Annotated in this window: 202 protein-coding genes and 4 pseudogenes; 109 read left to right on the top strand and 97 right to left on the bottom strand. The window is 60.5% G+C overall.

Annotated features, from left to right (window positions below; genetic code table 11):
- Positions 1–334 precede the first annotated feature (334 nt).
- On the top strand, positions 335–1,993 hold the full coding sequence (locus KKQ10_RS01320; RefSeq protein ID WP_215499842.1) for a nitrite/sulfite reductase: 1,659 nt from the start codon (positions 335–337) through the stop codon (positions 1,991–1,993).
- Positions 1,977–2,471, top strand: coding sequence for a DUF934 domain-containing protein (locus KKQ10_RS01315; protein WP_047598609.1), 495 nt, complete (start codon positions 1,977–1,979; stop codon positions 2,469–2,471). Before KKQ10_RS01320 ends, KKQ10_RS01315 begins: the two co-directional genes overlap by 17 nt.
- Positions 2,472–2,554: 83 nt before the next feature.
- Here KKQ10_RS01315 and KKQ10_RS01310 read toward each other — a convergent pair whose 3' ends face one another.
- Positions 2,555–7,315, bottom strand: a complete 4,761-nt coding sequence (locus KKQ10_RS01310) for an NEL-type E3 ubiquitin ligase domain-containing protein (RefSeq protein ID WP_252191434.1) — start codon at positions 7,313–7,315, stop codon at positions 2,555–2,557.
- Positions 7,316–7,564: 249 nt separating this feature from the next.
- Complete coding sequence (sohB, locus tag KKQ10_RS01305; RefSeq protein ID WP_215499838.1) at positions 7,565–8,596, bottom strand: protease SohB; 1,032 nt, start codon at positions 8,594–8,596, stop codon at positions 7,565–7,567.
- A 204-nt stretch (positions 8,597–8,800) separates the two neighbouring features.
- Here sohB and KKQ10_RS01300 point away from each other — a divergent pair, with 204 nt between their 5' ends.
- Both KKQ10_RS01300 and KKQ10_RS01295 read left to right on the top strand, forming a co-directional pair.
- Positions 8,801–9,511, top strand: a complete 711-nt coding sequence (locus KKQ10_RS01300; RefSeq protein ID WP_215499836.1) for a histidine phosphatase family protein — start codon at positions 8,801–8,803, stop codon at positions 9,509–9,511.
- Positions 9,512–9,576: 65 nt separating this feature from the next.
- Positions 9,577–9,894: an SCP2 sterol-binding domain-containing protein gene (locus tag KKQ10_RS01295; protein ID WP_127647735.1), complete on the top strand. Its 318-nt coding sequence runs from the start codon at positions 9,577–9,579 to the stop codon at positions 9,892–9,894.
- Between the two features lie 234 nt (positions 9,895–10,128).
- Here the strand turns inward: KKQ10_RS01295 and KKQ10_RS01290 are convergent.
- A pseudogene (locus KKQ10_RS01290) lies at positions 10,129–10,308 on the bottom strand (microcin ABC transporter ATP-binding protein); the annotation flags it as partial.
- Positions 10,309–10,503: 195 nt separating this feature from the next.
- On the opposite strand from KKQ10_RS01290, the gene KKQ10_RS01285 reads away from it, so the two are divergent.
- The 4 genes from KKQ10_RS01285 (at position 10,504) to KKQ10_RS01270 (ending at position 16,650) form a co-directional block, all read left to right on the top strand.
- Complete coding sequence (locus KKQ10_RS01285; protein ID WP_215499834.1) at positions 10,504–12,222, top strand: hydrogenase maturation protein; 1,719 nt, start codon at positions 10,504–10,506, stop codon at positions 12,220–12,222.
- A 1,239-nt stretch (positions 12,223–13,461) separates the two neighbouring features.
- Positions 13,462–14,325 (top strand): LysR family transcriptional regulator, encoded by an 864-nt coding sequence (locus tag KKQ10_RS01280; protein WP_045122483.1) that lies wholly within the window; start codon positions 13,462–13,464, stop codon positions 14,323–14,325.
- A 112-nt stretch (positions 14,326–14,437) separates the two neighbouring features.
- Positions 14,438–15,583: a sterol desaturase/SRPBCC family protein gene (locus tag KKQ10_RS01275; protein WP_127652678.1), complete on the top strand. Its 1,146-nt coding sequence runs from the start codon at positions 14,438–14,440 to the stop codon at positions 15,581–15,583.
- Positions 15,580–16,650: an SMP-30/gluconolactonase/LRE family protein gene (locus KKQ10_RS01270; RefSeq protein ID WP_127652679.1), complete on the top strand. Its 1,071-nt coding sequence runs from the start codon at positions 15,580–15,582 to the stop codon at positions 16,648–16,650. The genes KKQ10_RS01275 and KKQ10_RS01270 overlap by 4 nt, the downstream gene beginning before the upstream one ends.
- A gap of 147 nt (positions 16,651–16,797) precedes the next feature.
- Here KKQ10_RS01270 and KKQ10_RS01265 read toward each other — a convergent pair whose 3' ends face one another.
- Positions 16,798–16,962: a hypothetical protein gene (locus KKQ10_RS01265; RefSeq protein ID WP_164747930.1), complete on the bottom strand. Its 165-nt coding sequence runs from the start codon at positions 16,960–16,962 to the stop codon at positions 16,798–16,800.
- Between the two features lie 109 nt (positions 16,963–17,071).
- A complete protein-coding gene (locus tag KKQ10_RS01260) occupies positions 17,072–17,314 on the bottom strand; it encodes a DUF465 domain-containing protein (protein WP_127652680.1) in 243 nt (80 codons plus the stop codon).
- Positions 17,315–17,518: 204 nt separating this feature from the next.
- Here KKQ10_RS01260 and KKQ10_RS01255 point away from each other — a divergent pair, with 204 nt between their 5' ends.
- The gene (locus KKQ10_RS01255; RefSeq protein ID WP_215499832.1) at positions 17,519–18,040 is read left to right on the top strand and encodes a DUF4142 domain-containing protein; all 522 of its coding nucleotides are present in this window, start codon (positions 17,519–17,521) and stop codon (positions 18,038–18,040) included.
- Between the two features lie 56 nt (positions 18,041–18,096).
- On the opposite strand, the gene KKQ10_RS01250 is transcribed toward KKQ10_RS01255, so the two are convergent.
- The 11 genes from KKQ10_RS01250 to lexA form a co-directional block, all read right to left on the bottom strand.
- Positions 18,097–18,384: a hypothetical protein gene (locus tag KKQ10_RS01250; RefSeq protein WP_274658965.1), complete on the bottom strand. Its 288-nt coding sequence runs from the start codon at positions 18,382–18,384 to the stop codon at positions 18,097–18,099.
- A gap of 737 nt (positions 18,385–19,121) precedes the next feature.
- Positions 19,122–21,755 carry an excinuclease ABC subunit UvrA gene (locus KKQ10_RS01245; protein WP_215499830.1) on the bottom strand — a complete coding sequence of 878 codons (2,634 nt, stop codon included), beginning with the start codon at positions 21,753–21,755 and terminating at the stop codon, positions 19,122–19,124.
- A 194-nt stretch (positions 21,756–21,949) separates the two neighbouring features.
- Positions 21,950–24,061: a hybrid sensor histidine kinase/response regulator gene (locus KKQ10_RS01240; RefSeq protein WP_215499829.1), complete on the bottom strand. Its 2,112-nt coding sequence runs from the start codon at positions 24,059–24,061 to the stop codon at positions 21,950–21,952.
- 133 nt (positions 24,062–24,194) lie between these two features.
- Positions 24,195–24,884, bottom strand: coding sequence for a GntR family transcriptional regulator (locus tag KKQ10_RS01235; RefSeq protein ID WP_127652486.1), 690 nt, complete (start codon positions 24,882–24,884; stop codon positions 24,195–24,197).
- 315 nt (positions 24,885–25,199) lie between these two features.
- Entirely contained in the window at positions 25,200–25,859 is a 660-nt protein-coding gene (locus KKQ10_RS01230; protein WP_215499827.1) for a DUF799 domain-containing protein, read from the bottom strand.
- Positions 25,856–26,224 carry a DUF4810 domain-containing protein gene (locus KKQ10_RS01225; protein WP_127652488.1) on the bottom strand — a complete coding sequence of 123 codons (369 nt, stop codon included), beginning with the start codon at positions 26,222–26,224 and terminating at the stop codon, positions 25,856–25,858. Before KKQ10_RS01225 ends, KKQ10_RS01230 begins: the two co-directional genes overlap by 4 nt.
- A gap of 29 nt (positions 26,225–26,253) precedes the next feature.
- Entirely contained in the window at positions 26,254–26,940 is a 687-nt protein-coding gene (locus KKQ10_RS01220; RefSeq protein ID WP_162276313.1) for a CsgG/HfaB family protein, read from the bottom strand.
- A gap of 244 nt (positions 26,941–27,184) precedes the next feature.
- Positions 27,185–30,283 (bottom strand): error-prone DNA polymerase, encoded by a 3,099-nt coding sequence (locus tag KKQ10_RS01215; RefSeq protein WP_215499825.1) that lies wholly within the window; start codon positions 30,281–30,283, stop codon positions 27,185–27,187.
- Positions 30,259–31,674 carry a Y-family DNA polymerase gene (locus tag KKQ10_RS01210; protein ID WP_127652490.1) on the bottom strand — a complete coding sequence of 472 codons (1,416 nt, stop codon included), beginning with the start codon at positions 31,672–31,674 and terminating at the stop codon, positions 30,259–30,261. Before KKQ10_RS01210 ends, KKQ10_RS01215 begins: the two co-directional genes overlap by 25 nt.
- Positions 31,675–31,681: 7 nt before the next feature.
- Positions 31,682–32,299 carry a translesion DNA synthesis-associated protein ImuA gene (gene imuA / locus KKQ10_RS01205; RefSeq protein WP_215499823.1) on the bottom strand — a complete coding sequence of 206 codons (618 nt, stop codon included), beginning with the start codon at positions 32,297–32,299 and terminating at the stop codon, positions 31,682–31,684.
- On the bottom strand, positions 32,299–32,916 hold the full coding sequence (gene lexA / locus KKQ10_RS01200; protein ID WP_215499821.1) for a transcriptional repressor LexA: 618 nt from the start codon (positions 32,914–32,916) through the stop codon (positions 32,299–32,301). Before lexA ends, imuA begins: the two co-directional genes overlap by 1 nt.
- A 185-nt stretch (positions 32,917–33,101) precedes the next feature.
- Between lexA and KKQ10_RS01195 the strand changes: the two genes are divergently transcribed.
- Positions 33,102–34,760: a phosphoethanolamine transferase gene (locus KKQ10_RS01195; protein ID WP_215499819.1), complete on the top strand. Its 1,659-nt coding sequence runs from the start codon at positions 33,102–33,104 to the stop codon at positions 34,758–34,760.
- A gap of 124 nt (positions 34,761–34,884) precedes the next feature.
- On the opposite strand, the gene KKQ10_RS01190 is transcribed toward KKQ10_RS01195, so the two are convergent.
- The 3 genes from KKQ10_RS01190 to KKQ10_RS01180 form a co-directional block, all read right to left on the bottom strand.
- A complete protein-coding gene (locus tag KKQ10_RS01190; RefSeq protein WP_215499817.1) occupies positions 34,885–35,853 on the bottom strand; it encodes a Gfo/Idh/MocA family protein in 969 nt (322 codons plus the stop codon).
- Between the two features lie 29 nt (positions 35,854–35,882).
- Positions 35,883–36,770: a Dyp-type peroxidase gene (locus KKQ10_RS01185; protein WP_215499815.1), complete on the bottom strand. Its 888-nt coding sequence runs from the start codon at positions 36,768–36,770 to the stop codon at positions 35,883–35,885.
- Positions 36,771–36,912: 142 nt separating this feature from the next.
- Positions 36,913–37,953 carry an AraC family transcriptional regulator gene (locus KKQ10_RS01180; RefSeq protein WP_215499813.1) on the bottom strand — a complete coding sequence of 347 codons (1,041 nt, stop codon included), beginning with the start codon at positions 37,951–37,953 and terminating at the stop codon, positions 36,913–36,915.
- A 256-nt stretch (positions 37,954–38,209) separates the two neighbouring features.
- Here KKQ10_RS01180 and KKQ10_RS01175 point away from each other — a divergent pair, with 256 nt between their 5' ends.
- The 3 genes from KKQ10_RS01175 (at position 38,210) to KKQ10_RS01165 (ending at position 39,835) form a co-directional block, all read left to right on the top strand.
- Positions 38,210–39,112 carry a SphA family protein gene (locus KKQ10_RS01175; RefSeq protein WP_414892321.1) on the top strand — a complete coding sequence of 301 codons (903 nt, stop codon included), beginning with the start codon at positions 38,210–38,212 and terminating at the stop codon, positions 39,110–39,112.
- A 272-nt stretch (positions 39,113–39,384) separates the two neighbouring features.
- Positions 39,385–39,576 carry a type II toxin-antitoxin system RelB family antitoxin gene (gene relB, locus KKQ10_RS01170; protein ID WP_127652498.1) on the top strand — a complete coding sequence of 64 codons (192 nt, stop codon included), beginning with the start codon at positions 39,385–39,387 and terminating at the stop codon, positions 39,574–39,576.
- A complete protein-coding gene (locus KKQ10_RS01165; RefSeq protein ID WP_127652499.1) occupies positions 39,566–39,835 on the top strand; it encodes a type II toxin-antitoxin system RelE/ParE family toxin in 270 nt (89 codons plus the stop codon). Before relB ends, KKQ10_RS01165 begins: the two co-directional genes overlap by 11 nt.
- 67 nt (positions 39,836–39,902) lie before the next feature.
- Here KKQ10_RS01165 and KKQ10_RS01160 read toward each other — a convergent pair whose 3' ends face one another.
- From KKQ10_RS01160 to gspG, 9 genes are all read right to left on the bottom strand, one after another.
- A complete protein-coding gene (locus KKQ10_RS01160) occupies positions 39,903–52,337 on the bottom strand; it encodes a filamentous hemagglutinin family protein (RefSeq protein ID WP_215499811.1) in 12,435 nt (4,144 codons plus the stop codon).
- Positions 52,338–52,553: 216 nt separating this feature from the next.
- Positions 52,554–53,663, bottom strand: a complete 1,110-nt coding sequence (locus KKQ10_RS01155) for a substrate-binding domain-containing protein (protein WP_215499809.1) — start codon at positions 53,661–53,663, stop codon at positions 52,554–52,556.
- A gap of 488 nt (positions 53,664–54,151) precedes the next feature.
- Entirely contained in the window at positions 54,152–55,363 is a 1,212-nt protein-coding gene (gene gspF, locus KKQ10_RS01150) for a type II secretion system inner membrane protein GspF (protein ID WP_127652502.1), read from the bottom strand.
- A complete protein-coding gene (gene gspE / locus KKQ10_RS01145; RefSeq protein WP_215499807.1) occupies positions 55,363–56,769 on the bottom strand; it encodes a type II secretion system ATPase GspE in 1,407 nt (468 codons plus the stop codon). The genes gspF and gspE overlap by 1 nt, the downstream gene beginning before the upstream one ends.
- Positions 56,770–56,917: 148 nt before the next feature.
- Positions 56,918–59,299 (bottom strand): type II secretion system secretin GspD, encoded by a 2,382-nt coding sequence (gene gspD / locus KKQ10_RS01140; RefSeq protein ID WP_215499805.1) that lies wholly within the window; start codon positions 59,297–59,299, stop codon positions 56,918–56,920.
- Positions 59,296–59,844, bottom strand: coding sequence for a type II secretion system protein GspM (gene gspM / locus KKQ10_RS01135; protein ID WP_215499803.1), 549 nt, complete (start codon positions 59,842–59,844; stop codon positions 59,296–59,298). Before gspM ends, gspD begins: the two co-directional genes overlap by 4 nt.
- Positions 59,837–61,015: a type II secretion system protein GspL gene (gene gspL / locus KKQ10_RS01130; protein ID WP_215499802.1), complete on the bottom strand. Its 1,179-nt coding sequence runs from the start codon at positions 61,013–61,015 to the stop codon at positions 59,837–59,839. The genes gspM and gspL overlap by 8 nt, the downstream gene beginning before the upstream one ends.
- Positions 61,012–61,965 (bottom strand): type II secretion system minor pseudopilin GspK, encoded by a 954-nt coding sequence (gene gspK, locus KKQ10_RS01125; protein WP_127652231.1) that lies wholly within the window; start codon positions 61,963–61,965, stop codon positions 61,012–61,014. Before gspK ends, gspL begins: the two co-directional genes overlap by 4 nt.
- Positions 61,966–61,973: 8 nt before the next feature.
- On the bottom strand, positions 61,974–62,432 hold the full coding sequence (gene gspG, locus KKQ10_RS01120; protein WP_127652232.1) for a type II secretion system major pseudopilin GspG: 459 nt from the start codon (positions 62,430–62,432) through the stop codon (positions 61,974–61,976).
- Between the two features lie 148 nt (positions 62,433–62,580).
- Here gspG and gspI point away from each other — a divergent pair, with 148 nt between their 5' ends.
- Complete coding sequence (gene gspI, locus KKQ10_RS01115) at positions 62,581–62,955, top strand: type II secretion system minor pseudopilin GspI (protein WP_215499799.1); 375 nt, start codon at positions 62,581–62,583, stop codon at positions 62,953–62,955.
- A 187-nt stretch (positions 62,956–63,142) separates the two neighbouring features.
- Here gspI and KKQ10_RS01110 read toward each other — a convergent pair.
- The 3 genes and pseudogenes from KKQ10_RS01110 to KKQ10_RS01100 form a co-directional block, all read right to left on the bottom strand.
- Positions 63,143–63,328, bottom strand: a pseudogene (locus tag KKQ10_RS01110) (DUF6124 family protein); the annotation flags it as partial.
- Positions 63,329–63,574: 246 nt separating this feature from the next.
- Positions 63,575–64,663 (bottom strand): hypothetical protein, encoded by a 1,089-nt coding sequence (locus KKQ10_RS01105; protein WP_215499797.1) that lies wholly within the window; start codon positions 64,661–64,663, stop codon positions 63,575–63,577.
- A gap of 427 nt (positions 64,664–65,090) precedes the next feature.
- A complete protein-coding gene (locus KKQ10_RS01100; protein ID WP_215499795.1) occupies positions 65,091–66,002 on the bottom strand; it encodes a DUF2971 domain-containing protein in 912 nt (303 codons plus the stop codon).
- A 506-nt stretch (positions 66,003–66,508) separates the two neighbouring features.
- On the opposite strand from KKQ10_RS01100, the gene KKQ10_RS01095 reads away from it, so the two are divergent.
- Together KKQ10_RS01095 and KKQ10_RS01090 are read left to right on the top strand one after the other, a co-directional pair.
- Positions 66,509–66,787, top strand: a complete 279-nt coding sequence (locus KKQ10_RS01095; RefSeq protein ID WP_215499793.1) for a hypothetical protein — start codon at positions 66,509–66,511, stop codon at positions 66,785–66,787.
- Positions 66,788–66,829: 42 nt separating this feature from the next.
- Positions 66,830–67,219 (top strand): hypothetical protein, encoded by a 390-nt coding sequence (locus KKQ10_RS01090; protein ID WP_215499791.1) that lies wholly within the window; start codon positions 66,830–66,832, stop codon positions 67,217–67,219.
- Positions 67,220–67,392: 173 nt separating this feature from the next.
- Here the strand turns inward: KKQ10_RS01090 and KKQ10_RS01085 are convergent, their stop codons facing one another.
- A complete protein-coding gene (locus KKQ10_RS01085; protein ID WP_127652238.1) occupies positions 67,393–67,752 on the bottom strand; it encodes a DUF6124 family protein in 360 nt (119 codons plus the stop codon).
- A gap of 654 nt (positions 67,753–68,406) precedes the next feature.
- Between KKQ10_RS01085 and KKQ10_RS01080 the strand changes: the two genes are divergently transcribed.
- Entirely contained in the window at positions 68,407–70,137 is a 1,731-nt protein-coding gene (locus KKQ10_RS01080) for a DUF6119 family protein (RefSeq protein ID WP_215499789.1), read from the top strand.
- A 52-nt stretch (positions 70,138–70,189) separates the two neighbouring features.
- Positions 70,190–71,311, top strand: a complete 1,122-nt coding sequence (locus KKQ10_RS01075; protein WP_215499787.1) for a hypothetical protein — start codon at positions 70,190–70,192, stop codon at positions 71,309–71,311.
- 210 nt (positions 71,312–71,521) lie between these two features.
- Here the strand turns inward: KKQ10_RS01075 and KKQ10_RS01070 are convergent, their stop codons facing one another.
- Positions 71,522–71,953 carry a type II secretion system protein N gene (locus KKQ10_RS01070; RefSeq protein ID WP_215499785.1) on the bottom strand — a complete coding sequence of 144 codons (432 nt, stop codon included), beginning with the start codon at positions 71,951–71,953 and terminating at the stop codon, positions 71,522–71,524.
- A 133-nt stretch (positions 71,954–72,086) separates the two neighbouring features.
- Here KKQ10_RS01070 and gspH point away from each other — a divergent pair, with 133 nt between their 5' ends.
- The gene (gene gspH / locus KKQ10_RS01065) at positions 72,087–72,539 is read left to right on the top strand and encodes a type II secretion system minor pseudopilin GspH (protein WP_215499783.1); all 453 of its coding nucleotides are present in this window, start codon (positions 72,087–72,089) and stop codon (positions 72,537–72,539) included.
- Complete coding sequence (locus tag KKQ10_RS01060) at positions 72,536–73,144, top strand: type II secretion system protein GspJ (protein WP_215499781.1); 609 nt, start codon at positions 72,536–72,538, stop codon at positions 73,142–73,144. The genes gspH and KKQ10_RS01060 overlap by 4 nt, the downstream gene beginning before the upstream one ends.
- Positions 73,145–73,360: 216 nt before the next feature.
- Here KKQ10_RS01060 and KKQ10_RS01055 read toward each other — a convergent pair whose 3' ends face one another.
- From KKQ10_RS01055 to KKQ10_RS01045, 3 genes are read right to left on the bottom strand one after another with little or no spacing between them, the layout of a single operon-like run.
- A complete protein-coding gene (locus tag KKQ10_RS01055) occupies positions 73,361–74,299 on the bottom strand; it encodes a FecR family protein (protein WP_215499779.1) in 939 nt (312 codons plus the stop codon).
- Positions 74,300–74,343: 44 nt separating this feature from the next.
- The gene (locus KKQ10_RS01050) at positions 74,344–74,895 is read right to left on the bottom strand and encodes an RNA polymerase sigma factor (protein WP_215499777.1); all 552 of its coding nucleotides are present in this window, start codon (positions 74,893–74,895) and stop codon (positions 74,344–74,346) included.
- Entirely contained in the window at positions 74,892–75,569 is a 678-nt protein-coding gene (locus tag KKQ10_RS01045) for a secretin and TonB N-terminal domain-containing protein (RefSeq protein WP_215500371.1), read from the bottom strand. Before KKQ10_RS01045 ends, KKQ10_RS01050 begins: the two co-directional genes overlap by 4 nt.
- 207 nt (positions 75,570–75,776) lie before the next feature.
- On the opposite strand from KKQ10_RS01045, the gene KKQ10_RS01040 reads away from it, so the two are divergent.
- Positions 75,777–76,091, top strand: coding sequence for a hypothetical protein (locus KKQ10_RS01040; RefSeq protein ID WP_215499775.1), 315 nt, complete (start codon positions 75,777–75,779; stop codon positions 76,089–76,091).
- 168 nt (positions 76,092–76,259) lie between these two features.
- On the opposite strand, the gene KKQ10_RS01035 is transcribed toward KKQ10_RS01040, so the two are convergent.
- Entirely contained in the window at positions 76,260–76,700 is a 441-nt protein-coding gene (locus KKQ10_RS01035; RefSeq protein WP_215499773.1) for a carboxymuconolactone decarboxylase family protein, read from the bottom strand.
- 315 nt (positions 76,701–77,015) lie between these two features.
- On the opposite strand from KKQ10_RS01035, the gene pdxR reads away from it, so the two are divergent.
- From pdxR to KKQ10_RS01020, 3 genes are all read left to right on the top strand, one after another.
- The gene (pdxR, locus tag KKQ10_RS01030; protein WP_215499771.1) at positions 77,016–78,449 is read left to right on the top strand and encodes a MocR-like pyridoxine biosynthesis transcription factor PdxR; all 1,434 of its coding nucleotides are present in this window, start codon (positions 77,016–77,018) and stop codon (positions 78,447–78,449) included.
- 123 nt (positions 78,450–78,572) lie between these two features.
- Positions 78,573–78,866, top strand: coding sequence for a putative quinol monooxygenase (locus tag KKQ10_RS01025; protein WP_127652248.1), 294 nt, complete (start codon positions 78,573–78,575; stop codon positions 78,864–78,866).
- A gap of 197 nt (positions 78,867–79,063) precedes the next feature.
- Positions 79,064–79,465 (top strand): cupin domain-containing protein, encoded by a 402-nt coding sequence (locus KKQ10_RS01020; protein WP_215499769.1) that lies wholly within the window; start codon positions 79,064–79,066, stop codon positions 79,463–79,465.
- Positions 79,466–79,682: 217 nt separating this feature from the next.
- Here KKQ10_RS01020 and KKQ10_RS01015 read toward each other — a convergent pair whose 3' ends face one another.
- The gene (locus KKQ10_RS01015; protein ID WP_215499768.1) at positions 79,683–84,578 is read right to left on the bottom strand and encodes an NAD-glutamate dehydrogenase; all 4,896 of its coding nucleotides are present in this window, start codon (positions 84,576–84,578) and stop codon (positions 79,683–79,685) included.
- Positions 84,579–85,083: 505 nt separating this feature from the next.
- Between KKQ10_RS01015 and KKQ10_RS01010 the strand changes: the two genes are divergently transcribed.
- The 7 genes from KKQ10_RS01010 (at position 85,084) to KKQ10_RS00980 (ending at position 92,548) form a co-directional block, all read left to right on the top strand.
- Positions 85,084–85,437 (top strand): hypothetical protein, encoded by a 354-nt coding sequence (locus tag KKQ10_RS01010; protein WP_215499766.1) that lies wholly within the window; start codon positions 85,084–85,086, stop codon positions 85,435–85,437.
- 268 nt (positions 85,438–85,705) lie between these two features.
- Entirely contained in the window at positions 85,706–86,665 is a 960-nt protein-coding gene (locus tag KKQ10_RS01005; protein WP_003218556.1) for an AAA family ATPase, read from the top strand.
- 5 nt (positions 86,666–86,670) lie between these two features.
- Positions 86,671–87,615: a DUF58 domain-containing protein gene (locus KKQ10_RS01000; RefSeq protein WP_215499764.1), complete on the top strand. Its 945-nt coding sequence runs from the start codon at positions 86,671–86,673 to the stop codon at positions 87,613–87,615.
- Complete coding sequence (locus tag KKQ10_RS00995) at positions 87,612–88,109, top strand: DUF4381 domain-containing protein (protein WP_127652252.1); 498 nt, start codon at positions 87,612–87,614, stop codon at positions 88,107–88,109. Before KKQ10_RS01000 ends, KKQ10_RS00995 begins: the two co-directional genes overlap by 4 nt.
- Positions 88,102–89,181 carry a vWA domain-containing protein gene (locus KKQ10_RS00990; protein WP_127652253.1) on the top strand — a complete coding sequence of 360 codons (1,080 nt, stop codon included), beginning with the start codon at positions 88,102–88,104 and terminating at the stop codon, positions 89,179–89,181. Before KKQ10_RS00995 ends, KKQ10_RS00990 begins: the two co-directional genes overlap by 8 nt.
- A complete protein-coding gene (locus tag KKQ10_RS00985; RefSeq protein ID WP_215499763.1) occupies positions 89,178–90,914 on the top strand; it encodes a tetratricopeptide repeat protein in 1,737 nt (578 codons plus the stop codon). The genes KKQ10_RS00990 and KKQ10_RS00985 overlap by 4 nt, the downstream gene beginning before the upstream one ends.
- Positions 90,911–92,548, top strand: coding sequence for a BatD family protein (locus tag KKQ10_RS00980; RefSeq protein ID WP_215499761.1), 1,638 nt, complete (start codon positions 90,911–90,913; stop codon positions 92,546–92,548). The genes KKQ10_RS00985 and KKQ10_RS00980 overlap by 4 nt, the downstream gene beginning before the upstream one ends.
- Positions 92,549–92,645: 97 nt before the next feature.
- On the opposite strand, the gene KKQ10_RS00975 is transcribed toward KKQ10_RS00980, so the two are convergent.
- Together KKQ10_RS00975 and KKQ10_RS00970 are read right to left on the bottom strand one after the other, a co-directional pair.
- A complete protein-coding gene (locus tag KKQ10_RS00975; protein WP_215499759.1) occupies positions 92,646–96,290 on the bottom strand; it encodes an RCC1 domain-containing protein in 3,645 nt (1,214 codons plus the stop codon).
- Complete coding sequence (locus KKQ10_RS00970) at positions 96,253–96,498, bottom strand: hypothetical protein (RefSeq protein ID WP_215499757.1); 246 nt, start codon at positions 96,496–96,498, stop codon at positions 96,253–96,255. Before KKQ10_RS00970 ends, KKQ10_RS00975 begins: the two co-directional genes overlap by 38 nt.
- Before the next feature lie 28 nt (positions 96,499–96,526).
- On the opposite strand from KKQ10_RS00970, the gene KKQ10_RS00965 reads away from it, so the two are divergent.
- Genes KKQ10_RS00965 through KKQ10_RS00955 form a run of 3 tightly spaced genes read left to right on the top strand, consistent with a single transcriptional unit; the run spans position 96,527 to position 102,002 of the window.
- The gene (locus KKQ10_RS00965; protein ID WP_127652256.1) at positions 96,527–97,771 is read left to right on the top strand and encodes an exonuclease SbcCD subunit D C-terminal domain-containing protein; all 1,245 of its coding nucleotides are present in this window, start codon (positions 96,527–96,529) and stop codon (positions 97,769–97,771) included.
- A complete protein-coding gene (locus KKQ10_RS00960) occupies positions 97,768–101,409 on the top strand; it encodes an AAA family ATPase (RefSeq protein ID WP_215499755.1) in 3,642 nt (1,213 codons plus the stop codon). Before KKQ10_RS00965 ends, KKQ10_RS00960 begins: the two co-directional genes overlap by 4 nt.
- Positions 101,406–102,002, top strand: a complete 597-nt coding sequence (locus KKQ10_RS00955) for a glutathione S-transferase (protein ID WP_215499753.1) — start codon at positions 101,406–101,408, stop codon at positions 102,000–102,002. Before KKQ10_RS00960 ends, KKQ10_RS00955 begins: the two co-directional genes overlap by 4 nt.
- 173 nt (positions 102,003–102,175) lie before the next feature.
- Here the strand turns inward: KKQ10_RS00955 and KKQ10_RS00950 are convergent, their stop codons facing one another.
- From KKQ10_RS00950 to KKQ10_RS00915, 8 genes are all read right to left on the bottom strand, one after another.
- Complete coding sequence (locus KKQ10_RS00950; RefSeq protein ID WP_215499751.1) at positions 102,176–102,433, bottom strand: hypothetical protein; 258 nt, start codon at positions 102,431–102,433, stop codon at positions 102,176–102,178.
- Positions 102,430–102,642, bottom strand: a complete 213-nt coding sequence (locus KKQ10_RS00945; protein WP_215499750.1) for a hypothetical protein — start codon at positions 102,640–102,642, stop codon at positions 102,430–102,432. Before KKQ10_RS00945 ends, KKQ10_RS00950 begins: the two co-directional genes overlap by 4 nt.
- A gap of 272 nt (positions 102,643–102,914) precedes the next feature.
- A complete protein-coding gene (locus KKQ10_RS00940) occupies positions 102,915–103,094 on the bottom strand; it encodes a hypothetical protein (protein ID WP_115989595.1) in 180 nt (59 codons plus the stop codon).
- Between the two features lie 156 nt (positions 103,095–103,250).
- Complete coding sequence (locus KKQ10_RS00935) at positions 103,251–104,426, bottom strand: lactonase family protein (RefSeq protein WP_215499748.1); 1,176 nt, start codon at positions 104,424–104,426, stop codon at positions 103,251–103,253.
- A complete protein-coding gene (locus KKQ10_RS00930) occupies positions 104,413–104,724 on the bottom strand; it encodes a DUF5629 family protein (protein WP_127652271.1) in 312 nt (103 codons plus the stop codon). Before KKQ10_RS00930 ends, KKQ10_RS00935 begins: the two co-directional genes overlap by 14 nt.
- A gap of 155 nt (positions 104,725–104,879) precedes the next feature.
- Positions 104,880–106,460, bottom strand: a complete 1,581-nt coding sequence (locus tag KKQ10_RS00925) for an aldehyde dehydrogenase (NADP(+)) (RefSeq protein ID WP_215499746.1) — start codon at positions 106,458–106,460, stop codon at positions 104,880–104,882.
- A 9-nt stretch (positions 106,461–106,469) separates the two neighbouring features.
- Positions 106,470–107,462, bottom strand: coding sequence for an AraD1 family protein (araD1, locus tag KKQ10_RS00920; RefSeq protein ID WP_127652274.1), 993 nt, complete (start codon positions 107,460–107,462; stop codon positions 106,470–106,472).
- A gap of 150 nt (positions 107,463–107,612) precedes the next feature.
- Positions 107,613–108,935 carry an MFS transporter gene (locus KKQ10_RS00915; RefSeq protein WP_215499744.1) on the bottom strand — a complete coding sequence of 441 codons (1,323 nt, stop codon included), beginning with the start codon at positions 108,933–108,935 and terminating at the stop codon, positions 107,613–107,615.
- Between the two features lie 193 nt (positions 108,936–109,128).
- Here KKQ10_RS00915 and KKQ10_RS00910 point away from each other — a divergent pair, with 193 nt between their 5' ends.
- Both KKQ10_RS00910 and KKQ10_RS00905 read left to right on the top strand, forming a co-directional pair.
- Positions 109,129–110,865 carry an IlvD/Edd family dehydratase gene (locus tag KKQ10_RS00910; protein ID WP_127652276.1) on the top strand — a complete coding sequence of 579 codons (1,737 nt, stop codon included), beginning with the start codon at positions 109,129–109,131 and terminating at the stop codon, positions 110,863–110,865.
- A 211-nt stretch (positions 110,866–111,076) separates the two neighbouring features.
- Complete coding sequence (locus tag KKQ10_RS00905; RefSeq protein ID WP_215499742.1) at positions 111,077–111,796, top strand: FadR/GntR family transcriptional regulator; 720 nt, start codon at positions 111,077–111,079, stop codon at positions 111,794–111,796.
- A gap of 174 nt (positions 111,797–111,970) precedes the next feature.
- Here the strand turns inward: KKQ10_RS00905 and KKQ10_RS00900 are convergent, their stop codons facing one another.
- Entirely contained in the window at positions 111,971–114,355 is a 2,385-nt protein-coding gene (locus tag KKQ10_RS00900; RefSeq protein ID WP_127652278.1) for an efflux RND transporter permease subunit, read from the bottom strand.
- On the bottom strand, positions 114,352–115,395 hold the full coding sequence (locus KKQ10_RS00895) for a WD40/YVTN/BNR-like repeat-containing protein (protein ID WP_215499740.1): 1,044 nt from the start codon (positions 115,393–115,395) through the stop codon (positions 114,352–114,354). The genes KKQ10_RS00900 and KKQ10_RS00895 overlap by 4 nt, the downstream gene beginning before the upstream one ends.
- Before the next feature lie 462 nt (positions 115,396–115,857).
- On the opposite strand from KKQ10_RS00895, the gene KKQ10_RS00890 reads away from it, so the two are divergent.
- The 7 genes from KKQ10_RS00890 (at position 115,858) to KKQ10_RS00860 (ending at position 121,185) form a co-directional block, all read left to right on the top strand.
- Positions 115,858–116,448 carry an amino acid synthesis family protein gene (locus KKQ10_RS00890; protein ID WP_007968626.1) on the top strand — a complete coding sequence of 197 codons (591 nt, stop codon included), beginning with the start codon at positions 115,858–115,860 and terminating at the stop codon, positions 116,446–116,448.
- Positions 116,449–116,479: 31 nt separating this feature from the next.
- Positions 116,480–117,313 (top strand): alpha/beta fold hydrolase, encoded by an 834-nt coding sequence (locus tag KKQ10_RS00885; protein WP_127652280.1) that lies wholly within the window; start codon positions 116,480–116,482, stop codon positions 117,311–117,313.
- Positions 117,310–118,791, top strand: coding sequence for an aldehyde dehydrogenase (locus KKQ10_RS00880; protein WP_215499738.1), 1,482 nt, complete (start codon positions 117,310–117,312; stop codon positions 118,789–118,791). Before KKQ10_RS00885 ends, KKQ10_RS00880 begins: the two co-directional genes overlap by 4 nt.
- 12 nt (positions 118,792–118,803) lie before the next feature.
- Complete coding sequence (locus tag KKQ10_RS00875) at positions 118,804–119,289, top strand: flavin reductase family protein (RefSeq protein WP_127652282.1); 486 nt, start codon at positions 118,804–118,806, stop codon at positions 119,287–119,289.
- 131 nt (positions 119,290–119,420) lie between these two features.
- Entirely contained in the window at positions 119,421–119,825 is a 405-nt protein-coding gene (locus KKQ10_RS00870) for a carboxymuconolactone decarboxylase family protein (protein ID WP_016984498.1), read from the top strand.
- Positions 119,826–119,867: 42 nt separating this feature from the next.
- Complete coding sequence (locus KKQ10_RS00865; protein WP_127652283.1) at positions 119,868–120,620, top strand: GntR family transcriptional regulator; 753 nt, start codon at positions 119,868–119,870, stop codon at positions 120,618–120,620.
- A 1-nt stretch (position 120,621) separates the two neighbouring features.
- Complete coding sequence (locus KKQ10_RS00860) at positions 120,622–121,185, top strand: NUDIX hydrolase (RefSeq protein ID WP_127652284.1); 564 nt, start codon at positions 120,622–120,624, stop codon at positions 121,183–121,185.
- Between the two features lie 118 nt (positions 121,186–121,303).
- Here the strand turns inward: KKQ10_RS00860 and KKQ10_RS00855 are convergent, their stop codons facing one another.
- Positions 121,304–121,600 (bottom strand): DUF1330 domain-containing protein, encoded by a 297-nt coding sequence (locus KKQ10_RS00855; RefSeq protein WP_215499736.1) that lies wholly within the window; start codon positions 121,598–121,600, stop codon positions 121,304–121,306.
- A gap of 69 nt (positions 121,601–121,669) precedes the next feature.
- On the opposite strand from KKQ10_RS00855, the gene ribBA reads away from it, so the two are divergent.
- The 5 genes from ribBA (at position 121,670) to KKQ10_RS00830 (ending at position 127,054) form a co-directional block, all read left to right on the top strand.
- Positions 121,670–122,779, top strand: coding sequence for a bifunctional 3,4-dihydroxy-2-butanone-4-phosphate synthase/GTP cyclohydrolase II (gene ribBA, locus KKQ10_RS00850; RefSeq protein ID WP_215499735.1), 1,110 nt, complete (start codon positions 121,670–121,672; stop codon positions 122,777–122,779).
- Between the two features lie 320 nt (positions 122,780–123,099).
- Positions 123,100–124,125 (top strand): ABC transporter substrate-binding protein, encoded by a 1,026-nt coding sequence (locus tag KKQ10_RS00845; protein WP_127652449.1) that lies wholly within the window; start codon positions 123,100–123,102, stop codon positions 124,123–124,125.
- Positions 124,122–125,066: an ABC transporter permease gene (locus KKQ10_RS00840; protein ID WP_215500370.1), complete on the top strand. Its 945-nt coding sequence runs from the start codon at positions 124,122–124,124 to the stop codon at positions 125,064–125,066. The genes KKQ10_RS00845 and KKQ10_RS00840 overlap by 4 nt, the downstream gene beginning before the upstream one ends.
- Positions 125,067–125,072: 6 nt before the next feature.
- Positions 125,073–125,882, top strand: coding sequence for an ABC transporter permease (locus tag KKQ10_RS00835; protein WP_025111627.1), 810 nt, complete (start codon positions 125,073–125,075; stop codon positions 125,880–125,882).
- 17 nt (positions 125,883–125,899) lie between these two features.
- Complete coding sequence (locus KKQ10_RS00830; RefSeq protein WP_215499733.1) at positions 125,900–127,054, top strand: ABC transporter ATP-binding protein; 1,155 nt, start codon at positions 125,900–125,902, stop codon at positions 127,052–127,054.
- A gap of 170 nt (positions 127,055–127,224) precedes the next feature.
- Here KKQ10_RS00830 and map read toward each other — a convergent pair whose 3' ends face one another.
- Positions 127,225–128,016 carry a type I methionyl aminopeptidase gene (gene map / locus KKQ10_RS00825; protein ID WP_215499731.1) on the bottom strand — a complete coding sequence of 264 codons (792 nt, stop codon included), beginning with the start codon at positions 128,014–128,016 and terminating at the stop codon, positions 127,225–127,227.
- On the bottom strand, positions 128,013–128,240 hold the full coding sequence (locus KKQ10_RS00820) for a ParD-like family protein (protein ID WP_003225727.1): 228 nt from the start codon (positions 128,238–128,240) through the stop codon (positions 128,013–128,015). Before KKQ10_RS00820 ends, map begins: the two co-directional genes overlap by 4 nt.
- 424 nt (positions 128,241–128,664) lie before the next feature.
- On the opposite strand from KKQ10_RS00820, the gene KKQ10_RS00815 reads away from it, so the two are divergent.
- Positions 128,665–129,600, top strand: a complete 936-nt coding sequence (locus tag KKQ10_RS00815) for a Ppx/GppA family phosphatase (RefSeq protein ID WP_127652454.1) — start codon at positions 128,665–128,667, stop codon at positions 129,598–129,600.
- Between the two features lie 118 nt (positions 129,601–129,718).
- Here the strand turns inward: KKQ10_RS00815 and metE are convergent, their stop codons facing one another.
- Positions 129,719–132,007, bottom strand: coding sequence for a 5-methyltetrahydropteroyltriglutamate--homocysteine S-methyltransferase (gene metE, locus KKQ10_RS00810; RefSeq protein WP_215499729.1), 2,289 nt, complete (start codon positions 132,005–132,007; stop codon positions 129,719–129,721).
- Between the two features lie 387 nt (positions 132,008–132,394).
- Here metE and KKQ10_RS00805 point away from each other — a divergent pair, with 387 nt between their 5' ends.
- From KKQ10_RS00805 to yecR, 4 genes are all read left to right on the top strand, one after another.
- Positions 132,395–133,771 (top strand): pyridoxal-phosphate dependent enzyme, encoded by a 1,377-nt coding sequence (locus tag KKQ10_RS00805; protein ID WP_127652455.1) that lies wholly within the window; start codon positions 132,395–132,397, stop codon positions 133,769–133,771.
- Positions 133,768–134,940, top strand: coding sequence for a cystathionine gamma-synthase (locus tag KKQ10_RS00800; protein ID WP_215499727.1), 1,173 nt, complete (start codon positions 133,768–133,770; stop codon positions 134,938–134,940). Before KKQ10_RS00805 ends, KKQ10_RS00800 begins: the two co-directional genes overlap by 4 nt.
- 506 nt (positions 134,941–135,446) lie before the next feature.
- Positions 135,447–135,761: a hypothetical protein gene (locus tag KKQ10_RS00795; protein ID WP_215499726.1), complete on the top strand. Its 315-nt coding sequence runs from the start codon at positions 135,447–135,449 to the stop codon at positions 135,759–135,761.
- Positions 135,762–135,794: 33 nt separating this feature from the next.
- Complete coding sequence (gene yecR, locus KKQ10_RS00790; protein ID WP_127652458.1) at positions 135,795–136,103, top strand: YecR family lipoprotein; 309 nt, start codon at positions 135,795–135,797, stop codon at positions 136,101–136,103.
- Position 136,104: 1 nt separating this feature from the next.
- On the opposite strand, the gene KKQ10_RS00785 is transcribed toward yecR, so the two are convergent.
- Positions 136,105–137,730 carry an ATP-binding response regulator gene (locus KKQ10_RS00785; protein WP_215499724.1) on the bottom strand — a complete coding sequence of 542 codons (1,626 nt, stop codon included), beginning with the start codon at positions 137,728–137,730 and terminating at the stop codon, positions 136,105–136,107.
- Between the two features lie 114 nt (positions 137,731–137,844).
- On the opposite strand from KKQ10_RS00785, the gene KKQ10_RS00780 reads away from it, so the two are divergent.
- The 3 genes from KKQ10_RS00780 to KKQ10_RS00770 all read left to right on the top strand — a co-directional run bounded on the left by KKQ10_RS00780 (position 137,845) and on the right by KKQ10_RS00770 (position 141,071).
- Complete coding sequence (locus KKQ10_RS00780) at positions 137,845–138,450, top strand: LuxR C-terminal-related transcriptional regulator (protein ID WP_127652460.1); 606 nt, start codon at positions 137,845–137,847, stop codon at positions 138,448–138,450.
- 76 nt (positions 138,451–138,526) lie between these two features.
- Positions 138,527–140,770 carry a hypothetical protein gene (locus KKQ10_RS00775; protein ID WP_215499722.1) on the top strand — a complete coding sequence of 748 codons (2,244 nt, stop codon included), beginning with the start codon at positions 138,527–138,529 and terminating at the stop codon, positions 140,768–140,770.
- 106 nt (positions 140,771–140,876) lie between these two features.
- The gene (locus KKQ10_RS00770) at positions 140,877–141,071 is read left to right on the top strand and encodes a PLDc N-terminal domain-containing protein (protein WP_127652462.1); all 195 of its coding nucleotides are present in this window, start codon (positions 140,877–140,879) and stop codon (positions 141,069–141,071) included.
- 22 nt (positions 141,072–141,093) lie between these two features.
- Here KKQ10_RS00770 and KKQ10_RS00765 read toward each other — a convergent pair whose 3' ends face one another.
- Positions 141,094–142,092, bottom strand: a complete 999-nt coding sequence (locus KKQ10_RS00765) for a bile acid:sodium symporter family protein (RefSeq protein WP_215499720.1) — start codon at positions 142,090–142,092, stop codon at positions 141,094–141,096.
- 85 nt (positions 142,093–142,177) lie between these two features.
- On the opposite strand from KKQ10_RS00765, the gene KKQ10_RS00760 reads away from it, so the two are divergent.
- Both KKQ10_RS00760 and KKQ10_RS00755 read left to right on the top strand, forming a co-directional pair.
- A complete protein-coding gene (locus KKQ10_RS00760; protein ID WP_215499718.1) occupies positions 142,178–142,966 on the top strand; it encodes an AraC family transcriptional regulator in 789 nt (262 codons plus the stop codon).
- 139 nt (positions 142,967–143,105) lie between these two features.
- Positions 143,106–144,818 carry an amidase gene (locus KKQ10_RS00755; protein WP_215500369.1) on the top strand — a complete coding sequence of 571 codons (1,713 nt, stop codon included), beginning with the start codon at positions 143,106–143,108 and terminating at the stop codon, positions 144,816–144,818.
- Positions 144,819–145,010: 192 nt separating this feature from the next.
- Here KKQ10_RS00755 and KKQ10_RS00750 read toward each other — a convergent pair whose 3' ends face one another.
- Entirely contained in the window at positions 145,011–145,832 is an 822-nt protein-coding gene (locus KKQ10_RS00750; RefSeq protein ID WP_215499716.1) for a hypothetical protein, read from the bottom strand.
- 233 nt (positions 145,833–146,065) lie between these two features.
- On the opposite strand from KKQ10_RS00750, the gene KKQ10_RS00745 reads away from it, so the two are divergent.
- A complete protein-coding gene (locus tag KKQ10_RS00745) occupies positions 146,066–147,031 on the top strand; it encodes a TerC family protein (protein WP_215499714.1) in 966 nt (321 codons plus the stop codon).
- A 93-nt stretch (positions 147,032–147,124) separates the two neighbouring features.
- Here KKQ10_RS00745 and KKQ10_RS00740 read toward each other — a convergent pair whose 3' ends face one another.
- Entirely contained in the window at positions 147,125–148,225 is a 1,101-nt protein-coding gene (locus KKQ10_RS00740; protein WP_215499712.1) for a polyamine ABC transporter substrate-binding protein, read from the bottom strand.
- Positions 148,226–148,574: 349 nt separating this feature from the next.
- Complete coding sequence (locus KKQ10_RS00735) at positions 148,575–149,981, bottom strand: purine-cytosine permease family protein (protein ID WP_215499710.1); 1,407 nt, start codon at positions 149,979–149,981, stop codon at positions 148,575–148,577.
- Between the two features lie 324 nt (positions 149,982–150,305).
- On the opposite strand from KKQ10_RS00735, the gene KKQ10_RS00730 reads away from it, so the two are divergent.
- Both KKQ10_RS00730 and KKQ10_RS00725 read left to right on the top strand, forming a co-directional pair.
- The gene (locus KKQ10_RS00730) at positions 150,306–150,791 is read left to right on the top strand and encodes a flavin reductase family protein (RefSeq protein WP_095120372.1); all 486 of its coding nucleotides are present in this window, start codon (positions 150,306–150,308) and stop codon (positions 150,789–150,791) included.
- A 139-nt stretch (positions 150,792–150,930) separates the two neighbouring features.
- The gene (locus KKQ10_RS00725; RefSeq protein ID WP_215499708.1) at positions 150,931–151,974 is read left to right on the top strand and encodes an LLM class flavin-dependent oxidoreductase; all 1,044 of its coding nucleotides are present in this window, start codon (positions 150,931–150,933) and stop codon (positions 151,972–151,974) included.
- 137 nt (positions 151,975–152,111) lie between these two features.
- Here the strand turns inward: KKQ10_RS00725 and KKQ10_RS00720 are convergent, their stop codons facing one another.
- The 4 genes from KKQ10_RS00720 to KKQ10_RS00705 form a co-directional block, all read right to left on the bottom strand.
- The gene (locus tag KKQ10_RS00720; protein ID WP_215499706.1) at positions 152,112–152,666 is read right to left on the bottom strand and encodes a hypothetical protein; all 555 of its coding nucleotides are present in this window, start codon (positions 152,664–152,666) and stop codon (positions 152,112–152,114) included.
- 24 nt (positions 152,667–152,690) lie between these two features.
- Entirely contained in the window at positions 152,691–153,101 is a 411-nt protein-coding gene (locus KKQ10_RS00715; RefSeq protein ID WP_127652471.1) for a hypothetical protein, read from the bottom strand.
- A 47-nt stretch (positions 153,102–153,148) separates the two neighbouring features.
- Complete coding sequence (locus tag KKQ10_RS00710) at positions 153,149–153,697, bottom strand: hypothetical protein (RefSeq protein ID WP_127652472.1); 549 nt, start codon at positions 153,695–153,697, stop codon at positions 153,149–153,151.
- Positions 153,698–153,803: 106 nt separating this feature from the next.
- Positions 153,804–154,253, bottom strand: a complete 450-nt coding sequence (locus tag KKQ10_RS00705; RefSeq protein ID WP_215499704.1) for a winged helix-turn-helix transcriptional regulator — start codon at positions 154,251–154,253, stop codon at positions 153,804–153,806.
- A gap of 172 nt (positions 154,254–154,425) precedes the next feature.
- Here KKQ10_RS00705 and KKQ10_RS00700 point away from each other — a divergent pair, with 172 nt between their 5' ends.
- Positions 154,426–155,244, top strand: coding sequence for an alpha/beta fold hydrolase (locus KKQ10_RS00700; protein WP_127652474.1), 819 nt, complete (start codon positions 154,426–154,428; stop codon positions 155,242–155,244).
- Between the two features lie 45 nt (positions 155,245–155,289).
- Here KKQ10_RS00700 and KKQ10_RS00695 read toward each other — a convergent pair whose 3' ends face one another.
- The 4 genes and pseudogenes from KKQ10_RS00695 to KKQ10_RS00680 form a co-directional block, all read right to left on the bottom strand.
- On the bottom strand, positions 155,290–156,003 hold the full coding sequence (locus tag KKQ10_RS00695; protein ID WP_215499702.1) for a DUF72 domain-containing protein: 714 nt from the start codon (positions 156,001–156,003) through the stop codon (positions 155,290–155,292).
- Positions 156,003–156,158: pseudogene (locus KKQ10_RS00690) on the bottom strand (DNA methylase); the annotation flags it as partial. The gene KKQ10_RS00695 and the pseudogene KKQ10_RS00690, both read right to left, overlap by 1 nt.
- Before the next feature lie 217 nt (positions 156,159–156,375).
- A pseudogene (locus KKQ10_RS00685) lies at positions 156,376–156,612 on the bottom strand (thiamine pyrophosphate-binding protein); the annotation flags it as partial.
- Between the two features lie 127 nt (positions 156,613–156,739).
- A complete protein-coding gene (locus KKQ10_RS00680; protein WP_215499700.1) occupies positions 156,740–157,015 on the bottom strand; it encodes a DUF2798 domain-containing protein in 276 nt (91 codons plus the stop codon).
- Positions 157,016–157,141: 126 nt separating this feature from the next.
- On the opposite strand from KKQ10_RS00680, the gene KKQ10_RS00675 reads away from it, so the two are divergent.
- From KKQ10_RS00675 to yghU, 3 genes are all read left to right on the top strand, one after another.
- A complete protein-coding gene (locus tag KKQ10_RS00675) occupies positions 157,142–158,113 on the top strand; it encodes a LysR family transcriptional regulator (RefSeq protein ID WP_215499698.1) in 972 nt (323 codons plus the stop codon).
- Positions 158,110–158,544: a hypothetical protein gene (locus KKQ10_RS00670; protein ID WP_215499696.1), complete on the top strand. Its 435-nt coding sequence runs from the start codon at positions 158,110–158,112 to the stop codon at positions 158,542–158,544. Before KKQ10_RS00675 ends, KKQ10_RS00670 begins: the two co-directional genes overlap by 4 nt.
- A 127-nt stretch (positions 158,545–158,671) precedes the next feature.
- Positions 158,672–159,511: a glutathione-dependent disulfide-bond oxidoreductase gene (gene yghU / locus KKQ10_RS00665; RefSeq protein ID WP_215499693.1), complete on the top strand. Its 840-nt coding sequence runs from the start codon at positions 158,672–158,674 to the stop codon at positions 159,509–159,511.
- 9 nt (positions 159,512–159,520) lie between these two features.
- On the opposite strand, the gene KKQ10_RS00660 is transcribed toward yghU, so the two are convergent.
- Together KKQ10_RS00660 and KKQ10_RS00655 are read right to left on the bottom strand one after the other, a co-directional pair.
- The gene (locus tag KKQ10_RS00660; RefSeq protein WP_127652480.1) at positions 159,521–160,162 is read right to left on the bottom strand and encodes a LysE family translocator; all 642 of its coding nucleotides are present in this window, start codon (positions 160,160–160,162) and stop codon (positions 159,521–159,523) included.
- Positions 160,163–160,262: 100 nt separating this feature from the next.
- Positions 160,263–160,802 carry a dihydrofolate reductase family protein gene (locus tag KKQ10_RS00655; RefSeq protein WP_215499691.1) on the bottom strand — a complete coding sequence of 180 codons (540 nt, stop codon included), beginning with the start codon at positions 160,800–160,802 and terminating at the stop codon, positions 160,263–160,265.
- Between the two features lie 145 nt (positions 160,803–160,947).
- Between KKQ10_RS00655 and KKQ10_RS00650 the strand changes: the two genes are divergently transcribed.
- The 3 genes from KKQ10_RS00650 (at position 160,948) to KKQ10_RS00640 (ending at position 162,455) form a co-directional block, all read left to right on the top strand.
- Positions 160,948–161,103 carry a hypothetical protein gene (locus KKQ10_RS00650; protein WP_215500394.1) on the top strand — a complete coding sequence of 52 codons (156 nt, stop codon included), beginning with the start codon at positions 160,948–160,950 and terminating at the stop codon, positions 161,101–161,103.
- A 69-nt stretch (positions 161,104–161,172) separates the two neighbouring features.
- Complete coding sequence (locus tag KKQ10_RS00645; RefSeq protein ID WP_215499689.1) at positions 161,173–162,036, top strand: AraC family transcriptional regulator; 864 nt, start codon at positions 161,173–161,175, stop codon at positions 162,034–162,036.
- A 32-nt stretch (positions 162,037–162,068) separates the two neighbouring features.
- Complete coding sequence (locus KKQ10_RS00640) at positions 162,069–162,455, top strand: cupin domain-containing protein (RefSeq protein WP_215499687.1); 387 nt, start codon at positions 162,069–162,071, stop codon at positions 162,453–162,455.
- Positions 162,456–162,609: 154 nt separating this feature from the next.
- Here the strand turns inward: KKQ10_RS00640 and KKQ10_RS00635 are convergent, their stop codons facing one another.
- The gene (locus tag KKQ10_RS00635; protein WP_127651395.1) at positions 162,610–163,011 is read right to left on the bottom strand and encodes a winged helix-turn-helix transcriptional regulator; all 402 of its coding nucleotides are present in this window, start codon (positions 163,009–163,011) and stop codon (positions 162,610–162,612) included.
- Positions 163,012–163,106: 95 nt separating this feature from the next.
- Here KKQ10_RS00635 and KKQ10_RS00630 point away from each other — a divergent pair, with 95 nt between their 5' ends.
- The 3 genes from KKQ10_RS00630 to KKQ10_RS00620 all read left to right on the top strand — a co-directional run bounded on the left by KKQ10_RS00630 (position 163,107) and on the right by KKQ10_RS00620 (position 165,529).
- Positions 163,107–163,514, top strand: a complete 408-nt coding sequence (locus KKQ10_RS00630) for a DoxX family protein (protein WP_127651396.1) — start codon at positions 163,107–163,109, stop codon at positions 163,512–163,514.
- 11 nt (positions 163,515–163,525) lie between these two features.
- Positions 163,526–164,269, top strand: coding sequence for an SDR family NAD(P)-dependent oxidoreductase (locus tag KKQ10_RS00625; protein WP_215499685.1), 744 nt, complete (start codon positions 163,526–163,528; stop codon positions 164,267–164,269).
- Positions 164,270–164,407: 138 nt separating this feature from the next.
- Positions 164,408–165,529 carry an SMP-30/gluconolactonase/LRE family protein gene (locus tag KKQ10_RS00620; protein ID WP_215499683.1) on the top strand — a complete coding sequence of 374 codons (1,122 nt, stop codon included), beginning with the start codon at positions 164,408–164,410 and terminating at the stop codon, positions 165,527–165,529.
- 134 nt (positions 165,530–165,663) lie between these two features.
- Here KKQ10_RS00620 and KKQ10_RS00615 read toward each other — a convergent pair whose 3' ends face one another.
- Together KKQ10_RS00615 and KKQ10_RS00610 are read right to left on the bottom strand one after the other, a co-directional pair.
- Complete coding sequence (locus KKQ10_RS00615) at positions 165,664–166,563, bottom strand: DMT family transporter (protein ID WP_215500368.1); 900 nt, start codon at positions 166,561–166,563, stop codon at positions 165,664–165,666.
- 99 nt (positions 166,564–166,662) lie between these two features.
- Entirely contained in the window at positions 166,663–167,730 is a 1,068-nt protein-coding gene (locus tag KKQ10_RS00610) for an SDR family oxidoreductase (RefSeq protein WP_215499681.1), read from the bottom strand.
- A gap of 74 nt (positions 167,731–167,804) precedes the next feature.
- Here KKQ10_RS00610 and KKQ10_RS00605 point away from each other — a divergent pair, with 74 nt between their 5' ends.
- The gene (locus tag KKQ10_RS00605; RefSeq protein ID WP_127651400.1) at positions 167,805–168,194 is read left to right on the top strand and encodes a MerR family transcriptional regulator; all 390 of its coding nucleotides are present in this window, start codon (positions 167,805–167,807) and stop codon (positions 168,192–168,194) included.
- A 218-nt stretch (positions 168,195–168,412) separates the two neighbouring features.
- Here KKQ10_RS00605 and KKQ10_RS00600 read toward each other — a convergent pair whose 3' ends face one another.
- Entirely contained in the window at positions 168,413–169,060 is a 648-nt protein-coding gene (locus tag KKQ10_RS00600) for a glutathione S-transferase family protein (protein WP_252191431.1), read from the bottom strand.
- Positions 169,061–169,173: 113 nt separating this feature from the next.
- On the opposite strand from KKQ10_RS00600, the gene KKQ10_RS00595 reads away from it, so the two are divergent.
- Entirely contained in the window at positions 169,174–169,740 is a 567-nt protein-coding gene (locus KKQ10_RS00595) for a TetR/AcrR family transcriptional regulator (protein WP_127651402.1), read from the top strand.
- 262 nt (positions 169,741–170,002) lie between these two features.
- On the opposite strand, the gene KKQ10_RS00590 is transcribed toward KKQ10_RS00595, so the two are convergent.
- Entirely contained in the window at positions 170,003–170,458 is a 456-nt protein-coding gene (locus tag KKQ10_RS00590) for a VOC family protein (protein WP_215499679.1), read from the bottom strand.
- A gap of 156 nt (positions 170,459–170,614) precedes the next feature.
- On the opposite strand from KKQ10_RS00590, the gene KKQ10_RS00585 reads away from it, so the two are divergent.
- Positions 170,615–171,097 carry a GNAT family N-acetyltransferase gene (locus tag KKQ10_RS00585; RefSeq protein WP_215499677.1) on the top strand — a complete coding sequence of 161 codons (483 nt, stop codon included), beginning with the start codon at positions 170,615–170,617 and terminating at the stop codon, positions 171,095–171,097.
- Positions 171,098–171,124: 27 nt separating this feature from the next.
- Here KKQ10_RS00585 and KKQ10_RS00580 read toward each other — a convergent pair whose 3' ends face one another.
- A complete protein-coding gene (locus tag KKQ10_RS00580) occupies positions 171,125–171,781 on the bottom strand; it encodes an O-methyltransferase (protein WP_215499675.1) in 657 nt (218 codons plus the stop codon).
- A gap of 112 nt (positions 171,782–171,893) precedes the next feature.
- On the opposite strand from KKQ10_RS00580, the gene KKQ10_RS00575 reads away from it, so the two are divergent.
- Positions 171,894–172,532, top strand: coding sequence for a TetR/AcrR family transcriptional regulator (locus KKQ10_RS00575; RefSeq protein WP_215499673.1), 639 nt, complete (start codon positions 171,894–171,896; stop codon positions 172,530–172,532).
- Here KKQ10_RS00575 and KKQ10_RS00570 read toward each other — a convergent pair.
- Positions 172,517–173,470 carry a bifunctional helix-turn-helix transcriptional regulator/GNAT family N-acetyltransferase gene (locus KKQ10_RS00570; RefSeq protein WP_215499671.1) on the bottom strand — a complete coding sequence of 318 codons (954 nt, stop codon included), beginning with the start codon at positions 173,468–173,470 and terminating at the stop codon, positions 172,517–172,519. The two genes, KKQ10_RS00575 and KKQ10_RS00570, sit on opposite strands and share 16 nt — an antisense overlap.
- A gap of 162 nt (positions 173,471–173,632) precedes the next feature.
- Between KKQ10_RS00570 and KKQ10_RS00565 the strand changes: the two genes are divergently transcribed.
- On the top strand, positions 173,633–174,631 hold the full coding sequence (locus tag KKQ10_RS00565) for a zinc-dependent alcohol dehydrogenase family protein (RefSeq protein WP_215499669.1): 999 nt from the start codon (positions 173,633–173,635) through the stop codon (positions 174,629–174,631).
- Between the two features lie 113 nt (positions 174,632–174,744).
- Here the strand turns inward: KKQ10_RS00565 and KKQ10_RS00560 are convergent, their stop codons facing one another.
- Together KKQ10_RS00560 and KKQ10_RS00555 are read right to left on the bottom strand one after the other, a co-directional pair.
- Entirely contained in the window at positions 174,745–175,086 is a 342-nt protein-coding gene (locus tag KKQ10_RS00560; RefSeq protein ID WP_215499667.1) for a hypothetical protein, read from the bottom strand.
- 86 nt (positions 175,087–175,172) lie between these two features.
- Complete coding sequence (locus KKQ10_RS00555; RefSeq protein ID WP_127651410.1) at positions 175,173–175,817, bottom strand: ATPase; 645 nt, start codon at positions 175,815–175,817, stop codon at positions 175,173–175,175.
- A gap of 170 nt (positions 175,818–175,987) precedes the next feature.
- Here KKQ10_RS00555 and KKQ10_RS00550 point away from each other — a divergent pair, with 170 nt between their 5' ends.
- The 6 genes from KKQ10_RS00550 to KKQ10_RS00525 all read left to right on the top strand — a co-directional run bounded on the left by KKQ10_RS00550 (position 175,988) and on the right by KKQ10_RS00525 (position 182,269).
- A complete protein-coding gene (locus KKQ10_RS00550; protein WP_215499666.1) occupies positions 175,988–176,236 on the top strand; it encodes a hypothetical protein in 249 nt (82 codons plus the stop codon).
- Positions 176,237–176,322: 86 nt separating this feature from the next.
- Positions 176,323–176,817, top strand: coding sequence for a PaaI family thioesterase (locus KKQ10_RS00545; RefSeq protein ID WP_215499664.1), 495 nt, complete (start codon positions 176,323–176,325; stop codon positions 176,815–176,817).
- Between the two features lie 220 nt (positions 176,818–177,037).
- Entirely contained in the window at positions 177,038–177,901 is an 864-nt protein-coding gene (locus KKQ10_RS00540; protein WP_252191460.1) for an AraC family transcriptional regulator, read from the top strand.
- Between the two features lie 87 nt (positions 177,902–177,988).
- Positions 177,989–179,533, top strand: a complete 1,545-nt coding sequence (locus tag KKQ10_RS00535; protein WP_215499660.1) for a methyltransferase regulatory domain-containing protein — start codon at positions 177,989–177,991, stop codon at positions 179,531–179,533.
- A 225-nt stretch (positions 179,534–179,758) separates the two neighbouring features.
- Entirely contained in the window at positions 179,759–181,888 is a 2,130-nt protein-coding gene (locus KKQ10_RS00530; protein WP_215499658.1) for a TonB-dependent receptor family protein, read from the top strand.
- 63 nt (positions 181,889–181,951) lie between these two features.
- Positions 181,952–182,269: a DUF6966 domain-containing protein gene (locus KKQ10_RS00525; RefSeq protein ID WP_215499655.1), complete on the top strand. Its 318-nt coding sequence runs from the start codon at positions 181,952–181,954 to the stop codon at positions 182,267–182,269.
- Positions 182,270–182,285: 16 nt separating this feature from the next.
- On the opposite strand, the gene KKQ10_RS00520 is transcribed toward KKQ10_RS00525, so the two are convergent.
- Positions 182,286–182,582 (bottom strand): DUF7660 family protein, encoded by a 297-nt coding sequence (locus KKQ10_RS00520; protein WP_215499653.1) that lies wholly within the window; start codon positions 182,580–182,582, stop codon positions 182,286–182,288.
- Between the two features lie 73 nt (positions 182,583–182,655).
- Entirely contained in the window at positions 182,656–183,024 is a 369-nt protein-coding gene (locus KKQ10_RS00515; protein ID WP_215499651.1) for a lysozyme inhibitor LprI family protein, read from the bottom strand.
- Between the two features lie 41 nt (positions 183,025–183,065).
- Between KKQ10_RS00515 and KKQ10_RS00510 the strand changes: the two genes are divergently transcribed.
- The 5 genes from KKQ10_RS00510 (at position 183,066) to KKQ10_RS00490 (ending at position 186,993) form a co-directional block, all read left to right on the top strand.
- On the top strand, positions 183,066–183,296 hold the full coding sequence (locus tag KKQ10_RS00510; RefSeq protein WP_127651420.1) for a hypothetical protein: 231 nt from the start codon (positions 183,066–183,068) through the stop codon (positions 183,294–183,296).
- Between the two features lie 670 nt (positions 183,297–183,966).
- Positions 183,967–184,152: a DUF1843 domain-containing protein gene (locus KKQ10_RS00505; protein ID WP_215499649.1), complete on the top strand. Its 186-nt coding sequence runs from the start codon at positions 183,967–183,969 to the stop codon at positions 184,150–184,152.
- A gap of 34 nt (positions 184,153–184,186) precedes the next feature.
- Positions 184,187–184,807 (top strand): DUF1842 domain-containing protein, encoded by a 621-nt coding sequence (locus KKQ10_RS00500; RefSeq protein WP_215499647.1) that lies wholly within the window; start codon positions 184,187–184,189, stop codon positions 184,805–184,807.
- Positions 184,808–184,849: 42 nt separating this feature from the next.
- A complete protein-coding gene (locus tag KKQ10_RS00495) occupies positions 184,850–185,428 on the top strand; it encodes a DUF1842 domain-containing protein (protein ID WP_127651423.1) in 579 nt (192 codons plus the stop codon).
- A gap of 101 nt (positions 185,429–185,529) precedes the next feature.
- The gene (locus tag KKQ10_RS00490) at positions 185,530–186,993 is read left to right on the top strand and encodes a GDL motif peptide-associated radical SAM/SPASM maturase (protein ID WP_215499645.1); all 1,464 of its coding nucleotides are present in this window, start codon (positions 185,530–185,532) and stop codon (positions 186,991–186,993) included.
- A gap of 89 nt (positions 186,994–187,082) precedes the next feature.
- Here KKQ10_RS00490 and KKQ10_RS00485 read toward each other — a convergent pair whose 3' ends face one another.
- A complete protein-coding gene (locus KKQ10_RS00485) occupies positions 187,083–193,031 on the bottom strand; it encodes a peroxidase family protein (protein ID WP_215499643.1) in 5,949 nt (1,982 codons plus the stop codon).
- 73 nt (positions 193,032–193,104) lie between these two features.
- On the opposite strand from KKQ10_RS00485, the gene KKQ10_RS00480 reads away from it, so the two are divergent.
- Positions 193,105–194,583, top strand: a complete 1,479-nt coding sequence (locus tag KKQ10_RS00480) for a sensor histidine kinase (protein ID WP_127651426.1) — start codon at positions 193,105–193,107, stop codon at positions 194,581–194,583.
- Here the strand turns inward: KKQ10_RS00480 and KKQ10_RS00475 are convergent, their stop codons facing one another.
- The gene (locus tag KKQ10_RS00475; RefSeq protein WP_127651427.1) at positions 194,584–195,282 is read right to left on the bottom strand and encodes a response regulator; all 699 of its coding nucleotides are present in this window, start codon (positions 195,280–195,282) and stop codon (positions 194,584–194,586) included.
- A gap of 315 nt (positions 195,283–195,597) precedes the next feature.
- Here KKQ10_RS00475 and KKQ10_RS00470 point away from each other — a divergent pair, with 315 nt between their 5' ends.
- From KKQ10_RS00470 to argE, 7 genes are all read left to right on the top strand, one after another.
- On the top strand, positions 195,598–197,334 hold the full coding sequence (locus KKQ10_RS00470; protein WP_215499642.1) for a type I secretion system permease/ATPase: 1,737 nt from the start codon (positions 195,598–195,600) through the stop codon (positions 197,332–197,334).
- Positions 197,335–198,681 carry an HlyD family type I secretion periplasmic adaptor subunit gene (locus tag KKQ10_RS00465; RefSeq protein ID WP_215499639.1) on the top strand — a complete coding sequence of 449 codons (1,347 nt, stop codon included), beginning with the start codon at positions 197,335–197,337 and terminating at the stop codon, positions 198,679–198,681.
- Between the two features lies 1 nt (position 198,682).
- Entirely contained in the window at positions 198,683–200,017 is a 1,335-nt protein-coding gene (locus tag KKQ10_RS00460) for a TolC family outer membrane protein (RefSeq protein WP_353844733.1), read from the top strand.
- Positions 200,018–200,203: 186 nt separating this feature from the next.
- Positions 200,204–201,523 (top strand): flavin-containing monooxygenase, encoded by a 1,320-nt coding sequence (locus KKQ10_RS00455; protein WP_215499637.1) that lies wholly within the window; start codon positions 200,204–200,206, stop codon positions 201,521–201,523.
- A gap of 57 nt (positions 201,524–201,580) precedes the next feature.
- Positions 201,581–201,997 carry a RidA family protein gene (locus KKQ10_RS00450; protein ID WP_003225869.1) on the top strand — a complete coding sequence of 139 codons (417 nt, stop codon included), beginning with the start codon at positions 201,581–201,583 and terminating at the stop codon, positions 201,995–201,997.
- Between the two features lie 119 nt (positions 201,998–202,116).
- A complete protein-coding gene (locus tag KKQ10_RS00445) occupies positions 202,117–202,794 on the top strand; it encodes a DUF1028 domain-containing protein (RefSeq protein ID WP_127651431.1) in 678 nt (225 codons plus the stop codon).
- Complete coding sequence (gene argE, locus KKQ10_RS00440; protein WP_215499635.1) at positions 202,791–203,942, top strand: acetylornithine deacetylase; 1,152 nt, start codon at positions 202,791–202,793, stop codon at positions 203,940–203,942. Before KKQ10_RS00445 ends, argE begins: the two co-directional genes overlap by 4 nt.
- 21 nt (positions 203,943–203,963) lie before the next feature.
- On the opposite strand, the gene KKQ10_RS00435 is transcribed toward argE, so the two are convergent.
- The gene (locus tag KKQ10_RS00435; RefSeq protein WP_215499633.1) at positions 203,964–204,875 is read right to left on the bottom strand and encodes a LysR family transcriptional regulator; all 912 of its coding nucleotides are present in this window, start codon (positions 204,873–204,875) and stop codon (positions 203,964–203,966) included.
- Between the two features lie 361 nt (positions 204,876–205,236).
- On the opposite strand from KKQ10_RS00435, the gene KKQ10_RS00430 reads away from it, so the two are divergent.
- Positions 205,237–206,652 carry a purine-cytosine permease family protein gene (locus KKQ10_RS00430; RefSeq protein ID WP_127651434.1) on the top strand — a complete coding sequence of 472 codons (1,416 nt, stop codon included), beginning with the start codon at positions 205,237–205,239 and terminating at the stop codon, positions 206,650–206,652.
- 54 nt (positions 206,653–206,706) lie between these two features.
- Here KKQ10_RS00430 and ptrR read toward each other — a convergent pair whose 3' ends face one another.
- Entirely contained in the window at positions 206,707–207,585 is an 879-nt protein-coding gene (ptrR, locus tag KKQ10_RS00425; protein ID WP_215500366.1) for a putrescine utilization regulator PtrR, read from the bottom strand.
- A 103-nt stretch (positions 207,586–207,688) separates the two neighbouring features.
- Between ptrR and KKQ10_RS00420 the strand changes: the two genes are divergently transcribed.
- Positions 207,689–209,080 (top strand): aldehyde dehydrogenase family protein, encoded by a 1,392-nt coding sequence (locus KKQ10_RS00420; protein ID WP_215499631.1) that lies wholly within the window; start codon positions 207,689–207,691, stop codon positions 209,078–209,080.
- 118 nt (positions 209,081–209,198) lie between these two features.
- Here the strand turns inward: KKQ10_RS00420 and KKQ10_RS00415 are convergent, their stop codons facing one another.
- Positions 209,199–210,734: an MFS transporter gene (locus KKQ10_RS00415; protein ID WP_215499629.1), complete on the bottom strand. Its 1,536-nt coding sequence runs from the start codon at positions 210,732–210,734 to the stop codon at positions 209,199–209,201.
- A 104-nt stretch (positions 210,735–210,838) separates the two neighbouring features.
- On the opposite strand from KKQ10_RS00415, the gene KKQ10_RS00410 reads away from it, so the two are divergent.
- Complete coding sequence (locus tag KKQ10_RS00410) at positions 210,839–211,735, top strand: LysR family transcriptional regulator (RefSeq protein WP_215499627.1); 897 nt, start codon at positions 210,839–210,841, stop codon at positions 211,733–211,735.
- 3 nt (positions 211,736–211,738) lie between these two features.
- On the opposite strand, the gene KKQ10_RS00405 is transcribed toward KKQ10_RS00410, so the two are convergent.
- On the bottom strand, positions 211,739–212,908 hold the full coding sequence (locus KKQ10_RS00405; RefSeq protein WP_215499625.1) for an acetyltransferase domain-containing protein: 1,170 nt from the start codon (positions 212,906–212,908) through the stop codon (positions 211,739–211,741).
- Between the two features lie 213 nt (positions 212,909–213,121).
- On the opposite strand from KKQ10_RS00405, the gene KKQ10_RS00400 reads away from it, so the two are divergent.
- Positions 213,122–213,718 carry a paraquat-inducible protein A gene (locus KKQ10_RS00400; RefSeq protein WP_127651440.1) on the top strand — a complete coding sequence of 199 codons (597 nt, stop codon included), beginning with the start codon at positions 213,122–213,124 and terminating at the stop codon, positions 213,716–213,718.
- Positions 213,715–214,404, top strand: a complete 690-nt coding sequence (locus tag KKQ10_RS00395; RefSeq protein ID WP_127651441.1) for a paraquat-inducible protein A — start codon at positions 213,715–213,717, stop codon at positions 214,402–214,404. The genes KKQ10_RS00400 and KKQ10_RS00395 overlap by 4 nt, the downstream gene beginning before the upstream one ends.
- Here KKQ10_RS00395 and ydiJ read toward each other — a convergent pair.
- On the bottom strand, positions 214,337–217,363 hold the full coding sequence (gene ydiJ, locus KKQ10_RS00390) for a D-2-hydroxyglutarate dehydrogenase YdiJ (protein WP_215499623.1): 3,027 nt from the start codon (positions 217,361–217,363) through the stop codon (positions 214,337–214,339). The two genes, KKQ10_RS00395 and ydiJ, sit on opposite strands and share 68 nt — an antisense overlap.
- Positions 217,364–217,522: 159 nt before the next feature.
- Here ydiJ and KKQ10_RS00385 point away from each other — a divergent pair, with 159 nt between their 5' ends.
- Entirely contained in the window at positions 217,523–218,407 is an 885-nt protein-coding gene (locus KKQ10_RS00385; protein WP_127651443.1) for a LysR substrate-binding domain-containing protein, read from the top strand.
- A 191-nt stretch (positions 218,408–218,598) separates the two neighbouring features.
- Here KKQ10_RS00385 and KKQ10_RS00380 read toward each other — a convergent pair whose 3' ends face one another.
- Positions 218,599–219,156, bottom strand: a complete 558-nt coding sequence (locus KKQ10_RS00380; RefSeq protein ID WP_252191458.1) for a DUF6338 family protein — start codon at positions 219,154–219,156, stop codon at positions 218,599–218,601.
- Between the two features lie 75 nt (positions 219,157–219,231).
- On the bottom strand, positions 219,232–219,567 hold the full coding sequence (locus KKQ10_RS00375) for a hypothetical protein (protein WP_127651444.1): 336 nt from the start codon (positions 219,565–219,567) through the stop codon (positions 219,232–219,234).
- A gap of 185 nt (positions 219,568–219,752) precedes the next feature.
- On the opposite strand from KKQ10_RS00375, the gene KKQ10_RS00370 reads away from it, so the two are divergent.
- On the top strand, positions 219,753–219,992 hold the full coding sequence (locus KKQ10_RS00370; protein ID WP_027612987.1) for a hypothetical protein: 240 nt from the start codon (positions 219,753–219,755) through the stop codon (positions 219,990–219,992).
- Positions 219,993–220,052: 60 nt separating this feature from the next.
- Here KKQ10_RS00370 and KKQ10_RS00365 read toward each other — a convergent pair whose 3' ends face one another.
- Entirely contained in the window at positions 220,053–220,250 is a 198-nt protein-coding gene (locus KKQ10_RS00365) for a DUF2188 domain-containing protein (RefSeq protein ID WP_215499621.1), read from the bottom strand.
- A gap of 222 nt (positions 220,251–220,472) precedes the next feature.
- Between KKQ10_RS00365 and KKQ10_RS00360 the strand changes: the two genes are divergently transcribed.
- Entirely contained in the window at positions 220,473–220,835 is a 363-nt protein-coding gene (locus KKQ10_RS00360; RefSeq protein ID WP_215499619.1) for an NUDIX hydrolase, read from the top strand.
- A gap of 4 nt (positions 220,836–220,839) precedes the next feature.
- Here the strand turns inward: KKQ10_RS00360 and KKQ10_RS00355 are convergent, their stop codons facing one another.
- The 3 genes from KKQ10_RS00355 to KKQ10_RS00345 form a co-directional block, all read right to left on the bottom strand.
- Complete coding sequence (locus tag KKQ10_RS00355; RefSeq protein ID WP_127651447.1) at positions 220,840–221,082, bottom strand: DUF1652 domain-containing protein; 243 nt, start codon at positions 221,080–221,082, stop codon at positions 220,840–220,842.
- Positions 221,083–221,190: 108 nt separating this feature from the next.
- Positions 221,191–222,090 carry a polysaccharide deacetylase family protein gene (locus tag KKQ10_RS00350; protein ID WP_215499617.1) on the bottom strand — a complete coding sequence of 300 codons (900 nt, stop codon included), beginning with the start codon at positions 222,088–222,090 and terminating at the stop codon, positions 221,191–221,193.
- Positions 222,091–222,222: 132 nt separating this feature from the next.
- Positions 222,223–223,170, bottom strand: coding sequence for an ABC transporter substrate-binding protein (locus KKQ10_RS00345; protein WP_215499615.1), 948 nt, complete (start codon positions 223,168–223,170; stop codon positions 222,223–222,225).
- 292 nt (positions 223,171–223,462) lie between these two features.
- Between KKQ10_RS00345 and KKQ10_RS00340 the strand changes: the two genes are divergently transcribed.
- From KKQ10_RS00340 to KKQ10_RS00325, 4 genes are all read left to right on the top strand, one after another.
- Entirely contained in the window at positions 223,463–224,449 is a 987-nt protein-coding gene (locus KKQ10_RS00340; RefSeq protein ID WP_215499613.1) for an aliphatic sulfonate ABC transporter substrate-binding protein, read from the top strand.
- 60 nt (positions 224,450–224,509) lie between these two features.
- Entirely contained in the window at positions 224,510–225,352 is an 843-nt protein-coding gene (locus KKQ10_RS00335) for an ABC transporter permease (protein WP_215499611.1), read from the top strand.
- A 48-nt stretch (positions 225,353–225,400) separates the two neighbouring features.
- Positions 225,401–226,081 (top strand): SOS response-associated peptidase family protein, encoded by a 681-nt coding sequence (locus KKQ10_RS00330; protein WP_215499609.1) that lies wholly within the window; start codon positions 225,401–225,403, stop codon positions 226,079–226,081.
- A gap of 320 nt (positions 226,082–226,401) precedes the next feature.
- Complete coding sequence (locus KKQ10_RS00325) at positions 226,402–226,674, top strand: hypothetical protein (RefSeq protein WP_215499607.1); 273 nt, start codon at positions 226,402–226,404, stop codon at positions 226,672–226,674.
- 48 nt (positions 226,675–226,722) lie between these two features.
- On the opposite strand, the gene KKQ10_RS00320 is transcribed toward KKQ10_RS00325, so the two are convergent.
- The 3 genes from KKQ10_RS00320 to KKQ10_RS00310 all read right to left on the bottom strand — a co-directional run bounded on the left by KKQ10_RS00320 (position 226,723) and on the right by KKQ10_RS00310 (position 227,948).
- Positions 226,723–226,872 (bottom strand): hypothetical protein, encoded by a 150-nt coding sequence (locus tag KKQ10_RS00320; RefSeq protein WP_164747892.1) that lies wholly within the window; start codon positions 226,870–226,872, stop codon positions 226,723–226,725.
- A gap of 66 nt (positions 226,873–226,938) precedes the next feature.
- Positions 226,939–227,250: an AzlD domain-containing protein gene (locus tag KKQ10_RS00315; protein ID WP_177327350.1), complete on the bottom strand. Its 312-nt coding sequence runs from the start codon at positions 227,248–227,250 to the stop codon at positions 226,939–226,941.
- Entirely contained in the window at positions 227,250–227,948 is a 699-nt protein-coding gene (locus tag KKQ10_RS00310) for an AzlC family ABC transporter permease (protein WP_215499605.1), read from the bottom strand. Before KKQ10_RS00310 ends, KKQ10_RS00315 begins: the two co-directional genes overlap by 1 nt.
- A gap of 152 nt (positions 227,949–228,100) precedes the next feature.
- Here KKQ10_RS00310 and KKQ10_RS00305 point away from each other — a divergent pair, with 152 nt between their 5' ends.
- The gene (locus KKQ10_RS00305; RefSeq protein ID WP_215499603.1) at positions 228,101–228,487 is read left to right on the top strand and encodes a DUF2784 domain-containing protein; all 387 of its coding nucleotides are present in this window, start codon (positions 228,101–228,103) and stop codon (positions 228,485–228,487) included.
- Here KKQ10_RS00305 and KKQ10_RS00300 read toward each other — a convergent pair.
- A complete protein-coding gene (locus KKQ10_RS00300; protein ID WP_215499601.1) occupies positions 228,484–229,011 on the bottom strand; it encodes a DUF3087 domain-containing protein in 528 nt (175 codons plus the stop codon). The two genes, KKQ10_RS00305 and KKQ10_RS00300, sit on opposite strands and share 4 nt — an antisense overlap.
- Positions 229,012–229,234: 223 nt before the next feature.
- Here KKQ10_RS00300 and ppnN point away from each other — a divergent pair, with 223 nt between their 5' ends.
- On the top strand, positions 229,235–230,608 hold the full coding sequence (ppnN, locus tag KKQ10_RS00295) for a nucleotide 5'-monophosphate nucleosidase PpnN (protein WP_127651458.1): 1,374 nt from the start codon (positions 229,235–229,237) through the stop codon (positions 230,606–230,608).
- The last annotated feature ends 78 nt before the right edge of the window (positions 230,609–230,686 follow it).

Below are 230,686 nucleotides of genomic sequence, written 5' to 3'. Positions count from 1 at the left end.
ACACTGCTATCGCTTTTTCTTGCCTTGGTCGGGTTGCTCATTGCATCGCCTCTTGTCGGTTTTATCGGTGATTGCAGAAAGACTCGATCACAGTTAAGACGATGATTGTCCCCGCGACAAATGTGGGTTAACCAACAACTATTCTCGTTAGGCGATTTGGTTCTTTACATATACTCAAACATCACTTTTGCGCATAACTGCAAACGGGTATATTGCCCCGGCTCCGTTAGGGAGCGCGCGGCCGTGCGCGCGTAATTGCAGAGGCACCATCGGACTCCAGCAAGCGAAAACGCAGCGTTTTCCGAGTAGCCCAAAGCCTGAGAACAGGACTTATATGTACGTATACGACGAGTACGATCAGCGGATCATCGAGGACCGCGTCAAGCAGTTCCGTGATCAGACCCGACGCTATCTGGCAGGTGAGCTGAGCGAAGAAGAATTCCGCCCCCTGCGCCTGCAAAATGGCCTGTACATCCAGCGTTTCGCGCCGATGTTGCGCGTGGCGGTGCCTTACGGCCAACTGACTTCCCGTCAGGTGCGCATGATGGCCAAGATTGCCCGTGACTACGACAAGGGCTACGCCCACATCAGTACCCGGCAGAACGTGCAGTTCAACTGGCCGGCGGTGGAAGACATCCCGGACATCCTCGCGGAACTGGCCACCGTGCAAATGCACGCGATCCAGACCAGCGGCAACTGCCTGCGCAACGTCACCACCGACCAGTTCGCCGGTGTCGCGGCCGACGAGTTGATCGACCCGCGTCCATGGTGCGAAATCGTCCGTCAGTGGACCACCTTCCACCCGGAATTCGCCTACCTGCCGCGCAAATTCAAGATCGCCGTCAACGGTTCGACCGCTGACCGGGCAGCCATTGAAGTCCACGATATCGGCCTGGAGCCGGTGCACAACGAAGCCGGCGAACTGGGTTTCCGCGTGTTGGTCGGCGGTGGCCTGGGCCGTACCCCGGTGGTCGGTGCGTTCATCAACGAGTTCCTGCCGTGGCAGGACCTGCTGAGCTACCTCGACGCCATCCTGCGGGTCTACAACCGCTATGGCCGTCGCGACAACAAATACAAGGCGCGGATCAAGATCCTCGTCAAGGCACTGACGCCGGAAGTCTTTGCGCAGAAAGTCGATGCGGAAATGGAACACCTGCGCGGGGGCCAGACCACCCTGACCGAAGCCGAACTGCATCGCGTTGCCAAGCACTTCGTCGACCCGGACTACAAGGCGCTGGATAACCAGACTGCCGCGTTGGCCGCACTCGATAAAGAACATCCGGGTTTCGCCCGCTGGCGCAGCCGCAACACCCTGGCGCACAAGAAACCGGGGTATGTGGCCGTGACCCTGTCGCTGAAGCCGACCGGCGTTGCCCCGGGCGACATCACCGACAAGCAGCTCGACGCCGTCGCCGACCTGGCCGAGCGCTACAGCTTCGGTCAACTGCGCACCTCCCACGAGCAGAACATCATTCTCGCCGACGTCGAGCAGAGCCAGTTGTTCACCCTGTGGGGCGAGTTGCGCGAAGGCGGTTTCGCCACGCCGAACATCGGCCTGCTGACCGACATCATCTGCTGCCCGGGCGGTGACTTCTGCTCGCTGGCCAACGCCAAATCGATCCCGATCGCCGAATCGATCCAGCGCCGTTTCGACGACCTGGATTACCTGTTCGACATCGGTGAACTGGACCTGAACATCTCCGGTTGCATGAACGCCTGTGGTCACCACCACGTCGGCCACATCGGCATCCTCGGGGTGGACAAGAAAGGTGAAGAGTTCTACCAGGTGTCCCTCGGCGGCAGCGCCAGCCGTGACGCCAGCCTGGGCAAGATCCTCGGCCCGTCCTTCGCCCAGGACGACATGCCGGACGTGATCTCGAAGCTGATCGACGTGTACGTTGAACAACGTACCGAAGACGAGCGCTTCATCGACACCTACCAGCGTATTGGCATCGACCTCTTCAAGGAACGCGTCTATGCAGCGAATCATTAAGAACAACGAGGTTGTCGACGAAACCTGGCACCTGCTGCCCAAGGACGCGACCCTCGACGGTATTTCCAACTGTGACGACCTGATCGTGCCGCTGGCCCTGTGGCGTGATCATGCTCACGCCCTGAAAGCCCGCGACGGCGGTCTGGGTGTGTGGCTGGACGCCGATGAAGAAGCCGAGGAAATCGGTGACGACGTCGCTCAGTTCCAGGTGATTGCCCTGAACTTCCCGGCGTTCACCGATGGCCGCAATTACTCCAACGCACGCCTGCTGCGTGATCGTTACGGTTTCAAAGGCGAACTGCGGGCAATTGGTGATGTGCTGCGTGACCAGTTGTTCTACATGCGCCGTTGCGGTTTCGATGCGTTCGCCTTGCGCGCCGACAAAGACCCGTACGACGCACTGGAAAGCCTGAAGGACTTCTCGGTCACCTATCAGGCCGCCACCGACGAACCGCTGCCGCTGTTCCGTCGCCGCTGATCGAAAAACGCCTTGAGCCTGCAATCGGGCTCAAGGCGTTGTTCATTCCTGGCTGCCGCTTAACGCCAGCGCCTCTTTGACCTTCAAGCCTTCTCAGCCACTGGCGTCGTCGACACCTGCGGATCGACATGGCGTGCCAACGCCTGACCTGTCAGTTCGCCGATCAATTCCCGTCGCTGGTTATTGAAGTTGTCGAGGATGGCATTCATTTGCGCCGAGGCCGCCTCCCGCGTCAGTTCGATCTGCCCTTCCAGTCGAGCCATCGCCTGCGCCGTCTGTTCGCTCACGACCGAAAACCGCTCACCGTGGGCCGACTCCAGATATTCGATCCAGAACGCCTGAGCCATGCTCCAGTCATGCAAGGCGCCGCTGCTTTGGGTCTTGACCACTTGTTGCCAGGCCTGATCCAGTGCGGTCTTTGACACCTCGACACTCAACGGGTTGGTCAGCGTCCGGGGTTGCGCCGGCAGGCTCAGGCGTTGCGCCAGACCCACCCGGTAGGCCAGACTGATTTCCAGCGCCTGATCGTAGTCCATGGGCGCGGTATGAAAACGCGCGCTGATGTCCGCCAGGGCCAGGCTTTCCACTTCGTGCAAACGGAACAAGCCCTTGAGCAGACTCACCAGTTGCTCTTCCAGCGCCTGCCCACCTGCGGTGGCCGCCTCCCTCGCCCGGGCACACAAGACCAGTACCTCCATTTCACTGAACAATGCGCTGTACCCGTCGACACTGACCCTGGCGCTGCGCGCAACACTGAACAATGAACGACGCAGACGCTCATTGCCGGCAGCCGCGTCCACAACATCCCAGACACGCTGACGCAAGTGCGGATAAACGCGAGTGAAGTCTGCGGTGTGCACCAGTTGCGACAGCACATGGAAAAAATCAGCGGAACTGGGCGACGCTCGCAATGCGTCCCATACCTCGCGCCGGGACGACGCCACACTGGCGCTTTCATCAGCCAGCCACTGCACACTTTGATTTTCCTGGGCCACAGCCTCCACTGAAGATTTCCGCGCCGCCATTGCCGTCACGCCGAAACGGGCACCGAGGGTTTGTTGATACGTCGCAATCTTCTTCAGCGTCTCGGGGGACAACGGATTGCCGTGCAACCGAATCATCTGGTGCGCGCGGGCCGTGTCGAACGCCTGCGCCGGAAGGGTTTCTATCCGGTTGTCGCGCAGATCCAGCATCTGCAATCGGCGCAGCCCGGAAAGGTACTGTGGCCAGTGTGCAATTCTGCTGCCGCGCACGGTCAACTGTTCGAGATGCGCTAGCTCACCGAGATCGGGAACCTGCGCCAGGTTCGGGTTGAAATCGAGATGCAGCACGCGCAGGTCTTTCATTCGCCCCAATTGGGCAAGTGACGCCTCGGAGGACAGTAGACGGTTGCTGCTCAGGTCCAGATGCGTCAGCCAGCGTATCCGCTCCAGAGACTCCGGCAGTTGGCTGAGCTGATTGTCACTCAGCGACAGGCTGCGCAGCTGGCTGAAGTTACGCAGAAACGCGCTCAGCCCGGCATGCGGCATGACCCCCTCCATGATCACTCGCCCGACATGGCTGAAATCGGCGACGATCAGCGGCAGTTCCCCCAACGGCTCGGGTGCGAATCGCAATGTGCCGTATAACCCTCTGTCTGAAGCAACGTTCCCCGGCTCCTTGCGCCAGCTGCGAATGATCGCCTGCATGGCGCGCAGCTTGCTGGCCCGTGGTGTCGACTGCCGCGTGCCATCAGCCGTCAGGTGCCAGGTCTGACGGCTGACCCAGCGGCTCAAGGTCTCTCTGAGACCGAAAAATTCCAGCCGCAGCACTTCGAGCTTCATCAGCACCTCGACCTCGTCCGTGCCCAGGGCATCCAGCGCGCGCTGAATCTGCGCCGGGGTGTGCATGGGATAAAGTTCCTGAGCCCGCCGCACCATGACATTGCTGACCTCGCCAGAGACCGTACCGGACACGACAACAGGACGCTCGGCCAGCCCCATCGGTGACAGTTCCCCCAGACGCGCGCCCATGGTCGGCGCGAAGATCGCCCGCCGCTCCAGCGCCAGTTGCGTAATCTTCTCCTGCAGGGTGGCGGCACCGTTTTCCGCTTGTACGCCCAACGCCGTCTTGCATTGCGTCGAGAGCCCTTCCCAAAGGGCCTGGAAATAATGTTCGCGGGTGCGTTGGGGGAAGGTGACGAGCGCTGCGTCGGTTCCCTGAATCACGTCAATTCGATCCGCGAACAGGCTGACCACCGTCCGTTCGCTCGCTTTCGCCGATCCAATCGCGGCCGCCGAACCATGGATATCGGTCCATTCCAGTATTTGCACGAACGCAGAGCCCGGCCAGCCCGGGAGGTGTTCGAGTGCATCGAGCACCAGCCGATTGGTGTACTGCCCTCCCGTCCCGTCGAGATACAGACCTTCGTAAGCGCGACACACACGGATCATCTTCTGATAACGCCGGGCTTCCTCCGCCAGCCGCAAAGGCACGCGTTTCGCATCCAGCTCGCGCCATTCGCCACTGAAGGCGTTGTTCACCAGTTCCTCGGCCACACTGGCGGGCAAATCGGTAAAGTTTTCCATCAATACCGAGACCCGTGGATGGCTTGGCACTTCGCTACGCTGGTAGACCCGTCGAAACAGCCCGGGGCGTGCTGTTTCAGCCTGTTCGGCAACGATCCGCGTCAGTTCCCGTGCTTGCACTATCGCGTCCGTGGAAGCCGTACCGAGCAGGTCTTCTCGCTGATGGCGCTCAAGCCCCGACAGCAGCGAGCTGTGCAACTGACCTTTGTGCAGCGCGTTCTCAGTCAGCCGGATCACGCTCCTGGCTGTTTCCGGGCCATAACGGCTGACCTGTCGATCCAGCGCATTGACGACACTGATCGCGCTGTCAGACGGCCATTTCGCCGCAGCGACAAGCAAATGCAATTGCAGATCCGGGTCGGCCAGTGCCGCAGAAGTCGGGGCTTGCAACTGTCCGATAAATTCCCTGACCGCGGCGTCTGCCATGAAACGTCGTGTGGTATCGACCAACAATGCCGGGGTCTGCACCTGATCGATATGCACCTGACGCAACACGCTGTCTTCAAGCCCACTGACCGCCAGTATGCGCGTCGCCGTAGCGTCCGGAATCGCTTCGCTGGCGTAGCCGAAGCGCCGGAACAAGGTCAGCCGCCCCCACGCCTGCACCCGTTCCGAGTCATAACGCCAGGCGCCGCAACCATTGGTTTCGAGCAACGGTCGATAGCCTTCTGCCGCCTCCTTCGGTGGCAACACTTCCCACAGTTCGGTCTCAGGTTTCTGACGCACCGCGTACTGATCGGCATCGAGGTTGACGTAAGCCTGCCCTTCGAGCCAACGCAATCCGCGCTCGTCGACGGGCAACCCTTTCGGTAACCGACGACGCTGGTGATAGGCCTTCAAATCGGGCTTCCACAGACGCAGGCGCGCGCCACCCGGATTGACCGCGATCAAACGCTCGACGAATGCCGACGACCTGACGGTTTTATAGGTTGCCCCGACGGCTTTCGCACCGGCTGCGAAAGCGGCCATCAGAATGATGTTTTCGATGACATCGAACAGGTGATCCGTGGCCTGCTCCTGCTCGCCACGGGTCCAGCTTGCGATGCCTTCGTACACATGCGACAGGAGCTGTATAGCCCCCACTGTCAACAGCACTTCACCCACCCCAGGCAGAAACGACGCCGCGACCAACAGCAGATCGATGCCGATTTCCTTGTAGGTTTCCAGGCGCGCGAGGCGTGTTTTCTCGTCTTCATCGTCTGTGGGAACCACAAGAAGCCGGGCATTTGCCAGGGTCTGCGCAACCCGCTGACGGTGGATCAGAGCAAAGGGGTCCCCCTCGACATCGACGCCAGTCAACGTCACGTAGATGGCGGTACTGGGCAGTGGTGAACTGCCACTTGGGTAAAAGCGAATGTTCAGTTCCTGTTGAAAGACCGCCCGATCGCTCATCTTCAGGAATTCCATGAAAAACGCCTTGAATGCCGGATTCTTCAGGCGCTTGCTCAACTCGACTTCGAAGTCGGTGAACGAGGCGTATTCTTTCAGCGGGTGCAGCGGATCACCCGGCAGGTAAACGACGCAGCGATAATCATCGTCGGTGTGCTCACTGACAGGCCCGATGAACAATGGGCCATGCAGGGTCATATCGAACATTTCCAGACTCTGATACCCCAGGGTGTTTTTCCCCAGTTTGATCGAGCTGTCGCCGTCCTTCACGGACTTCAACATTTGGTGAACCGGCGCGCTGATATGCTTTTTCATCAGCGCAATATGCCGATCCACATCAAAACAACTTCGCACATGGGCAACGCATTTGTTACGCACGTTGCTCGATTCGGCCTTGGGTTCAAATACCGACTGGAGATGAGCCTGATATTGTTTGCCCAGATCCAGTGTCCGGCACAACTGCGCAAATTCATGGGGTTGTATTGGCAACACCGATGCAGTACCACCGGTTAGTTTCTCCGGGATATATATCAGTGAAGTATCGCTGTAGTTATCCGCCTCGGTTTCGCTGGATTCGAAGTTCTCGCACGCGGCGGCCAGCAGGTCCCGATTGATCGGTAGAACCAGTTTTCTGCGCAACCCCAACAGGCTCGATGTCGAACGCACGTGCTGAAACACCACGCCGGTCACGTCCAGCGGACTGGACAGCTTGTCGGACATGGCCTTGGCCAGCAAGGGCGCGCAGAACTGCTCCGGCGACTGCAGTTTTTTCAGGAGCACGCCCGCCGTACTGCGCGTGCGATGACTGGTAATGAGGCTGTTGTAGAGTTCACGGCGCAACGCTTCCGAGGCGGCCAGCAGCCAGGGAGGTGCATTCTTTTTGATCAAATCAAAAAAGATGCCTTTTTGTTCAGAGGTTGGAACGGCTATCGTTTTTGCGTCAGGCAAAGAAGACATGATTATCTCGATTACTGAAAGGAACGTTCAGCTTAACGAGCATCTTCTTTTATAAAAGCGCGAATAACAGATCAAAACTTCGGTAACACAATCAACATTTCAAACTTAAAAAGTACATATATACCACCCCAAAAAAAAGACCCTTCATTGCAGAACAATGAAGGGCCTTTTTTAAGTCGTTTACCAGAAACGTTGCTGGGTCAAGCGACTCCACCAGTTCAACAACACGCGATCCACCGAGCCGCTGGCGGCCATGCCGATGCGTTCCTGCAGGCTTTTGCGTTCGGCGTAATGCAGGTGGTAGACCTCGGCTTTCTTCGCCCGGTCGGCCAGGTATTCGTCGCTGGTCTTGAGTTCGTCGACCAGTTGTTTGTCCAGCGCCGCAACGCCGAGCCAGACTTCACCGGTGGCCACTTCATCGATGGCCAGTTGTGGGCGATAGCGGGAAACGAAGTTCTTGAACAACTGATGGGTGATGTCCAGGTCTTCCTGGAACTTCTCCCGGCCCTTCTCGGTGTTTTCGCCAAACACGGTCAGGGTACGCTTGTACTCACCGGCGGTCAGTACTTCGAAATCGATGTCGTGCTTCTTCAGCAGACGGTTGACGTTGGGCAGCTGTGCGACCACACCGATCGAACCGAGAATCGCGAACGGTGCGCTGATGATCTTCTCGCCGATGCACGCCATCATGTAGCCGCCGCTGGCCGCGACCTTGTCGATGCATACGGTCAACGGCACGCCAGCCTCGCGGACACGCGCCAGTTGCGACGACGCCAGACCGTAGCTGTGTACCATGCCGCCGCCGCTTTCCAGGCGCAGCACCACTTCATCCTTTGGCGTGGCGAGGGTCAGCAGTGCAGTGATTTCGTGGCGCAGGCTCTCGGTGGCCGAGGCCTTGATGTCACCGTCGAAATCCAGCACGAACACCCGGGATTTGGTCTCGGGTTTGTTCTTCTGCTTCTTCTCGGTTTTTTCCGATTTGGCCTGCCCCTTGCGCAGTGCCTTGAGCTGATCCTTGTCGAGCAGCGTCTGCTCCAGGCGTTCACGCAAGCCTTTATAGAAATCATTGAGCTTGCTGACCTGCAACTGTCCCGACGACTTGCGTCGGCCCTTGCTGCGCAATGCCGCAAAACTGGCCAGCACCACCAGAATGGCGACCACCAGGGTTACAGTCTTGGCCAGGAAACTGGCGTATTCGGTGAAAAACTCCACAGAGACTCCTTAAAACAATGCACGGATGCAAAACACGCGCGGGATGGTTCCAGCATACCCATGCGCCGCCTCGTCGGCCAGCCGTGAAACCTCTGGCAACAGGCCTGTAACAAGCATTTCAAACAAGCGTATGTTTTTTCATTGACAGCACTCCGTCATCCTCATAACCTCGCCAAACCTTCAACGTACCGGGATGACGCGGACGTGGGCAGCATCTATCTGATTCGACATGGCCAGGCCTCCTTTGGTGCAGACGACTATGACGTCCTGTCGCCGATCGGTGTGCGTCAGGCAGAAATCCTCGGCCAGCACCTCGCCGAACTGGGGATCCGTTTCGATCGCTGCCTCTGCGGCGACCTGCGCCGTCAGCAGCACACGGCCACCAGTGCGCTGGAGCAATTCACCGCCAAAGGTCTGCCGGTACCGGCTCTGGAAACCGACGCCGCGTTCAACGAATTCGATGCCGACGCGGTCATCCGCGCCCTGATCCCCGCCATGCTCACGGACGAACCGGAAGCCATCGACATCCTGCGCAACGCGGCGCAGAACCGCGCCGAGTTCCAGCGCATTTTCGCTCTGGTCATCGAGCGCTGGCTGGCTGGCACCTACGACACTCCGGGGCTGGAAAGCTGGCTGGGTTTCGTCGAGCGGGTTCAGGGCGGGCTGCACCGCCTCCTCGAACAGGCCGACGGCAACCAGAAAATCGCCGTGTTCACCTCCGGCGGCACTATCACCGCCCTGCTCCATCTGATTACCCAAATGCCTGCCAGGCAGGCGTTCGAACTGAATTGGCAAATCGTCAACACCTCGCTCAACCAGCTGAAGTTCCGCGGTCGCGAGGTGGCTTTGGCTTCCTTCAACAGTCATGCACATCTGCAACTGCTGAAGGCTCCGGAACTCATCACTTTCCGCTGAGTCCCGGATTACTGTGACCCTTGCTGTAACCACCCAGCTCCTATTACCCAAGAAAGGATCGAACCATGACCTCCGTAGCTGATGCCGTAAAAGCGATGCAAGCCAAGTTCAACCCAGCCGCCGCTGCCGGTCTGGATCTGGTCTTCGGTTTCAACATCACCGACGAAGACAAGCACTACGCGCTGATCGTCAAGGATGGCACTTGCAACATCCAGGAAGGCGAAAACCCGGATGCCAACTGCACACTGATCATGGACAGCGAAACCCTGAAAGGTATCGTCAGCGGTGAAACCGACGGCATGCAGGCGTTCATGGGCGGCAAGCTGCGCGTTGAAGGCGACATGATGCTGTCGATGAAACTGTCCGAGCTGTTCCCGTCGTAAGACGTCGTCCGGTTTGAAGAAAATCCCGCCCTGGTGGCGGGATTTTTGCGTTCAGGCATCAAGGAATTCGCTGACGCCCTGATTGCTTTCGCGAGCAAGCTCGCTCCCACCCTGGATCCGGCGGCAACCCGGAAATCCCGACACAACCCAATCCCCCTGTGGGAGCGAGCTTGCTCGCGAAGGCGTCAGCTCTGGCAATATCATTGTTGCCTGACACGCCACTGGTGAAGGTCATCAACCGGCGAATGACGCGGCCAGCAACTCTTGCCTATAAGGGTGTTGCGCAGCGCTGAACAGCTCGCGGGTCTCACCCCGCGCCACCACCCCGCCCTCCTTCATCACAATCAGGTCATGGGCCAGCGCCCGCACCACCGCCAGGTCGTGACTGATAAACAAGTAAGTCAGGCCGTGCCTACATTTGAAGCAATAAAAAATCAGGATAAGCAAACTATTGAGAATAAGGCGTTCCGTCGCCGCAGAAATATTGACTGACACAACGTTGACCCCGGTCAGTGGCCAGCCCTGAAGCACTCACTAATCTGCCCGCTCCATCGAACGCCAAGGACGGTTCACCGGGAGCCTGCGGCTGACTTTTCAGGGAAGAAAACCATGCGATCACTCAAGATTATTCTGCTGTCCTCGGCCTTCAACGGCCTGACCCAACGTGCCTGGCTGGAACTACGCCAGGCCGGGCACTCACCCAGCGTCGTGGTGTTCACCGACGAAGCCTCGGTGTGCGAACAAATCGAACACAGCGGCGCCGATCTGGTGATCTGCCCGTTCCTCAAGGACCGCGTCCCCCACGCACTGTGGAGCAATGCCCGGCGTCCGGTGGTGATCATTCACCCAGGCATCGTCGGCGACCGTGGCGCGAGTGCGCTGGACTGGGCGATCACCAACGAACTGACGAGTTGGGGGGTGACCGCCCTGCAAGCGGTAGAAGAAATGGACGCCGGCCCGGTCTGGGCCACCTGCGAATTCAACCTGCCACCGGGCTTGCGCAAATCCGAGCTGTACAACGGCCGGGTCAGCGATGCAGCGATTCGCTGCATTCGCGAAGTGGTCGAGAAATTCATGGAAGGCTTTGTTCCCGTCGCACTGGATTACACCGACCGCAAAGTCCGTGGCCGCCTGCAACCGAACATGAAACAGGCCGACCGCACCTTCAGCTGGCACGACTGCTCGCGCTTTATCAAACGCTGCATCGACGCCGCCGACGGCCAGCCCGGGGTATTGGCGAGTCTGGCCGGCGGGCAGTATTACGTGTACGACGCCCACCCCGATCAGCGCACCGGCATTCCCGGCAAGATCCTCGCGGTGCATGACGATGCGGTGCTGGTCGCCACCGGCGATCACAGCTTGTGGATCGGTTCGCTGCGGCGCAAACCGCAACCCGGCGAAGAAACCTTCAAACGACCGGCGCGGCATGTGCTGGCCGGGCAATTGGCCGGCGTGCCGACCCTCGACTGGTCGATCGCCAGCGAGCCGTTCAACGACGAGGCGTATCAGCCGATCCGCTATCGCGAATCCGGGTATGTCGGTGAACTGACGTTCGAGTTCTACAACGGCGCGATGAGCACCGAACAGTGCCAGCGCTTGGTCGAAGCGCTGCGCTGGGCCAAGTCCCGTGACACCCGCGTGCTGTTGATCAAGGGGGGACGCGGCAGCTTTTCCAACGGTGTGCACCTGAACGTGATTCAGGCCGCACAGGACCCGGGTGCCGAGGCCTGGGCGAACATTCAGGCGATCGACGATGTCTGCGCCGAGCTGCTCAGTGCGCGACAACTGGTGGTCAGCGGCGTGACCGGCAATGCCGGGGCCGGCGGCGTGATGCTGGCGCTGGCCGCCGACATTGTGTTTGCCCGGGCCGATATTGTGCTCAATCCGCATTACAAGAGCATGGGCCTGTATGGCTCCGAATACTGGACCTACAGCCTGCCCCGTGCGGTCGGCCCGGCGATGGCCGAGCAACTGACTCAGGCCTGTCTGCCGGTCAGCGCCACACAGGCGCTGCAACTGGGCATGGTCCAGGAAATCGGCCCGCGCTGCCCGGACGAGTTCTCGCTGTGGCTGCTGCAACGGGCCAACGCGGCACTGACCGATCCGACCTATGTCGCCGTGCGGGAACGCAAGTTACGGGTTGATCAGGTGCTGATTCAGCAATGCCGGGACAGCGAACTGCAGGAAATGCAGGAAGACATGCTCTACAACCGCAACCAGTTCTCCGAGAAGTGCAGTCACTTCGTCTACAAGCGCAAAGCCTGCGGCACGCCGGCGCGGCTGGTGGCGGACTGGGCGCGGGTGCGCAAGGTTGAGTTGGCGGGCTGATGCTGGGGTGACCGGGCGGGCCTCTTCGCGAGCAGGCTCACTCCTACAGGGATTTGCGTCGTTCGCAAAATCCATGTCCACCGCCAAACCCTGTGGGAGCCGGGCTTGCCCGCGAAGGCGGTGTGTCAGTCACCAATGGTTTGACAGACAGACCGCCATCGCGAGCAGGCTCACTCCTACAGGGATTTGTGTTGCTCGCAAAATCCATGTCCACCGCCAAACCCTGTGGGAGCCGGGCTTGCCCGCGAAAGCGGTGTGTCAGGCAACAATGGTTTGACAGGCAGACTGCCATCGCGAGCAGGCTCACTCCTACAGGGATTTGTGTTGTTCGCAAAATCCATGTCCACCACCAAGCACTGTGGGCCGGGCTTGCCCGCGAAAGCGGTGTGTCAGGCAACAATGGTTTGACAGACAGACTGCCATCGCGAGCAGGCTCACTCCTACAGGGATTTGTGTTGTTCGCAAAATCCATGTCCACCGCCAAACACTGTGGGAGCCGGGCTTGCCCGCGAAAGCGGTGTGTCAGGCAACAATGGTTTGACAGGCAGACTGCCATCGCGAGCAGGCTCGCTCCTACAGGGATTTGCGTCGTTCGCAAAATCCATGTCCACCGCCAAACCCTGTGGGAGCCGGGCTTGCCCGCGAAGGCGGTGTGTCAGGCAACAATGGTTTGACAGGCAGACTGCCATCGCGAGCAGGCTCGCTCCTACAGGGATTTGCGTCGTTCGCAAAATCCATGTCCACCGCCAAACCCTGTGAGAGCCGGGCTTGCCCGCGAAGGTGGTGTGTCAGCCAACAATGGTTTGACAGACACACCGCCATCGCGAGCAGGCTCGCTCCTACGGGGATTTACGTCGTTCGCAAAATCCATGTCCACCGCCAAACCCTGTGGGAGCCGGGCTTGCCCGCGAAAGCGGTGTGTCAGGCAACAATGGTTTGACAGACAGACTGCCATCGCGAGCAGGCTCACTCCTACAGGGATTTGCGTCGCTCGCAAAATCCATGTCCACCGCCAAACACTGTGGGAGCCGGGCTTGCCCGCGAAAGCGGTGTGTCAGGCAACAATGGTTTGACAGGCAGACTGCCATCGCGAGCAGGCTCACTCCTACAAGGATTTGCGTCGTTCGCAAAACCCATGTCCACCGCAGAACCCTGTAGGAGTGAGCCTGCTCGCGATGAACGATGACGCGGTGTCGAGCCGGCACTTACAATGTCAGCCCCTCAGACACCGACCCGCCCATGGACATCGACCTCGCCCGTACTTTTCTGGAAATCGTCCGCCACGGTAGCCTGGCTGCGGCGGCGCAGAAGCTGTTCGTCACGCAAACGGCGATCACCGCCCGGGTGCAGAAACTCGAAAGTCAGCTGGGCAGTACGCTGTTCGTGCGCAACCGCGCCGGGGCAAAGTTGACGGCCAATGGCGAAGCTTTCGTGGTCTACGCCAATCAACTGGTGCAGACCTGGGAAGCGGCGCGGCGAGACCTGCCGCTGCTGGACGGTTATCACAACGTGCTGCACATCGGCGGTGAAGTCAGCCTGTGTAACCCGTTGATGCTCAGTTGGGCGGCTGAACTGCGCGAAAAAATCCCCGGACATGCCCTGCGCATGGAGATCCGCGACGGCGAAAACCTGCTGCGCCAGCTCGAACTCGGCGTACTCGATGCCGCGCTGGTCTATCAGCCGGAATACTGGCCCGGCCTGCAAGTCGAGCAGGTGCTGGAAGAAAAACTGATTCTGGTGCGCGCCCCGAACCGCCCCGATCCCTATGTCTACATCGACTGGGGTCCGGACTTCCGGCGGCAGCACGACGCCGCCCTGCCGGACAAAGCCAAGGCCGCGCTGAGCTTCAACCTCGGCCCGTTGGCCCTGCAATACATCCTCGAGCACGGCGGCAGCGGTTACTTCCGCACGCGCGTGGTGCGCAGCTATCTGGAAACCGGCGCGCTCGAAGCGGTGACCAAGGCCCCGGAGTTCGGCTACCCGACCTATCTGGTGTACGCCCGCGAACGTGACTCGGCCACGCTGCAGCAGGCCTTCGATCTGCTGCGGCAGGTGATCGCGACCGATGACGACTGGTCGCAACGCTGGAACCCGTTGAGCTGAATCGGCCGCTTTACACCGGAGCATGGCGCAAGTGACCTCAAGCGGCGGCCTGCACAAACGGCCGGATCGGCTAATCTGCCGGGTATAACAACAATACCCACAGGTGAACGCAGTGAGGCAGACCACCGAGGCATTTCGCAGCCGCTACCGTGCGGCCATCCATCCGCTATACAACCCGTGGCTGCACGGAACGTTCGTGCTGCTGTTCGGCGTGCTGGCGATCGGCGCGTTCTGGAGCCGCGTGCAGCAGGTGCAGGCGCTGGAATGGCTGACCGTGCCATTGACCCTGCTGTTCTTCAATTTCGGCGTGTACATGGTCCATCGCCATCTCGGCCACCACAAAAAGACCTTCGCCAAACTGTTCTATGCGCGGCATGCCGGTGACCACCACAGCTTTTTCACCCCCGGCCACATGACCTATGACGGCGCCCGCGACTGGCGGGTGATCCTGTTTCCGGCCTGGCTGGTCGTCGTGCATACGCTGCTGATCACGCTGCCGCTGTGGTGGCTGCTTGCGCAGGTCAACGCCAACGTTGCCGGCCTGTTCGGCGGCTGCATGGTCCTGGGTTATCTGACCTACGAGGTGTTTCACGCCTGTGAGCATCTGCCGCCGAACAATCCGCTGACCCGCCTGCCGTGGATCCACCAGATGCGCCATCTGCACGAACTGCATCACCGCCGCGAGCGCATGCAGGAGCGCAATTTCAATATCGTTTTTCCGCTGATGGACTACCTGTTCGGCACCCTGTACTGGGAGCCGCAACCCACCCCGTTGCGTTATTCGAGAGCGCCCATGACCCGCATGCAGCACCAGATCGACATCGCCGGCGAACCGATCGCCGTGCTTCGCTACGCCGCCAGCGTCAGCCACTGGCCCGAATGGCACCCGTCGTCACTGAAGATCGACGGCCCGCAAGGCCCGCTGCATGCCGGCGCGCGCTTCGAAGAAGACATTCATGCCGGCGGGCGCGCCGGTCACTTGAGCTGGGAAGTCACCGAGTATCTGCCCGGTCGGCGCTGGTGCGCACGAGCGCAGGGCGATAATGGTTTGTCGTTGCTGCTGACCTACGAATGCACAGCCGAGTCCGACGGCACGCGATTTGTGCGCACGCTGGATTATCGGTTCGACGGATTGGGCATGCGTGTTGCCAATCTGTTGCTGTTGAAGCGGCGCATCGAGCGTGAGTCCGCCACGTCGATGCAGGCCCTGCGCGACATGACGCTCAAACACCTGGCGCTGACGGGGCATCACTCATGAAGCGACTGCTGTTGCTGCTGGTCATCCTCATCATCGCGTTTCTGCTGCTGATGCCGACCAAGGTGCAACCGGTGGCCTGGAAGCCGCCACCGGCACCGTCGTTGAGCGAAGGGCTGTACGCCGAAAACCAGCGGCTAAAGGCTGTCGAACAGGTCGGTCCGGGCGACATCGATGGCCCGGAAGCACTGCTGCTGGAAGGCGACTTCCTGATCACCGGCCTGCATGACGGCCGGCTGATCCGCACCAGCCTCGACGGCAAGACGCGCAAAGTTCTGAGCGACACTGGCGGCCGCCCTCTCGGTCTGGCGCGGCATCCCAACGGTTTGCTGGTGATCGCCGACGGGGTCAAGGGCTTGCTGTCACTCGACGCCCAAGGGCGACTGACCGCCCTGACCACGGAAGCCAACGGTGTGCCGTTCGGCTTCACCGACGATGTGGCCATCGACAAGCCCGGGCATTATGCCTATTTCAGCGATGCCAGCAGCCGCTGGGGCTACGGCCATGACGGTGAGGCGATCATCGAGCACGGTGGCGACGGGCGTTTGCTGCGCTACGACTTTCAGACCGGCAAGACCAGCGTGCTGCTGGACAAGCTGCAGTTCGCCAACGGCGTGACCCTCGGCCCGGATGACGCCTATGTGCTGGTCAATGAAACCGGCGCCTATCGCATCAGTCGCTACTGGCTGAGCGGCCCCAAGGCAGGAACCCACGACCTGTTCATCGACAACCTGCCGGGCCTGCCAGACAACCTCGCGTTCAATGGCAGCAACCGCTTCTGGGTCGCGCTCTACGCGCCACGCAACGCCTTGCTCGATGGCACCGCCGGGCATCCGTTGCTGCGCAAGATGATCGTGCGGGCACTGACCGTGCTGCCCAAACCGGTGGAGAAACGCGGGTTTGTGCTGGGGCTGGATCTGGAGGGCAAGGTGATCGCCAATCTGCAGGATGCCAGCAGCGGCAATTACTCGCCGATCACCACGGCGCGCGAGTATGGGGACTGGTTGTATCTGGGTTCGTTGAAGGCTTCGCACATGGCGCGGTTGCCGTTGGCAGATGCGTTGAAGTGATGCCTGGCAAATGTGGGAGCTTGCTCGCGAACGCGGTGTGTCAGGCGATGACGATATCGACTGTGCTGGCCTCATCGCGAGCAAGCTCACTCCTACGGAGGATTGCATTTCAACTGTGGGAGCGAGCCTGCTCGCGAAAGCGATCTGTCAGTTTCCGGACCTGTCGAACTTGTCGGGATCTTCGTCTTCGGGAAGATCCTCGTCCGGTTCTTCAGGCCGCGTCGTGGTGTGGGCCGGGCTGTTGGGCTCCGGATGCGTTGGAACCGGGTCGAATGCGCCCTGCTCTTCACTGGGGAATCTGGGTTTGTTCATAAGGCACCTCGTAAAGAGTCGCTGAATGAAGACTCTGAACATTCGAGGTGCCGGTGGTGGCTGTCGTTCCAATCAATCCGCAACCGTGGGTCGGCGGATCACCCGGCTATCAGGACGGAGCCTGCAAATGGCTGACAATTTCGTCCTTGACCTTCAGACGCTTCTCTTTGAGTTTTTTGAGTGCGTCGTCGCTGGGGGCGTCCGAGGTGGCCGTTTCGGCCTTGACCACCTCAGCGTCAGCCTGGGAATACTTGTTGATCAGTGAATCCAGTCGTGGATCCTGGGTGCGTTTTTGCTGGATCTCTTCCTTCGTGCAGCTCAAGTCCTGAAACAGGTCATGGGGAACCGGCATGGAACACCTCCGTCAGTTGATCGGCAGCCGACGCGACCGATTGCGTCAGCGAGTATCAGAATGGCCTTGGTTAGGCCGTTCTGTCGACCACCTGTCAGACCAGCGGTGGCCGTTCGTCGCCCTGTCGTAAACGCGATCAAACCTTTACCCGCGTCGCTCCCTCCATTGAATAACGTCAACAAAAACCTGAGTGGAGAAACACCAATGGACGGATTCAACCTGCGTCATCTCGTATTGGCTGTCGCTTTGAGCAGTGGTATGGGCAGTGCCTTCGCCGCCACCTCGAACAGTTTTGTCGACAACGCCGCTGCCGGTGGCATCTCGGAGATCGAGACCAGCCGCCTCGCCCTGGAAAAAAGCCAGTCGGCCGACATCAAGGCGTTCGCCAACATGATGATCACCGACCATGGCAAGGCCAACGACGAACTGGCCAGCATTGCCAAGGCCAATGACATCGAGGTTCCGGACACCACCACCTTGGTCAAGCAGGCCAAGGAAAAGATTCTCGACATGCGCGATGAGTCCTTCGACGCGGCCTACGCCAACAACCAGGTCAAGGCCCACGAAGAAACCATCGAACTGTTCAAGAAAGAAGCCAACACCGTGACCGACGACAAGACCAAGGGCGCTACCGAGCTGAAAGCCTTCGCGCAGAAAATGCTGCCGGCGCTGGAAAAACACCTGACAGCCGCCAAAGAGCTGCAGGCCAAGCATCCAGGCAAGTAACGGCGCACCAAAAAGGCCGCATTCATTGAATGCGGCCTTATCGTTTCTGCCGTGGACTAGCCCCCGTCCGTGTCAATATCGGCGTCCGTCTCCTCACCCGGCTTTGCACGATCAGGCTGCGGTTTGAAGCCCGGGCTGAAGTCATTGTCGTTGTCGGTATGCTTGTTCTTCTGATCCACCGCCGGATCGGCACTTTGTGCCTGATCGCCATCGGTCTGTTGCTGCTTCGTTTGGTCGTTCATAACCACCTCGTTTTTCACTACCGGCGCGACTGAAACCGGCCGGCCTTGAAGATTCGAAGCCTGGGTAGCGCCAACGTTCAAAACATCGCTGGTTTCGAACACGCGACAGTTTTCAGAAGATGAGTCGACTCCAGACCCTGTAGGAGTGAGCCTGCTCGCGATGGCGTCAGGTCAGCCAACTCCTGCTTCGCTGATACTCCGCTATCGCGAGCAGGCTCACTCCTACAGAGGATTGCGGTGTACTCATCTTCTGAATACACCCATAAACATGTAGGAGTGAGCCTGCTCGCGATGGCGTCAGGTCAGCCAACGCCTGCTTTGCTGATACTCCGCTATCGCGAGCAGGCTCACTCCTACAGAGGATTGTGGTGTACTCATCTTCTGAATACAGCCATAAACGTGTAGGAGTGAGCCTGCTCGCGATGGCGTCAGGTCAGCCAACTCCTGCTTTGCTGATACTCCGCTATCGCGAGCAGGCTCACTCCTACAGGGGATTACGGTGTACCCATCTTCTGAATACACCCATAAACGTGTAGGAGTGAGCCTGCTCGCGATGGCGTCAGGTCAGCCAACGCCTGCTTTGCTGATACTCCGCTATCGCGAGCAGGCTCACGCCTACAGAGGATTGCGGTGTACTCATCTTCCGAATACAGCCATAAACGTGTAGGAGTGAGCCTGCTCGCGATGGCGTCAGGTCAGCCAACTCGTGCTTTGCTGATACTCCGCTATCGCGAGCAGGCTCACGCCTACAGAGGATTACGGTGTACTCATCTTCTGAATACGCCCATAAACGTGTAGGAGTGAGCCTGCTCGCGAAAGGGCCGTTCGGGACACCGCAGTTATCGGCTCAAGGCCCGGGCCAGAAACGGCGCCGTGCGGCTCTTCTTGCTCGCGGCGACTTTCTGCGGTGTGCCGGCGGCGACAATTTTGCCGCCCTGATCCCCGGCCCCCGGGCCGATGTCGATCACCCAGTCACTCTGCGCCACCACGCGCATTTCATGCTCGACGACGATCACCGTGTGCCCCGCCGTGACCAGGTTGTCCAGTTGCTCCAGCAGCCGGTCGACATCCCGCGGGTGCAACCCGGTGGTCGGTTCATCCAGCACGTACAACGTCGCGCCGCGCTGATTGCGTTGCAGCTCGGTGGCCAGTTTGATGCGCTGCGCCTCGCCACCGGACAGCTCGGTGGCCGGTTGCCCGAGCCGCAGATAGCCGAGGCCGATGTCACGCAGCACTTGCAGTGAGCGGTGAATCCCCGGCTGTTCGGCGAACACCTCAACCGCCTCGTCCACTGTCAGTTGCAACACCTGCGCGATGCTCAAGCCTTGCCACTGAATCGCCAACGTCTGCGGGTTGTACCGCGCGCCATGGCAGGTCGGGCACGGCGCGTACACACTGGGCATGAACAGCAATTCAACGCTGACAAAGCCCTCGCCCTCGCAGGTCGGGCAGCGGCCCTTGGCGACGTTGAAGGAGAACTGCCCGGCGTCGTACCCCGCCGCCCGCGCTTCGGCGGTGGCAGCGAACAGTTTGCGCACGTTGTCGAACAGCCCGGTGTAGGTCGCCAGGTTCGAACGCGGCGTACGGCCAATCGGTTTCTGATCCACCTGCACCAGCCGCTTGATCGACTCCAGCCCCGCCGTCACCTGGCCACTGCTGGCCTGCGGTGCGTCGTCTTCGAGGCTGAGCTCTTCAGGCTCCTGCTCAACCGCTGGCCGCCCCAACTGCGCGCCCACCAGTTCCAGCAGCGCCTGACTGACCAGACTCGACTTGCCGGAGCCGGAAACCCCAGTCACCGAGGTGAAACAGCCCAAGGGAAATTCGGCGCTGAGGTTGTTCAGGTTATTGCGGCTGATGCCATCGAGTTGCAGCCAGCCGCGCGGCTGGCGTGCGGTGCGCGAGGTGCCTCGGGCTTCGGTAAACAGGTAGGCCCGGGTCTGCGATTCGTCGATCTCGGCCAGCCCTGCCGGCGGACCGCTGTACAGCACCCGGCCACCCTTCTCGCCCGCCGCCGGGCCGACATCGATCAGCCAGTCGGCGCGGCGCATGGTTTCCAGATCATGCTCGACCACAAACAGCGTGTTGCCGTCGGCCTTCAGCCGCTGCAAGGCCTCGAACAGCGCCTCGCCATCAGCCGGATGCAGCCCGGCGGACGGTTCGTCGAGCACGTAAATCACGCCGAACAGCTGCGAACCCAATTGCGTTGCCAGACGCAAACGTTGCAGCTCGCCGGACGACAGCGTCGGCGTGCTGCGCTCCAGCGCCAGATAACCCAGGCCCAGCTCAGTCAGGGTGCTGACTCGCTCCAGCAGATCCTCGGCAATGCGCTGCGCCGCCAGACGCTTCTCCAGCGACAGGTTCGGCGTATGGCGTACATCCGGCGCGCTGACATGACCGCTGGCACCGTGGGCGACGCGTTGCTGGCGAGCCTCACGGGTTTGCGCGTGACTCAGGGTTTCGCCGGTTTCTTCGGCGTGTTCCAGATACGTTGCCGCTGCCACGGGTTTCAATACTTCGGCTACGTGCAGCAACGGCATCTGCGACAGCTCACCGATGTCGTAACCGGCGAACGTCACCGACAGCGCCTCGCGCTTGAGGCGCTTGCCGTCGCACAACGGGCACGGGCTGCCGAGCATGAACTGCGAAACCCGCTTCTTCATCAACGCGCTTTGCGAATGAGTGAAGGTGTGCAGGATGTAGCGCCGGGCGCCGGTGAAGGTGCCCTGATAACTCGGCTCCATTTTGCGCTTGAGGGCGACGCGGGTTTCTTCCGGCGTCAGCCCGGCGTACACCGGCACGGTCGGAGCTTCTTCGGTGAACAGAATCCACTCGCGCTGTTTTTTCGGCAGTTTCTTCCAGGGGATGTCGACGTCGATGCCCATGGTCACCAGGATGTCGCGCAGGTTCTGCCCCTGCCACGCCAGCGGCCAGGAGGCCACGGCGCGTTGGCGGATGGTCAGGTTCGGGTCGGGCACCATCAGTGCTTCGGTGACCTCATAGACCCGTCCGAGGCCGTGGCACTCAGGGCAGGCGCCCTGCGGGGTGTTCGGCGAGAAATCCTCGGCGTACAGCATTGGCTGCCCCGGCGGATAACTGCCGGCCCGAGAATAGAGCATGCGGATCAGGCTCGACAACGTGGTCACGCTGCCCACCGACGAACGCGTACTCGGCGTACCGCGCTGCTGTTGCAAGGCCACGGCGGGTGGCAGGCCTTCGATGGAATCGACATCCGGCACGCCGACCTGATCGATCAGCCGCCGCGCATACGGCGCCACCGATTCGAAATAGCGTCGCTGGGCTTCGGCATACAGCGTCGAAAACGCCAGCGACGACTTGCCCGAACCGGACACCCCGGTGAACACCACCAGCGCATCACGAGGAATGTCGACGTCGACGTTCTTCAGGTTGTGCTCCCGGGCGCCACGCACGCGAACCACGCCGGCGGGTGCTTTAGAGGTGCGTTTGGCAGTCATTGGCGGGCCTTGATCAGAAAATGTGAGTCGAACACAAAACCTGTGGCGAGGGAGCTTGCTCCCGCTGGGCTGCGAAGCGGCCCCAAATCCGGACGAATCAACCCGGCAGGTAAACCGCGGTTCCCGGATTTACGACTGCTGCGCAGCCGAGCGGGAGCAAGCTCCCTCGCCACAGGGACTTGGGAATTAGCCAGCTAGGCACTGAGCACCGACCGGATCATTTGCAACAACGCTTCCGGGCCGTACGGCTTGCCCAGCAAGTGCGTGTCCGGGCTCAACTGGTGGTTGCGCGAGATGATGTCGCGGGTGTGGCCGGAGGTGAACAGCACCGCCACCGGTGGCGCCTGCACCTTGGCCCAGGCTGCCAGATCAGAACTTTTGATCAGCCCCGGCATGACCACGTCGGTGAAAATCAGATCCACTTCGGTGCCTTCCAGCAGCATCTGCATCGCCACGTCGCCATTGCCGGCGGTCAGCACGCGGTAACCTTCTTCGCGCAGCAGCTCCACGGCAGAGGCGCGCACCGCGTCGTTGTCCTCGACCACCAGAATGGTTTCGTGGCCGCCGCCCTGCTGCTTGTCGAGACTCGGCGCCTCATCAAGGAGCGGACGCAGGCTGCGCGGAAAATACAACTGCACGCGCGTGCCTTCGCCCAGGGTGCTGTCGATCTCGACATGCCCGCCACTTTGTTTGACGAAGCCGAACACCATGCTCAAGCCAAGCCCGGTGCCTTGGCCGTCGGCCTTGGTGGTGAAGAACGGTTCGAACACCTGCTCGAGCATTTGCGGCGGGATGCCGGCGCCGGTATCGCTGACTGCCACGCGCACGAAATCACCGGCGACAATGCCTTTGCCGGCGCAAAAGGTGCTGTCCAGCCGCGTGTTGAGGGCGCTGAGGACAATGGTACCCTCGCCCTTCATCGCGTCCCGGGCGTTGATCGCCAGGTTGAGAATGGCGTTTTCCAGTTGATTGCGGTCGACGTTGATGTGCCACGGTTCTTGCGGCAATTGCACGTCGATCTGGATGGTTTCGCCCAGCGCACGCTGCAGCAATTCACCCACGCCATCGAAGATCTGCCGTGGATCGCACACCGCCGGCGACAACGGTTGACGCCTGGCGAATGCGAGCAGTTGCGACGACAGCTTGGCCCCGCGTTCGACCGCTGCCAGCGAGGCGTTGACCCGACGTTGCACGTTGGCATTGCCCGGCTCATGCCGCGCCAGCAAATGCAGGTTGCCAGCGATCACCTGCAACAGGTTATTGAAGTCATGGGCCACGCCGCCGGTGAGTCCGCCGATGGCTTCAAGCTTCTGCGACTGGCGCAACTGCTCTTCGGCGGCCAGCCGCGCGTCCACTTCATCGGCCACGCGCTGTTCCAGGTTGCGGGTGAACTTGAGCAGGGATTCTTCGGCGCTCTTGCGTTCATGGATGTCGATCAACACGCCGGGGAAACGAAACGGCTCACCGTGTTCATCGAATTCGCACGCACCACTGGCGAGTACCCACAGATAACTGCCGTCCGCGCGCAATACGCGGTACTCGGCGTTGTACGGCTCGCCTGTCTGCAACGAATGATTGACCCGATCCTGAACCCACGCCAGATCGTCCGGGTGGATCCGCGATTCGGTGAAGGACTGCGACAGGTTGCTCAGGTCCTGATCCGGTGGATACGAAAACGTCCGGGCGAAACGCTCGTCGGCCGACAACACATTGTTCTTCACGTCCCAGACAAACGAGCCGAGCAAGGCCCCGGCATTCAGCGCCAGGCGCACCCGCTCGTTGTCCGCCCGATACGCATCTTCAGCGGCCTGGCGCAAGCGTTCGGAGTGCATGAACTCGGTGGTTTCCACCACCATTGCCATCACCCCGGCCGGCACGCCGTCATCGTTGGCCACCGGGCTGTAATACAAATCCATCCAGACGTCTTCGGGCACGCCATCGCGCAACAGCACCAGTTCCTTGTTGCGGTAGGACAAGGTGCCACCCGCCAGGCAGGTGTCGACCACGTGCCGGTTGAAGTCGGCGACTTCCGGCCAGCCCAGTTCCACCGGCGCGCCCAACAGGTACGGATGGCGGCCACCGGCGAACTGCGAGTAGGCGTCGTTGTAAATCATGTAGCCGGCGCGGCCCCAGAGCATGACCATCGGCAACGGTGAGGCCAGCATCAATTGCACGGCGCTGCACAGGCTGGCAGGCCAGGTATCGAGCGGGCCGAGTTCGGTCTGGCGCCAGTCGAACGCGCAAATGCGCCCGGCCATCTCGCCTTTCCAGCCGTCACAACCGTGGCTATCGGATAAAAACTGCATCGATTGACTCGGTGTCCTGTGATGTTTGCCCGATACATCGCGACGCCAGAACGACGCGACGCCCGTCTGTTTCGAGCGTCGCCAAGCTTATTGGTTTCATTAGAGGTATAGCCGATTTCACAGCGGGCCCGGATCAGACCCCGATCAGGTGTTTGAGCGGATGGTAGCCAGTTTTCATCTTCGCGGCGACGTCGAGAATGGCCTTTTCGATACCGTTCAAATGCGTGCAGGTCAGCTCGATGGCGGCGCTCTGGTCGCCCGCTTCGATATGCTCGATCAGGCGTAGATGCTCATTGTCGCGGCAGGCTTCATGGCTGTCGTCATCCAGCGCGGCGACGTACAGCGAGGCACGGGAAATCAGTTTCTGGAACCAGTCGAGCAGCACCGGATTGTTCAGGCTGCGCGCCAGTTTGATGTGGAACTCACCGAGCAGATGAATCAGTCGCTGGTGATCGCCCGCCGCGCGGGCCTCGTTTTCCAGCAGCAGATGCTCGCGCAAGTCCTGCATGGCTGCCGTGTCCTTGCGTCGGCACAGCTCAGTGACAATACCGATCTCGATCAGTCGTCGGGTTTCGAACAGCGAGCGAATCTCTTCGTTGCCGGGCAACGACACCGACGCGCCTTTGTTGGGTTCGGTGGTGACCAGTCCCTCGGCTTCCAGTTGCTTGAGCGCGGCACGTACCGACGTGCGGCTGACATTGAACAGTTCGGCCAGCGAGGCTTCGCCCAGCTTCATCCCCGGACGCAACGAACGCTTGCTGATCGCCTGGTAAACCCCTTGGTAGACGCGGTCGACCGTGGTTTCCAGTTTCTTCTCGGTCATTCGAACACTCCTTTAGCCTCGGGCACACACGGTGTTCCAGCGTTATGCGCCATTTGTGCACATAAGTGTGGCGCAGGATATCGCCTTCGGCGTCGAGATGCAGGGTCTGGATTGCCAGTTGAATGGGATCAAGTGAACGAGAGGCCCGTGATGATGCAAATGGAGCCTGGTCGGTGCGCTCGTTGCAAGCGCCGGGGGGGCGAGCGGTTTTGGGCTATATCCAAATAAGCAAAAAAGATCGCAGCCTTCGGCAGCTCCTACATTTTGGAATGCATTGCCCTGTAGGAGCTGCCGAAGGCTGCGATCTTTTGATCTTCAGTCAGTGCCGTACTTCGGCGAGCGCGGGCCGTACAACAGGCCGGCGTGCTGACCCGCCGACAACAGTCGATTGCTCGCCACACCGGCAATCGGGTAACCGGCGTCGGTCGAACTGTTGATGACCTGCTTCACCGCGGCAGTGATCAGCATGCCGACCAGGCCGCCACCGCTGTTGTTGCCACCCTCTTCGCTCGACGCACGCGCCGAACCGGTCCACAGCGTGGTGCCGGACTTCAGGTCCACCAGTCTGGCGGTGGCGGTCACCGCGGTTTCGCTGCTGATGACCATGTACCGCGTACCGTACTCGGTCACGGTGATGTACAACGCAGCGTCGGCGCCAAAGATTTCCTTGAGTTTGTTGGCCGGTGCCTGATGGATGTCATCCGGCGTGGTCAGGCCGTTCTGGCGGAAGGTTTCGTCCACCAGGGTGATCGGCAGCACGTAGTAACCGGCCTCGGCCAATGGAAACGTCACTTGCGACAACAGGCTGTACGAAGCTTTCACGTCGGGCGAGGTGTTCAGCGGCGGCAGCACCAGAATGGTCTTCGGGCGCGCCTGTTTGTACGCCGAATAGTCGACGGTTTTCGGCGCAACGCAACCGCCGAGCACGGTCAGAGCCAGACCGACGGCCAACAGTTTCAGGGTGCGCGAGATCATTGGGCGTCTCCGGTCTTGGCGTTTTTAAGCAGAAAATCCATGTACGGGCCGGACTCGGGAAACAGCGCTTTCTCGGTGCGCAACTGCTGCACCATCTGATCGTCCTTGCCCATGCTCAGGTACAGCAGGCCCAGGTGTGCGTGGTAGCCCGGCGGCACGGCCTTGCCAGTGGAACGGATCTTCTGCAGGTCACGCTCCAGCACTTCGGCCTGGGCTTCTTTCGGCTCTTCGCCTTTGAAGTATTCGTAGACCTGCGGTTGGTAGTCTTCCCACTGGTACAGGGTTTTCGGGCTGCTGCAACCGGCCAGCAAGGCGCTGGCGGCCAGCGTCAGGGCCAGCAACGACCGCGACAAAGTCAAGTTCATGGGGTATTGCTCCTTGCAATCAATCGCGATCAGTTACCCGGTTTCCAGGCACCGGCGTTCATGCCATCAACCAGACGATTGATCGCCTCGCGCATGGCCAGATCGAGGACTTTGCCGTTGAGGGTGGAGTCGTACGCAGCGGTGCCGCCAAAGCCGATGATTTCGCGGTTGGACAAGGCGTATTCGCCGGCGCCCTGGGTCGAATAGACCACTTCGGACGTGCTGATGTTGACGATGTTCAGATTGACCTTGGCGTAGGCGACCTGGGTTTTGCCACGGCCGAGAATGCCGAACAGCTGGTGGTCGCCGGTTTCCTTGCGGCCGAATTCGGTGACGTCACCGGTGACCACGTAATCAGCGCCTTTGAGACGCTGGGTCTGGCCCTTGATCGCCGCTTCCTGCTGGATCTCGCCCATGTTGTCGCGATCCAGTACGGAGAAACGGTTGGTCTGCTGCAGGTGGGTGATCAGGATGGTCTTGGCCTGACCGCCGAGGCGATCGACGCCGTCGGAGAAGATCCCGCGCATGTAGCTGGAGCGGTTGTCGAACTTGCCCACCGCCATCGGCACGCGAGCCCCGGTCCAGACCTGAGTGGCGCTCTCGACCTTGGCCACCGGCAGTGCGCGGGAGCTTTCGGTGGCGCAGCCGGCAAGGGAGCTGGCGAGGGTGCCAAGCACGGCAATTGCAACGCCTGAGACCAACATCCGGGAGATCATTCTCACTGTGCATTCCTTCTGAAAAAACGGTGTATCCCGGCACGGCAACGCGGTGGGGAGCGGGAAAAGGGGCGGCATTATGACAAAGTGCCATCATTCGTGACAGGAATTTTTGACGCCAATGAATTGGCTGCTGCCCCCCCCTGTAGGAGCTGCCGAAGGCTGCGATCTTTTGACCTTGTTTTATAAAATCAAAGTCAAAAGATCGCAGCCTTCGGCAGCTCCTGCATACAGGGGATTGGTGTTAATGAAAGTCGCGGCTCTGCACGCGAATGCCGTCGAGCAGCGAACTCAGGTCGCTCAGCCGCCCGGCGATCAGGTGCCGGACGTCGCCTTCACGCTCCCAGCGGCCATCGACCTTGAGCAGTTGCGAGCCGACCAGCACCTGGCGCTGCCGTTCAGCCAGATCACGCCAGACCACCACGTTGACGTTGCCGAATTCATCTTCCAGGGTGACGAAGGTCACGCCGCTGGCAGTGCCCGGTCGTTGCCGGCCGGTGACCAGCCCGGCGATGCTCACCGGTCGCCCGTGCTCGACGTCCATCAGCTCCTGCGAACTGCGGCAGCGTCGGGCCTTGAGTTCGCCACGCAGCAGCGCCAATGGATGCGGCCCCAGCGTGGTGCCGAGCGTCGCGTAGTCGGCCTGCAGGTCTTCACCGACACTGGGTTTGGGCAGCAGCACATCGGGCTCTTCCTGACTCGGTAACCCGGCAAACAGGCCCAGCTGTTTCTGCACCCCGGCCACTTCCCAGCGGGCGCGATGCCGATGCCCGGCCATCCCGCGCAACGCCCCGGAATCGGCAAGCAACGCCTGGGCCCGACTGTCGAGCGCAGCCCGTTCGCCCAAGTCGGCGACATCGGCAAACGCGCCCCGTGCTCGCGCCGCTTCGATGCGCCGGGCATCGTCCTCGCGAAACCCCTTGATCATCCGCAGGCCCATGCGGATCGCCGGTTGCGCGCCACTGATCGGTTCCAGGCTGCAATCCCAGTCGCTGGCGCGCACGTCCACCGGACGGATCTGCAATTGATGGCGGCGCGCGTCCTGAAGGATCTGATCCGGGCTGTAGAAACCCATCGGCCAGCTGTTGATCAGCGCACAGGCGAACGCCGCCGGTTCGTGGCACTTGAGCCAGCAACTGGCGTAGGTCAGCAAGGCGAAACTGGCGGCGTGGGATTCGGGAAAGCCGTAGCTGCCGAAACCCTTGATCTGCTCGAAGATCTGCGCGGCGAATTCCGGGGTGTAGCCGTTTTTCTTCATGCCGGCGGCGAGGCGTTCCTTGTGCGGTTCCAGCCCGCCGTGGCGTTTCCATGCGGCCATGGAGCGGCGCAACTGATCGGCCTCGCCGGGGCTGTAGTCGGCGGCGACGATGGCGATCTGCATCACCTGTTCCTGAAACAGCGGCACGCCGAGGGTGCGCTCCAATACCACTTTGAGCTTTTCCGAAGGATAGGTTTCCTCTTCTTCCTTGTTCCGGCGGCGCAAGTACGGATGGACCATCCCGCCCTGGATCGGCCCCGGACGAACGATGGCGACCTCGATCACCAGATCGTAGAACTTCGCCGGTTTCAGGCGCGGCAGCATCGACATCTGCGCCCGTGATTCGATCTGGAACACACCGATGGTGTCGGCGCGGTTGATCATCTCGTAGGTCGGTTTGTCTTCGGCCGGTATCGTCGCCAGGCTCAGATCCCGATGGCGATGACGGCGCAGCAAGTCGAAGCAACGGCGGATCGCGCTGAGCATGCCGAGGGCGAGGATATCGACCTTGAGCAGCCCGACCGCGTCGAGGTCGTCCTTGTCCCACTGAATGATCGTGCGCTCGGCCATGGCGGCGTTTTCCACCGGCACCAGCGTGTCCAGCGGCTGCTCGGAAATCACGAAACCGCCAGGGTGTTGCGACAGGTGCCGGGGGAAACCGATCAGTTGCCCGGTCAGGCTCAGCACCCGACGCAGCACCGGGCTGTCGGGGTCGAACCCGCCTTCGAGCAAGCGCGCCAGCGGTGGCGTTTCATCGCTCCAGTGACCGCAGCAATCGGCCAGCGCATTGATCTGATCCGGCGGCAGGCCGAGGGCCTTGGCCACATCGCGTACCGCACCGGCGGCGTGATAGGTGCTGACCACCGCTGTCAGCGCCGCACGCCGGCGACCATAACGGCGGAACACGTATTGCAGGACTTCTTCGCGGCGTTCGTGCTCGAAGTCGACGTCGATGTCCGGCGGTTCGTTGCGCTCTTTCGACATGAAGCGTTCGAACAGCAGCGTGGTGCGGTCCGGGTCGATCTCAGTGATGCCCAAGGCAAAACACACCGCCGAGTTGGCTGCCGAACCCCGGCCCTGACAGAGGATTTTTTGCTCGCGGGCGAAGCGCACCACATCATGCACGGTGAGGAAGTAGCTTTCGTAGCCGAGTTCGGCGATCAGATCCAGCTCTTTGTTGATCTGCCTCAGCACTTTGAAGGGCGCGCCTTTTTTCCAGCGCCAGGCGATGCCCTCTTTAGTCAACTGGCGCAACCACGAACTACCGGTATGCCCTTCGGGCACCAGCTCTTTCGGATACTGATAGCGCAACTCGCCCAGATCGAAAGTGCAGCGCCGCGCCAGTTGCACCGACGCGTCGAGCAACGCCGGCGGATACAGTTCGCGCAATACATCGAGGCTGCGCAGATGGCGCTCGCCGTTGGGGTGCAGGCGCAACCCGGCCTCGGCCACCGGGACGTGATGACGGATCGCGGTCATGGTGTCCTGCAAGGCTCGCCGGCCACGGGCGTGCATGTGCACATCACCGCTGGCCACGGCGGTAATCTGCAGTTGCTCCGCCAGATACAACAGTGCCGCCAACCGGCGCTGGTCGTCCTGCCCACGATGCAACTGCACTGCCAGATACAGCCGCGCGCCGAAGGTCTGTTTCAGCCAGCAGCCCTCCTCCACGTCATCCACGGTGTCCGGCACCCACAGCGTGAGCAACCCTGGCAACGGCTCGCTGAAATCCTCGCGCAGTACCTGATACTGGCCTTTCTGCGCACGCCGTCGAGCTTGAGTGATCAAGCCGCACAAGGCCTGATAACCCGCGAGGTTCTCCACCAGCAGCACCAGTTTCGGGCCGTTGTCGATGCGGATTTCGCTGCCGATGATCAGCGGCAGTTCAACCGATTTCGCCGCCTGCCAGGCACGGACGATCCCGGCCAACGTGCACTCGTCGGTGATCGCCAGCGCCTGGTAAGCGTGTTTTTTCGCCCGCTGGAACAGCTCAAGGGCACTGGAGGCACCGCGCTGGAAACTGAAGTTCGACAGGCAGTGCAACTCGGCATAGCCGTCGTTCATGCAAACCAGCCCTGCAGCCACAACGGACCGCCCTCGCCCACGGCCCGATAGGCCCAGCCCTGCTGACCGGCGCGGTTCTGGATCAGGTAGTAATCGCGGCGCACATCGTCGCCGTCCCACCAGCCGGACTCGATGCGCTCCGGGCCCATGAGAATTCGCGCCGAACCTTCCGGCACGCTTTGCGGTTCGCCGAGCAGCCAGCCCGGGCGCTGAACGCTCGGCAACCCGCTGCAGCGCTGTTTATCAACGCCGTTTTGCCACGCACATTCCGGGCGATGATCGGCCTGGAAGCGCAGGCCCTGCACCGCGTCATCGCCGAGCCGTGCGCGCAGGCGCTCGCGCAATTGCTCCCAGGGCAAGGTCTGTTGCGGACGCTCATCGAACAGCTCCTGAAACTGCGGCACGAAACTCGGCAGATCTTCGGCGCGCAGGCGCAAACCACGCACCGGCGCCTCGACCTGCACCTGTTCCAGTCGCCCCCGGGCCAGTTCGAAGAGCATCGCCGGATCGCGCTCGGCGCTGAGCAGGCCGACCTTGATCACGCTGTCCGGCAGCCCGGCGTGCTCCAGGTGCAGGTCGAAACGCTGCACGCCACTGTCGCGTCCGCAGAGGAACGCCGACAGATCACCGGTCAACCGGCGTAACGGGAACAGCAAGGCCTGATGGGATTGCACGTCGAAATTCAGCTCGATGCGCACATCGAAGCGATCCGGCGGCAGATAGAACGCCAAGGCCAGTGGGCGTGCGCCGAACAGGGTATCGAGGTGTTTGAGCATCGACGCTTCGAAACGCCGGGCCAGGGCCTGACGCGGCAGACTCTGCACCTGGCTCAGATTGCGCAGGCCCATGCGCGCCAGCGCCGTAGCGACTGGCGGCTCCAGCCCGACGCGGTCGACGGGCAACTGCCCGAGGTGATGTTGCAAGGCCTCACCGTCGGGCACCACCAGACCGTCGTAGGCGTTGGCCAGCACGCGCGCCGCCACCGGATTCGGTGCGGCGACGATGCGATGCCGGAACCCCAGTTCGGTCAGTTCCTTGCGCAGCCGCGCTTCGAACTGCGCCCAGGAGCCGAACAGGCCCAGGCTGGATTCAATCTCGAACACCACGGTACGCGGGTAATGCACGCTGACCTGCGCGCTGAACCGATAGGCCCACGCCGCAAGAAACTGCTGCCAGTGCTCGACCTCGGCGAGGTCGTAGTCGGCGGTGGCAAAACCTTTGCTCAAAGCCTGCGCGGCAGTCATCGACTGGCCAGCGCGCAGGCCGAGCTGACGCGCCGGGGCATTCACCGCTTGCAGCACCCGGCGCTGGGCCGGGCCGCTGAGCAGCACCAACGGTTCATCGGGATCGGGACGCTGACGCAGCACCGCGTCGAGCGCCAATTGCGGGAACAGAATACAGACCCAGCGCATGACGACCTCAGTGCCCCACGGCAAACGCAATCGGCGCCGTGCGCGCCAGTCCACCCCGGCATTTGAGCACGCGCAACTGGGCAGGTTTGGCGTCGATGGCAATGCGCAGCGCCGCCGGCGACGGGTTGACCGCCTCGCTCAGCGGGCGCCAGGCAAAGGCCAGGGTCTGGCCGGTTTCCGCCGCCACCTGCAGGCGCCGCAACGCGCGGTCATCGGCCTTGTGCGGCCAGCACAGCACCGCGCCGCAACTGCCCGAGCGCAGGCATTGTTCCGCCGCCCACAAGGCCTCGCGTTCGCTGGCCTGGATCACCGACAACTGACGCAGATCGATCCCGGCGTTCTCCCACGCCTGCGGGTACGGCACGAACGGAGGCGCCACCAGCACGATGCGCTCGCCCGCCGCCGACAACCGCGCCAGGGTCGGCCAGACCAGTTGCAGTTCGCCAACCCCGGGGCCGGCCAGAAGGATTTCGCTCAGCGCCGCTTCCGGCCAGCCGCCGCTGGGCAATGCCGCATCGAGCGCGGCATGCCCCGTGGGTTGCGGGCTGGCAGCCGGGGGCGCAGGCCGGCCCTTCCAGACCTGGCCGCCATTGAACAGCGTATCGAGTGCAACGACGGCGCCCATCAGCCTTGCCTCACCAGACCGCAGAACACCCCTTCGATGGCCAGGTCCTGATCGTCGCGCACGACAATCGGCTGGTACGCCGGGTTGCGCGGCAGCAGGCGCACCGTCGCGCCGACACGTTCGAAGCGTTTGATCGTCACTTCGCCGTCGAGCCGTGCCACCACGATCTGCCCGTTGAGCGCCTCGGGATTGCGCTTCACCCCCACCAGATCACCGTCGAGAATGCCGTCCTCGATCATCGAGTCGCCCTGCACCCGCAGCATATAGTCGGGCGTGCGGGAGAACAGCGCCGGGTCGAGCATCAAGCGGCTATGGATGTCGGCATCGGCGCCGATCGGCGCACCGGCGGCGACCCGGCCGAGCACGGGAATATCGAGCAGCTCCGGTCGCGCCGGTTGCCCGAGCAGACGAATGCCCCTGGCCTGATGCGGATTGACCTCGATAAACCCGGCTTCGGTGAGCGCCAGCACATGCTTGCGCGCCACGCTGCGCGAGGCAAAACCAAAAGCCTCGCTGATTTCAGCGAGGCTTGGGGGCTGACCGTGTTCGGCGATGCGTTCGCGGATAAAGGTCAGGATGGCGGTACGGCGGGGAGTGAGATTGGTCATGGAGTACATTTGTACTCCTATGGAATTTTACTGACAAGCACCGCCAGTCGGCCCGAGCCTTCGGCAGCGCCTACACGGGAATGCGTGGGTGCGGCTGTAGTTGTTACAGGATGTTTACAAAATTTTTACTATTGCTCTTCTACAGTTACGCGCGTTAACGCGCGTGTTTTCTATCGAGTAGAGGAATGTCTGCAATGGCTTTGGGCAAAGGACTGCGTTTACCGTCCATCACTTCAACCCGTCTGGTGCTGCTGTTTTCCCTGGCACTGGTGGCGCTGTACAACCTGGCGACCTGGAAGGCACTGGGTACGCTGATCACCCTGCAAGGCGCGCACAAACTGGCGTTTTTTGCCTCATTCGGGTTGTTTCTGTGGGCCGCCATCACGCTGTTGCTGACCCTGGTGTCGTTTCGCTGGACGCTGAAACCAGCGCTGACCGTGGTCGCCCTGCTCTCGGCCTGCGCCGCGTATTTCATGAATGAATACGGGATCACCATCGACACGGTGATGATCCAGAACGTGTTCGAAACCAACCCGGGCGAAGCCGCCGCGCTGTTCAACGGCAAACTGCTGGCCTACGTGCTGCTGCTCGGCGTGCTGCCGGCGGTGCTGATCTGGCGTTGGCCGGTGAGTTATCGGCCGTTCTTTCGCGGCCTGCTCAACAAGGTGCTGGTGATCGCCGCCTGCGTGCTGGTGATCGGTGCCTCGGTGGGCGCGTTCTATTCGACCTACGCGCCGATCTTCCGTGAAGAAGACAAGCTCACCCACTTCATCAACCCGACCAACTACATCTACGCCATCAGCAAGTACACCAAGCAACGCCTGGGCATCAAAAAGCACTTCGTGGTGCAGGCCATCGGTGAAGACGCGGTGATGAGCGCGAAGGCCGCCAGCCGCGAGAAGAAGTCGCTGATGGTCTTTGTAGTCGGCGAAACCGCACGCGCCGATCACTTCTCGCTGAATGGCTATGCACGCGAGACCAATCCCGAACTGAGCAAGCTGGACATCCTCAACTTCACTCGGGTGCATTCCTGCGGCACGTCCACGGCGGTGTCGGTGCCGTGCATGTTCTCGATGTTCCCGCGTGAGGACTACAGCGACAAGAAAGGCAAAACCTACGAAGGCCTGCTCGACATCCTGCAACGCGCCGGCGTGCAGGTGCTGTGGCTGGACAACAACAGCGACTGCAAGGGCACCTGCCTGCGTGTGCCGCACCGCGACATCGCGAAGAACCAGCCGGGGCCGTTCTGCGACGGCAACAACTGCCTCGATGAAGCGCTGCTGGCCGACCTGCAGAGCTACATCGACAGCCTCAAGGGCCACGCAATCATTGTCCTGCATGCCGACGGCAGCCATGGCCCGGAATACTACGAGCGCTACCCGAAAACCATGGAGCGTTTCACCCCGATCTGCCACACCAACCAGTTGGGCAGTTGCAGCCGCGATGAGCTGGTGAACGTGTACGACAACACGATCCTCTACACCGACCACTTCCTCGCCAAGGTGATCGAGTTGCTCAAGCGCAATCAGGACACCCTCGATACTTCGATGGTGTATGTCTCCGACCACGGCGAATCACTGGGCGAAAACGGCCTGTACCTGCACGCGGCGCCGTATGCGCTGGCGCCCGAGGCGCAGACCCATGTGCCGATGGTGATGTGGTTTGGAGACTCCACGCTGACCCATGAAGGGATCGATCGGGGTTGTCTGCAAGGCAAGGCCGGCCAGGCAGATCTGAGCCACGACAACCTGTTCCACTCGGTGCTGGGGTTGTTCGAGGTGAAGACCTCGCTGTATCAGCCGGGGCTGGATATTTTTCAGGGTTGCCGGCCTTCCATGACGGCCGCGCAATAACCCGGACAGCACAAATATCCTTGTAGGAGTGAGCCCTGCTCGCGATAGCGGAGTGTCAGACACCTGATTTGCACCTGACATACCGCTATCGCGAGCCGGCTCACGCCTACACAGGAACTGTGCGCTAGTGGCGTTTGAGGATCTGGTCCATGACCCAGTCGGTCTTGAGGGCTTGTTCGGCGACTGCGGGATGATTTGACTCACCACGAATATGCGCATTCATGCCTAGCACGTGGTGCCACTGAATATGCTCGTGATGCGGGATGTCCAGGCTGATCTGTTCATCGGCGAACAGCTGCACCGGATGCTCGTCAAATACCGAGAAGCCGATCCGCCCCTGGCTGCCGATGATCTCGACCCGGTCCTCGCGGCGATCCGCGACAAAGCTCCAGCAGCCCATGCCCAGCGCCCCGGAGGCGAACCGCCAACTGGCGCTGACGGCATCTTCGGCGGCATACAGACCGGCCTGTCGCGCGGTGAATCCGGCGACTTCGACGATGTCGCCAAGCAGGTACTGGAACAAGTCAAAACCATGGCTGGCGAGGTCGGCGAAGTAACCACCGCCGGCCACGCTCGGGTCGGTTCGCCAGTTGGCGCTGCCGTCCAGATCCGCCGCTGACGGTGCCTTGGTCAACGTCCAGCTCAGGTGTCGCACTTCACCGATGCGGCCCTGCGCCAGCCAGTGCCGCACTTGCGCAAAACGCGGCAACGAACGGCGGTAATATGAGACGAACAGGTGCAGACCGGCATCGGCAAACGCCTGCTGCATCTCGCGGCTTTGCCCGGCGTTGAGCGCCATCGGTTTCTCGACGCAGCAATGCTTGCCAGCGGCGGCGACTTTCAGGCTGTAGGCGTGGTGACTGTCGGGCGGCGTGGCGATGTACACCGCGTCGACTTCGGGGTCGTTGATCAACGCATCGACATCGGTATAAACCCGGGCGATGCCATGGCGCGCCGCATAATCGCTGACGGCTTCGAGGCGCCGCCCCATCACCGCCACCAGCGCCGAACCCGGCGCCTTGTAGAAGGCCGGCCCACTCTTGCGCTCAGCGACGCTGCCGCAACCGATCATGCCCCAACGCACCACGTCCATGGTCATCCCCTCCGTTTGCTTGAAAAGCCTCAGCCAATACGCAGAGCGCGCAGGTCGAGGTGGCCGTCTTTCAGCGGCGGGCACCAGTAATAGCCGCCGGTGATCGGCCGGCTGATGCGGTACAGACCGTCAGTGATGCCGTCTTCCAGACCGCTCATACGGCGCAGTTGTGCCTCGAAGGCATCCAGCGAAAAACCGAACGCGAGGAACATCAGGCCGGCGCGATCGCCTTCGATCCACGGCATCGAACGGCGCACGACGAAGGCTTCAGGGGCGAAGCTTTCCTGGGCGGTACGTTTGACGTGGGCGGAAACTGGCGCGTCGTCGATCTCTTCGTTGTCGCTCAGGCGACGGCCCATGATGCTGTCCTTGTCTTCGGCGGACAGCTGATGGAAGCCCTTGAGGTCGTGCTGCCACTGCTGAATCGCGGCGAAGCTGCCGCCGACCAGCCCTTCGGCGCCCTCGCCCAGCAACGCGGCTGCGATGGCGGCTTCGTCGTGCGGGTTTTCAGTGCCGTCTTCGTAACCGGTCAGGTCGTGGCCGTCCTTGTGGCGGAAGGCTTCCTGGGCCTGCACCAGACGCAGGGCCGGGGCCAGTGCGGCCTCGAAGGCTGCGCAGCGGTTGAGCAGTTCGCCGCGGTCGACGCCGTGCAGCCAGACCCACAGCGCATGCTGGGTCGACGGGTTTTCCACGCCGACGCCGGTCATGGCCGGGAAGCTGCGCAGGCCGTCGATCTGCACGTTCAGGGCCTTGGCCAGGGATTCACCGAAACCGACCACCGCCGACTTGCCGTCCACCAGGTTCAGCAGGTTGTCGATCGCCTGCGGCAATGCTTCTACCGATTCAAGGGCGAAAAACAGGTGACGTGCTTGCGCAGGAACTGGGGTGGCGAGAATGCCCGGCTGGTAGTAACTCATGTGAACTCCTTGGGAAAGTGCGCGGGAGTTTACCTGTAGCCGGAGGATTTGTGGGGTTGCAGTAAGATCAAAAGATCGCAGCCTTCGGCAGCTCCTACAAGGATCGGTGTAGGAGCTGCCGAAGGCTGCGATCTTTTGATCTTCAAAGGCTAACGGCGCTCTCCTGCCGCCACGCACTCGGGCTCATCCCCGTCCAGCGCTTGAACGCCCGACGAAAACTGCGCACATCGCTGTAGCCGACTTCTTCGGTGATGCGCTCGATCGGCATGTCCGGGTTGGCCAGCAGACTCATCGTCCGCGCCTGGCGCACCTGTTCCAGCAGCGCCTCAAAGGTCAGTGCGTGCTCGGTCAGGCGCCGGCGCAAGGTGCGGCTGCTCATGTTCAGGTCGCCGGCGATCTTTTCGATGTGGCTGCCCCGGCTCAGGTCCCGGGCGATCGCCCGTTCCACCGCCTGAATCAGATCGAGTTTCTGGTGCACCTGCGCGGCTTCCAGCTCCAGCAAGGCAACGGCCTGACGCAGCGCCAGGGAATGATGATTGGGCAGGTTCACGTCCAGCCATTGCGCGTCGATCAGCATGCGGTTGTGCAGGCAGCCGAAGCGCACATCTGGCCCGAGCAGGCGCTGGTATTCGCTCAGATAATCCGGCGCGGCGTGCACGAATTCCACGGCGATCGGCTTGAATTCGCTGCCGGCCAATGCCCGACCGTACACCAGCAGGCTGGCGAAAAACTCTTCGACCGCGAACACCTGCACGTCGGCGAACGGCAAGCGGCACTCGGCATCGAGGTGCACCTGCCCGCCCACCACATCGACACTGGACACCACAATCCCGCCAGAAGTGTGCTGGTGGCGGATCCCCAGAGCAAAGGCATCGCGCAAGGTCTTGCACAGCGACAACACATGCCCGAGCAGCCCCAGCGTACCCAGCACATTCTGTGCGCCCACCCACAGACCGAGGCCCTGATTGGGCAGCACTTTGAGCGCGCGCTGAATCATCGCCACGGCCTGGCGATAGGAAATCCGTTGCGCCGGATCCTGCAGATCTTCAAGCGTGAAACCCAGGCCACGGCACAGGCTTTGCGGGTCGATGCCCTTGTTGTGCACGACTTCGGCGAGGGTTTGCAGGAGGAACGGCGACACCAGCGCCAGTTCGAAGGTCGGGTCTTGGACTTTTACGTTCATGGGGGCTGACATTCCGGATCACGCTTGATTGTTATTTTTGTAACCGGTTATGTCGAAGGAAGTTAGCACAGGGGACGCGGACTGTCCGCAGAAGCCCCCCTCGATGTCCGCCAATACCCTGCCCCAATGTACGCCAAACGCTTATTTCTATCGTACCGGCGCCCCGTGCGACCGGTGCCAGGTCCCAATCACAATAATAATGAGGACAGTTATGAGCCCGAACCGTGCGCCCTCCTTCTTGCCGCTCGCCCTTTTCATGGCGGGTTGCGCCCTGACGTTGCCAGCCCTGGCCACCGAGGCCGGCGTCGACAACATCGGCACCGGCACCGACGGTTTCTTCATGTTGCCGCTGGAAGTCGACAGCCTTCCGCAGAACATGGTCGCGTTCAACCTCTACTACAACCATTACAAAGCGACGAAGCTCAACATCAGCTCGTTGGGCGGCAAAGTGCCGAATGTCGAAATCGAATCCACTGCGGTCATTCCGCGCCTCGACTACCTGAGCCCGGTGCGGGTACTGGGCGGTCGCCTGGCCGGCTACATCGCCCAGCCCTGGCTCAAGCAGGAAGTCTCGGTTTACGGCCTCAGCGATACCCGCGAAGGCATGGGCGATACCACCATCGCGCCGATCATCCTGTGGGACATGGGCAAGAACCTGACCCTCGCCGCCGCCGTGGAAATCACCGTGCCCACCGGCGAGTACAGCGTCGATCGGCTGGCCAACACCAGCAACAACTTCTACACCTACAAGCCACTGTTCTCGTTCACCTGGCTGCCGACCGACAAGACCGAAGTGTCGATGAAGACCACCTACAGCTTCAATGAGAAGAACAAGGACACCGACTACAAGTCCGGGCAGATCTTCCACTTCGATTACTCGGCCAGCTACAAGATCACCGACGACCTGATGCTCGGTCTCAACGGCTACTACCTCAAGCAGACCACTGACGACAAGCAGTACGGCCACACCGTGCAGTTTGCCGGCCAGGACGTGGATGACGGCGTACGCGGACAGGTGTTCGCGATTGGTCCGGCGTTGCACTTCACCTTTCTCAAGTACGCCAGCGCAGAGATTCGCTGGGCCAAGGAGTTTGACGTGGAGAACCGCCCCGAAGGCGAGATGCTCTGGGCAAAAGTCAGCATCCCCTACGCTTTCTGAACTCGACCTGTAGGAGCTGCCGCAGGCTGCGATCTTTTGACTTTGTTTTTTGAAAGCAAGATCAAAAGATCGCAGCCTGCGACAGCTCCTACACGGGGGACGGTGTTGTGGGCGAATCCGATGACAACGTCCGTCGTTTTTCCCTTATGGGCAAAGGAAACGTCCGACATCTTTCCCGCCAGCGCTTCGGGATACTGGGTACTTCGTCTTGCCAGTGACGACAGCGAGCCCCATCCCCCTTAGACTGCTTCACATTGATCATGGAGGTCATTATGAGCGCCGAACTTTTCCCCATCGTTTCAGACTTCGAAACCCCAGAGCAGGCCGCCAGCTACGATCGCTGGTTCCGGGCCCAGGTGCAGGCCTCGATGGATGATCCACGGCCCAATATCCCCCACGAGCTGGTGATGGCCGAGATGCGCGCCCTCATCGAATCGAAACTCAACAAAAACAGTGCGGGTTGACTGGCGACCTGAAGCTCGCACTCAACTCTGGCAAACCCTGAACTACATCGCTGACCGCAACGCCATTGCGGCCAGTCAACTGAACGCAGCCATCGAAGTGGCTACCTCGGCCCTACCTCGACACCCCTATCTTTATCGATTTGGCCGAGTCACCGGGACCCGGGAAATTGTTGTCCACCCCAACTACGTCGTGGTCTATCGGGTAACTGACCGGATAGAAATTCTGAACCTTTTGCATGCTCGACAAGCATATCCCTAAGGCTCCCCATCCAATCGACAAAAAAAGGGCGACCCACCGGCCGCCCAAAGTACTACACGAGAGTCTTTTACAACGTCAGTTGCCCACGCTCCTCCTCGGTCAGCTGCTGTTTGGCCTGCTCATCCAGCGCCCCGGCCCCCAGCACCTGCACCGGGCTGTTCGGGTTGTATCCGGTGGCCGGTGCACGGCTGGCGCCGTCGCGGGACGGTGTCAGTTGTTCGTTGCCGAAACTCAGCACCTGCACGGTAAACACCGACGCCTGATTCTGCCGCGCCGCCGCTTGCTGTTGGCGGGCGACGTCTTCAGCGGCCTGGGTCGCTGAAGACGCAGCGGAACTGGCCGAGGTGATCGCCCCGGTGTTCACCGCCGCCACCACGGGTACGCCACTGGCCTTGCCCTGCACCGCGATGTTGGCGGCGTTGACCACGGTCAGCGCGGCAATGTTGACGTTGCCGGAGACGCGAATCCCCGCCTCGCCCGCATCGATGGTACCCAGCGGCGCGATCAGGTCGATGTCGCCCGGTGCCACTTCGGCAATCGGATTGAGCGTGGCGATACCGGCCCCGGTGCTCGGCACCGATGGCGACAGCGTGACGTTGCCCCAGGTGTCGTAGACGCGTTTGGGCGGGGTGTAGACCACGGTGGTTTTCGAGCCGCGACCGGCGTTGATGTCACCTTCGGCCGACCAGCCGAGAATCGAGCCGCCGAAGGTGGTCATGATCCGGCTCTGCCCCAACAGGATGCTGCCCTGCGAGTAGAGCTGAATATTGCCCGAGCCCTGGGTGGTGATCCCCGCCGTCGACGGTGGCGCCGCACCTTCGATGCCGAACACCTGACCGCCGCCTGGGGTGAGCATCTGGATATCGCCGCCGAACAGGGTCTTGACCCCGGCGCCACCGTACAGCGTGATGTCGCCGTCGTAGCGGATCGGATTGCCCGCCACATCGGTGGCCGGAAACAGCGCGGCAATGGCGTTGCGACCGCGCAGGTAACTGCCTTGGCGCGGACCGTCGACGTCGGTGTATTCCAGACCTGCGGCGCGCAATTCGGCGAAGTACACCTGGCGGGCGAAGATCGCTTGCTCGGCACTCGGCAGTGTGGCGAAGAACGTTTTCGCCTGCTCGACGTTACCGCTGAAGCCGTAACCCAGCGTTAGCCAGCTCTGTAATTCGTCGAGATAAGTCTTGACCACCTTGCCCGATTGACCGTTAAGGGACGTGTTCGGATCGGCCAGGTTCTGCGAGTTGAGGTAACGCGCGATGAACCGCGAGTAATCCGGCCCTTGCGCGCCTGCACCGGCCTGCAACACGATGCTCGCACCCGGTCGGCGGTCTCCCGCCGCGATCGGCCCCAGGCTGGTAATAGCGGCCCGATCCTCCATCAGGATGTTGCGTCCGGCACTGATGTCCAGCAGGCCGGGGCCGGCGATATCGAAGGTGCTGTAGAGAATGTCGCGTCCGGCCGATACTCGCGAGACATCCCGCGGGTCGTTGTGAATGAACAAGTTGCCGGTCGACCTGATCTCTTCGTTGTTGCGGCCCATACCATCAGCGTCTACCCATGTAGCCTGGCCGAGATTGGTACCCGAGGCGACGATATCGCGCCCGGCGAGCATCCAGACCGGCCCGGCCGCTTCGTACCAGGTTCGCTGCGTTATCCCGAATCGTCTGAACTCCAGTGATTCGCCGCTGCGTACCCCCACCAAGTCGCCGGTCAACGCATAGATCCGTGCGGGCTCCTGCACGCTGCCGGAACCCGAATAGCTGTTTGCCCCAAACGCGAACAACGGATAACGGGCGTTGCGCGAAGCCTCGACGCCGTCACCGCTGTTGTTGGTCATGACCGGTTTGCTGGCAAGGCTGTTGTCGAAGCCGTTGAACGATGGGGCAAACGGCGTGGTAGCGGCCGAAGAACGGGCCCCTGATTGATTGATCGCGTAACCGCCGGCGTATATCGAATCCCCCGCCAGCAGCTCCAGTTGACCGGACGCCGCCGGGGCGAGCAGCAACGAATAGCCAATCCCCGTCCGGCTGCCCGAATTGTAGGCGGCCGAAGGTCCCGCGTAGATCGAGCCTTGCGCGGCCACGGCGCGCAGAATCGAGGGATACACGAAACGCCCATCGGTGGGTGCGGTGTTCAGCGAGAACGTCACCGCATCGGGCTCGGCCAATTGCGTGCTCGGCGTGAGATTGCCCCCCGCCGAGAACAGATCGATCGCCGTGCGATCGGTCCACAACGAAAATCCGCTCAACCCACCGCCCGCATGCAGCACACCGCCAGCGTCCGTAAAGGCTGTGGAGTTTTGCAGACGCACCCGACCCGGATCCGTTGCTCCGCCCAGCACCAGATCGCCGCGGGTATCGAGGCGCATGCCTGAATCCCCCGGAATCAACACCAGACCTCCCGCAGCACTGCTGATGGTCGCGTTGAAAGGGTCCAGGGCGCGGGTTTCGCGCGGATCTTGATCCACCGGCCCGGCGCCATAGTGCAGATTGACCCCGCCGAGGGCGCCGGCCGTAATGTGCGCCGCCCCTCGCAGGTTGATGAGAGCACCTTGCAAGTCATGATGCGGCGCATCGGTTCCGGTCACACCTGCCCGTGCCTGTAACGAAGGATTGAGCGAACCACCGACGCGAATATCGATGTCCCCCCCACCGGTCAATTGCAGGCTGCCGTCGCTGCCCACCCGCCCGGTGCTGCCGACCGCGACGATCAGGCCCTGACCTCGCGGGTAGAAATGGGTCAGGCCATCACCGACCGGATTGAGCATGCCGCCGTCCTTCCCGGCACGCAGGTTGATGTTGCCACCGCCCAGCGTGCCGAAACCGGTGAAGCCCACCAGATACGGCGCGGTACTGGCGCTATCGTCAGGCAAGGGTTGAGTCGCATAGCTACCGAAATTGATCCACCAGGCGGTCGGTATTTCATTGTTGCCGGTACCCTGGCGCCACAGCCAGTTGCCCACGGCTACGCTCGGAACCTGCTCGCGAATCTCCATCTGGTTGGTGATCGATCGTCGCCCGACGACATCCCCCGACACCGAACCGCCCGCGCCGATCGTCAAGTTGCCACCCAGTTGTGGGTACCAGGCTTGATACAGGCTGTCAGTGCCGCCGTTTACCCACTTTTCGTTATCACTACCGGCGCTGCCCAACACCGAGCCATCATCCGACAGGCGACCGCGCGGCTGGTTGAACTGCGGGGCAACATCGCTCGATTGAGTGCCTGAGGTATACACGCCGAAGGGTGAGCTCATACTCAGATTGCCACCGGCCATCAGGTCCAGATCACCGGTACCGGTACGCAGGACACTGAACATCTGTGTGTGAGGGGTGACCGTAATGCCACCTTTGTTCGGGGTGCAGTACGCGGGATCAAAATCACACCAGAACAGATCCGCGTCACTGACCGGTGTCCCGACCTCCCCGCCCATCGGGTTGCCGTCGGCCCACAGGAACTTCGATGGCGCCACGCAGACGCCGGGAATCGCATCGCACCAGAACATTTCATCGTCTTTCACGACATCACCGGGCGTGTATCCCAATCCGTTGTCAACAGCCCAGGTGGTGTCGAGTTTTTTCTCGGTGACCTTCATCCCGTAGTGGGTGTCCGCCAGCTGCAGGTTGCCCTGCGTGGTGACCGGTTTCACCAGTCGATTGTCGGCAGCCTCCAGGTCCGCTCCCGCCACCACCCGCATCGACCAGGAGGCACTGCCCGACGGCAGCATGCTCGCCACCGCCCAGTTGCGCCCCTGTTGCGTCCCGCTCAATGGGCGCAGATCGATGAACGCCGTGCCGTCGGCCAGCACCACATCGGTCATGGAAGGAATCAGTGAGCCGCGCTGCAACGCCAGTGAACCGTTCAGTTTCACACCGACGGCGCCATTGTCCGTGAAGGTCCCTGGCAACGGCACGCCCTTGGGCCAGAGCATGGCTTGCATTTCGGTCGCGGCGTTCAACCGGATACCTGCGCCCAGACGGCTGCCCGCAGGCAGGGTCACGCTGTCGCCGAGCAGCGTGCCGGCGGCGAAAAGCAAATTGCCCGCAGCATCGTGTATCGCGCCCGCCAACGCCGTTCCGGCTTCCAGAGTGTAGGGCCCTGCCAGAATGCCCTGAGTGGGCAACAGCGTGCCACTGACCAGGGTCGCGCCTTGAATCGGCAAGTCGTAATTGAGCGTCGTACCCACTGGAAACTTCGTGCCATCTGCCAGGGTGACACCCGCACCCGGCACAATCAGGTCGCCCCCGAACGGCTGAATGCCCGGTACCAGTTTCCACCCGGCATCGTCCACGGTTTCCGGCGGCGGCGCGAAACCGTCGTTGATGCTGCCGTAAATGTCGAGGTTGCCACCGGCACGGATAACCAGATTGCCCGACTCTCCGGAGCCATACACGGACGTCTTTGGCGTGTGTGGATTCAGGCTGGCGTAGCGGTAGCCGGACAGATCCAGATCCCCCTGCACGACGAGGTCGCCGTCGGCGCTTTTACTGGCGATTTCGACGCCCGGCCGCAGGTGGAACGCGTCGGCATAGGTCGCATTGTTCAATCCGGCCAGTTTGCGTTGCAAGAGGTCGCTGTTGCTCAGCGCAGCATTGATGAACGCTGTGCTGTCGCTGTGGATACCGTCCAGATAAGCCTGATCGATGACTTGGTACGGTCGACCGCTCGCAGCCGGATCGACCCCGTCAACGGCATCGGTGTAGCGTCGAGCCGCGTTGAGGTTGATGGCGCGGGCGCCCTGAATATTCAGCACGCCACGGGCATCAACGAGCATGTCGCCGACGCCTGCGCGTGGGGCATTGAGGTCCAGCGTACCGCGTGGTAGACCATCGTTTTGCCCGGCCAGTGCGCCACGCGGCGCGTCAGTGCCATAACGCAGGTCTATGCTTGCGCCGGAGGCAAGCGTGAGCAGACCGTCACCGGCATTGAGCTCGACCATTGCCCGGTTCGGCGCATCGATGATTTTGCCGTAGCTGTCGACCCGTAGCACACGCCCGTGAGCATCGAGCATTGCATGACCGGCAACCGTCAGACCGTTTTTGCCAGACAGGCGAATACTGCCGACCCGCTCCCCGCTGGCATCGATCAACCCATTCACCGTCAGGCTGCCGTTATCCACGGAGACGCTGACTTCGCCGGCCCTGAGCCCGTCACCGATCGACAGATCGCCCTGTTTGAGCTGCAAGCTACGGCTGCCAAGCACCTGCCCGGCATTCAGACGCTGATTCAGTGCGGCAAAGGCGGTGCTCAAATCGCCACCCAGATGCTGCGCACGAATGTCCACGCCACCCGCCTTGTAGGGCACCAGAGTGCCGCCCGCATCGTAGTAACCGCTGCTGGCCCCGAGGATTTCACCTTGTAAATCCACTATGCCCGCGTCTGCCGCCAGTGCCACGGCACTGAGATTGCCAGCCTGGTTATGACGCGCCGACAGATCGATACGCGAACCACTTGCCTGGCGAATATTGCCTTGGCTGCTGTAAAGCGCCACATCGCCACCCCAGCTGTATTTGCTGACGTCATTGAACGGCAACGTACGCCCGGCCAGGTCAAGTTGTGCGGCGCTGGTCAGCGTCAGATCGCTTTCAGACTTGACTACCAGTTTGCCGCTTGCCAGTGCGATGCGGCCATCCAGCAGCACATTGCCCGCGTCCAGCGTCAGCTCTGCGCCCAACGCATCAGCCACCGCCGCGCTCGCCACACCGCTCAGCGTCAGACTGCCACCGGCCTTGAGCAGGTTGACCGAGGCGGCTTCCCCGGTCAGTAACGGGGTCCGCAAGTTCAGATTGCCGCCGCTGTAGGCGTAACCCTTGACCGGATCGAAAGCGCCTTGGGTCTGGTAGACCGACAGGCTGCCTTTGTGGTTGGCGGTGATGCGTTCGCTGGCATTGAGGTTGACATTGGCGAACCCCAGCGCAAGACGATTGTTTTGATCCAGGCCATTGGGTTGCGAGTACGCGCCATAGCCAAACTCGATGCGTTGCGCCTCGATGTCCAATGTGCCGCGCCCCGTGCCGGCACCGCCACTGATCACCGCGCCAGGCGCCTGGGTTGCACCATTCCAGATCAGGTTGGCGGTGCGGATCGTCGCCACGTCGCCAGCCTCGCCCAGACCGTAAATCGCCGGTGTGGTGAGCATCAGGTTCTGCAAGCGGCTGACGCCAGTCTGCGGGTCATGGGTATCAAGCGTGACGTTGCCAAAGAAATTGAACGAGTCACGCGTCGTCAGGCTCAGGGTTTCCAAGGCCGGCGCGCCAAACTGAGTGTCACCGCGCAGTAGCCGGTCAAGGACTTTCTGGCTCAGTGTCAGGCCTGCCGGAACCCGGTCGCTGGCCGCCAGGACTTCAGCGCTGCCCGCGTTGATGGCACCGACCGCGAGCGCCAGGTGACGCGTACCGAAGCGCACCCCCTCGTCCAGTTCAAACCGCTTGTCGGTGGCGGCCGTAATACTGCCGTTGGAGTAGAGCAATGCCGGGCTGCGGCAATCGCCCGTGAGGCGAACACCGATGCGGACATTGCCTGCGCCTGTCACGCCGCTGCTCGCCGCGGGCGCCAGTACGTTCGTCCAGCCATTGGACACCACCAGCAGGCTCGCTTGACCCGGCTGATAAACGAAGCCGTTGGCGGAATCGAACGGCACCGCGCCTCTGTTCAACGTGTTGATGCCTGCGCCGGCTTCAACAGTGATACCGCCCAGGGTATTGGTCGTACGAAGCAGCACCTCGGGTGCCGAGAGCAATGCACCTTCGCGCAACGAAATATCGGTGGCGCTGCCTTTGAAATCGATGATGTTGCCCGTCGTCCCGTAGTACACAGACGGCGTTGCACCGATGACCAGACGACCGGCGTCGAGGTTATTGAGGGTATCGGCATAAATAGCGATGCCCTCGTAGCCCACCGTTCGCGAACGCCCGGCTCCCAGGATCTCGAAACTGTTACCGCGCACACTGGCTGTACCGGCAACCCCGCCCTGCGCCGCCCCGAACAACGTTTTACCGTTGAAGTCCAGCGCGTGATCGTGTTGGCCACCGCTACTCAGATCGAAAGTCAGCGCTTTGGCATCCATCGGTGCCAGAGCACGCGGTATGCCTCGTCGCGCGGCGTCACTGCGAATGAATTGGGTGAAATCGGTTTCGTTGTATTGCGAGTAACGACGCAGCACATCGGCCGACGTCAGGATGATCTGGCTGGCGAGACTGTTACGCAGCCCGGTATTGGCGATCGACAAGTAAGCAGAGCTGCTCCAGGAACCATTGTTCATTTTCAGCGCACTCACCGATGAACCCGGCGTGGCCTGACCGTCTACCTCAACGCGAAAGGCGCCCGGCAACAGGCTGAATGTCGATGGCAACAGCGTATAGGTTCCGGCTGCAAGCCCGGGCACGCCAGCGCCGATGGTCACCTGCTGGCCGATACGCGGGTCGACTGCGCCTGCCTCCGCGAGCATCGGTGCGTACGTGCCTTGATTACCGGGAACGATCGCATACACCGGATTGGTGCCAAGCCCGGGCAGACTGAACGTACCGTCAGCGGCATTGCGAACCAGCGGGTTGAAACGCGCATCGGTCGATCCACCACGCCCGGAAACGAAACCGGCGCCGCGCAAGTCCCCACCACCGGAGAGATCGATCAACGCACCGTTCTGCACGTCGACATATTGGGAGGTGAGGGTCACACCGGTGTTTTCCGAGGCCAGCCCTTCCAGCACCACGGATTTACCGTTGTAGCGATAGTCGATACCGTCCGTGGTACCACCATAAGGCATTACCAGCCCGGCGCCACTCACCGACGTCACACTGCCGGGCAGCAATTGAATGTCACGGGTCTTGATCAGCAAAGAATCGCCCAAGGTGATCTGCCCCAACGGAGCCCTGATGACCCCGGCCTGCTCGATCCGCCGCGCCGCCAGCGACAGATGACCGAAGACCGAATAGGGCAATGCCGCCGGGGCCGCACCGTGGCCGCTGATTCGCAAGGTACGTGATGCTCCGCCATAGGCTGCGGTCTGATAACCGACCCGTACTTCGGCTTCGACATGGCTGGCGGGATAAATCTGTGCGGCGCTGAGGTTCAGGTCTCCGGGTGTCCACAGTTCGGACTTGGTCAAATCCCCTGTCGGGGCGAGGAAGCGCAAGTCGCCAAGGCTGTCGAGCGATACCTGGTCGAATCCACGGTGACTGACGGTTGTCGCCGGGCCACTGAGTTGCGCGATTGAACCCTGCGCACCGAACGACAGGCTGTTGCCCACATCCAACAGGTTCGCTCTGGCATTGAACTGCGCTGCCGAAACTGAAGTGGTGGGCGTATTCAAGACGCGCGGGCGCATATAGCCGACGTTGGAGAAATACTTGCCTGTCCCGGACAGACGCAGATAAGGAGCAGCCAGATTGACCTGCGCAGAATCCTTCGATGCCTCGGCCAGGGACAGTGAGCTGGTGAACAGACTCAGGCTTTGGCCCATATGCAGGTCGACATCGCCATCGAACAGGATGGAGCCATTACTCAACAGGCTGAGGCTGTCGAAACCTCCCGACATCAGTTTGTCGGCGCTCAAGCGGGCCTGACCGTAGCGTATGTCGGGGTCAGTTTCACCGGCCTGTTGGCGCAGGATGATCTCCCGTTGCACGCGCACATCATTCGCACCCTGGGTGTCTCGGTAGAGGGGGCTCTCAAGGGCAATGTCCAATCCTCCCCCCGCCGCACCCGCCCCGCCGGCCGCCGCTCGCAAAGTGCCATTGAGCGACAGGCCGCTGTAGGAGCTCAGCGCGATTCGCCCACCGTCCGTAGCCACCCGGGTCGGGCCCGCCCCGGCGATATCCAACACCGCTTCGGTACCCGACGCCTCCAGGCGCGCCCCGCGCTGCACGATCACGAAAGCATCCGCGGAGGTCGCGGTCGCCTTCTTCGCGTCGATCTCGCCACCGATGACGATGCTGCCGCCCTTGCCGACCAGGCCGTACGTGCGCCCCAGATAATCGACGGCCGTTGCCGCGCGGCCGGCAACATCAAGCACCGCATGCTCACCGACCACTATCGAGCGGTTATGCAGCCGTGGATCGGCACTCTGGGGATTGCTCGCTACATCGATCATGCCGAACTGTTGCTGGCGAACATCGATCGTACCGCCCCAGGCGTCGAGCTCCCCATTGAGATCGATTTGCCCGGCGCCACGCACGCTGATGCGTTGACCCGGGTCGACGCTGATGCGCGAGCCCTGCCCCAGGGTCAACGCGCCAGCGCTCGGGTCAATCAGGTTTATTTCGCTGGCACCGGCCTGCAAGGAAAGGCTGGCGCCCGCTCGCTGCGTCAGCACACCCTTGACCGGGTTTTCCTGAAACAGTGTTGGCGTCCACAGTTCCAGTGCCGCGCTCGGATCGTTACTGCCGGGCCCTGTGAGCGCCGAATTACTGAAGCGATAAACCGGCATCGACACATCGACCCGCGTATCGTTCGCCACTTGCAGGCCGTTCAAGCCGATCACGTTGTAAGCTGAAAAACCGCGGTTGAACAGCGAGGGCGCCAGCTGCAGCGTCAGCCCGTCGAGGGGGCCGAGAGGCTGACCGATCACGACTTTGTTGGCCTGGATCGCCAGACTGCCGCCGCCCGTCACGCCGTAGCCACGCAGCTCGCCGTCCAGAATCATATGCGACTGGGCAGGCGCACTGCTCGCGCTGGACTCCAGAGTCACATCCCCGCCCTTCGCGCCACGAGTCTTGCCGTTGGCAAGGACGGCGGCGCCAGACGACACATCGAGAAGGCTGCCAGCAGCGATGTCGATGTCACCGCTGCTACGGATCGACACTCGCCCGCCGTTGAGCCAGGCCAGCCGATTGACGTCGTTCGCAGTGATGCGCAGATCGCTGTACAGGCCACGGGCGTCAAGTTGCACCCCCTCGGCGATCCCGACTCGTTTCGCCTGGCCGGCCGATCCAGGAATCACAGAACTGCCGGTCAACACGTTGCCCAGGTTCAAGCTGCCGCCGCGTGCAACCAGGTCTGCATTGACCTGCACCTGAGGGCCGAACAAGGTGATGTCACCGCCGGCATCAACGGCCACGGCGGAGTCGATCTGCACCTGTTCCCTGGCGGCGACCTTCAACGCCCCGAGACGGAATCCGTTAATCAGATCGCTGTCGAGGAACAACCGGCCCTGACGTTCGGCGGCCACTTCGTCAGTCAGGCCGACGTTTTCAGCGCCGAAGGGGTTCCTCCCCCCCACCCGTACTTGATCGAACAACGGGTTGAACTCATACACCAGGCCACCCGCGGTAGCCGAGTAGGCGGGGTCATAGCTGCCTGCAATCAATTGCCCCCGGCGCGCCAAAGCCGTCTGAGACTGGGCATAGCCGTCGAGTGCGGAACGCGGCGCCTGGGTTTGCCGCTCACCTTCGAACACCTCACCCAGCAACTGCCCATTGAGCAAGGCATTGCGTGTACCGACGATCAACTGCCCGGCGTCGCGGCCAACGGTATAGCCGGGCTCGAAGCGTTGCGAAGGTGCGATCAGCGGGTTAAAGAAATAGCTGATCTGGCCCCAGCGCTCACTGTGATCCTCATAACCTTTGTAGAACCCCTTGTAGAGTATGTCCCCGGGAGCACGCGACACTTCATACAAGCGCCCGTCTGCGCCACGCAGCCAGCTCTGGCGAATATCGCCACTTTGCACGTCCAGGGTGCCGCCCGACAGATTGATCAACGAGCCTTGCTCGGTGACCACGTCGTTGCCTGCAAAACTCGTTGTACCGCCCTGCGCCATCCACTCCCCGATGGTGTGCCCTTGCGTACCGAGATAACCGCCGACTTCGAGCAATCCGCCGGCGGTGTACCAGCGATCGGTGGCATAACCGTTGGTTCCGGCCGGGACATAGACCAGTTCACGCACATCGACCCAGATGTCGTTGCTGTTGAGCGCCCCGCTCTCACGGTTGACCGACGCATCGCGCTGCTCATTGCCTTGAACGTTGATCTTGATGCTGTTGTTTTCCATCGCCACTTTGACGCCAAGGGCACCGGACACATCGATCAGCGCACCTTCGCGCACAAGGCTTCGCAGTCGAGCGTCGACGGCCACCTGACCGCCGGTTGCCAGGGTAATCGAACCTTTCTGGAACTCGACGCTGCCACCGCTCTGAATCTCGATACGCGACTGATCGCCACGGATCCGGTTGTTCGCATCGACGCGGGTCAAGGCCGCTTGATGCTGACTGTCCAGCGCCGTCAGATCACTGCTGTCAAGCATGATCGCCGTGGTACTGCCCTGCCCCAGCGTCACACTGCCGGAGGTATCGGTCAGTGGGTTCGAGAGGTGAATCGTGCCCCGAGTCGCCACCGAGGTGCTGGTGAGCAACACGCCGTTCTGCACGACCTCATGCCCGGTCAAGGTAATGTCGCCGGTGGCGGCCTGAATCAGCCCGTTGTTGCTGGCCTTGCCGGCCGTGGCGCCGGCCTTGAAGCCCGGGATGACTTCGTTGCCGAAGGTGGTAGACAGCGTATTGCCCTCGGTACCCGAGCCTTTGCGGATGTAGAAGCGATCACCGGCTGCCAGTACCGTCTGGCCCTTGGCGGTGCTGATACTGCCGTCGTTCTGCACCTCCTGACCCAGCAACAATGCATAGCCGCCGGCATCAGTGGACGTCGACAGTTTGTGGGTTTGAATCGAGGCGCCGCGCTCCACCAGCACCTTGCCGGCAGCATCGGTGAAGGTTGGCTGGCTGCCGGTGCTGTCGAAGTACAGGCCACGGTCGCGAAACTGGATGTCGGTCATGTTGGCCGCGGCAGCCACCAGGTTGCGCACGTTGACCTGGCTGCCGCCGCTGAAGACGATACCGTTGCGGTTGATCAGCATCACCGTGCCGGCGCCCTTGATCTGCCCCTGGATCTGGCTCGGTCGGGCGCTCGGGTCATTGACCCGGTTGAGTACCGCCCAGTTCGCCTGTTGGGCAAATTCGACCGTCGTATTGCGTCCGACGTTGAAGGTTTCCCAGTTAAGGATCGCCTTGTCCGACGTCTGCTCGATACGCACATTGGTTTTGCCATCAGCCTGGGTTTGCTGCGGGCCTTTGGCGTTCTGCCAGCCCTGCGCAAGGCTGTTATCGACCTTCAAACCGCCCTCGCCCAGACCGTCCGGCACGAACTGAACCGAACCCGACGCCGCCGCGCGTCCGGCAGCCTGCGCCGCCTGCTGGGCAGCGATTGCCGCCACGGTGTTGTTGAGCGTCTGCAATGAACGCTGCAATTGCTGGTTGGCTCGTTGCTGCTGGGCCAGCGGTGGCGTCATCCCCGGCAACCCGCCAACACTCGGCCGAGCGGCCGCGGCCTGTTGTGCGCCACCCTTGGCAGCGAACCAGCCGGAACTGAACGCTGTCGCCGCTTCGGCGCTGCCGGCCACCAGACACAGCGCCACCGCCTGTGCCAATGGCTTGAGCAGCCACAGCGCCGGATCGGCAACTTCACGCTTGAGCCTCTGGGAACGGGTACCGCGACGGGATGGGCGAGCGAGCATCACTACGAGATCCTTTTTGATTGCCACACGAATCTGCAGGCGCGCAACAACCTGCTGTTACGACATAGGCAGTTGGTGAGGGGCACGACCGAACGGATGTCACACAAACTTCATGATCGGGGTGTAACTGCGAGAAAAAATGGCAGTCCCGTCAGCAGCAAAAAAAATGGCAACCCCGAAGGGCTGCCATTCGAACCGCTGACGATGTGTGAATCCTTACAGAGGACGGCCCACAGTGTTGCAGACGCTGGCGTTGTTGATGTCCAGGTTGTTGCCGGTGGAGTTGGTGATGAAGTTGGCGGTCACAGCGGTTTTCCAGTTGCCTGGAACCGGGATGAAACCGTGAGCGGCGGTAGCCACTGCGTTGCCCGGAGTGCTGTAGTGCTGGGTCAGGAACGCCTTCACATCGGCGGCCACGGCGGCGTCCTTGTAGCACTGGCCAAAGATGAAGTTGGTGTAAGCGGCCATTGCATAACCACTGGAAGGGTTAGCGACAATCGGAGACCACTGAGCCGGGTTGGCAACGTTGGTTGGCAGCGGTGCCGATGCCAGTGCGGTATTGACGTTGGCGCTGGTTGGCTGAACACCGTTGATGCGGGCAACAACCGCGTTGCTCGAAGCGTTGACGCCGTCCGGACCGACATAACCAATGGAACCATCGACTGCGTTAACGGCCGGAGCAACGTCAGCGGTGTTGGTGACGCCAACCCAGTTGGATGGAAGCGCCGAACCTGCTGGCAGGCGAGCGTTGGTGAAGGTGGTATTGACCGCGAACTTGGCCGGGCAGATCGAGTTCAGGTGGCGGCTGAGGATTTCAGTGGTGCCGCTGGACGCGGTGCGATACACAACGCGGATCGGTGTGGTGTCAGAGGTGTTCAACAACGCACCCCAAGTGGTCTTGGTGCCCGACAAGGCATCACACAACTGAGCGCTGGTCAGGTTGAGGGTGGTGTTGCCGGCTTTCTTGTAAGGGATCGCCACAGAAGTTGCCACCGATGGCAGCTGGATCAGCGGACCAAACGATGCGCCGTAGGTGGTGTTGTAGGTGCTGATTTCCGAAGCGCTGAGAATCGAATCGCTGGCAGCGAAGTGCACAGTGCCGGTGGTGCCGAATTGCGAAGCAGTGTTGGTCAGGAAAGCACTTTTGCCAATACCGCTACCGGTCACCGCGTAGCTGAAGTTGGCAGGCAGAATGCTGTTGGCAGAACCTTTGTACAGCGCGGCAGGCAGCGAGGCGCCACCGCCGGTTACGTTGGCGGCCATGGCCTGGGCGGATGCTAGAGCGGCGACGGTCAGTGAGGCGGCGATCAGAGTGCGCTTGAACATGAAGAATCTCCTTTTCAACTGGGTTGTGAACACAGGTTTTTCAGGGTGCTTGCATGACACTGGGAAGACTCACCTGGCCCTCGCTGGCGTTGGCCGTGGTTAAGTCGCACTGAGAAATTCGCAGCTTCCAGTGACAGATAAAGGAAAAAACCTCGGGAGCTGCGCGGTGTTTTCCGGGGGATTTTCTCGGGTGTTTGCGGGGGATTGCGAGGCGTCTGGATCAGGTGTTTGACGTAATCGGGCTGCAGCCGTTGCGGGGTGGTTGCAGATGACAGAAAGGAGAACCCGAGGATGGCTGGAACATGGCTCGGGTGGTGGAGAATCTTTTGCAAAAACCCTGAATGATTTATTGGCCTGACGGGCCCCTTCACGAGCGAGCGTATACCGTCCCCTGTAGGAGCTGCCGAAGGCTGCGATCTTTTGTTCTTGATTTTGAAAAGCATAAGCAAGAGCAAAAGATCGCAGCCTTCGGCAGCTCCTACAGGGGGTTATTGGACTAGCTGGTTGATCTCAATGATCGGCAACAACACCGCCATCACAATCACCAGCACCACCGCGCCCATCACCACAATCATCAGCGGTTCCAGCAACGCGGTCATGCCCATCGCCCGCCGTTCGATATCCCGCGACAGAGTCTGTGCCGCGCGTTCGAGCATCGGCGGCAGCGCACCGGTTTTCTCGCCACTGGCGATCAGGTGAATCAGCACCGGCGGGAACACGTTCTCCACCCGCAGCGCCGCCGCCAGGTTCACGCCTTCGCGGACCTTGGCCGTGGCGTCGCTGACACTCAGGCTCAAGCGGTCGTTGGACAGGGTCTGCCGCGCCGCCTCCAGCGCGCGCAGCAACGGCACCCCGGCGCCGCCGAGAATCGCCAGGGTCGAGGCGAACCGCGCGGTGTTCAGGCCCAAAATGAAACGCCCGATCAGCGGCAGCTTCAGCACCCGGTGATGCCAGCTCAAACGCGCCGCCGGATTACGCAGATACAGGCGCCAACTCCAGAACGCCCCGGCGATGATCGCCGCACACAACCAGCCCCACGCGCGAATGAAATCACTGGCGGTGAGCATCGCCAGCGTCAGCCCCGGCAAGTCCTGCCGCGCCTGGGAAAACGCGCTGACTACCTGCGGCACCACGTAGCTGAGCAGAAAAATCACAATGCCGATCGACACCAGCCCGACCACACCGGGATAGATAAACGCCGTGAGGATCTTGCCGCGCAGGTTGTTGCGCTCTTCGATGTAATCGGCCAGCCGTTCCATGACCTGCGCCAGATCACCGGACTCCTCTCCGGCAGCGATCAACGCGCGGTAGATCTCCGGAAAATCCCGTGGCCGCGCCGCCAGTGATTCGGCCAGACGCATACCACTGCGCACATCCGCGCGCACCGCGCTGAGGGTGTGGGCGATGTGTTTTTTCTCGGCCTGTTCCACCGTGGCGCTCAGCGCCGCTTCGAGTGGCAGGCTGGCGCCGAGCAGGCTCGCCAGTTGCCGCGTGGCCCAGGCCAGATCGTTGTCCGACAGGCGCGCACTGAACAAGCCACCGCCGCCGTGCTGGGCGACGTTGCTTTCCTTGAGCACCGACAACGCGGTCAGGCCACGGCTGCGCAACACACTGAACGCGGCGGTCTGACTCTCCGCTTCCAGATGCCCGGACTCGATCTTGCCAGTGGCGTCGGCGGCTTCAAAACGGTAGCGATTCATCAGGCGTCCCGGGTCACGCGCAGAATTTCTTCCGGAGCGGTGGTGCCGCTGCGGATCCAGCGCTCTCCGTCCTCACGCAGGCTGAACATCCCGGCCTTTGACGCGGCGGCACGCAAGGCCTGCTCCCCTGCCCCTTGGTGAATCAGGGTGCGGATGTCGTCGTCGATGCAAAACAATTCGTGGATACCGGTGCGACCGCTGTAGCCAGTGTGATTGCACGCCGCGCAGCCGACCGGTCGCCACGTTCCCGGCGCCGCCGGATCCTCCTGTTTGCACTCTTTGCAAAGGCGCCGCACCAGTCGCTGAGCCAACACTCCGAGCATCGACGAGGCCAGCAGAAACGGTTCGACGCCCATGTCGATCAAGCGGTTGACCGCCGACACCGCGTCATTGGTGTGCAGCGTCGCCAGCACCAGGTGCCCGGTGAGCGACGCCTGCACAGCGATTTGTGCGGTTTCCAGATCACGGATCTCGCCGATCATGATGATGTCCGGGTCCTGACGCAGGATCGCCCGCAGCGCCAGGGCAAAGGTCATGTCGATCTTGGCGTTGACCTGAATCTGGCTGATCCCCGGCAGGTCGTACTCCACCGGGTCTTCCACGGTGAGGATGTTGCTGGTGCTGGCATCGAGTCGCGCCAGCGCGGCGTACAGGCTGGTGGTCTTGCCGCTGCCGGTCGGCCCGGTGACCAGCACAATGCCGTGGGGCTGGCGAATCAGGTGATCGAGTTTGGCCAGCACTTGCGCGTCCATGCCCAACGTTTCCAGGTGCAGGCGCCCGGCCTGTTTGTCGAGCAGACGCATCACCACCCGCTCGCCGTGGCCGGTGGGCACGGTCGAGACACGAATGTCGATCGGCCGCCCGGCCACACGCAGCGCGATACGACCGTCCTGCGGCAAGCGTTTTTCGGCGATATCGAGCTGGGCCATGATCTTGATCCGCGACACCAGCGCGCCGTGCAGCGCCTTGCGCGGCGAAACCACGTCACGCAGGGTACCGTCGACCCGGTAGCGCACCACCGAATGGGTTTCGAACGGTTCGATGTGAATGTCGCTGGCCTCGTCGCGCGCGGCTTGGGTGAGCAAGGCGTTGATCATGCGGATCACCGGCGCGCCGTCCTGGGTGTCGAGCAGGTCGGTGATTTCCGGCATGTCCTGCATCAGGCGATCGAGGTCGACTTCGTTTTCTGCCGCACCGACCACGGCGGCGGCGCTGCCGGTGTCGGCGTAGGCCGTGGCGAGCAAGCCGTCGAGTTCGTCATCGCGTACGCGCTGCACCGATGTCGCGCCGAACTGCCGGCGCACTTCGTTGATCGACCAACCGGGCGTCGACGGGCAAACCGTCAGCACCCCGTCGCACAACAGAATGCGCTGGGCCTTCGCCCAGGCGTAGGGCAACGCACTCATCTCATGCCCTCCCCAATCCCTGCGGTAATGCGATCCCCTGTAGGAGCTGCCGAAGGCTGCGATCTTTTGCTTTTAAAGATCAAAAGATCGCAGCCTGCGGCAGCTCCTACAGGTCCGGTGTTGTCCCTTGCCACAGTCATCATGCTGTTCAAAAGCGTGTGCTCCCTTCAATCGGCACCGCTTTGATGGTCGCTCTCGGTCCCGAGCTCGGCACCACCGCCGGAACCCCCTGCGCCGCCGTCGGCAACTGCGGCGCCTGCATGTCCGGCATCGCCCAGCTGCGTTCCGGTTGCAGGCCGCCCTGGGCGCGGCGCATGAAGTCGTAGCGGTTGAGGGTGATGCTGCGCCCCGCGTCGCTGTCGCGGATGATGTACGGGCGCAGGAACACCATCAGGTTGGTCTTGGTGATCGCCCGGCGTTCGTTGCGAAACAGCGCGCCGATCCCCGGCAGCGTCCCCAGCCATGGCACCGCTTCATTGCTCTGGCTGTAACCGTCCTGCAGCAAACCGCCGAGAACCATGATCTGGCCGTCATCAAGCAGGATGCTGGTGTCGATCGCGCGCTTGTTGGTGACGATGCCCGCCGACGTCGCGCTGGCCGAAGCGCGTTCGTCGATGCTGCTGACCTCCTGATAGATGTCGAGCTTGACCGTACCGCCCTCGGAAATCTGCGGCCGCACATTGAGCTTCAAGCCCACCTCTTCGCGGGTCACGGTCTGGAACGGGTTGTTGCTGGTGCCCCCGCCGCCAGTGACGTAGCTGCCGCTGACAAACGGAATGGTCTGGCCGACAAAAATGCTCGCCGCTTCGTTGTCCAGGGTCAGCAGGTTCGGCGTCGACAACACGTTGGTGCCACCCTTGCTCTTCAGCGCCCGGGCCAACACTTTGAGGTCGAGAATCTTGCCGATACCGGGGATGTCGACGGTGCCGTTCACGTAGCCGAGGTTCAGGCCTTTGGGCAGCACGTCGATGCTGGTCTTGCCATTGGTGTTGAGCCCCGAGCCGCCCAGATTGGCGCCGCCGATCACGCCGTTGCCGCCCAGATTGCCGGTCTGCCATTGCACGCCGAATTCACTGGCATCGTCTTCGCCGACTTCGACGATCAGGCTTTCGATCACCACTTGCGCACGGCGCTGGTCGAGCAGATCGATCACCTCGCGCAGGTTGCGATACAGCGGGTCCGGGGCAGAAATCAGCAAGGTGTTGGTGGTCGCATCGGCCTGAATCGTCACCCCGCCAGCGCTGAACGCAACGTTCTGTTCACTGGCCTGATTACCGGCGCTGCTGGTCGAACTGCTGCCTTGCGCGTAACTGCCGCCGGTACTGCCGGTGCTCGACGTGGTCGAGGTGTTGCCACTGGTGGGCGTGCCGCTCTGCGCACTCGAACCGCCATTGTTGTTGCCACTGCCACCCATGACGCTGAGCACCGAGCGCGCACTGTCGCTGGTGCCACTGTCGCTCTCGCCGGTGAGCAAACCGCGCAAGGCCTGCGCCAGTTTCGCGGCCTGGGCGTTGCGCAGGTACACCACGTGCAGGTTGCTCGGATTGCTCTGCGCGTTGTCGAGTTTGTAGATCAGGTTGCGCGCCAGTTCCGTGCGCTCGGGGCTGCCGGCGCGGATGATGATGGTGTTGGAGCGCGGGTCGCCGATCACCGCGATTTTCTGCGTCGGGTCGTTGCCCGGCGCGTCGAGCAGATCCGCGACCATCGGCGCGATGTCGGCGGCGATGCCGTTCTGGATCTGCACCACGTCGGTGTCGATGGCGCTCGGGGTGTCGATAGTCTGGATCAACTGGGCGACGCGGGTCAGGTTCTCGGCGTAATCGGTGACGACGATGGTGTTGTTGCCCGGGTAAGCATTGATCGGGTTGTTCGGCGACACGATCGGCCGCAGCACCGGAATCAGGTTCACCGCGTTCTCGTATTGCAGGCGGAACGTGCGGGTGAGCATGCCGTTGCCGGCGGGTTTGTCCGGGCTGTAGATCGGCCCGCCGAGCAGTTTCGCATCGGCCTCCGGCACCACCTGAGCGACACCGCCAACATCCACCACGCTGAAGCCCTGCATGCGCAACGCCGCCAGCAACATGTCATAGGCTTGGCGCGCCGGCACCTGACCTTCCGAAACCAGCGTCAGGCTGCCCTTGACCCGAGGGTCGACCAGAAATTGCTGGCCGGTGGAACGCGACAACGCACGCACCACCGCTTGAATATCGGCATCCACGAAGTTCAGCGTCACCGGTTGATCGCCCAGCGGATTGCTCGGCAATGGGGTGCCACGCGGGGCGCCGCCACTGCGCGCGCGCTCGGTGATGTTGTGCAACTGCCGGGGTGGAGGCGCCGCCTGGGCCTGTGCGCGTTGACGATCCAGCAGCGCGTCGCCGCTGCGCTGGGTATTGGCCAGTGGCCGGCCGAGTTCGCTGTCGACCAGCAACGGCGGCTGATTGGGCGGCGGCGTGGTGTTGCTGCACGCGCTCAATGCCATCAGCAGCATCGGCAACGCCATGCGCGCCGGTTTGGATCCTGACCCCTTCATGAAGCTTCCTTAGCGCCCAGCGCCTGATCCATGCGAACGGTGCCTGACAATGTGCCGGCAGTGACCTCGGTCGAAGCGGTGTCTGCGCGTTGCAAACGGGCCTCGACCACTTGCAGAGAAAGTTGTGCCGGCGTGCTCAACAGCCAGTCGAGCACCGCGTCGGCCGGCGCCGCGTCGAAACGCAACTGCCACGCGCCAGCCTCCCCGGCTTGCAATTGGTAGTGCCCGGTGAGGCCGCGGGCCTGCAGGGTCTGCTGCAGCGACTGCTCGACGCTTTGCCCGTCCGGGCGCACGCTGACCTCGCGCAACAGCACTTCGAGCGCTTCGGTCTGCGCGCGCAACTTCGGGGTTTCGGCTTGCCAATAGGTGATTTTTTTCAGCGGCGGCTGAATCAGTGCGAGCCACACCAACAGCGACAGCAACACCACTGCCATGCCGCCGAGCATGCGTTTTTCGCGCAGCGCCAACGCTTGCCAGCGCACTTGAAGCTGCGCGCTGAAACGCTGCCAACGCGCGCGATACACCAGCAGCGTCGCCTTATTCATCTTCTGCTCCGCTGTCGTCAGCGCTGTCGCTGGTGGGGGTGATTTCATCGCTCGGCTGCAGCAGCCAACCGTCATCATTGGCCGTCGCACTGATCCCGGCCTGGGCCAACGTGCCTTGCCAGTCCTGGTCATTGCCGCTGCGCCGGGCGTCGGCCAGCAGCGTCAATTGCAACGTGCCGTCGACAAACGTCAGGCGCTCGACAGTGCCGGCCATGAACGGCATGCCGCTGCCGGCCTGCAACACCAGGCGACTGAACGCCTGCGTCGGGTCCTGCGCCGCGCCCTTCTGCCGCGCCGCCAGTTGCTGACGGGCCTGTTGCAACGGATTGAGGATCACCGGCAACTCGGGAAAGGCCTGCTTCACCCGCTGACTCATCTGCGCCTTGAGCTGCTGGCCCTGACTGGCCTCGCGGGCGGCATACAGGTTCAAGCCGATCACCCACACCGCCACCGCCAATGCGCAAAGCCCCAGCGCCCGGCCCCAGCCGCGATGCTCAGTACCCTGCTGTTGCACCGCGCCCTGCAGGCCCCAGCCGGGCAACGGGCCAGTCCAGCGCTGCACCTCGGCCATCGGCAGTTCGGCGCCCGGTGGCGGTGCCGCGCCTATCCAGTGCAACGGCGTGCCGCACGCCAGCAGGCCATCGCCGATGTCCTCGTCAAACAGAGGCTGCACCTGCGCCGCCTGCACGCTTTCGCGCAGCAACAGATGACCGTCCTGCCGACATGCCACCGTGCCCGGCAGCACCGGCAAGCTATACGCCGCCGGGTACAGACCGCGCAGGTTCAGGCCGGCCTGCTTGAGCATCTGCCCCAGTTGCAGCAACGGTTGCCGCGGCGCCCAGGCGATCTGCACCCGCCCCGCCGCATCCCGCGGACTGTGGGCGATGTGCATGTCGTTGCTGTCGCCGAGCATCAAGGCCTGCGCCGCGCATTGCACCGCTGCGGCGGTCTTGTTCGCCGGTAACGGTGGCAGCTCGATGCTCGCCAGCAGACTGTCCGACGGATGCAGAAAACCGCTCAACGGCGGCTGCTTCGGCTGTTGCGCTAACTGCTTCAGGCTGAGCTGCTGTTCACGGCTGACCTGGCCCTGACGATCCATCCACACACAATGCAAGACACTGTCCGCGTCCAGTTGCTCCAGCGGCGGCAGTCCTATACGCAACTGACTCATACGCCCACCCGCGACCAGATCACTTGCGGCAAGCGATCCTCGCTGCGATGCAACAACGCGTCGAGGCTGACCCGACGCTGCTCGCGCCGCGCCTCCCCGCGCAGGCGAAACCAGTCACTGGTGATGCCGACCTTGACGCTGGTCAGCTCCAGGTTCGGCATGCGCAAACGGTTAACGAAATCGCCCCGATTGATGAACCAGCGCCCGGCGTCGCGCTCATTGATCAAGGCCTGCGCCCGCTCCAGCGATAGCCCCGGCACATACGCGGCCAACACTGGCGCCGTGGCGGTGTTGCCGTTGAGCCAAGTGGTGGCCGGAATCACCGTCAGGTACGGCGCCAATTTGCCAATGACAGCATCGTTGACGCCTTCAACGCTGCGCAGATCATCGACACTGCGCAGCATCGGCAACTTTGGAGTCTGTGGTTTGCGCGACGCATTCGGCGAAGTGGCGCGGCCGCTGTCGAAGCTGTTTTTGCTGGCGGTGTTTTCGGCAATCTGCGGGTTCAACAAGTACGGATAAGAGCCGATCACCCGCTGACTGATGCGCTGACTCAAACCACCGCTGATACCGATCAACTCGCACAGCCGCTGAAACGCCTGCACCTGCGCCTCATCGACGCGCTCGTTGGCCACCAGATTGCGCAGGTTGAACTTGCCCTGTTCGTCTTCCAGCCGCCCCTCGAAACCTTGCGCATTCAAGCGCTGCGCCCACGGCTGATCGAGCCGGGTCAACGGATCACGCTGCCGCGCATCCCAGAGCAATTGCCGGCTGATCTCCAGCCCACCGTGCACCAACCACCGCCCTTGCACCCGCTGCTGATCCGCCTCCAGCGCCCGGGTCGAAACGCTCTGCCGGGTCAACATCCCCGCCGCAATCACCGCGACCACAGCGGCGATCAACAGCGCACTGATGATCGCCATGCCCTGCTGGTTCGATTGGTTGTTCATCACCGGCCTTACAACTGCCAGGAACCGATGTCGGCATTCACGCCGTCGCCGTCAGGCTGACCGTCGGCACCGAGGGAAAAGATATCGATCTCGCCGTTGGCGCCAGGGTTGAGGTACTGATAAGGCCGCCCCCACGGATCATTCGGCAGGCGTTCCAGGTACGAACGCCAGTTGCTGTTCTTCGCATCCGCCGGACGCTCCACCAACACTTTCAGACCCTGAGTCATGCTCGGATAAGTGCCGTGATCGAGGCGATACAGCTTCAGCGCCTGCATCAAACCGCCAATGTCCTGCTTCGCCGCCGTGGCCCGCGCCTGATCCGGCCGGTCGAGCACCTTGGGCACCACCATCGCGGCAAGAATCCCGAGAATCACCACCACCACCATGATCTCGATCAGGGTAAAACCCTGCTGCCCACGGGGCACACGCGGCGGCTGATTCAGCGGTTTGAACGGTGCGATCTCCATCTCGACATTCCCTTGGCTTGATTCGATTCGACGCGCAGTGTTGCAAGAAGATATGTCAGGGATGTTGAAAATCCTCGGGAGTTTTCGTCTTCAAGCCGTCAAGGACGCGGGTTAGGGTCGAGGGCTGTGTTTTGGTTTTGGGCCTGTTATGCCGACGCATTCCCGAGAAAGCGGATTCACCCTGATTGAAGTGCTGGTGGCGCTGGCGATCATTGCCGTGGCGATGTCGGCGGCTGTGCGCGTGGCGGGGTTGATGACGCAGAGCAGCGGGGTTTTAAGGGATCGGTCGGTGGCGATGATTGCGGCGCAGAGTCGGATGGCGGAGTTACAACTGGAAGCTCGATTACCGATAGGACTAAAGGCCCAGGACTGTGACCAAGGACGCCTGCTATTGCGCTGCGAACAAGTCATCGCAACAGCCGAAAACGGCCGATTACTTAAAGTCGGCATCCAGGTCTTCAACCGCAACCAAGACGCCCCGCCCCTGGCCCGCCTGGAAACGCTACTAAACCGCCCCCTGTAGGAGCTGCCGAAGGCTGCGATCTTTTGATCTTGCTTCTAAAAGTCAAAATCAAAAGATCCTCCGATCGCGGCCCGAGCCTTCGGCAGCTCCTACAGGTAAATCTACTTACGCTCTGACGCCCCTAAACCTGTGGCGAGGGGATTCATCCCCGATGGGCCGCAAGCGCCCCCAAAAACCAATGCCGGCGCTAACCCGGCAACTCCAGATTATCCAGCGCCTGATTCACCGCCAACTCCCCCAGCATCACCACCTGCGCAATGCCCAACACCGTATGGCGATAAGGCGTATCAAGCAGCCCGGCGAAATCACTGAGCATCACACTGGCCGAAGCCATGGATTCGCAGGCATTGGCCAGTAGGGATTCGGTGGAGGTGTAGTGCGTGACCCTATTAACCCATATGACTCCTGCTGCCGAACGCTTTTAACGACTGGCATTCAGAGATATCGCCTTCACTACAAGCCCGCTGTCAGTCATTTTCGCTCCAGTAGCCGTGCAATCATTTCCAGCGAATGATATCTGCCGGAAGCAATCGTTTTCGATAGCCAAGTGGAATGCATAGAAACTTTCTCGGACATCGTTGTATGTCTGCAGTGCACCTGACTCTGAAGAACAAAAAAACTACGCAGGCTGACTTACTGCTACGGTCAGCGGCGCGGGATAAATCACCTCACTGGCTGAAAGATTCTTAAACTGATCAACTTTAAGCGTTGTATCACGCCCCAAAGTATTGAGTTCTTTCTTGAGACCTTCTATCTGCAGTCGAGTATTTATAGCAGCCTTGCTTCGACTTTCAGAAACCATTGCATAGTAGCTTATCGTAATACAGTAGTTCAGAATTGCGATCAACTCGTAATAGCTACCTGCAAGTCGGACATGTCGTTCTTGCTCGCCTCCTGGCAGTATCGCCGTGAATGGAGTCTTTTTGATTTGCGGAGCTACTACATAATCCAAAACATTCAATTTTACACAAAGATCATTTAGCAATTTAGATATTTTAAAGTAGACCCCACTTTGATTTGATTCAGGAGCCCTAGAGATACGGCCTTTCAATGCTTTGAAATCAGGCATCAATAGAGATAATTCATCCATTATTAAATTCACCTGCCTCACGACATACTTCAGCACCTGCTCATCTGCCTCGAGGGCACCTGTTTCGTGTGTGGAATTGCAGAAAACTACTGAATGGAATGCTTGGTTTATTTGTATCTGCAGCGACACGTTATGTGCTAATTTAATCGTCCCAAGCGACGCTATGTATTCAACTATACCCTTTCGCTGTGCGTGGAACGCGTCCAGCCGATTTTTCATGTCTGTTGCCTCTATCTGCGCCGCTGTTTGCTGAGTACTGTGCAATCTGCTGATAAAAACGCCGACGGGAATCGTCAACGACAGCAACGCGAGGGGAAACTTGCTGATATCGATAAATGTATCGAATCCTGCCGGTGTAAAGGATAGCGTATAGGGAGCCCAACATACGTAACCTGCTGCTAGGAAATACACGAAGATCGTGGTTAACCAAAAGCGTAATGGCCATTGAGATGCGAGTCCTCGGCGCGGATCGAGGTGGTAAGAAAAGTTATAAAAGGTGGCACGCTTGTCAGCTGAAATTCCACTTGCGCAAGCACATAAAAAAATGATGCAGACGATAGGAGAAATCGCCAGAATCATATAAATGAGATGTAGTGCATCCTTTGCTTCTTGAGTCATTTTTATTTCCTTAGTTGAGTCAAAATTTTTGCCATAGCTGCATCAGTACAGCATCATAAAAAATCATCATTTTAGGAGTTACCCTCTTACCGGGCAAAACAACAGTTATTTCGCAATCCGATTTCAAGGACATACTGTTGACCGCAAAAAACAGTAGCGAATTTATTGTCATAAAACAGATCCCCCCTGAGCTGAAAAATCTTTTTCCGGAACATCTCGACTTCAGCACGAATATCCAGATCTGTATCAACTCCCAACCGGCACTAGCAGTAATCGATGATCTACCACCGCTGCTCTGCCGTCAGGCATTCCACCTTCCTGATTTCACGACCAATCTAAGGAAAATTTATTTTTCCCAGTATATGGCCTATACACCCTACCCCATTATCTCAAGCCAAAGTACCGTGAGATGGTGGGATGAACCCACTTAAGCTTGAGCCCCATCGGTAAAAAATAAATCGAGGCCACGTTTCTGCGCCCTTGTTATTCTCACATCTGGGAAGCGAAGTTGGACCAAGTTCTCGACGTTTTGCATCTCTTTGGCAGGAGTATTGACACCAAAGATAATTTCGCTCAAATCCTCTGCCGCAAAAGACACAGTGTCTAGATTACATTCAGGCTTTTGGGTTACTTCAGGACTATCTACACTCAGGATCACGCGATACTCCTGCTCGTACGCCCATTCGTCTCGTTTGATGAGCAAATACCTAAACAGTAGCTCTAAGTTCTTGGTCGACATCTGCGCGGCTAACTTATCGACCTCAGACTCAGGCCTGCCTTGACTAATAGATCGAGCGAGATCGGTGGTTGCAGCCGTCAAGAACATAGACATCAACTTCTCACCACCGCCATACTTAACTTTTAGTGCACTTTTAAATGCGGGCGCTTTCGACTTAAATTTTAGTACTGCACCTTTATGGTAATTTGCGTAGTGAGACCACATCAAAATATTATCTGGCTTAGTAGTGAGCGATAACACCCTGAATCTCGAGAGCAAAACATCCCACTCACGCGCCATCTCACTAGTCAGCCGAATAACTTCTTCTGTCATTTCGTTCAATCGGGGACGAAGCCGATTCATCTCTTGATTGAATTGTGAGTTATTTGAAAGACCCAAGCTTTTGCCGAACTCCAACTTGAGCATTTTCAAAACATTAATCTTATTAAGATCAAGCAACGGAAAATTGCAGTCAAATGGGTCGTTGAACCCCGTCGGATCGGCAACCTTTATACTTGAGCTTTCCAAAATAGGGGATATCGATTCAATCGGTGAATATTTATAGAAGAACTCTGGTAATGTTGATCTAAGATCACTCGTCCTTGTTTTAACGCGCCCCATTTCCGACCTCAAACTCCAGAAGATTTATTGATTACACTTAAGTAACCGCCTAAATAATGGCTCCTAGCCACTACAAAACCATACTCGATAGCCGCTCGTTTGTCATGATCAAAAAAGTCATGGTCGTGAAGCTCGCCGTGAATCAAGCGCTGTGTCACGTTGAAGTGAAGGCATGATCGACTGACCGCTGCTGCTCAATAGACGAAAAGAAAATGGCCGAGGTTGTCAGATGAGCTGACGCCCTTTCGGAGTCCCCAACCTCTAGGCACTGTACGAAGAGTAATGTCGCAAACACCGCATAGCGCGAGCTAAGAGTTGCCAGAGCGATGGCATACACCTGCGCTGCGCTCGACCTATGTGACCGTGCGTCAGGCTGCAACACGCCTGCTTCGCTATGATCAACTACCCGAGCTGTTCGAGGCGCTTGATATCCTTCGGAGAATGTATTTGCGGTGGTGATTGCGCAACTGGAAAAAGTACCATGGCACTTATGGTGCACCGGATTGATGCCCAAACTCGATCAAGACTGGCATGAGCTTACATCGAAGCGGCGCAGCACCATTTTTCGCCTAGTCTCGAGATGGCAACAACTCGGCTACTTCTTGAAACGCCTCGACACGGGGCACGCAGGCCAAACCTATTGGCTCGGCCAAATCGAAGCGTGTGACAGGCAGTATCTCGTTGTCGATCCGATAACCCCCAAGACCGATCGCGCAGCATGGCAGGAAAAGCTTCGCGAATTAACGGCAAACGGGCGGATCCGCTCGGATACTCGATTGTCATGACTAGTTTTTATCGAGCTACAAATCGGCTGGAGGAACCGTCAAATGAAGGCTTCTACCCTCGTACTTGCCGCACTTTATTGCACGGGTATCAGCGCCGCGTTTGCCGATGACTCACAGGCGCCAAACGACAAACACGGGCCAGCAGGCATCGTCGTCGGTGAGCGTCTGGTTGCGGCCAGGTCCAAGCTAATCAAACAAGGCTGGAAGCCGACACGGATGCATACCACTGATGGCTATGAGTACAGTGGCGTGGAGAAAGAGCTGGCTGCACGCAAGTTCTTCGAACTGGATACCTGCTCGTTTGATAGCTCGCGTTGCATCTTGTACTACTCGAAGAAAGCAGCTTGCCTGCGCGTCGATACCATTGGCGAACAGTTCAATGACATGACGGTGACGCGATGGACAAGTGAATGTCCTGAAGCGCCTCAATAACGCATCAAAACGGCGCAGGCCAGTAGCCGACCGCTCCCACAGGTTTAAGCGCCGAACACAATATCCGAGACCAACCCAAAACCCTGTGGGAGTCAGCCTACTGGCGATAGCGGAGTATCAGGCAACAGAAACAGCGCATGTGCCATGGCCACAACTGTCAGCCCTGCTACGCATCACCCCTGCAACTCCAGATTATCCAGCGCACGATTCACCGCCAACTCTCCGAGCATGATCAACTGCGCAATCCCCAACAACGCCCGGCGCTGCGACGCCGGCAAAAGACTGGCGACGTTCTGGGCAATGGTTTTGGCTGAAGCGAGTGTCTCGCTGGCATCGGCCAACAGTTCTTCGTTTTTGTTGTCCGCAGTCACGGCATACATTCCGCGTTTTTTACGTGGCGGCGGCGTGGAACCGGGCGGACAGAGGTAATGGTCCAGGGCGCGGTCGGCGGCTTCGTGGAGTTTTTTTGAGTCGATGGATTCGTAGGGAGAAACCGATTCGGTTTCGGGTGGGTTGGGTGTTGGTTTGATCATGAGTGAATCTCCAAATCATAGAAAAGGAGCCATCATCTTTCGCTACCAAACGAAGGGGTGGTGGCCATACGAAGGTTGGTAGACCGGTGACTTGGAAAACCGGCGCGCCCGAAGACGCCCTGCGCATGGCCACCATAAATACACAGCCCCAAAAGGGCCTGTATCGGGTGACGCTATGCGCCAAGTCTAAGCCGGGCTACCAAACCCGATCGCTGATTCGTCAGCGACCGGACCACAATAGAATCCGACCCAAAAGCGCACAAGCCGGCGGATTCTGGCGTAGCTGTAGGCAAAGGCGCAAGGATGTGTAGCCTGGGAGAGTGTTTGGAGATGTCTTTTTAAACGTTGGTGTTTATCGAGACTTCATTTCCATCACGTATCTCTAAATCGATCCGCCCCCTTTCCCCTGCCTTATCCCTAGCGAAATACTCAACAACCACGCCACCCTTCTAGACATCGCTCACCGCAGATTGCCTTTCGGATGCTCGATCAGTTCCAGCGGGGGGTTTAGGCCAGAAGCGCACGCTGGAACTAGGAGTCAGTTCCCTGCCCAGAAAATTTTCGATTTGTCCATAAAGCCATGGGTAATTTATTGACATAAGCACTAATGCTGCTTAGCTATTGAATGATGCGTGACTAATTCAAGGGAAAGCTATGACCGACCAAGGAGTTGAAATCGCACAAATATCATTTTTTCTCGCACGAGAAGATAGAAAAGTCGACTCCATATTTGATCAAAAAAAAGACGCCTTAAATAATTTTTCCGCAAGTGAATTTAAATTTACAATCAATAAAACAGATTGTAATTTTATATACTTTGAAACCACAACCATAAAATCAAATCCGCCATGGCTAAACTTTATCAATGAAAAACTCCCTTTGGAGGAAGCGCCACGCTTCAGTTCAAAAAGTAAGAATCCAAATGGGATTTTATTTTTAACCGTCAATGACAGAGTGTTTGCTGCAACCTTTGGACGAAGTGCCGTAAGCTATCTTGATCGCGATGCTTTTGAGCCGGACTTTGGAATAAAAACAGCTATGAATATGTGTGGCAACGAAGAAATACGCCAGACAAAAAGTGAGAGCCACGCAATAACACCAACGCATATTGACAGACAGGTAAATAAGCCAGCTGACTCTTTCGCTTTTGGCCTTAGCGAGGCGGAAGACCTGCGTTATATTTCAGCTCACATGAAAGACCACAAAAATATAACCCTTCAAGGCCGAAACAACTTAACAATAAAAATCATTGGAAAAGAAAAACTTAGCTGGCAGGTATTGATCGACCACTGTGAAGATTTTTTAGTGGCTTATGCAAGCAAGGAGTACACCAGGCTATTTCCAAACTACAAGCATTTTGACGAGGCAACGGAGCTAGAAAGAAACGCTCTAGATGAGTATCTAGTCAATCAACTTCGCTTGAAAAATACGAGCAACATTAGCCTTGGAATACCAGAAGTACTAATTGACTCAGATTATGGATTCGCCTATTCAAACAACAAAAAATCCGGCGATACAACCTATGCTTATTTAGAAACTCGCCAAATATTCGAACATATACCCGCGGAAAAAATAACTTCCGCGAAGCTTAAATCTAAACATGTTTATGCTTACTCATATGAAGAGAATCAAGTTCTTGGCTATAAGAAATGGCCGCTATATAACTGCCTATCTTTTGAGCAAGCCCTAGGGGATAAATATTTTGTATTAAGCGATGGAAAATGGCTGGAGGTAGACAGCGACTTCTACAGCGAAATAACCAACTTCACTAAAATCATTCTCCACGAAGAAGCTTGCGAGGAAATTTATAGGGGGATCGATATCAGCGACGATGTAAAAATGCAGAATAGAGAGAGCATCTTTAACAAAACAATCTGCGAAATACGCCCCTCATGCGTTTTGTTTGACCAGGCAAAACTTCAAATCGGTTCTGGTCGCAAGGACAAAGAATTTTGTGACATCCTAGATCTCACGAATGATAGTAAGATTAGGATTATTCATTGCAAACCATACAAAAACGCCTCCTCTACAAACTATTTATTTTCACAAGCCCAATTCTATTGCCATGCTTTCATTAACGATCAATCTTTCCTTGAAGAGATCAGAAATCATATAAGCTTATCTGCCAGCACAAAAAAAACAGAATACTTAGACTACATAAAACCTGATATAGCGGACCTACATGGCAAAGACTATGTTGTTTGCCTATGGCTCCTATGCGATCAGCACGCAACGACTCCGGTTAAAACTGAAATACCATTGATGGCTCAATATGAATTAAAACTAATGCACGAACACTTACGAAACATATGCAAATTTCACGACGTTATAATACGGTTTATTCCAGTCATTAAGAAAAATTACGTCAAGGCTATTTCCAATTGATAAATTGATAGCGTTTTTTGATACTATTTAACCATGATTCAAAAGGAGCGATATGGCTATTGACTTGGTGAAGCTTGCTCAATCAATTTCGAAGACTGGTTTCAAACTGGAGTATGAAATCGGAAAAATTTTGCGAAAAAACGGATGGCACCTAATTAGCAACCGCTGTTACATTGACGACCTTGAGGGAACGGTAAGGGAGATTGACCTGCTAGCCTATAAAGTTACAAACCTAAAAGACTTAAGCATTTATACTGTAATAATTATAAGCTGCAAAAAAAATGAAGCTAATTCATGGGCGCTTCTATCTCGCTCGGTGGACGATAAAGACCCTAACTATAATTGGCGCCCTTTCAAAGGCTGGACTAATCACCCCGCTATAAATCACTACATGTCAAAAATGACATGGTCTCCTTCTTATCATGAAAAACTGTCAAAAGAATGTCCGATGCTATTTTCTGCGCCCAATGTAGATGTATTCGCTTTCCAAGAAATGAGCAAAGCAAACTCCTCCCCTCAAAACGACAAAAATATATTCGCCTCAATTACATCACTAATGAAAGCCCAGTCTTATGAGATGAGCATTCTGAAAGAGCGCCAGAAAAACAAGAAACGAATCTATCAATTTAATCTGGCTTCAATAATTGACAGCGAACTGGTTAGGATTTTATTCCAAGATGATGATATCTCAGCGGAATCGGTGGACTCTGAGGACTACCTTTGTCGATACATATTGAACCAAAAAGAGGAGGTAGCCAGAATTAAATTTATCACTGCAAGTGCTTTTCCTGATGTGCTACAGCAATACTCCAAGCTACACGCGAGTAATTGCGAATTCATTAAGGATAGCTATGACAAATTCTATCGCGACGCTTACAAAGACTGGTCAAAAACACAATCATTGTTACCAGAATTTAATACTTTAGCTAAACCCGCCTTACGGATGGCCCTTTACCGCCACACTCGTAAATTCCCTATGGTTTCAGATCTCTCTTTAAGCTGGAGCGAAAAGCAAGAAGCATTGTCAATAGATATTGATGCGGATGATATAGATCTTGATATGACTGCCAAATTAAACCAAGACAATCAATTTAAAAAAGAAATAGCAACCGCCATGGCTAGTGTATTTCATTACGAAGGTGATTTCTCATTTGATATAGGAATTCCATTTTAAACAGCCTCGCACTCTCGTTTTAATCGTTACGGAGCAGATATCGTATGCCACATAGCCAGTCGAGTGCCTACGGACTAATATTGTCTGAGCGTCCGGTTTTGGCCAAAGCAGACAAGAATATTCTTTGCCTGCCAGCTTTCTGCTTTTGATCAGATACTTGAACCGACATCCATCTAAACGACAAAAACAACCTAACTTCTATCCCACAAATCAGGGCCGAGTCAGCTTCGGCATCTCCACCCCCTCCCCCAACCTCTCCACCTCCAACCTCACCCTCTCCCCCCCCTGCTCAATCACCACCCCATCCCCCTCCACCGCCACCAACTTCACCCCCGGCCCCACCCTTTCCCCCTGCAAAAAACTCCTCGGCGGCCCATCGTTCAAACTCAAAATCGCCACCGCCCCGCGACTCCCCGCCATCACCCCGCTCACCTTGATGTCCACTGGTGCCGTCTGATTGGAAAACCACTGCAACGCCGGACTATCACTGCGCGCCGCGAGCATTTGTGGGGGTGCTGGTGGGGTGTGGGATTCGGCGGAGGTCAGGAGCAGCGACGACCAGGTCGCCACGCCCACCAGGGCGGCGAGCAGCGCGAGGGCCTGGACGGTTTGCGGGGGGGAAATGCGGGTGGTGAGCATCATGGGCTGAATCTCCTTTTAGTCCCTGCTGACAGGCTACGCGGCAATTCTCACGGTTTTATTTCACACGTCTTACATGTTGGCCGTGCAGGATGTTTTTTTGGGACGAGGCTGGACGCAAAGGAGCGCGCAACCGATGAACGTGGTCAAGCAACAGGGCTTTACGCTGATCGAGTTGATGGTGGTGTTGGTGATCATCGGGATCGCCAGTGCGGCGATCAGCCTGAGTATCAAGCCGGATCCGCTGCAATTGCTGCGCAAGGACGCCGAGCGGGTGGCGCAGTTGCTGCAGGTGGCGCAGGCGGAGGCCCGCGCCGATGGCCGGCCGATTGTGTGGCTGAGCGATGGCAAGGGGTTTCGGTTCAGTCGGCGCAGTGACAGCGGTCGCGGTTTCGAGCATTTCAAGGATGATCCGCAGTTGCGGCCGCGTCCCTGGCAAAGTCCGAAGCTGGAGGTGCGGGTGGAGCCGAAGCAGAAAGTCGTGCTCAACGCCGAGTGGATCAACCCGCCGCTGCAATTAACCCTGTCTGATGGGCTCAATCGCCTCAGTGTACTGCGCGATGCCAGTGGAAGGATCAGTGTGCAATGAACGATCAACGGGGCTTTACCCTGATCGAGGTGATGGTCGCGATTCTGCTGATGGCGGTGGTCAGTTTGATTGCCTGGCGCGGGTTGGACAGTGTGACGCGGGCGGACAGTCATTTGCAGGCGAGCAGTGAACAGAGCGACAGTTTGTTGCGGGCGCTGAATCAGTTGCAGCGTGATGTGGATATGCGCGCGGGGATTGAATTGACTGAGCCGAAGAAGGTTGGCGTGGATGATGAACCGCCGAGTGCGCCGCCTGCGTTGACCGTGCGGAGCAGTGACAGCAAGGGGTTTCGGCTGGATATCATTCGCAGTGCGGCGGATCAGCCTGGGGCGTTGCAGCGGGTGCGTTGGTGGGTCAAGGGAGACACGTTGTATCGCGCGGTGGCGGCGGCGAGCAGTCGGTATCCGTTGCCGGCGCCGGGGACTGGGGTGGCGGTGTTGAAGGATGTGAGTGATGTGCAGGTGCGGGTTTGGGAGGTGGATAAGGGGTGGCGGCAGTTGAGTGGTAATCGGCGGGAGGATCCGTTGGGGTTGGAGGTTCGGTTGACGCGGGAGACGGCGCAGGGGCTGGAGAAGTATCGGCAGGTGATGGGGCCGTTGGACTGACATATATCCCTGCACATTGGATATCCCTGTAGGAGCCTTCGGCAGCTCCTACATTGGGATTGGTGGCAGTCAGTTGGGGATTGGTTGACTGTGAGGCCGTCATCGCGAGCAGGCTCACTCCTACAATTGGATCGTATGCAGTGTGGGAGAGATTGGTCAGCTGTCGGGTCGTCATCGCTGGCACGCCAGCTCCCACAGGGGATGGTGGTGTTGGGGTTAGCTGAGGACGACCACGCCGCCCGGCAATTCGGTGCATTTGACGCCGTAGGCATCGCGGATCAGCAGTGCAACGCCGGCGAGTTGATCGAGGCTGAAGCGTGCCTGGACGCGGCGCTGGCCGAGATCACGGTTGAGTAGCAGCAACATGCCGGGGCGGTAGCGGTTGATCTCATCGATCATCTGACTCAGCGTCGCGCCATTAAACACCAGCACCTGCTGCCGCCAGTTCATCACCGCTGCGGTGTCGACGCTTTGCACCGTGCCAATCTGCTGCGCGTCGTAGGTCAGTTGCTCCCCCGGCTGCAAACGCAGGCTGCGGCCATCAACGTTGACGTCCACCGAACCATCAAGGCAGGTCACGCACACCTGCTGGTCGGTGTTGCGCAAATTGAACCGCGCCTGACTCGCCCGCAACCACCCGCCCCCGGCCTGCATCGCCAGTGGCAACCGCGCGGTCTGCACTTCGACTTCGCCGCTGACCAGCTCAAAGCCCTGCACACCGTCATCGCCGGCGCGCTGGTTGATGCGGGTTTGCGTGTTGAGCTCCAGGCTTACGCCATCGGCTGGCTCGAATCGCCGCTGCTGGCCGACCTCGGTAATGTAATCGGCGCCGAGTCCTTCGAAGCCACCGGGAATCGTCCCGCGCACCAGCAGGAACGCCGCCGATGCGGCAATCGCGCCGCCGAGAAAGGCGCGGCGACCGAAGCGCCGGGGTGCCTGCAATTGCTCCGCCGCCGGTTGCAGTTGATGCCACAAGCGCTTGGCGTCTTCGAACGCGCGGGCGTGCTCCGGGCTCTGTGCGCACCATTGGCGTAGTGCGCGGGCGTCGGCGACGGTGGCGCGGCCCGAGGTCAGCAAGATCAACCAGTCGCGGGCCTCGCTGTGCAGACGCTCGGCGGCTGAAGGCTCGGCAGGTGTCAGACGAAAGATGTTCAAACGCGCAGATTCTCAACGGATTAATCGGGACTTTTTACCCAGCTTCACTCTCTAGACGGTTTTCCGGCCCCGCGACCGAACCGCTGAAACACTTTTCTTTCCAGTTTCGCTGCGCAGTGGCCCAACGCGGCTTTGATTTCCTTCTCGACCATGCGTGTGGAGATGCCGAAGCGCTGGGAGATTTCCAGGTGTGGCGCCTCCTCCAGGCGCGCCGCGATGAAGATTCGTCGGCGGCGTGCCGGCAGCTCGTACAACGCGCTGAGCAGCGACTGGATTTCCTTTTGCCCTCCCACGACTCGCGCCGGGTCCAGGGCTTCGTCGCCGATTTGCAGCAGCTCTTCGACTTCGCTGCCGGTGAGCAGGCGCGCATCGGCCTGACGCCGGTCGGCGGCAATGTTCAGCGCCATGCGATACAGGTAGGCATTGGGCCGCAGCAGGTTGGGCGGCGTTTCCATGCGGTCGACCCGCAGGTAGGTTTCGTGCAGCACGTCGTTCGCCAGGTCTTCCGAGCCGAGACGGCGTCGCAAGCGCACCCGAAAGTCCTCGTAGGACGTCAGGAACAGCTGGACCATCGAACCTTGTCCGGTGTCTTTCATCCCCCGGAAACTCCTTCCCATTTGGTGCATTCCATGCGTTTCCCTGACGACTCCGGTAACAACAGCAACGTGACCGGCTGACGTAACGCGCTGGGCGTCGGCCGGTCGATCCTGAGATTGCGAAAGCTCTCCACCAGCGCGGTATCGCGCCGTACATCGCCGGTGGTGGTGACCAACCGGTTGTGCTGCACCACGCCGTCACGCCCGACCCAGACCTGCAACACCGCGCGATAGCTGCCCGGACGGGTCAGTGGCGAACGGCACAGGTTGCGCTCGATCGCCGCTTGCACGGCGGTGGCGTAGCTGCGACTCACGGCGGCGCTGGCCGGCGTGGTTTTTTCCAGGGGCGATGGCACGTCCTCGACCTGCGCCACCTGCAAGGTGAACGCATCGTCGCGGGCGTAACGCGCCATCAGCCCGCTGCCGCCGAGCAACCGGCGCAGCGCATCGGCAGCGGTGTATTCACCGTCGACCGCCAATGAGCGCCGACCGCGACTCAACTGGCTGTCGACCAGCACCGCCACCCCTGTGGCGTGGCTGTACTGATCCAGCGCCCGGGCCAGCTCCTGCGCCGGAATGTGCAGCGTCATACGCAGGTCCGTCGGCACCGATTCGGCTGTCGCCGCGCCGCTAAACCAGCCCAGCGGCCAGCCAAACAGCAACCCCAGACACATCCGGCGCACAAGCCTCGTTGAACGCTGAAAACTGTCCCTGGAACTGCCTCGCTGCACGGCTGACGAATCCTTGGAAATCGTCATCCTGATGGCTGTTTATGAATCTGGTGTGACGGGCGGTGCAAAAAAACCATCACGGGATTTGCGCGGGGCTTGCACTAGACTCAAGCCATAGCGCGGCCCTTCCGGGCCGGCCAGGAGGCGAGCATGAAAACACGGTGGCGATTCACCCTTGGCGGGCTGTTGCTGGCGGCGCTGTCGAGCGCTTATGCCGAGCAACCACTGGGCTGCGTGGAAGTGACAGTCGGCGGCTACAAGGCGCCGAATTACGACTGCCTGAGCCAGCAGATGGGCAACAACCCCGAAGGCGCGGCGGCTGCACAGAAGAATCAGCAAGCGCTGAACGTGCCGGTGAACAAGCGACCACCGAATCAGGTCGGGCTTGCGACGCCGGCGGGGACCAGTACGCGGATGGGTAATACCTTCGGCACGTCGGTGAAACCGCAGCGCCCTGCCAACTGAGGACCCTGTAGGAGCTGCGGCACGCTGCGATCTTTTGACTTTGATTTTTAAAGCAAGATCAAAAGATCGCAGCGTGCCGCAGCTCCTACAGGTTTTGTGTTGTTCAGTCGCGCAACCCGACGGGGGCAAGCCCCCTCGCCACAATAGATGTTCTCAACCCGGGCGCAATCAGTCGCTTGGGGTCTGGCGGAAGCTCACCGCCAAGCGATTCCAACAGTTGATGGTGCTCACGGCCATGGTCAGGTCGACCAGTTCGACCTCGCTGAATTGCGCCCTGGCCTGTTGATAGACATCGTCCGGCACATGGCTGTCGGCCAACAATGTCACCGCCTCGGCCCAGCCCAGCGCGGCCCGCTCGCGGGGATTGAAAAAGCCGCTGTCGCGCCATACCGCTATCGCATACAAACGCCGATCACTCTCCCCGGCCCGCCGCGCGTCCACCGAATGCATGTCAGTGCAGAACGCGCAGCCGTTGAGCTGTGAGGCGCGGATCTTGATCAGCTGCAACAGCGGCGCTTCGATGCTCAGGTTGCTGGTCAGCGCTTCCATGGCGATCATGGCTTTCATCGCCTTGGGCGATGCGCTGTAGTAGTCCAGACGCGGGGACATGGGCAGGTCTCGGAATGCGGGATAGTGGCTTTACGGTAAGCGCAGACCTGTCGGCGTTACAGCCCCAATTCCATGGAATATCGATACACCATTGCATCCCCGTCAAACACACAACCCCTGTAGGAGCTGCCGAAGGCTGCGATCTTTTGACTTTGGTTTTTTATAAACAAAAGCAAGATCAAAAGATCGCAGCCTTCGGCAGCTCCTACAGAGATGGGGACCAATTCCGGGTATTTGTGCTGCACAACTACTGCCACCTCAGCAAACAGAGTTAATCTGGCCGACACTTCAATCGCCCCCCGGAGCCGCGTCGGTATGGAACTGCATGTCGTGATCAATGGCCGCAAGGACCTGGCCGGTCAGTTGTACCAACAGCTGCGCAGTGCCATCGAATCCGGGCGGCTGGCGGCGGGCACGCAGTTGCCGCCCAGTCGTCTGCTGGCCGAGCAACTGGGGATCTCGCGCAAGACCATTTCCGACACCTACGCGCAGCTGACGTATGAAAATTTCCTCACCGGGGTCATCGGCAAAGGCACTTACGTCAATGCGCGCCCGGCGCAGATTCAGCGCAAGCAAAGCCACACTGAACTGGCCAGCGCCGAGGTGATCGAGCGCTGGCGCACCCTGCCGATGTTCCTGCAGCACCCGACGCTGCAAGGCTCGCTGCGCTACGACTTCATCGGCGGCGCCACCAGCAAGGGCCAGTTTCCCCATGACGACTGGCGCCGCTGCGTCGCGCACGCCATGCGCCAGATGGCCGCGTCCAAGGGTTTCTACAGCGTGCCCGAAGGCCTGCCGGCGCTGCGCCACGCGATTGCCGGGCACATCGCGTTCTCGCGCGGGATCAACTGCCAGGACGAAGACATCGTGGTGTGCAACGGTGCACAACAGGCGCTGGACCTGATCTCCCGCGTACTGATCAGCCCCGGCAGCCGGGTGGCAATGGAAGACCCGGGCTACCCGCCAGCGCGTCTGCTGTTCGGCTCCCACGGTGCGCAAGTGGTCGGTGTTCCGGTGGACGCCGAAGGCATTGTGGTCGAGCAGATTCCCGAGGGCACGCGGCTGATTTACGTCACCCCGTCGCACCAGTTCCCGCTGGGCATGTCGATGAGCCAGGCGCGCCGCGAAGCCTTGCTGGCCCGGGCCTATGAGCTGGGGGCGATCATCATCGAGGACGACTATGACAGCGAATTCCGCTACGAAGGTCGCCCCACCGACTCACTGCACAACCTCGATCAGCGCGGCATCGTCGCCTACATCGGCACGTTCTCCAAAACCCTGCTGCCAGAGCTGCGCCTGGGCTACGCGATCCTGCCGCCGGCGATCCTCGAAGCGGTGATTCGTGCCAAAAAACTCACCGACCAGCATGCCTCGACCCTGCCGCAATGGGCGCTGGCCAAGTTCATCGCCGAGGGTTGTCTGCTCAAGCACATCCGCCGCTGCCACGCGATTTACGCCCAGCGCCGCGAACGGATTCTGGCGCGCATGGCCACCGATCTGTCGCCCTGGCTCGACGCGGTGCCGGCCAGCGCGGGCTTCCACATGGCGGTGTTGTGCAAGGTGCCGATCGATTTGCCGCTGGTGATCGAACTGGCGAAAAAGGTCGAGGTCGGCCTGTACTCCATCGACATTTTCTATGACCAGCAACCGGTGAAGAGCGGCCTGTACTTCGGCTTTGGTGCCATCGAGACGCTGGACATCGACATCGCCCTGGATCGCCTGCGCGACATACTGCAACAAGTTGCGTGAATGATTGGTCTGGGCGATTAACCGCCGATTGGTTATTGGTGTTCACCGGGCGCAGGCCTATTCTGCACTGGCGTTATCCCTCAATGAGCAGGATTCGTCCGGCCTGATTCAGGAGTGTGAGCAATGTCCAACGAAGTGATCAACACCGTAGAGGTGCGAGCCGCCGCCGGCCGTTCGGAAGAACTCGGCCGGCAGTTGCAGAAGATCGTCGACACCCTGCGCGAAACACCGGGCTGCGACTCCTATATGGTCGACCGCTGCCCCGAGGACAACCATCGCTGGACGGTCAGTGCCCACTGGCAGTCGGAAGCGGCAATGCAGGCGCACTTCAACCGGCCCGAGGCGCAGGGGTTTATTGACCTGATCGATAGCCGACTGGCCAATAGTGTGGATTTCAACAGCTTCCCAATCGTTTAGAAGCAAGATCAAAAGATCGCAGCCTTCGGCAGCTCCTACTGGAAACGCATTCCACTGTAGGAGCTGCCGAAGGCTGCGATCTTTTGCTTTGGGTCAAGGCCAATTGGTCACCCGATCTTCCCGAATATTGGCCGTTTGCTCGCCCCACCCTGCAGACTACTGTGGTCACCAGCCCCTCCTCCAACAGGTGATCCGCCATGAAAGCCCTGCACCTCGTCGCCGCTGTTCTCGCTTTGTCTGTGTCTGCCGCTGCCCTGGCCCATGACCCGTCCGAGAAAGTCACGGTGCTGCAAGATCAGATGCTGAAAAACGCTCCCGACAAAAAAGCCATGATGATCGAGGTCGACTACCAGCCCGGACAGTCCTCCATCGCCCACAAACACGACGGCACCGCCATGGCCTACGTGCTGGAAGGCGAAGTGATTTCCCAGGTCAAGGGCGAACAGCCGATCACCTACAAGAAAGGCCAGTTCTGGTACGAACCGGCTGGCTCCGAGCATCTGGTGTCGAAAAACGCCAGCACAACCCAACCGGCGAAGTTACTGGTGTTCATGGTGCTGGCGCCAGACGAGCAAGTGCTGATCCCCCTGAAAAACTGATGGTTGTTTGAACAGCCATAAATAAAAAGACGGAGCACATAAGTTGTATTGACAGTAATGCCCTCATCGCGAGCAGGCTCACTCCTACAGGGGGAACGCATTCCAATTGCAGGACCGGGCTTGCTCGCGAAGGGGGCGGAACAAACACCACAAAAACCTCAGACATAAAAAAACCCCGGTATCTCACGACACCGGGGCTTTTTCATTCAACCACTACTCAGGCCGGCTCAAGCTCGGCATTCGCAGCAGCCGCAGGCACTACCGATTGACCGCTCAACGCGAGGTCAAGCAGTTCTCGGTTGGCCACTGCATACATGGCGTAGTCAGTGCCGCTCGCCGCACGGATTTCCACCAGCATGGCGCGCCAGCGCGAGATCATGCCTTCGTTCTGCGCCATCCACAGCGCCAGACGTGCTTCCACGTCCAGGGTGCCGTCGCCCTGTTGCAGGACCGAGATGGTGATCGCACGTTGCTGCCAGTCGATGTCATCACGGAACGCTTCACGGGCCAGGGCCTGCCAGTTGTTTTCAACCGGCAGCGCGCTGATCTGTTGCAGGTACCAGGTGATGTCCAGCGCACTGCCCACGGCGAAGTAAGCCTTGGCCACTTCGGCCGGGTCCTGGCCAGTGACGTCGGACGCTTCGATGATCGGCAGCAGGGTGTACAGGTGCGAGGTACCCGCCACCATACGCGCCAGCAACTCCGGAACACCGGCCGCGACGTAAGCCTGATAACGCGCCTGCCAGTTTTCACGGATTTCGCCGCTCAGCAGTTCGTCCAGCTTCAGGCCCAACTCCTTCAGGTGCGGACCGAAGTGCGCCACGTCACGGGCAGCGTTCTGCTCGTTGCGGCGGGCACGCAGGAACCAGCGGGTAGCACGGCGGCCCAGACGCATCAGCTCGTCCATCAGCTCCAGTTGCACGTCAGCGGAGACCTGGTAGTCCAACGCTTCAATCTGACGGAACCAGTGCGGGAGGTGGAAGATGTCACGCACGATCACGTAGGCGCCGGCCACGTTCGCCGGGCTCATGCCGGTCGACTCTTTGAGTCGTTGAACGAAGGTGATGCCCATGTGGTTGACCAGGTCGTTGGCGATCTGGGTGCTGACGATCTCGCGCTTCAGACGGTGACGACGCATGGCTTCGGAGAACTTGCTGACCAGGGTCGGCGGGAACGCCGTTTCCATGTCGCGGGTCAGGTAATCGTCGTCCGGCACCAGCGAGTTCAGCAGCTGTTCCTTGAGGTCGATCTTGCTGTACGAGATCAGTACCGACAGCTCGGGACGGGTCAGGCCATGGCCTGCCGCAACGCGCTCGTTGATCTGCTCTTCGGTCGGCAGGAACTCGATGGCACGGTCCAGCTTGCCACGGCCTTCCAGATCGCTCATCAGACGCTTGTACTCGGCAATGCGCTCGTAGGCACGACGTGCCGCCAGAGACAGGGCCTGAGTCTGCTTGTAGTTGTTGCCCAACACCAGACCACCGACTTCGTCGGTCATGCTCGCCAGCAACTGGTTGCGTTGCTTGTCGGTCATGTCGCCGGCCTGAACCACTTCGTTCAGCAGGATCTTGATGTTCACTTCGTGGTCGGAGCAGTCCACGCCACCGGCGTTGTCGATGAAGTCGGTGTTGGAACCGCCGCCATTGAGACCGAATTCCACACGACCCAGTTGGGTCATGCCGAGGTTACCGCCCTCGCCCACCACTTTGCAGCGCAGCTCGTTGCCGTTCACGCGCAGCGCGTCGTTGGCCTTGTCGCCCACGTCGGCATGGCTTTCGGTGCTGGCTTTCACATAAGTACCGATACCGCCGTTCCACAGCAGATCCACCGGCGCCTTGAGCAAGGCGTTCAGCAGTTCGGTCGGAGTCAGCTTGTCGGCCTTGATGTCGAAGCGTTCTTTCATCTGCGGCGAAATGGCGATGCTCTTCGCGCTGCGCGAGAAGATACCGCCGCCTTCGGACATGATGCTGGTGTCGTAGTCGGTCCAGGCCGAACGCGGCAGATCGAACATGCGCTGACGCTCGACGAAGCTGGTGGCCGGGTTCGGGTTCGGATCGATGAAGATGTGCATGTGGTTGAAGGCCGCGACCAGTTGCAGCTTGTCGGACATCAACAGGCCGTTACCGAACACGTCACCGGCCATGTCACCCACGCCGACCACGGTGATGCTGTCTTCCTGGACATTGATGTCGCGCTCGCGGAAGTGGCGCTGTACGCCAACCCACGCGCCCTTGGCGGTGATGCCCATTTTCTTGTGGTCGTAACCGGCCGAACCACCGGAGGCGAACGCGTCACCCAGCCAGAAGCCGTAGTCGATGGCGATACCGTTGGCGATGTCGGAGAAGGTTGCAGTGCCCTTGTCCGCGGCCACTACCAGGTACGGGTCATCGTCGTCATGCCGCACGACGTTGGCCGGCGGTACCAGCGCGCCGTCTTTCAGGTTGTCGGTGATGTCCAGCAGACCCGAAATGAAGATGCGGTAGCAGGCGATGCCCTCGGCCGCGATCTCGTCACGGCTGCCGCCCAGTGGCAGACGACGCGGCAGGAAGCCGCCCTTCGCGCCCACCGGCACGATGACCGAGTTTTTCACTTGCTGGGCTTTTACCAGGCCGAGGACTTCGGTACGGAAGTCTTCTTCACGGTCGGACCAGCGCAGACCACCACGAGCGACGTTGCCGAAACGCAGGTGCACGCCTTCGACGCGTGGCGAGTAAACGAAGATTTCGAACTTCGGTACTGGCTTCGGCAGTTCAGGAATCGCGTGCGGATTGAACTTGAAGCTGAAGTACGACTTGTTCTGGCCGTTGGCATCCGTCTGATAGAAGTTGGTGCGCAGGGTGGCTTTGATCAGGTCCAGGTAACGACGCAGGATACGGTCTTCGTTGAGCACCTGAACGTCGTCCAGTGCACTCAGAATCGCTTGTTCCAGACGCTGTTGCTTGTCTTCCAGATCATCGCTGCCCAGCTTGCGCGCCAGGTAGAAACGGGTCTTGAACAACCGGGTCAGCTCGCGAGCGATGTCGGTGTGGTTGTTCAGGGTGCTGGCGATGTAGCCCAGGTCGAAGCCCAGACGGATCTGCTTCAGGTAACGGGCGTAAGCACGCAGCAGCGCCACGTCGCGCCATGGCAGACCGGCGGTCAGCACCAGACGGTTGAACGCATCGTTCTCGGCATCGCCACGCACGATGTGGACGAACGCGTCCTGCAGGGTGTCGTTGAGCTGCTGGATGTCCAGCTCCAGGCCTTCGGCAGCGGTGAACGCGAAGTCGTGAATCCAGAACTCGCGGCCGCTGGTGTGACGCAGACGGTACGGGAATTCACCCAGCACGCGCAGGCCGAGGTTTTCCAGAATCGGCAGCACGTCGGACAGTGCCAGCGGGGTGTCGGCGTGGTACAGCTTGCAATGCAGCTCGCGCTGGCCGGAGGCCTGGCCCAGCGGCTGATAGAAGCTCATCACCAGCGGATTTTTTTCGTTCAGGCTCAGCAGGTGCTGCATGTCGACCACGGCCGAATGCGCCGCGAAACGCTCGCGGTAACCGGCCGGGAAGCCTTTCGGGAAGTCCGCCAGCACGTTGGTGCCGTGGGCTTCGCCGAAGCTCTCGACGGTCAGCGCGGCGTAGTCGTCCTGCCAGCTGCGGCAAGCCTGTACGACTTCTTTTTCCAGCAGCAGCGGGTCGATGTCGAGGCGGTTCTTCGGATCGACGCGCAGGATCAGTTGCACGCGGGCCAGCACGGACTCGGAGAAGAACGTCCAGAACTCGCAGTCGGTGGCCTTCAGGCGCTCCATCAGAACCTGCTGGATCTTCTGGCGCACTTCGGTGGAATAGATGTCGCGCGGCACGTAGGCCAGGCAATAGCAGAAGCGACCGTACGGGTCTTTGCGCAGGAACACGCGGATCTTGTTGCGTTCCTGGATCTGCACGATCGACATCACGGTGCTGAACAGTTCGTCGACCGGGGTCTGGAACAGGTCGTCACGCGGCAGCACTTCGAGCACCTGCGCCAGTTCCTTGCCCAGGTGAGCCTTGGACTGGAAGCCGGAACGGCGTTCGATTTCTTCGACCTTGCGACGGATGAACGGGATGACCCGCACGCTCTCGCCATACACCGAGGAGGTGTACAGGCCCATGAAGCGGTGTTCCTTGATGACTTTGCCGTCGGCGTCGATTTCACGGATCGACACGTAGTCCGGGTAGGCCGGACGGTGCACGCGGCTCGGGTGCGCAGCCTTGGCGAACGACAACAGAGTCGGTTCGCGCAGGTAGTTCACCGCGTAGTCTTCGATGTGACGGTCTTCGTTGGTCAGACCGGTGCGCAGCAGTTTGGTCAGACCGAGGAAGGAATTCTGGTCGTACTCGATATGGCCGCCATCGGCCTGATCGACAACGGTGAACTCTTCGTAGCCGAGGAAGGTGAAGTGGTTGCCCACCAGCCATTCCAGGAAGCTCTTGATTTCGGTCTTTTCGTCGGCATCGACGGCGAATGCGCTGTTATCGAGCTTGGTGAGGATCTCCTGCACCTTGGCCTTCATCGGCTCGAAATCAGCGACCGCGACACGCACTTCACCGAGCACCTGTTCCAGCTCTTTGCTCAGCACATTCAGTTCGGCGGCGTTGGCGCAGCGGTCGATTTCCAGGTACATCAGCGACTCGTGCAGCACGCCTTCGCCGGTGCTGCCCTTTGGCAGGATTTCCAGCAGTTCGCCCTTGCTGCCACGACGCACGCTGAGCACGGTGGTTTGCAGGGTGTGGATGCTGTAGCCGCGACGGTTCAGCTCGGTGCGGACCGAGTCGACCAGAAACGGCAGGTCGTGGTGCAGCACTTCGACCGCGGTGTGGGTCGACTGCCAGCCATGACGCTCGTAATCAGGGTTGTAGACGCGCACTTGCGGTTGCGCGTGATCGAAGCGCTCAAGCAGGCGCCACGCGGAAAGAGTACAGCCAGCGAGGTCGGAGAGGCGACGTTGGGTCAGCTCGTCCAGGGAAATGATGCCGAAGAATTGTTCAGCGAACAGCGCCACTTGTGGCAGTGCCTGTTCACTGATGTGCTGCGCCAGTGCCGCTTGCAGTTGGTGCTGGAAGTCGGCTTTGCTGGCTGCGGTGAAGAACGCCATCTGTGGTACTCCGCTTAAGCTTGTTATTGATGGAAAGCGTCGCGTGCAACACCCCTTTCGGGGCTTGTGTCGCCCTGTTCCTGATTCTCGGGCAGAGGAAACAGGGGGACAGGTGGGTGAAGCTGGACGAGACACTCAGGTCACATTCACCTTCCATTGAATGGGCATCTGCAAAAACGACTGTCGGGGCTGCCGACAATGTCTTTACGGGTGCTCATCCGTTGCGCAGCTTAATGGGTGCGACAATGTGTCTGCTTGCGGTGCTGCGACATATTCGGTCATTGGCACGTAAACAAGGGATCTGGCACCGATAAACACTAGCATTCATGGAGGAAAACGGCGGCTTGAATGCCCGTTTTTACGGTACAGGCGTGCCAGAAATGACCATTGACCTGCGTCGCGTTCACGACACATCCTCTGACACTCTCACATGCAGAAATTCCCGAGGGCTGGCAGAATCGCGCCCAATTGCGACCAACACGCCCGCCGAGGCAGGAATTCCCCCATGCAAATGACCACCGCCCTACTGATCGTCAACCCGTGCGATGACGAAGAAGACAACATGGCCATGCTCTGCTGCCACAGCGACAAGGGCGATATGTTTCTGATGAGCCGTTATCCGGACGAGGATGAACTGGAGATCACCCTGGACGGCGAGCCTTCGACCCTCGACGGGGTGAAAGTCACCCTGAGCAAGACGCTGCTGAAGATCGAGATTGCGGCAGCGGATGCCGATGCGCTGAATGGGGATGATGTGCTGGAGATCAGCTTCAACCCGGATATGGTTGATCTGGATGAGGTTGAAGAAACCCTGAAGAATATTCTGGATGGCACCGGGACCTATATCAGCCAGATTTGATGTCGACTGGACTGGCCCCATCGCGAGCAGGCTCACTCCTACAGTACGGTGCATGACGGCCCATTGTAGGAGTGAGCCTGCTCGCGATAGGGCCGGTACAGGCAACCAATCACTTCCCTTCTACAAAAATCCACCAAATCCCCCGGTCATTTCCCGCACTTTGCGCAAAATGCCGTTAGTCGCCACCCCCCTCGATGGATTAAAGTAACGCCCCCAGCCCCGGCGTTATCCGAACGCCTGCGGCCACCCTTTCCAGGAACAGTCACCGATGGAACATCGTGAAGCGCTGCTAGCGCTGCGAACCTTTCTTTCAACGCAGATTCTCGGCCAGGAAAAACTCATCGAGCGCTTGCTCATCGCCCTGCTCGCCGACGGCCATATGCTGGTCGAGGGCGCTCCGGGTCTGGCCAAGACCAAAGCGATCAAAGAACTCGCCGAGGGCATCGAAGCCCAGTTCCATCGCATCCAGTTCACCCCGGACCTGCTGCCGGCCGACATCACCGGCACCGAGATCTATCGCCCGGAAACCGGCAGTTTCGTGTTCCAGCAAGGGCCGATCTTCCACAACCTGGTGCTGGCGGACGAAATCAACCGTGCCCCGGCCAAGGTGCAATCGGCACTGCTCGAAGCCATGGCCGAACGTCAGGTCAGCGTCGGGCGCAGCACGTACGAGCTGTCGCCGCTGTTCCTGGTGATGGCCACGCAAAACCCGATCGAGCAGGAAGGCACCTATCCGCTGCCGGAAGCGCAGCTCGACCGGTTCCTGATGCACGTCAAAATCGGTTTCCCGGACGCTGCCGTCGAACGCCGCATCCTGCAGCAGGCCCGTGGCGAAGCGCTGAATGGCGAAACCAAACCCGAACGCCGGGTCAGCCAGCAGGCGATCTTCGCCGCGCGCAAGGAAATCCTCGGTCTGTACATGGCCGACGCCGTGGAGGAATACCTGGTGCAACTGGTCATGGCCACGCGCACCCCGGCCAAATTCGACCCGGAAATGGCCGAGTGGATCGCCTATGGCGCCAGCCCGCGCGGCTCCATCGCCCTCGACCGCTGCGCCCGTGCCCACGCCTGGCTGGCCGGTCGCGACTTCGTCAGCCCCGAAGACATTCAGGCGGTGCTGTTCGACGTGTTGCGTCACCGCATCATTCTGTCGTTTGAAGCCGAAGCCGCCGGCATCGATCAGGATCGGGTGGTGCAGCGGATTCTCGACGTCGTAGCCGTCGCTTGACCCCCATGAACACCCCTCTGCCGTCCGAACCGGGCATCCGCATCAGCCTCACCGACCTGATCGAGATGCGTCACCGTGTGCGCGAAGTGCAGCTGTTTTCCACGCCGAGCCAGCGCAGCCCGTTGATCGGCCTGCATCACTCGAAATTCCGTGGCCGTGGGGTCGACTTCGATCAGGTGCGGGTCTATCAGGCCGGCGACGACGTGCGCACCATCGACTGGCGCGTCACGGCGCGCACCCAGGAGCCGCACACCAAGCTGTTCCATGAAGAACGCGAACGGCCGATTTTCATCATGGTCGAGCAAAGCACGCAGTTGTTTTTCGGCTCCGGGCTGATGTTCAAGTCGGTGCTCGCCGCACAAGCGGCAGCGCTGATCGGCTGGGCGGCGCTGGGCCATAACGACCGGGTCGGCGGGTTGGTGTTCGGCGACAACGAGCATTACGAAATCAAGCCGCGCCGCAGCAAGCAGAGCCTGTTGCAGTTGCTCAACCGCCTGGTGAAGGTCAATCAGTCGCTGCACAGTGAACGTGAACCGGACCGCGACGCCCTCGGTGTGGCCCTGCGCCGGGCCCGTGAAGTGTTGCGCCCGGGCAGCCTGGTGATCGTGATCTGCGATGAGCGTGCGCTGTCCGACAGCGCCGAGCAGCAACTGAGCCTGCTGTCGCGCCATTGCGACCTGTTACTGCTGCCGCTGTCCGATCCGCTGGATCACGCGCTGCCCGCCGCCGGTCTGTTGCGATTCGCCGAAAGAGGCGCCCAGCTGGAGCTGGACACGCTGAATTTCGAGCTGCGCCAGACCTATCGCGCGCAGGCAGAAGCCCGCATCGCCCGCTGGGAACTGCTCGCGCAAAAGCTGCGAGTGCTGTTGATGCCGCTGAGCACGCAAAGCGAAATGGTCGAGCAGATGCGTGAGTTCCTCAATCCGCAGCGTCCGGGGAGCGGTCGATGAACGGCCTCGAGCAACTGCAGCCACTGATTTCCCCACCGCCGATCGACTTCTGGCCGCCGGCGCCGGGGTGGTGGCTGCTGATTTTATTGCTGCCGCTGCTCGGGTTCGCCGCGTGGCGCTTGCGTCGGTTCATACCGACCAGAAAGCGCCCGATCGTGCGCGCCGAGCAACCGCTGGACCCGGTGCGCATCGCTGCGCTGGCCGAACTGGCGCAGATGCCCAAACCCTACGACGGCGCACCGGCCGGGGCTTGGCTGCAACAGCTCAACGGCTTGCTCAAGCGTCTGTGCCGCAACCACTACCCCTACAGCCAGAGCCATACGCTCAATGGCCGCAAATGGCTGGCGTTTCTCGACAACCGCTGCCCGGCCGCCGGCCTGACGCGCTGGATGGTGTTGGTCGAAGGCGCCTACAAACCCGAATGCAAACTCGACGACAAAGCCATCGCCGGCCTGACCCAAGCCGTCGAAACCTGGATTCGCAAACATGTTTGAGTTCGCCTGGCCGTGGATTTTTCTGCTGTTGCCGCTGCCGTGGCTGATGCGTCTGGTGCTGCCGGTGGCCGACAGCGGTGAGCCGGCGCTACGCGTGAGTTTTCTGGCCGACCTCGAAGGCCTGGCGCGGCGACGTGCCCGCGCCAACCTGCCGGCATGGCGCCAGCAAGCACCGTTCATGCTGCTGTGGCTGTTGCTGCTGAGCGCCGCCGCTCGCCCGCAATGGCTGGGTGAGCCGTTGCCGATTGCCGCCAGCGGGCGCGATCTGCTGGTGGCGGTGGACGTTTCCGGCTCGATGGATTTCCCCGACATGCAGTGGCAGGACGAAGACGTCAGCCGCTTGTCGCTGGTGCAGCACCTGCTCGGCGATTTCCTTGAAAGCCGCGACGGCGACCGGGTTGGCCTGATCCTGTTCGGCAGTCAGGCGTACCTGCAGGCACCGCTGACCTTCGACCGCCACACCGTGCGCGTCTGGCTCGATGAAGCGCGCATCGGCATCGCCGGCAAGAACACCGCCATTGGCGACGCGATCGGCCTGGCGCTGAAACGCCTGCGCATGCGCCCGGCGCAAAGCCGGGTGCTGATTCTGGTGACCGACGGCGCCAACAACGGCGGCGAAATCGATCCACTGACCGCCGCCAGACTGGCCGCCAGCGAAGGGGTGAAAATCTACCCGATCGGCATCGGCGCCAACCCGCAGGACAGTGGCAGCACTGGCCTGCTCGGGGTCAATCCGAGCCTGGACCTCGACGAACCGGCACTCAAGGCCATCGCGCAGGCCACCGGCGGCCAATACTTCCGCGCCCACGATGGCAAGGAACTGCAAGCGATCAAGGACACCCTCGATCAACTGGAGCCGGTGACCCAGCAACCCACGCAGGCGCGTCCGGCGCAAGCCTTGTATCAGTGGCCGCTGGCGTTTGCTCTGCTGCTGAGCCTGTTGCTGGTCGCCCGCGAATTGTGGCCGGACAACCCGCTGCAACGCCTGTTCACCAAGGAGCTGTATCTGCAAAGTCCGCTGCCTGACTGGCGCGAGCGCCTCAAACGCCTGCGTCTGCGGAGGCGCCGATGATCGCGCTCTGGCCGCACTGGTTCCGCCCCTGGTGGCTGTTGTTGCTGCCACTGCTGGGCTGGCTGCTCTGGCAACTCTGGCATCGGCAGAAACGCGCCGGGCGCTGGCAGATGATTCTGCCGCCGGCGTTTCACTCGACGCTGCTCAGCGGTGGTAACGGACGCGACAGCAAGCTGCCGTGGGTTGCCCTCGGTGTGGCATGGCTGCTGACCCTCGTCGCGCTGCTCGGGCCGAGTTGGGAGCGGGTCGAACAGACCAGCCAGAAACCCGCCGATCCGTTGGTGGTGGTGCTGGAGCTGACCCCGGAAATGCTCGCCACCGATTCACCGCCCACCCGCCTGGAACAGGCCCGGCGCAAGCTGTTCGACCTGTTGCAGGCACGCAGCGATGCGCAGACGGCGATCGTCGTCTACGCCGGCAGCGCGCACACGCTGGTGCCGCTGTCGGATGACCTGGCGACCAGCCGCAATCTGCTCGACGCGCTCAAGCCGTCGCTGATGCCGGAAAGCGGCCACCGCGCCGATCTCGGCGTGAGCAAGGCGCTGGCGTTGCTCAAGCAAGGTGCGCTCGGTCAGGGGCGGATTCTGCTGATCGGTTCCTCGCTGACGGAAGAAGAACGCCAAGGCATTCGCCGCGCCCTGAGCCAGCAATCGGCGCCAATGCTGATGCTCGGCATCGGCACCGCTGAAGGTGCACCGATTGCCCAGGAAGACGGCAGTTTCCTCAAGGACGAACAAGGCGCGATCCGCGTGCCGCAACTCGATAGCCCGAGCCTCGGCGCCTTCCTCGCCAGTGTCGGCGGCGAATACCACCCTGCCCGCCTGGACGAAGGTGATCTCGGCGCCCTCGGCCTGCTCAACGGCCCACGCAGCCTGCGTGACGATGGCCAGACCGTGCGCCTCGACACCTGGGCCGATCAGGGTTACTGGCTGTTGTTGCCGCTGTTGCTGCTGGCTGCCTGCGCCGGGCGGCGTGGCTGGCTGTTCTGTATGCCGCTGCTGTTGTGCCTGCCGCAGCCAAGCTACGCTTTCGACTTCGAAGACCTGTGGCTGCGCCCCGACCAACAGGGCCTGCACCTGCTCAAACAGAAGCGCCCGGGCGAAGCCGCCGAACACTTTGAAGATCATCAGTGGCAAGGGGTGGCGTTGTATGAGGCCGGCGATTACAGTGGCGCCGCTCAGCGTTTCGCCGAAGGCAGCGATGCCCGCGCCCACTACAATCGTGGCAACGCCCTGGCGAAAAGTGGTGAGCTGGAAGCGGCCATCGATGCCTATGAACAGGCGCTGGAACTGCAACCGGACTTGCGCCCGGCACTGACCAACAAGGCCCTGGTGGAGAATCTGCTCAAGCAGAAGAATGCCCCGCCGCCGGCAGAACCGCAGACACCATCGGCCCAACCGAACGTGCCCGGTGATGAACCACCACCGGCGACCGCACCGCCACCGGCAGTCAAAAGCGACACCCCGAGCGAGGCTCAGCCCGGCGAGTCGGCCAGCGAACCGCCGCCGACCACCCCGCCGCAACCGGGGCCTAATGAAGTGCCAGGCAGCGATGAGGCGCAAGAAACGAACAGCGTGCCGACGCTGCGCCCGAACGAGGACAACCTCGAAGGCGAGCAACGTCAGGCTCTGGAACAATGGCTGGGCAAGATCCCCGACGACCCGGGCGAACTGCTGCGACGCAAATTCTGGTACGAACAGCAACAACATCAGGATCAGGAAAATACTCGATGACCCGCTTCACCGCTCTCTTGCTGCCCCTGCTGATCTGCACGGCCATCGCCCAGGCGGCCGAGCTGACGGCCAGCGTGGATCGCAGTCGCCTGAACTCCGGCGAGACGGTCGAGCTCACCCTCGAAACCAGCGATGTCACGCAGTTCGGCAAGCCCGACCTGACCCCGCTGGAGCCGTTGTTCGAGGTGCGCGGCACGCGCCAGGTCAATCAGTTGAACACCCTCAGTGGCGACAACCGCGCCACCACGCGCTGGATCATCACCCTGCTGCCAAAAGAAAACGGCAGCGTGGTCATTCCGCCGCTGCAACTGGGTGACGTGCAAAGCCAGCCGATCACCGTGCAAGTGGTCGAGAGCGACACCCGCGAAGAGAAAAACAACCCGGCCCCGGTGTTCATCGAGGCCAGCCTCGACCAGTCCAGCGTGTATGTGCAGGCGCAGGCGATCCTGACGCTGCGCATTTACCACTCAGTGTCGCTGTACGACGACAGCAACCTGTCCCCGCTGCAAATCGCCGATGCGCGGATCGAGCAACTGGGCGACACGCGCACCTATGAGAAAGACATCAACGGCGTGCGCCATGGCGTGATCGAGATGCGCTATGCGATCTACCCGCAGCACAGCGGTTTGCTGAGCATCGCCGCGCAGACGTTCAGCGCCACGCTGGTCGACACCCAACCGACTCAGGATGCGACCGCACAAGGCCCGAAACCGGGCAAGCTGCTGCGCGTCAGTTCCGCCGAGATTCCGCTGACGGTCAAACCGAAACCGCTGACCTACCCCGCCGATGCGCCGTGGCTGCCCGCACGCAGCCTGAGCCTGAGTGAAAGCTGGAACCCGGAGCCGGAGCACACCCAGGTCGGTGACTCGCTGACCCGCAGCCTGACCCTGAAAGTCGAAGGCCTGGCCAGCTCACAGTTGCCCGCCCTGCCTGCCACCGAAACCAACGGCCTGCGCCGCTACCCGGATCAACCGGTGTTGAGCAACCAGAGCGGCGAGCGCGGCCTGATCGGCAGCCGTGAAGAACGCGAAGCGCTGGTGCCCAGCCGTAGCGGTTCGATCGAGTTGCCGACGGTCGACGTGGTCTGGTGGAACACCTTCGAAGATCACCTGGAACACACCAGCCTGCCGGCGCGCACCCTGCAAGTGGCGAGCAACCCGAGCCTGCAGGTCGACACCCCGGCCGGCACCCTGCAATCGGCCAGCGTCGACAGCGACACCCTGTGGTGGTGGAAACTCAGCACCCTGATCCTCGCCTGCACCACCCTGCTCGGCTTCGGCCTGTGGTGGCGCGCACGCTGGCAACCGGCGATCCTGCGTGCCGCACAAACCGGCCCGAGCCCGCGTACATTGCTGGACGACATCAAACGCGCAAGTCAGGCCAACGATCCGCAAGCGACGCGGCAGGCGCTGGACGCCTGGGCCCGTCAACAACCGGAAACCCTGGCGGACATGGCGGCGCGGTTTGTGCCGTTGTCCGACGCCCTCGACGGCCTCAACGGCGCGCTGTACAGCGAGACCGGCCAACATTGGCAGGGTGAGGATTTGTGGCGGGCAATCCGCACGATTCCGGCGGCCGAACGAGTACAGGATCCGGTGGGTGACAGCGGGCTGCCGCCGCTTTACCCGAAGTAAAAAGCAAAAGATCGCAGCCTGCGGCCGCTCCTGCACGGGACAACCGTATACCCTGTAGGAGCTGCCGCAGGCTGCGATCTTTAAGGCTTTCAGGCAATTACCTTGTCGTCCTCACGTCACTTTCTGCTGCCTCTGTTGCCACTGCCGCCAGGCGTTCCTCACGCATTCCCAAGCCACGGGATAGCGCTGTGGCTTCGTAGAAGATTTTGCCATTGAGTTGGTCCGCCACCGCGTCGCTGTTGCCGCCAGCCGAACCAGGCCCCCAGGTCACGATTTGTCCGCTGGAAGTCAGCGCGGCGATGGCATGGGTGTTGCCATAAAGGGCGCGGACGTTGATCAGTTTGGCCGCAACGGAGTCCGGAATTTTTCCGCCCAATTCAGTGTTCCCCCAAACGACAACGAAGCCGTTGGCGCGCAGTGCGGCAAACGCGGCTCGCGCACATACGATTTGTACGATGTCAGTCAGTGCGGCGACCGGTGCTGGAACTGCCTGGGCTCCCCAACCCACTACGCGACCGCTGCCGAGCAGTGCCACAAATGATCCATAATTGCCTGTCACAGTCCGAATATCCGTCAGCGCGGCGATCGGCGCAGGAACGCTTGCGCCATATGTTTTATTCCCCCAGGCAACCACACTGCCATTGCTGCGTCGTGCGGCAAAGGCTCGCTCGGTACTGATCAGCTCTATGATGTCTCTAAGCACTCCAATCTCTGCAGGCACGACAGCCCCGGACCCGTCGTATCCCCATGCCGCTACCGCACCATTGGCCCGAAGCGCGGCAAAGGAATAAGCGGTAGCGACTATATCGACGATGTCAGTCAAAGCTGCGATTGGCGCAGGCGCATTACCTCCGTAACGCTCGTCCCCCCAAGCCACTACCGAACCATTGGCCCGAAGCGCGGCAAAGGCGTAAATATTGCCAATCACTTTGACGACGTCCTTCAACGCAGCTATCGGCTCTGGAAGTGTTGCACCCAAACCAGGGTTTCCCCACGCCACCAAACTCCCGTCGCGACGCAACGCACTGAACGCATAACCATTGCCGCTTACCGCCACGATATCCCGCAACAGACTGATCGGCTCAGGCACAACACCTCCATCCGTACTCCGCCCCCAAGCCACCGCTCCACCACTGGCCCGACGCGCCGCAAAGGCATAACCGCAGGCACTCAGCGCGACCGCGTCGGCGACGTCAGGCAGCAACGGACCCAGGTCACCCCCACGACCAGCGTGCCCCCACGCCACCAGATTTCCACGATCCGTCCGCGCCGCAATGGCTGCATAATTGGCTGAAGAGGAAGATATAAAGTTACCGTTCCCACACACGTTCATCGGATTGATCACCACCTGATCATCACCGGTCCGCACATGCAGCAGCCGATCCGGCAAGGTGTCACGGAACGTGGTACCGCTGATCTCGCTCTCCTCGCCGTTGTAACGCCACCAGGCCTTGATCGGCTGCCGGGTAGTGGCATCCAGCGCGGTCAACCACGAAGCCCCGCCACCATAAATCTGGTAATTGCCCCGCGACCGCGCGCCCATCACCAGCAAACGGCCCGTCCCCACTGAGGCGAGCACGTCATAAACAGCCACCCGCGAATAGTGGCGGCCACCGGTTTGACGCAACACCGTGCAATCCAGCGAAATATCCCGTCCGATATTTGCCAGTACCACCGACCTGGGCACGGTTATCAGCTTGTCACGCCCCGCTTCCCCGGCCCCCACTCGAAACGGCACAATAGCCGTCCCACCTCCGGCGATGCCGATCCAGCGAACCTCGCCGCTGTCGCCAACGTTCAGACCATACGCCGCTGCAATGCGCACTGTTATGCCAACACCCGGCACCGCGCTTACATCAATCTGATCACCACGCGCACCATCGACAGTAGGCGGATCAAAATCCAGCAACGAATTGCCGACGCGTAACGTCAGGGGGAACGAGTAACCCAGGGTTTTACCGTCACGCAGGATAAAGTAGTCACTGACGACCCGGCGATTGACGTTGTTGGTCACGAACTGTTTTGGCACCGTGAACGGCACTTCCTTGCCTTCGGTTTGCGAAGTCAGCCGGAGCCAGTCACTGGTGCTGCCGTTACTGGCCGAACCGCGCCAACGATAATGCACCTCGTCGCCGAACAACGTTTCAAGGTACGGCACAATCAATTTACAGCCCAGAGGCGGTACGGCTTCCGGGTCGAGCAAGGACGTGCCGGGCACCGCCTCGTCCACGCGCGGCACCTCAAACAGCGGCAGCACCTCGCCCACCTGCATCTCGAATCGCAACGACTCACGTACGTTGCGCGCTGATTCTTCGTCATCGTTGGCAACGGTATAGAACACCGCAACCTTCAACCCGTCGAAACGCTGGATCACCGCACGGGCGACGTTACGCAACACTGGTTCATCATCCGGCACATTGCCGACCGAGCGTGCGTCTTCGTAATACACCGTGCCACCTTCGGGCCGGGTAGCTTCCCAGATCACTGTCAGCAGATCACTGGGGGCACGCCCCGGATACCATCCAACTCGCACGGTGGCCCATTGTTCATCCGGGTCCAGTGTTCCTTCAGGGGCCTCGTCTACCGTAGGTGGCGACAAACGGAAGACCTCCCCCGTCACCGTGATACCAATGCTCTTCGACGGCTGATCAGTCCCGCCCGCTCGCTTCAATACATAGGAAACACTGGCCCGGCCTTTGGCAATGGCGCGCACTTTTTGATTCGGAATGTCGAAGCTGAGCGCGATGCCAACCCGCGTGACCGACAACTCCACGGGGCCGTGATTGATCGTCGCCCCCTCGGCGGTGATGCCTTGCCAGAACAGTGCAACGACATCGTTGAGTCTGAAAGCGCTGCTGGGGGTATTCACCAGAACGGTGACGTCCTCATCGTTCAATACCTCGAGATCGATGACGTCACTCTCCGGATCGGCTTGCACCACGATGGGCGCATCAAGGCGATTGCCTTTCAGATCCACAAGGATTTTGGTTTCCGCCGACCAAGGTGATCGCGGGTCTGGATAATTGCCGCACTCATCAACCACCTGATAGGCCACACTTGTCCCGGCGCTGTCACCTGCCTGCTCAATCATGCTTTGGTCGATGTTCACAACAACCGGGTTGCCAATCGGGTCGTCGATATGACGTTGCTCGACCTCGACGATTTTCTCGACGCTGCCCCACGCCACCTTCACACGATCGTGGATACGCATGAAAAGGTACGGCAGGATCGTGATCAGCACACCGATCGCGGCCTCTTCAGGGCCGACGCCGTGGTCGATGATGCTTTGGGGAATGTGATAGCGAAGGTTCTGGTGACCGGGGGTACCAAGGTCGTCGTCATCACCCCCGGGGCGATCCCGCTTGACCAGTATTCTCAATGGCGGGGTCTCCTCCGGTCCCTGCGTAGGGCGGGTTACTCTGTAGAACACGGGATAATTGTCGCCGTTGCGGATGCCCGCCTCGTCGAGAGTGATTTTGAGTATTTCGTTTTCATCTTCTGTGTCGATGACTTTGCTGTAGACCGAGTCCAGAAAACTGCCCCAGAAAATTTCAAGAACATCGCCATCCTTCATGACCAGCCAAGGCAACACCAGAAGCTCTACACCGCCCTCTACCCCCGCCACCGGTAAACCTCCGTCATAACCTTCAACGGGCCTCCTGAGCTTGCTGATGATCAAGGGCTTGAGTGAATTGATTCCCGGATCAGAAGAAGATGTGCCGAACGCTGTTGTCGATTTCATGAAGGGCGACTCCGCGATGGTAGAAAGCCATCGACCTGATGGTCTGGCGAAACGGATATTCCACCACCCGGTTCCAAACACTAGCTACTGTCAGATCTGACAGTCGCGACAGGCGGCATGCCGCTCTCTGTATCAACATCAACGCGCGCCATTGAGTTTGCCGGTAAACTCCCTCCTCTTTTGCCGCCTTCATTTCATCTGCGGCCATCACCTCCTTAACTGTTGCGGAGTCCACCTTGCGTCTGTTCCACACCTCCGACTGGCACCTTGGGCAAAACCTGCACGGCCAGGAGCGCGATTTCGAGCATGCGTGCTTTCTCGAATGGCTGCTGCGCCAACTGCAACTGGCGCAGCCGGATGTGCTGCTGATTGCCGGGGACATCTTTGACACGGTCAATCCGCCGGTCAAAGCCCAGGAACGCCTCTACGATTTCATCGTCAGCGCCCACGAACAGCAGCCATTGCTGACCATCGTGATGATCGCCGGTAACCACGACTCGGGCTCGCGTATCGAACTGCCGGCGCCGTTGATGCGCCGTTTGCGCACCCATGCGCTGGGCCGGGTGTTGTGGCTGGATGACGGCCAGCTCGACGCCGAGCGTCTGCTGCTGCCACTGCCCAATGCCCAAGGCGAAATCGCTGCGTGGTGTCTGGCGCTGCCGTTCCTGCGCCCGGCGGAAGTGACCGGTGCGCATCTGGGCGACAGCTATTTGCGTGGCATCGGTCAGGTTCACGAATGGCTGATCGAAGCGGCCAACGCCAAGCGTCAGCCGGGTCAGGCGCTGGTTGCCATCAGCCACGCGCACATGGCCGGCGGCTCGGTCTCGGAAGACTCCGAGCGCAGCTTGATCATCGGCAATGCCGAAGCGCTGCCCGCCAGTCTGTTCGGGCCGAGCATCAGTTACGTCGCCCTCGGCCATTTGCACAAGCCGCAGAAGGTCAACGGTGAAGAACGCATTCGCTACAGCGGCTCGCCGATCCCGCTGTCGTTCTCGGAGATCGGCTATCAACACCAGATTCTCGACATCACCCTCGACGGCGAAACCTTGGTCAGCGTCGAACCGAAACTGATCCCGCGCTCAGTCAACCTGCAACGGATCGGCCCGGCACCGCTGGCGGAGATCCTGCTGCAACTGGCCGATCTGCCGAACATCGATCTGCTCGCCGAAACCCAGCGCCAGCCGTGGCTGGAAGTACGCGTGACCCTCGACGAGCCGCAGCCAGACCTGCGCCATCAAGTGGAAAACGCCCTGCAAGGCAAAGCCGTGCGCCTGGTGCGGATCGCCGCCGAGTACGCCGGCAACCGGGGAGCCGATGGCAGTGACGACAGCAGCGCGTTGATCGAACTCGATCAGCTCACCCCGCAGGAACTGTTCAGCCGTGCCTGGCTCGACAACTACGGCAACGAGGTCGATGAACAGACCCTCAAGGACTTCGCCGAACTGCTGCAGGACGTACAGATGGAGGGCGAGCAGCCATGAAGATTCTCGCCATTCGCTTGAAGAACCTCGCCTCGCTGGCCGGTCCGTTCGAGATCGATTTCACCGCCGAACCGCTGGCCAGCGCCGGCCTGTTCGCGATCACCGGGCCGACCGGGGCCGGCAAAAGTACCCTGCTTGATGCCCTGTGCCTGGCGCTGTTCGGCGCCGTACCGCGCCTGAACAACACCGGCCGCGACGCCAAGGTTCCGGACGCTGACGGCGAAATCGCCACCGGTGACCCGCGCACCTTGCTGCGCCGCGGCACCGGCGAAGGTTATGCCGAAGTGGACTTTGTCGGCGTCGATGGCCGCCGTTATCGCGCACGCTGGGAAGCCAACCGCGCCCGGGAAAAGGCCGGCGGCAAGTTGCAGGCCAGCCGCCAGAGCTTGCGCGACATCGATCAGGATCAACTGCTCGCCAGTCAGAAAGGCGAATACAAGACCCAACTCGAAACCGCACTGGGCCTGAACTTCGAACAGTTCACCCGCGCCGTGCTGCTGGCCCAGAGCGAGTTCAGCGCGTTCCTCAAGGCCGACGACAACGACCGTAGCGAACTGCTGGAAAAACTCACCGACACGGCGCTCTACACCCGTCTCGGCCGCCGCGCGTTCGACAAGACCAAAGAGGCCCGCGAAGCGCACAAGCTGCTGCAGGATCAGGCCACCGGCGTCACCCCGCTGGCGCCCGAGGCGCGGGCCGAACTGGACGAACGCTTCAACACCGCTCAGCAACAGCTGAAATTGCAGCAGGCGCAGCTCAAGCAACTGGAACAACAGCACAGCTGGCTCAAGGATTTGCGCCAGTTGCAGGACGCGCAACAAGCCGCTGCCGAGCAACTGCACAGTGCGCAACAGCAGTGGGAAGGTCTGGCCGGCGAACGCCTGAAGCTGACGCGCCTGGAACAACTCGCCCCGCAACGTCACCAGTTCGCACGCAAGTCCGAACTCGATGCGCAACTGACCCCGTTGGCTACACAGATTGCCGCGCACACCCGCCAATACGGCGAACTCGGCGAGCGCCAGACGCAACTGGAACAGGCCCTCGAGTCGGCGAAAGTCGCCCTGAGTGAAGCGCAGCAGCGACACAGCGAAAGCGCCCCGCTGCTGCGTCAGGCATTCGAGGAGCAAAGCACCCTCGCCCGCCTCGCCAAGGACACCGCCCTCAGCGCCGAGGCTCGCCAGTCCGCCGAACAGGCCTGCACGCAAGGCCAGAGCGCCATTCAGGCTTTGCAGGCGAAACAGGCCGAGGTCGCTGAACGTCTGCAGAAAATGGCGGCCGAGCTGGAACAGAGTGCCGATCTGGCGCCGCTGAGCGATGCGTGGAATGCCTACCGCGATCGCCTGCAACAGCTGATGCTGATCGGCAATCGCCTGAACAAGGGCCAGGCCGAACTCGCCAGCCTCGAACAGAACGCGGTGCAAAGCGCCGAGGCGCTGGCCACGCAAAAACAACAACTGGAAGTGCTGTTCAAAGAAGCCGGCGCCGAGCCGGATGCGGTCGCCGAGCAGATCGGTATCCTCGGCAACCTGTTGCAGGACAACCGTAAACAGCTGCGCGCCATTGAAGACATGACCCGGCTCTGGGCCAGTCAGCAAGAGCTGGAAAAACGCGGCGCCGAGCTGCACCAGCGCCTGCTCGACGCGCAACAGGAACGCGAGCGCCTGACCCAGGACGGGGTGAAAACCAAAGCCGAACTGACGGTCGCCGAACAAACCCTCAACGTCACCCGTGAATTGCTTGAACGCCAGCGTCTGGCCCGTAGCGCCAGTGTCGAAGAGCTGCGCGCGCAGTTGCAGGATGATCAGCCGTGTCCGGTCTGCGGCAGCAATGAGCATCCGTATCACCAGCCTGAAGCGTTGCTGCAAAGCCTGGGTCGCCACGATGAAAGTGAGCAGGCCGCGGCGCAGCAAGCGGTGGATCAGCTCAAGGAAAAACTCACCGAGCTGCGCGCCGATGTCGGTGGCGTGATCGCTCGGCAGAAAGAGCTGCTGCAACAGCAAGAACAATTGACCGCCCAGCTCCAGGCACTGGCGCCGAGTCTGCAGGCGCATCCGCTGGCAACGGCGTTGTTCAATCAGGACACCGACAAGCGCGACGCCTGGCTGACCCGACAAACCGATCAGTTGAACCAGAGCATCACTCAGGACGAACAACGCCAGAGCGCCCTGCTCACCCTGCAACAGGATGCCGCACGCCTGACCCAGCAACTGCGCAATGCCGAGACCGCGCATCAGCAAGCGGCGCAGCACCTGAGCAATCAACAACGCGAATTGAGCAGCGACCGTCAGCGCCTCGACGAAGAACTCAGCGCGTTCGCCAGCCTGCTGCCGGCCGACACCCTCGAAGCGTTGCGCGTCGAGCCGGCGGCGACCTTCATGCAGCTTGACCGGCAGATTGCCGAGCGCCTGGCGCTAGTCGATCAGCACAAGGAAGAATTGGCCGAACAGCAGCAACGCCAGCAGACGCTGGAGAAGGAACAGGATCGCCAGCTCAGCCGCGTGCAGCAGCTGCAAAGCGCCGAGCAGCAGTTCAGCGCACTGGCCGAGCAGCAACAGGCCTGCCAGGCGAAACTCGCGCAACTGCTGGGCGAACACAGCAGCGCCGAGCACTGGCAGCAGCAACTGGAACAGGCCGTGGAGCAGGCGCGCAATGCCGAAACCAGCACCGCGCAAGAACTGCAGAACGTGCGCACGCAACTGGTGCAGATTGTTACGGAGTTGAAAGCGCAACAGGAGCGACAGCAGTCCCTGGAAAGCGAAGACCGCGAGCTGACGGGCAAAATCGCCGACTGGCGCGCGCGTCATCCCGAGCTGGATGACGGCGGTCTCGAAGACCTGCTGCGCGTCGATGACGCGCAGGTCAGCGAACTGCGTCAGCGCTTGCAGCACAACGAAAAATCCGTCGAACAGGCCAAGGTGCTGCTGCAGGAACGTGACCAGCGTCTGGCTGATCATCAGGCGCAGCACAACGGCAACCTCGATGCCGAACAACTCGCCAGTGCCCTCGCCGACCTGCAGAACCTGTTCAACCTCAGCGAGCAACAATGCGCCGAATTGCGCGCCGAACAGGCTGAAGACCAGCGTCGGCAGCACGCCAATCAGGCGCTGGCGCAGCAGATCGCCGACGCCTATGCCGAGCATCAGCGCTGGGCGCGGTTGAATGCGTTGATCGGTTCGGCCACCGGCGACACGTTCCGCAAGATCGCTCAGGCCTACAACCTCGACCTGCTGGTGCATCACGCCAACGTGCAGTTGCGCCAGCTGGTCAAACGCTATCGCCTGAAACGCGGCGGCAGCATGCTCGGCCTGCTGGTGATGGACACCGAGATGGGCGACGAACTGCGCTCGGTGCATTCGCTGTCCGGCGGCGAGACGTTCCTGGTGTCGCTGGCCCTGGCACTGGGCCTGGCATCGATGGCGTCGAGCACGCTGAAGATCGAATCGCTGTTCATCGACGAAGGCTTCGGCAGCCTCGACCCGGAATTCCTGCAACTGGCCATGGACGCTCTCGACGGCTTGCAGGCACAGGGGCGCAAGGTTGCGGTGATATCCCACGTACAGGAAATGCACGAACGGATTCCGGTACAGATTCAGGTGCAGCGTCAAGGTAATGGCCTGAGCACCCTGGAGGTGAAATGAACACGCTGTACTCGTTCCGCCGCTGCCCGTACGCAATGCGCGCGCGGATGGCCCTGCATTATTCGGGCGTACCAGTGGAGATCGTCGAAGTCAGCCTCAAGGCCAAACCTGCCGAGATGCTGGCGATCTCGCCCAAGGGCACGGTGCCGGTGCTGGATGCCGGTGGCCGGGTGATCGACGAGAGCCTGGAGATCATGCGCTGGGCGTTGGCGCAGCATGATCCGGATGACTGGTTGCTCGACGGCGATTCATTCGGGGCGTTATGGATGGACAAGTTGATTCAGGGCAACGATCAAGTGTTCAAGGTGCACCTGAATCGCTACAAGTACGCCGAGCGCTATCCCGAGCAGCCAATGGAGGACTATCGCGCTGAAGGGGCGCTGTTTTTGCAGAGACTGGAGGAGTTGCTGACGGATCGCGATTACTTGTTGGCCGATCACTTGAGCTTGGCTGACGTGGCGTTACTGCCGTTCGTGCGGCAGTTCGCGCATGTGGATCGCGAGTGGTTTGCGCAGACGCCTTACGTTCGATTGCAGGGGTGGTTGCAGCGCTTGCTCGAATCCGAGCTGTTCACCTCGATCATGAAGAAGTAACCCCGAATTTCTGCCTGCAGAACACCCCTGTGGCGAGGGAGCTTGCTCCCGCTCGGCTGCGCAGCAGTCGCAAACCCTCAGACTCGGTACATCAGACAGACTGGGTTTGCAGGATTCAGGGCTGCTTCGCAACCCAGCGGGAGCAAGCTCCCTCGCCACAATAGTTCGCGGTGTCAGGCGAGCACCTGGCACATGCCGAGTGCCGAGCAATCCACTTCGAAGGGGCCGAGAAAATCGGCCAATACTTTGACCGGCGGATTGCCGGCCATCAGCCCCAGAGAATTGGCCCGTTCGATGTTGTGCGTAATGCTGTGATTGGCCTCTATGGCGCGTGCCAGCGCACCGACCGAACCCTGACCGAAGCCGAGTAAAGCCGCGCCATTGGTCATCAGTGCCAGGCCGGCGATGACCCAGAGTCTGTAGCCTTTCATGCTCCGCCTACCCCTGCGAGTTCCGCCCGATCGACCAGCACGCTGTCTGCGCGGTGTTCGAACTGGATGCCGGGGTGTGCGACCTGAATCGGCGCGTCGACGTTGTGTTGAGTCTGCGCGGCGACGCTGACGAACAACACCAGGACCAGGTAAAGACCGATGGCCAGATAGGCGCCGCGCTTGGCTGAGGTAATGATTGCACTGGCCATGATGTTCTCCGTGGGCATGTTTCAGTGCCGTCAGGATCAATCAAAAAAGCCGCGGTAACCACTCAGGGTTTCCCATAGTAAACATCAACTTCGTTGATTATTTAGCCAGTCTATTTGCGCGGTTTGAGAAACCTATCAGGCCGCGAAAAACACACGCACACGTGTAGGAGCTGCCGAAGGCTGCGATCTTTTGATTTTCAAGATCAAAAGATCGTCCGATCGCGGCCCGAGCCTTCGGCAGCTCCTACAGGGAGTTGTTCGAGCCGGGCATTTCAGTGTTGGGCTTTGTGATCCAGCGCGGCGTAGAAGTTGGCGCTCTGTTGCAGGTATTTCTGGGTGTAGCTCTGGGTGTGGGATTTTTTGCCGGCGATTTCAACGTTGGCACTGGCTGGCAGCGCAACGGTGGCGGAAATGGCGGAAGCGGCAATGACGGAGAAGAGATTGAAGTTCATGGCGGTAACCCTCGTGTTCGGTTGGCTGGCTTGCCCGGTTGGGCCGTGAAGCAAACTTAACGCTCGAGGGTTGATCGCTTGAAATGTTTTGTAGCAGTACCGGATATCAGCGCGATTAATACAAAGAGGCAGGCCCCGTAAACCGGGGCCTGTGGCTTATTGTCGCACGATAAACTTCAGGTCGCTGGGCGCGTCCATCGGCAGTTTTTGCACGGTTTTGCCGAGCAGGCCGGTCTTGGCATCGCGTTCGACGACGACAATTTCGTTGCTCTTCTGGTTGGCGATCAGCAGGAACTTGCCACTCGGATCGAGGCTGAACTCGCGCGGGTGATCACCTTCTACCGAACGTTTTTGCAGCTCTTTGAGTTGGCCGGTGGCCGGATCAATGCTGAACACCAGCAACTGATTGGCGGTGCCACGGTTACTGACGTAGAGGAACTTGCCATCGGCCGATGCATGCAGCGCGGCGGCGGCTTTGTCCGAGGTTGGCTGACCAGCAGCCAGATCGACCAGTTGCGTCTGGGTCAGCACGCCGTCGTTGTAGTCGAACACCGCGACTTGCGCGCTCATTTCCGTGGTCAGCCAGGCATGTTTGCCGTCAGCACTGAACAGCAGATGACGCGGGCCGCTGCCGGCCGGCAAGCTCACCGAAGCGGTTTTTGCCGGGGTCAGCGGCTGGTGCGGATTGGCTTTCGGGTCGAACTGGTAGATGAAGATCTTGTCCGCCCCCAAGTCGTTGGAGAACACGTAGCGGCCATCCGGCGAGGACACCGTCGAATGCACGTGGTTGGACGCCTGACGCTCGGGATTGACCCGGCTCGCCGGGTGCGCGCTCATCTGCACCACCGACTTGAGTTTGCCGTCAGTGTCGACCGGCAGCACCGCGAGGGTGCCACCCGGATCTTCCACCACTGAATAGTTGCTGACGAACAGATGGCTGGCATCGCCGCTCAGGCTTGAATGGGTCGGCTCGTTGCCCAGGCTCTGCACTTGATTGATCAATGTCAGAGTGTGGGTCTTCGGATCGATCGAGTAGCTGCTGACGCGGCCGACCGGATCTTTCTGGCCGGGACCGTTTTCATTGACCACGAACAGCCGACGAGAATCCTTGGACAGGGTCAGCCACGACGGGTTTTCACTCTTCACCACTTGCAGCGGTTTGGCGGCGATCTGGCCGGTGGCACTGTCGAAATTCATTCGATAGATGCCCTGGCTGGTGCCGGCGGTGTAGGAGCCGACCAGCAATTGATAGTTCTCGGCGCTGGCACTGGAAAGGCCCATCGCGCCGACGCTGCCGGCCATCAGCAGCGGCCAGAATTTACGCATGTTCATCGGTTTCGTCCTCGTCATCGCTGCTGCTGACTACGTCGCCAAGGCAGACCAGGCGGTGTTCGCCGGTGGTTTTGGTGTCGCTGGCATAACCAATGATCAACCAGCTCTGCAGGTCTTCATCAAACGTCGCCGCCGCAACCTGAGCCGGGGTGAATTCCCAATGCTTGGCCGCTCGGCCGTCGATGCATTCGATGTGCAGGTTGTCGTCTTCGTCGAGGGCGAATTCGAAGGCATGCAGGCCGTCGATTTCGACCATACCGCAGTGTTCGAGGGCGTTGAGAAGGGTTTGGGCAGTCATGGCAAACAGTCTTTCTAGGGGGGAAAGGGCCAATGATAGCTCATGGAGCCTCGATCCCTCTGTAGGAGCTGCCGAAGGCTGCGATCTTTTGATTCTGTTTTTAAGATCAAGATCAAAAGATCGCAGCCTTCGGCAGCTCCTACAGCGTTAGTGTTTCAGAGGGCGTCGCGTGACGGCTTGCCATCCACCAGCCGCTGGATGCGCAACGGATTGCCATTCTTCAGCGGTTCCGGCAGCAGACTGTCGGGGTAGTTCTGGAAGCACACCGGACGCAGGAACCGATCGATCGCCAGCGTACCCACCGACGTGCCGCGCGCATCCGACGTCGCCGGATACGGCCCGCCATGCACCATCGAATCACACACCTCGACCCCGGTCGGGTAGCCATTGAGCAGGATCCGTCCGACCTTCAGCTCCAGCAACGGCGTCAGTTGCGGGAAGTGTTCGAAGTCCGCCTGCTCGCCGATAATCGTCGCCGTCAGTTGCCCGTGCAGGCCTTGCAACGCCGCGCTGAGCTCGGCCTTGTCCGCCACTTCGACGATCACCGTGGTCGGGCCGAACACTTCTTCCTGCAGCACTTCATCGCCACCGATCAACAGACTGACATCCGCTTTGAACAGTTGTGGCTGCGCCTGATTGCCCTGTTGCGGCTGGCCCGCCAGATGCTCGATGCCAGAATGAGCCAGGAGCTTGTGCAAGCCTTTGCCGTAGCTGCCGAGGGTGCCGGCGTTGAGCATGGTCTGCGCCGGTTGATCGCCGATCAAACCAGCGAGCTGCTGCATGAAGGCGCTGAACTGTGGCGAACGAATACCAATGACCAGTCCGGGATTGGTGCAGAACTGGCCGCAGCCCTGCACCACCGAAGCGGTCAGTTCGCGGGCAATCGATTCCGAACGCACGGCCAGCGCCTGCGGCAGGACGATCACCGGATTGATGCTCGACATCTCGGCGAACACCGGAATCGGTTGCGGCCGCGCCGCTGCCATGTCGCACAACGCCCGACCGCCCTTGAGCGAACCGGTGAAGCCCACCGCTTGAATTGCCGGATGCTTGACCAGCCATTCGCCGACGCCCCCGCCGTAGATCATGTTGAACACACCGGCCGGCATCGCGGTTTTCTCGGCGGCGCGAATCACTGCATCAGCGACCTGTTCCGCGGTTGCCATATGCCCCGAGTGTGCCTTGAACACCACCGGGCAGCCGGCCGCCAGCGCCGCAGCGGTATCGCCGCCGGCGGTGGAAAACGCCAACGGGAAATTGCTCGCACCGAACACCGCCACCGGGCCGAGGCCGATGCGGTATTGACGCAGATCCGGGCGTGGCAGTGGCTGGCGATCCGGCAGCGGCAGGTCGATCCGCGCGCCGTAGAAATCACCGCGCCGCAGGACTTTGGCGAACAGGCGCATCTGCCCGCTGGTGCGCCCGCGCTCCCCCTGAATTCGCCCCGCAGGCAGCGCGGTTTCGCGGCAGACCACGGCAACGAAATCATCGCCCAGTGCATCCAGCTCATCGGCAATCGCGTCGAGAAACTGCGCGCGACGTTCAGCGCTGAGGCTGCGATACGCCGGGTATGCGGCGGCAGCGGCCTGGGCGGCAGCATCGACTTCCTGCTGCGTGGCCTGGATGAACTCGCAAGGCAGGTTTTCACCCGTGGTCGCGTCGACGCTGTGCAGTTTCACATTGCCTGCTGCACTGCGCTGACCGCCGATGTAGTTGTGGCCGAGAATCTGAGTCATGGGAGCTCCTTAAAGGGTGCCGATGCTGTCCGGTTGAAAAGCCGCTGCTGCCGGGGCGATGCCGTTGACCAGCGGTGCGCCGAATTCGGCCTGGCTGATCTCGAACACGTCGCCCGGTTGCGTGCGAATGCCATCGGCGAACGACAGGGTCGCGGTGCCGAAAAAGTGAATGTGTACATCGCCCGGACGCAGGAACTGGCGGTACTTGAAGTGGTGGTATTCGAGGTTGGCGAGGCTGTGACACATGTTGGCCTCGCCGCTGAGGAATTCGTTCTGCCACAGCACTTCGCCGTCGCGCAGGATGCGGCTGCTGCCGGCCAGATGTTGCGGCAGTTCACCGGTGCGCAGTTCCGGGCCGTAGCTGCAACTGCGCAATTTCGAGTGGGCCAGATACAGGTAATTCTTGCGCTCCATGACATGGTCGGAGAACTCGTTACCCACCGCGAAACCGAGGCGATACGGTTTGCCGTCATGGCCGATGACGTAGAGGCCGGCCATTTCCGGTTCCTCGCCGGCGTCCTCGGCGAACGGCGGCAACGCAAACGCCTCGCCCGGGCGCACGACGATGCTGCCGTCGCCCTTGTAGAACCACTCCGGCTGCACGCCCGCCTGCCCCGCCGCCGGTTTGCCGCCCTCCACGCCCCATTTGAAAATGCGCATGGTGTCGGTCATCGCCGCTTCGTCGCCGGCCTGCTGGTGCATTTTGTCTCGCGCCGAGGCGCTGCCCAGGTGCGTCAGGCCGGTGCCGCTGACCAACAGGTGCGCAGGATCGGGATGGTCCAGCGGCGGCAGGATGCGCCGCGTGCTCAGCAGCTCGGCGTAGTCATGGCTGATGCCGAGGCCGAGGGTTTGCACTTGCTGCTCCAGCGAGCCGCCGGCTTCGATGGCGGCCAGGGCCAGGTCACGCACGCTGCGGGCGCCCTGCACTTCGCGGATCAGACCGTTGTCGACCACGCCGACGCGGCGTTCGCCGTTAATCAATTCGAATTGCACCAGATGCATATGTCCTCTCCTGTGTTATTCGCAACACCGCAGCCCCCTGTAGGAGTGAGCCTGCTCGCGATTGCGGTGTATCAGTCGCCATAAATATTGAAGGTGTTGGCCTCATCGCGAGCAGGCTCACTCCTACAAGGGTCGGTGTCTGTCAGCCATTCAGGTTCGGGTGGCGCCACGAGCGCTGGCGGCAAATTGGTCAGCCGGCAGCACGTGCTTGCGCTCCAGCACGCGGTAAACCACACCGGTCAGAATCAAACCGAACACCATCACCCCGCTGAGGAAGTACAACCCTGAACCCAGGTTCCCGGTGTACTCCTTCAGCGCACCGATCACGAACGGCCCGATGTAGCCACCGAGATTGCCCACCGAGTTGATCAAGGCGATCCCCGCCGCCGCACTGGCACCGGCGAAGAACCGCCCCGGCAAGGTCCAGAACACTGCCGTGCAGGAAAACAGCGCGAACGCCACCAGGCACAGCGCCGCCAATTGCGCCACCGGCAACGACAGCCACGCACTGAGGAACAGGCCGATCGCGCCCAGCACATAAAGCACTGCCAGATGCCCGTAGCGATCGTTCATGCGGTCGGAGCTGCGCGGCACGATCAGCAAACCGACGATGCCGAAGATGTACGGCACCGACGAGACGAAACCGGTCACCAGATCGCTGCCGCCGAACTGCTTGATCAGCGTTGGCAACCACAGGCCGAGGCCATAAATGCTCAGGGTCACCGGCAGATAAAACAGCGCCAGCAGCAACACGCGTTTGTCCTTGAGCGCGTGCAGCGGGTTGCCGTGACGGGTCTGGCCGTATTCCTGCAGGTCTTTTTTCAGCTCGCCGCTCAGCCAGTCTTTCTCGGCCTGATCCATCCACTGCACTTGTTGCGGGCCGTCCGGCAACCAGCGCAGTACCGGCCAGGTCAGCAGGATCGCCGGGGTGCCGATGACGATGAACAGCCACTGCCAGCCGTGCAGGCCGAGGATGCCGTCCATGCCCAGCAGCCCGCCCGACACCGGGCCGGTGATCATCATTGCAATCGGTTGGGAGAGGATGAACAGGCCGAGGATCTTGCCGCGATGGCGCACCGGGAACCATTGAGTGATGTAGTACAGAACACCGGGAAAGAACCCCGCCTCCGCCGCGCCGAGCAGAAAGCGCATCACGTAGAAACTGTGCGGGCCCTGGACGAACGCCATGCCGATGGTGATTGCGCCCCAGGTGATCATGATCCGTGCGAACCAGCGCCGTGCGCCGAAGCGTTCGAGCATCAGGTTGCTGGGGATTTCCAGCAGAAAGTAGCCAATGAAAAACAGCCCGGCGCCCAGGCCATAGGCCGCATCACCGATGCCGATGTCGGCGCCCATGTGCAGCTTGGCGAAGCCGACGGCGGAACGATCCACATAGGCGATCAGGTACAGCAGGATCAGGAAGGGAATCAGTTTCAGCGTGATGCGGCGGATAAGCCGCAATTCCTGGCTCATGGGGTCGGTCTCCGATTGTTGTTGTTATAGAACCTCGGGGGACGCCTCTCGCGGAAACCGCCAGGGCCAATCCCTCCGTCGAAAACGACTATATAGTAATACTAATTACCCAACAACACTTCCAAACTGCCGATTTTGAGCTTATGTTTAGCCGTGACTCGCAAACAATAGTCTTACAATAAGAGAACCGATCATGTCTGAGAAGAAACCCACCCTGCGCTCGGCCCAATGGTTTGGCACTGCCGATAAGAACGGCTTCATGTACCGCAGCTGGATGAAGAATCAGGGCATCGCCGACCACCAGTTCCACGGCAAGCCGATCATCGGCATCTGCAACACCTGGTCGGAACTGACCCCGTGCAACGCGCATTTCCGCCAGATCGCGGAGCACGTCAAACGCGGGGTGATCGAGGCCGGTGGCTTTCCGGTGGAATTCCCGGTGTTCTCCAATGGCGAATCGAACCTGCGCCCCACCGCCATGCTCACCCGCAACCTGGCGAGCATGGACGTCGAAGAGGCGATTCGCGGCAACCCGATTGACGGTGTGGTGCTGCTGACTGGCTGCGACAAAACCACCCCGGCGCTGCTGATGGGCGCGGCCAGTTGCGATGTGCCGGCGATCGTCGTCACCGGCGGGCCGATGCTCAACGGCAAGCACAAGGGCAAGGACATCGGTTCCGGCACTGTGGTCTGGCAGCTCAGCGAACAGGTCAAGGCCGGCACCATCACCCTCGATGATTTCCTCGCGGCCGAGGGCGGCATGTCGCGCTCGGCGGGCACCTGCAACACCATGGGCACCGCGTCGACCATGGCCTGCATGGCCGAAGCACTGGGCACATCCTTGCCGCACAACGCGGCGATTCCGGCGGTGGATGCGCGACGTTATGTGTTGGCGCACATGTCCGGCATGCGAGCGGTGGAGATGGTGCGCGAAGACCTGCGTCTGTCGAAGATCCTGACCAAGGAAGCGTTTGAAAACGCCATTCGGGTCAACGCGGCTATCGGCGGTTCGACCAACGCGGTAATCCACTTGAAAGCCATTGCCGGTCGCATCGGTGTCGAGCTGGACCTGGATGACTGGACGCGCATCGGGCGCGGCATGCCGACCATTGTCGACCTGCAACCGTCCGGGCGTTTCCTGATGGAAGAGTTCTATTACGCTGGTGGCCTGCCAGCGGTGCTGCGCCGTCTCGGCGAAGCCAATCTGATCCCCAATCCGAACGCGCTGACCGTCAACGGCAAAACACTGGGCGAGAACACCCAGGACGCGCCGATCTATGGCGAAGACGAAGTGATCCGCACCCTCGACAATCCGATCCGCGCCGACGGCGGCATTTGCGTATTGCGCGGCAATCTGGCGCCGCTGGGGGCCGTGCTCAAGCCGTCCGCTGCCACCCCGGAACTGATGCAGCACCGAGGACGCGCGGTGGTGTTCGAGAACTTCGACATGTACAAGGCGCGGATCAACGACCCTGAGCTGGACGTGGATGCCAACTCGATTCTGGTGATGAAGAACTGCGGACCGAAGGGTTATCCGGGCATGGCCGAAGTCGGCAACATGGGGCTGCCGGCCAAGTTGCTGGCGCAGGGCGTGACCGACATGGTGCGCATTTCCGACGCGCGGATGAGCGGCACCGCATACGGTACCGTTGTCCTGCACGTTGCGCCGGAAGCGGCGGCCGGCGGGCCTTTGGCGGCCGTGCAGGAAGGCGACTGGATCGAACTCGATTGCGCCAGCGGGCGCTTGCATCTGGATATTCCGGACGCCGAACTGGCGGCGCGCATGGCCGATCTGCAGCCACCGCAGCAGTTGCTGGTGGGCGGCTATCGTCAGTTGTACATCGACCATGTGCTGCAGGCGGACCAGGGCTGCGACTTTGACTTCCTGGTCGGTTGCCGAGGTGCGGAAGTTCCACGCCATTCCCACTGACAGCCCAGCTTCCTAGCCTGCATCGGAATGCAATCCCCTGTAGGAGTGAGCCTGCTCGCGATCGCGGTGTGTCAGTTAGCAATCGTTCATCTGACATACCGCTATCGCGAGCAGGCTCACTCCTACATTTGGTTTTGTGTACTGCCTCAAGATTGTCTGGTGCCTGCTATGATGCGCGGCATCTCCATCGCTCAGGATCGCGCCGTTCCCCATGGATTACCGCAAACCTTCCGACCGCAAAAGCATGCACTCGCGCATTGTCCAGGAACTGGGCATGCAGATCGTCTCCGGACGCTTTTTGCCCGACGACAAACTGCCCGCCGAAGCCTTGTTGTGCGAGGAGTACGCGGTCAGCCGGCCGGTGTTGCGCGAAGCCACGCGGGTGTTGGTGGCCAAGGGGCTGGTGTATTCCAGGCCGCGGGTCGGCACGGTGGTCAAGGCGCGCCGTGAATGGCACATGCTCGATCCGGATGTGCTGCACTGGCTGATGCAAAGCAGTCCGCAGAACGAATTCTTCAATGTGCTGACCAGCGTGCGCAGCATCATCGAGCCTGCCGCTGCCGCCCTCGCCGCCCAGCATGCGACCGAGGCCGACATCGCGGCCATCGGCGAAGCCTATCAGCGCATGGAAGCCGCACCGACGCCGGAAGCCTTGCTGCAACCGGATCTGGACTTCCACAGCCGCATCGCCGATGCGACGCACAATGATCTGTTGGCCAATCTGTGCAACATGCTCTCGGTGGCGATTGCCGAGGCGCTGAAGCATTCGAATCAGCGGCCGAATCTGCATGAACTGGCGTTGCCGCGCCACAAGGCGATTCTCACGGCGATCGAGAATCGCGATGCCCTTGGCGCCCGCCACGCGACGCTGGTGCAACTCGATGATGCGCGCAGTGCGTTGAGTGCGGTGCTCGGCACCGAACTCTCCTGAAGCAAAGCCAAAAGATCGCAGCCTCCGGCAGCTCCTACAGAGATTGGGTGCACCCTTGGATTACTGATTTACTTGGCCTCCTGTAGGAGCTGCCGGAGGCTGCGATCTTTTGATCTTGACCTACAAAAAAGCCGCAACCCTAAGGTTGCGGCTTTGTTGTTTCAGGCATCTGGATCAGTGGGAGAACAGCGAATTGCCCTTCTGCCCTGCCATTTTCTCCGGCTTGATCAGGAACTTCGCCAATGCCGGCAGCAGCCACAGCGCACCGAACATGTTCCACAGCAGCATGAAGGTCAGCATCAGGCCCATGTCGGCCTGGAACTTGATCGCCGAAAAGATCCAGGTGCACACGCCGATGGCCAGGCACAGACCGGTGAACAGCACCGCCTTACCGGTGGATTTCAGGGTCTGGTAATAGGCTTCCTGCAACGGCAACCCGGCCCGCAGGAAACTTTCCAGACGGCTGTAGATGTAGATGCCGTAGTCCACGCCGATCCCCACGCCCAGCGCCACCACCGGCAGGGTCGCGACTTTGACGCCGATGCCCATGAACGCCATCAGCGCGTTGCCCAGCACCGAGGTCAGCACCAGCGGCAGGACGATGCACAGGGTCGCCGCCCACGAACGGAAGGTGATCATGCACATCACCGCCACGCAGATGTACACCAGGATCAGGATGGTCAGCTCGGCCTGTTTGATCACCTCGTTGGTGGCCGCCTCGATCCCGGCGTTACCGGCAGCGAGGATGAATTCCAGACCGTCCTTGTTGTTGGCCTTGGCGAATTCCTGCACCGCATGCACTGCACGGTCGAGGGTTTCGGCCTTGTGGTCATTGAGGAAGATCAGCACCGGCGCCAGCGAACAGCTGTTGTTGTACAGGCCGTCGGCACGGGCGATCGAGTTGTTCAGCACATCCGGGTTGCGCGACAGGGTTTCCCATTTCAGGTTGCCCTCGTTCATGCCCTTGATCATCTGCTTGGACACGGTCACCAGCGAGATCGCCGACTGCACGCCCTCGGTGTTCTGCATCTTCCACATCAGCTCATCGATCGGCGCCATCGCTTCGTAGCGCGAGCAGCCTTCGGTGGCGGTCTTGACCATCACCACCAGCACGTCGGAACTGGTGGAGTAGTTGTTGATGATGAAGTTGTTGTCCTTGTTGTAGCGCGAGTCTGGACGCAGTTCCGGCGCGCCTTGGTCGAGGTCACCGATTTTCAGGTTCTGGCTGTACCAGAGGCCGCCACCGAAGGCGATCAGCGCCAGGGCAATCGAGACCGGTGCGACTTTCGGGCTGGCGAAGTTCGACAGCAGGCGCCAGAACGGGTGTTCGCGATTCGCGTCCTTCTTGCTCCGGGCAATCGCGCGCTGGCTGATGCCGGCATAGGAGATTGCCACCGGTAGCAGAATCAGGTTGGTGAACACGATCACCGCCACGCCGATGGAGGCGCCGATCGCCAGTTCGCGGATCACCCCGATGTCGATGATCAGCAGGGTGATGAAGCCCACGGCGTCGGCAAGAATCGCGATCATCCCCGGCAGGAACAGTTGCCGGAACGTGCGCCGCGCCGCGGTCAGGGCGTTGTCCGCCTCACTCGATTGCAGGGCGATGCCGTTGATCTTCTGCACGCCGTGGGAAATTCCGATGGCGAAGATCAGGAACGGCACCAGCATCGAATACGGATCCAGCCCGAAGCCGAAGAAGTGCATCAGCCCCAGTTGCCAGACCACTGCCACCAGTGTCGTGCTCAACACCGCAATGGTGCTGCGCACGCAGTTGGTGAACCACAGCAGCAGGATCAGAGTGATGACGAAAGCGATGCCGAAGAACATCACCACCATCACCAGACCGTCGATCAGGTCACCGACCTTCTTGGCGAAGCCGACGATGTGGATCTTGACGTTGGGGTTCTGCGCTTCGAACTTGTTGCGGATCTTGTCTTCCAGTTCGTGGGAGAACTGGCGATAGTCCAGCGCCAGCAACTTGCCCTGGTCCTGCGGGTCCGGGTAGGACTCCAGCAGCGGGATGTCGACGATGCTCGACTTGAAGTCGTTGGACACCAGCCGCCCGACCTGCCCCGATTTGAGGACGTTGTTGCGCAGCATGTCGAGGCTGTCCTGCGAGCCGTTGTAGCTCTGCGGAATCACTTCACCGCCGGCAAAGCCCTCTTCGGTCACTTCGGTCCAGCGAACGCTCGGACTCCACAGCGATTTGAGGCCGGAGCGGTCGACGCCGGAGATGTAGAACACCTCGTCGTTGATCTGACGCAGAGTCTCCATGTACTCCTTGGAGAAGATGTCGCCGTCTTTGGCTTCCACCGAAATCCGCACGGTGTTGCCCAGGTTCGCCAGATCGTTGCGGTGCTCCATCATCTTCTCGATGAACGGATGCTTGAGCGGGATCATTTTTTCGAAGCTGGTGGACGGCCGGATCAGTGTGGCCTGCCAGAACAGGAAGACGCTGACCACCAGGCAGATCAGGATCACTGCCGGGCGGTTGTTGAAAATCAGACGTTCGAGGAGTGTCGCTTTTTCCTGCTGAGGAGTGATCAAGGAAGTCATAGCCCCGCCTTCTTATTATTGATCTCGGCGCCGTTTGGCTGGGTGGTGTGAACGCCACCCTGCCCGGTCAGAATCAGATTGCCGTCGCCAGCCGCCGTCACCGAGGACAGCGAGATGCGGTCCGGGCGGTTGAAGACGCTGAAGGTTTCGCCGTTGTCGCTGCTGCTGATCACCGAGCCGCCGTTGCCGACGATCACGATCGAGCCGTCCGCGAGCAGGGTCGCGCCGGACAGACCGAACTCCAGCGCACCGCGCGCCGCTTTGAGTTCGACCTGCTGCCAGGTGCTGCCGAAGTCGGTGGAGCGATAGAGGTTGCCGCGCAGGCCGTAGGCCAACAGGGTCTGCGGTTGTGCAGTGCCGATCACGCCGAACAGCGAGCCTTGATACGGGCCCTGGAGTTTTTCCCAGGTTTGGCCCCAGTCCGGGGAGCGGAACATGCTGCCCTGCTCGCCGACGATGAACAGCCCGGCGTCCTTGACCGCCGCGATGGCGTTGAGGTGGAACTGGTCCTGGTTGTCGAGGCGGTCGCTGACGTCCTGCCAGTTTTTGCCGCCATCGGTGGTTTCCAGCAAGGCCCCGTAAGCACCGACGGCGACGCCATGATTGACGTCCTGGAACCAGACGTCGAGCAGCGGCGCTTCGCGCTTGAGGTCTTCGAATTGTTTGCTCCAGGTCAGGCCGCCGTCTTCGCTGGCAAGGATCTGCGCGTCGTGGCCCACGGCCCAGCCGTGTTTGTCATCGACGAAATACACTGCCGTCAGCAGTTGCCGGGTCGGCACCTTGGCCTGGGTCCAGGCCTTGCCCTGGTCATCGGAATAGAGAATATGCCCGCGATCACCGACCGCCACCAACCGGTTACCGGCGTGAACGACATCGAGCATCAGGCTTTTTGCGGCTTTGGCCGACTCGGTGGAATACACCCCGTCGGCTGGCGCTTCGGCGGCCAGCGCGGGTGCCGACATGGCAACACAGCCCAGCAAAGTGAGTGCTGTGGCCAGCAACGCGGTGTTGCGTAACGCCGGCGGGCGGCAACGACTCATAGACCTTCCCCTATTTATTATTGTTAGGCCATTCGGCCTTAGGGCGCCGCAAGGGTGCTCGTGGTGACTGATGGGTCACAAGCATAGCCGTGAAACCCGCAGTCCAGAGCGCCTTGGGAAGCTGGCTCATCCTATCGGGCTTTGGAAACGTCTGACAATCGGCGCCACGTTATCTTTTGTTAACCAAATCGGCCTGCACAAAGCCCTGTAGGAGCTGACGAGTGAAACGAGGCTGCGATCTTTTGATCCTGATCTTTAAAACAAAAATCAAAATCAAAAGATCGCAGCGTTCCGCAGCTCCTACAGAAATATCGCGTGGCATCGAATAACGGGGGGGGGCGGGTGAATGCAGCGCCATTCGCCGGATGTATGCGGCAAATCTTGTGCGGGGGACTTGCACGATCGGTATTATGGTATACCATCAGACGCACAGACACTCTCAATCCCCCCACGGAGCAGCTCATGAGTTTCGAAATTCGCAAGATCGTCAGCTATGTCGAAGAAACCTTCATCGAAGGCGGCAAGGCCACTGACAAGCCGGTGACCATGGTCGGCCTGGCGGTGGTGATGAAGAACCCTTGGGTGGGCAACGGCTTCGTCGAGGATCTGAAACCGCAGATCCGCGCCAACTGTTCCGACCTCGGCGCAATGATGGTCGAACGTCTGGTGGGCATCATCGGCGGCGCCGAGAAGATCGAGGCCTACGGCAAGGCAGCAGTGGTCGGTGCCGACGGCGAGATCGAACACGCCTCGGCGGTGATCCACACCCTGCGCTTCGGCAACCACTATCGCGAAGCGGTCAAGGCCAAGAGCTACCTGAGCTTCACCAACAAACGCGGTGGCCCGGGCACGTCGATTCAGATCCCGATGATGCACAAGGACGACGAAGGCCTGCGTTCGCACTACATCACCCTGGAAATGCAGATCGAAGACGCCCCGCGGGCCGACGAAATCGTTGTGGTGCTCGGTTGCGCCGACGGTGGTCGCCTGCACCCGCGCATCGGCAACCGCTACATCGATCTGGAAGAACTGGCCGCCGAAAAAGCCCAGTAATCACAATAAAAAGGCATTGCAGGAGCGCTCCATGATTCGGCTCACCGCTGAACTCACCCCGGCTGGCACCAGTTACCTGGCGACCGGCCAAGGCCAGCCCGTGGTCTTGATCCACGGCGTGGGCCTGAACAAAGAAATGTGGGGTGGCCAGATCGTTGGCCTCGCCAGCCAGTATCGGGTGATCGCCTACGACATGCTCGGCCACGGCGCCAGCCCGCGACCGGCCAGCGGTACCGCGCTGCTCGGTTACGCCGATCAGTTGCTGGAGCTGCTCGACCACCTGAACCTGCCCCAGGCAGCGGTGATCGGTTTTTCCATGGGCGGGCTGGTGGCGCGGGCGTTTGCCCTGCACTACCCCGAGCGCCTGCAAAGCCTGGTAGTCCTCAACAGCGTGTTCAACCGCAGCGAAGAACAGCGCGCCGGCGTCATTGCCCGCACCGCACAAGCTGCCGAACACGGCCCGGATGCCAACGCCGAAGCGGCGCTGTCGCGCTGGTTCAGCCGTGAATATCAGGCAGCCAACCCGGCGCAGATCGCTGCCATTCGCCAGACCCTGGCCGGTAACGATCCGCAGGGTTACCTGACCACCTACGAACTGTTCGCCACTCAGGACATGTACCGCGCCGATGATCTGGGCAGTATCCAGGCACCGACGCTGATCGCCACCGGCGAACTCGACCCCGGTTCAACCCCGGAAATGGCCGAGCAACTGGCCCGGCGCATCCCCGGTGCGAAGGTTGCGGTGCTGCCCGAGCAACGGCATATGATGCCGGTAGAGTCGCCGCGCCTGGTCAACCAGACGCTGCTGGAATTTCTCGAATTCGCACACTCCCGACAAAATCAAATAAAGGGGATCGTTGCATGACACTCGCACGCTTCCAGATGTGCATCGGCGGAGAATGGGTCGATGCCCTCTGCGGCAAGACCTTCGAAAGCCTCAACCCGGCCACAGCCCTGGCTTGGGCCGAACTGCCGGACGCCGATGAAGCGGACGTCGAACGCGCCGTACAAGCGGCGCAGACCGCCTTCGACAGCCCGGCCTGGCGCGGTCTGACCGCCACCGCGCGCGGCAAACTGTTGCGTCGCCTCGGTGATTTGATTGCGGAAAACAAGGAACAACTGGCGCAGCTGGAAAGCCGTGACAACGGCAAGCTGATCCGCGAAACCCGTGGGCAGGTCAGTTATCTGCCAGAGTTCTTCCACTACACCGCAGGCCTGGCCGACAAGCTTGAAGGCGGCACCCTGCCGCTGGACAAGCCCGACCTGTTCGCCTACACCGTGCACGAAGCCATGGGCGTGGTCGCCGCGATCATTCCGTGGAACAGCCCGCTGTACCTGACCGCGATCAAACTGGCCCCGGCCCTCGCCGCCGGCAACACCATCGTGATCAAGCCGTCCGAGCACGCCTCGGCGACCATTCTTGAACTCGCGCGTCTGGCCCTCGAAGCCGGGATTCCGCCGGGCGTGGTCAACGTCGTCACCGGTTACGGCCCGAGCACCGGCGCGGCCCTCACCCGTCATCCGCTGATCCGCAAAATCGCCTTCACCGGCGGCGCGGCCACGGCCCGGCATGTAGTGCGCAGCAGCGCCGAAAACTTCGCCAAGCTGTCGCTGGAACTGGGCGGCAAGTCGCCGAACATCATCTTCGCCGACGCCGATCTGGACAGCGCGATCAACGGCGCGATTGCCGGGATCTATGCCGCATCGGGTCAGAGCTGCGTGTCCGGCTCGCGGCTGTTGGTGCAGGATGAAATCTACGACGAATTCGTCAACCGACTGGTCGAGCGCGCCCGGCGCATTCGCATCGGCAACCCGCAGGAAGACCACAGTGAAATGGGCCCGATGGCCACCGCGCAGCAACTGGCGGTGGTCGAAGGTCTGGTCGCTGATGCCATCGCTGAAGGCGCGCGTTTGCGCACTGGCGGCAAACGTCCGACAGATCTCGGCGACGGCTGGTTCTACGAGCCGACGCTGTTCGAGTGCGACCGCAATTCGATGAAGATCATGCAGGAAGAAGTCTTCGGCCCGGTGGCTTCGGTGATTCGTTTCAAAGATGAAGCCGAAGCGCTGGCGATCGCCAACGACTCGCAGTTCGGCCTCGCCGCCGGCATCTGGACCCGCGACCTGGGTCGCGCCCATCGTCTGGCGCGCGATGTGCGCTCGGGAATCATCTGGGTCAACACCTACCGCGCGGTGTCAGCGATGGCGCCGATCGGTGGCTTCAAGAACAGTGGCTATGGACGCGAAAGCGGCATCGATTCGGTGCTGGCCTACACCGAACTGAAAACGGTGTGGATCAACCTCTCCCAGGCACCGATGCCTGATCCGTTTGTGATGCGCTAGGAGTCCTGCGACATGATCGAACCCGGCATTTACAAAGACGTCATGAGCTCGTTTCCGTCCGGGGTCACGGTGGTGACCACCCTTGACCCTGCGGGCGGTATCGTCGGCATCACCGCCAGCGCCTTCAGCGCGCTGTCGATTGATCCGGCACTGGTGCTGTTCTGCCCCAACTACGCCTCCGACACCTACCCGGTGCTGCGCGACAGCAAGAAGTTCGCGATCCATTTGCTGTCCGCCGACCAGACCGCCGAGGCCTATGCCTTCGCCGGTAAAGGCAAGGACAAGGCCAAAGACATCGAGTGGCATCTGAGCGAACTCGGTAACCCGATCCTGGCCAAGGCCACGGCGATCATCGAGTGCGAGTTGTGGCGTGAATACGACGGTGGTGACCACGCAATCATCGTCGGCGCGGTGAAGAACCTGATCCTGCCCGAGCAACCGGTGACGCCGATGATCTACCACAAGGGCAAGCTCGGCCCGTTGCCAACCCTGGCCTGACGGATTCACACAAATCCCTGTAGGAGCTGCCGAAGGCTGCGATCTTTTGATCTTGCTCGTGAAAATCAAAGTCAAAAGATCGCAGCCTTCGGCAGCTCCTACGCAAGGGATATGTGTTGTGAGGAGGATTTATGAGTAACGAGAAGTACGAAAAAGGCCTGAAGATCCGCACTCAGGTGCTGGGCGAAGCCTACGTGCAGCGCTCCATCGACAATGCCGACGACTTCACCCGTCCCCTGCAGGAAATGGTCACCGAATACTGCTGGGGCCATGTCTGGGGGCGCGAGGGTTTGTCGCTCAAGGAGCGCAGCATGATCAACCTGGCGATGATCTCGGCGCTCAACCGTCCGCATGAACTCAAGCTGCATGTGCGCGGCGCCTTGCGTAACGGCCTGAGTCGTGAGCAAATACGCGAAATTCTGCTTCAGGTCGGTATTTATTGCGGCGTCCCGGCAGCCGTGGACAGTTTCCGGCTCGCCCGTGAAGCCTTCGCCGAAGCCGACGCCGAGGCCTCAGTCAACCCCTCGGCTGTTTAGATGCCCGTCTGGCATGGACAGCCAACATCAAGAGCGGACCCCATGAAACGCCAGCCACTCGACGACAGCTTCAAGGTCAATCGCAACCCCGTCACCCTGCGCGAAATCGTGCTGGATAAACTGCGTAGCGCGATCATGAATTTCCAGCTCATGCCAGGGGATCGTCTGGTGGAGCGCGATCTGTGCGATCGCCTCGGTGTCAGCCGCACGTCGGTGCGCGAAGCCTTGCGTCACCTCGAATCCGAAGGCCTGGTGGAGTTCGCCGACGCCAAGGGTCCGCGCGTGGCGATCATCACCCTCGCCGATGCGGTCGACATCTATGAGCTGCGCTGTGTACTCGAAGGCCTGATCGTGCAGCTGTTCACCCTGCGCGCCAAGGCCAAGGACATCAAGGCCCTGGAAAAGGCCCTCGACGAGAACCGCAAGGCGCTCAAGGACGGCGAGCTGCAACAGGTGATCGACTCGGTGCAGGGTTTCTACGACGTGCTGCTCGAAGGCTCGGGCAACCATGTCGCGGCCACTCAGCTGCGCCAGTTGCAAGCGCGCATCAGCTACCTGCGGGCGACTTCGGTGTCCCAGGAAAACCGGCGCGGCGCGAGTAACCAGGAAATGGAAAAAATGGTCGAGGCGATCAAGAGCGGCGATCCGCTGGCGGCGCATCAGGCCTGTGTCGATCACGTTCGCGCCGCAGCGGCCGTGGCCCTCGACTACCTCAAGCGCAAACAGGAAGAGACCGGCGCCACGCCGAACATCACCCTGCCCATCGCGCTGAAAGAACCGCGCATAGGTCACTGACATGTTCAGCCCGAGCTTTTGCCCGAAATGCGGTGGCCCTGACCTCGGTCAGCAGGTGCCGCCGGGCGATACGCACGAGCGCCTGATGTGCCGCGGCTGCGGCTACATCCACTACGTCAATCCGAAGATCATCGCCGGCTGCATCATCGAGCAGGACGGCAAATACCTCTTGTGCCAACGGGCGATCCCACCGCGCCCGGGCACCTGGACCCTGCCGGCCGGCTTCATGGAAAGCGGCGAAACCACCGAGCAGGCGGCGCTGCGTGAAGTCTGGGAAGAAAGCGGCGTGCGTGCGGAAATCCTCTCGCCGTACTCGATTTTCAGCGTGCCGAAGATCAGCGAGGTGTACATCATCTTCCGCGCCATCGCGCTGGAGATCACCGGCCAGTTCGGCCCCGAGACCCTGGACTACAAGTTCTTCGCCCCCGAAGACATCCCGTGGGAGCAGATCTACTACCCGGCGATCCGGCAGATCCTCGAGCGTTATATCGAGGAGCGTCAGGCCGGGGTGTATGGGATCTACATGGGCAATGATGACAGCGGGAAGATCCACTTTATCCGCTGACGTCAAGCGCTACCCGACCCCTGTAGGAGCTGCCGAAGGCTGCGATCTTTTGATCCTGTTTTTAAAAGCAAGATCAAAAGATCGCAGCCTTCGGCAGCTCCTACAGGGGTTCTGCATGTCAGAGCGGAGCAATGCCTTCGACGATGATGATCTCCGCCCTCGCCCATTCCTCGCGATAACGTTTCGCTTCCTGATACGCCGCCGAGTGGTAGCACGCCAGTGCCTGCTCGTAGCTTTCGAATTCGATCACCACACTACGCTGAGGGGTAGCCCTGCCTTCCAGCGCTTCGCTGCGCCCGCCTCTGGCCAGAAACTTCGCGCCGTACTCGGTGAACGCCTTCGGCGCGCGCTGGGTGTATTGGCTGTAGTGCTCGGCATCCGCCACATTCACATGGGCAATCCAGTACGCCTTCATAGTGACCTCTTTGTTAATTTTGTATTATGGTATACCAATATTATTTCCAACAAACCCTGAGAGTCCAGCATGGCCTTCAACAGCATCGAAGAAATCATCGAAGATTATCGCCTCGGCAAAATGGTCCTGCTGGTCGATGACGAAGATCGGGAAAACGAAGGCGACCTGCTGCTGGCCGCCGACAGCTGCACACCCGAGGCGATCAGCTTCATGGCCCGCGAAGCACGCGGGTTGATCTGCCTGACGCTGACCGACGAACACTGCCAGCGTCTGGGCCTGGAGCAAATGGTGCCGAGCAATGGCAGCGTGTTCAGCACCGCGTTCACCGTGTCGATTGAAGCGGCGGTCGGCGTGACCACCGGCATTTCGGCAGCTGACCGCGCGCGTACGGTCGCTGCCGCGGTGGCCAAGGACGCCCGCGCCGAAGACCTCGTGCAACCCGGGCACATCTTCCCGCTGCGCGCCAAGGAAGGCGGCGTGCTGACCCGCGCCGGCCACACCGAAGCCGGTTGCGATCTGGCGCGCCTCGCCGGCTTCACCCCCGCCTCGGTGATCGTCGAGGTGATGAACGACGACGGCACCATGGCTCGCCGCCCGGACCTGGAAGTGTTCGCGCGCAAGCACGGGATCAAGATCGGCACCATCGCCGACCTGATCCACTATCGCCTGAGCACCGAGCACACCATCGAACGCATCGGCGAACGTGAGCTGCCGACGGTGCACGGCACGTTCCGCTTGATCACCTTTGAAGACCGCATCGAGGGCGGCGTGCACATGGCGATGGTCATGGGCGATCTGCGCCGCGAAGAGCCGACGCTGGTGCGCGTGCATGTGATTGACCCGCTGCGTGATCTGGTCGGTGCCGAGTACAGCGGCCCGAGCAACTGGACGCTGTGGGCGGCGCTGCAACGGGTCGCGGCTGAAGGCCATGGGGTTGTGGTGGTGTTGGCCAATCACGAGTCGTCGCAAGCGTTGCTGGAGCGTGTGCCGCAATTGACCCAGCCGCCACGGCAGTTCAGCCGCTCGCAATCGCGGATTTATTCGGAGGTGGGCACCGGGGCGCAGATTCTGCAGAACCTGGGGGTGGGCAAGCTGCGCCACCTGGGGCCGCCGCTGAAGTATGCGGGGTTGACCGGGTATGACCTGGAAGTGGTTGAGAGCATTCCGTTCAGCGAATAACCCACACCAAACACAAATCCAAATGTAGGAGTGAGCCTGCTCGCGATAGCGGTGTGACATTCAGCAATGATGTTGACTGATACACCGCTATCGCGAGCAGGCTCACTCCTACAGGTTTTTGCATTTCAAATAGATTCCTCTGAGCTCACAAAAACCAGCTTCGCCAGATAACCGGTAAGGCAAAGTGCTTGCACAAAGTTTGGAATACCATAATATGATATTCCATAGACCGGGCGACCTGAAAAACCGTCCAGCTACTGCTCCCGACAGGCGGGCAACAACGCAAGCCCGCTCAAAAACACAACAATGAGGGCGTAAAAATGGTGTTGAACAAAGCTGCAACCGCAATCCTTTTTGCGGGACTGCTGAGCGTGACCGGCCAGGCTGCAATGGCCGCCGAAAGCGTGAACTTCGTCAGCTGGGGCGGTAGCACCCAGGATGCGCAGAAACAGGCCTGGGCCGATCCGTTCAGCAAGGCCAGCGGCATCACCGTGGTGCAGGACGGTCCGACCGACTACGGCAAACTCAAGGCCATGGTCGAGAGCGGCAACGTGCAGTGGGACGTGGTCGATGTCGAAGCCGATTTCGCCTTGCGTGCCGCTGCTGAAGGTCTGCTCGAACCCCTCGATTTCAAAGTCATCCAGCGCGACAAGATCGACCCGCGTTTCGTCAGCGATTACGGCGTTGGCTCGTTCTTCTTCTCCTTCGTTCTCGGCTACAACGAGGGCAAACTCGGCGCCAACAAGCCGCAGGACTGGAGCGCCCTGTTCGACACCAAGACCTACCCCGGCAAACGCGCCCTGTACAAATGGCCTAGCCCCGGCGTGCTCGAACTGGCGCTGCTGGCCGATGGCGTACCTGCCGACAAGCTCTACCCGCTGGACCTGGATCGCGCCTTCAAAAAACTCGACACCATCAAGAAAGACATCGTCTGGTGGGGCGGCGGCGCGCAGTCGCAGCAACTGCTGGCGTCCGGTGAAGCGAGCATGGGTCAGTTCTGGAACGGTCGCATTCACGCCCTGCAGGAAGACGGCGCACCGGTGGGTGTGAGCTGGAAGCAGAACCTGGTCATGGCCGACATTCTGGTGATTCCAAAAGGCTCGAAAAACAAGGACGCGGCGATGAAGTTCCTGGCCAACGCCAGCAGTGCCAAAGGCCAGGCCGACTTCTCCAACCTGACCGCCTACGCCCCGGTCAACGTCGACAGCGTGGCGCGCCTGGACTCGGTGCTGGCCCCGAACCTGCCGACTGCCTACGCTAAGGATCAGATCACTCTTGATTTCGCGTACTGGGCCAAGAACGGTCAAGCCATCGCGACACGGTGGAACGAATGGCTGGTCAAATGAAAATGGCGGCCACTGCGTCCCGTCCCTCCACTGCCACCGGGAGCGCCGCGAGCGCTGCCGGTCCGGCCCTCGGCAAGGCCAGTGCAATGGCGCAAGCCCCGTCCTTCAAGCAACGCTGGCGTGGCGCCGGCAACCTCCTGCCGGCGCTGCTGTTCCTCGGCCTGTTCTTTCTCGCGCCGTTGATTGGCCTGCTGTTGCGCGGTGTGCTGGAACCAACCCCGGGCCTTGGCAACTATGAACAACTGTTCGCCAACTCGGCCTACGCGCGGGTGCTGCTCAACACCTTCTCGGTGGCCGGGCTGGTGACGCTGTTCAGCCTGCTGCTGGGCTTTCCTTTGGCCTGGGCGATCACGTTGGTGCCACGCGGCTGGGGGCGCTGGATCCTCAACATCGTGCTGTTGTCGATGTGGACCAGCCTGCTCGCCCGCACCTATTCGTGGCTGGTGCTGCTGCAAGCCTCGGGGGTGATCAACAAGGCGCTCATGGCCATGGGCATCATCGATCAGCCGCTGGAAATGGTGCACAACCTGACCGGCGTGGTGATCGGCATGAGCTACATCATGATCCCGTTCATCGTCCTGCCGTTGCAGGCGACCATGCAGGCCATCGACCCGATGATCCTGCAGGCCGGCTCGATCTGCGGTGCCAGCCCGTGGACCAACTTCTTCCGGGTGTTCCTGCCGCTGTGCCGGCCGGGTCTGGCGTCCGGCGGGTTGATGGTGTTCGTGATGTCGCTCGGTTACTACGTCACCCCGGCGCTGCTCGGCGGGGCGCAGAACATGATGCTGCCGGAGTTCATCATTCAGCAGGTGCAATCGTTCCTCAACTGGGGCCTGGCCAGTGCCGGCGCCGCATTGCTGATCGCGATCACCCTGGTGCTGTTCTACTTCTACCTGAAGCTTCAGCCGGAATCCCCGGTTGGCGCCAGCAACGCGAGGTAAGCCGAGATGCTCCTGACTCCCAATGCCATGAGCCGCCGGATGCGTTTCGGCCTCTATGCCACCACCGGGCTGATCGGTCTGTTCCTGCTGTTGCCGATCGTGTTCATCGTTCTGCTGTCGTTCGGTTCGTCGCAATGGCTGGTATTCCCGCCGCCGGGCTGGACGTTGAAATGGTACGGTCAGTTCTTCTCCAACGCCGACTGGATGAACGCCGCCGCGGCCAGCCTCAAGGTCGCCGTGCTGACCACTATCTGCGCCGTGGCCCTCGGTTTGCCGACCGCGTTTGCGCTGGTACGTGGGCGTTTCCCTGGTCGGGAAATGCTCTACGGCCTGTTCACCCTGCCGATGATCGTGCCGCTGGTGATCATCGCCGTGGCGGTGTACGCGCTGTTTCTCAAGCTCGGTTACACCGGGACCATGTTCGCCTTCGTGGTCAGCCATGTGATCGTCGCGCTGCCGTTCACCATCATCTCGATCATCAACTCGCTGAAGCTGTTCGATCAGTCGATTGAAGACGCGGCGGTGATCTGCGGCGCCTCACGCCTGCAAGCGGTGTTCAAGGTGACCTTCCCGGCGATCCGTCCGGGCATGGTCGCCGGCGCCCTCTTCGCCTTCCTCGTTTCATGGGACGAAGTGGTGCTCAGCGTGATGATGGCAAGTCCCACCCTGCAAACCCTTCCCGTGAAAATGTGGACCACCCTGCGCCAGGACCTGACACCGGTGATCGCCGTCGCTTCGACGCTGCTGATCGGCCTGTCGGTATTGGTCATGGTGATCGCCGCCGCGCTGCGCCGGCGCAACGAAATCAGCGCCTGAGCGCCCAGGAGTACGACATGAGTGCCGTGATCAAAGACGCCTCCCAGCAGACCGACAAACCCCTGGTCAGCCTGCGCAACCTGAACAAGCACTACGGCGACTTTGCCGCCGTCGACAACATCTCGCTGGATATCAAGGACGGCGAGTTCCTGACCTTTCTCGGCTCCAGCGGTTCGGGCAAAAGCACCACGCTGTCGATGCTTGCCGGGTTCGAAACGCCGAGCAGCGGCGAGATCCTCGTCAACGGCCAGTCGCTGGTCAACGTGCCACCGCACAAGCGCGACATCGGCATGGTGTTCCAGCGTTACTCGCTGTTCCCGCACCTGTCGGTGCGCGACAACATCGCCTTCCCGCTGGCGATCCGCAAACTCGCTGCCGCCGAACGTGACAAGCGTGTCGATGCGATGTTGAAACTGGTGCAGCTTGAGCAATTCGCTCATCGCCGCCCTTCGCAACTGTCCGGCGGTCAGCAGCAACGGGTCGCCATCGCCCGGGCGCTGGTCTATGAACCGCGCATTCTGTTGATGGACGAACCGCTCGGTGCACTGGACAAGAAACTGCGTGAGGATCTGCAGGATGAACTGCGCCAGCTGCATCGGCGTCTGGGCATCACCATCGTCTACGTGACCCACGATCAGGAAGAAGCCATGCGCCTGTCACAGCGCATCGCGATTTTCAGTCACGGCAAGATTGTCGGCCTGGGCAGCGGGTATGACCTGTACCAAAACCCGCCGAATGCGTTTGTCGCCTCGTTCCTCGGCAACTCGAACTTCCTCAAGCTCAAGGCGCAGGGGAATGCGGCGGCGAGTTTCGAGGGGCAGTCGCTGTCGATACGCCTGACCGCCGGATTGCACACCGATCAGGATGTGCTGCTGATGGTGCGCCCGGAGAAAGCCCTGGCGCTGAGCGTGCAGCAGGCCAGCGATGAGCCGTTGGCAGCGGGTTGGAATGAGGTGTCGGCGAAGGTCGTCGAGGTGTTGTTTCTGGGCGAGAGCCAGACCTGCAGCGTGGTCACGTCGGGCGGGACTTCGATGACGGTGAAGGCGTTGTCGGCGGCGGGCATGCCGCTCAAGGCTGGGGATTCGGTGCGGGTGCGCTGGGCCACGGCGGATGCCTGCGTGTACACCGAGTGGACCGAAAGCGACCTCAACAAAGCGGCCGGCGCCCACTGATATTTCCCTGACACCAGATCCCCCTGTAGGAGTGAGCCTGCTCGCGATAGCGGACTGACATTCAACATAGTTGTTGTCTGGCACACCGTTATCGCGAGCAGGCTCACTCCTACAAGGAAACTGTCTATCACCCTCGGGTCACACAGCGTCGGGCTGCGGTGGCCCTTTTTTCAGACGATGGGCGCGAAACCTTCAACTTCGTCCGGCCACGCCGTGAGGATTTCGAAACCCGTCTCGGTCACCGCCACCATGTGCTCCCACTGCGCCGACAACGAGCCATCCTTGGTCAGCACGGTCCAGCCGTCCGGCATATTCTTCACATGGCGCTTGCCGGCATTGAGCATCGGTTCGACGGTGAAGATCATCCCCGCCTTGAGCTTCATGCCCTGATTCGGAAAACCGTAATGCAGGATCTGCGGTTCATCGTGATAGACCTTGCCAATGCCGTGGCCGCAATACTCGCGCACCACGCTGAAACCTTCCTTCTCCGCCAGGCTCTGGATCGCATGGCCGATATCGCCCAGCGTCGCGCCCGGGCGCACCAGACGGATGCCGGCGCACATGGCGTCGTAGGTGGTCTTGATCAGGTGCTGCGCCTCAGGGGTCGCCTCGCCGACCACGTACATGCGACTGGTGTCGCCGAACCAGCCGTCCTTGATCACCGCGATGTCGAGGTTGACGATATCGCCGTCCTTCAACGGTGTGCCCGAAGGAATGCCGTGGCACACCACGTCGTTGACCGAGGCGCAGACGGTTTTCGGGAAGCCGTGATAACCGACGTTGGCTGGAATCGCCTTCTGCACGTTGACGATGTAGTCGTTGCACAGGCGATCCAACTCATCGGTGGTCACGCCGGCCTTCACATGCGGCACCAGCATCGCCAGGACTTCAGCGGCGAGTTTGCCGGCAGCACGCGACTGAGCGATTTCGGCGGGGGTGTTGATCTTGATCTGGTTTCTCATGCGCTGACGGCTTCCTGAGTCAGTTGATGCAGATCCAGCCCGCCGTTCTGTTCGGCGCGGATCAGCAAGCGGCAAATGGCGCTGTGGTCGAGGTTGGGGTGCAGTTCGGCGAGCATGCCGATGCGCATCCAGTGCTCGGCCTGCGCGTTGATCGAGCGGCTGAGCGCGTTGCTGGAGATGCGCAGGTTTTCGTGCATGTCTTCTGAAATCTTTACGATGCCCATATCCGAATCCGATACGAAGTGTATATGGATCGTATATTAGCCAACTCTCATGGAAAATTGCAAACCAACCCTGTAGGAGCTGCCGCAGGCTCGGGGCGCGATCGGACGATCTTTTGATCTTGCTTTTGTTTATAAAAACCAAAGTCAAAAGATCGCAGCCTGCGGCAGCTCCTACAGGGTTTTGTGTTGGTTTTGAGGGGGCACGTGCAGAATTTCAGGCAAAAAAAAGCTGCCAAAAGAGGCAGCAAAAACTTTAAGAACACGCGATGTATTGGGTTGAGCATAGACGCCGGAACATGACAGCGTCATGACAGCCGCACATTCATTGAACCGCCCCTGCCCCGTCATCAGGCTGTCATCAAGTCAGCGGCAGAATCCTCGCAAACCGTCTTGAGCCTTCGACGGACGTTTTGCAAGGATTCCCATGAAAGAAGACGCCTCGCTGTTTGCCGCCATCGACCTGGGTTCGAATGCGTTTCGCATGATGATCGGCCAGTCGGTACGCAGCCGAAAAGGCTTCATGATTCAGGAGGTCAAAACCTTGCGTGAGCCGGTGCGGCTGGCCGAGGGATTCGACGGCGGCGCGCTGGATGCAATGGCTCTGGATCGTGGCTGGCAGGCGCTGGCGCGCTTCGGCAAGAAACTGCGCGGGTTCGAGGCCGGCAAGGTTCGCGCGGTGGCGACCAGCGCCGTGCGCGAGGCCGACAATGCGCAGTTGTTTCTGGACAGCGCCGAACGCCATCTGGGCTTTCGCATCGACGTCATCTCCGGCCATGAAGAGGCGCGCCTGGTGTACGCCGGCGTCGCCCATTCGCTGCCAAGCGCGCAAGACCTGCGACTGGTGGTCGACATCGGCGGCGGCTCCACCGAACTGATTCTCGGCCAGGGCGCGCAACCGCTGCTCACCGAAAGCATCGCCATCGGCAGCGGCACCCTTGGCGCACGCTATTTCCCCGACGGGCGTATCGCTCCCGGTGCGCTGCAAGAAGCCGAGCGCGTCGCCATCCTGCAATTCGAAAAAGTCGCCCGCCGCTACCGCGCGCAGGGCTGGCAACAGACCATTGGTTCATCGGGCACTGCGCGCATGCTGGCGAAAGTGCTCAAGGCCAATCGCTTGAATGACTTGGGCCAGGACGGCATTACCTATGGCGGACTGTTGCGCCTGTCGCTCCTGCTGCTGAAAGTGAAGAACGTTCAGCAATTGAAACTGGCCGGCTTGCAGCCGCATCGCCAGAGCATCCTCCCGGGTGGGCTGGTGCTGATGCTGGCGGCGTTCAAGGTGTTCGGCATTTCACAGATGGCCCCGTCGGAACCGGGTTTGCGCCTCGGTGTGCTGCACGGTTTGATGAGTCGTCACTGACACTAACAAAACCCATTGTGGGAGCGAGCTTGCTCGCGAAAGCGGAGCGTCAGTCAATATTTGGCTGATGCACCGCCTTCGCGAGCAAGCTCGCTCCCACAGGGTTTTGGTTGTCTCCTCAGGCCAGTTCTTTGCGCAACTGGCGAGCCGCCGTGACCATGTGCACCAGCGCCGCTTCAGTCTCCGGCCAGCCACGGGTTTTCAAGCCGCAGTCCGGGTTGACCCACAACCGCTCTGGCGGAATACGCTGGGCAGCCTTGCGCAGCAAGTTGGCCATTTCCGATGCATCCGGCACTCGCGGCGAGTGAATGTCGTAGACGCCCGGGCCGATCTCGTTCGGATAGGCGAAAGCTTCGAAAGCGTCGAGCAGTTCCATGTCCGAGCGCGAGGTTTCGATGGTGATCACGTCGGCGTCCATCGCCGCGATGGACTCGATCACATCGTTGAACTCGCTGTAGCACATGTGGGTGTGGATCTGGGTTTCGTCACGCACACCCGACGCGCACAAACGGAACACTTCGGTGGCCCAGTCCAGATAATGCTGCCACTGCGCCCGGCGCAACGGCAGGCCTTCGCGGAACGCGGCTTCGTCGATCTGCACGATCTTGATCCCGACGGCTTCCAGATCCACCACTTCATCACGGATCGCCAGCGCCAGTTGCCGCGCCTGCACCTCGCGGGACACGTCTTCGCGGGGGAACGACCACATCAGCATGGTCACAGGTCCCGTCAACATGCCTTTCATGACTTTGTCGGTCAGGCCCTGGGCGTAGCGGATCCACTGCACGGTCATGGCCTTCGGACGGCTCAGGTCACCGAAGATCACCGCCGGTTTCACGCAGCGTGAACCGTAGCTCTGCACCCAGCCAAAACGGGTGAACACGTAGCCGTCCAGTTGCTCGGCAAAGTACTCGACCATGTCGTTGCGCTCGGCTTCCCCGTGCACCAGCACATCGAGGCCCAGTTGCTCCTGGATCTCCACCGCGTGGCGGATCTCGCTGTACATGGCTTCGGTGTATTCGGCTTCGCTGAGCTTGCCTTGCTTGAATGACTGGCGCGCCAGACGAATCGACGCGGTCTGCGGAAACGAACCGATGGTAGTGGTCGGGAACAGCGGCAGGTCGAGGCCGGCGCGTTGTTTGCCAATGCGCTGGCTAAACGGCGATTGGCGCTGGCTGTCCTGCGCCGTAATGGCCGCAACACGGGCCTGCACGGCGGGTTTGTGAATACGTGGCGAGGCGGCGCGACTGGTCTGTACCGAGCGGCTTTGGGTCAAGGCCCGCAGCACTTTCGGCGCTTCCGGCTCGTTAACGGCCTGGGCCAGCAGCGCGACTTCCTCGCACTTCTGCACGGCAAACGCCAGCCAGCTTTTCAGCTCGGCATCGAGTTGGTCTTCGCGGCTCAGGTCCACCGGGCTGTGCAACAGCGAGCACGATGGCGCGACCCACAGGCGATCACCCAGGCGCTCATGCGCATGCTGCAACGTCGCGAGCGCGTTCTCCAGATCGCAGCGCCAGACGTTACGGCCATTGACCAGGCCCAGTGACAACACCTTGTACGCCGGCAAACGATCAAGGATGGTCGGGTACTGTTCCGGGGCGCGCACCAGGTCGATGTGCAAACCGTCGACCGGCAGATTGGCGGCCAGGCCGAGGTTTTCTTCCAGGCCACCGAAGTAGGTGGCGAGGAGTTTTTTCAGCGGGTCACGCTGGATCTGGTTGTAGGCACGCTCGAATGCGTTCTTCCAGTCCTGCGGCAGATCGAGCACCAGAATCGGCTCGTCGATCTGCACCCACTCCACGCCGAGCGCAGCAAGGCGCGCGAAGATCTGGCCATACAGCGGCAGCAGGCGATCGAGCAGCTCAAGCTTGTCGAACTCGCCGCCCTTGGCCTTGCCCAGCCACAGGTACGTCAGCGGGCCGAGCACCACCGGTTTGACGGTGTGGCCCAGGGCACGGGCCTCTTCGACTTCTTCGAACAACTGCTCCCAGCCGAGCTGGAACTGTTGATCGGCACTGAATTCCGGGACCAGGTAGTGGTAATTGGTGTCGAACCACTTGGTCATCTCTTGGGCGTGGGCACCGCCGCAGCAGCTGTCGCTGACGCCCCGGGCCATGCCGAACAGGGTCTGCAGGGTGGCTTTGCCGTCGTGCGGACGGAAGCGCTCGGGGATCACCCCGAACATCAGCGAGTGGGTCAGCACCTGGTCGTACCAGGCAAAGTCGCCCACCGCCAGCAGCTCGATACCGGCATTCTTCTGCAAGTCCCAATGGGCCTTGCGCAATTCACGACCGACCTCACGCAGGCCGGCCTCGTTCAGTTCTCCTTTCCAGAACGCCTCTTGCGCTTTTTTCAGTTCGCGGTCGCGACCGATACGCGGAAATCCGAGGGAATGGGCCAGTGCCATGACAAACAACTCCAATGTCTTGTTGATGGCGACCATTGTCGAGATCAAGCGCTAGTGAGACAAACTCATTTTAATCTTGATGACCACAAGTTTCCCTCATGATCGGATGAGCTGAAGATGATCCCGCCGGCCTGTTTTCCCAGCAGGATATTCATTCCCGGATCAAGCCGTTGGTGACGTCTACGACGCCCTTTGAATACTCAATGGCGCCTCGATATAAACACGCCCGATCCGCCCCTTGCGGGCGGCGATTTTGTTCTATGGTTAGATCGAACTGGCTGAATTGACGGCCGACTAAAGGTTGCGACAGACCCTGTGTGAGCCTATGTTGCTCGCGAGCTTTTCCCCGCGAATGGAACGCGATCAACACCACGAAGAGGTGAAGAAATGTCAAAGGAATCACGCCCTGCCGTACTTGGGCTGATCGGCAATACTCCGCTGGTTCAAGTCACTCGTTTCGATACTGGCCCGTGCACACTGTTTCTCAAACTGGAGTCGCAAAACCCCGGAGGCTCGATCAAAGACCGCATCGGTCTGGCCATGATCGACGCGGCTGAACGCGATGGGCGCCTGCAACCGGGCGGCACCATCGTCGAAGCCACCGCCGGCAACACCGGCCTGGGTCTGGCGCTGGTCGGCCGCGCCAAGGGCTACCGCGTGGTGCTGGTGGTGCCGGACAAAATGTCCACCGAGAAAGTCCTGCACTTGAAAGCCATGGGCGCCGAAGTGCACATCACCCGCTCGGATGTCGGCAAGGGCCACCCCGAGTATTACCAGGACGTCGCCGCACGTTTGGCGAAAGACATCCCCGGCGCCTTCTTCGCCGACCAGTTCAACAACCCCGCCAACCCGCTCGCCCACGAATGCAGCACCGCGCCGGAAATCTGGGCGCAGACCGAGCATGACCTGGATGCGATCGTGGTCGGCGTTGGGTCCGCCGGCACCCTGACCGGGCTGAGCCGCTTCTTCAAACGCGTACAGCCGGATCTGGAAATGGTCCTGGCCGATCCGGTCGGTTCGGTGATGGCGCAATACAGCCGTGACGGCAGCCTGCCCAAGCCCGGTTCATGGGCGGTGGAAGGCATCGGTGAAGATTTCATTCCGTCGATCACCGACCTGTCCAGCGTGCGTCACGCCTATTCGATCAGCGATGAAGAAAGCTTCGATCACGCCCGTCAGTTGCTCAAGGCCGAAGGCATTCTCGGTGGCTCGTCCACCGGCACCCTGCTGGCTGCCGCGCTGCGTTATTGCCGCGAACAGACCGAGCCGAAACGCGTGGTCAGCTTCGTCTGCGACACCGGCACGCGCTACCTGTCGAAGGTTTATAACGACCAGTGGATGACCGATCAGGGCCTGTTGCAACGCAAGGGTTATGGCGACCTGCGCGACCTCATCGCCCGCCGTTTCGAGGACGGCCGGGTGATCAGCGTCGGCCCCGGCGACACCCTGCTGACCGCGTTCCAGCGCATGCGTCTGGCAGATGTCTCGCAGCTGCCGGTGCTGGTTGAAGGCAAGCAACTGGTCGGCGTGATCGACGAATCGGACATCCTGCTGGCAGTACACGAAGACGCCGCACGCTTCAGTCAATCGGTCTCCAGCGTCATGACCGACAAACTGCAAACCCTCGCGCCCGGCGCCGACCTCGCCGAACTGGAATCGGTGCTCAGTCGCGGCCTCGTGGCGATCATCGCCGACGCCTCGGGCTTCCATGGCCTGATCACCCGCACCGACATGCTCAACCAATTACGGAGATCCCTCGCATGAGTCAGCACGACGATAAATCCCAAGGCTTCGCGACCCGGGTGATCCACGCCGGCCAGACGCCGGATCCGACCACCGGCGCGCTGATGCCGCCGATCTATGCCAACTCGACTTACCTGCAGGACAGCCCCGGCGTGCACAAGGGCTTCGACTACGGGCGCTCGCACAACCCGACGCGTTTTGCCCTGGAGCGTTGCGTGGCGGATCTGGAGGGCGGCACCCGCGCGTTTGCTTTCGCGTCCGGGCTGGCGACGATTTCCACCGTGCTCGAACTGATCGATGCCGGTTCGCACGTCATCTCCGGCAATGACCTGTACGGCGGCACGTTCCGCCTGTTCGACAAGGTGCGCCAGCGCAGTGCCGGGCATCGTTTCAGCTACGTCGATCTGACTGACCTGGCGGCGTTCGAAGCGGCGCTGCAGGACGACACACGCCTGGTCATTGTCGAGTCACCGACCAACCCGCTGCTGAGCCTCTCGGACCTCGCCGCCATCGCCCGTATCTGCCGCGCACGCGGGATCATCAGCGTGGCCGACAACACCTTCGCCAGCCCGTATATCCAGCGACCGCTGGAGCTGGGTTTCGACATCGTGCTGCACTCGACCACCAAGTACCTGAACGGCCACTCGGACGTGATCGGCGGCATTGCGGTGGTTGGGCAGAATGCCGAACTGGCGGACAAACTCGGCTTCCTGCAGAACGCCGTCGGCGCGATTTCCGGGCCGTTCGACGCGTTCCTGACCCTGCGCGGGGTGAAGACCCTGGCGCTGCGCATGGAACGTCATTGCAGCAATGCCTTGGCGCTGGCGCAATGGCTGGAGCAACAGCCGCAGGTCAAACGCGTCCACTACCCGGGCCTGCCGTCGCACCCGCAGCATGAGTTGGCCAAACGGCAGATGCACGGCTTCGGCGGGATGATTTCCGTGGACTTGAACAGCGATCTGGCCGGTGCCCGGCGCTTCCTCGAGAACGTGAAGACCTTCGCCCTGGCCGAAAGCCTGGGCGGTGTCGAAAGCCTGATCGAGCACCCGGCGATCATGACCCACGCGACCATCCCGCCCGAGACCCGCGCCAAACTCGGCATCGGCGATGGTCTGGTGCGTCTGTCGGTGGGCGTTGAGGACCTCGAAGACCTGCGCGCCGATCTGGCCCAGGCACTGAAGTCGATCTGACGCCACAGGAACGACAAAGCCCGCACAAGGCGGGCTTTGGAGTTCGAGTAGGCGGCCAGTGCTGGTCTCTGGCTTACAAGGTTTATCGGGCCTCTCACAGTACAAAAGCAACCATGGAAAAAGAGCGGTGCTTTGCTGCCTCACACGGCATAAGGGCTGGATCTCAGCGCGGAGATCTTTCTAACCGTGTACCCTTCGGAACGCGCCCCACGTCCCCTTGCTATCCGCTTGCGCATCAGTCTGCGTCTTCGCCTACACCTTTGAGGCTAGCAAAAACCATCGAATGATGGATGAGTGTTTTTAGACTGATTTCCTTTCTGCGCCCGCCCGCAAGGAAGCGAAAAGACTATCGCCTCCACAGCTCACTAGCACATTTGTGCTAATCGACCACCCCGCCCCCCGGCGTTATATTCCCTCGCAACCCTCAATGCTCCCCAACATTGCCGCTGTGCAGTGCGCGGGATCGTTGTGCCTGGAAATCAGAACAACACCAAGGAAGAAGCACCATGAAACTGCCTGCAAACCTCTGCAAAGTCACGCTCGTCGGCGCCCTGCTGATCGGCACCAGCGGTTGCCAGACCGCCAAACCCACCGAAGCCAGCATGAAAGAGCGCGCCCAGACCGTCATCGGCAAACCGGTGTCGAAAATCGACAACATCCGCAGCGACAGCACCCTCACCTACTACACCGCGTACACCCCGGCCGGCGAATACAACTGCGAGTTGCCCAGCGGCGCCATTGTCGCGGTAGCGAGCATGGGCATCATGACCCCACCGCTGTCCTGCCTGCCCAAAGGCGCCTCACCGATTCCATTTCAGTAATTCATTTCCCCCGGTAAAGGACTACGTTTCATCATGAAAACCCTGATCGCAACTCTCACCCTCACCGCCCTCGCCCTGACGGGCTGCGCCACGCCCAAACAGTGGGAAGCCACCGGTGGCAGCAAGAACGACGGCGTCGTTCAGGTCTCCTATGAACTGGGCCAGTTTGAAAGCGGCCAGACCAGCGCCGCACAAGGCCTGACCGTCGCGTCGGAACGCTGCAAGACCTGGGGCTACAAGCATGCCGAGGTGACCGGCTCGGAGAAAAACATCTGCCGCACCATGGGCCAGTACAACTGCCTGCAAACCACCATCACTCAGGACTACCTCTGCAAGCGTTGATTCAAACCTCCTCGACCGGCTCGCTTTGCCGGTCGCGCAGGGCCCGCAAGGTCGCGCGCAGCTCGGCCGGGCGAACCGGTTTGGACAGGATGGCAATTTGGCGGTCGTGCAAGGCCGCCTGTATTTTTTCGCTGTCATGGCCGGTGATGATCATGGCCGGCACCGCGAAACCGCGCTGACGGCGCACGGCGTCGATGCATTCGATACCGTTGCTGTGCGAGCCGAGGTCATAGTCGGCGACGATGATGTCGCAGTCGGTCAGCAGATCCTGCCCCGTCAGTTCCGCCTGCACCACACAGCCCCAACGCTCGAGCAACGCCGAGGTTGCCAGCAGCACGTTGCGGTCGTCTTCCACCAGACACACCTTCAAACCGGTCAACAGCCCCACCTGCCGCGCATCATCACGACTGGCCGACTGCGACGGCTGCGCGGCGACGGGCAACCCGAACAGGGTCACCGCCGTTCCTCGCCCAAGCTGCGAGCGCAGCGCCACATCGACGCCCATCATCTGCCCCAGACGCTTGACGATCGACAGCCCGAGTCCCACGCCTTCGACGTCTTTGTCGCGCACCTGGCGCACCCGGTAAAACTCTTCAAAGACCTTGGGCAGGTGCTCTTCGGCGATCCCGCTGCCCTGGTCATAGATCACGATCGCCAGCCCCGCCCCACGCCGGCGAACACCAATCAGCACTGGCCGATGCGCGCCGTACTTGAAGCAATTGGACAGCACGTTCTGCACCATGGTCGCGAGCAGCGCCGGATCGGTTCGCACCCAGTAAGGACAAGGTCGCAGCCGCAGTTCCACCCCCGCCCAACGCGCGGCTTCGGCATTCTGCCGGAGCAGATCGGCGAGCCATTCACCCAGATTGAACACCTGCAACTTGGGCAGGACGCGCCCGTTGTCGAGGGTGTACAGGTCGAGAATCGAACGGAACAACTGCGAAACGTTGAGCAGCGAACGGTCAATGTTGTCCACCAGGCGCCGCTCGTCCTCGCCCAGCCGCGACTCACGCAGGCACGCGGTAAACAGACCGATGGAGTGAATCGGCTGACGCAGGTCATGACTGGCCTGAGCCAGAAACCGCGACTTTTCCAGATTGGCCGCGACGGCTTCTTCGGAGGCCTTGCGCGTGCGCTCCAGCAGCAAGTGCGCGTAGAACGGGATCACCGTGCTGGTGAGCATCAGCATCAACACCATGTACGGTTGCGCCTGCCACACTGGCGTCAGCCGATAAACCGCCATCAGCGCGAGCAACGCCAGCCCCGTGGCAATCGCCAGATAGCGCGAACCGTAGCGCATGCCGTTGCCCAGGTTGACCCAGATGATCACCGCGTATAGCGGCAGCGCCGCTTCGCCGCCGACCACCAGACCGAAACAGGTGCCGGTGTAATCGTGAACCATGCCGAAAATCCGCCGCGCCGGGTAATGCCCGGGCCAGCGCACAATGGCCTGGCGCAAGCCGATCGACGCCAGCAGAAACAGCGCGATGTAGACCACCACCGGCAGATAGGTATCGAAGCGCTGGCCCGGTAAAGCACCGAGCACGCCGATATAAACTATCGCGATGCTGGCGATGATAATCCGCAGATTGGCCTGATCCAGCTCGGTGTTTTTCTCGAACTTCATGGGCAACGTCCTTGTGTAACAGTCATCAGATTCAGCAACCGGCGACAGGCAAACGGCGTCGGTGGTGCTAAGGTGCATGCCGTGAACAACGCCTGATCCAGGGAGGGTCATGCCATGCCATGCCGAATCATCATAGCCGACGATCACCCGCTGTTTCGCGAGGCCATGCGGCGCACCGTGCAACGCTTGCTGCCCGAGGCAACGCTCGAGGAAGCCGGAGATCTGGACGCCGTACAGGCCTTGCTGCCCGGCGGTAGCGAGCCGGACACGCTGATTCTCGACCTGCGCTTCCCCGGTCTGACCTGCATCAGCCAACTCGCCGACCTGCGCCGAAAACTGCCGCGCACCACGCTGATTGTGGTGTCGATGGTCGACGACGAAGCGCTGATCGGGGAAGTGATGGCGGCCGGCATCGACGGCTTCATCGGCAAAAACATCGCCCCGGACGAAATCGGCGAAGCGATTCTGGCGATCCGTCAAGGCGAAGTGCTGGTCAGGTTCGCCCCTTCAGGGCTGTTGCCGCTGGAGACCGGCACCGCCCTCACCCCGCGTCAACAAGACGTGCTGCGGCTGATCGCCCAAGGCAAGACCAACAAGGAAATCGCCAGGGCGCTGGATATCTCGCCGTTCACCGTGCGCATCCATGTGTCTTCGTTGTTGCGCACGCTCAACGTGCCGTCACGGGCCGCTGCCGCGGTGAAGTATTCAGGGGGCGGCTAGCCCTCTGGTATAGGTACCCCCTGCAACGCGGCCATGCCGTATATCGAACCTCTCACGCCGAGTCCATCATTCGAACATGTCTCGCCTATCCGATTACACCGACGAAGCAATCCTCGAGATCATCCACGCGGAAGGCTATCAACGGCTCAGCGGCACACACAAAAATGGCCAATCCGTTCATGAGGTCCTTCACTCGTGCGGGATGGTGAACCGGAAGAACTCCAAATCGTTAGTCAGCGATAAACGCGGCTGCGTTTTCATTCCCTGTCATGAGCGCGGCAAGTTGAGCCTCTTGTACCTGAAGACCGTCGCCCGGGAACAGGGACTCGATGACGTGACTCACGCCCTTGAAGGGACCGTGCCACTGAGTCATTTGAAAATCTCTGCCGGTGACACATTGCATTGGCGCAAGGGAGACTTGACGATGACCCAGAGCTGGAGCGTCGTTCGCTCGCGTGCATTGTCTTCAAAGAAAGGGACGTTTTTCCAACCGGACGAGACCCGAAGGAAAATGCCGTCCCCGGTGCTCACGCGCTCAACGCTTGAAGAAATTTGCGCGCCCAAGGGCCTTGTCCCTCCGCTCCGGATTCCGGCACGGCGAATGGAAAAGGCCGATTACCTGCATACCGCCTGCGGCGCAAACGTTGCGCTCAGGTTCAGCGAACTCAACAGTTGGGATGCCACCCGCTGCCCACACTGCAATCCGCTTGAAAGCGCCGCGCTTGCGGCCTTCAACACATTCCTTGCGGATGTGGAAATGACCTTCGACGGCACTCTGCGACTGCTCGAAGGGAAATCCCAGGTCAATCGCAGCCAGACCCTGTCGATTACCTGCACCGTTTGCCATCATCGCAATACACGCAAAAGTTACGACCTGATCCGATACCGCGGTTTCACCTATTGCGACAACCCGCAATGTCGCAACACGTATCTCCCCGAAGACCGGATCAGCGAAAGCGACCAGTACTACATTGATCTGTTGCGCGACAGGGGCATCAGGAACTTTGCCGATGGACAGAAACTGTTTCCTCGGGCGATGCGCTATTTGCGCTACCCCTCGGACACCTCCCGCGATGGCGCAGACAAGCTGACGCGCAAGTACGAGATCGTGCAGCAAGCGCTGGACCTGCCCTCGAATGCTCGCCCCACCGAGTACACAGAGCAAGCGCTGCGCGTTTTTTTTCAGACCGAAATTGATAACGGCGCGACGACCATCGGCCATATCCGGGCGAATTTGCCCAACAGCGTCAACAACTTCATCACCCGCCGTAGAAATGCCGGTGACTTTATCCACCATCGCGTCCTCGCCGACATGGACATTCGCTTCAAGCGCAGCTACGAAATTGCCACGCTGCAAGACGCGCTTGATTGCGTACGCGATACCAAGTGTATGAGTTGGGGAGAGTTCGTTTCGCGCTATCCGGGCGCGAGTGAAAACATTATCGCGCAAGGCTTTAAAGAGGGTGTCATGGCCTCGTACGGCTGGATCCCGCTGGTCAACTATTCGCGCCTGACAGACCAGGAACTTCTGGGTAAGGCCGCCGAACGTTGCCAGGACGAGAAGCTCGACAGCCTGAGTCAACTGGAGCGCACTTACAGCGGCCTGATCCTTAATATTCGGGAGCGCGGTTTGATGAGCGATCTCTGCGCCAAAATGGGCTTCCAGCAACCCGCCGTATGGCAGGGCAAGAGCCTCGACGATATTGCACAGCACATTCGTGACTCAGGGTTTACATCGTCTTCGGACTGGCACGCGTCTTCATCCGGATCCTACAAGTACGCTGCCAGCCAGAACTGGGTGAGGGAAATCTCGAAGCTGTTCAACTGGGGGCAATTCAAGGGGCTGAACGGTTTTCGCTACGACTCTCTGCCAGAAACGATCGTGGCCAACATGCTGCACCTGGCGGACTACGACTTTGTCGATCATCCGCCGATCACCCGTTTCCCCGGATATGGCGGAGGTCGGGCGATGGCCGATTTCCTGATCGATGCGGCGCCGCTCTGGATCGAGGTTTGGGCCTATCGCACCGAAGATGTGGTGACGTACGTAAAATTCGAAGATTACCCGGCAAAACGCAAGTACAAGGAACAGGGCTATCAGGCCCACGCAATGCCGCTGTGCAGTTTGGAAGGTGGCCTGTTTTACCGGCCTCACACCCTCGACGGTATCGATTACCGACGCGGAATGAGCAGTTTCGTCCGACATGCCTGCCAGCGGCTGACGCAGCACGGGTTTCCCATCACTTTCACCCCGGATCTGCTGGCCGAACTCAGGCAATCGATTCAGGGCCAGAGTGACTCGCCCGCCATCGGCATGTAGGTCTCAAACGGTTTTTCGTCGTGCCGGGCGCACGCGCGCGGCGTGAAAGAAAATGAACCCTGTGCCCATGAGCTCACCTAACTGAAAGACCATCAGGAGGTAGCCTATGCAAATCGAATCAGTGTGGATCGTGCTTGCGGTCGTTCTTGTGATCCTTGAATTGTGGGCGATCAACCGGGTGCGCAAAAGCGCAGGCAAAGGCAGCAACAAAGGCGTGTGGATTATCGCCATCGTGTTCCTGCCGTTGTTTGGCCTGATTGCCTGGGCACTGGCTGGCCCGAAACACGTTACGCAGGATTGAGCTCCTACAGGGAATGCGATGTTTATGGATCGACTTGCGCCATCAACTCCGGCACCGATTCCGGCCGCTTGGCATAGCGCTGCGCCAACACCGCGCAGACCATCAATTGAATCTGATGGAACAGCATCAGCGGCAGAATCAGCACACCAATCGTGCTGCCGGCAAACAGCACCTGCGCCATCGGCACCCCGGTGGCCAGGCTCTTCTTCGAACCACAGAACAGAATCGTGATCCGGTCCTCCTGACTGAAGCCGAACACCTTGCCCAGCAGGGTCGACGCCAACAGCACCAGCGCCAGCAGGATGCAGCAGACCACCACCAGCCCCAGCAGATCGACGACCGGAATCTGATGCCAGATGCCTTCATTGACCGCCTCGCTGAACGCGCCGTAGACCACCAACAGAATCGAACCCTGATCGACGAACTTCAGCCAGTTCTTGTTGCGCCCGACCCACGCGCCGATCCAGCGGCGGGCGATCTGCCCGGCAATGAACGGCAGCAACAATTGCACGCTGATCTTCAGGATCGCATCCAGGGTCGAGCCACCGTCACCGTGCACGTTCAGCAGCAGCGTCACCAGCAACGGCGTGAGGAAAATCCCGAACAGGCTCGACGCCGCCGCGCTGCAGATCGCCGCCGGGATATTGCCCCGGGCCAGCGAGGTGAAGGCGATCGCCGACTGCACGGTGGCGGGCAACGCGCAGAGGTAGAGCATGCCCATGTACAGCTTGTCGCCGACAAGCGGTGACAGCAGCGGTTTCAGCGCCAGCCCGAGAAGCGGGAACAACACAAAGGTCAGGCCGAACACCAACAGGTGCAGGCGCCAATGGCCGGCACCGGCAATGATCGATTCACGCGACAGTTTCGCGCCGTGGAGGAAGAACAGCAGCGCGATGGCGATGTTGGTCAGCCAGCCAAACCCCACCGCGACCTGACCGCTGGCCGGCAGGAAACTGGCCAGCAGCACGACGCCGATCAGGGTCAGGGTGAAGTTGTCGGGCAAGAATCTTGGGCGGGTCATGGGTTTGCTCATCCGGGGGTTGCCAGTACGTGATTGCGACTCTAACGTGACCGTGAATTACCGACTAACGCCGAAGAGCCAGTAGATGCCGCCTAAAGGACACGAGAAAAGCTTTCGGCGCAGCATTCCCGGGCTGCCCAGCCTGCCGCGTCCGCTGTACGGGCGCACCGAATCGCTGCCCAATCGCGCACTGACCCGGCGTCACAGTCACCCGTGGGTGCAATTGTCGTACGCGATTCAGGGCGTGCTCGAAGTGCAGACCGGCGCCGGGCGTTTCGTCGCGCCACCGGAGCGCGCGGTGTGGATTCCGGCAGGCGTGCCGCATCGTGTGTTCAGCTCGCCGCACACGGAAATGCGCAGCCTGTACATCGATTGCAGCGTGGCCGGTTGGGCACTTGAACGCTGCCACGTGCTCGGCGTCAGCGACCTGTTGCGCGAGCTGATTCGCGCGTTCAGTCGGGTGCCGGTGGAGTACGACGAGACCGGCGCGCATGGTCGACTGGCTCAGGTGATCCTCGATCAACTGGCCGAGGCGCCGCAGATCGATCTGATGCTGCCGCTGCCCCAGGACAGCCGTCTGCGGCAGATCTATCAAAGCCTGGAGCAACATCCGGAACAGCAGACCACACTGCAGCACTGGAGCGACAAATTCGACGTCACCGAAAAAACCCTCAGCCGGCTGTTTTTACGCGACACCGGCCTGACCTTCCGCGCCTGGCGCCAGCGCTTGCGTCTGTTGGGCGCGCTGACCCCGCTGGAACGCGGCGAACGCGTCACCGACGTGGCTCTGGCCTGCGGTTATGACTCGACCTCGGCGTTCATCGCCGCGTTCCGGCAACAGTTTGGCGAGACACCGGGAGAATTCTTTCGCTGATTTTTGTCGATATTTATCGAATTAGCACATGCCATTCGGCAAAGTTCAGGGTAGAGTTTCGCCCATACGGAATTCTTTACACGTTTCGACGATAACCATAATGACCCACCCCTTTAGCGAACCTGTCGGCGGTAACAGCATGATCGAAGTCACTGAAGTCTCCATTGCTCAATTACGCGCGGCGCTCGAAGCCGGCCAGACCACCGCGGTTGAACTGGTGCAGGCCTATCTGGCCCGGATCGACGCCTACGACGGCCCGACCACCGCGACGGCGCTCAATGCCGTGGTGGTGCGCAACCCCGAAGCACTGGCCGAGGCCCGGGCCTCCGATGCGCGCCGGGCCAAGGGCGAAACCCTCGGCCCGCTCGACGGCATCCCCTACACCGCCAAGGACAGCTATCTGGTCAAGGGGCTGACCGCTGCCTCGGGCAGCCCGGCGTTTGCCGAGCTGGTGGCACATCGCGATGCGTTCACCATCGAACGCCTGCGCGCCGCCGGGGCGATCTGCCTGGGCAAGACCAACATGCCGCCGATGGCCAATGGCGGCATGCAGCGTGGCGTCTATGGTCGGGCCGAGAGCCCGTACAACGCCGCCTACCTGACCGCACCGTTCGCCTCCGGCTCGTCCAACGGCGCCGGCACTGCCACCGCCGCGAGTTTCTCGGCCTTCGGTCTGGCAGAAGAGACCTGGTCGAGTGGTCGCGGCCCGGCGTCGAACAACGGTTTGTGCGCCTACACGCCGTCGCGCGGAGTGATTTCGGTGCGCGGCAACTGGCCGCTGACACCGACCATGGACGTGGTCGTGCCCTACGCACGGACCATGGCCGATCTGCTCGAAGTGCTCGACGTGGTGGTCGCTGAAGACCCCGACACCCGTGGCGATCTGTGGCGCCTGCAGCCGTGGGTGCCGATCCCGAGCGTCGACGCGGTGCGCCCGGCCTCCTACGCCGAACTGGCGGTAAAGCCCGCAGCACTGGCCGGCAAGCGCCTCGGCGTGCCGAAGATGTACATCAACGCCGACCCGAAAGCCGGCACCAGCGAAGCGCCGGGCATCGGTGGCCCGACCGGGCAACGCATCAACACCCGCCCATCGGTGATTGACCTGTGGAAACAGGCCCGCGCGGCTCTGGAAGCGGCCGGCGCCGAAGTCATCGAAGTGGATTTCCCGTTGGTCTCCAACTGCGAAGGCGACCGCCCTGGCGCGCCGACCGTGCTCAATCGCGGCATCGTCTCCAAGGAGTTCCTGCACCACGAACTGTGGGACCTGTCGGCCTGGGCCTTCGACGACTTCCTGCGCGCCAACGGCGATCCGAAGCTCAACCGTCTGGCCGATGTCGACGGACCGAAGATCTTCCCGCACGACCCGGGCACCCTGCCCAACCGTGAAGGCGACCTGGCCGCCGGCATGGACGAATACGTGCGCATGGCCGAGCGCGGCATCACCCCGTGGGACCAGATCCCGACCCTGCCGGACGGCCTGCGCGGCCTGGAAAAGACCCGCAAGCTTGATCTGGAAGACTGGATGGACACGCTCAAACTCGACGCGGTGCTGTTCCCGACCAACGCCGACGTTGGCCCGGCGGATGCCGATATCAATCCGGAATCGGCGGACATCGCCTGGAGCAACGGCATCTGGGTCGCCAACGGCAACCTGGCGATCCGTCACCTCGGCGTACCGACCGTCACCGTACCGATGGGGATCATGGCCGACATCGGCATGCCGGTCGGCCTGACCTTCGCCGGTCGCGCCTACGATGACTCGAACCTGCTGCGCCTGGCCTCGGCGTTTGAGGCTACGGGATCGAAACGTCAGGTGCCGCCGCGTACTCCGGCGTTGACTGCCGGCAAGTAACAACGCAGGGCGGGTCGAACGAGCAACTGGCCGACCCGCTCTACGGCTTTTCTATATATAAAAGCAAGCCATCGGCAGGGCTCTAACTCCTGCGGCCTATTAACATTAATACCTTACACTATACTGCCGGGCACTCATGCACACGCTTCTAGCAAGATTTCACCTTACGCGTGCCAGCGCTTTAAGCAGACGTTAATTGTAGTAACCAAGAGCAACCAACCACCCCCTAAAAATCTCAGCGGTTACTGTATACCCTGAAATATGAACATCATTGTCAGTATAAAAAGAACTGTCTCCTCTAGCCCTCCACTGCTCCGAACTTCCTGGAGTTCCCTCAAATATAATCCCAACCAGTGCCAGCTCCTCTTCGTTCACGCTGTCACAAAAAATCGGGCCACCGCTCATTCCACTCAGATACACGTTATGAGGTTCGGAAAGACAGGAAAACAAGGAGAATTTTTCGCGACCAGGCGATATAGGAGTCGTACACTCGGCAATCACCTGCAGTAATTCGGCTGAAACTATCTGTTCGGTTTGTGTTTTATGCTCAGTGGGAAAGCCTGCTGCCATACACATACTAGCGCCCTTCCAGTTCGGCTCCCCCATAGCGGATAAGTTAATCGCGCTTTTAGACTTTCTAGACATGTGTATTGATTCATACGCCTCATCCAAAAACACAATCGCTATATCAGGATTACTGGTATCTCCAGCGCTATTTCTCATGCTACGAAAGTGACTTTTATACCCACTCTCCACCCAAGTTCCAAATTGATATACGATCCTATCTCCAAACGCAGTAAGACACTTGCTAGCAACCCCAGACTCATCATACTGCTGAAAATAAACATGCGCACACGTCACGCCAAACAAATGCCCTTCAAACCTAATGTAGGTCATCGTGCCATTTGCTTTTTCGGCACTGTGTCCATCCCTCATAAAGTGCTCAGAAAGATAAAGCGGCTCCGTAACGGACACCGCCATCAATCCGTTCTCACGATCATGATCCAGGGGCATAAAAATCCTTTTATCTCAAGTATTTAGAAAAGAAACCACTTAAGCACGCGCATATAACTGGACAAAAAACACGCGTCACCCTAACTATGCTCCCACAGCATCGCGCCCCCCTTCAACCCAACCGACACTTCGTTATTCCCGAACTATTGCTCAGGAATAAGCGATTTTTCCTGTGCGCAAACTCTTGGCTAGCATGGCCCTACTCCCAAACCCGCTCGGACAAGGAGAACGCCATGTCGCCCCTCAATATCGGCGAACCATGGATGTGGGGCGCCTTTATCGTTTTCGTCCTCGCGATGCTTGCACTGGACCTGTTCGTCTTCGGCGGACACAAGGCACACCGCGTTTCAGTTCGGGAAGCGTCCTGTTGGGTGATCGCCTGGTGCGCGCTGGCGATGGCATTCGCCGGATTACTCTGGTGGTACCTCAACGGCGAGTTCGGTGCGGAAATCGCCCAGCGCAAGACCCTGGAATTCATCACCGGTTACTTGATCGAACAATCGCTGTCGATCGACAACATGTTCATCTTCGTGATGATCTTCAGCTACTTCGCCGTGCCGCCGGAACTGCAACGCCGAGTGCTGCTGTACGGCGTGCTCGGGGCGATCGTGATGCGTGCGGCGATGATCTTTGCCGGCGTGTGGCTGGTGTCGCAGTTCGAATGGCTGCTGTATGCCTTCGGGGTGTTCCTGATCATCACCGGGGTCAAGATGCTGATGTTCGCCGAGCATCAACCGGACCTCGACAACAACCCGTTGCTGCGCTGGGTGCGCGGGCATTTGCGGATTACCAGCGGCTTTCATGGCGAACGCTTTTTTGTGCGGCACAACGGCGTACGCTGGGCGACGCCGATGTTTCTGGTGCTGGTGCTGATCGAGGCCAGCGACCTGATGTTCGCGGTCGACAGCATCCCGGCGATCTTCGCCGTCACCACCGACCCGTTCATTGTTTTCACCTCGAACATCTTCGCGATCATGGGCCTGCGGGCGCTGTACTTCCTGCTGGCGGACATGGCCGACCGCTTCCATCTGCTCAAGTACGGACTGGCGATCGTGCTGGTATTCATCGGCGGCAAGATGACGCTGATGCCGTGGTTTCACATGCCGGTGGAGTGGTCGCTGGCAGTGGTGGGCGGGGTGATTTTTGGGTCGGTGATATTGAGCCTGATCGTCACCCGCGAAGAAAACCAAACCCTGTAGGAGCTGCCGCAGGCTGCGATCTCTTGATCTTGTTTTTCAGGAACAAAAGTCAAAAGATCGCAGCCTTCGGCAGCTCCTACAGGGGGTGTGCGGTTACTTGTCGGATTTGATGCTGGTCCAGACCCGGGTACGGACGCGTTCCAGTTTCTGTGGCAACGGCTGCACCACGTACAGGGTTTTCAGCGCTTCGCTGGTCGGCGTCAGGTTCGGGTTGCCGGTGATGTCTTTGTTCACCAGCGGCATCGAATCCTTGTTCACGTTCGGGTAACCGAGGAAATCACTGATCGGCGCAATCACTTTCGGGTCGAGCAGCGTGTTGAGGAACTCATGCGCTTCTGCGACATTCTTCGCGCTCTTCGGAATCGCGAAGGTGTCGAACCAGATCGGCGCGCCCTCCTTCGGCAGACGCCAGTCGACCACCACACCGTTACCCGCTTCTTTGGCGCGGTTGCCGAACTGATAGAAGCTGCCCGAGTAACCGATGGCCACGCAGATGTCGCCGTTGGCGATGTCGGTCATGTACTTGGCCGAGTTGAAGTAGGTCACGTAAGGGCGAATCTTCAGCATCAGGTCCTTGGCTTTTTCATAGTCGGCAGGGTTCTGGCTGTTCGGATTGAGGCCGAGGTAATGCAGGGCCAGCGGCAGAATCTCCGAAGGCGAGTCGAGCATCGCCACGCCGCAGGATTTGAGTTTCTCCATATTCTCGGGCTTGAACACCAGGTCCCAACTGTCCACCGGCGCATTGTCGCCCAGTGCTGCCTTGACCTTGGCCGGGTTGAAGCCGATCAGTACCGTGCCGTACATGTAGGGCACGCCGTACTGGTTGCCGGGGTCGTTGGCGTCCAGCAGCTTGAGCAGCGCCGGATCCTGGTGGCTCCAGTTCGGCAGTTTCGACTTGTCGAGCTTCTGGAACACGCCAGCCTTGATCTGGGTGTCGATGAACTGGTTCGACGGCACCACCAGGTCATAGCCGGAGTTGCCGGTGAGCAACTTGGCTTCCAGTGATTCGTTGGTGTCGAAGGTGTCCCAGGTCACTTTGATGCCGGTTTTCGCGGCGAAATCCTTGGGCACGGACGGCAGGATGTAATCCGCCCAGTTGTACACCCGCAGTTCGCGCTGTTCGGCGTGCACCGCGCTGGCCAGCAGCGTCAGCCCACACACGGTGGCACCCAGAATGCGTTTGATCGTGACCATGGTTTGTTTCCCCGGAATGCGACGTGAGATCGATGGTTTTTATGTTCTGTACACGGCAGCGGCTGTAAAGGTAGCCAAGGGCAAGGAAAGTCCAGCGTTTCGTTGTGGCTTTGATTCTTGCCGAGAGCGAGGGCGCGGCACAGTGGGTGATGGGCCAAAAGGGGATCGAAATGGCCAATTTGAATGACCGCACGAATGCAGCAGGGCTGGGGAAAAATCATTTGTGGCGAGGGAGCTTGCTCCCGCTGGGCCGCGCAGCGGACCTCGCTCTTCGCTATAGAAAAGCAGGGGCCTGCTGCGCAGTCCGGCGGGAGCTTGCTCCCTCGCCACAGTTTTATTGATGATTGGGTCAGTCAGCGTAACCCAACCGCGCCGCCCTGCTCTGCCGGGTCTGCCCGCGCGTGGCGAGGCAGTAATACAGCGGCACCGTCACCACCAGGCCGAACAGCCATGACAGGTCCGCACCCTCCACCAGGTTGGCGTACGGCCCGACGTACAACGAGGTGTTGGCGAACGGCAGCTGCACGATGATGCCGATGAAGTAGGCAATGATCGCGTGCAGGTTGAAGCGTCCGTAGATACCGCCGTCTGCGCGGAAGATCGAGGTGATGTCATACGCGCCGCGCTTGATCAGGTAGAAGTCGATCAGGTTGATCGACGCCCACGGCACCAGCACCAACAGCAACGCGAGAATCAGCCCGATGAACCGGGAGATGAAATCCGCCGAAGCACCGAGCGCCACCACGCAGCACCCTGCCAGCACCACGCTCGACAACACCACGCGCACCTTGATGCTCGGCGTCCACTGGCTGGCGAATGTCTGGATCGAGGTGATGATCGACAACACCGCGCCGTACAGATTCAGCGCGTTGTGGCTGATGATGTTGAGCAGGAACAACACCATCAGAATCGGCCCCAGCCACCCGGTGGACTGCTTGACCGCGACCATCGCCTCGGTGCCTTCCGGCGTTGCCAGCACCGCCACGGCGCCGAAGCTGAACGACAGAATCGTGCCCAGCGTCGCCCCCAGGTAAGTGGCCCAAAACGGTTTGGCGATACCGATGTCCGCCGGCAAGTAGCGCGAATAATCGGACACGTACGGCGAGAAGCTGATCTGCCAGATGATCCCCAGCGACACCGTCGCCAGCCATCCCGACAGATTGAAGCTGCCGCGAGTCAGGAAGTCCGCCGGCAAGTCGTGGGCAAAGATGTAGATGAAACCGGCGAGCAGCGCACCGCCCATCACCCAGGTACCGATGCGGTTGAGCGTGTGGATGAAGTTGTAGCCGATCACGCCAATCGCCGTGGCCGCCAGCGCGCCGATCAGAATGCTCAGCGGCGCCGGAACCGACGGCGCAACGCCGACAATCGATTTACCGGCCAGGACGATGTTGGAAATGAAGAAACCGATGTAGATGAGCGCCGCAAAGAACACGATCAACAGCGCGCCGTAACGCCCGAACTGACCACGACTCTGAACCATCTGCGGAATGCCCATGCGCGGGCCTTGCGCCGACGCCAAGGCAATCACCACCCCGCCGATCAGATGCCCGAGCGCAATCGCCAGCAGCCCCCAGAACAAATCGAGATGAAACACCTGAACCACCATGGCGCCGGTGACGATGGGCAGTGGCGCGATGTTGGTGCTGAACCATAAGGTGAAAAGGTCGCGGGCCTTCCCGTGGCGTTCCGCGAGTGGGACGTAGTCGACCGTGTGATTCTCGATCAACGGATCTTGCCGGGACATCTGGGACATATGCATGAACTCGAGTTTGTCTGTTCTTATCTTTGTATGAAGCCAAACCGGGGGGACTCTATGGCCACCCCTCAGATGCAGACCATATTATGGTATTCCAAACATTTCACAAGACTGATCCGTAGTTTACGGCGCTATCTGATACGCCATCCTCACTGATACCGCGGGCTGCAGGCCAGCCAAAAGCCCAATAAACGCTGAGTTTCCGACGAAAGCCCCAGGTTTATCGGTTCAGCCTAAAAGCCCTTGCAAAGATAAAATACTGGTATACCATCAGACCAACAAATACATAAAAATCGCGTCACAACACCCGAGGACCGTCCAATGATCGATGCTGCCATCTACAAACAAGTCATGGGCTCGTTTCCGTCCGGCGTAACCGTCATCACCACCCTGGATGACGACGGCCAGATCGTCGGCCTCACTGCCAGCGCCTTCAGTTCACTGTCGATGGACCCGGCGCTGGTACTGTTCTGCCCCAACTACAGTTCCGACTCCTATCCCGTGCTGATCAAGAACAAACGCTTCGCGATCCACGTTCTGTCCGGCGGCCAGCAAAGCGAGGCTTACGCCTTCGCCCGTAAAGGCAAGGACAAGGCGCAGGGTATCGAGTGGACATTGAGCGAGCTGGGCAACCCGATCCTGGCCAATGCGACGGCTATCATCGAGTGTGAGTTGTGGCGCGAATATGAAGGTGGCGACCACGCGATCATGGTCGGCGCGGTAAAGAATCTGATTGTCCCGGAGCAGCACTCCGGGCCGCTGGTGTATTGCCACGGCAAGATGGGCGCCCTGCCCGTTCTGGCCTGAATGGAATAACGGTAGGAGTGAGCCTGCTCGCGATAGCGGTGTGTCAGAAAACACATCGACATCTGATAAACCGCTATCGCGAGCAGGCTCACTCCTACAAGTTTTGTAGCCTCAACAATAAAAGATCCGAGGAAGCGTCATGAAATTTTCCCTGTTCATTCACATGGAACGCTGGGACGAAAGCGTCAGCCACCGTCAACTGTTCGAAGACCTGACCGAACTGACCCTGATGGCCGAGGCCGGCGGTTTCAGCACCGTGTGGATCGGCGAACACCACGCCATGGAATACACCATTTCGCCGAGTCCGATGCCACTGCTGGCCTACCTCGCCGCCAAAACCACCACCATTCACCTCGGCGCCGGCACCATCATCGCGCCGTTCTGGCACCCGCTGCGGGTGGCCGGTGAATGCGCCCTGCTCGACGTCATCAGCAACGGGCGCATGGAAGTCGGTCTGGCCCGTGGCGCCTATCAAGTTGAATTCGATCGCATGGCCGGCGGCATGCCTGCCTCCAGCGGCGGCCAGGCCCTGCGCGAAATGGTCCCGGTGGTCCGCGCCCTGTGGCAAGGCGACTACGCCCATGACGGCGACCTCTGGAAATTCCCGACATCGACCAGCGTGCCGAAGCCAGTGCAGAAGCCCAACCCGCCAATGTGGATCGCCGCCCGCGACCCGGACTCGCACAACTTCGCCGTAGCCAACGGCTGCAACGTGATGGTCACGCCGTTGATGAAAGGCGACGAAGAAGTCGTCGACCTGAAGAACAAATTCCAGGCCGCGCTGGACAACAACCCCGACGTCCCGCGCCCACAACTGATGGTGCTACGCCACACCCATGTGCACACCGATGACGATCCGGACGGCTGGAAAGTCGGCGCCAAGGCGATCTCGCGTTTCTATCGCACCTTCGATGCGTGGTTCGGCAACAAGCAAACCCCGGTCAACGGCTTCCTCGCCCCGAGCCCGGAAGAGAAGTTCGCCGGACGCCCGGAGTTTGAGCTGGAGAGCCTGCACAAGACTGCAATGATCGGTACGCCGGAAGAGATCATTCCGCGCATCAAGTACTACCAGGAACTGGGGGTCGATGAGTTCAGTTTCTGGTGTGATAACAGTTTGCCGCATGCGGAGAAGAAGAAGTCGTTGGAGCTGTTTATCAAGCATGTGGTGCCGGCGTTTCGGTAAACGTTTTACCGTTCAAACCCGGTGAGTGAAAACGCCCCGACATTGTTCGGGGCACTTACTTTTGAGTGGGTTCTTCACCCCGGGAATTTCCGCGTCTCAGGGATTGTTGCTGTCTGCGCAACGCATCGGTGATCAGATCACCGCGGAATAATGATTGGAACGAAAACAGGCGAAGGTGGCGCAGGCGGGTTCATCATGCCTTCGCTTTTCACCACGGCAACGCCCTTGCCTTTGATGGTTTCGAACAGCCGCTCAGTGGCGGCAGTATCGATATACCCGCCTTCATCGATACAGGCACTCAACGCACTCTGCCGACGCTCTTCCGTCAACTGAAGCTGGTTTGTACGCAGAAATGAAGCCAGAGAAATCTTTCTCAGCGTCGCAAAATCAACGTGCATGATCTCCTCATACTTGAGCGCCTTGGCATCCCACCCCTGCACATAAAGCCCTTTGGCAGTGAGTGCGTAGGTGCAGAAGTAATAACTGCCGGTGTTCGACCCAGGCGTGGAGACAATCAATGAGCAGCGCCCGTGCTGAAGAATCGGATCACTCAGCGATGGGTCGTCTTTTACGATTTGTGCGGGGAACTGTGTACGGTCGTAGTAAATCGTCGCTTTGTCGTACGGCGTGGCGTTACAGCCTGACAGCAGTGCCATCAGCCCCATGAGAATCGTGGATGCCAGATAACGCATCAAGTCGTCCTTTTTCAAACCAGCTTAACCGCGAATACGACGCTCAGTGAACTCGTAGTCTTCCTGACAATCGCCCGACGGGTCCTTCGCCACATTGACGTAATGCACCGTGTCGGCATTGATCAACGTGTAGGTGTAGATATCGGGCAGAGGAACGCCGGCGGTTCGCAACTCGTTCTTGCCATTGGCCGCCTTCCAGGTGCCGTGTTCGGACTGGATCGCCTGGGTCTGCTGGGCATCCCGGAAGAAGGTGATGGTGAAGGTGCCGTCAGGTTTGAAGTTGTTTTTCCAGGAGAGGAACTGGCATTTGCCGTTTTCGGCCCGTACACCTTTCCACGCACCGATCAAGGCTGGATCGGTGCTCGGTTTGTTGACGGCGCAGCCACCCAGCGTTGCCGCCAGGACGATAAGGGCCAGGGAGAGATTCCGTTTCACGTGGTATGTCCTTTCTTCAACTGAATTCAGTGCGGCGCGTTGCAGGATCAACCCGCGACAGGGATGCGTTGCTGGGGTTGGGTAACGTCGTAGACATGCTGCTCGCAAAGCTCACCGTTGAACTGGAACTCCACCTGATACACCTTGCCCCGCTGGGGAGTGAACGTGGTCTTCAGTGGCCCACAGGTATAAATCCCCGCAGTCACCCGGCTGTTCGAATACCCCGAAACCTCAAACGGCTTATCAGCGTCGGCTTGTGCTTCGAGTTGCGGAAAGCGTTTGACCGTGGCGCTGTTGGCCACTTCATTGAGGTTGGCGATCCAGCCGAAGACCTTGCCGCGACCTGAATCCACCACGGTGCCAAGCACCTCCATGCGCTGGTCGGGATCATCGGCGCGGCGAATGGAGAACTCCACCGGATAGGTGCCGCCAGAAGACTTCATGATGACCTTGGCGTGCTGGGCGTCCACCACCACTTTGTCTTGATGCAGCTGGATGCCGTCTTTCAGCAGGCTGGGAGAAGAGTTACGCACATTGGAATGGCAACCTGACAGCGCAAGCAGCAGGGTCAGCGTCACGAGCACACGTTTTTTCACGTAGAAATCTCTATTGAGCACAACAGGACTGGGAATGACCTCAAAACAACGCCGCGATATTAGATGGCCATCATTTTGACGTCAAACCTATGTTGCGGTCGTTATCTCAGTGCTCAACGCCAAACTGCGTCGCTACCTCGTCCGGTGCGAGCAAGCGGCCGTCGGCCGACATCAATTGCAGCGTGCGAATCGGCTGGCGATTTTTTGCATCGACCATCACCGAGCCCGGCTCACCCGGCGCGTACATATGCTCTGCGCCCCACTGCGACAGCGCGACAATCACTGTCTGCAAGGCCTTGCCGCGCTCTGTCAGCACGTATTCCTTGTAGGCGCCGCCATCGGCTGCCGGCACCGTTTGCAGGATCCCCTGCTCCACCAGGCTCTTGAGCCGGGCACTGAGCATGTTCTTCGCAATATCGAGGTTCTTCTGGAAATCGCTGAAGCGGCGAATGCCCTCCAGCGCATCGCGGATGATCAGCAGCGACCACCAGTCGCCGATCAGGTCCAGCGTGCGGGCGACCGGGCAAGCGTTGCCGTGCAGGCTTTTGCGCTTCACAGGGAGTTTCTCCTTCAATCCTGGCGTGTGGTTGCATCTTACAACTGTGCTAGCGGAAAAGAACCACGCCGACAGCGCAGCACCTGCATACAAGTGGCCACGGTCGATTACGCGGATAGTGAATCCTGCTTTTACCGCCCCTCCCCAACGCCCACTCAAGCAAGGAGTTTCCATGAGCACATTCACTACCGATGACGGCACCGAGATCTACTTCAAGGACTGGGGCAGCGGCAAGCCCGTGCTGTTCAGCCATGGCTGGCCGCTGGATGCCGACATGTGGGAATACCAGATGGAATACCTGAGCAGTCGCGGCTACCGCACGATTGCTTTTGACCGCCGTGGTTTCGGCCGCTCCGACCAACCTTGGAACGGTTATGACTACGACACCTTTGCCGATGACATCGCGCAACTGATCCAGCACCTCGACCTGCGCGATGTGACCCTGGTCGGCTTCTCCATGGGCGGCGGCGACGTCAGCCGCTACATCGCCCGTCACGGCACCGAACGCGTTGCCGGTCTGGTGCTGCTCGGCGCGGTGACGCCGTTGTTCGGCAAAAAAGCCGATTACCCGCAAGGCGTCGACACCTCGGTGTTCGACGGGATCAAAGCCGGCCTGCTCAAGGATCGCGCGCAGTTCATCGCCGACTTCGCGGCACCGTTCTACGGCACCAATCAGGGCCAGAAAGTCTCCGACGGCGTGCTGACGCAAACCCTGAACGTGGCCTTGCTGGCGTCGTTGAAAGGCACCGTGGATTGCGTCACCGCGTTCTCCGAAACCGACTTCCGCCCGGACATGGCGAAGATCGATGTGCCGACCTTGGTGATCCACGGTGACGGCGATCAGATCGTTCCAATAGAAACCACCGGCAAACAGGCGGCGGCAATGATCAAAGGCGCCGAGTTGAAAGTCTACGCCGGTGCGCCGCACGGTTTTGCCGTGACGCACAGCGAGGCGCTGAATGAAGACCTGCTGGCGTTTCTGAACCGCTGATGATCGTCGGCGCGACAATCTTCTACGAGCACTTGTCCGCCTGACTCAATCTGCCATCAACGCTGCCAGTGCCAACGCGTTACCCAACTCGGCGCCACTGGCGGTGTTGTCGAAGATGCACCAGGTCGCGGCACCTTCTGCTGCCGTGTCTTTCAGTTCCCTCGCCAACGCTTGCAGATAACCCTCATCGTAGGCGCTGTGATAGATGCGTGGGGAGCCGTGCAATCGCCAATAGCGCACACCCGCCCAGCCCTGCGCCGAACCATCGGTACTGATCCGCGACGGATCGACCACTACCTGCGCAATCCGATACGCCCGCAACAGGGGCTCCGCGGTAACCCACGACTCATGCCGTGGCTCAAACACCACGTCACCGTCGAATCGCTGGCGCAAGGCGACGAAAAAACCCTCAACAGTTGCCGGTTCGAATGCCAGCGAGGGCGCAAGTTGTACCAGCAAACATCCGAGTCGATCAGCCAGGCCGCCGCACTGCCCGAGGAACTCATCCAGCGCCTGATCACAGTTCTGCAAACGCAATTCATGGGTGATCCGCTTCGGCACCTTCACCGAAAAACGAAAACCCTGCGGCACCGAATCCGCCCAGCGCGCATAGGTCTGACGCCGATGCGGACGATAAAACGAGCTGTTGATTTCCACACAATTGAAGCGCGCCGCATAACGTTGCAGATGCGTGCCCTCGGCCGGAAACAGCGGCCAATACTCACGCCCCAGGCTCCAGCCCGCGCAACCGATGAACATTAAAAAAGTACCTTCGCCGCTTCACGCATGAAAATCTCCACGGTCTTCGGGCCGATCCCGTCGAACGCCGCCAGACGCCGTTCGAAATCGGCGCTGGCCTTGATGATGTTGCCGACCTTGCCGGCGTATTCATTATTGAGCCGCGCCGCCAGGGCCTCACTCACCGGGTCAAGGTTGATATGCAGGTCGTGGGCGCTGACAATTTTGCTCATCGGGTGATCGCTCGCGGCTTGAAAGGGCTTTCGTTTGAGAGGCCCATGGTGGGTTTGGCGTGGCAACTACTCGCTGGCCGCAACTGCGATTTTTTGCTTTGCCATTAAAAAGATCGCAGCCTGCGGCAGCTCCTACAGGGGTTACTTCTTGCCCGGGAGGACGCTCGCCAACCGCCGTGCGCACCGCACGATCAAGCAGATGGCGCACTTGCGACGGTGCCGAGGCCATGAACGCGGCCATTTCTTCGTGCCGCGCCTGAACGAATTCGATCTTGCCATTGGCTCGGGCGAGCGCGCCGAACACGCCATTGATGCCGTCTCCCGGATAACCAAAAATCCGCGTGACGCCCCATTGGCTGAGCCGCTCCACCAGAAAATATCCCACTGTCGTCGTCATCTCGTTCCTCGCCTGTCACCGATGCATGAAGCCTGCCCGGCGAGATATCCGCCGGGCGATACAAGGGTCTGGACAGTCGCGGCACGCGTGAAGTTTCGATTGTTTTTGCCACTGGCCGGGGTATGAATCAACGATGCGGATGCACCGTCATCGACACCAGTTTGATCACGATCGGCCGCACCACGAGGATGCACAGAAACGCCACAGGCATCGCCAGCTTGTAGGCATGCAGCGCATTATTCAGGTAGTCGTTATCAATGCCGGCGTTGGCGGCGGTGATCACCAGCGACATCAGGAACGCCATGATCGTCGCCATGTACAGCGCAAACACATAGGGCGTCGCCCGTGCCGACAGCTTGCGACGCGAGGCATACAAGACATCGGGGGTTGCTCTTTGATTCATGTGACTTAGCCATCCATTGACAGGGAGCCGGCACCTTAGCAAAGCCCCCTGCCCCCAACTAGACGGTTCGCCGCAGGTACTTTATAAAGCAGCACTTACGAATCGAACCCACTCGGCGGAGCACGGATGAATCTGTTGGCGGCGATTGCCAGTTTTATCAAAGTGGTTGAAGCCGGCTCCATCGTCGGCGCCGCCAGGACCCTGGGCGTCAGTGCCGCCGCCGTGAGCCAGACCCTCAATCGCCTCGAAACCCACCTCGGCGTACGCCTGCTGCAACGCACCACTCGCCGCATGGCCCTGACCGAGAACGGCGCGCAGTACTACGAAAAGGTCAAACGCATCGCAGCGGACCTGGAGTCGGCGCAGAGTTCGATCATCAGCGATCAAGGCGAGCTGCAAGGCCGCTTGAGCATCGCCTCCACCTCCGCGTTCGGCCGCCACGTGCTGGCCCCGCTGATCGCCGGTTTCGCAGCGCTGCACCCGCGCTTGCTGCTGGAGCTGTCGACCACCAATGGCAAGATCAATCACATCCAGGACAACATCGACTTGAGCCTGCGGATCAAGCCGCAACTGGAGGACGGCATTGTCGCGCGCAGGATCGTTTCCCTGCCCTTCATCTTCTGCGCCGCCCCAGCCTACCTTGCACGCGCCGGTGTGCCGCAATCACCGCAAGAGCTGCAGCACCACGCCTGCCTGGCGTTCCGCTATCCACTGGACGGACGCTTTCTGCGCTGGGGGTTGATCCGCAACGGCCAGCACTACGACGCCCCGATCAACGCCACCGCCATCAGCGACGACATCGACGCCCTGGCGCAAATGGCAGTCAACGGCGCGGGCATCACGCGCCTGGCCGAATTCGTCGCCGCGCCCTATCTCGAAAGCGGTCAACTGGTGCCGCTGTTTGAACATCGCCCAGGTGAAGCCCACGCGTATGTCGAGCCGATGGACATCTATGCCTGCGTGCAGGAGCGTGCGGCGCTGACGCCGAAGGTCAGAGCCTTCATGGATTATTTGACCGAGCACTTGAAGCGGCGCTGGCCGATGGAAAATGCTTTGGCCACTTCGTTTCGCCCACCCGCTGAAAAGGATTTGCAGTGAACACGCCACGTTATGCAAAAGGCTCAGGACAGCCACCCGTACATCTGGCGTCGATCAACTCGACCGACTCGACGACGGGCTATCTGATGTTTGCCGGTGCTGCAGCCGGAGAGCGCAAGCTAACGTTCACGTCGAACGCCGAGCGCGTACGCCTGCTCAACGAGCTGATGCTTGCGCGTGTACCTTTTGCTGTCGGGGGCATGTGCCCCGGTCCGGCGGATGAAGTGGCTTTACTGATTGCCAGCGCAGCGCTGGCAGGCCCTTACCTCGAGCTATCCTGGACGGGACCGCAGCAATGGGTTGTGCGCCAGATGACCAACAGCGCGGATCAATGGCAGTTGGAACCTGACGTCAGCGAGATTGCCAACACATCATTCGACCCGGTTTCGCTAACAAGCTTTGTTGGAAACGCGGATACCCCTGCTCGCTGAAAACCTTGCTCGACGGTCGCGGGATCAATTGACCCCACGAACTGCGCAGCGTGATCAGGAGCGTTTATGCTGTCGAACCTGATACCTGTCAGGTATCAATCGGCAAAACCACGATGAGGCCCATTTCATGAGTAAAGCGCCCTACGTACCGCCCAAAGTCTGGAAACACGAAGCACCGTCCGGCGGCCAGTTCGCCAGCATCAACCGCCCGATTGCCGGGCCGACACACGACAAGACGCTGCCGGTAGGCAAGCATCCGCTGCAGCTGTATTCGCTGGCGACGCCCAATGGCGTGAAGGTCACCATCCTGCTGGAAGAGTTGCTCGCACTGGGACATACCGGTGCCGAGTACGATGCGTGGCTGATTCGCATCAACGAAGGCGATCAGTTCTCCAGCGGCTTTGTCGAGATCAACCCGAACTCGAAGATCCCGGCCCTGCTCGACCGTAGCGCGCAGCCGCCGATTCGGGTGTTCGAGTCCGGTTCGATCCTGTTGTACCTGGCGGAAAAATTCGGCGCCTTCCTGCCGAAAGATCCGGCCGGCCGCACCGAAACCCTCAACTGGCTGTTCTGGCAGATGGGCGCGGCGCCTTATCTGGGCGGCGGTTTCGGGCACTTCTACGCGTACGCGCCGGAGAAGCTCGAATACCCGATCAACCGCTTCACCATGGAAGCCAAGCGTCAGCTCGACGTGCTCGACCGACGCCTGGCTGAAAACCGCTATCTGGCCGGCGACAGCTACACCATCGCCGACATCGCCGTCTGGCCGTGGTACGGCCAACTGGTGCGCAACAACGTGTATTCGGCTGCCGAGTTTCTAGCGGCCCAGGAATACACCCATGTGCAGCGCTGGGCAGAGGAAATCGCCCAACGCCCTGCGGTGATTCGTGGCCAGCGCGTCAACCGCACCTGGGGCGACGAGGCGAGCCAGGTCGCCGAGCGGCATCAGGCCAGCGATCTGGATTGACGCTCGCGCTTAAACGGTTTGCCGGCGCATGGTCAAGATCGCCGCACCAAAACCGATGAACGTGGTGCCCACTACCCGGCTGACCCAACGCGACAACGCGGGCCGGGTCAGCACGCCTTTGGCCCGGGAGGCCAGCGCGGCATACAGGCTCAGCGACGTGACTGACAACGCCATGAAAATCGAAGTCAGAATCAGGAACTGCGGCAACAACGTCGCACCCTGATCGATGAACTGCGGGAACAGCGCGGTGAAAAACATCGTCGCCTTGGGGTTGGTCACCGCCGTGAGGAATGCCGACTTGTACAGCTTCATCCGGCTCGGTTTGCTCTTGCTCACGTCATCGGCGATAGCGTCGGGCAGCATCGGGCCTTTCTTGAACAACTGCTTGAGCCCGAGATAGAACAGGTAGCCGGCACCGAGAATCTTCACCGCGTTGAACAACCACTCGGAACTCGCCAGCAACGCGCCCAACCCCAGCATCGCCGCCGCCGACAGGCAGAACAAGCCACTGGCATTGCCCAGCGACGACCAGATCGCACTGCGTTGCCCATGCGCCAGACTGTTGTTGATCGCCATCAGCGTCGCAGGCCCGGGGCTGGCGATGGCAATCGCGGCGACGAGGGTGAAGGCCAGAATCGAGTGAGAATCCATTTTCAATGCTCGGAGGTGGTGAAGTGAGGCATGGTACCGCAGCTGCACGTCACTGCGTCTGCGGGTTGTTTTCCCGGTTGCTGCACGTTCAGGCGATGCGCTAGCCGCGCACGATGCGGTAGGTTGACTGCACCAGGCCCGAAGGAAAACTGCGACTGGAGACCAGATCCAACGCAATGTCCTGCGCAAGCGTGCCGAACAATGACCTTCCCGACCCGATCAGCACGGGAACCGTAGTGATGACCATATCGGCGACCAGACCGTCGCGCAGGAAGGATTGCACCATCTGCCCGCCGTCGACATACACCCGCGCAACACCCTGGCTCGCCAGCTCCGCCATCAGGTCGGCGGGCGCGTGATTGGAAAAGCGCAGCTTACCCCGCAGCGCCTCGGGCACCGGTGTATCCACCAACTGTTCGGACAGCACCACCACGGGCCGATCGTAGAACCATGTGTCGAAGGTCAGCACCTTCTCATAGGTACCCCGCCCCATCACGATCACATCCTTGTCGGCAATGAAGGTGGAATAGCCATGGTCTTCTGTCTGATCGTCACGCTGCAACAGCCAGTCGATCTCGCCATCCGGGCGCGAAATGAAGCCATCCAGACTGACGGCAATGAACACGTGGGCAGTGGCCATCAGGGCCTCCTTATTCGAGGGGCGGTGCCCCAGTTATCCTCAACTGAATTTCGAAAGCAACCTGAGTGTGCGACTCCAGACCACGTTGCCGGCACGATATGATGAGCGCTTTTGATCGCTGGCCATTGTCAGCAAGGAACCCGAAATGCCCCTTGGAAAACGTGAACTGGCGCGGATCGAGCGTCGCTTGATTGCCACGCTCACTGATGCGTGTGAAACCGCAAAAGCTGAAATCAAGGGCTTCACCTGGCTTACCCATAGGCGTGAGCGTCTGGCGCGAAACACACGGGGGCAACGGTAAACATCTTGCTTGGATCAGGTTCGCTATCATCGTTGGCAGCAGGTTTTCTCTCTCAGGGACAGTGAAACCATGGAACAGTCCAGACCCGATCCAGGCGCCGACTGGGTATTGCGCAGCACTCAGCCGGGGCGGATAGAACGTATCGAGGCCTGGTTTGGCGGCCATGGCTACCACCCACATCGACACGACACTTATTCGATCGGCCGCACACTCTCCGGCGTGCAAAGCTTTCACTACAAGGGCTCCCTGCGCCACGGTTTGCCGGGAAACACCTTGCTGCTGCATCCGGATGAATTGCACGACGGCATGGCCGGGACCGAAGCCGGTTTCCGCTATCGAATGGCCTATATCGACCCGGCCCTGATTCAGCAGGTGTTGAAGGGTGAGCCGTTACCGTTTATCGCCGGCGGCCTCTCCAGCGACCCGCGTCTGTATCGTGCCAGCGAATCGTTCGTGCAGGCGATGGATCACTCACTCGACCCGCTGGAAGAACAGGACGCCCTGTTTGATCTGGCAATGGCACTGCGGGCGGTGGCGGGTAAACCTCGTGGGCGCAAACTGCTCGATTACCCGGCGGCCGAGCGCGCCAGGGAATTCATCATGGCCCACCTTCATCAGAGTGTGACGCTGGAGATGCTGGAGCAGGCCAGCGGCCGAGAAAAATGGAGCCTTTCCCGGGACTTCAGAGTGCTGTTTGGCACCAGTCCCTATCGCTTCGTGACCCTGCGCCGTCTGGATGTATTCCGCACGCTGGTGGTTGACCGATTCTCGCTGGTGGATGCCGCACTGGCGGCGGGGTTTCACGACCAAAGTCACATGACCCGGCACTTCACCCGTACTTATGGGGTGTCTCCGTCGCGTTGGCTGGAGCGCGTCCGGGCACATCGTCAACTTGCAGGATCGTACAAGCATTGCCAATTGCCCCTTCGCTAGGCTGACGACTCCTGTTTGAGAGAGGAACCGTCATGCCACACACCCACAAAGAAGCGAATCTGCACGCCATCAATCTGGCGCAAAAAGCTGCACTGATCGATCAGCCATGGAGCCCGCGCGTGGTCGCCGAAATGAACGACTACCAGTTCAAGGTGGTTCGCATCGAAGGTGAGTTCATTTGGCACACCCACCCGGAAACCGATGAGGCTTTCATCGTGATCGAAGGCACGCTGCGGATCGATCTGCCCCATGGCAGCGTCTACGTCGCGCCGGGTGAGCTGTACGTCGTGCCACGCGGGACCGAACATCGCACGGCGGCGGAGGGAGAAGCGCGCCTGATGATGATTGAGCCTCGAGGGGTGCGCAACACCGGGCACGAGGGTGGCGAGCGCACGGCTGACAACGACGTCTGGATCTGAGCAAAAGGCGCCGTGAAGCTGCGGTTTGACGGCGCCACTTGATGAGTTTCCAGCCCTGGGCGTTACCGCTGATAGTGCGCAACCAACTGGTCGAGAAACTCGAAGAGTTTCAGGTTCATCGCCGCATAGACGTTGGCCGCCAGCAAAGACCGACTCAAATCGGTCCCTCACTCGCCTGGGTTTTATTGGCTTTGCGGCCACGTGAGGCAGGCCTCACCGGTACGCTTTTGCCGTATTCATTCCACCATTGAGCGAGCGCCTCCATCGTCGGCCCGAGTGCGCGTGCTTTTGCTGTCATTTCATACTCCACGCGCGGGGGCACTTCTGCGAAGACCGTTCGCGAGATCAAGCCATCGCTCTCAAGCTCCCGAAGTTGCGCCGTCAGCATGTGTTGTGTAATGCCATTGATCGCTTTGCGCAGCTCGCCAAAACGGTAGATTCGCTGATTTAGCATCCACATGATCTCCAGCTTCCACTTGCCTGAAAGCAGCGAAAATGCGCGCCGCATTTCCTCGTGCATGTTGATCTGACCGTCATCATTAGTCTGGTTTTCCATACTAAGTACCAGTTTTTCATCCTACTTGTGGTTTTTCATGTTAGACGACATCTTCGCCCTAAGCCGAAGTAAAAACACCTGCTTAGGAAAACCTCATGATCGAAAATTATATTTACTGGATTAGCACGGCGCTGCTTTCGTTGCTCTATTTCGCCTCTGCCTTGATGTACATCGCCAAGGGAGACTTTGTTCGCAACGCACAAGCGGAGTTGGGCTATTCAGCCTCCCATCTGGTGCCTTTGATGATCGTGGTCAAGATACTGGGACCCGTCGCGATTTTGTGGCGCTTCAATGTGGCAATCAGTGATCTGGCTTATGCCGGCATGCTTTATCACTTGTTGCTCTCAGCATCAGCACACCTGGGTGTTCACAAACCCAAAGGTTCTATCCCGGCAGCCGTAGGAATCATTCTCCTGGCCACCTCCTTCGTGACACAAAACGTTGCTCGCGAATATCCATCGCCTTATGCACCGGTAACGATCATCCAAGAAGCTCTTAAGTAATGGGGAACAACATGACTCGACTCAATGAAAAAGTTGCCATTGTCACCGGCGCCGGTCGGGGTATCGGCCGAGCCATCGCTAAACTTTTCGCGATGCAGGATGCGACGGTCGCGGTCGTTTCGCGCACGGCTGAAAATGTTGATCAGGTGGTTGCCGAGATCCAGGCCGCTGGCGGCATCGCCCTCGGAATCGTTTGCGATATCGCTGATCCCGTTCAAATTACTGCCACTGTCGACAAGGTGATGGCTGCCTATGGACGAATCGACATTCTGGTTAACAATGCTTTCGATCCTTCTGTGGTTTTTTCATCGGTGATTGAGCTATCAGCCGAGCAGTTGCAGCGTAATTTCGAAATGGGCCCGATTGCTTATCTGCGAACGATGCAGGCGTGCTATCCCCATCTCAAAGCCAGCGGTGAGGGCCGGGTTATTAATTTCGCGTCCCTGGCCGGTGTCATTGGCATGCAGGGCTATGCGCCTTACAACATGGCAAAGGAAGCCGTACGTGCCTTGACTCGCTCTGCGGCCAGGGAATGGGGCGCTGACAAGATCACGGTCAACAATGTCATGCCGGTCGCTGACACGTGGGGAACCGCGGTCGATGTACCTGCCCCCACTAACGTGCTTGGTCGTTATGGATCACCGGAAGAGGATATTGCGCCGGTGGTGTTGTTTCTCGCCAGTAAGGATGCGCAGTTCTTGACGGGATACAGCCTCACGCCTGACGGAGGCCAAATCATCGACAGCGCCCGCTGACGGTCCTGTGCAAAAACCAAGCGTCGATTCATCAAAGCTGCATACGCCATATGGGCCGCGCGACGAAGCACTTGTACGATGTCTTACCACAAGGTATTACTAGGTCTCCAAAAAAAATAAAACCACGGAGATCGCTACATGGACTCATCCCTGTCCGCCCCCCCTGAAAGCCTTGACCGGGCAAAGGGCAATACTCGCCGCAACTTCCTGAAAAAATCCCTCGCTGTTTCCGCCACGCTCGCCACCGTCGGCAGCGCCGCGCTAACCCGAATCTCCGAGGCCGCCGAACCCTTGAGTCAGCGCTACCCGGATCCACTGATTCACATCCTCGACGACAGCTTCCTCGAGCTACGCGTTTTCAACGCCAGTGTTGAAAAACTCGCCACCGGTATGCGCTGGGCCGAAGGGCCGGTGTGGGTTGGTGATGGCCGCTACTTGTTGGTCAGCGACATCCCCAATAATCGCATCATGCGCTGGGACGAAATCACCGACACCTTCACCGTGTACCGCGAACACTCGAACTTCTCCAACGGCATGTGCCGGGATCGCCAAGGGCGTCTGATCGTCTGCGAAGGCTCCACCACCACCCGCGAAGGCCGCCGCATCACGCGCACCGAATACAATGGCACGATCACCGTGCTGGCCGACAGCTTCGACGGCAAGCCCTTCAACTCGCCCAACGACATCGTCTGCAAAAGTGACGGATCGATCTGGTTCAGCGACCCGCCCTTCCAGACCAGCAACAACTACGAAGGCCACAAAATCACCCCGAGCCAACCCCACGCCGTGTACCGCATCGACGGCGAGAGCAAAAAAGTCACTCGGGTCATCGACGACCTCAACGGCCCCAACGGCCTGTGCTTTTCTCCCGACGAAAAAACCCTGTACGTCGTCGAAGGCCGCGCCAAGCCCAATCGCCTGATCTGGGCGATTGCCGTGAAGGACGACGGCACACTGGGCGAACGCCGCAAGCACATCGAGGGGCTGGACTATGCCGCAATCGACGGCATCAAATGCGACGAAGCGGGCAATCTGTGGTGCGGCTGGGGCGGCAATGGTGATCCCAAGGCCGACCTGGAGAAACTCGACGGCGTGCGCGTTTTTAATCCGCTGGGCAAGGCCATCGGACACATTTCCCTGCCAGAGCGCTGCCCGAACCTGTGCTTCGGCGGACGCGAAGGGAATCGGCTGTTCATGGCCAGTAGTCACTCGATCTACTCACTGTTTGTGAATACGCGTGGCACTACGTTTGCGTTGTAAAAAAGACGTTCGTCTCGCGATCGTTGCGTGACTATCGAAACAATATCCTGCCGCGCATCATCCGGCGATGCGCGGCATTCAAGCCCGTTGACTGTCCCGGCACATGGCTAAAGCAATCAGGATCCGACAACCGCTCACTCGGTCGACGCGACGGAGGCTTTGCTGCCCAAGCGGATCAGTTCATTGGAGAAACACAAGCCGACGATGATCAGTGCCGCTCCCGCGTACAGGCTGTCGCGCGGTACTTCGTTGAGCGCCACAAACGCCAGCAGCGCGGCGAACAGTGGCTCGGTCAGCTCCAGCGCTTGCACTTGGGATGGCTTGAGATACTCGATGGCCTTGGTGGTGCAGAAGAAGCCCAGGATTGTCGGCAGCGTGGCCAGCGCCAGCAGCGCAGCGATCGCCAGCGGCGACAGCTCGCCGATCGCGAAACCATCGGCCGCAGCCGGCATCAGCAAGTACAGGCTGCCAAAAAATAACAGTTGTCGGGTGAAGTGCAGCCCCCCCGACACCCCCATTCGCTTCATGGCAACCGAAAAGGCCCCATAGCCGGAGCCGGCCATGGAGGCGAGCGCAGCACCTTGCAGGGTAAAGCCCTGCTGCAGGTCGCCGCCGAAGATCACCGAGATCCCGGCGATAGCCAGTGCGGCACCCACGGTCGCGTTCGCAGTGATGGCGTCCTTGAGAAAAATGCGCCCCAGAATGATCGAGGAAATTGAGGCACTGGCCATCAGCACCACTACCACACCTGCCGCAGCATAGTGTCGATAGGCGGACGTTTCGAAATGGAACAGCACAAAGATGCCAAGGAATGCGCAGATAGCCGCCTGAGTCCATTTGATCGACGCCGCCGGGCGCTTGAGGAAAAACAACAGGATCGAGAGAAGCACGCAACCCAGTACGGTCTTGATGACCGCGACACTGCTGGCGGTGAAACCATTACTCATGAGTATTTTGCTGAGTACACCGATCGTTGCGTTCAGTGCCGCAGCGGAGAGTGCAAACATGACGCCTTTGCTGAAAGTGGATTGCATTGATGACGATCCCTGTCGCTGAATTGTCGTCCGATAGAATGCCGCCCGATATCGACGGCGCACAGTTTGAGGATACGAAGATCCCGCCAACGCCAGTATTTATTTGGCGATGCAATAGGCGTTGACGAATGTTGCAGTGTGCTGCAAAGACTGACGTATATCCGGTTTGGCTATTCCATGCCTGTTGGCAAATTGCTCGACCGCCGTTGTATCAAAACGAGTGGTCTGGATAAAGTCCAAGGCTTCGGGTTTTGTATTCAGAAACCACGCGACGGGCGCAATACTCAGCAGCCACTTCAGCAATCGGAGCGGAATGTGATGCTTGGGAGACTTTAAGCCCAAAGGTTGTGCCACCTGTATCAGGAGTTCTCGCAGGTTTGGCGTCTGGTCATCAAGCGCCAGCAGTTCCTGGCCCACCATGGCAGGATCAAAAGCACACACTGCCAACAGCTCGACCAGGTAATCCACAGTAACCAGTGGCAGCCAGTGCTCGGCGGTACCGGGCACGGCGGTCAGCTTTCCCTGCACAAGGTTGCGTATCAGCTCCACCAGCGGCTGACCGTCAAGGATATGCCCGGTACGGCTGTGACCACAGACAGTCGCAGGGTGGACAACGGTCATCTCCCCGCCCTTGGCAGACATGACCTCCAGGGTCGCAAAATGCGCCTCCAGCTTGCTTCCCTCGTAACCCCCGACACGCCGGTAGACGGCAGGCCAATTCGTCAACTCCGGATGACGAGGATCAATTCCGATGCGCTGCAGATGTTCATGATTTTTCAGCATGTAGCCGCCGATCATCACTAAACGGCTGTTTTGCTCAGCCGCCAACAGCGCCACGCGCTTTGCCCCTTCCACATTCACCGCACGAGAATGCTCCACCGAAAGCCCCCATGCGAAGTGGGCGCCCAAGTGGAATATGACGCTGGCGTGCTGTAGCCCTTCTCGGTCCTCAAGACTCAGCCCGAGGTTGTCCCGTTCCAGATCGCCGGCAACGGCAAATACCCGGGTTGCGCACCCTCCCAGATTATCGACTTGCTCGCGCAGTGCAGCCAGTCGCTCCGGGCGACGCATCAACACCCGAACGGTGTGACCTTTTGCACTCAGATACGCCACCAAATGTTGACCGATGAAGCCGGTCCCCCCCGTGACAAAGCACTCCACGCCCATTTCCCTGTTCCTTGTTCAAGATGAGAAATCAAGCGTAAACTGTCGACCCAACTCTACAGTCAAGCGGTGTTTTCATGAGAATCGGCGAACTCGAAGCCCGTAGCGGCGCCAGCCGCCATACGCTGCGTTACTACGAGCAAATCGGCCTGATCTCAGCGCTGCGGCAAATCAACAACTATCGCGTTTACACCGAGCAAACTCTGCAGGATCTGGACTTTATCCAGCGTGCGCAAAGCATGGGGTTTTCCCTGGGGGAAATCGGCGAGATTCTGGACGCGCAGCGGAACAAGCTGATCGATTGTGCTGACGGCGCCAGGCTGATTGAAAAAAAGATGGCAGAGATCAAACAGAAAATCGCCAACCTCCAAGGCATTTATCGGTATCTGGATGAAGAGCGCGCAAACCTCGAAGCCAGTGCTGCCAGGCAACTTGAGCTTCAACAGCTGAACAACGCTTCAAACTGAACGGTCAACATCCGGGGAACGGAAGCTGCAGCCTGCCTCCAGTTTCAAGCCCATGGCTGACGCATTTTCTGAAACCTTGTAGCCAGGTTCTGGACGGTAAGCGTCCGCCCAAAAGACCTTGCGTGGTTGAACGGGCGCCCTTCTACGCGGCAGCTAACACAGACAGAATTCGGCCAGAAACGGCCTTGGGGCGAACGATAAGTCCATAAATTTCTGCATTAACTGAAGTTCGGCTCGGTCAACACATTGAGCCCTGACTGGCGCAAACGCATGCGAAAAAGATAATCACGAAGATTGGGTGTTTTTTTCAGCCATTGCGCACTTTCGGGCACGCGTTCCAAATAATCGAGCATAGGCGTCAGGATGGCGTCCGCCATGCTGTAGTCCGCCCCGCAGAAAAATGGCTGCTCATCCAATTGCTGCGCCAGCAGCCAAAGTGTATGGATAGCCATTGGCTCGGCGATAGCCACAGCGTCTCTATCGATTGGGCGTGACGGCTGTGCAGGTGAAACCAGTAATAAAAGATAACGACGTATCAGTCGATCATCGGCATACATCGCCAAGGCAGCGGCCCACTGATCGACCTTTACCTTCTGGGCCAAGTCAGCGGGCCTTGGAGAAACAAGCGCAAAGGCTTCATCCAGGTAGCGGCAAATGGTGGTTGTTTCAATTACGCTCCGCTCTCCATGCAGCAATACCGGGACCTTGCCAAAAGGATGCAGTGCCTTGTGTTCAGGGCTGTGCAACCTGATCGCATTACCATCCACGTGCATCCCGTGTGTGTAATCCAGCGCTTTCTCCTCGCAGTAAAGTCTGACACTCCGTGCGAAGGTGCTAAATCCAGGTCCCAGTATGTGCAATCTCATGTGTAGCTCCTTGAGGGTAGAGCCGGCAATTCTGGTCGGTATGACCTTATGTTCAAGAACATAAAGTCCCGTTTTGTCATACTCCAGCTCACGCTTTATCAAGGAGAAGACGAATGCCCTGGCCTGCTACACAGCGCGCAACCACTCGACAGATGATTCTGGATAGCGCCGCGCGACTCTTCGCACTGGAAGGTTTCGACAAAGTCAGTATCGACTCAATTATGGAGAGTGCGGGATTGACCCGGGGGGCTTTCTATAGTCACTTCGCATCCAAAACGGAGCTTTACACCGAAGCGATTAGAAATGCCGCGAACGCAGGGGGCGCGATGCTCGAAGAGGCTGGTAAAAATGGTTTGCTGCAGGTAGTGAAAGACTATCTCCGCATGGACCATCGGGATGCAAGCCGCATGCACTGTCCGTTAGCGTTCATGGTCAATGATGCTGCTCGACAGGACGGAGCCATCCAGGAGAGCTATACCCAAGTGCTCTCAGCGTTCATCACACGTCTAGAGTCCGGGCTGAAATCGACGACACAGACGAATACACGCCAGCATGCTGTGCAAATTGCCGTAGGGATGATTGGTGGCTTGGCACTCGCTCGAGCTGTGGCCGATGACCAATTGGCGCAAGAGATTCTCACAGCCTGTCAGCAGGGATGTTTGCAGCTCGTTGAGCCATGACCTGCCACAACAAACGAGGCGCCTTATTACCAAGGGTCAACGTCGCCAGAATGCAACTGGACCGAGCGTTGCAGGCGCACAAACCGGGTGATCGACCGTAGGCGATCATCAGCGATGTCGATCAAACCGTGCTGAGCAGCAACAGCTATTGGGGCCATGTGATCAACAGCCCAAGCAATAAAGGCGCTGATCTGACTTCAGGTTTGAGGGTGCGACAACGCTTCTCGCCCTCTTGTTCAGCCCGACCAGGATCAGCCTTGAGTCAGATAAACGCGGCCTCGACAAATGCCTCCAGCGCTTTCTCTTCCAGTATCTCGATGGAAAAATGGCCAAAGCGTTTGGGCAACCAGATGATGCGTCCCCCCGACGGGGATTGCAGATTCGCCCGCGCTAATGGCTGCCCGTTTTCGTCTTCCGGCTGAACACCGGCGGCCAGCAATTCGTCATAGGCTATTTCGATATCCGGGGTCGAGTAACAGTGACGGTAAATCATCCCCTCGCCGGCAGAATCCAGAAGCGCTTTCAGATTCCCGGCCAACGGCTGCACCAACATGAAACGCTCCTGCCCGATCAGCGCAATCGCGTAACGCACCTGCAGCCCGCCCCGCTCCCAAACCAGCGTCTTGGAGATTCTGGCGTTGAGTATGTCCGCATAGTAAGCACAGGCTTCTTCGAGATTATTGACCAGTACATCGACGTGACTGAATTTCAGATCCATTGCGTGGCTCCTGTCGAAACGATACTCATGGTAACCACTACGCGGTTGTTCATGGCGTCGGTTTCCTCACCGAATTCCCATTGGAATACCTTCCCGTCTATGAGACAAAGGCCTGAGCCTTTCGAGGGACCACGCCATCAAGGAGCGCTGCACCCCATGGATGAAACCATCACTTACCGAATCGCAACGGTCGAAGATGCCTTGAGCATGTGTGAGTTGGGCCAATTGCTCAATGAGGTGCACCACACTGCCCGTCCCGACATCTATGCACCTGCCACCGAAGCGTTTTCCCGTGACCTGCCTCACTGGTCGGGGCTGTTCGAGAGGCCGGGCCATGTTGCCTTTATTGCCCATGTCGGTCATCAACCTGCGGCGTTTATCACGGCCAGCCTGTCAGCCAGTTCAGGGCCGTTGATGCAGCCGCAGAATGTTGTGCGCATCGGTTCGGTGTGTGTCGCCGAACAGTTTTCGGGAAAAGGCATTGGACGCGGGCTGATGGATCTCGTGAAAAACTGGGCGCTCGAACAGGATGCCCAGGATCTGCGTTTGACGGTCTGGGCGTTCAATACCCGGGCCGTGCGGATGTATGCGGAGTTCGGATTTGAACCCCGCGCTTTTGAAATGGGCATGCGTCTGTAGCGGTTCGCCCGCTCGCAGCACCCTGCCTCAGCCCAGTCGCATCGACAGCTCGATGTCATCGGCAAACGGCACGGACAGATAACCGTTCTGCGGCGCACGCACGTACGCCAGGTATTCCGGGCAGTAGTTGGTGTTGTCCGCCACCACCAGCGCGCCCGGCTTCAGGTGTTGTTCCACCAGGAGCAACACATCGCCATACAGCGCCTTGGCCCCATCGAGCAGGAGCAGGTCGACTGACGGCGGCAGGTCGCTGGCGAGGGTGACGAGCGCATCGCCTTCGCGGATTTGCACCAGATCGCTGACGCCGCCCTCGACGAAGTGATGGCGTGCCAAGGCGATTTTCGCCGGTTCAAATTCGCTGCCGATCAGCACGCCACCACCGTTGTCGCGCAGCGCCGCCGCCAGGTGCAGGGTGGACAGGCCGAACGAGGTGCCGAATTCGACGATGGCCTTGGCCTTGGCATTGCGCGCCAGCAGGTACAGCAGCTTGCCGGTGTCGCGCGAGACTGGCAGCCACAGGTCCTTGAGCATGGCGTAGAGTTTCAGGTACTCGGTCTTGCTGTGCATCAGGCGTTCACGCTCCTCGCCGGACACCGTTTCCAGCACCGGGCTGGTGGCGGCGCTAGCTTGGCTGTAGAGACGTTCGATCAGGCTGGCCAACGGTTCAGAGGTCAGGGTTGTCATGATTGCTTTCCGTCAATGGGGGATTAAGATGCGAGCAATTCGTCGCATTTAAATGATGCGAGTGATTCACTCGATCCGCTATTCGCGTTTCCCTTCGAGGCCCGAGCCGCCCATGAGCAATCGCCAGACTGCCCGTATTTCCTCGCGCAAACAGCCGCAGCAGGCACGCTCGGCTGATCTGGTCGCGGCGATTCTGCAGGCGGCTATTCAGGTTTTGACCGAGCACGGCGCCAGCCGTTTTACCACCGCACGGGTCGCGGAAAAGGCTGGCGTGAGCATCGGCTCGCTGTACCAGTACTTCCCTAACAAGGCGGCGATTCTGTTCCGTCTGCAGAGCGATGAATGGCTGCACACCACGCAGATGCTGCGGCGAATTCTGGAAAATCCCGAACAGCCGCCACTGGCACGCCTGCGCACACTGGTGCAGGCGTTCATCCGTTCGGAGTGTGAGGAAGCGCAGATGCGCGGGGCGCTGAACGATGCGGCACCGCTGTATCGCGATGCGCCCGAGGCTCACGAAGTACGTGCGGCGGGACGGCAAATCTTCGCCGTCTTCATGTGCGAGTTACTGCCCGAAGCCGGTGAGCCAACCCGCACCGCAGCCTGCGATCTGATCCTGACCACGCTCAGTTCGGTGGGCAAGGATTTTTCCGGCAACCCGCGTAGCGATCCGCAAATCACCGCGTTCGCCGATGGACTGGCGGACATGTTCAGCGCCTACGTGGTGGTGCTGAATCAGCCTTCAGGGTAAATCCGGGTGAACTGCTGCTCGGTGACGAGCGTGCCCCACTGACTGCCCTGCTCTTCTTTGCTCAGCTCGAAGCCGGACGCCTCGTACAGTCGGCGCGCGGCGTCGAGGCCCTTGAAAGTCCAGAGTTGAATGGCGGCAAAACCCTGCTGATCACAAAACGTTACGGCCGCGCTCAGCAGTTGCCGGCCGACACCGCTCCCGCGACAGCCATCATCGAGGATGAACCAGCGCAGATGCGCTTGATGGTTGCCCAGGTCCTGCCCGTCGATCGCGATCGAACCGACGATGCGCTCGTTGAGGGTCGCCACCCAGATCTGGTTGCACGGCTGATCGAGGCGCCCGACAAACTCCGCCACGCCACTGGCGACGCGGCTTTCGAAGACCGCGCCGAAGCCGGCATGCTGCGAGTAGTAATCGGCATGCATTTGCGCCACGCGACCAATCAACCCCGGGCGGTAGCCGGCGCTGATGAGCAGGTTCGGCGTGAGTGCTTGATCGGTGCCCAAGCGGATCGTTTTGAGGGCGTGGGCGTAGGTGGTGAGGCCCTGCGCCACGCTCTGTTGTTGCGATGGGTTGAGCGCCTGCAACGCCTGGCTGACCTGCGCCTGGCCGAAGGCGTGGATATCGGCAACGGTCTGCCGGCCTTGCGGCGTCAGGTGCAAGCGCTTGACGCGAGCGTCGTCGGCCGTACGCTCCTCGATCTCCCCGGCCTTGATCAGTTTGCCAACCATGCGACTGACACTGGACTTTTCCAGCCCCAGGCTTTGCGCCAGTTGCGCCGAGCTCACACCATCCCCCGCCTCGATTTCCAGCAGCGCGTGCACACCGGAGGCGGAGTAGTCGGTCGCCGCCAGCGTGGCGCGCATGAAGCCCAGCTCACGCACCATGGTGCGCGATGCCGTGCGGATGTCTTCGATCAAGGCTGGGGCAATCGTCATGACCAACCACCTCTGGAATATGGTTGTACGATACAACCATATTCCAGTCACGCTGTGCAACGGGCCGGCTACGCTGGGTAACGGCGACGCGTATCCGGTCGACAAAACTGGCAGCACGTTTCACCATGCCCCCTTTCCTTGAAATGACAGCGAGGCGTCGTAATGAGCCAATCCACCATCCGCGCGTTGATCCTTGACGACTATGCCAACAACGCCTTTCGCGAGGCACAGATCGAGCGCCCGGTGCCACAGGCCAATGAGGTGCTGGTGCGCATCGTGGCCAGTGGCGTGAACCCCATCGACTATAAAATCCGCACCGGCCATGCGCCTTACGCGATGCCAGAGCTGCCGGCGATTCTCGGAACTGACATGGCCGGCGTGATTGAAGCGGTCGGCACCAATGTCAGCCATCTGTCGGTGGGCGACGAAGTGTTCGGCATGGTCGGTGGTGTGCGCGGTTTGCCGGGGTCGCTCGCCGAATACCTGGCGGTGGATGCCGACCTGGTGGCGCTCAAGCCGAAAAATCTCGGGTTTCGTGAGGCGGCGGCCGTACCGCTGGTGTTCCTGACGGCGTGGGAAGGTCTGGTCGACCGCGCGCATGTCCAGGCTGGTCAGAAGGTGCTGGTGCACGGCGGCGCGGGCGGTGTCGGGCACATGGCGGTGCAAATCGCCGCTGCCCTGGGCGCTGAAGTGTTCGCCACGGTGTCGCCGGGCAAGCGCGCGATTGTTGAAAGCTACGGCGCCACGGCCATCGATTACAAAAACGTGCCGGTCGAGCAGTACGTCAGCCAGTTCACCGACGGCAAGGGCTTCGACGTGATCTACGACACCGTCGGCGGCAAGAGCCTGGATGATTCGTTTGCGGCGATCCGGCTCTACGGTCACGTCACCAGTTGCGCGGCGTTCGGCACCCACAACCTGGCCACCGGTTCGCTGCGCAGCGCCACGCTGTCGGGGATTTTCGTGTTGCTACCGATGCTCACCGGCGTCGGGCGCAAGCACCACGCACAAATCCTCGGCTACGCCACGCGGTTGATCGAGGAAGGCAAGGTCAAGCCGTTGATGCATGCTGAACACTTCAGCCTCAGCCAGGCGCGCCAAGCGCACGACGCGGTGCAACAGGGCACGGCGATTGGCAAGGTGGTGATCGACGTCGCCTGAACGACAGAAACTCAGGACAAAAAAAGCCCCGCAACCGAATGAGGTGCGGGGCAAAGTATTGGTTGGTTGCGGCCAACCAAAGGAGCTCGGTCAAAACAGTTGGCAAACCCGGGTCAGATGCAATCCTGGGCGGCACGTTCAAAGCTGGAAGGCAGAAAGTTCGAGGCCAGCAAATGGCGCTCGTAGATGAACACCTTGCCGCCGCTGCCGGCCTTGTAGGCTTCCAGCACGTTGTCGGCCGAAACCTTGCTCGGCACCACGATCCGGTAGCTGCGCTGGGTTTGCGAGACGCTCGGGTTCAGCGCACTGAGTTGCAGCTTCGGCACCACGCAATCGGCGTACTGCGCCGGGGTCTTGCTGGTCTGGAGGGTCAGCGTCGGGTCGTTCGGCGCGGAGGCGCAACCGGCGAGCAGCAACGAGGCAACGGCCATGGACGGGGCAAATAAAGAGCGCATCGGTGTAGTCCTGAAAATAAAGGTTCGGTTCAACTGGCAGCGGTTCAGCGTCACGGCGCCGCCGCTGCCCTTTTGGTTTTGAGTATTCAGCTTGAAGCCACCAGTGCCTTGAGCGAGGCATCGAACTGCTTCAAGGCATTGAGTTGCAGGTCCCGTTGTTTTTCGATCTGCGCGGCAATCTCGTGCGCCGCTTTATCGTGTACCCAGACCGCCGGGATCTGTTTCTCCACAGCGCCTTCGGCCTTGCCGATGTACTGCAGGTCGGCATCGTAGAAACGCGCGATGAAGTGCGCTTCGAACAGGTTGTTCTGCTGGGTCAGCAAGCGGTTGAAGGTGTCGAGTTTCACCACGATGTCCGGATGCGCCTGAATCAGCGCATCGAGGTTGTCGTAAACGGTCACCGACATGAACTGACGCTGTAACGAGCTGAGCAACCAGTCGATCGCCAGTTCCGGATCGGAGCTGCTGACAAAAGCTGCGCGAATCCGTGAGTCCAGCGCATCCTTGGCACCGTGCAGCGCCATGTCGTGGTAACGCGTCAGGTAATCAAGGTTGTCCCGGGTGTTTTCGCTGTACAACACACCTACGCTCTGCGAATGCTGCAAGCTCGCGCTGCTGCCGGCGATCGGTTGAAGATGACACGCACAGGCGTCGTCTGCGTAAGACGGTGCCGTGGCCATCACGCCGCCCATCAGCAGGGCGATCAGTGCCAGTCGGGTCAGTGTCTTCATCGCGCATTTCCTTGAGCTGCGTGTTCAATGGAGGCAATTTTCCGCCTATTGCCTGTAAAGCTGAACTTGCGTTTCGTGATGGTCACTATTACTTCTAGCGATAGTTGCGCACGATAAAGACGGGTAACACACTCATCCACAACGACTAAAACAACAGTGAGGAAGCCGAATTGAGAACCTTTGACCTGATCCGCGACGCAGTCTTGCCCGACTTTCGCGAGCGGGTGGCCGAATATCTGGTGCAGTACGAAAGCGTGTTGCTGGACAAGGACATCACCGATGCACAGCTCAAGCGCGACACCGCCAATCAGTTGCGTGGCTACCTGCGCGGGCTGAACACCACGCGGGTATTGGGCATGGCCTACTGGGAAGAGCTGGATCGACGGGTCGTCGACACCTGGCTCGCGCCACAGCCGTGACGGCGGACGCCGGGCAGTGACGGTAGCCCGATGAGGCGCTGGCCGCCTGCGCCTGACCGGGCAAACACTTCAGGATGACCAGACCCATGTCCAGTTTCGATACGCCCCTGCAAGACCTCGCCGCCCCCGAAGGCGTCTGCTACGGTTGCGGCGGCCGCAACCCTCACGGGCTGCACGTCAAAAGCGTCTGGCACGAGGACGGCGTGCACGTCATGGCCGAACACCTGCCGGACGACAAATACTGCGGCTGGCCGGACCTGGTGTACGGCGGCTTGCTGGCGATGCTGGTCGACTGCCATTCCAACTGGACGGCGATGGCCTACCACTACCGCGACGAACAGCGTGCACCGGGCAGCCTGCCGCGCATCGACTGCGTGACCGGCAACCTCGGCATCAAATTCATCAAACCCACACCGATGGGCGTGCCGCTGACCTTGCGCGCCAGGGTCGAGGGCGAGATCGGGCGCAAGACGCGGGTGATCTGCGAGGTGTACGCCGCAGATGTGCTGACGGCGATTGGCGATTCGGTGTTTGTGCGGGTCGATACCGGGCAACTGGCGGATGCGGCGCACGGGCGCTGAATCCCCACGCTCCCCTGTAGGAGCTGTCGAGTGCAATGAGGCTGCGATCTTTTGATTCTGATCTCGATGGAGGCCACCAAAAATCAACCTCAAAAGATCGCAGCCTTCGGCAGCTCCTACAGAACCGATACTTGAGCAAACCCGGCTAGGCGCGCCTACGCAAAAATCGACGAGGCTATTGCAGACCGCACTTCTCAGGAGTTTCCAGCCCGTGTCCGAACTGCCGACCGACTTCGCCTACACCCGACGCTTCAATGCCGTGCTCGCCTACATCGATGCCCATCTCGAGGGTGACCTGTCGGTGAGCACGTTGAGTCAGGTGGCGAACTTTTCGGCGTTTCACTTCCATCGGCAATTCAGCGCCTTCGTTGGCGTGCCGGTCTCGCGCTATGTGCAACTGATGCGTTTGCGCCGGGCGGCTCATCAACTGGCCGCGCAGCCGGAACACTCGATACTGGACGCCGCGTCTGACGCCGGTTTCGAGAGCCCGGAAGCCTTCAGCCGAGCGTTCCGGCGCGACTTCGGCATGACGCCGAGTGCCTTCAGGAAGCAACCGAACTGGCAGACCTGGAATGCGGTATTTGCCATCCCTCACTTTTCCAGGAGCGTCATCATGCAAACCAGAATCATCGATTTCCCGACCGTGCGGGTCGCCGCGCTTGAGCACTGCGGCGCGCCGGCAGAGGTTCAGCAAAGCGTGCAGAAATTCATCGCGTGGCGCCTGCACAGCGGCCAGTCGCCCGTGGCGTCGAGTCGTACCTTCGGCATTCCCTACAACAACCCCGACACCACGCCGGCGGAGGGTTTTCGCTTCGCCATCTGCGGCGAGATTGACGAGGCCGTGGCGCCCAACGCATTCGGCGTGCGTGAAATGGTCATCCCCGGCGGTCGCTGTGTGGTGGTGCGGCATATGGGTTCGCCGGACCACATCGGCGAAACGATCTACCCGATCTACCGCGACTGGCTGCCAACCAGCGGCGAAGAGTTGCGCGATCATCCGCTGTTTTTCCATTACCTGAGCGTGTATCCAGAGACGCCGCAGGCGCAATGGCAGACGGATATTTACGTGCCGCTGCAAGCGTAAGATTCACTGACATGTTTTTCCGCTTGTCGTGCGCAAGGCCAACCCCTTATAAGAGCGGCTTTCTCTCTCGACATAATGGGTGCACACATGAGCAATGCCTGGAACGAAGGGTATTTCACCGACGAGGGTTACACCTACTCGTATAGCCGGGAAATCAACCCGGTGTTCCAACGTTATTGTTTGTTGTTGCGCGGTTTTGCCACGCTGGAGAATGCCAGCGGCTATCACTGCGAACTGGGCTTCGGCCAGGGCGTCTCGATCAACATCCATGCCGCTGCCAACCCGGGAAACTATGTCGGCACGGACTTCACGCCGTCCCAGGCGGCCCATGCCATCGCGCTGGCGAGCGACTGGAACAGTCAGGCACGGCTGTATGACGACAGCTTCGAGCAATTGCTGGCCCGCGATGATCTGCCGCCCTTCGACAGCATCAGCCTGCACGGCATCTGGACGTGGGTCAGCCGGGACAACCAGAAACTGATCGTCGAGTTCGCCCGCCGTCACCTCAAACCCGGCGGCATGTTGTACGTCAGCTACAACTGCTTCCCGGGCTGGTCGCCTTCGGCGCCACTGCGCAATCTGTTCAGCCTGCACAACCGCTTTGCCAGCCAGACCACTACCAGCCCGGCCAAACGCATCGATGCCGCACTGCAATTTTCCGAGGCGCTGCTGGCGGCCAATCCCAAATACGCCAGCGCAGCGCCGAGCCTGGGCGCCCAGTTGAACAGCATCAAGGGCCAGAATCGTCAGTACGTGGCCCATGAATACTTCAACCGCGACTGGAACTGCATGTATTTCACGGACGTGGTCGATGCCATGACCTCAGCCAAACTGGACTACGCCACCACCGCCGTGCCGCTGGACACGGTGGCCCCGCTGAATCTGAGCGCAGAAGGCATGGACTTTCTCGAGGGAATCGAGCACCCGATCATGCGCGAGCAGGCGCGTGACTACTTCGTCAATCAGCATTTCCGCCGCGATCTGTACGTGCGCGGCGCCAATCGGCTGTCTGCCGCCGAGCAGCGCGATGGCCTGCTGAGAAGCCGTTTTGCCCTGTTGCAAACCATTGAACACATTCCAGGCATGGTCACTGGCCCCGCTGGCGAGGCTTCGTTACAGGCGGACATTTACGGCCCGGTGCTCGAAGCGCTCGCCGCCAATGCCTACGCACCAAAAACCTTGCAGCAGTTGTCGATGGCTGTCGGCTCCGTTGCTTATGACGACCTGGTGCAGGCCGTCAGCGTGCTGATCGGCATGGGCGTCGCCGCGCCGTGCCAGAGCGAAGCCGCCGAAAGACAGGTGCAGGAGCGTTGCAACACACTCAACCTGCAACTGTGCAAACGCGCACTGTTCAACAGCAACATTCAGGTGCTCGCCAGCCCGGTCACCGGCGGCGGTGTGCCGGTCAGCCGTTTCCAGCAGTTGTTCCTGATTGCGCTCAAACAAGGCATGACCGACCCGCAAGACTGGGCGCAACTGGCATGGAGCGTTATCGGTGATCAGGGCGAAGTGCTGCTCAAGGGGGATCAGCCTCTGCTCACGGCCCAGGAGAATCTCGCCGAACTGACCGAACAGGCCCAGGCATTTGCCGAGACATCGCTGATTATTCTGCAGGCGTTGAAAATCGCCTGACGCTCACTTGCGCGCGGACTGACGCGCAGGCAAACCAGGCGACTGGCCGTCCTCCAATGCGGCCAGTCGTCTGCGTTTATGGCCCTGAGTGCCGTCTCCCGAGTAATCGCCGCCGCATCTACCGCCTCGCTCCCCGGCAAAAAAGCAAAATCCCCATGTGCTCCCATCGTTCCTTGTTGCGTCGCACTGTTCATTGCCCGTTCCTGTCTGTCTGGAGTTTCTTCGATGCCCGCGCCCAAATCCCTGCCCACTGCCCTATTGGGTCTGGCCCTCGCCTGCCCGGCCATGGCCGAGGAACCCAAAGGCATGGAGTTGGGCCAGGTGCTGATTTCGGCTGAGGAGCAAAGCGGCGCAGACGCCTCCGTGGCCGAAGCCGAAGCGCGCCTTGCGCAGGTGCCCGGCGGCACCAACGTGGTCGACATGCACCAGCCGTTGCAGGGCAAGGTGGCGAGTAATCAGGATGTGCTGGCGTATCAGCCGGGGGTCTACGCGCAGTCGGCGGGCAATGAAGGGGTGAAGATTTCGATCCGTGGTTCGGGGATCAACCGTGCTCCGGGCGCCCATGCTTCCGGGCTGTACACGATGCTCGACGGCCTGCCGCTGACCGGCCCCGGCGGCACACCCTACGAATTGCTCGAACCGCTGTGGCTCGACCATGTGGAGGTGCTGCGCGGCGCCAACGGCTTCGATCGCGGCGCACTGGCGCTGGGCGGCGCCATCGATTACGTCAGCCACACCGGCTATGACGCGCCGAAACTGCAGGTGCGCTATGCCACCGGCAGCCACGGCTATCAGCAGCGTCAGGTCAGCTCCGGGCAGGTGCTGGGCGACTTCGATTACTACGTGTCGCTGACCGATTCGAACGCCGACGGTTATCAGGATCACACCGCCAGCGAGAGTCAGGGCGTGATCGCCAACTTCGGCTATCGCTTCAACCCGAACCTGGAAACCCGTTTCTATTTCCGCTACCGGCAGACCGACAACGACCTCGCCGGACGCGTGACCAAGCACTCGATCGAGCACGATCCACGGGCGGCCAACCCGGCCTACGTGTCGCGCGACGACAGCCGCAAGCAGCCCGGCAGCACCTTCATCGGCAACAAGACCACCTACTACATCGACGACGATTCGAGCATCCAGACCGGGCTGGTCTATCACGACTACCCGATGGACCTGCGCGAAGGCCCGAATCGCTTGAAAGTGGCCTACACCGACGTCAGCGGCACCTTCGACTACAAGCGCCGCGACACCTTTCTCGGGATGGAAAGCCGCAGCACCGTGGGCCTGCGCACCACCAAACACCTGCCCAACGACGGCGCCAGCGAATTCGTACGCATCCCCAGCGGTAACACCGCCGGCTACGCGCCGGGCACCCGCATGCGCAACTTCACCTATCAGGGTTCGGACACCGTTCTGCACGTCGGCAACGACCTGGAGATCGCCGACGATCTATGGCTGACCACCGGCCTCGCCGCCCTCTACACCCGCCGCGAAAGCGCCGTCACCTACCCGCAAAGCGGCGGCAAGACCAGCCAGAACGACTGGGATTACGCCCCGCGTCTGGGCCTGCGCTATCAGGTCACGCCGGACCTGCAACTGTTCGGCAACCTCAGCCGTTCGGTCGAAGCGCCACATCCGTGGTCGCTGATCTACAGTTCGAACATCCGCTTCCCGGCCGGCAACGGTGCGGCGACCGGCACCCAGCGCGACCCGATCAAACTGCAAAACCAGACCGCCACCACCCTCGAACTCGGCGGCCGTGGCGACAGCGCGCTCGGCCAGTGGAGCCTGGCGTGGTACTACGCGCAGGTGCGCCATGAATTGCTCTCGGTGCTGCCGGACGCCAACACCGTCACCCCTTACGAACTCAACGCCAGCCCCACCGTGCATCAGGGTGTCGAAGCCAGTCTGCAGAGCACGCTGTGGTCAGCCGATGACGGGCGTAAATTGACCCTGCGCCAGGCCTACACCTTCAGCGACTTCCACTACCGCGACGACCAGCGTTTCGGCGACAACCGCCTGCCCGGCCTGCCGATGCACTACTACCAGGGCGAACTGCGCCACGACTGGCCGCAAGGCTTCTTCGCCGCGGTCAACACGCAACTGGTGTCCAAGGTCGCGGTGGATTACGCCAACAGCTACTACGCCGATCCCTACACACTGTTCGGCGCCACCGTCGGCTACAACGCGCCGAAAAACGACTGGCAAACCTGGCTGGACCTGCGCAACCTGACCAACCAGCACTACGCCGCGACGGTCACACCGGGGTATGACGACAAGGGCCAGGATGCGGCGCGGTCTACGCCGGGTGAAGGATTGGGGGTTTATGTCGGGGTGTCGTGGAGTTTGCTTTGAGGCTTTACCGATTTGGCAACCCTTGTAAAAAGCGCTCTCGATCAAAAAGGAGGTTTCCGGGAAATGGGACCGAAAACGCAGGAGCTGATCAATGTGCTGGGTCAGTTGATCGAGATACTTGAAAGCGATGGAGACACGCACTGGAACCAGTGGATGCGCAGCGCAAGAGCGCGTCTTCTTGACTCCGATTACTCCGGGGTCACCTACTTATTGTCGGCCTACGGTGGAATGGGTTCGTTCAATGATGTGGTTTTAGGGCAGAGTCGTGTCGATGGCGTATTCGCCTGGAAACCCGGCCACGTCGAGTTGAACGAACATTTCGACACGTTGCGTGCCGAGGCTGCGCGACTGGCCGAGGCAATCAGGGATTCGCAAAACTGACATTCCCTCTCCCGGCTCACTCATAAAACTTACCCGCCAGCAAAATGCTTGCACAGCGCTGCCATACATTAGCTGAAGAGACATCTGCTGCCGCCTGTCTGGAACTGGCGAGCGCCCAGGCACCTGCGGCGTCAAGAAACGTATCCAAAGAACCGTTTTCCCAACCCGAGGCACTCCGGCCATAGGGCGACAGCGGTTCGCTCACCGAACGCTCACGGGCAAAGTCGGTGCCCAGTGCCTGAATAAACGCAATGAACGATTGCTCGTCGCTCACGCTTTCCAGCAACTCATCAAGATCATCAGGCGCAGACATCGTGGCACTTTCCTGTTGGCGAATGGTTTGCCCGGGATGCTGCTATGCATCGATGTTGAGGTCAATCAGCCCGTCAAAACGGTCCCTGCGTCATCACCCGCGTCTCGATGATGTTGCGCAAGGCTTCAACCCGGCGCTGGTACAGATCGGTCAGACAACTCACCTTCGCGCCACAGGCCTTGCGGCTTTTCAGGAAGGCCTGTTGTTCGCCGATCAGCGCATCGCGTCCGCCCATCGGCAGCAGGCGTTTGTCGAGGCTGAACAGCTCGCCCATGGTCACATCCAGATCGTTCAGCGTGCGGTTGGCGCAGACCGCTTGTTCGTCCGCCGCTTTGGCCTTGGCACAGTCAAAACTGGCGGCGAATGCCGAATCGGCGGCCAGCCATAAACCGGCGCCGAGTAGCACGCCGATCACCGATGAAATTTCTCGAACTCGCGTCATGTCGTCGTATCCAACGTTGTAAGTCAATGGAGGTATGAGTAATGAAAAGCACCGACGATATCAAGCCTGCAACCCCTCATGACGCGCCACCGCTCGATTCCTCGGGCAAACCGGTCGACGTGGTTCGCCGGGATCTGCAAGACAGCGACGATGACACCAAAGCCGTGGACGAGGTGATTACCCCGACCTCGATCCGCACCAAGGAACAAGAGGCCGAGGAACTCAAGCGTAAGACCGATGCGATCGAACGCAAGGTCGCCGACGGTAATTAGTCCACTGACTACAGAGCTGCGCCGCGCGAATATGCCCAACGGGTGGGTCGCTTATTGCCAATGAGTCCATCCGGTGTGCGCTGCCCTGCCCCCGTCTCGTCCAGACAAATACCTGTGTCCGCTCAATGGCTTGAAGGTCTGGTGCGGATACGTCCTGCCTCACGTCAATGTCCCGCCCACGACCGTTCGGCGCTTTGTCTGGCAGGGCCGCGAAATCGGATCTAGGGTTGCGTGGCTGGCTATATGCCAGCGACCCGCGAGCGGCGGTCACGCGCTCGCCCGTCGCGGCACTGGAAAAGAAATCAGGGATGGTTTTTGTGCTTGCGGTTCTCCTGCGCTCTTGCCGAGCGCGCAACTGATCCCTGCGTTTCGTTGTGTTCTCTCAAGGACAGAAAGATGAACAACGTACCGGTCAATTCCCCACGTCTGCCACTGCGGCAGGCCACTCGCGACGCTCCCGAAGTCCAGCCCGGCGGGTTCGGCTGAGGACACGGGCGCCGGCCTCCATTCGCCGGCGCTGCGCGAACTGAAAACACCCTTCGATCAGATCCCGACGGATCAGGTTGCTCGCTTGCCGGGGTTCCAGCAGGCAGAGGCGGCCTGTCTGTCAGGTAAGGCGCCCCTTTTCATCGGGGGGCGGATTTGCAGCACGGATGAGGAAACCCTCGATATGTCCCGTTCAACGGCCAACATCCCGCCTTATGGCGTCGCCATTCAAGGCGCAATCAAGCAAGGCGATGTGCAGCACATGAAGACGTTGTTGCAACAGCGCGACACCCGTAAACCTGAAGCGCAAGACCTGAAGGATGCGTACGAAGAACTGGCCAGGGAAATTTCCAGGCACGAAAAGCCCTGAAGCCATCAATCACATTGCAATGGAGGCAATCAACATGTCCGGTTCTACTCAGCAAAATGTCGGTTTGTTCCCGGTGAGCTATCGCATCGGCACCGGTGCGCCCGGGGCGCAGTCGCTGGCCCTGCACCTGCTGGTCTCGACGCCGAATGCGAAAGTCAACGGCACCGCCGTGATCACCCAGGCAACCAACCCGCCACTCGACGTGCATTCAGACGTCTGGGGTGAGTACACCTACCTCACCGTGATGTCGCCCGGGGTCAGCAAAATCCTCGTGACCGCCCAAGGCAATCACGGCGGGCCGGGCTCCAACTCCATCGATAACTTCGATGTGCGTCTGGTAGTCGGCACCGACTGGCGCGAAGGCGTCGCCAACTATCGCTATTTCGATGGTCAACGCTGGCACGAGGTCAACAACGCCCCGGCGCATCTGCAGGAGTCGCTGCCTTCACCGTACCACCCGGGCCCGGTGATCAGTCCGCACCCACCGATCCTGCCGCTGTACGCCGCGCCGATCCAAAGTGCGATCGCCAGCGGTGACCTGGCGCAGATGAAAAATCTGGCCAAACTCGCGCAGCAGCAACTCGACCAACAACCGCAACTGCAGAGCGCACTGGAAGCGGCGAAGAAAGAAGTCAGCCGGCTGCAGAGCCGCTGAGTCAGGCCACTTGATCCGCCATTCACTTTAGGGAGTAGCACCATGTCGATTGGACTTTTTCACACCCGTCTGAGCATCAGCAATGCACTGCTCGGTGCACCGGTCCTGACCCTTGATCTGCTGGTCGATACTGCGCACAAACGTGTCAGCGGGATTGCCAGTGTGTTCCAGGCCACCTGGCCGACGGTCAATTACCGGGAACCGGTCTGGGGCAGTTTTTCCGAATCCAAACTGACTGCCAATGTCGAGAACCACATCATCCTCACCCTCGACGGCGGCCCGAGCCGCCCGCCCAGCCAAATCGCCCAGACGTTCCACCTCAGAGGCATTCTGGGCAGCGACTGGGACAGCGGTTTTGTCGATTATCGCTATGAAGAACAGGGCCAGTGGCACGAAGTGAAGCATGTCGCGGTGCATCAGGCACCCAGCGAGCAACCGCATCCGGGGCCACACCCGCAGCCACTGTACGCCGTGGCCGTGCAGCAGGCGCAGACCAGCGGCGATCTGGCGCAGCTCAAAACCGTGGTGCAACAGGCCGAGCAACAAGTGGCGCACGAAGGCGCCTTGCGTAGCGCTCTTGAGCATTTGAAAGCGGAAATCGCGCGACTGGAAGCGCGCTAGCCGGCAAGCCCCGGGCGAGATCGCAACGGATCTCACCCGGGGCTTTTCAACCGCGGTCAATCCATTCGTAGCGCGCACAGGACTGTGCGCAAGGATTTCCCATGTCAGACGTGCGCCCCGCCCGTTACCTCAGCGACACCGATCTCAAACGCTACGTGCCGGTGCACGTGGTCTGGGAGATCACCCTGGCCTGCGACTTGAAATGCCTGCATTGCGGCTCCCGCGCAGGGCATCGACGGCCTGACGAACTAAATACCCGCGAGTGCCTGGACGTCATCGACTCGCTGGCCGCGCTCGGCACCCGCGAGATCACCCTGATCGGCGGCGAAGCCTATCTGCGCAAGGACTGGACGCAACTGATCAAGGCCATTCACGACCACGGCATGTACTGCGCGATCCAGACCGGCGGACGCAACCTGACCCCGGCGAAGATGCAGGCGGCGGTCGATGCCGGGCTCGACGGTGTGGGCATTTCCCTCGACGGCCTCGCCCCGCTGCACGACGCCGTGCGCAACGTGCCCGGCTCGTTCGACAAGGCTGTAGACACCCTGCGCCGGGCCAAGGCCGCAGGACTGGCGGTGAGCGTCAACACCCAGATCGGCGCCGCCACACTGCCGGACTTGCCGGCACTGATGGACACCATCATCGAGCTCGGCGCCACGCACTGGCAGATCCAGATCACCGTCGCCATGGGCAACGCGGTGGATCACCCGGAGTTGCTGCTGCAACCCTATCAACTGCTGGACGTCATGCCGTTGTTGGCACGCCTGTATCGTGAAGGTGTCGACCGTGGCCTGCTGATGAACGTCGGCAACAACATCGGTTATTACGGCCCGTATGAACACCTGTGGCGCGGCTTCGGTGACGAACGCGTGCACTGGACCGGTTGCGCCGCCGGCCAGACGGTTCTGGCGCTGGAAGCCGACGGCACGGTCAAAGGCTGCCCGTCACTGGCGACCGTCGGGTTCTCCGGGGGCAACGTGCGCAACATGAGCCTGCACGACATCTGGCACTACAGCGAAGGCATGCATTTCGGCCGCCTGCGCTCGGTGGATGACATGTGGGGTTACTGCCGTGGCTGTTATTACAACGACGTGTGTCGCGGCGGTTGCACCTGGACCTCGCATTCGCTGCTCGGCAAACCCGGCAACAACCCCTACTGCCATTACCGCACGCTGGAGCTGCAAAAGCGTGGGCTGCGCGAGCGCATCGTCAAGGTCGAGGAAGCGGCGCAGAAGTCGTTCGCGGTCGGCCGCTTCGACCTGATCACCGAACGCATCGACACCGGCGAAAAGGTCAGCAGCGTCAGTGACAGCGGTCAGGTGGTCAAACTGGCGTGGATCAATCAGGGCCAGCAATCGCCGGAGCAAGGCCGGATCGCCCCGCAACTGAGCCTGTGCCGCAGCTGCTTGCAGTACATCTATCCGCACGAGGTGATCTGTCCACATTGCAACGCCGATGTCGCCGCCGCCGAAGCCGAACACCAGGCCAATCGAGCGCGGCAGCAGGCGATCATGAACACGCTGACCGGGCTGCTGGGCATCGCGCCGAGTCGCTTGAACTGAGATCTCTTGCAGCAGAACGGACGGCAACGAGGCGTGTGCAACAAAGGCGCCCATCTCCTGAAATGGGCGCCTTTTTTCTCATTGTTGAATCAAACCACGCCGACAAAGTCACTTGCTGTCAACGCGACATGCCCCACCAGATCGATCTGAATATCTGCACTCGATCCTGAATTGACATTGCCCTCCACGTAAGTGTGATCCACGCCGCCAACGTTCACGAAGTGATACTTGAGCTGCGCCTGATTGTTGAACTCGGTACCCACGCCATTCCACTCGCCGAGGAACGTAAAGTCCTGATTGCCGGCAGAACCCGCTCCGGAAGTCCGCGCATCGATCAACGACAGATCGATGTGATCCTGGCCATGTGTGAAGTCATTGATGACATCTCGCGTCAACGTTGACGTGCCCGAGTCGCCCGTGGCAGAAAAAACGAACAGATCATTGCCCGCGCCGCCGGACAAGATGTCGCGATTTCCGCCCCCTTCGAGGGTGTCGTTACCGCCTCCACCGGCGAGTGTGTCCGTGCTGCCCTGCCCGGTCAGCACGTTGCTGCCACCATCGCCGGTCAAGGTATTGGCACCGCTACCACCGATCACATTCTCGACATTGATCAACGTATCGGCACCGGTCTGCGAACTGCTCGCCAGACCTGTCGCCAGGTTGACCGTGGCGCTGGAGGAGGTCGCCGACAGGTCATAGGTATCGACATCGCCACCGCCATCGTAGGTGTCATTGCCGTCGTTGACCGACGCCCGCAGGGTGTCATTCCCCAGTCCGCCGAACACGCCGTCCAGCCCTTGGCCGCCCACCAGGGTATCGCTACCGCTACCGCCATCCAGCCAGTCATTGCCACCCTGACCTTGCAACAGGTTGCTGGCGCCATCGCCCTGAATGTGATCGTTGCCGGAACCGCCGTTGATGTTTTCGATGCCGGTCAAGGTGTCGCTACCGGTCTGGGTGCTGGTGGAGGTGCCTGCCTGCAAATCCACCGTGGCCGCCGCCGACGTGGCGGACAGATCATAAGTGTCAGTGCCGGTTCCGCCGTCGTAGTGGTCGTTGCCATCGTTGAGCGACGCCAGCATCGTGTCGTTGCCACTGCCACCGAACAGCGTGTCATTGCCCGCCAGCCCGCTGAGCTGGTTGTTGCCACTGTTGCCGGTGATGACGTTGTCCAGACCGTTCCCGGTGCCGTTGATGTTGCCGGAGCCAAGCAAGGTCAGGTTCTCGACGTTGGCGCCCAGGGTATAGCTGACTGACGACGTCACCGTGTCGGTGCCCTCATTGAGGTTTTCTTGCACCACATCGCCATTGGCGTCGACCACGTAGATGTCATTGCCGGCATTGCCCCGCATGATGTCGCTGCCGCTGCCGCCATCCAGCAGATCCGATCCGAGGCCGCCATTGAGCACGTCGTTGCCCGAATAACCCATCAGGATGTCCTGATAGTTGGTGCCGTTGAGGGTATTGCTGAAGAAGTTGCTGCCTTCGATGAAGCGCCCTACCGCTTCCGTCGGATCCGAAGTCAATTGCTCCACGGTGCCGCTGTTGTCGGTGTAGGTGGTCAGCACTCGCACTTGCTGACCGAACTGCGCCGAGGTCGGAGCAAATGTCGAGGCATTGGCGCCGGAGATGTTCAGCCACGTAGCGCCCACCAGCGCCTGCCACTGATAGGAGAACCCGCTGGGGCCGGGCAAGCCGTCGGCATCCTGAATCGCCGAGGTGTTGGCCGTCAGCCGATACTGCGTCGGCACTGGCCGGCTCGGCGTGGTGGGAGCGGTGGCGAATCCGGACACCGCGACATTACCGGTGGGCAGATGGTTGGTGATGCTCAGATTGACCGTGCGATCGGCGAAGCGCAGTTTCTCGACACCGATCACGATATCGGTACCGTCGACGTTCGCGGCCCCCAAGCGCAGATCCACGACCTTGAACGCCGTGATCATCTCGCCCCCCGGACGAGTGTCGGTGAACTTGGTGATGCTGTAGTCGGCGAAGTTGCCACTGAGGATCGCGGCATCAGCTACACCATCGGCGGTCCCGGGTGCAGCATGATTGTCGCCCAGAATGAAGCCCGGACGACTGGCTTGCAGGCCGGTGAAGTGTTCGGCGAAGCCCTGGCTGGCGAGCAGGTGATTGAGGTCGGCAAGTTTGATCGAGTCGCCGACGATCACATCATTGCCGCCGTTGCCTTGGGCAACGTCATCGCCGCTACCGCCAATCAGCCAGTTCTCGGTAGCGTTGCCGATCAACCCGGCCGTCGGATTGGCCGGCGAGGCGCTGTTGGGCCGACTGTCACTGAAGCGTGAACCGATCAGCCCTTCAATGTCGGTGAGCAAGGCGTTGAACGGCTGGAACAGCACGCCGGTACCCGGTGCGGCGACGATGTTCTGGTTGTTCAGATCCGCCGCTGCATCCAGCGCGATGTTCACGTCGCTGAACGCGGCAATGTCGAAACCGACATCGCCAAGGGCCTCGTCGCCATCGCCCTGGCCGGGAGCACCACCGAGCCCCGGCAGCAAAATGTCGTCGCCGACACCGCCGAATTCCTGGTCACCGGTGGAGCCGCCGGAAATGATGTCATCGCCGTCCTCACCGAACAGAATGTCCGGGCCGTCGCCGCCATAGATCTCGTCGTTGCCGTCGCCGCCGTGGACCAGGTCGGTGTCGCCACCGGCATCGATGTAATCGTTACCGGCGCCGCCGTACAACTCGTCGATACCGGCTTCGCCATAGAGGTGGTCATTGCCGTTGCCGCCGATCACCACATCCAGGGCGCCGGCACTGGTCCCGGCATAAATGGTGTCGTCACCTTCGCCGCCATCAAGGAAGTCTTCGATGTCGCCACCGTAGATCACGTCATTGCCGTCGCCGCCGTAAATATGGTCAGCACCGGCCTTGCCATCGAGGATGTCGTCGCCGCCTTCGCCGTAGATCGTATCGTCGCCGTCACCCGCATCGAGCCAGTCGTTGTAGTCAGTGCCGACCAGCACTTCGTGGGAGTTGTAACCCACCGCTGCGGTGCCGTCGGGGTTCTCGCCCTGATCCGGCCGATAGTCACGGATGTAGGTTTGTGAGGTGTGTGTTTCCGGATTGCTCAGGCTCACCAGCAAGCCGTTGCCGCCAATGCCACCAACGCCGCCGGTCGAATAGACACCCATGTGGTTGGCTTCAATGAGCGTGCCGTACTTGTGCTCGCTCTTGTACGCGGTCGGACTGGCGCCCGAGTCGGTGTAGCTCAACTCTATGTAACTGTCGGCGTAACCAAACACATCCCCGGCCAGGTGCCGTGCGTCGGTGGTGCGCTCGATGATGTCCTTGAACTGCTCAGTGACCACCTGCTCGTTGAGGTTGGTCATCGCCGGCAAGCCGAGGTCGAGGCGGAACAGGTAGTAGAAACGGTCACCGTCCATCAACCGTTCCATCTGATCCTCGAAGATCGCATTGAAGGTGGTCCCCAGTTGCCCGGTATAGACGTGCTTTTCCGCCAGACCGCCGATCCATAGGTCGATCGCGTTGTAACCGTCATAACCGGCCACGTGATTGCCGTTGGGATCCGCCGCACCGGAGAGGAAATAGGCCGCTTGCTCTGCCGTCACACTGCCACCGGCGTAGTTGGTGGTCACGCCCGTCGCATCGGCATCGATGATCGCCTGGGCGTGCGCCACATCACCGTCGAACGAATAGGCCGCGATGAAGTTCACCAGCGACTCGGGGTGAATCATGTTGTTGGCGAAGTCGCTCCAGCTGGTATAGGGCGTCAGGCCATCGACGATCAGGTTGGTGTGGTGCTGCGCGCCAGCCGGTGACGCCCGTTCTGCGATCAACGCATCGTGGATCTGCTGCCGCGCCTGGTTCAGGGTAGGCAGCCCCAGATCCCGACCGCGCGCCAGGTTGATGGTCGCCAGGTCCAGTGGCTGGCCGAGCAAGCCCTGCTGCAATGCCGGGGTGACGAATTCATCGATTTCGTTGCTGATCTGCCGGGTCATGCCCAAAGCAATTGCGGTTGGCCCCACTTCGGCAAAACCGCCGGGATTGAGGAACGCCTGCTCCAGTGCGTAGTGGGTGATCGCGCCGGTCAGGTCGTAGCCGCCGCTGGCGTTTTTCTCCAGCGCATCGATGGTTTCCCGCAACTGCGAATGCCCGAAGCGGAACGCGGCCTGACCGTACTCCAGCGAGATATTGGTGTTGATCCCCGAATCGTAGGTAACAAATTCAGGCAAGTCCGGGGTAATCAGCCGGGCGTACTGGTCGATCGCCACGTGCTGGTATTCCATCTCCACGGTGAGTTTGGCGGCGTAGAACAATTTGTCCTGATCCCATGACACCGTGACGCCGTCGGCCAGGGTGAAATTGCCATTGGCGTCGGCATAAAAACCGCCACTGCCATTGCTGACCTGCACCTGCCAGTTGTGCCGCACATTGACGTCGGTCTGGCTCAGCACCTCGTTCTGCAGGTTGATCAACTGCACGTTGTGGTCTTCGTGGAACACGTGATGAATCGCCGTGAGACCGAAGTTTTCGTTCACCCGCCCGTCGCCGGCAATGTAATGGTCGCCCACTGATTGCAGCAGCAGTTCGTTGGCTACTGCGTAGTCGGCACTGCCCGGCGCTGCACTGATAGTGAAATCAGCAAAGTTGACGAAGCTGAACAGATTCTTCGGACCGGCATTATCGTAATTGACGACCATGCCGTAAGGGTTGTTGGCATCGAAGGTGATGCTGGTGATGTGCGAATCCAGCGACATCAGTCGAGCCTGGTCGATATGCGCATCATCGAAGTGCGGGTTCATGTCCAGCAGCAACGCCTCGCGGGTGTACACCGCTTGCACGCCAGCAGTGTTGGGATCGGCATCGAGTACATGGCCATGGGCATCGCGCACGCGGAAGTTGGCGATGTCGTCCCAGGTCAGATCATCACGACCGGTGGCCAGCACGTGGGCGCGCAATTCACTCAAGGTCGGCAGGGTCTGGTGGGTCAGCACGCCGTTGAGTGTCCAGGCCGCTTCATCGCTCAGTGTCGTGCCGTCGAACAGCGCCGCACCGGCAATGAATTGTCCCGGGTGATTCGGATCGGCCACCCACTGGCGCAGCAACTGCGTGACTGCGTCATTGGAGCCGTAAGTCTGGTTCTGATCGATGTAGGGCGAATCGAGGTTGACGTACTGCGCTTGGCCCTGCCCGTCCACTTCAGCCACGGAGGCCCGGTGGACCTTGATCGAATACACCGGCTGCCCATCCGGCCCGATCGTGCCGTAGAGCGGATCGTCCGGCGCCAGCGGAATGGTGATCGTCGCGTTCTGGTTGGGCTTGTTGATGAAGTCCAGACCGTGGTCGAAGAATTGCCCGAACAGGGTGAACCAGCCGGTGGTCGACGGGTCGCCTGACACCGTGTTCTGGTTGCGAATGTAGTACTGACCGGAGTCCGGGGCACTGGTGTCGACTTCACCGATGGTGCCGAGAATGCCGGGATCGGTGACGATCGCCACGCCCGTGGCCGTGTGCTGAATATGGCCATTGGCGTCGGTGGCGAAGGTGACGCCGCCGCTGACGATGGTCTGGCTGATCATCCGGGGGGTGTAGTCCACCAGTGACGCTGTCGGATCGCTGTACAGTGAACTACTGTCAGACAAGGGTGTGGCACCTGCCGGAACGCCTGCGCCCGAGGTCAGTGCCGCGTTACCCAGGTTTTGCTGGACGTAGTGGCTGTAGTCCGAATGCGTCAGGCGAATGAAGTTCTGCGCGAAACTGCCCCAGCTCTGCCCATCCTGAGTCAGGTTGTTGAAATGACCGGAGACGTCGCGCAGCCCGATCGGATCGCGCGCACCGTTGTACCAGACGGGTTCCCCGGGCGGCGTGTCGAGTGGATTGAAACTGCCGAGCAGCCCGAGCACATGGACATTGCCGTCCGAACCGTCATAGCCGTACAGCGGTTGACCGGAGCTGTCGTAGCCAACGATATGGATAGTCGGAAAGGACACCTGCTGCTCAAGGAACGAAATATCGTTGGCATTGAGGGTGAAGCGCTTTAGCTGGTACATGGCAAACTCCGGATATCCGTTGGCTCGCAAGGTTTTTCAACCGACTTACCACGATCATCAGGAAATCGACGCGATGGCAAAAGATGCAAAAGTCCAATCAAAAAACGAGACTTTTGTCGCCGATGAGACTGAGACTTTGGTCGAATCAAGACCGGCCTCCAGAGGTGTCTGGCGCTCGCGCATCAAGCTGCACGCCCGTCACCTGAGCCGCTCCACCCAGTTCGTCATCGCCGCCGCGCTGATCCTGGGGCTGACCATGTTTTTCGTCGGCAAACTGGTGAGTGCGCGGATAGAACGTGCGGCCGTGCAAAGTGCCGCCGAGGCTGGTGCGCACTACATGGAGGCGTTTCTGGAACCCTATGTGCAGGAGATGAGTCGCGATAACGGTCTGTCGCCCAACAGCATCAAATCCCTGGATCGACTGATGGACAGTCGCTCGCTCAAACGCCACATCGTCTCGATCAAGATCTGGCGCGCCGATGGCACGGTGGTTTACAGCACCGACAAATCCATCACCAACCGGCAGTTTCCGATGGACGAAATCGCCGATGCACTCAAGGGCAATGTGGTTACCGACCTTGAAGACCTGGATCAGGAAGAAAACGAGTTCGAACGCAAACTCAACGTTCCGCTCTACGAAATCTATGCGCCATTGCGCGAGTTCAACACCCGAAAAATCATCGCCGTGGGCGAGTTCTATGAGAAGGCTGAAAGCCTGGAACAGGAAATCAACCGCGTGCGCCAGCAGGTCTGGCTGGTGGTCGGCACCGCCACCCTGGCGATGTTGACGCTGCTGTTTTTCCTCGTCCGGCGCGGCGACCAGATCATCCAGCGCCAACAAGTGTCACTGCGACTGCGGTTGCTGGAACAAACTCGCCTGCACGTCAGCAACGCGGCGCTGCATCGCAAAATCAACACCGCGACCCAGGAGTTCTCGCGCATCAACGAACTGACCCTGCGTCGCATCGGCGCCGACCTTCACGATGGCCCGGCGCAACTGCTGACACTGATTCTGATCCGTCTGGATGACCTGGCCGAGCACTGCACCACGCTTGATCAGGAGTCGCTGGAAACCATCCGCGGCGCCGCCACCGATGCTCTGCGTGAGGTGCGTGATCTTTCGCGCGGGCTGGCCCTTCCGGAAATCAACGACCTGACCCTGACGCAGGAACTGCAACTGGTGGCCGAGCGGCATGAGCAACGCACCGGCAGCAAGGTGCAATTGAATATCGCGACACTGCCGGACTCAGCGCCGCTGCCGGTCAAGCTGTGCCTCTACCGGTTTGTCCAGGAGACCCTGAACAATGCCTACCGCCATGCGCAAGGCAAAGGCCAGACGATTATCGCCAGCCACGAAGAAGGGACACTGCGGATCACAGTCAGAGACACCGGCCCGGGCATGGCGGCCGATGCGATGGTGGTCGACGGGCACGGCAGAAACCGGCTGGGGCTGGCCGGGTTGCGTTATCGCGTGGAGTCGCTGGGCGGGGTGTTCAGTATTCAGTCTTCACCGGGCAGCGGCACCTCGGTCAGCGCACGACTCAGAGTCTGATCAGGACCCGCCATGGGCATCCAGCTGCGGCGGCACCGCCCCTATGTGCAAGCGCCCGACAGCCTCGCGCTCCCAATGCCGCCTGAGCGCCGTGACCGCTTCAACACGGTTGCGCGCGTGCAGCTTCTGCATCACGCAGGTCATGTAGTACTTGACGGTTTTTTCGCTGATGAACAGCTTTGACGCCACCTCTTTGTTGGTCAGGCCTTTCGAGACTTCGCGGATGATCTGTTCCTCACGGTGGGTGAGGTCGATCTTGCGCACTTCCGCTTCATGCTTTTTGAAGTTGCTGAGCAGTTTGTTGGCGAATTCGGGGGTGATAAACGTTTCGCCCCGGGCAATCGAACGGATCGCCAGCACCAGGTCCGGCCCGCTGACGCCCTTGAGCACATACCCCCTGGCGCCGGCCTCCAGCGCTGAGTAGGCGTCATCTTCCGATTCGGAAACGGTCAGCATCAGCACCTTGACGTCCGGCAGTTGCGTCGCGATGTACCTGACCGCTGCAAACACGTCACCCGGCATGTTGACGTCCATCAACATCACGTCCGGCCTCATCCGCAGTGCGATATCCCGGGCTTCATCCGCACTGCCACCCTGCTCCACGACTTGCAGGTCGGCCCTTTTTCGCAGGGTATTGGCGACGCCTTCACGCAACAAAGGATGATCATCGACGATGCCGATGCGGATGAACGGATTCATGACGCGCTCCTGTCTAAGCCAAGCATTCAGACCCCATTGATTAATAGCAGCAAACCCGCAGCGATGTCGGGCACCGGTCGGGTGCGGGGAACCTCGAAAGCGCGGAAATTAGACTTAAGTCGGGCGATTTTTGACCGTCAACAAGCAATCTTGATAACAAGCGACTGAAAAACCCGCCGGCAAGCCATTGTTTTGTAACACCTCACAAACAGTCAAAAATCTGTCGATCGCCAATAACCCGGATCGCGGTGTTATCCGACCAACAGTCGCTCTCCTACGCTGAGGTACATGACGCCACGGCATTGGACCCTCCCGATGAACAAGAAAAATCACGCGCGATCCGAGTTGGCCGATGTGTTTTTTCGGCTGCGCCGCACGTTTTATTCGCTGGCCGGATTCAGTGGCGTGATCAACGTGCTGATGCTGGCGCCAGCCATCTACATGCTGCAGGTGTATGACCGGGCGCTGGTCAGCAGCAACCTCACCACGCTGCTGATGCTGACGATCCTGATGATGGGGCTGTACACCCTGCTGGCGATGCTGGAAGTGGTGCGCACCCGTGTGATGATCCGGGTCGGCAACCGGCTCGACATGGCCCTCAATCGCCGAGTGTTTAGCGCGGCTTTCGAGCGCAACCTGCAGCGCGCCGGCGGCAACCCTGCGCAGGCCTTGCAGGACCTCGCCCAGGTCCGCCAGTTTCTGACCGGTAATGGTCTGTTCGCATTTTTCGATGCGCCATGGACGCCGATTTACCTGTTCGTCGCCTATCTGATTCATCCCTTGCTGGGCATCGTCACCTTGTGCGGTTCGCTGATATTGGTAGCACTGACATGGCTCACCGAAGTCGCCACAAAAAAGCCGTTGGGCGAAGCCAATATCGCCGCGCAGGTCTCAGGCACCTTCGCCAACAACAATCTGCGCAACGCCGAAGTCATCGAAGCAATGGGCATGCTGCCGGCGATCACCGGTCGCTGGTTCGGCAGCCACCTGCGAATTCTCGAAATGCAGACCCTGGCCTCCGACCGGGCCGCCTATATCAGTGGCCTCGGGCGTTTCGTGCGCATTACCTTGCAGTCGCTGATTCTGGGCACCGGCGCACTATTGGCCATCGAAGGTTCGATCACGCCGGGCATGATGATCGCCTGCTCGATACTCAGCGGTCGGGCGCTGGCACCGGTGGAGCAATTGATTGGTGCCTGGAAGCAATTGCTGACCAGTCGTCGCGCCTGGTCGAGACTCAAGAACCTGCTGCAGGAGTTCCCTCCGCGCGCCGATGCGATGAAGCTGCAACGCCCGCTCGGCATGATCTCGGTGGAGCACTTGCACGCCGGCGCGCCGGGCATGACCCAGGCCATCCTTCACGGGCCTAACTTCAGCCTGTCACCGGGCGAGTCACTCGGCATCATCGGCCCTTCCGCTTCCGGCAAATCGACACTGGCCCGCTTGCTGGTGGGCATCTGGCCGTCGCTCAGCGGCAAAGTGCGCCTGGACGGGGTCGACGTGTACCTGTGGAACAAGCAGGAACTCGGTCCGTGGCTCGGCTACCTGCCCCAGGACGTGGAGCTGTTTGAAGGCACCATCGCCGACAACATCGCGCGCTTCGGCGACGTCGACAGTGACGCGGTGATCGTCGCCGCCAAGCGCGCCGGCGTTCACGACATGATCCTGCGCTTCGCCCGCGGTTACGACACGACGCTGGATGTCGACGGCAACCCATTGTCCGGCGGCCAGCGCCAGCGCATCGGCCTGGCACGGGCGCTGTATGGCGAGCCTTCGGTGATTGTGCTCGACGAACCGAATGCCAACCTTGACGACGCCGGGGAAAAAGCTCTGATCGAGGTGCTGGAAGACCTGAAACAGCGGCACTGCACCACCGTGCTGATCAGCCACCGGCCAAGCATCCTCGGCACCGTCGATAAAGTCCTGATGTTGCGTGAAGGCAGCACTCAGTTGTTCGGCCCCCGGGAAGAAGTGTTCGCCGCGCTGCGCCAGACCAGCGTGCTGCCAACGGTGGGGGCGCCAACCCTGTCAGCCGTGCGCGGGAGAGAGTAAATGGGTGCCTTGAGCGTTGATCCGCATGGCCAGGAGCTGGTGCGTGCAATCGCCGATATCGACGTCGACGACCGACGCCCGGCACGCTGGGGCGTGCTGTTGGTGATCGTCGGCTTTGGCAGCTTTCTGCTCTGGTCATGGCTCGCGCCGCTGGACGCCGGGATCGTTGCCAGCGCCACGGTCAAGGTCACCAGCAACCGCAAAGCGATCCAGCACCAGACCGGCGGCACCATCGACGCGATTCTGGTGCGCGAGGGCGACACCGTCAGCAAGGATCAGGAACTGGTGCGCCTGGACGCGACTCAGGCACTCTCGGAACAAGGCGTGGTGAACGCGCAATTCATCGCCACCAAAACCATGGAAAACCGCCTGCAAGCCGAACGTGATGGTCTGCCCGACGTGGTGTTCGACCCGTCCATGCTCAAACGCTATGCCGATAACGAACACCTGACCGACGCCATTCGCCTGCAACGTCATCTGTTCACCACGCGCCGCGCCAGTCTGGCGGGCGAGCTCGACATCCTGCGCGAATCGCTCAATTCCGCAGAAGCACAGGTCAAGGGCTTGCAGCGTGTCTACAGCGCACGTTCATCCCAAATCGGCTTTCTCAATCAGGAACTGGTGGGCGTGCGCCAACTCGCCGCCGAAGGCTACGTGCCGCGCAATCGCATGCTGGAGCTGGAGCGCGCCGGGTCCGATCTGAACGCATCGCAGGCCGACAACCTGAACAACATCGCCCGTGCCCGGGGCCAGGCTGCCGACATCAAGTTGCGCATCATTCAGCGCGAGTACGACTACCGCAAGGAAGTGCAATCGCTGCTGGCCGATGTGCAGAAGGAAAACAGCGCCCTTACCGACCGCCTGCAAGCCCTGGACTATCAAGTGCGACACACCGTAATCCGCTCACCCATCGACGGCATGGTGCAGGGCTTGAGCGTGTCGACGGTCGGTGGCGTGATTGCCCCCGGTTTCAAGATCATGGAAATCGTCCCGGCCCATGAGCCGCTGCAAATCGACGCGATGATTCCGGTGCAGGCCATCGACCGCATGAACCCGGGGTTACCGGTGACGATTTCGTTTCCCGCGTTCAACCATGTGCAGACACCGAACATTCCCGGACAAGTGCTGACCATTTCCGCTGACCGCTTGATGAGTGAGGACAACAAACAGCCCTATTACCTGGCGCAGATCGAAGTCACCCCGGTGGGGATGTCGATGCTCGGCAGCAATCACATTCGCGCGGGCATGCCCGCTTCGGTGACCATCAAGACCGGTGAGCGCAATATGCTCAGCTACCTGTTGAAACCCCTGCTCGACCGCGTAAACAGCGCGTTCAAGGAGCAATGAGGTGCGCAGGCTGATCGGTGTGGCCGCGTTGCTGGCCCTGGCGCAATCGGCGGCGGCACTGGATCTGCGTGAGTCCTGGAATCTGATGCAGTTTCAGGGCCCGACCTTCCTCTCCGCCGGTCACGAGAGGGATGCGGCCCTGGAAAATCGAGCCATCGGCAAGTCCGGCCTGCTGCCGAAAATCGGTATTACCGCGTTCGACAATCACATCAATGGCACGCAGAAAGAGCCTGACTTTTACGGCAACAATCACGCCAACGACCTGAACTACGCCTCGCGCGGTGCCACGCTGCAAGTGCGCCAGCCGTTGTTCAACAAGCAAAAAATGGCCGAGTACCGCCAGGGTCAGTATCAGGCCGACTATGGCAATGCGGTGTTCGACGGCAAGGCACAGGACTCGGCCGTGCGCCTGGCCGGGCGCTACTTCGACGTGCTGCTGGCCCATGAAACCGCCAAGCTGGCCGCAGCCAAGCTCAACGCGCTGAATGAGCAAGTGGCGTCCACTCAACGCCGCCGCGAGTTAGGGGACGGCACCGTGACCGATGTCGATGAGGCCGTGGCCAGGCGCGACCTGGCCCAGGCCGAATTGATCGAAGCTCAGGACAGCCTCGTCGTCGCCAGACGTCAACTGCAGGAATACATTGGCGAAGCGCCCGAGCAGGTCGCGACGCTGCAGGACAACTTTCCTACGCCCCCCTTGCAGCCCGCCACGCTACAGGAGTGGATCATCCGCGCGGGCACCGACAGCCCCTCAATCCGCGCCCGCCGCCTGAACGTCAACACGGCTGATGAAGAAGTCGCCAAGGCCAAGGCCGGTCACTGGCCGACCCTCGATCTGGTGTTGGGCTACACCGCTGCCGACAGCGAAACCCTGTCGACCCAGAATCAACGCAACCGCTATACCTCGGCCGGGGTGGAGCTGAACATTCCGTTGTACAGCGGCGGTTATGTCAGCGCGCGGGCCCGGCAAAGCGTTGCGACACGGGATCAGGCTGAAGAAGACCTGAATGCAACCCGCGAAGAAATCATCTCCGGCACCACCCGGGAGTTTCGCAGTGTGCAAAGCGGTGAAGCGCGAATCCATGCACTGGAAAAAGCCGTCATCTCCAGCGAGCGCTCGTTGCTGTCCTCAAAAAAAGGCTTTCTCGCCGGCAGCAGCACCAACATCGACATCCTCAATGCCCAGGAGCAGATCTTCACCGCACGCCGCGACTTGTTCGAAGCCAAACTGCGCTACTTGCTGGCCAGGCTGCGTCTGGCGGCGAACGTCGGCGCACTGGGGGACGACGACATCGAAAGCGTCAACGGTTACCTGGGGCCAAGTCTGTCGTTCTGATTAACCCGAACGGCCCCGAAGACCTTTGTTTGTAAGCTCTCAAGCACGTTGCATCAGAATTTTATCTTCACATCCCAGCTTAATAATATTTTACCGATACCCCCCTCCTGCCTAGTCTGACCGCAAGCAAAACGGACAAGCCTGAAGCGATCCGAATCCACTTGCCTTGCCAGGAAGGATGTAGAAATGAGCACTGAAATAATAAAAACAGACACGCTTGTCGTGGGGGCCGGACAGGCGGGTGTGGCGATGAGCGAGCACCTGAGCAAACTCGGTGTGCCGCACCTGGTGCTGGAACGCAACCGCATCGCCGAACGCTGGCGCACCGGGCGCTGGGACTCGTTGGTGGCCAACGGTCCGGCGTGGCACGACCGCTTTCCCGGGCTGGAATTCGATGATGTCGATCCCGACGGCTTCGCTCCCAAGGAGCGCGTAGCGGACTACTTCGAAGCCTATGCGAAGAAATTCAATGCGCCGATCCGTACCGGCGTCGAGGTCAAAAGCGTGGTGCGCAATGTCGGTCGTCCGGGTTTCACCGTCGAGACCTGCGAAGGGGTGATCGAGGCCAACCGCGTGGTCGCGGCGACCGGCCCGTTCCAGCGTCCGGTGATCCCGCCGATCGCCCCCCAAGACCCACGCCTGCTGCAGATCCATTCCGCCGACTATCGCAACCCGCAGCAACTGCCCGAAGGCGCGGTGCTGGTGGTCGGTGCCGGTTCGTCCGGCGTGCAGATCGCCGATGAACTGCAGCGTTCCGGCAAGCAGGTCTACCTCTCGGTCGGCGCTCACGACCGTCCGCCGCGTGCCTATCGCAACCGGGATTTCTGCTGGTGGCTGGGGGTGCTCGGCGAGTGGGATCAGGCGGCGATGAAACCCGGTCGCGAGCACGTGACCATCGCGGTCAGCGGTGCCCATGGCGGGCGCACCATCGACTTCCGTGGCCTGGCCCATCGCGGCATGACCCTGGTCGGCGTGACCGAGGCGTTCAACAACGGCGTGGTGACTTTCAAGCAGGACCTGCGCGACAACCTCAAGCGTGGCGACGAAAACTATCTCGCCCTGCTGGATGCTGCTGACGCTTACGTCGAGCGCAATGGTCTCGACCTGCCGCAAGAACCTGAAGCGCGCGAGACCTATCCGGATCCCGAATGCGTGAAAAATCCGCTGATCGATCTGGACCTGGCCAAGGCCGGCATCACCTCGATCATCTGGGCCACCGGGTTCGCCGTGGATTATTCCTGGCTGCAGGTCGCAGCGTTTGATGACAAGGGCAAACCACAGCATCAGCGCGGCGTGTCCAGTGAGCCGGGGGTGTATTTCCTCGGGCTGCCATGGCAGTCGCGGCGCGGCTCGTCGTTCATCTGGGGCGTCTGGCACGACGCCAAACACGTGGCCGACCACATCGCCACCCAGCGCAAATACCTCGACTACCAAGATGCCGAGCAGCGTGAAGCGGCCCTGCATTCGAGCGCCAACACCAAAGCCGCCGACACCGTCGACGCTTGATTTCCCTCTTTCGCGGCGGTGCTCCGCGCACCTCGCCGCCACTGTCCGGAGCTGTACATGAGCAAGCCAACCCACACCCGCATCCGTATGTTCAACACCAAGGACACCTACCCTAACCAGACCCTGGACAACGACCTGTGCCAGGCCGTGCGCGCCGGCAACACGGTGTATGTGCGGGGTCAGGTCGGCACCGATTTCGACGGCAATCTGGTGGGCCTCGGTGACCCGCGCGCACAGGCCGAACAGGCGATGCGCAACGTCAAACAATTGCTCGAAGAAGCCGGCAGCGACATGAGCCACATCGTCAAGACCACCACCTACCTGATCGACCCGCGCTACCGCGAGCCGGTGTATCAGGAAGTCGGCAAGTGGCTCAAAGGCGTGTTCCCGATTTCCACCGGGCTGGTGGTGTCGGCACTGGGGCAGCCGCAGTGGCTGATGGAGATTGATGTGGTGGCGGTGATTCCAGAGTAAGTCGGCAGACCGAGTCGCGGCTATCGCGAGCAGGCTCACTCCTACAGGGGAATGCATTCCAACGGTGGGAGCGAGCTTGCTCGCGATGAGGCCAGCCCAGACACACAAGGAGTTAGACCATGACCTTTTCAATCGCAGCCCGTTGCCCCGAAACCGGCCAGTTCGGTGTCGCCATCAGTTCCTCCAGCATCGCCGTCGGCGCGCGCTGCCCGTGGTTGCTGCCGGGTGTCGGCGCGGTGTCGAGCCAGAACATCACCCTGCCGTCGCTCGGCCCGGAAGTCCTCGCGCTGATGGAGCAAGGCCTGGCGCCCGACGCTGCGCTGGACCAAGTGCTGACCCGCAACGGCTACAGCCAGTACCGGCAGATCACCGCGATCAACCACCTCGGCCAGACCGCGCATTTCAGCGGTGCACAAACCCTCGGCGTACACAACGCGGTCTCCGGGGAACAATGCGTAGCCGCCGGCAACATGCTCGCCGGGCGTGCGGTGATCGAGGCGATGGTCAGTGCCTTTGAGGACGGCGAAGGCCAACTGGCCGACCGTTTGCTCAAGGCTCTGCACGCTGCACAGGCCCTCGGTGGCGAAGCCGGACCAGTGCATTCGGCGGCCGTGGTGGTGGTCGGTGAACAGACCTGGCCGATCGTCAATTTGCGGGTCGACTGGGCTGACGAAGACCCGATCGGCCAGCTGCAAACACTCTGGGACGCCTATCAGCCACAGTTGCAGGACTACATTGACCGCGCCCTCGATCCGGCCAAAGCGCCGGGTTATGGCGTCGCCGGAGACGATCGATGAGCAGCAGCGTCGCGTTGCTCAAGACGCTGGTAGGGTTCGATACCACCAGCCGCGAATCCAACCTGCAGTTGATCGAATTCGTGCGTGATTACCTAACTGGCTTAGACGTGCCGTGCGAGCTGATCTACAACGCCGAGCGCAACAAGGCCAACCTGTTCGCAACGATTGGCCCGGCCGATCAACCGGGCATCGTGCTCTCGGGGCACACCGATGTGGTGCCGGTCGACGGTCAGCCGTGGACCGTTGCGCCGTTCGAACTCAGCGAGCACGACGGCAAGTTGTTCGGGCGCGGCACGGCGGACATGAAGGGCTACATCGCCTGCGTGTTGGCCTTGGTGCCGACGCTGGTTCAAACAACGCTGCGCATGCCAGTGCACATCGCCCTGTCCTACGACGAAGAAGTCGGCTGCCTCGGTGTGCGCTCGCTGCTCGCCGAACTGGAGCGCCGCCCGGTCAAACCGTTGCTGTGCATCATCGGTGAACCCACCGAGCTCAAACCGGTACTCGGCCATAAAGGCAAACTGGCGATGCGCTGCGACGTGCACGGTCATCCGTGTCATTCGGCGTATGCACCGCTGGGGGTCAACGCCATCGAGTACGCCGCGCAACTGATCGGCGAGCTGGGGCGTATCGGCCAGCAATTGCAAGCGCCGGAGCATCAGGACGCGCGTTTCGACCCGCCCTACAGCACGGTGCAGACCGGGGTCATCAGTGGCGGCAAAGCGCTGAATATCGTCCCCGCCGATTGCCGCTTCGACTTCGAAATCCGCGCCCTGCCCTCGCAGGATCCGGCGCGGGTCGCGCAGCAGTTGCAGGCCTACGCCGAGCAGCAAGTGCTGCCGCGCATGCGTGCGGTGAGTGAGCACAGCGCGATTCGCTTCAGGGAGCTGTCGGCCTATCCGGGCCTGGCCACCGATGCACAGAGTCAGGCAGCGGAGCTGATTGCGGCGTTCTGCGGTTCTCGGGAGTTCGGTACCGTGGCGTTCGGCACCGAGGGTGGGCTGTTCGATGCGGCGGGTATTGCCACCGTGGTCTGCGGCCCCGGCAGCATGGACCAGGGGCACAAACCCGATGAGTTTGTCAGTCGTGCGCAACTCGATGCCTGCGATGCGATGCTGCAACGGATGCTGACCTCGATCCGTCACTGAACATCGTCGAGGGGCGCTGGCTCAGGCGTGCAGTCGAGCCAGTTCCTCGCGGCAATGATCGACAAACAACTGCACCGGTTTGGTCAGTTGCACCCGACGCAACCAGGCTGCCGACAAGCCCGAGCCGGTCACGTTTTCCGCCAGCGGCACGCACACCACTTTCTGCCCGTCGTAGGTGTACTCGCCGAACGGTCGGGTCACCAGAATCGAAAAACCGAAACCGCGCCCGACCATGCCGCGCACCATCTCGATCGACGGCGAGCTGAAGACGATGTGCGGGGTCAGTCCGCGCTCTTCGAAGATGCTTACGAAGTAGGTGCGGCTCGGCACCACGTCGAGCAGGATCATCGGTTCCAGCACCAGATCGTGCAGCGAGACTTTCGCCTGTTGCGCAAAGCGATGGTCGGCCGGCAGCAAGGCATAAGGCTGCTGCGGCGGCATCAGCGGCGCGGTGTCGATGGTGGTGTCGAGGTCGTGTTCGAACAGCATTGCCACATCGATGCTGCCGGCGGTCAGTGCCTGCACCAGTTCCTGTTGTTCGCCATCGCGAATACGAATTTCCACTCCCGGCCAGCGCGCCTTGAAACCGGCGATCAGGCGCGGCAGGTACAGCGGCGCCACCGTTTCGAAGCAGCCGATATCGATCTGCCCCGACACCACATCATTGTCAGCCAGCGCGTTCTGCTCGAACTCATGCGCCACCCGCAGCAACTCCAGCGCCTTGCGATAAAAGCGCGAACCGCTGGGCGTCAGCGAAACGCCCTGGGCGTGATGACGAATGAACAACTGCACACCGAAGCTTTCTTCCAGATGCTTGATCGCAGTCGACACCGACGGCTGGGCGATATAGAGCTTGCGCGAGGCTTCGGCGACGCTACCGCAATCGGCGGTGGTGACGAAGTACTTGAGCTGGCGCAGGTTGTAGGCAGCCATATAAAACCTCTGCAAGTGAGACGACGCTTGTGGCGAGGGAGCTTGCTCCCGCTTGAGTGCGCAGCACTCACCGCAACAGGGGGCGTGGTGCGGTTTTTGGGGCCGCTTCGCAGCCCGGCGGGAGCAAGCTCCCTCGCCACAGGAAAGGGTTCGCCCCTGAAAGTTTTTGTTGTTGATCACGGCTGAACATACCGGACAGCCCCCGGACCCGGGGCATATATTTTTTAAGGTCTGAAGCAACAAACTTACTAATTTATCTATCCCCGGCCTTTGCACATGATCGCTTCAACAAGAAATGCGCCGTTCGTGCCGGCGCTTACCGAAGTACGTCCACGTACTCATCCTTGCCTTGGAGTTCGTCATGTCCACCTCTGCAACAACGTCCGCCCCGCTCATTGAAAAACACACGATAGGCTACGTGCCCCCCGAAGATCGCCACGGAAAGGTCAGGGATCTGTTCACGCTGTGGTTCGGCGGCAACATCGCGCCGTTGCCGATCGTGACCGGCGCGCTGGGCGTGCAGTTGTTTCACTTGAATCTGCTGTGGGGCATCGTCGCGATTCTCGTTGGCCATCTGGTCGGCGGCGTGCTGATGGCGCTGCACTCGGCACAAGGCCCGCAAATGGGCATTCCGCAAATGATCCAGAGCCGCGCGCAATTCGGCTCCCTCGGCGCGTTGCTGGTGGTGCTGATTGCCGGCGTCATGTACATCGGTTTCTTCGCCTCCAACATCGTCCTCGCCGGCAAGTCGCTGCATGGCGTGGTCGACAGCGTGCCGGTGCCGGTCGGCATCGTCATCGGCGCCCTCGGTTCGGGGATCATCGGCATCATCGGCTACCGCTTCATTCACGTGCTCAACCGCATCGGCACCTGGGTGCTGGGGATCGGCATCGTCGTCGGTTTCGGCTACATCTTCACCCATGTTCAAACCGATGACTTCCTCACCCGGGGCGGTTTCAACCTCTCCGGCTGGCTTGCCACCGTGTCGCTCGCCGCGCTGTGGCAGATCGCGTTTGCCCCTTACGTGTCCGACTATTCGCGTTACTTGCCGGCCGACGTCAAAGTCTCATCGACGTTCTGGACGACGTATCTGGGTTCGGCGCTGGGTTCGAGTCTGGCGTTCATCTTCGGTGCCGTCGCCGTCCTCGCGACACCCGTGGGCATGGACACCATGGATGCGGTCAAACTCGCCACCGGTTCCATCGGCCCGCTGATGCTGGTGCTGTTTCTGCTCAGTGTGATCAGCCACAACGCCCTCAACCTGTACGGCGCGGTGCTGTCGCTGATCACCCTGGTGCAGACCTTCGCCTACCGCTGGATCCCGACCGCGAAAAGCCGTGCGGTGATTTCGATCATCGTCCTGCTGGCCTGCTGCTTTGCCGCCGTCGGCGCGTCGAAGGACTTCATCGGCCACTTCGTCGACATGGTGCTGGTGCTGCTGGTCGTGCTGGTGCCGTGGACCGCAATCAACCTGATCGACTTCTACGCCATCCACAAAGGCCAGTACGACATCCAGTCGATCTTCCAGGTCGACGGCGGCATCTACGGGCGCTACAACCCGCAGGCGCTGCTGGCCTATGCGATCGGCATCGCGGTGCAGATCCCGTTCATGAACACCCCGTTGTACGTCGGCCCGGTGTCGGCGCACATCAACGGCGCCGACCTGTCGTGGCTGGTGGGCCTGCTGGTAACATCCCCGCTGTATTTCTGGCTGGCCAATCGTGACAGCGCCTATCGGCGGCGGATGATGGGCGGGAAACTGGTGGGCAGTCTGTGACTGTGTCCGGATGACAAAAGAAGCTCCGGCATCGTCTTCGTGCCCTTGCGTCAATCAGGCGTCTGCGCGCACCACACCGCGCTCCTCGAGCAAACGCACAAACATGCTCAAGCTACGCGACACCGTGCCCCGTCGCCACACCAGCCACGTCGTCAGATAACGAAAATCCGCCGTCAGCGGCCAGACACTGACCGTGGCGCTACCGGGCATGCTCTGCAGCATCTTGCGCGGCATCAGCGCCAGCCCGGCCCCGGCGCTGACGCAGGCGAGCATGCCGTGATAGGACTCCATCTCGAAGATCTTGCCGGGCACGGCGGCATCCGTACTGAACCATTTTTCGAAATGGTGCCGGTAGGAGCAATTGGAGCGGAACGCATAGATGTTCTCGCCGTTGACGTCCGCCGCGCGCTGCACCGGAGCGTGATTGAGCGGCGCGATGATGACCATTTCTTCCTCGAACGCCGGCACGCCTTCGAGGGCCGGGTGCAGCACCGGGCCATCGACGAACGCCGCCGCCAATCGCCCGGAGAGCACGCCGTCGATCATCGTCCCGGAGGGGCCGGTGGACAGGTCCAGGTCGACCTTGGGATGCAACTGGTTGTACGCCGCCAGCAGTTCAGGAATACGCACCGCCGCCGTGCTTTCCAGCGACCCCAAGGGAAACGCGCCCTGTGGTTCTTCACCCGCGACGGTGGCCCGGGCCTCCTGCACCAGATCGAGAATGCGCCGGGCGTACTCAAGAAAACTCCAGCCGGCGGGCGACAGACGCAGACGGCTTTTCTCGCGGATGAACAGGTCGACGCCCAGATCCTGCTCCAGCTGTTTGATCCGCGTGGTCAGATTCGACGGCACGCGATGGATCTGCACCGCGGCGGCGCTGATGCTGCCGTGCTCGGCAACGGCCTTGAAGATTTCCAGCTGCACCAGATCCACAGTCATTCTCCAATCGTGAAAGAAACGATCTGTATTATTCAGTTTCCAGAAAACAAACGCCACCCTACTCTAGGCCCATCCACTGAACTCGCAGGAGCCAGCCATGAGCCCGATTTCCAGCCAGACCCACGCCATCTCGATCAACCCCGCCACCGGCGAGCAGATCGGCCACTACGCCTTTGAGTCGGCGGAGGCCCTCGACGCTGCGCTGACCCGCGCCGCGTTCGGGTTCTCGAAGTGGAAGCGCAAGCCGCTGCAAGACCGCTCCCGCGCCCTGAGCGCACTGGCCGGCGCACTGCGTGACAGCGCCGAAGCCATGGCAACCATGATCACCCAGGAAATGGGCAAGCCGATCGCTCAGGCCCGTGGCGAAATCGAGAAATGCGCCAAGCTCTGCGAGTGGTACGCGGAAAACGGTCCGGCCATGCTCGACGCCGAGCCGACCCAAGTCGAAGGTGGCAAAGCGCGGATCGAGTACCGTCCGCTCGGCCCGATCCTCGCGGTGATGCCATGGAATTTCCCGATCTGGCAAGTGCTACGCGGCGCGGTCCCGGCGCTGATCGCCGGCAACACCTACGTGCTCAAGCATGCGCCGAACGTGATGGGCAGCGCCTACCTGCTGCGCGACGCCTTCAAGCACGCCGGTTTCGCTGATGGCGTGTTTGAAGTGATCAACGTCACCCCCGAAGGCGTTTCCAGCGCCATCGCCGACCCGCGTATCGCCGCCGTGACCCTGACCGGCAGCGTGCGCGCCGGCATGGCCATCGGTGCCCAGGCCGGTGCCGCGCTGAAGAAATGCGTGCTGGAACTGGGCGGTTCCGACCCGTTCATCGTGCTCAATGACGCCGATCTCGACGAAGCCGTCCAAGCCGCCGTCATCGGCCGCTATCAGAACTCCGGCCAGGTGTGCGCTGCGGCCAAACGCCTGATCATCGAAGAAGGCGTGGTCGAGGAATTCACCCGAAAATTCGTCGAAGCGACCCGCAAGCTGAAGGTCGGCGATCCGCTGTCCGCTGACACCTACATCGGTCCAATGGCACGTTTCGATCTGCGTGACGAACTCGATCAGCAAGTGCGCGACACCCTCGAAGAAGGCGCCACCCTGCTGCTCGGCGGCGGCAAGGCCGAAGGCCCGGGCAACTACTATGAGCCGACAGTGCTGGCCGACGTCACCGACCGTATGACCTCGTTCAAACAGGAACTGTTCGGCCCGGTGGCGTCGATCATCACCGCCCGCGATTGCGCCCACGCCGTGGCCCTGGCCAATGACAGCGACTTCGGCCTCACCGCGACGATCTACACCGCCAACGTGCAACTGGCCCAGCAACTGACCAGCGAACTGGAAACCGGCGGGGTGTTCATCAACGGCTACTCTGCCAGCGACCCGCGCGTGACCTTCGGCGGCGTGAAGAAAAGCGGCTTCGGCCGTGAACTGTCGCACTTCGGCGTGCGCGAGTTCTGCAACGCGCAGACCGTGTGGCTGGATCGCAAATAACCCGGGACATCACCTTCCCTTGCAGGCGCTGCGGCACGCTGCGATCTTTTGATTTTGATTTTTCAGATCAAGATCAAAAGATCGCAGCCTCGTTTCACTCGACAGCGCCTACAGGGTGTCAGGTCGCTTGCTGTTGCGCTTCGGTAACCGTCCGCCCCTTGCTCAACAGCCCGAGCACCACCACCGCCGAGGCCAGGGTGATCACCGTAAGGATGTGCAGCAGGTACTGAAACGCCGAAGCATACCCCTGCACCAGACGCTCATTGGCCAGCCCCGGAACCGTGTTGATCGCATGCGCCATGTCCCCTGTGGTGACCCGGTGCGCGGTCTCGGCAATCAGCGCGGCATCGACACTGCCTGCCACTGCACTGGCCAGATCGGTATGCAACAGCGAGGCAAGCACAGCGGCCACAACCGCCAGCGCAATGCCCTCACCCGCTACTCGCACGGTGTTGAAGATCCCCGCCGCCATCCCCGCGCGCTCTTTCGGTACGACGCTGACCGACAGACCATCCATCAAGCCCCACGGCAAACCGGTGCCAGTCCCGATCAACACCATTGCCATGACCAAGGCGAATTTCGGCTCGCCGACGTTGTACAGGCTCAAGCCGTGCAACCCCAATGCAGCGATCAGAAAACCAATCCCCGACAAGATCCCCGCCGAGACAAACCGGGTCATCGACGCCGCCAGCATCGGCACCACCAGCATGGGCGCCGACAGCGCCAGCAACAGCAGGCCGGCGTCGATTTCGCTCAAGCCTTCCACGCCGATAAAGCGCAATGGCAACATCACCACCAGCACGATGTAGCAAAAGCAGGTGCCGATCGGCAGCATTTGTACGCCGATGAAGCGCGGATAACCAAACAGGCTCAGATCGAGCATCGGGTGCTTGACGCGCATTTCGATCATCACGAACAACGCCAGCAACAATGCCGAAGCACTCAGCAGACCGACCACCAGCGGGCTGCCCCAACCGCTTTCCGGGGCCTGAATCACGCCGAAGGTGAACAGCGCCAGCATCGTGCTGAAGGTGATCGTGCCCGGCCAATCCAGCCCCATGGCATCCGGGTTGCGGCTTTCGCGCATGCGTGGCAGGCCAAAGACCATGGCGATCACGCCGATCAGCGCGGTGAAGACGAAAATCGCCCGCCAGTTGAACGCCTCGATCAACGCGCCAGCCACCAACGGCCCGAATGCCAGACCGATGCCGAATGTGGTGCCGAGCACGCTGTACGCACGGGTCCGCGCATGGCCTTCGAATTCCTGCGCCAACGACGCTGAGCCGCTGGCCAACGCCGCAGCACCGGCCACGCCCTGCACCGCACGCAGCCCATCCAGCCAGCCCACCGACGGTGCCAGGCTCTGGGCAATCGATGCTGCGGTGAACAGCAACATGCCGAAGGTGAACAGGCGTTTTCGCCCATAGACATCGGCCAACGCCCCCGCCGCCATCAGCAAACTGCCGAACGACAACATGAACGCATTGGTGATCCAGGTCAGGGCAACGGGACTGCCGCCCAAATCACGGCCAATGGCGGGCGTCGCCACCGCGCCACCGGTAAAACTCAAGGGAAGTACCAGTGCCGACAGGCAGACCGCCGCGAGGATCAGCAGCTTGTTACGCGCTCCTTGCTGTTGAGTGACAGTTGTCATGAACTCATCCTTTATAAAAAAATTGCCAGGCTGCGACTTTAAGGCTGTGCTACTGATGTGATAATCCCATCAATTTTTCATGACTTTGTGAAAGGAATTCACAGATGAAATCGCCCTCAGCAGCAGACCTTTCAGTATTTCTCTGTACGGCGCAACACTTGAATTTCAGCAAGGCCGCCGTCGAACTTGGCCTCACCCCTTCAGCCCTGAGCCATTCGATAAAGGCACTGGAGAATCGCCTCGGTGTGCGTCTGTTCAATCGCACCACCCGCAGCGTGGCGTTGACCGAGGCCGGTGAGCGCCTGAACGCACGCTTGAAACCGGCGTTCCGCGACATCGACGATGCACTGGAAGACCTCAACCATTTTCGCGACAAACCCACGGGCAACCTGCGCATCACCTGCGGACGCCAGGCGTGCGAACTGGTATTGCTGCCGATTGCCAGCGAGTTCTTGCAGACGTACCCGGACATTCGAATGGAAGTGGTCGAAAGCGATGCATTACTGGATATCGTCGCCGGCGGATTTGATGCTGGCGTGCGCTTTGGCGATCGGCTGGAGGCCGACATGGTATCGCTGCCGATTGGCGCGGCGATGCGGTCGGTGGTGGTCGGTTCGCCGGCATTCTTTGAACGCCATCCTGCGCCGCAAAAACCCGAAGATCTGCACGACTTGCCCTGCCTTCGCCACCGCTACCCCAGTGGCACGATGTATCGCTGGGAGTTCGAACGTGATGGCATTGCCCAGGAAATCGACGTCAACGGCCCGCTGATCCTCGGCGACGTCAGCTTGATGGTCGGCCCTGCGCTGCAAGGCCTGGGATTGGCGTATGTGTTCGATGAAATGGTCAGCGAACACCTGGCATCGGGGCGTCTGATTCAGGTGTTGGCCGACTGGTGCCCTTACTATCCGGGCCTGCATCTGTACTACCCGAGCCGGCGCCATGTACCGGCGCCGCTCAAGGCTTTTATCGACTTCGCGCGCGAGCGCAGTCGCCACTAGGGCTTACAGATATTTCAGCCAGACAATGTCCCGACGACGCGCCTTCAGCGCCGAGAACCAGCGCACTGCCGGGTACAGCGCCAGCGCCAACAGCACCGACACCAGCCATATCGCCGGCACTGAATCGAAACCGAAATAGCTACCGTGGTTAAGGCCGAACAGCGCCACGGCAATCAGATACAGCACCTTCAGCACGTACAGGTGCAGCAGATAGAAAAACATCGGCGCCGAACCGAAAACGCACAGCCAGCGAATCCAGCGATGTGCCTGCAGCCGTTCAAACACCCGCAGCAACAGCAGGCCCACGCTCAACGTCAGCGTGATGAACAGCAGCGATGGCGGGTACTTGGTGATGTTGAAAAAGGACATCAGGGTTTGCACGGTCGTGTCTTCAACCGCCCAAGGCTGTTCGCCGTAACCGTTGAGCAGCCGCAGCCCCAGGAACCCCAACAGTCCGGCGAAACCAGCCAGCAACAGGCACTGCTGACGGATCCCGGCCTCGGCCATGCGGGCGAACCAGGGGCCCAGCGCATAACCCAAGCCGATCACGCCGATCCACGGCAACAGCGGATACGAGGTGCGCAAGCGCAAGCTGTCACCGGCCTCTATCCAGCCGCGGTCATGCAGAATCGCCCAGGGCACATGCAGCGCTGACGCTGGCGCGAAATGCAGCCCATCGAGCAGGTTATGCCCGGCAATGATCGCCAGGCTCAGCGTCAGCAGCAGCCAGCGCGGCAGCCAGACCAGCAATGACAACGCGATCATGCTCAGGCCAATCGCCCAGATCACCTGCAGATAGATCACGCTCGGCGGCAACTGAAAGGTCCACGCGAAGTTCACCAGCGTGAATTCCAGCACCACCAGAAACAGTCCACGCTTGAATAGAAAGGCACTCACGTCGGACTTGCCCGCGTACTTCTCGCCAAACAGCCACGCGGACAGGCCGGTCAGAAACACGAACACCGGTGCGCACAGATGCGCCAGCGTGCGACTGAAAAACAACGCCGGCTCGGTGTTGGCGATGTCCATCGGGTCGGACACCTGACGGTGCAGCAGAAACGTCTCGCGCACATGGTCCAGCAGCATGAACAGGATGACCAGACCTCTTAACGCATCAATGGACAGCAGGCGGCCGGTCGGCGCCGGGGTGGAGCGAGCAAACGCAATCGTCATGGACATTTCGCCATCGAATGGATGAACCGGAGTGAGCGCAACCGCACGCCCCCCGAAAAATTCGCGTTACTCTATAACATTAACAATCGAAGCCCAAGCCAAACGCTACTGGTTCTCAAAAAAACCGCTGAAGCCGTCATTTGCCCAATCACGTCGGGCTTCTATAGTGATCAGGCGCCCTCTGCCCTTTGCGCCTGCTGTCGAGCGTTGTCCATGACCCAGACCGAACACCTGATCATCTGCGAGCACTGCGATTGCGTGTACGAAAAAGTCGTGCTCGCCAAACACCAGAAAACCGCCTGCGTGCGTTGCGGTGGCGTGCTGCAGCGCTACAACGGTCTGACCGTCGAGCAACGCCTGGCCCTGAGTTTCACCGCGGCAATGCTCTGGCTGTTCGCCAATTTCTACCCGGTGATGAGCATCAGCATGAAGGGCCTGAAAAACAGCGCGACGCTGTGGGATTCGGTGCTGGCGCTGAGTCAGGGGCCGATCACGTTCATGGCGATGGTGGCGGCGATTTCGATCATCATCGCCCCGGCGTTTCAACTGGTGCTGTTGATCTGGGTGCTGAGTTTCGCCCTGTCCTCGCGGCGTGCACCGGGGTTCAAGCTGTGCATGCGCTGGCTGGAAACGCTGCGCCCGTGGAGCATGCTTGAAGTCTGTCTGCTGGGGGCGATGGTCGCGGTGTTCAAACTGGCCGGGCTGCTCGATGTGCTGCCGGGCATCGGCCTGTTCGCCCTGGCGGTGTTGAGCCTGATGATGATCCGCATCGCCGGCCGCGATATTCGTGATTTGTGGGACATTCTATGAAGCGACCACCGACCGCCGGCGAACTCAACCTGTGCCTGTGCCACAGTTGCGGACTGGCCTGCGACATGACCGACGAACCCCACGAGTGCCCGCGTTGCGAGGCGCCACTGCATCGACGCAAGATCAACTCCCTGACGCGCACCTGGGCGTACATGTTCGCCGCGCTGGCGTTTTATGTGCCGGCCAATCTGCTGCCGGTGATGAACACCGTGATGCTCGGCAACGGCGCCGACAGCACGATCATGAGCGGCGTGCTGGAGTTCTGGGAAAGTGGCGCGTGGGACATCGCCCTGATCATCTTTATCGCCAGTATCGCGGTGCCGGGGATCAAGTTCGTCGCCCTGACGCTGCTGCTGATCACCGTGCAGCGCAACAGTGACTGGGCGCGCCGTGAGCGTTCGAAGCTGTTTCGTTTCGTCGAACTGATCGGCTATTGGTCGATGCTCGACGTGTTGGTGGTCGCACTGGTCGCGGCGCTGGTGAAATTCCAGGCGCTGGGCGACATCGAACCACGACCGGGCATCCTGTTCTTCGGCCTGGTCGTAGTGTTCACCATGCTCTCGGCGATGAGTTTCGATCCGCGGCTGATCTGGGACAACGCCCCGGACGACGAGCCGCTCAGCGACGCACCACCTCCAGCAACACCTGCAACGGATGGCGCAACGCCTGATCCGACTGGCGCTTGACCTGACTGCGGCACGAGTAACCCGTGGCCAGCGCCTCACCGCGCTCGGCCGGCGCTTGGACCTGACTGGCCCAGGATTGCGCGTAGATCACCGCCGACGTTTCGCGGTTGCGCGCCTCGTGGCCGTAGGTGCCGGACATGCCGCAGCAACCGGTGGCCTGGGTCGCCAGTTTCAACCCGACCCGTTCAAACACCTGCTCCCACTGCCGGGTGGCAGCCGGTGCGTTGGTTTTCTCGGTGCAGTGCGCCAGCAGACGGAATGTCTGGGTCGCGTCGGCACTGGCCTGCTTCGGCACCACGTCGAGTAACCATTCCTGAACCAGCGCGACTTCCGGGCATTGCTGCAGGCCTGGCACTTTCAGGTATTCCTGGCGATAGACCAGGGTCATCGCCGGGTCCAGCCCCAGCAGCGGCACACCAACGTCGGCCAGCTCACGCAGTTGCTGCGCATTGCGCAATGCCGCGCGGTTGAACGCCGAGAGAAAGCCCTGCACATGCAGCGGCTTGCCGTTGGCACTGAACGGTGCCAGATACACCTGATAGCCCAGCCGCGAAATCAGCTCCAGCAGATCCGCCAGCAGCGGCGCCTCGAAGTAACGGGTGAACGCATCCTGCACCAGCACCACACTGCGCTCACGTTGCGCCGGGGTCAGCGACGACAAAGTCGAGACCGTCGCCGGCTGCACATTCCAGCGACGCAGCGCCGCGTGGAAATCAAAGCGGCTGAGCAACGGCACATCGACCATCCCGCCAAGACGCTCCAGCAGGTTGCGGACCAACGATGCGCCCATCAAACCGTTGTACAGCGCCGGAACCCGCGCCATGTACGGGATGCTGTACTCCAGCGAGGCGATCAGATAATCCCGCGCCGGACGCAGATAACGGGTGTGATACAGCTCGAGAAAGCGCGAACGGAATTCCGGCACATTGACCTTGACCGGACACTGCCCCGCGCAGGATTTGCACGCCAGGCAACCGGCCATGGCGTCATAAACCTCGTGGGAAAAGTCTGCGTCCTGGCGACGGCTGTTGCGCCAGCGCGTCCACAAACTGCTGAAAAATGCCGGCCGGCGGATCGCATCGGACAGCACATCCACGCCCGCCTCGCCCTGCAAACGCAGCCATTCGCGGATCAGCGATGCACGGCCCTTGGGCGATTGCGCGCGCTCACGGGTGGCCTTCCACGACGGACACATGGCGTCGTCGGGGTCGAAGTTGTAGCAGGCGCCGTTGCCGTTGCAATGCAGGGCCGCGCCGTAGCTTTGCCAGACTTTTTCGTCGATCTGCCGATCCAGCTCGCCGCGCAGGGTCACCTCGTCGATCTTCAACAGCTGCGCATCGGTGTTGGCCGGGGTGGCGATTTTGCCCGGGTTGAACTGGTTGAACGGGTCGAACGCGGCTTTCAGGGCTTGCAGCGCCGGGTACAACTCGCCGAAAAACGCAGGCGCGTATTCCGAGCGCAGGCCTTTGCCGTGCTCACCCCACAACAGGCCGCCGTAGCGCTGGGTCAGCGCCGCCACGCCATCGGACACCGGCCGCACCAGCGCCGCTTGCTGCGGATCCTTCATGTCGAGAATCGGCCGTACATGCAACACGCCGGCATCGACATGGCCGAACATGCCGTACTGCAAACCGTGGCTGTCGAGCAGCTCGCGCAACTCGGCGATGTACTCGGCCAGGTGCTGCGGCGGCACCGCCGTGTCCTCGACAAACGGCTGCGGCCGCGCTTCACCGGCAACGTTGCCGAGCAGGCCCACCGCGCGTTTGCGCATGCCGTAAACCTTGTTCACCGCCGCCTGCCCGACCGCCAGCGTATGCCCCAGGCGTTCAACCGTAACGTCGCTGCTCAGGTGGTCGAGGAAGGCTTTGACCCGGCGCTGCAGGTCTTCAGGGTCATCACCGCAGAACTCCACCAGGTTGATCCCCAGCGTCGGCCGTTGGGCGCTTTCCGGGAAGTATTCGGCGACGCCGTGCCAGACGATGTCCTGCATCGCCAGCAGCAACACTTTCGAGTCGACGGTTTCAATCGACAAGGGCTTGAGCGCCATCAGCGCGCGGGCATCACGCAATGCGTCCATGAACCCGGCGTAGCGGATGTTCACCAGCATGGTGTGTCTGGGGATCGGCAGCACGTTGAGCCTGGCCTCGACCACAAACCCGAGCGAGCCTTCGGCGCCACACAACACGCTGTTGAGGTTGAAGCGATTGTCCGCCTCGCGCAGGTGCGCCAGGTCGTAGCCGGTCAGGCAGCGGTTGAGATCAGGAAAGCGCTGTTTGATCAGTTCGCCCTGCTCATCAATGATCTGCCGTGCGCAGCGGTAGACTTCGCCGACCCGGTCTTCGCGGGCACACAGCGCGGCCAGCTCGTCTTCGGCCAGTGCTGCGCCGTGCAGGCGCTCGCCGCCGCGCAGGACCATGTCGAGTTCCAGCACGTGGTCTCGGGTCTTGCCGTAGGTGCAACTGCCCTGGCCGCTGGCATCGGTGTTGATCATGCCGCCGACGGTGGCGCGGTTGGAGGTCGACAGCTCCGGGGCGAAAAACAGCCCGGCGGATTTCAGTGCGGCATTGAGTTGATCCTTGACCACCCCGGCCTGCACCCGCACCCAGCGCTCTTCGACGTTGATTTCCAGAATGCGGTTCATGTGCCGCGACAGGTCGACAACGAGGCCATCGGTCAGCGACTGACCGTTGGTGCCGGTGCCGCCGCCACGCGGGGTGATCACCACTTTCTGGTAAGCCGGCTCGGCGATCAGTCGTGCGACCCGCGCCACATCCTCGGCGTCCACGGGGAACACCGCCGCTTGCGGCAGGCGCTGGTAGATCGAGTTGTCGGTGGCGAGCACCACGCGGCTGGCGTAATCGGCACTGATCTCGCCGCGAAAGCCACTGGCTTTCAGGGCGTTGAGGAACTGCTGGTAATCGGCAGTCAATGCGGTGGCGGGCGACAGCTGGGCAATCATCGGTCAGGAAATCTCGGTCAAAAACGGGCCGTGTGGCGGTGAACAGTTGTGCGCAATGAATGATTGCGTCACGCTCCCGCCATCTCATGGTGCTTATGTTCATTGCTCGGCGCCGTTGGGACAAGCGTAAAATCGACCCGTAATCCATGACTAAAACGAATGAATCCGCGAACGCTCACCCCTTCCATGTCGTTGTTGCTGGCCTTCGAGGCCGCCGCGCGCCATGAAAGCTACACCCGCGCCGCCCATGAACTGTCGCTGACGCAAAGCGCGGTCAGCCGTCAGGTGCAGATTCTGGAAAAGATGCTCGGCATGCGCCTGTTCAATCGCGAAGGCCGACAAGTGGTGCTGACCGATGTCGGGCGCATGTATCAGCGCGAACTGGCCGAAGCCCTCGGGCAGATCCGCAGCGCGACCTTGCAGGCCATGGCGTTTGGTTCGGGCATCCACAGCCTGCGCCTGGCGACGCTGCCAACCTTCGGCTCGAAATGGCTGCTGCCACGCCTCAAGGATTTCTACACCGCGCACCCGGGCATGACCGTGCACCTGCATTCGCGTATCGAAGCGATCGACTTCGACACCAGTGAGATCGACGCAGCAATCTGTGTCGGCGGCGGTGAATGGCCAGGGCTGACCGCCCTGCCCCTGCACACCGAAGAACTGGTGGTGATCGCCAGCGCGCAGTTGTCAGCGGCCGAGGTTCAGGACGCTGAACAACGGATTGCCGGACAGCTGCTGCTCAATGTCAGCAGCAATGCCCAGGCCTGGGCGGAATGGTTCACGCATCACGGCTTGCCGCATCGCAGCATGCGCATCGGGCCGAGCTTTGAAATGACCTCGCACCTGATTCAGGCTGTGCGAGCCAATATTGGCGTGGGTCTGGTGCCGCGGATTCTGGTGGAGGATGAATTGCTCAACGGTGAGTTGCTGCAATTGGGACAACCGATCACCAGCCGACGCAGCTATTACCTGGTGTATCCGCCGCGTAACGAGGCGTTGCCGTCGTTGAAGGCGTTTCGGGATTGGTTGGTGGATACGCTCTGACCGGAGATCCCACAAATGCAAAACATAACAAAACGCCGCTCGATGAGCGGCGTTCAGTCAATCCCTGTACTGACGCTTCAGCGGTGGCGGCGCACTCGGCCCTTTGACGAGGGGCTTGGCCAGCAGCTTGCCGTCTGGGCCATAAAAGAGGCGCCTGACGCTAGGCGGCATGGGAGTAGGCTCTTTTGCGCTCATGATGAAACCTCTTCGACAGCACTGAATTCGACCCACTGAACTTTCGAGGAATCTATCACTAATAGTTCGGCGCCAAAAGGCAACGCCACGCCATCCTCACCCAGCCAGCCGGGATTCAGCATGATGAACTGTCCCTCCAGGGGGCCGGAAGGCCACTCAACGGGCCAGCCAAACAATCGCCTTTCATCCGTCAAATGCAGCGTTACCAGCCGATTGTGGCGGACAAACGTGCTGTACCACTTGCTGGGATAAGAGTTTTTATTCGTTACATTTTTACTTCGTAACCATTTGTGCAATTTGTCGTTCGAAGCCAGAGCACACGACAACAAGCCGAGTCCCATTGAAACAATAAACGCCCACATAGCCTTGGCTTTGCCATCCCATTGCCCTACAGAAAAGCCCTTCGAGCCTATCCATAAGCCAATTGCCCCGATCCCCAACACCACCGCGTGAATCACAAACGTAAAAATCAACGCCTGCACAATCTGCCCAAACGTGTCAGGTCGCTTGAATGCAAAATCAGATCCGCGCCCCAGACTAAGCAACCCCCGCAAAACGCAAAAAAAAGCAGAAACCGTTGCTCCGGTTTCTGCTTTTTTGTAGCTGGCTTTTGTCACCGAAGCCTTGCGTTACAGGCAGTCACGCACCGACTTGCGCAACGACGCGGACTTGGCCCACGGGGGACCCTGATACAGGGAGACGCGGCTGCCGTCCTTGTACTTGATGACGTCGAGAATCTCGTCGGCGGTGACGATGCTCGGCGCGGTGATGCGATAGCCATTGGAGATCGCAGTCTGCGTGGTCTTCGGAATATCCTGCTGCCACAACGGCAACAAGCACGCGGCATAATCTTTAGGCGCCTTGGTGCTGGTCTTGCTGAGATTAGGCTCGCCCGGCACCAGCGATGCTGGCAACGAGCAACCAGCCAGTAATGCCAACGCCAAACTCCCGATCCATATCCGCATGGTGTTTCTCTGATCTTAAAAAAGCGAATGTACCTTGTAACTGGGTGCACATCCATCGTGGCACCACGCCAACGGGGAATCTGGACAAACATTTACATCCATTCGGCCCAGTGACAGACGAGCTGCGCATCATCGATGAAAAATCCCAGCTAATCTGTTCTACCGAGAATGTTCCGGAGGTGATCATGCGGCTCAACGAATACGAACACGAACTTCAGCGCGACCTGCAAGCCGTTGCATCGGATCTGAGATGGTCGGCGGTCGACCTCAAGCGCATAGCCGAACAACTGCGCAAGAGCGGCAATGAAGCGGATGCCCAGGCGGTACTCAGGTCTTGCGAGGTGCTGCAAAGCGATGAAGAACGGCTGCAACTGTATGCAAGGGAAGTGAAGACGCGCTCCATCAGCCGCACCAAAGTTCACTGACAACACCCTGCCCTCAACAAAAGCCCCGGCAATCACCGGGGCTCTTTCGTTACGACGATTTCAACGCTCGGTGTGACTTCGCGCCCGCGCCGAGCGTTGTTTGTAACCCGGCAACGATGCGGCGTAAGCCAGTGCTTCTTCTCTGCTACCAAACGACGCAAGCCGGTCGCCCTGGGTACAAACCCGCCATGGGCCGTTGTTCACGCTGAGTACGTCGTAGCCGTTCATGTGCATCTTGTTCAGTACAGGAACGCTCATGGGCACCTCCTTTTCTGCCAACGATTGATTCAGCCATACCTTTTTACCTTACACCCTGCTTGCAACGGTGTGCCGACCGGGTGTCGCGACAGCGATGCGCCAAGGCGCTGGCACTTTCTGTTCGATCCGACGCTCAAATCCCAACGGAACCTTTAATCCGCGGGCCGGCTCGGATATTGCAGTTTTATTTCATTTTCATGACAAGCGGCAAACAGGTAACAGATGAAAGTACGCGCCACCGTCATTTGCGAACTGGATCGACACGTCCTCCTGGTGCGCAAACCCAGATGTCGCTGGACACTACCCGGCGGCAAGGTCGAGCCCGGAGAAAGCAAAGTCGGAGCAGCAACGCGCGAGTTGCAGGAAGAAACCGCACTGGATGCCGAGCAGATGCTGTACCTGATGGAATTGCACAGCGGCAGCACCCAGCATCATGTCTACGAGGCCTCAGTGCTGGATCTTGAGCAGTTGCGCCCGCAAAACGAGATCATCGAATGCATCTGGCATCCGCTGGATGCCGTGCAGAATCTGCCCACCAGCGACGCGACGTTACGCATCGTGCAGGCGTTTCAGCGGCGCTTGTGAGGTTTCAACCGGCGAATGCCCGACGTCCGGCGCTGATCTCGGCGCGCAATTCGCCAATGAAGTTGGAAATGTCGCGGATCGTCACCAGATGTTCCGGTGACACACCATTAAGCAACAGTTCGACTCGCCCGGACTCAGGCTCATACACCTTGATCCGCAACAGTCCCTGCTCCACTTGTGTGCATTCGCATTCAAGCGACGGAAAGCCGGATTCGACTATCCGGCAAATGTCGGCAATGGCTAGCATGGGCGCACGCCTCGCAGGCGATCAGTCGGTCGATCCGTTGAGCATAGATGAGCCCCCGGCGCCCTGCCGCCTGGCAACTGCCAACCCGATCACATTTGCGGTGCAGCCTTAATGGGCATCGTGGTCCCAGATCCAGTTCCAGATCCCCGGCAACTGCACCGGCTCCGAACTTTGCTCAACCGTGCGCGCCAACGCCGCTTTCTGCAGCGCCGCGTGATCATCGTAAAACGGCTTGTCCGCCAGCCTCACACCCGTGGCAGCAGCACTGTCGAGCAGGATCTGCAGGTATTCGCGGGTATGCCGCGCGGTATAGCGGTTGAGGTCGTGAAAGGTCACCACCACCGGAATCACCCCGTCCACGGTGGGAAATTCGCCGAGGGCAATCCGTTCGCGCACCTCCGATAGCTGGCGCAACATGTTCGCCCGACGTCGGGGGCTGGCATTGAAGCCCCAGATCTTGCCGTCATTGGCGCTCAAGTCGGTCAACAGCACGTGCAGACCATGCTGCTGATAGGCGGCGAAGGTGCGCTTGTCGTAATTCCAGAACGGCGGGCGCAGCAGGATCGGCGCAGCCCCGGTGATTGCGGCGATGTCGGCCGTGCCGTTGGTCAACGACTGCTCCAGTTCCTGCGGGTCGAGCAAGCGATGATTGGTGTGCCAATGGGTGGCGGTGTGGAACCCCAGGATGTGCCCTTCAGCATGTTCGCGCCGCATGATGCTGCGGCCAATTTCACTGTTGCCGGCCCGGGGAGCGCGGGTCTGGACGAAGAACACCGCTTTGATGTCCGGTTGCACCGGGTTGACCTTGAGGCTGTCGAGCACCGTCGCTGACGGGTTCCAGAAGCTTGAGGCGCTGGGACCGTCATCGTAGGTCAGCAGAAACCGCACCGGCGCCTGGGCCTTGAGGCGGGTTTCGGTTTGTGTGGTCAGTTCGACGGGGGCCGCGATGCAACCGGCCAGACCTAGCGCGATGGCCGCTGCACACAGAAGGTTGAACGCGTATTTCATGTTTTGCCTTGCACCTGACCGTTGCGGCCCTGTTGTCGTCCGGCAAAAACTCCCTCGCCCTGATCCATCCCTGCGCCCGGCTATTCGAGCCAGGTTTGGATAGGGTACACAGGCTTTGGTTCCGGCGCTTGCTCAGTCAGCCAGTACCTGTTGAAACGAGGTATCGATGATCCCGGCGGTGGCCAGCGGCGCCGGCAATGCCTTGACCTTGAACAGGAAGTCCGCGGTGCTTTGCAGGTCGGTTGCAGCCTGTTGATCCACCGGCCCAACGGTCATGTGCGCCTGGCGCAACCAGTGCCGCGACACCTGCTGATCGAGGTTGGCCTTCTTCGCCCACAGATCAGCGTACTCATCGGTATGGCTGTCGACCCAGGCGCGGGCCTGCTTCAAACGCCCGAGAAAATCGGCAATCGCTTCACGTTTGCGGTCGATTGACGGCGCGGACGCGGCAATGGCGCTGAGGCCCGGCATCAGGTTTTTCGCGGTGAGAATCGGGCGCGCACCGGAAAACACGATTTGCTGGGAGATGTACGGTTCCCATACCGGGAAAGCATCAATGCTGCCCTGTGGCAACGCAGCCGCCGCGTCGATCGGCATCAACTTGACGAAGTCGACGTAGTTTTCCGGCAGACCGCCCTGCTCCAGAGCGCGCAAGGTCAATTGCTGACTCCAGGCGCCAGGCCAATAAGCGACCTTTTTGCCCTTCAGATCAGCAATGGTTTTCACCGGTGAATCTTTCGGCACCAGCAACGCAATGGTGTCCGGGTTTTGCCGTGACACACCGATCAGTTTCACCGGGGCCTGTTTGGCGGCGAGAAACAGAAAACCCGAATCCCCGAGAAAGCCCAGATCCAGTGAACCGGTCTGTAACGCCTCGGCCAATGGCGCAGCGGCCTGAAAATGCTTCCAGTCGACGCTGTAAGGCGCGTCTTTCAATACACCGGAGGCTTCTATCGAGGCGCGGATGTTGTAGTAGTTCTGATCACCGACATGCAGGACCAAAGGCTCAGCGGCGTAGGAGAACGGTGCGGCGAACAGTCCGGCAATCAATGTGGTGCGGAGAAAACGGGAGAGCTTCATGGCGGGTCCTGCGATGGGATTTCGCATAGACCATAACGCTCTTGATGAACCATTTTTAAATTCGATTAATGCATAAGCTCAGCACCCTGAATGCTCACTGTTCGCTGCGCAACAGTCCCTTGGCACACTGTTGTTCCGGCAACAGTTGCCCACCGTGAAATCTGGTCAATCTCCCGTAAACACGGGCTTCGGCGCACATGGCACAGAGCCTGCAATATTCCATTCATGCAGGACGCAGCTGATAAAAATATCTTTTTTGACATAAAAAACAGTGCCTTTGCCGGAGCGCCCCATGACATCGTTCTTACCGTTTTCCCGTCTCAAAACGCTGCTGATCGCCAGCGCCATGGCGCTGAGCCTTCAACCGCTGGCTCACGCCGCCGAGGCTGCGCCCGCCGAGGTTCATCTGGATTACGCCTATTACTCCCCCGTGAGTCTGGTCCTCAAGCATTTCGGCTTCCTCGAAAAAGCCCTGCCGCAGACCAAAGTCAGTTGGGTGCTCAGCCAGGGCAGTAACCGTTCGCTGGAATACCTGAACAGCGGCGGCGTCGATTTCGCCTCCAGCGCCAGCCTCGCCGCCGTGCTGAGCCGCGCCAATGGCAGCCCGATCAAATCCGTCTACGTCTACAGCCGCGCCGAATGGACGGCATTGGTGGTACGCAAGGATTCGCCGTATCAAAGCGTCGCCGATCTCAAAGGCAAGAAAATCGCCGCCACCAAAGGCACCGATCCTTACTTGTTCACCCTGCGCAGCCTGCAACAGGCCGGGTTGAAGAAAGACGATGTGGAGCTGGTGCACCTGCAGCACCCGGATGGCCGCACCGCGCTGGAAAAAGGTGACGTCGACGCCTGGGCCGGCCTCGATCCGCACATGGCCGCCAGTGAAGTACAGGCCGGTTCGCGCTTGCTGTATCGCAACCCGGCGTTCAACAGTTATGGCGTGGTCAGCGTCACAGAGCAGTACGCCAAGCAACATCCGCAAACCATCGACACCGTGATCAAGGCCTACGAGCAAGCCCGGCAATGGGCTCTGAAAAATCCTGACGAGTTCGCCGCGCTGCTCGCCAAAGAGTCCGGTCTGCCGCTGGACGTGGCCAGGCTGCAACTGTCGCGCACCGACCTGAGCAGCCCGCAACTGACCGCCAACGACGTGCAGGCATCCAAGGCTGCGGCACCGATTCTGGTCTCCGAGGAATTGGTGCGGCGTGGGGTGAATGTCGATCAAGTCATTGATCAGTTGCTCGACAGCGGCGTGCAGCAAGCCGTCGCCCGCCAGTAATTCACCAGACTCACCGCGAACCCGCGCCAGACGCGGACTCGCGGTGAGCGGAGCCCGCGTATGACCACTCGCAGTAACGAACTGCCCGCACCTCGCAGCTTGTCGAGGCCGCGCCCTTCTCCCCTCAACCCAGCGTGGCAGCGGCGCCTGAAAGGCCTGGCTCTGCCGCTGCTGATCGTGGTCGCCCTCGAGTTCATTGTGCGTATCGGCTGGCTGCCGGCGTACCAAATGCCGGCCCCCAGTGAAATCGCCCTGACCCTCACCGACCTCGCCGAAGGCGCCTTGTGGAAACACATCGGCGCCAGCCTGATCCGCGTGTTGCTCGGGTTTGCGATTGGCGCCAGCCTGGCCCTGATGTTTGCCGCCTGGGTCGGCCTGAGCCGCGAAGCCGAGGCGTATCTGGAACCGACGTTCGCCGCCCTGCGCTCCATTCCGAGCCTGGCCTGGGTGCCGTTGTTGCTGCTGTGGCTGGGCATCGATGAAACGTCGAAAATCGTGTTGATCGCCATCGGCGCGTTCTTTCCGGTGTACGTCAACGTGGTCGCGGCGATTCGCAACATCGATCGCAAACTGGTGGAGGTCGGGCACATTTATGGCTTCAGCCGCTGGCAACTGGTGCGACGGATTCTCTTGCCCGCCGCCCTGCCCGGCCTGTTCACCGGGCTGCGCAGCGGCATGAGCCTGGCGTGGATGTTTCTGGTGGCCGCCGAGCTGATCGCCGCCACCAAGGGCCTGGGCTATCTGCTCAGCGACGGTCGCGAAACCTCACGGCCAGACATCGTGCTGGCGGCAATCATCGTGCTCGCCTTGCTCGGCAAACTCAGCGACGGTGTGCTCACGGTGCTGGAACGCCGCTGGCTGGCCTGGCGCGACACGTTCACCGGTCAGGAGGCGAAGGGCTGATTGGGCACCGCCAACTAAGCTGAAAGCGTCCAACCGGAGATTCGGCTCATGTGCGGAAGACTTTCGCAGTACCGTGGCATTCACGACTTCGTCGCGGTGCTGAGCATTCCCGATGCGCTGATCAATCACGTCGGCGACGCGCCGCTGGCCCGCTACAACGCCGCGCCGACCACTGCACTCGCCGTCCTGCATCAGCACGATCAACAGCTCTACGCCGACAACCTGCGCTGGGGCTGGCGCCCGCACTGGGCCAAGGACCGCGCCGCACCGATCAACGCCCGTGTGGAGAAAGTCGCCCATGGTCCGTTCTTCCGGGCCATCTGGCGCCATCGGCTGATCGTGCCGATCAACAACTGGTTCGAATGGGTCGATGCCGCGGATAACACCCGACAGCCGTGGCTGATCCGTCGTGCCGATCACGAGCCGGTTTTCTGCGCAGCCATCGGCCAGTTTCCGACACCCGGCACGCAGATTCGGGAGGACGATGGTTTCGTGATTATCACCGCCAACAGCGTCGGTGGCTTGCTCGACATCCATGATCGGCGACCGGTGGTTTTTGCAGCAGAGTTGGCGCGCGAATGGCTCGACAGTGCCACACCGCCGGAGCGTGCGGAGCAGATGCTGCTGTTCGAAGGGGAAACCAGCGATGCCTTCGCCTGGCACAAGGTCGACAAGGCCGTTGGCAATTCACGCAACCAAGACGCTAGCCTGATTGAGGCAATCACCTAAAAATCCCCCGCCCTCAAGCGTTCCACCTGTAGGAGCTGCCGAAGGCTGCGATCTTTGCTTTTGAACGGGAAAGATCGCAGCCTTCGGCAGCTCCTACAGGTGACGCAAGATCTTTACAGAAGCTGTTTCATTGTTGAAACAGCCTGAAAAAACAGTCGTTTGAGCGAACTAACCGCCTGTCTGACATTTCAACCGTCATACATACATTTAGATGCACTACGGATAGCATGCGCGCCGCATTTCCAGTTGGCATACCGTTGACCAAAGAGTCAACAAACCAGGAATCCCCTACAACTTTACAAGCCTTGCAGAGAACTAAGTTGCGCGACGATTTTGCAATCAAACAGGCCAACGGCCTGGAGTGTATCTATCTGTCGATGACAGAACGCTTTCAACTCGACTGTTTTATCGGCCACTACATCAAGACCCGAAACCTGCGTTCAGTGCCGGACATCGAACGCGTCCTGCGCACCACCCTCGAAAACTATCCCGGCCACCCGCCGGTGATGGTCAACGAACTCAACGCGTGGATCGACAGGACCTTGGGCTACCGGGCATCACACCCGGACTTCCCGAAGCTGGAAGACCTCTGAAAACAACGAAAAAGCCCCGCAATCGCGGGGCTTTTTTGCAAGTGGGCTTCAGAACTTCACATCGGGCCCGGTGAGCTCCTTGTCATCGTCGTGTTTCCACGTCTGTTCCTTGCGCTTCTCACGCTCGATCTCTTCTTCAGTCGGCTCATCGGTGTCTTCGTCTTCATCTTCGTCCGGACGCTCTTGCTCGGTCGTCATGTCCACCTCGCCTGCATAACAAGAAACCTGAATCCTTAAAGCGTAGAACAATTTCACCGCTGCAACTTACAACCACCAGCGCAGCAAAAAGAAAAACGCCATGCTCAATAGCATGCTGAGCAAAGTATTGCGGGTGTACAGCACCAGCCCGATCGCCACCAGCGAACTAAGCAGATACGGATTATCCCATTGCAGATTCAATTGCTTATCGGGCATGAACACGATGGGCCCGCAGATCGCCGTCAACATCCCCGGCACGGCAAACCCGAGAAACTGCCGTGCATTGCTGCTCAAACGCACCGGCAGACGCGGTTCGAGAAACACGTAACGGTTGAGGAACACCAGAATCCCCATGCCAAAAATCACTGCCCAGATCATCATGTGCGCTCCCGATACAGCTTGTTGCAGACAAAGCCTGCGGTCATTCCGGCCAGCCCCGACAGCACCAGTGCCGAGCCCCACTGCCAATAGCTGAACAGCACCGAGCAGAACAACGACACCGCCACACACACCACAGTCGGCACGTTGCGCACCACCGGTGTGATCAGCGCGATAAACGTCGCGGCAATCGAGAAGTCCAGGCCCAGATGCTCAAGCCCCGGAATGCTGCTGCCCAATACAATGCCGGCCAGAGTGAAGAGGTTCCAGGCGATGTAGAACGTCAGGCCGACACCCAATGCGTACCAGCGATTGAACTGCTGACGGTCATGCTGGCTGGTCAGGGCGAAGAGTTCATCGGTGAGCAGAAAACCCAGACCGATGCGCCAGCGCCCGGGCAACGGCGAAATCACCGAACGCATGCTCATCCCGTACAGCAAGTGCTGCGAGGTCAGCAGCAACGTGGTCAGCAGAATCGAGAAAACCCCGGCACCGCCCTTGAGCATGCCGATCGCCACCAGTTGCGCAGCCCCCGCGAACACGATGCTCGACAAGCCTTGCCCCTGCAGCGGCGTGAGATTGGCTTCGATCGCCATGGAGCCGGCCAGCAGCCCCCACGGCGCCGTCGCCAGCGATAACGGCATGATGGCCGTAGCGCCGCGAAGAAACGCACTGCGCGGCATAAGTGAGTCAGACATAACGCTCTTCAACCGAGGAAACGGTCGCAGACTCTGCCAGTAAATGCCCGTTCGCGGCTTGAACAATCTTGCGCACTTGCACTAAATCGCAGCGCCCTGGCGCCGCTGTCGGCGTACCATGGAGCCCTTCACAATCGCGTCAGGGAGACGACATGCTGTACCGAATCGCAGCCGACGGGCTGGTGCTGTTTCATTTGTCATTCATTCTGTTCGTGCTGTTCGGCGGGCTGCTGGTGCTCAAGTGGCCGCGCGTGCTGTGGCTGCATTTGCCGGCCGCCGCGTGGGGCGTGGCGGTCGAGGTGTTGCACCTGACCTGTCCGCTGACCTACTGGGAAAACCTGATGCGCCACGCCGCCGGGCAGACCGAATACGCCGGCGGCTTCATCGAGCACTACATCTGGCCGATCATCTACCCCGCCGGACTGACGCCGCAGATCCAGCTGGCACTGGGCAGCGTGGTGCTGGTGATCAACCTGCTGGTCTATGGGCGCCTGATCCGCTCGTGGAAACTGCGCCGCGCCAGCCGCATCCCGTTTTAACGCGCAGCCGGTTTCAAGGCTTGCAACCAGGCCGGGTCCAGGCGCTTCTGGTCGATATCCAGACCCAGCGCCTGCATCCGTTCCTTGTGCGCTTCGACTTCCCGGTGCAATTGCGCATGATCACTGGAGTTGCCATCGAGTTCATGCATCTGGGTCAGCCCCAGATGATAGAAACGCAGCACTTTCATCGCCGTCGGATCGCTCTGCTCCACCGCCGCTGTCACCTGATGCATCACGTTGGTCACGCTCATCAGGCTGCGCTTGAGCCGCCAGCTATAGACCGCCGGTGCCATCCACGCCTGATGCCAGAACTGCCCGCGCATCAGCGCCGCCGTCAGCAGAAACGCCACGAATACCCCGCCGACGTTGAAGCGCAGATTATCGCCACCGGGTTCGCCGAACAGCGCGACCGCTGCCGTGGAAAACACCATCGCCAGCACCAGGAACAGCACGGCAATGATCAGCGTGCTGCGGCGGGTCTGCTGGCGAAACGTTGCTGCGTCCATCGGCTGAATCTCGAACATCGGGCGTGACTTCCTTGAGCGATAAAAAGGGCAACGGAAAAAACTCGCTGCGCATTATCGCCTCTCTCCGCGATTTAGCTATGCTGGGAGCCCTTTTCATCTTTTCAGCGTCCAACGGGGACATGGCGGTATAGCGCAGATCGTGCCATCTTCATTCATGGATACACACTATTCGGATGCCATTTGCCAGCTATTGGAATGACATCGTTTTAAGGATCATTGCATGACCCAACGACACGTAATCAACGCCTCGGTCAGCCCGAAAGGCAGCCTGGAAACCCTTTCTCAACGTGAAGTCCAGCAACTGAGCGAAGCCGGATCCGGCAGCACCTACACCCTCTTCCGCCAGTGCGCCCTGGCCATCCTCAATACCGGCGCCCATGTCGACAACGCGAAAACCATTCTGGAAGCCTACAAGGACTTCGAAATCCGTATTCACCAGCAGGATCGCGGCGTGCGCCTCGAACTGCTGAACGCCCCGGCCGACGCCTTCGTCGACGGTGAAATGATCGCCAGTACCCGCGAGATGCTGTTCAGCGCCCTGCGCGACATCGTCTACACCGAAAACGAACTCGACAGCCAACGCATCGACCTCAGCACTTCGCAAGGCATCAGCGACTACGTGTTCCACCTGCTGCGCAACGCGCGCACCCTGCGTCCGGGCGTGGAGCCGAAAATCGTCGTGTGCTGGGGCGGTCACTCGATCAACACCGAAGAATACAAATACACCAAAAAGGTCGGCCACGAACTGGGCCTGCGCAGCCTCGACATCTGCACCGGTTGCGGTCCCGGCGTGATGAAAGGCCCGATGAAGGGCGCGACCATCGCCCACGCCAAACAACGCATTCACGGCGGGCGCTACCTGGGTCTGACCGAGCCGGGCATCATCGCCGCCGAAGCGCCGAACCCGATCGTCAATGAGCTGGTGATCCTGCCGGACATCGAGAAGCGTCTGGAAGCGTTCGTGCGTGTCGGCCACGGCATCATCATCTTCCCGGGCGGCGCCGGTACCGCCGAAGAGTTCCTGTACCTGCTGGGCATCCTGATGCACCCGGACAACGAAGGCCTGCCGTTCCCGGTGATCCTGACCGGGCCGAAACATGCCGCGCCGTATCTGGAACAACTCGATGCGTTCGTCACCGCCACCCTCGGCGATGCTGCGAAGCAGCACTATCAGATCATCATCGACGACCCGGCCGAAGTCGCCCGGCAGATGACCGCCGGCCTCAAGGCGGTGAAGCAGTTCCGTCGCGAGCGCAACGACGCGTTCCACTTCAACTGGCTGCTGAAGATCGACGAAAGCTTCCAGCGTCCGTTCGATCCGACCCACGAGAACATGGCCAATCTCAAGCTGCACCGCGACCAGCCAGCCCACGAACTGGCAGCCAATCTGCGCCGCGCGTTCTCCGGAATCGTGGCCGGCAACGTCAAGGACAAGGGCATCCGCCTGATCGAAGAACACGGGCCGTATCAGATCCGCGGTGACGCGGTGATCATGCAACCGCTCGATGCGCTGCTCAAAGCCTTCGTCGCCCAACACCGGATGAAACTGCCGGGCGGCGCGGCGTATGTGCCGTGCTATCGCGTGGTGGCCTGATTTTTCAGCCCCCTCCCACAGTTGTTTTGTGTGATGCCCACCATTGCGCAAACACCTGCATTCCCTGTGGGAGCGGGC

The organism is Pseudomonas sp. MG-9, from assembly GCF_018729515.1.
GTDB lineage: Bacteria > Pseudomonadota > Gammaproteobacteria > Pseudomonadales > Pseudomonadaceae > Aquipseudomonas > Aquipseudomonas serboccidentalis.
The sequence above is the reverse complement of the archived record's forward strand: the minus strand, read 5'-3'. Positions and strand labels throughout refer to the sequence as shown.

Coding starts and splice junctions, on each gene's coding strand:
- KKQ10_RS01320 (WP_215499842.1), top strand. CDS start 335: ATGTACGTATACGACGAGTACGATCAGCGGATCATCGAGGACCGCGTC.
- KKQ10_RS01315 (WP_047598609.1), top strand. CDS start 1,977: ATGCAGCGAATCATTAAGAACAACGAGGTTGTCGACGAAACCTGGCAC.
- KKQ10_RS01295 (WP_127647735.1), top strand. CDS start 9,577: ATGACCTCCGTAGCTGATGCCGTAAAAGCGATGCAAGCCAAGTTCAAC.
- KKQ10_RS01285 (WP_215499834.1), top strand. CDS start 10,504: ATGCGATCACTCAAGATTATTCTGCTGTCCTCGGCCTTCAACGGCCTG.
- KKQ10_RS01280 (WP_045122483.1), top strand. CDS start 13,462: ATGGACATCGACCTCGCCCGTACTTTTCTGGAAATCGTCCGCCACGGT.
- KKQ10_RS01270 (WP_127652679.1), top strand. CDS start 15,580: ATGAAGCGACTGCTGTTGCTGCTGGTCATCCTCATCATCGCGTTTCTG.
- KKQ10_RS01265 (WP_164747930.1), bottom strand. CDS start 16,962: ATGAACAAACCCAGATTCCCCAGTGAAGAGCAGGGCGCATTCGACCCG.
- KKQ10_RS01260 (WP_127652680.1), bottom strand. CDS start 17,314: ATGCCGGTTCCCCATGACCTGTTTCAGGACTTGAGCTGCACGAAGGAA.
- KKQ10_RS01255 (WP_215499832.1), top strand. CDS start 17,519: ATGGACGGATTCAACCTGCGTCATCTCGTATTGGCTGTCGCTTTGAGC.
- KKQ10_RS01245 (WP_215499830.1), bottom strand. CDS start 21,755: ATGACTGCCAAACGCACCTCTAAAGCACCCGCCGGCGTGGTTCGCGTG.
- KKQ10_RS01240 (WP_215499829.1), bottom strand. CDS start 24,061: ATGCAGTTTTTATCCGATAGCCACGGTTGTGACGGCTGGAAAGGCGAG.
- KKQ10_RS01235 (WP_127652486.1), bottom strand. CDS start 24,884: ATGACCGAGAAGAAACTGGAAACCACGGTCGACCGCGTCTACCAAGGG.
- KKQ10_RS01230 (WP_215499827.1), bottom strand. CDS start 25,859: ATGATCTCGCGCACCCTGAAACTGTTGGCCGTCGGTCTGGCTCTGACC.
- KKQ10_RS01225 (WP_127652488.1), bottom strand. CDS start 26,224: ATGAACTTGACTTTGTCGCGGTCGTTGCTGGCCCTGACGCTGGCCGCC.
- KKQ10_RS01220 (WP_162276313.1), bottom strand. CDS start 26,940: ATGATCTCCCGGATGTTGGTCTCAGGCGTTGCAATTGCCGTGCTTGGC.
- KKQ10_RS01210 (WP_127652490.1), bottom strand. CDS start 31,674: ATGCGCTGGGTCTGTATTCTGTTCCCGCAATTGGCGCTCGACGCGGTG.
- imuA (WP_215499823.1), bottom strand. CDS start 32,299: ATGGGCGCCGTCGTTGCACTCGATACGCTGTTCAATGGCGGCCAGGTC.
- lexA (WP_215499821.1), bottom strand. CDS start 32,916: ATGTACTCCATGACCAATCTCACTCCCCGCCGTACCGCCATCCTGACC.
- KKQ10_RS01195 (WP_215499819.1), top strand. CDS start 33,102: ATGGCTTTGGGCAAAGGACTGCGTTTACCGTCCATCACTTCAACCCGT.
- KKQ10_RS01190 (WP_215499817.1), bottom strand. CDS start 35,853: ATGGACGTGGTGCGTTGGGGCATGATCGGTTGCGGCAGCGTCGCTGAG.
- KKQ10_RS01185 (WP_215499815.1), bottom strand. CDS start 36,770: ATGAGTTACTACCAGCCGGGCATTCTCGCCACCCCAGTTCCTGCGCAA.
- KKQ10_RS01180 (WP_215499813.1), bottom strand. CDS start 37,953: ATGAACGTAAAAGTCCAAGACCCGACCTTCGAACTGGCGCTGGTGTCG.
- KKQ10_RS01175 (WP_414892321.1), top strand. CDS start 38,210: ATGGCGGGTTGCGCCCTGACGTTGCCAGCCCTGGCCACCGAGGCCGGC.
- relB (WP_127652498.1), top strand. CDS start 39,385: ATGAGCGCCGAACTTTTCCCCATCGTTTCAGACTTCGAAACCCCAGAG.
- KKQ10_RS01160 (WP_215499811.1), bottom strand. CDS start 52,337: ATGCTCGCTCGCCCATCCCGTCGCGGTACCCGTTCCCAGAGGCTCAAG.
- KKQ10_RS01155 (WP_215499809.1), bottom strand. CDS start 53,663: ATGTTCAAGCGCACTCTGATCGCCGCCTCACTGACCGTCGCCGCTCTA.
- gspF (WP_127652502.1), bottom strand. CDS start 55,363: ATGAATCGCTACCGTTTTGAAGCCGCCGACGCCACTGGCAAGATCGAG.
- gspE (WP_215499807.1), bottom strand. CDS start 56,769: ATGAGTGCGTTGCCCTACGCCTGGGCGAAGGCCCAGCGCATTCTGTTG.
- gspD (WP_215499805.1), bottom strand. CDS start 59,299: ATGAAGGGGTCAGGATCCAAACCGGCGCGCATGGCGTTGCCGATGCTG.
- gspM (WP_215499803.1), bottom strand. CDS start 59,844: ATGAATAAGGCGACGCTGCTGGTGTATCGCGCGCGTTGGCAGCGTTTC.
- gspL (WP_215499802.1), bottom strand. CDS start 61,015: ATGAGTCAGTTGCGTATAGGACTGCCGCCGCTGGAGCAACTGGACGCG.
- gspK (WP_127652231.1), bottom strand. CDS start 61,965: ATGAACAACCAATCGAACCAGCAGGGCATGGCGATCATCAGTGCGCTG.
- gspG (WP_127652232.1), bottom strand. CDS start 62,432: ATGGAGATCGCACCGTTCAAACCGCTGAATCAGCCGCCGCGTGTGCCC.
- gspI (WP_215499799.1), top strand. CDS start 62,581: ATGCCGACGCATTCCCGAGAAAGCGGATTCACCCTGATTGAAGTGCTG.
- KKQ10_RS01105 (WP_215499797.1), bottom strand. CDS start 64,663: ATGACTCAAGAAGCAAAGGATGCACTACATCTCATTTATATGATTCTG.
- KKQ10_RS01100 (WP_215499795.1), bottom strand. CDS start 66,002: ATGGGGCGCGTTAAAACAAGGACGAGTGATCTTAGATCAACATTACCA.
- KKQ10_RS01095 (WP_215499793.1), top strand. CDS start 66,509: ATGCCCAAACTCGATCAAGACTGGCATGAGCTTACATCGAAGCGGCGC.
- KKQ10_RS01090 (WP_215499791.1), top strand. CDS start 66,830: ATGAAGGCTTCTACCCTCGTACTTGCCGCACTTTATTGCACGGGTATC.
- KKQ10_RS01085 (WP_127652238.1), bottom strand. CDS start 67,752: ATGATCAAACCAACACCCAACCCACCCGAAACCGAATCGGTTTCTCCC.
- KKQ10_RS01080 (WP_215499789.1), top strand. CDS start 68,407: ATGACCGACCAAGGAGTTGAAATCGCACAAATATCATTTTTTCTCGCA.
- KKQ10_RS01075 (WP_215499787.1), top strand. CDS start 70,190: ATGGCTATTGACTTGGTGAAGCTTGCTCAATCAATTTCGAAGACTGGT.
- KKQ10_RS01070 (WP_215499785.1), bottom strand. CDS start 71,953: ATGATGCTCACCACCCGCATTTCCCCCCCGCAAACCGTCCAGGCCCTC.
- gspH (WP_215499783.1), top strand. CDS start 72,087: ATGAACGTGGTCAAGCAACAGGGCTTTACGCTGATCGAGTTGATGGTG.
- KKQ10_RS01060 (WP_215499781.1), top strand. CDS start 72,536: ATGAACGATCAACGGGGCTTTACCCTGATCGAGGTGATGGTCGCGATT.
- KKQ10_RS01050 (WP_215499777.1), bottom strand. CDS start 74,895: ATGAAAGACACCGGACAAGGTTCGATGGTCCAGCTGTTCCTGACGTCC.
- KKQ10_RS01045 (WP_215500371.1), bottom strand. CDS start 75,569: ATGTGTCTGGGGTTGCTGTTTGGCTGGCCGCTGGGCTGGTTTAGCGGC.
- KKQ10_RS01040 (WP_215499775.1), top strand. CDS start 75,777: ATGAAAACACGGTGGCGATTCACCCTTGGCGGGCTGTTGCTGGCGGCG.
- KKQ10_RS01035 (WP_215499773.1), bottom strand. CDS start 76,700: ATGTCCCCGCGTCTGGACTACTACAGCGCATCGCCCAAGGCGATGAAA.
- pdxR (WP_215499771.1), top strand. CDS start 77,016: ATGGAACTGCATGTCGTGATCAATGGCCGCAAGGACCTGGCCGGTCAG.
- KKQ10_RS01025 (WP_127652248.1), top strand. CDS start 78,573: ATGTCCAACGAAGTGATCAACACCGTAGAGGTGCGAGCCGCCGCCGGC.
- KKQ10_RS01020 (WP_215499769.1), top strand. CDS start 79,064: ATGAAAGCCCTGCACCTCGTCGCCGCTGTTCTCGCTTTGTCTGTGTCT.
- KKQ10_RS01015 (WP_215499768.1), bottom strand. CDS start 84,578: ATGGCGTTCTTCACCGCAGCCAGCAAAGCCGACTTCCAGCACCAACTG.
- KKQ10_RS01010 (WP_215499766.1), top strand. CDS start 85,084: ATGCAAATGACCACCGCCCTACTGATCGTCAACCCGTGCGATGACGAA.
- KKQ10_RS01005 (WP_003218556.1), top strand. CDS start 85,706: ATGGAACATCGTGAAGCGCTGCTAGCGCTGCGAACCTTTCTTTCAACG.
- KKQ10_RS01000 (WP_215499764.1), top strand. CDS start 86,671: ATGAACACCCCTCTGCCGTCCGAACCGGGCATCCGCATCAGCCTCACC.
- KKQ10_RS00995 (WP_127652252.1), top strand. CDS start 87,612: ATGAACGGCCTCGAGCAACTGCAGCCACTGATTTCCCCACCGCCGATC.
- KKQ10_RS00990 (WP_127652253.1), top strand. CDS start 88,102: ATGTTTGAGTTCGCCTGGCCGTGGATTTTTCTGCTGTTGCCGCTGCCG.
- KKQ10_RS00985 (WP_215499763.1), top strand. CDS start 89,178: ATGATCGCGCTCTGGCCGCACTGGTTCCGCCCCTGGTGGCTGTTGTTG.
- KKQ10_RS00980 (WP_215499761.1), top strand. CDS start 90,911: ATGACCCGCTTCACCGCTCTCTTGCTGCCCCTGCTGATCTGCACGGCC.
- KKQ10_RS00975 (WP_215499759.1), bottom strand. CDS start 96,290: ATGAAATCGACAACAGCGTTCGGCACATCTTCTTCTGATCCGGGAATC.
- KKQ10_RS00970 (WP_215499757.1), bottom strand. CDS start 96,498: ATGGCCGCAGATGAAATGAAGGCGGCAAAAGAGGAGGGAGTTTACCGG.
- KKQ10_RS00960 (WP_215499755.1), top strand. CDS start 97,768: ATGAAGATTCTCGCCATTCGCTTGAAGAACCTCGCCTCGCTGGCCGGT.
- KKQ10_RS00955 (WP_215499753.1), top strand. CDS start 101,406: ATGAACACGCTGTACTCGTTCCGCCGCTGCCCGTACGCAATGCGCGCG.
- KKQ10_RS00950 (WP_215499751.1), bottom strand. CDS start 102,433: ATGAAAGGCTACAGACTCTGGGTCATCGCCGGCCTGGCACTGATGACC.
- KKQ10_RS00945 (WP_215499750.1), bottom strand. CDS start 102,642: ATGGCCAGTGCAATCATTACCTCAGCCAAGCGCGGCGCCTATCTGGCC.
- KKQ10_RS00940 (WP_115989595.1), bottom strand. CDS start 103,094: ATGAACTTCAATCTCTTCTCCGTCATTGCCGCTTCCGCCATTTCCGCC.
- KKQ10_RS00935 (WP_215499748.1), bottom strand. CDS start 104,426: ATGAACATGCGTAAATTCTGGCCGCTGCTGATGGCCGGCAGCGTCGGC.
- KKQ10_RS00930 (WP_127652271.1), bottom strand. CDS start 104,724: ATGACTGCCCAAACCCTTCTCAACGCCCTCGAACACTGCGGTATGGTC.
- KKQ10_RS00925 (WP_215499746.1), bottom strand. CDS start 106,460: ATGACTCAGATTCTCGGCCACAACTACATCGGCGGTCAGCGCAGTGCA.
- araD1 (WP_127652274.1), bottom strand. CDS start 107,462: ATGCATCTGGTGCAATTCGAATTGATTAACGGCGAACGCCGCGTCGGC.
- KKQ10_RS00915 (WP_215499744.1), bottom strand. CDS start 108,935: ATGAGCCAGGAATTGCGGCTTATCCGCCGCATCACGCTGAAACTGATT.
- KKQ10_RS00910 (WP_127652276.1), top strand. CDS start 109,129: ATGTCTGAGAAGAAACCCACCCTGCGCTCGGCCCAATGGTTTGGCACT.
- KKQ10_RS00905 (WP_215499742.1), top strand. CDS start 111,077: ATGGATTACCGCAAACCTTCCGACCGCAAAAGCATGCACTCGCGCATT.
- KKQ10_RS00900 (WP_127652278.1), bottom strand. CDS start 114,355: ATGACTTCCTTGATCACTCCTCAGCAGGAAAAAGCGACACTCCTCGAA.
- KKQ10_RS00895 (WP_215499740.1), bottom strand. CDS start 115,395: ATGAGTCGTTGCCGCCCGCCGGCGTTACGCAACACCGCGTTGCTGGCC.
- KKQ10_RS00890 (WP_007968626.1), top strand. CDS start 115,858: ATGAGTTTCGAAATTCGCAAGATCGTCAGCTATGTCGAAGAAACCTTC.
- KKQ10_RS00885 (WP_127652280.1), top strand. CDS start 116,480: ATGATTCGGCTCACCGCTGAACTCACCCCGGCTGGCACCAGTTACCTG.
- KKQ10_RS00880 (WP_215499738.1), top strand. CDS start 117,310: ATGACACTCGCACGCTTCCAGATGTGCATCGGCGGAGAATGGGTCGAT.
- KKQ10_RS00875 (WP_127652282.1), top strand. CDS start 118,804: ATGATCGAACCCGGCATTTACAAAGACGTCATGAGCTCGTTTCCGTCC.
- KKQ10_RS00870 (WP_016984498.1), top strand. CDS start 119,421: ATGAGTAACGAGAAGTACGAAAAAGGCCTGAAGATCCGCACTCAGGTG.
- KKQ10_RS00865 (WP_127652283.1), top strand. CDS start 119,868: ATGAAACGCCAGCCACTCGACGACAGCTTCAAGGTCAATCGCAACCCC.
- KKQ10_RS00860 (WP_127652284.1), top strand. CDS start 120,622: ATGTTCAGCCCGAGCTTTTGCCCGAAATGCGGTGGCCCTGACCTCGGT.
- KKQ10_RS00855 (WP_215499736.1), bottom strand. CDS start 121,600: ATGAAGGCGTACTGGATTGCCCATGTGAATGTGGCGGATGCCGAGCAC.
- ribBA (WP_215499735.1), top strand. CDS start 121,670: ATGGCCTTCAACAGCATCGAAGAAATCATCGAAGATTATCGCCTCGGC.
- KKQ10_RS00845 (WP_127652449.1), top strand. CDS start 123,100: ATGGTGTTGAACAAAGCTGCAACCGCAATCCTTTTTGCGGGACTGCTG.
- KKQ10_RS00840 (WP_215500370.1), top strand. CDS start 124,122: ATGAAAATGGCGGCCACTGCGTCCCGTCCCTCCACTGCCACCGGGAGC.
- KKQ10_RS00835 (WP_025111627.1), top strand. CDS start 125,073: ATGCTCCTGACTCCCAATGCCATGAGCCGCCGGATGCGTTTCGGCCTC.
- KKQ10_RS00830 (WP_215499733.1), top strand. CDS start 125,900: ATGAGTGCCGTGATCAAAGACGCCTCCCAGCAGACCGACAAACCCCTG.
- map (WP_215499731.1), bottom strand. CDS start 128,016: ATGAGAAACCAGATCAAGATCAACACCCCCGCCGAAATCGCTCAGTCG.
- KKQ10_RS00820 (WP_003225727.1), bottom strand. CDS start 128,240: ATGGGCATCGTAAAGATTTCAGAAGACATGCACGAAAACCTGCGCATC.
- KKQ10_RS00815 (WP_127652454.1), top strand. CDS start 128,665: ATGAAAGAAGACGCCTCGCTGTTTGCCGCCATCGACCTGGGTTCGAAT.
- metE (WP_215499729.1), bottom strand. CDS start 132,007: ATGGCACTGGCCCATTCCCTCGGATTTCCGCGTATCGGTCGCGACCGC.
- KKQ10_RS00805 (WP_127652455.1), top strand. CDS start 132,395: ATGTCAAAGGAATCACGCCCTGCCGTACTTGGGCTGATCGGCAATACT.
- KKQ10_RS00800 (WP_215499727.1), top strand. CDS start 133,768: ATGAGTCAGCACGACGATAAATCCCAAGGCTTCGCGACCCGGGTGATC.
- KKQ10_RS00795 (WP_215499726.1), top strand. CDS start 135,447: ATGAAACTGCCTGCAAACCTCTGCAAAGTCACGCTCGTCGGCGCCCTG.
- yecR (WP_127652458.1), top strand. CDS start 135,795: ATGAAAACCCTGATCGCAACTCTCACCCTCACCGCCCTCGCCCTGACG.
- KKQ10_RS00785 (WP_215499724.1), bottom strand. CDS start 137,730: ATGAAGTTCGAGAAAAACACCGAGCTGGATCAGGCCAATCTGCGGATT.
- KKQ10_RS00780 (WP_127652460.1), top strand. CDS start 137,845: ATGCCATGCCGAATCATCATAGCCGACGATCACCCGCTGTTTCGCGAG.
- KKQ10_RS00775 (WP_215499722.1), top strand. CDS start 138,527: ATGTCTCGCCTATCCGATTACACCGACGAAGCAATCCTCGAGATCATC.
- KKQ10_RS00770 (WP_127652462.1), top strand. CDS start 140,877: ATGCAAATCGAATCAGTGTGGATCGTGCTTGCGGTCGTTCTTGTGATC.
- KKQ10_RS00765 (WP_215499720.1), bottom strand. CDS start 142,092: ATGACCCGCCCAAGATTCTTGCCCGACAACTTCACCCTGACCCTGATC.
- KKQ10_RS00760 (WP_215499718.1), top strand. CDS start 142,178: ATGCCGCCTAAAGGACACGAGAAAAGCTTTCGGCGCAGCATTCCCGGG.
- KKQ10_RS00755 (WP_215500369.1), top strand. CDS start 143,106: ATGATCGAAGTCACTGAAGTCTCCATTGCTCAATTACGCGCGGCGCTC.
- KKQ10_RS00750 (WP_215499716.1), bottom strand. CDS start 145,832: ATGCCCCTGGATCATGATCGTGAGAACGGATTGATGGCGGTGTCCGTT.
- KKQ10_RS00745 (WP_215499714.1), top strand. CDS start 146,066: ATGTCGCCCCTCAATATCGGCGAACCATGGATGTGGGGCGCCTTTATC.
- KKQ10_RS00740 (WP_215499712.1), bottom strand. CDS start 148,225: ATGGTCACGATCAAACGCATTCTGGGTGCCACCGTGTGTGGGCTGACG.
- KKQ10_RS00735 (WP_215499710.1), bottom strand. CDS start 149,981: ATGTCCCAGATGTCCCGGCAAGATCCGTTGATCGAGAATCACACGGTC.
- KKQ10_RS00730 (WP_095120372.1), top strand. CDS start 150,306: ATGATCGATGCTGCCATCTACAAACAAGTCATGGGCTCGTTTCCGTCC.
- KKQ10_RS00725 (WP_215499708.1), top strand. CDS start 150,931: ATGAAATTTTCCCTGTTCATTCACATGGAACGCTGGGACGAAAGCGTC.
- KKQ10_RS00720 (WP_215499706.1), bottom strand. CDS start 152,666: ATGCGTTATCTGGCATCCACGATTCTCATGGGGCTGATGGCACTGCTG.
- KKQ10_RS00700 (WP_127652474.1), top strand. CDS start 154,426: ATGAGCACATTCACTACCGATGACGGCACCGAGATCTACTTCAAGGAC.
- KKQ10_RS00695 (WP_215499702.1), bottom strand. CDS start 156,003: ATGTTCATCGGTTGCGCGGGCTGGAGCCTGGGGCGTGAGTATTGGCCG.
- KKQ10_RS00680 (WP_215499700.1), bottom strand. CDS start 157,015: ATGAATCAAAGAGCAACCCCCGATGTCTTGTATGCCTCGCGTCGCAAG.
- KKQ10_RS00675 (WP_215499698.1), top strand. CDS start 157,142: ATGAATCTGTTGGCGGCGATTGCCAGTTTTATCAAAGTGGTTGAAGCC.
- yghU (WP_215499693.1), top strand. CDS start 158,672: ATGAGTAAAGCGCCCTACGTACCGCCCAAAGTCTGGAAACACGAAGCA.
- KKQ10_RS00660 (WP_127652480.1), bottom strand. CDS start 160,162: ATGGATTCTCACTCGATTCTGGCCTTCACCCTCGTCGCCGCGATTGCC.
- KKQ10_RS00655 (WP_215499691.1), bottom strand. CDS start 160,802: ATGGCCACTGCCCACGTGTTCATTGCCGTCAGTCTGGATGGCTTCATT.
- KKQ10_RS00650 (WP_215500394.1), top strand. CDS start 160,948: ATGCCCCTTGGAAAACGTGAACTGGCGCGGATCGAGCGTCGCTTGATT.
- KKQ10_RS00645 (WP_215499689.1), top strand. CDS start 161,173: ATGGAACAGTCCAGACCCGATCCAGGCGCCGACTGGGTATTGCGCAGC.
- KKQ10_RS00640 (WP_215499687.1), top strand. CDS start 162,069: ATGCCACACACCCACAAAGAAGCGAATCTGCACGCCATCAATCTGGCG.
- KKQ10_RS00635 (WP_127651395.1), bottom strand. CDS start 163,011: ATGGAAAACCAGACTAATGATGACGGTCAGATCAACATGCACGAGGAA.
- KKQ10_RS00630 (WP_127651396.1), top strand. CDS start 163,107: ATGATCGAAAATTATATTTACTGGATTAGCACGGCGCTGCTTTCGTTG.
- KKQ10_RS00625 (WP_215499685.1), top strand. CDS start 163,526: ATGACTCGACTCAATGAAAAAGTTGCCATTGTCACCGGCGCCGGTCGG.
- KKQ10_RS00620 (WP_215499683.1), top strand. CDS start 164,408: ATGGACTCATCCCTGTCCGCCCCCCCTGAAAGCCTTGACCGGGCAAAG.
- KKQ10_RS00615 (WP_215500368.1), bottom strand. CDS start 166,563: ATGCAATCCACTTTCAGCAAAGGCGTCATGTTTGCACTCTCCGCTGCG.
- KKQ10_RS00610 (WP_215499681.1), bottom strand. CDS start 167,730: ATGGGCGTGGAGTGCTTTGTCACGGGGGGGACCGGCTTCATCGGTCAA.
- KKQ10_RS00605 (WP_127651400.1), top strand. CDS start 167,805: ATGAGAATCGGCGAACTCGAAGCCCGTAGCGGCGCCAGCCGCCATACG.
- KKQ10_RS00600 (WP_252191431.1), bottom strand. CDS start 169,060: ATGAGATTGCACATACTGGGACCTGGATTTAGCACCTTCGCACGGAGT.
- KKQ10_RS00595 (WP_127651402.1), top strand. CDS start 169,174: ATGCCCTGGCCTGCTACACAGCGCGCAACCACTCGACAGATGATTCTG.
- KKQ10_RS00590 (WP_215499679.1), bottom strand. CDS start 170,458: ATGGATCTGAAATTCAGTCACGTCGATGTACTGGTCAATAATCTCGAA.
- KKQ10_RS00585 (WP_215499677.1), top strand. CDS start 170,615: ATGGATGAAACCATCACTTACCGAATCGCAACGGTCGAAGATGCCTTG.
- KKQ10_RS00580 (WP_215499675.1), bottom strand. CDS start 171,781: ATGACAACCCTGACCTCTGAACCGTTGGCCAGCCTGATCGAACGTCTC.
- KKQ10_RS00575 (WP_215499673.1), top strand. CDS start 171,894: ATGAGCAATCGCCAGACTGCCCGTATTTCCTCGCGCAAACAGCCGCAG.
- KKQ10_RS00570 (WP_215499671.1), bottom strand. CDS start 173,470: ATGACGATTGCCCCAGCCTTGATCGAAGACATCCGCACGGCATCGCGC.
- KKQ10_RS00565 (WP_215499669.1), top strand. CDS start 173,633: ATGAGCCAATCCACCATCCGCGCGTTGATCCTTGACGACTATGCCAAC.
- KKQ10_RS00560 (WP_215499667.1), bottom strand. CDS start 175,086: ATGCGCTCTTTATTTGCCCCGTCCATGGCCGTTGCCTCGTTGCTGCTC.
- KKQ10_RS00555 (WP_127651410.1), bottom strand. CDS start 175,817: ATGAAGACACTGACCCGACTGGCACTGATCGCCCTGCTGATGGGCGGC.
- KKQ10_RS00545 (WP_215499664.1), top strand. CDS start 176,323: ATGTCCAGTTTCGATACGCCCCTGCAAGACCTCGCCGCCCCCGAAGGC.
- KKQ10_RS00535 (WP_215499660.1), top strand. CDS start 177,989: ATGAGCAATGCCTGGAACGAAGGGTATTTCACCGACGAGGGTTACACC.
- KKQ10_RS00530 (WP_215499658.1), top strand. CDS start 179,759: ATGCCCGCGCCCAAATCCCTGCCCACTGCCCTATTGGGTCTGGCCCTC.
- KKQ10_RS00525 (WP_215499655.1), top strand. CDS start 181,952: ATGGGACCGAAAACGCAGGAGCTGATCAATGTGCTGGGTCAGTTGATC.
- KKQ10_RS00520 (WP_215499653.1), bottom strand. CDS start 182,582: ATGTCTGCGCCTGATGATCTTGATGAGTTGCTGGAAAGCGTGAGCGAC.
- KKQ10_RS00515 (WP_215499651.1), bottom strand. CDS start 183,024: ATGACGCGAGTTCGAGAAATTTCATCGGTGATCGGCGTGCTACTCGGC.
- KKQ10_RS00510 (WP_127651420.1), top strand. CDS start 183,066: ATGAAAAGCACCGACGATATCAAGCCTGCAACCCCTCATGACGCGCCA.
- KKQ10_RS00505 (WP_215499649.1), top strand. CDS start 183,967: ATGTCCCGTTCAACGGCCAACATCCCGCCTTATGGCGTCGCCATTCAA.
- KKQ10_RS00500 (WP_215499647.1), top strand. CDS start 184,187: ATGTCCGGTTCTACTCAGCAAAATGTCGGTTTGTTCCCGGTGAGCTAT.
- KKQ10_RS00495 (WP_127651423.1), top strand. CDS start 184,850: ATGTCGATTGGACTTTTTCACACCCGTCTGAGCATCAGCAATGCACTG.
- KKQ10_RS00490 (WP_215499645.1), top strand. CDS start 185,530: ATGTCAGACGTGCGCCCCGCCCGTTACCTCAGCGACACCGATCTCAAA.
- KKQ10_RS00485 (WP_215499643.1), bottom strand. CDS start 193,031: ATGTACCAGCTAAAGCGCTTCACCCTCAATGCCAACGATATTTCGTTC.
- KKQ10_RS00480 (WP_127651426.1), top strand. CDS start 193,105: ATGGCAAAAGATGCAAAAGTCCAATCAAAAAACGAGACTTTTGTCGCC.
- KKQ10_RS00475 (WP_127651427.1), bottom strand. CDS start 195,282: ATGAATCCGTTCATCCGCATCGGCATCGTCGATGATCATCCTTTGTTG.
- KKQ10_RS00470 (WP_215499642.1), top strand. CDS start 195,598: ATGAACAAGAAAAATCACGCGCGATCCGAGTTGGCCGATGTGTTTTTT.
- KKQ10_RS00465 (WP_215499639.1), top strand. CDS start 197,335: ATGGGTGCCTTGAGCGTTGATCCGCATGGCCAGGAGCTGGTGCGTGCA.
- KKQ10_RS00455 (WP_215499637.1), top strand. CDS start 200,204: ATGAGCACTGAAATAATAAAAACAGACACGCTTGTCGTGGGGGCCGGA.
- KKQ10_RS00450 (WP_003225869.1), top strand. CDS start 201,581: ATGAGCAAGCCAACCCACACCCGCATCCGTATGTTCAACACCAAGGAC.
- KKQ10_RS00445 (WP_127651431.1), top strand. CDS start 202,117: ATGACCTTTTCAATCGCAGCCCGTTGCCCCGAAACCGGCCAGTTCGGT.
- argE (WP_215499635.1), top strand. CDS start 202,791: ATGAGCAGCAGCGTCGCGTTGCTCAAGACGCTGGTAGGGTTCGATACC.
- KKQ10_RS00435 (WP_215499633.1), bottom strand. CDS start 204,875: ATGGCTGCCTACAACCTGCGCCAGCTCAAGTACTTCGTCACCACCGCC.
- KKQ10_RS00430 (WP_127651434.1), top strand. CDS start 205,237: ATGTCCACCTCTGCAACAACGTCCGCCCCGCTCATTGAAAAACACACG.
- KKQ10_RS00420 (WP_215499631.1), top strand. CDS start 207,689: ATGAGCCCGATTTCCAGCCAGACCCACGCCATCTCGATCAACCCCGCC.
- KKQ10_RS00415 (WP_215499629.1), bottom strand. CDS start 210,734: ATGACAACTGTCACTCAACAGCAAGGAGCGCGTAACAAGCTGCTGATC.
- KKQ10_RS00410 (WP_215499627.1), top strand. CDS start 210,839: ATGAAATCGCCCTCAGCAGCAGACCTTTCAGTATTTCTCTGTACGGCG.
- KKQ10_RS00405 (WP_215499625.1), bottom strand. CDS start 212,908: ATGACGATTGCGTTTGCTCGCTCCACCCCGGCGCCGACCGGCCGCCTG.
- KKQ10_RS00400 (WP_127651440.1), top strand. CDS start 213,122: ATGACCCAGACCGAACACCTGATCATCTGCGAGCACTGCGATTGCGTG.
- KKQ10_RS00395 (WP_127651441.1), top strand. CDS start 213,715: ATGAAGCGACCACCGACCGCCGGCGAACTCAACCTGTGCCTGTGCCAC.
- ydiJ (WP_215499623.1), bottom strand. CDS start 217,363: ATGATTGCCCAGCTGTCGCCCGCCACCGCATTGACTGCCGATTACCAG.
- KKQ10_RS00385 (WP_127651443.1), top strand. CDS start 217,523: ATGAATCCGCGAACGCTCACCCCTTCCATGTCGTTGTTGCTGGCCTTC.
- KKQ10_RS00375 (WP_127651444.1), bottom strand. CDS start 219,567: ATGCGGATATGGATCGGGAGTTTGGCGTTGGCATTACTGGCTGGTTGC.
- KKQ10_RS00370 (WP_027612987.1), top strand. CDS start 219,753: ATGCGGCTCAACGAATACGAACACGAACTTCAGCGCGACCTGCAAGCC.
- KKQ10_RS00365 (WP_215499621.1), bottom strand. CDS start 220,250: ATGAGCGTTCCTGTACTGAACAAGATGCACATGAACGGCTACGACGTA.
- KKQ10_RS00360 (WP_215499619.1), top strand. CDS start 220,473: ATGAAAGTACGCGCCACCGTCATTTGCGAACTGGATCGACACGTCCTC.
- KKQ10_RS00355 (WP_127651447.1), bottom strand. CDS start 221,082: ATGCTAGCCATTGCCGACATTTGCCGGATAGTCGAATCCGGCTTTCCG.
- KKQ10_RS00350 (WP_215499617.1), bottom strand. CDS start 222,090: ATGAAATACGCGTTCAACCTTCTGTGTGCAGCGGCCATCGCGCTAGGT.
- KKQ10_RS00345 (WP_215499615.1), bottom strand. CDS start 223,170: ATGAAGCTCTCCCGTTTTCTCCGCACCACATTGATTGCCGGACTGTTC.
- KKQ10_RS00340 (WP_215499613.1), top strand. CDS start 223,463: ATGACATCGTTCTTACCGTTTTCCCGTCTCAAAACGCTGCTGATCGCC.
- KKQ10_RS00335 (WP_215499611.1), top strand. CDS start 224,510: ATGACCACTCGCAGTAACGAACTGCCCGCACCTCGCAGCTTGTCGAGG.
- KKQ10_RS00330 (WP_215499609.1), top strand. CDS start 225,401: ATGTGCGGAAGACTTTCGCAGTACCGTGGCATTCACGACTTCGTCGCG.
- KKQ10_RS00320 (WP_164747892.1), bottom strand. CDS start 226,872: ATGACGACCGAGCAAGAGCGTCCGGACGAAGATGAAGACGAAGACACC.
- KKQ10_RS00315 (WP_177327350.1), bottom strand. CDS start 227,250: ATGATCTGGGCAGTGATTTTTGGCATGGGGATTCTGGTGTTCCTCAAC.
- KKQ10_RS00310 (WP_215499605.1), bottom strand. CDS start 227,948: ATGTCTGACTCACTTATGCCGCGCAGTGCGTTTCTTCGCGGCGCTACG.
- KKQ10_RS00305 (WP_215499603.1), top strand. CDS start 228,101: ATGCTGTACCGAATCGCAGCCGACGGGCTGGTGCTGTTTCATTTGTCA.
- KKQ10_RS00300 (WP_215499601.1), bottom strand. CDS start 229,011: ATGTTCGAGATTCAGCCGATGGACGCAGCAACGTTTCGCCAGCAGACC.
- ppnN (WP_127651458.1), top strand. CDS start 229,235: ATGACCCAACGACACGTAATCAACGCCTCGGTCAGCCCGAAAGGCAGC.